General features: G+C 67.4%; 200 protein-coding genes and 5 tRNA genes (1 of these 205 running past the window's edge). 60 read left to right on the forward strand and 145 right to left on the reverse strand.

All coding sequences use genetic code 11. From position 1 onward, the window contains the following. The 3 genes from H4O13_07990 to H4O13_08000 all read right to left on the reverse strand — a co-directional run. Positions 1-1271: the 5' portion of a hypothetical protein gene (locus H4O13_07990; protein ID MBE5315327.1), read on the reverse strand. Its footprint begins 166 nt before the window's first position; 1271 of the gene's 1437 nt are visible here — the first part of the coding sequence; its start codon is at positions 1269-1271; the stop codon falls past the left edge of the window. A gap of 18 nt (positions 1272-1289) precedes the next feature. Next, positions 1290-2417 (reverse strand): glutamine-hydrolyzing carbamoyl-phosphate synthase small subunit, encoded by a 1128-nt coding sequence (gene carA, locus H4O13_07995; GenBank protein ID MBE5315328.1) that lies wholly within the window; start codon positions 2415-2417, stop codon positions 1290-1292. Positions 2418-2673: 256 nt separating this feature from the next. Further along, positions 2674-3456, reverse strand: coding sequence for a 4-hydroxy-tetrahydrodipicolinate reductase (locus tag H4O13_08000; protein MBE5315329.1), 783 nt, complete (start codon positions 3454-3456; stop codon positions 2674-2676). Positions 3457-3808: 352 nt separating this feature from the next. Here H4O13_08000 and H4O13_08005 point away from each other — a divergent pair, with 352 nt between their 5' ends. Further along, on the forward strand, positions 3809-4327 hold the full coding sequence (locus tag H4O13_08005; protein ID MBE5315330.1) for an acyloxyacyl hydrolase: 519 nt from the start codon (positions 3809-3811) through the stop codon (positions 4325-4327). 499 nt (positions 4328-4826) lie between these two features. On the opposite strand, the gene H4O13_08010 is transcribed toward H4O13_08005, so the two are convergent. The 5 genes from H4O13_08010 to H4O13_08030 all read right to left on the reverse strand — a co-directional run bounded on the left by H4O13_08010 (position 4827) and on the right by H4O13_08030 (position 7675). Then, a complete protein-coding gene (locus H4O13_08010; GenBank protein MBE5315331.1) occupies positions 4827-5267 on the reverse strand; it encodes a hypothetical protein in 441 nt (146 codons plus the stop codon). Positions 5268-5497: 230 nt separating this feature from the next. Further along, on the reverse strand, positions 5498-6202 hold the full coding sequence (locus H4O13_08015) for an RNA-binding protein (protein ID MBE5315332.1): 705 nt from the start codon (positions 6200-6202) through the stop codon (positions 5498-5500). Between the two features lie 232 nt (positions 6203-6434). Next, positions 6435-6884: a hypothetical protein gene (locus tag H4O13_08020; GenBank protein ID MBE5315333.1), complete on the reverse strand. Its 450-nt coding sequence runs from the start codon at positions 6882-6884 to the stop codon at positions 6435-6437. Then, complete coding sequence (locus H4O13_08025; GenBank protein MBE5315334.1) at positions 6881-7255, reverse strand: hypothetical protein; 375 nt, start codon at positions 7253-7255, stop codon at positions 6881-6883. The genes H4O13_08020 and H4O13_08025 overlap by 4 nt, the downstream gene beginning before the upstream one ends. A gap of 45 nt (positions 7256-7300) precedes the next feature. After that, on the reverse strand, positions 7301-7675 hold the full coding sequence (locus H4O13_08030; GenBank protein ID MBE5315335.1) for a hypothetical protein: 375 nt from the start codon (positions 7673-7675) through the stop codon (positions 7301-7303). A gap of 323 nt (positions 7676-7998) precedes the next feature. On the opposite strand from H4O13_08030, the gene H4O13_08035 reads away from it, so the two are divergent. Beyond that, the gene (locus tag H4O13_08035) at positions 7999-8442 is read left to right on the forward strand and encodes a PRC-barrel domain-containing protein (protein ID MBE5315336.1); all 444 of its coding nucleotides are present in this window, start codon (positions 7999-8001) and stop codon (positions 8440-8442) included. Positions 8443-8587: 145 nt separating this feature from the next. Here the strand turns inward: H4O13_08035 and H4O13_08040 are convergent, their stop codons facing one another. The 6 genes from H4O13_08040 to hrcA all read right to left on the reverse strand — a co-directional run bounded on the left by H4O13_08040 (position 8588) and on the right by hrcA (position 17625). Then, a complete protein-coding gene (locus tag H4O13_08040) occupies positions 8588-9211 on the reverse strand; it encodes an HAD family hydrolase (GenBank protein ID MBE5315337.1) in 624 nt (207 codons plus the stop codon). Positions 9212-10117: 906 nt separating this feature from the next. Next, positions 10118-11875, reverse strand: a complete 1758-nt coding sequence (locus H4O13_08045) for an exo-alpha-sialidase (GenBank protein MBE5315338.1) — start codon at positions 11873-11875, stop codon at positions 10118-10120. 752 nt (positions 11876-12627) lie between these two features. Next, positions 12628-13752 (reverse strand): molecular chaperone DnaJ, encoded by a 1125-nt coding sequence (dnaJ, locus tag H4O13_08050; protein ID MBE5315339.1) that lies wholly within the window; start codon positions 13750-13752, stop codon positions 12628-12630. A gap of 140 nt (positions 13753-13892) precedes the next feature. Then, positions 13893-15806: a molecular chaperone DnaK gene (gene dnaK / locus H4O13_08055; GenBank protein MBE5315340.1), complete on the reverse strand. Its 1914-nt coding sequence runs from the start codon at positions 15804-15806 to the stop codon at positions 13893-13895. A 136-nt stretch (positions 15807-15942) separates the two neighbouring features. Beyond that, positions 15943-16452 carry a nucleotide exchange factor GrpE gene (gene grpE, locus H4O13_08060; GenBank protein MBE5315341.1) on the reverse strand — a complete coding sequence of 170 codons (510 nt, stop codon included), beginning with the start codon at positions 16450-16452 and terminating at the stop codon, positions 15943-15945. Between the two features lie 102 nt (positions 16453-16554). Then, positions 16555-17625 carry a heat-inducible transcriptional repressor HrcA gene (gene hrcA / locus H4O13_08065; GenBank protein MBE5315342.1) on the reverse strand — a complete coding sequence of 357 codons (1071 nt, stop codon included), beginning with the start codon at positions 17623-17625 and terminating at the stop codon, positions 16555-16557. 182 nt (positions 17626-17807) lie between these two features. Here hrcA and recN point away from each other — a divergent pair, with 182 nt between their 5' ends. Continuing rightward, a complete protein-coding gene (recN, locus tag H4O13_08070; protein ID MBE5315343.1) occupies positions 17808-19511 on the forward strand; it encodes a DNA repair protein RecN in 1704 nt (567 codons plus the stop codon). Positions 19512-19828: 317 nt separating this feature from the next. Here recN and fur read toward each other — a convergent pair whose 3' ends face one another. Next, on the reverse strand, positions 19829-20230 hold the full coding sequence (gene fur / locus H4O13_08075) for a ferric iron uptake transcriptional regulator (GenBank protein MBE5315344.1): 402 nt from the start codon (positions 20228-20230) through the stop codon (positions 19829-19831). A 144-nt stretch (positions 20231-20374) separates the two neighbouring features. On the opposite strand from fur, the gene H4O13_08080 reads away from it, so the two are divergent. Continuing rightward, a complete protein-coding gene (locus tag H4O13_08080; GenBank protein MBE5315345.1) occupies positions 20375-20782 on the forward strand; it encodes an outer membrane protein assembly factor BamE in 408 nt (135 codons plus the stop codon). A 345-nt stretch (positions 20783-21127) separates the two neighbouring features. Here H4O13_08080 and H4O13_08085 read toward each other — a convergent pair whose 3' ends face one another. The 4 genes from H4O13_08085 to rlmD all read right to left on the reverse strand — a co-directional run bounded on the left by H4O13_08085 (position 21128) and on the right by rlmD (position 25228). Continuing rightward, the gene (locus tag H4O13_08085) at positions 21128-21898 is read right to left on the reverse strand and encodes an S-methyl-5'-thioinosine phosphorylase (protein ID MBE5315346.1); all 771 of its coding nucleotides are present in this window, start codon (positions 21896-21898) and stop codon (positions 21128-21130) included. Between the two features lie 452 nt (positions 21899-22350). After that, positions 22351-22905, reverse strand: coding sequence for a hypoxanthine-guanine phosphoribosyltransferase (locus tag H4O13_08090; protein ID MBE5315347.1), 555 nt, complete (start codon positions 22903-22905; stop codon positions 22351-22353). Positions 22906-22918: 13 nt separating this feature from the next. Continuing rightward, a complete protein-coding gene (gene nagZ, locus H4O13_08095; GenBank protein ID MBE5315348.1) occupies positions 22919-23908 on the reverse strand; it encodes a beta-N-acetylhexosaminidase in 990 nt (329 codons plus the stop codon). Between the two features lie 3 nt (positions 23909-23911). Next, positions 23912-25228, reverse strand: coding sequence for a 23S rRNA (uracil(1939)-C(5))-methyltransferase RlmD (gene rlmD, locus H4O13_08100; GenBank protein ID MBE5315349.1), 1317 nt, complete (start codon positions 25226-25228; stop codon positions 23912-23914). A 220-nt stretch (positions 25229-25448) separates the two neighbouring features. Here rlmD and H4O13_08105 point away from each other — a divergent pair, with 220 nt between their 5' ends. Beyond that, complete coding sequence (locus H4O13_08105; protein ID MBE5315350.1) at positions 25449-27218, forward strand: ATP-binding cassette domain-containing protein; 1770 nt, start codon at positions 25449-25451, stop codon at positions 27216-27218. Between the two features lie 267 nt (positions 27219-27485). Then, a complete protein-coding gene (locus H4O13_08110) occupies positions 27486-28697 on the forward strand; it encodes a choice-of-anchor D domain-containing protein (protein ID MBE5315351.1) in 1212 nt (403 codons plus the stop codon). A gap of 231 nt (positions 28698-28928) precedes the next feature. Here H4O13_08110 and H4O13_08115 read toward each other — a convergent pair whose 3' ends face one another. The 4 genes from H4O13_08115 to clpB all read right to left on the reverse strand — a co-directional run bounded on the left by H4O13_08115 (position 28929) and on the right by clpB (position 37007). After that, positions 28929-29711, reverse strand: coding sequence for an alpha/beta hydrolase (locus H4O13_08115; GenBank protein ID MBE5315352.1), 783 nt, complete (start codon positions 29709-29711; stop codon positions 28929-28931). A gap of 188 nt (positions 29712-29899) precedes the next feature. Continuing rightward, the gene (locus tag H4O13_08120; protein ID MBE5315353.1) at positions 29900-33283 is read right to left on the reverse strand and encodes a hypothetical protein; all 3384 of its coding nucleotides are present in this window, start codon (positions 33281-33283) and stop codon (positions 29900-29902) included. A 288-nt stretch (positions 33284-33571) separates the two neighbouring features. Next, entirely contained in the window at positions 33572-34411 is an 840-nt protein-coding gene (locus tag H4O13_08125) for a hypothetical protein (GenBank protein ID MBE5315354.1), read from the reverse strand. Positions 34412-34424: 13 nt separating this feature from the next. Continuing rightward, the gene (gene clpB / locus H4O13_08130) at positions 34425-37007 is read right to left on the reverse strand and encodes an ATP-dependent chaperone ClpB (GenBank protein MBE5315355.1); all 2583 of its coding nucleotides are present in this window, start codon (positions 37005-37007) and stop codon (positions 34425-34427) included. Positions 37008-37497: 490 nt separating this feature from the next. On the opposite strand from clpB, the gene H4O13_08135 reads away from it, so the two are divergent. Both H4O13_08135 and H4O13_08140 read left to right on the forward strand, forming a co-directional pair. Further along, positions 37498-37932, forward strand: a complete 435-nt coding sequence (locus H4O13_08135) for a VOC family protein (GenBank protein ID MBE5315356.1) — start codon at positions 37498-37500, stop codon at positions 37930-37932. Then, on the forward strand, positions 37929-38615 hold the full coding sequence (locus H4O13_08140) for a YafY family transcriptional regulator (protein ID MBE5315357.1): 687 nt from the start codon (positions 37929-37931) through the stop codon (positions 38613-38615). The genes H4O13_08135 and H4O13_08140 overlap by 4 nt, the downstream gene beginning before the upstream one ends. 21 nt (positions 38616-38636) lie before the next feature. Here H4O13_08140 and tatC read toward each other — a convergent pair whose 3' ends face one another. The 5 genes from tatC to H4O13_08165 all read right to left on the reverse strand — a co-directional run bounded on the left by tatC (position 38637) and on the right by H4O13_08165 (position 42140). Further along, a complete protein-coding gene (gene tatC, locus H4O13_08145; protein MBE5315358.1) occupies positions 38637-39401 on the reverse strand; it encodes a twin-arginine translocase subunit TatC in 765 nt (254 codons plus the stop codon). After that, positions 39398-39970 carry a twin-arginine translocase subunit TatB gene (tatB, locus tag H4O13_08150; GenBank protein ID MBE5315359.1) on the reverse strand — a complete coding sequence of 191 codons (573 nt, stop codon included), beginning with the start codon at positions 39968-39970 and terminating at the stop codon, positions 39398-39400. Before tatB ends, tatC begins: the two co-directional genes overlap by 4 nt. 16 nt (positions 39971-39986) lie before the next feature. Further along, positions 39987-40217 (reverse strand): Sec-independent protein translocase subunit TatA, encoded by a 231-nt coding sequence (gene tatA / locus H4O13_08155; protein MBE5315360.1) that lies wholly within the window; start codon positions 40215-40217, stop codon positions 39987-39989. Between the two features lie 90 nt (positions 40218-40307). Further along, positions 40308-40997 (reverse strand): lipid-binding SYLF domain-containing protein, encoded by a 690-nt coding sequence (locus H4O13_08160; GenBank protein MBE5315361.1) that lies wholly within the window; start codon positions 40995-40997, stop codon positions 40308-40310. Between the two features lie 183 nt (positions 40998-41180). Then, positions 41181-42140 (reverse strand): hypothetical protein, encoded by a 960-nt coding sequence (locus tag H4O13_08165; protein ID MBE5315362.1) that lies wholly within the window; start codon positions 42138-42140, stop codon positions 41181-41183. Between the two features lie 184 nt (positions 42141-42324). On the opposite strand from H4O13_08165, the gene H4O13_08170 reads away from it, so the two are divergent. From H4O13_08170 to asnB, 4 genes are all read left to right on the forward strand, one after another. After that, positions 42325-43431, forward strand: coding sequence for a ferrochelatase (locus H4O13_08170; GenBank protein MBE5315363.1), 1107 nt, complete (start codon positions 42325-42327; stop codon positions 43429-43431). Further along, positions 43424-44347 (forward strand): alpha/beta hydrolase, encoded by a 924-nt coding sequence (locus H4O13_08175; GenBank protein ID MBE5315364.1) that lies wholly within the window; start codon positions 43424-43426, stop codon positions 44345-44347. The genes H4O13_08170 and H4O13_08175 overlap by 8 nt, the downstream gene beginning before the upstream one ends. 258 nt (positions 44348-44605) lie before the next feature. Further along, complete coding sequence (locus H4O13_08180) at positions 44606-46177, forward strand: HDOD domain-containing protein (protein ID MBE5315365.1); 1572 nt, start codon at positions 44606-44608, stop codon at positions 46175-46177. 141 nt (positions 46178-46318) lie between these two features. Further along, positions 46319-47989 carry an asparagine synthase B gene (asnB, locus tag H4O13_08185; protein ID MBE5315366.1) on the forward strand — a complete coding sequence of 557 codons (1671 nt, stop codon included), beginning with the start codon at positions 46319-46321 and terminating at the stop codon, positions 47987-47989. 137 nt (positions 47990-48126) lie between these two features. Here asnB and nuoN read toward each other — a convergent pair whose 3' ends face one another. The 17 genes from nuoN to H4O13_08270 all read right to left on the reverse strand — a co-directional run bounded on the left by nuoN (position 48127) and on the right by H4O13_08270 (position 64788). Then, positions 48127-49569: an NADH-quinone oxidoreductase subunit NuoN gene (nuoN, locus tag H4O13_08190; GenBank protein MBE5315367.1), complete on the reverse strand. Its 1443-nt coding sequence runs from the start codon at positions 49567-49569 to the stop codon at positions 48127-48129. 15 nt (positions 49570-49584) lie between these two features. Further along, positions 49585-51096 (reverse strand): NADH-quinone oxidoreductase subunit M, encoded by a 1512-nt coding sequence (locus H4O13_08195; GenBank protein MBE5315368.1) that lies wholly within the window; start codon positions 51094-51096, stop codon positions 49585-49587. Positions 51097-51130: 34 nt separating this feature from the next. After that, positions 51131-53188 (reverse strand): NADH-quinone oxidoreductase subunit L, encoded by a 2058-nt coding sequence (nuoL, locus tag H4O13_08200; GenBank protein ID MBE5315369.1) that lies wholly within the window; start codon positions 53186-53188, stop codon positions 51131-51133. A gap of 286 nt (positions 53189-53474) precedes the next feature. Next, positions 53475-53780: an NADH-quinone oxidoreductase subunit NuoK gene (gene nuoK / locus H4O13_08205; protein ID MBE5315370.1), complete on the reverse strand. Its 306-nt coding sequence runs from the start codon at positions 53778-53780 to the stop codon at positions 53475-53477. Beyond that, the gene (locus H4O13_08210; protein ID MBE5315371.1) at positions 53777-54391 is read right to left on the reverse strand and encodes an NADH-quinone oxidoreductase subunit J; all 615 of its coding nucleotides are present in this window, start codon (positions 54389-54391) and stop codon (positions 53777-53779) included. Before H4O13_08210 ends, nuoK begins: the two co-directional genes overlap by 4 nt. A gap of 36 nt (positions 54392-54427) precedes the next feature. Next, on the reverse strand, positions 54428-54916 hold the full coding sequence (gene nuoI / locus H4O13_08215; GenBank protein ID MBE5315372.1) for an NADH-quinone oxidoreductase subunit NuoI: 489 nt from the start codon (positions 54914-54916) through the stop codon (positions 54428-54430). 10 nt (positions 54917-54926) lie between these two features. Further along, positions 54927-55997, reverse strand: coding sequence for an NADH-quinone oxidoreductase subunit NuoH (nuoH, locus tag H4O13_08220; protein ID MBE5315373.1), 1071 nt, complete (start codon positions 55995-55997; stop codon positions 54927-54929). Positions 55998-56003: 6 nt separating this feature from the next. After that, positions 56004-58328, reverse strand: coding sequence for an NADH-quinone oxidoreductase subunit G (locus H4O13_08225; GenBank protein ID MBE5315374.1), 2325 nt, complete (start codon positions 58326-58328; stop codon positions 56004-56006). Then, positions 58325-59638, reverse strand: a complete 1314-nt coding sequence (gene nuoF / locus H4O13_08230) for an NADH-quinone oxidoreductase subunit NuoF (protein ID MBE5315375.1) — start codon at positions 59636-59638, stop codon at positions 58325-58327. The genes H4O13_08225 and nuoF overlap by 4 nt, the downstream gene beginning before the upstream one ends. A 104-nt stretch (positions 59639-59742) precedes the next feature. Then, a complete protein-coding gene (nuoE, locus tag H4O13_08235) occupies positions 59743-60270 on the reverse strand; it encodes an NADH-quinone oxidoreductase subunit NuoE (protein ID MBE5315376.1) in 528 nt (175 codons plus the stop codon). Between the two features lie 160 nt (positions 60271-60430). Then, a complete protein-coding gene (locus H4O13_08240; GenBank protein MBE5315377.1) occupies positions 60431-61684 on the reverse strand; it encodes an NADH-quinone oxidoreductase subunit D in 1254 nt (417 codons plus the stop codon). 3 nt (positions 61685-61687) lie between these two features. Then, on the reverse strand, positions 61688-62413 hold the full coding sequence (locus H4O13_08245; GenBank protein MBE5315378.1) for an NADH-quinone oxidoreductase subunit C: 726 nt from the start codon (positions 62411-62413) through the stop codon (positions 61688-61690). A 7-nt stretch (positions 62414-62420) separates the two neighbouring features. Then, positions 62421-62963 (reverse strand): NADH-quinone oxidoreductase subunit B, encoded by a 543-nt coding sequence (locus H4O13_08250; GenBank protein MBE5315379.1) that lies wholly within the window; start codon positions 62961-62963, stop codon positions 62421-62423. Further along, positions 62954-63310 (reverse strand): NADH-quinone oxidoreductase subunit A, encoded by a 357-nt coding sequence (locus tag H4O13_08255; GenBank protein ID MBE5315380.1) that lies wholly within the window; start codon positions 63308-63310, stop codon positions 62954-62956. The genes H4O13_08250 and H4O13_08255 overlap by 10 nt, the downstream gene beginning before the upstream one ends. Positions 63311-63391: 81 nt before the next feature. Beyond that, positions 63392-63476, reverse strand: a tRNA-Leu gene (locus tag H4O13_08260). A 61-nt stretch (positions 63477-63537) separates the two neighbouring features. Continuing rightward, complete coding sequence (gene secG, locus H4O13_08265) at positions 63538-64011, reverse strand: preprotein translocase subunit SecG (GenBank protein ID MBE5315381.1); 474 nt, start codon at positions 64009-64011, stop codon at positions 63538-63540. Positions 64012-64023: 12 nt separating this feature from the next. Further along, positions 64024-64788, reverse strand: coding sequence for a triose-phosphate isomerase (locus H4O13_08270; GenBank protein MBE5315382.1), 765 nt, complete (start codon positions 64786-64788; stop codon positions 64024-64026). A 539-nt stretch (positions 64789-65327) separates the two neighbouring features. Between H4O13_08270 and H4O13_08275 the strand changes: the two genes are divergently transcribed. After that, positions 65328-66104: an SDR family oxidoreductase gene (locus tag H4O13_08275; protein ID MBE5315383.1), complete on the forward strand. Its 777-nt coding sequence runs from the start codon at positions 65328-65330 to the stop codon at positions 66102-66104. 190 nt (positions 66105-66294) lie between these two features. Here H4O13_08275 and H4O13_08280 read toward each other — a convergent pair. The 18 genes from H4O13_08280 to H4O13_08365 all read right to left on the reverse strand — a co-directional run bounded on the left by H4O13_08280 (position 66295) and on the right by H4O13_08365 (position 81020). Further along, a tRNA-Gly gene (locus H4O13_08280) sits at positions 66295-66370 on the reverse strand. Between the two features lie 31 nt (positions 66371-66401). Beyond that, positions 66402-66475, reverse strand: a tRNA-Cys gene (locus tag H4O13_08285). Between the two features lie 110 nt (positions 66476-66585). Next, positions 66586-66661 (reverse strand) — tRNA-Gly (locus H4O13_08290). 37 nt (positions 66662-66698) lie between these two features. After that, complete coding sequence (pgsA, locus tag H4O13_08295; GenBank protein ID MBE5315384.1) at positions 66699-67289, reverse strand: CDP-diacylglycerol--glycerol-3-phosphate 3-phosphatidyltransferase; 591 nt, start codon at positions 67287-67289, stop codon at positions 66699-66701. Between the two features lie 120 nt (positions 67290-67409). After that, positions 67410-69242 carry an excinuclease ABC subunit UvrC gene (gene uvrC, locus H4O13_08300; GenBank protein MBE5315385.1) on the reverse strand — a complete coding sequence of 611 codons (1833 nt, stop codon included), beginning with the start codon at positions 69240-69242 and terminating at the stop codon, positions 67410-67412. A gap of 23 nt (positions 69243-69265) precedes the next feature. Beyond that, a complete protein-coding gene (locus tag H4O13_08305; GenBank protein MBE5315386.1) occupies positions 69266-70693 on the reverse strand; it encodes a redoxin domain-containing protein in 1428 nt (475 codons plus the stop codon). A gap of 63 nt (positions 70694-70756) precedes the next feature. Further along, positions 70757-71287 carry a low molecular weight phosphotyrosine protein phosphatase gene (locus H4O13_08310; GenBank protein MBE5315387.1) on the reverse strand — a complete coding sequence of 177 codons (531 nt, stop codon included), beginning with the start codon at positions 71285-71287 and terminating at the stop codon, positions 70757-70759. Continuing rightward, on the reverse strand, positions 71284-72057 hold the full coding sequence (gene kdsB / locus H4O13_08315) for a 3-deoxy-manno-octulosonate cytidylyltransferase (GenBank protein ID MBE5315388.1): 774 nt from the start codon (positions 72055-72057) through the stop codon (positions 71284-71286). Before kdsB ends, H4O13_08310 begins: the two co-directional genes overlap by 4 nt. Continuing rightward, positions 72054-73055 carry a tetraacyldisaccharide 4'-kinase gene (locus H4O13_08320; GenBank protein ID MBE5315389.1) on the reverse strand — a complete coding sequence of 334 codons (1002 nt, stop codon included), beginning with the start codon at positions 73053-73055 and terminating at the stop codon, positions 72054-72056. Before H4O13_08320 ends, kdsB begins: the two co-directional genes overlap by 4 nt. After that, the gene (msbA, locus tag H4O13_08325; protein ID MBE5315390.1) at positions 73052-74851 is read right to left on the reverse strand and encodes a lipid A export permease/ATP-binding protein MsbA; all 1800 of its coding nucleotides are present in this window, start codon (positions 74849-74851) and stop codon (positions 73052-73054) included. The genes H4O13_08320 and msbA overlap by 4 nt, the downstream gene beginning before the upstream one ends. Further along, positions 74848-75291, reverse strand: coding sequence for a biopolymer transporter ExbD (locus H4O13_08330; protein ID MBE5315391.1), 444 nt, complete (start codon positions 75289-75291; stop codon positions 74848-74850). The genes msbA and H4O13_08330 overlap by 4 nt, the downstream gene beginning before the upstream one ends. Beyond that, positions 75291-75959 carry a MotA/TolQ/ExbB proton channel family protein gene (locus tag H4O13_08335; protein ID MBE5315392.1) on the reverse strand — a complete coding sequence of 223 codons (669 nt, stop codon included), beginning with the start codon at positions 75957-75959 and terminating at the stop codon, positions 75291-75293. The genes H4O13_08330 and H4O13_08335 overlap by 1 nt, the downstream gene beginning before the upstream one ends. Before the next feature lie 291 nt (positions 75960-76250). Beyond that, a complete protein-coding gene (locus tag H4O13_08340) occupies positions 76251-76922 on the reverse strand; it encodes an NAD(P)H-binding protein (protein ID MBE5315393.1) in 672 nt (223 codons plus the stop codon). 17 nt (positions 76923-76939) lie between these two features. After that, the gene (locus tag H4O13_08345) at positions 76940-78463 is read right to left on the reverse strand and encodes a fumarate hydratase (protein MBE5315394.1); all 1524 of its coding nucleotides are present in this window, start codon (positions 78461-78463) and stop codon (positions 76940-76942) included. 347 nt (positions 78464-78810) lie between these two features. Beyond that, positions 78811-79497 (reverse strand): YceH family protein, encoded by a 687-nt coding sequence (locus H4O13_08350; GenBank protein ID MBE5315395.1) that lies wholly within the window; start codon positions 79495-79497, stop codon positions 78811-78813. 24 nt (positions 79498-79521) lie between these two features. After that, a complete protein-coding gene (locus tag H4O13_08355) occupies positions 79522-79983 on the reverse strand; it encodes an NAD(P)H-dependent oxidoreductase (protein ID MBE5315396.1) in 462 nt (153 codons plus the stop codon). Positions 79984-80064: 81 nt separating this feature from the next. Further along, entirely contained in the window at positions 80065-80274 is a 210-nt protein-coding gene (locus H4O13_08360; protein ID MBE5315397.1) for a cold-shock protein, read from the reverse strand. 263 nt (positions 80275-80537) lie between these two features. Continuing rightward, positions 80538-81020, reverse strand: a complete 483-nt coding sequence (locus H4O13_08365; GenBank protein ID MBE5315398.1) for a peptidylprolyl isomerase — start codon at positions 81018-81020, stop codon at positions 80538-80540. Positions 81021-81246: 226 nt separating this feature from the next. On the opposite strand from H4O13_08365, the gene H4O13_08370 reads away from it, so the two are divergent. From H4O13_08370 to H4O13_08390, 5 genes are all read left to right on the forward strand, one after another. Continuing rightward, the gene (locus H4O13_08370; protein ID MBE5315399.1) at positions 81247-81513 is read left to right on the forward strand and encodes a hypothetical protein; all 267 of its coding nucleotides are present in this window, start codon (positions 81247-81249) and stop codon (positions 81511-81513) included. A gap of 2 nt (positions 81514-81515) precedes the next feature. Further along, entirely contained in the window at positions 81516-81887 is a 372-nt protein-coding gene (locus H4O13_08375; GenBank protein ID MBE5315400.1) for a GntR family transcriptional regulator, read from the forward strand. Then, on the forward strand, positions 81884-82741 hold the full coding sequence (locus tag H4O13_08380) for an ABC transporter ATP-binding protein (protein MBE5315401.1): 858 nt from the start codon (positions 81884-81886) through the stop codon (positions 82739-82741). Before H4O13_08375 ends, H4O13_08380 begins: the two co-directional genes overlap by 4 nt. Continuing rightward, complete coding sequence (locus tag H4O13_08385; GenBank protein MBE5315402.1) at positions 82738-83718, forward strand: hypothetical protein; 981 nt, start codon at positions 82738-82740, stop codon at positions 83716-83718. Before H4O13_08380 ends, H4O13_08385 begins: the two co-directional genes overlap by 4 nt. Before the next feature lie 709 nt (positions 83719-84427). Then, positions 84428-86215: an acyl-CoA dehydrogenase C-terminal domain-containing protein gene (locus H4O13_08390; protein ID MBE5315403.1), complete on the forward strand. Its 1788-nt coding sequence runs from the start codon at positions 84428-84430 to the stop codon at positions 86213-86215. Between the two features lie 91 nt (positions 86216-86306). Here the strand turns inward: H4O13_08390 and H4O13_08395 are convergent, their stop codons facing one another. From H4O13_08395 to H4O13_08405, 3 genes are all read right to left on the reverse strand, one after another. Then, on the reverse strand, positions 86307-87185 hold the full coding sequence (locus H4O13_08395; GenBank protein MBE5315404.1) for a LysR family transcriptional regulator: 879 nt from the start codon (positions 87183-87185) through the stop codon (positions 86307-86309). A 44-nt stretch (positions 87186-87229) separates the two neighbouring features. Beyond that, positions 87230-88630 (reverse strand): hypothetical protein, encoded by a 1401-nt coding sequence (locus H4O13_08400; GenBank protein ID MBE5315405.1) that lies wholly within the window; start codon positions 88628-88630, stop codon positions 87230-87232. Positions 88631-88750: 120 nt separating this feature from the next. Then, entirely contained in the window at positions 88751-90985 is a 2235-nt protein-coding gene (locus H4O13_08405) for a GTP-binding protein TypA (GenBank protein MBE5315406.1), read from the reverse strand. A gap of 710 nt (positions 90986-91695) precedes the next feature. Here H4O13_08405 and H4O13_08410 point away from each other — a divergent pair. Both H4O13_08410 and hemN read left to right on the forward strand, forming a co-directional pair. Next, positions 91696-92598, forward strand: coding sequence for an acyltransferase (locus H4O13_08410; protein MBE5315407.1), 903 nt, complete (start codon positions 91696-91698; stop codon positions 92596-92598). 67 nt (positions 92599-92665) lie between these two features. After that, positions 92666-94057: an oxygen-independent coproporphyrinogen III oxidase gene (gene hemN / locus H4O13_08415; protein MBE5315408.1), complete on the forward strand. Its 1392-nt coding sequence runs from the start codon at positions 92666-92668 to the stop codon at positions 94055-94057. Here hemN and H4O13_08420 read toward each other — a convergent pair. Beyond that, positions 94009-94908, reverse strand: coding sequence for a ribonuclease H-like domain-containing protein (locus H4O13_08420; GenBank protein MBE5315409.1), 900 nt, complete (start codon positions 94906-94908; stop codon positions 94009-94011). The two genes, hemN and H4O13_08420, sit on opposite strands and share 49 nt — an antisense overlap. Before the next feature lie 301 nt (positions 94909-95209). Then, positions 95210-97648, reverse strand: coding sequence for a DEAD/DEAH box helicase (locus H4O13_08425; protein MBE5315410.1), 2439 nt, complete (start codon positions 97646-97648; stop codon positions 95210-95212). 191 nt (positions 97649-97839) lie between these two features. On the opposite strand from H4O13_08425, the gene H4O13_08430 reads away from it, so the two are divergent. Continuing rightward, entirely contained in the window at positions 97840-98574 is a 735-nt protein-coding gene (locus tag H4O13_08430) for a 16S rRNA (uracil(1498)-N(3))-methyltransferase (GenBank protein MBE5315411.1), read from the forward strand. Between the two features lie 43 nt (positions 98575-98617). Here the strand turns inward: H4O13_08430 and H4O13_08435 are convergent, their stop codons facing one another. The 4 genes from H4O13_08435 to H4O13_08450 all read right to left on the reverse strand — a co-directional run bounded on the left by H4O13_08435 (position 98618) and on the right by H4O13_08450 (position 102552). Beyond that, the gene (locus H4O13_08435; protein ID MBE5315412.1) at positions 98618-99355 is read right to left on the reverse strand and encodes a proteasome-type protease; all 738 of its coding nucleotides are present in this window, start codon (positions 99353-99355) and stop codon (positions 98618-98620) included. A 52-nt stretch (positions 99356-99407) separates the two neighbouring features. Next, positions 99408-100376, reverse strand: a complete 969-nt coding sequence (locus H4O13_08440; protein ID MBE5315413.1) for an alpha-E domain-containing protein — start codon at positions 100374-100376, stop codon at positions 99408-99410. Continuing rightward, on the reverse strand, positions 100376-101782 hold the full coding sequence (locus H4O13_08445) for a circularly permuted type 2 ATP-grasp protein (GenBank protein MBE5315414.1): 1407 nt from the start codon (positions 101780-101782) through the stop codon (positions 100376-100378). The genes H4O13_08440 and H4O13_08445 overlap by 1 nt, the downstream gene beginning before the upstream one ends. A 254-nt stretch (positions 101783-102036) precedes the next feature. After that, entirely contained in the window at positions 102037-102552 is a 516-nt protein-coding gene (locus H4O13_08450; GenBank protein ID MBE5315415.1) for an RDD family protein, read from the reverse strand. 144 nt (positions 102553-102696) lie between these two features. Here H4O13_08450 and H4O13_08455 point away from each other — a divergent pair, with 144 nt between their 5' ends. Beyond that, a complete protein-coding gene (locus tag H4O13_08455) occupies positions 102697-103194 on the forward strand; it encodes a DUF456 domain-containing protein (GenBank protein MBE5315416.1) in 498 nt (165 codons plus the stop codon). 221 nt (positions 103195-103415) lie between these two features. Beyond that, on the forward strand, positions 103416-104852 hold the full coding sequence (gene sbcB / locus H4O13_08460; GenBank protein ID MBE5315417.1) for an exodeoxyribonuclease I: 1437 nt from the start codon (positions 103416-103418) through the stop codon (positions 104850-104852). An 880-nt stretch (positions 104853-105732) separates the two neighbouring features. Here the strand turns inward: sbcB and H4O13_08465 are convergent. After that, complete coding sequence (locus H4O13_08465; protein MBE5315418.1) at positions 105733-106584, reverse strand: alpha/beta hydrolase; 852 nt, start codon at positions 106582-106584, stop codon at positions 105733-105735. Positions 106585-106717: 133 nt separating this feature from the next. Here H4O13_08465 and H4O13_08470 point away from each other — a divergent pair, with 133 nt between their 5' ends. From H4O13_08470 to H4O13_08505, 8 genes are all read left to right on the forward strand, one after another. Next, positions 106718-107365 carry a hemolysin III family protein gene (locus H4O13_08470; protein MBE5315419.1) on the forward strand — a complete coding sequence of 216 codons (648 nt, stop codon included), beginning with the start codon at positions 106718-106720 and terminating at the stop codon, positions 107363-107365. 8 nt (positions 107366-107373) lie between these two features. Next, on the forward strand, positions 107374-108021 hold the full coding sequence (pcp, locus tag H4O13_08475; protein MBE5315420.1) for a pyroglutamyl-peptidase I: 648 nt from the start codon (positions 107374-107376) through the stop codon (positions 108019-108021). After that, the gene (locus H4O13_08480) at positions 108015-108464 is read left to right on the forward strand and encodes a hypothetical protein (GenBank protein ID MBE5315421.1); all 450 of its coding nucleotides are present in this window, start codon (positions 108015-108017) and stop codon (positions 108462-108464) included. The genes pcp and H4O13_08480 overlap by 7 nt, the downstream gene beginning before the upstream one ends. Positions 108465-108834: 370 nt before the next feature. Beyond that, on the forward strand, positions 108835-109962 hold the full coding sequence (locus H4O13_08485; GenBank protein ID MBE5315422.1) for an ABC transporter permease: 1128 nt from the start codon (positions 108835-108837) through the stop codon (positions 109960-109962). After that, positions 109959-110744, forward strand: a complete 786-nt coding sequence (locus H4O13_08490; protein MBE5315423.1) for an ABC transporter ATP-binding protein — start codon at positions 109959-109961, stop codon at positions 110742-110744. The genes H4O13_08485 and H4O13_08490 overlap by 4 nt, the downstream gene beginning before the upstream one ends. A gap of 4 nt (positions 110745-110748) precedes the next feature. After that, complete coding sequence (locus tag H4O13_08495) at positions 110749-111714, forward strand: MCE family protein (protein ID MBE5315424.1); 966 nt, start codon at positions 110749-110751, stop codon at positions 111712-111714. Beyond that, positions 111711-112328 (forward strand): membrane integrity-associated transporter subunit PqiC, encoded by a 618-nt coding sequence (locus H4O13_08500; GenBank protein MBE5315425.1) that lies wholly within the window; start codon positions 111711-111713, stop codon positions 112326-112328. The genes H4O13_08495 and H4O13_08500 overlap by 4 nt, the downstream gene beginning before the upstream one ends. A 472-nt stretch (positions 112329-112800) precedes the next feature. After that, positions 112801-113889, forward strand: a complete 1089-nt coding sequence (locus tag H4O13_08505; protein MBE5315426.1) for a hypothetical protein — start codon at positions 112801-112803, stop codon at positions 113887-113889. A 127-nt stretch (positions 113890-114016) separates the two neighbouring features. On the opposite strand, the gene H4O13_08510 is transcribed toward H4O13_08505, so the two are convergent. The 7 genes from H4O13_08510 to H4O13_08540 form a co-directional block, all read right to left on the reverse strand. Then, positions 114017-114727 carry a 2-C-methyl-D-erythritol 4-phosphate cytidylyltransferase gene (locus H4O13_08510; protein MBE5315427.1) on the reverse strand — a complete coding sequence of 237 codons (711 nt, stop codon included), beginning with the start codon at positions 114725-114727 and terminating at the stop codon, positions 114017-114019. After that, a complete protein-coding gene (gene ftsB, locus H4O13_08515; protein ID MBE5315428.1) occupies positions 114724-115080 on the reverse strand; it encodes a cell division protein FtsB in 357 nt (118 codons plus the stop codon). Before ftsB ends, H4O13_08510 begins: the two co-directional genes overlap by 4 nt. 25 nt (positions 115081-115105) lie before the next feature. Further along, on the reverse strand, positions 115106-116398 hold the full coding sequence (eno, locus tag H4O13_08520) for a phosphopyruvate hydratase (GenBank protein MBE5315429.1): 1293 nt from the start codon (positions 116396-116398) through the stop codon (positions 115106-115108). Continuing rightward, positions 116395-116889: a hypothetical protein gene (locus H4O13_08525; GenBank protein MBE5315430.1), complete on the reverse strand. Its 495-nt coding sequence runs from the start codon at positions 116887-116889 to the stop codon at positions 116395-116397. Before H4O13_08525 ends, eno begins: the two co-directional genes overlap by 4 nt. 116 nt (positions 116890-117005) lie before the next feature. Further along, positions 117006-117836 (reverse strand): 3-deoxy-8-phosphooctulonate synthase, encoded by an 831-nt coding sequence (gene kdsA, locus H4O13_08530; GenBank protein ID MBE5315431.1) that lies wholly within the window; start codon positions 117834-117836, stop codon positions 117006-117008. Continuing rightward, the gene (locus H4O13_08535; GenBank protein MBE5315432.1) at positions 117833-119488 is read right to left on the reverse strand and encodes a CTP synthase; all 1656 of its coding nucleotides are present in this window, start codon (positions 119486-119488) and stop codon (positions 117833-117835) included. Before H4O13_08535 ends, kdsA begins: the two co-directional genes overlap by 4 nt. A 780-nt stretch (positions 119489-120268) precedes the next feature. Then, entirely contained in the window at positions 120269-121930 is a 1662-nt protein-coding gene (locus H4O13_08540) for a diguanylate cyclase (protein ID MBE5315433.1), read from the reverse strand. A 504-nt stretch (positions 121931-122434) separates the two neighbouring features. Between H4O13_08540 and H4O13_08545 the strand changes: the two genes are divergently transcribed. Continuing rightward, positions 122435-123520 (forward strand): hypothetical protein, encoded by a 1086-nt coding sequence (locus H4O13_08545; protein MBE5315434.1) that lies wholly within the window; start codon positions 122435-122437, stop codon positions 123518-123520. A gap of 63 nt (positions 123521-123583) precedes the next feature. On the opposite strand, the gene H4O13_08550 is transcribed toward H4O13_08545, so the two are convergent. From H4O13_08550 to H4O13_08585, 8 genes are all read right to left on the reverse strand, one after another. Continuing rightward, the gene (locus tag H4O13_08550) at positions 123584-125086 is read right to left on the reverse strand and encodes a phospholipase (GenBank protein MBE5315435.1); all 1503 of its coding nucleotides are present in this window, start codon (positions 125084-125086) and stop codon (positions 123584-123586) included. 252 nt (positions 125087-125338) lie between these two features. Continuing rightward, positions 125339-125644, reverse strand: coding sequence for a hypothetical protein (locus H4O13_08555; GenBank protein ID MBE5315436.1), 306 nt, complete (start codon positions 125642-125644; stop codon positions 125339-125341). Positions 125645-125751: 107 nt separating this feature from the next. Continuing rightward, positions 125752-127329 carry a threonine ammonia-lyase, biosynthetic gene (gene ilvA / locus H4O13_08560; GenBank protein MBE5315437.1) on the reverse strand — a complete coding sequence of 526 codons (1578 nt, stop codon included), beginning with the start codon at positions 127327-127329 and terminating at the stop codon, positions 125752-125754. A 524-nt stretch (positions 127330-127853) separates the two neighbouring features. Beyond that, positions 127854-128936, reverse strand: a complete 1083-nt coding sequence (gene apbC, locus H4O13_08565; protein ID MBE5315438.1) for an iron-sulfur cluster carrier protein ApbC — start codon at positions 128934-128936, stop codon at positions 127854-127856. Between the two features lie 105 nt (positions 128937-129041). Next, the gene (locus H4O13_08570; GenBank protein ID MBE5315439.1) at positions 129042-131924 is read right to left on the reverse strand and encodes a GGDEF domain-containing protein; all 2883 of its coding nucleotides are present in this window, start codon (positions 131922-131924) and stop codon (positions 129042-129044) included. A 160-nt stretch (positions 131925-132084) separates the two neighbouring features. Then, the gene (locus tag H4O13_08575) at positions 132085-135153 is read right to left on the reverse strand and encodes an efflux RND transporter permease subunit (protein MBE5315440.1); all 3069 of its coding nucleotides are present in this window, start codon (positions 135151-135153) and stop codon (positions 132085-132087) included. Then, on the reverse strand, positions 135150-138413 hold the full coding sequence (locus tag H4O13_08580) for an efflux RND transporter permease subunit (protein ID MBE5315441.1): 3264 nt from the start codon (positions 138411-138413) through the stop codon (positions 135150-135152). The genes H4O13_08575 and H4O13_08580 overlap by 4 nt, the downstream gene beginning before the upstream one ends. 22 nt (positions 138414-138435) lie before the next feature. Then, positions 138436-139617 (reverse strand): efflux RND transporter periplasmic adaptor subunit, encoded by a 1182-nt coding sequence (locus H4O13_08585; protein MBE5315442.1) that lies wholly within the window; start codon positions 139615-139617, stop codon positions 138436-138438. Between the two features lie 329 nt (positions 139618-139946). Here H4O13_08585 and H4O13_08590 point away from each other — a divergent pair, with 329 nt between their 5' ends. Beyond that, positions 139947-140279, forward strand: a complete 333-nt coding sequence (locus H4O13_08590) for a c-type cytochrome (protein ID MBE5315443.1) — start codon at positions 139947-139949, stop codon at positions 140277-140279. Between the two features lie 8 nt (positions 140280-140287). Next, positions 140288-140626 carry a cytochrome c gene (locus tag H4O13_08595; GenBank protein MBE5315444.1) on the forward strand — a complete coding sequence of 113 codons (339 nt, stop codon included), beginning with the start codon at positions 140288-140290 and terminating at the stop codon, positions 140624-140626. A gap of 118 nt (positions 140627-140744) precedes the next feature. Here H4O13_08595 and H4O13_08600 read toward each other — a convergent pair whose 3' ends face one another. Then, positions 140745-142727, reverse strand: a complete 1983-nt coding sequence (locus H4O13_08600) for an SDR family oxidoreductase (GenBank protein ID MBE5315445.1) — start codon at positions 142725-142727, stop codon at positions 140745-140747. Positions 142728-142935: 208 nt separating this feature from the next. Here H4O13_08600 and H4O13_08605 point away from each other — a divergent pair, with 208 nt between their 5' ends. From H4O13_08605 to H4O13_08615, 3 genes are all read left to right on the forward strand, one after another. Next, positions 142936-144933, forward strand: coding sequence for a PhoX family phosphatase (locus H4O13_08605; protein ID MBE5315446.1), 1998 nt, complete (start codon positions 142936-142938; stop codon positions 144931-144933). A gap of 140 nt (positions 144934-145073) precedes the next feature. Continuing rightward, positions 145074-145331, forward strand: coding sequence for an acyl-CoA-binding protein (locus H4O13_08610; GenBank protein MBE5315447.1), 258 nt, complete (start codon positions 145074-145076; stop codon positions 145329-145331). A gap of 46 nt (positions 145332-145377) precedes the next feature. After that, positions 145378-146001 (forward strand): TetR/AcrR family transcriptional regulator, encoded by a 624-nt coding sequence (locus tag H4O13_08615; protein MBE5315448.1) that lies wholly within the window; start codon positions 145378-145380, stop codon positions 145999-146001. A 289-nt stretch (positions 146002-146290) separates the two neighbouring features. On the opposite strand, the gene H4O13_08620 is transcribed toward H4O13_08615, so the two are convergent. After that, positions 146291-146671, reverse strand: coding sequence for a hypothetical protein (locus H4O13_08620; protein MBE5315449.1), 381 nt, complete (start codon positions 146669-146671; stop codon positions 146291-146293). A gap of 129 nt (positions 146672-146800) precedes the next feature. Between H4O13_08620 and H4O13_08625 the strand changes: the two genes are divergently transcribed. After that, positions 146801-147649 (forward strand): hypothetical protein, encoded by an 849-nt coding sequence (locus H4O13_08625; protein ID MBE5315450.1) that lies wholly within the window; start codon positions 146801-146803, stop codon positions 147647-147649. 44 nt (positions 147650-147693) lie between these two features. On the opposite strand, the gene H4O13_08630 is transcribed toward H4O13_08625, so the two are convergent. Then, complete coding sequence (locus H4O13_08630) at positions 147694-148095, reverse strand: cytochrome c (protein ID MBE5315451.1); 402 nt, start codon at positions 148093-148095, stop codon at positions 147694-147696. A 36-nt stretch (positions 148096-148131) separates the two neighbouring features. Next, on the reverse strand, positions 148132-149472 hold the full coding sequence (locus H4O13_08635) for a ferric reductase-like transmembrane domain-containing protein (protein MBE5315452.1): 1341 nt from the start codon (positions 149470-149472) through the stop codon (positions 148132-148134). 144 nt (positions 149473-149616) lie between these two features. On the opposite strand from H4O13_08635, the gene H4O13_08640 reads away from it, so the two are divergent. The 3 genes from H4O13_08640 (at position 149617) to H4O13_08650 (ending at position 154048) form a co-directional block, all read left to right on the forward strand. Next, a complete protein-coding gene (locus H4O13_08640; GenBank protein MBE5315453.1) occupies positions 149617-150534 on the forward strand; it encodes a DmsE family decaheme c-type cytochrome in 918 nt (305 codons plus the stop codon). Positions 150535-150855: 321 nt separating this feature from the next. Continuing rightward, positions 150856-153075, forward strand: coding sequence for an MtrB/PioB family decaheme-associated outer membrane protein (locus tag H4O13_08645; protein ID MBE5315454.1), 2220 nt, complete (start codon positions 150856-150858; stop codon positions 153073-153075). 490 nt (positions 153076-153565) lie between these two features. Further along, the gene (locus H4O13_08650) at positions 153566-154048 is read left to right on the forward strand and encodes a DUF2721 domain-containing protein (GenBank protein MBE5315455.1); all 483 of its coding nucleotides are present in this window, start codon (positions 153566-153568) and stop codon (positions 154046-154048) included. 205 nt (positions 154049-154253) lie between these two features. On the opposite strand, the gene H4O13_08655 is transcribed toward H4O13_08650, so the two are convergent. The 9 genes from H4O13_08655 to H4O13_08695 all read right to left on the reverse strand — a co-directional run bounded on the left by H4O13_08655 (position 154254) and on the right by H4O13_08695 (position 163051). Next, on the reverse strand, positions 154254-154826 hold the full coding sequence (locus H4O13_08655; GenBank protein ID MBE5315456.1) for an NUDIX hydrolase: 573 nt from the start codon (positions 154824-154826) through the stop codon (positions 154254-154256). Between the two features lie 7 nt (positions 154827-154833). Then, on the reverse strand, positions 154834-156126 hold the full coding sequence (locus H4O13_08660; protein MBE5315457.1) for an adenylosuccinate synthase: 1293 nt from the start codon (positions 156124-156126) through the stop codon (positions 154834-154836). Positions 156127-156438: 312 nt separating this feature from the next. Continuing rightward, a complete protein-coding gene (locus H4O13_08665) occupies positions 156439-156621 on the reverse strand; it encodes a DUF2065 domain-containing protein (GenBank protein ID MBE5315458.1) in 183 nt (60 codons plus the stop codon). Positions 156622-156670: 49 nt separating this feature from the next. Then, a complete protein-coding gene (gene hflC, locus H4O13_08670) occupies positions 156671-157537 on the reverse strand; it encodes a protease modulator HflC (protein ID MBE5315459.1) in 867 nt (288 codons plus the stop codon). Next, the gene (gene hflK, locus H4O13_08675) at positions 157534-158739 is read right to left on the reverse strand and encodes an FtsH protease activity modulator HflK (protein ID MBE5315460.1); all 1206 of its coding nucleotides are present in this window, start codon (positions 158737-158739) and stop codon (positions 157534-157536) included. The genes hflC and hflK overlap by 4 nt, the downstream gene beginning before the upstream one ends. A gap of 134 nt (positions 158740-158873) precedes the next feature. Then, positions 158874-160202: a GTPase HflX gene (gene hflX / locus H4O13_08680; protein MBE5315461.1), complete on the reverse strand. Its 1329-nt coding sequence runs from the start codon at positions 160200-160202 to the stop codon at positions 158874-158876. Between the two features lie 33 nt (positions 160203-160235). Further along, on the reverse strand, positions 160236-160496 hold the full coding sequence (gene hfq, locus H4O13_08685; GenBank protein ID MBE5315462.1) for an RNA chaperone Hfq: 261 nt from the start codon (positions 160494-160496) through the stop codon (positions 160236-160238). 150 nt (positions 160497-160646) lie between these two features. After that, complete coding sequence (miaA, locus tag H4O13_08690; protein ID MBE5315463.1) at positions 160647-161615, reverse strand: tRNA (adenosine(37)-N6)-dimethylallyltransferase MiaA; 969 nt, start codon at positions 161613-161615, stop codon at positions 160647-160649. Beyond that, positions 161600-163051 carry a transglycosylase SLT domain-containing protein gene (locus tag H4O13_08695; protein MBE5315464.1) on the reverse strand — a complete coding sequence of 484 codons (1452 nt, stop codon included), beginning with the start codon at positions 163049-163051 and terminating at the stop codon, positions 161600-161602. The genes miaA and H4O13_08695 overlap by 16 nt, the downstream gene beginning before the upstream one ends. Positions 163052-163171: 120 nt before the next feature. Here H4O13_08695 and H4O13_08700 point away from each other — a divergent pair, with 120 nt between their 5' ends. The 8 genes from H4O13_08700 to H4O13_08735 all read left to right on the forward strand — a co-directional run bounded on the left by H4O13_08700 (position 163172) and on the right by H4O13_08735 (position 169709). Continuing rightward, positions 163172-164701, forward strand: a complete 1530-nt coding sequence (locus H4O13_08700; protein ID MBE5315465.1) for a DUF853 family protein — start codon at positions 163172-163174, stop codon at positions 164699-164701. 78 nt (positions 164702-164779) lie between these two features. After that, the gene (gene rpmJ / locus H4O13_08705; protein ID MBE5315466.1) at positions 164780-164905 is read left to right on the forward strand and encodes a 50S ribosomal protein L36; all 126 of its coding nucleotides are present in this window, start codon (positions 164780-164782) and stop codon (positions 164903-164905) included. Between the two features lie 279 nt (positions 164906-165184). Then, positions 165185-165514 (forward strand): hypothetical protein, encoded by a 330-nt coding sequence (locus H4O13_08710; GenBank protein MBE5315467.1) that lies wholly within the window; start codon positions 165185-165187, stop codon positions 165512-165514. Further along, positions 165511-166557, forward strand: coding sequence for an agmatine deiminase family protein (locus H4O13_08715; GenBank protein MBE5315468.1), 1047 nt, complete (start codon positions 165511-165513; stop codon positions 166555-166557). The genes H4O13_08710 and H4O13_08715 overlap by 4 nt, the downstream gene beginning before the upstream one ends. Beyond that, positions 166544-167443, forward strand: coding sequence for a carbon-nitrogen hydrolase (locus H4O13_08720; GenBank protein MBE5315469.1), 900 nt, complete (start codon positions 166544-166546; stop codon positions 167441-167443). Before H4O13_08715 ends, H4O13_08720 begins: the two co-directional genes overlap by 14 nt. Then, a complete protein-coding gene (locus H4O13_08725) occupies positions 167436-168677 on the forward strand; it encodes a TraB/GumN family protein (GenBank protein MBE5315470.1) in 1242 nt (413 codons plus the stop codon). The genes H4O13_08720 and H4O13_08725 overlap by 8 nt, the downstream gene beginning before the upstream one ends. After that, positions 168670-169293: a DUF938 domain-containing protein gene (locus H4O13_08730; GenBank protein ID MBE5315471.1), complete on the forward strand. Its 624-nt coding sequence runs from the start codon at positions 168670-168672 to the stop codon at positions 169291-169293. The genes H4O13_08725 and H4O13_08730 overlap by 8 nt, the downstream gene beginning before the upstream one ends. 53 nt (positions 169294-169346) lie before the next feature. Then, a complete protein-coding gene (locus H4O13_08735; GenBank protein ID MBE5315472.1) occupies positions 169347-169709 on the forward strand; it encodes a hypothetical protein in 363 nt (120 codons plus the stop codon). Between the two features lie 202 nt (positions 169710-169911). Here the strand turns inward: H4O13_08735 and H4O13_08740 are convergent, their stop codons facing one another. Together H4O13_08740 and H4O13_08745 are read right to left on the reverse strand one after the other, a co-directional pair. After that, a complete protein-coding gene (locus H4O13_08740) occupies positions 169912-170139 on the reverse strand; it encodes a hypothetical protein (GenBank protein MBE5315473.1) in 228 nt (75 codons plus the stop codon). A gap of 1 nt (position 170140) precedes the next feature. Further along, positions 170141-170593 carry an NUDIX domain-containing protein gene (locus H4O13_08745; protein ID MBE5315474.1) on the reverse strand — a complete coding sequence of 151 codons (453 nt, stop codon included), beginning with the start codon at positions 170591-170593 and terminating at the stop codon, positions 170141-170143. A gap of 123 nt (positions 170594-170716) precedes the next feature. Between H4O13_08745 and H4O13_08750 the strand changes: the two genes are divergently transcribed. Continuing rightward, positions 170717-171217 (forward strand): DUF2384 domain-containing protein, encoded by a 501-nt coding sequence (locus H4O13_08750; GenBank protein ID MBE5315475.1) that lies wholly within the window; start codon positions 170717-170719, stop codon positions 171215-171217. Then, positions 171214-171693, forward strand: a complete 480-nt coding sequence (locus H4O13_08755) for an RES family NAD+ phosphorylase (protein MBE5315476.1) — start codon at positions 171214-171216, stop codon at positions 171691-171693. The genes H4O13_08750 and H4O13_08755 overlap by 4 nt, the downstream gene beginning before the upstream one ends. Before the next feature lie 109 nt (positions 171694-171802). Here H4O13_08755 and rlmH read toward each other — a convergent pair whose 3' ends face one another. The 7 genes from rlmH to H4O13_08790 all read right to left on the reverse strand — a co-directional run bounded on the left by rlmH (position 171803) and on the right by H4O13_08790 (position 177950). Next, a complete protein-coding gene (gene rlmH / locus H4O13_08760; protein ID MBE5315477.1) occupies positions 171803-172276 on the reverse strand; it encodes a 23S rRNA (pseudouridine(1915)-N(3))-methyltransferase RlmH in 474 nt (157 codons plus the stop codon). Positions 172277-172305: 29 nt separating this feature from the next. After that, positions 172306-172656 (reverse strand): ribosome silencing factor, encoded by a 351-nt coding sequence (gene rsfS, locus H4O13_08765; GenBank protein MBE5315478.1) that lies wholly within the window; start codon positions 172654-172656, stop codon positions 172306-172308. Between the two features lie 167 nt (positions 172657-172823). Continuing rightward, positions 172824-173513 carry a nicotinate-nucleotide adenylyltransferase gene (nadD, locus tag H4O13_08770; GenBank protein MBE5315479.1) on the reverse strand — a complete coding sequence of 230 codons (690 nt, stop codon included), beginning with the start codon at positions 173511-173513 and terminating at the stop codon, positions 172824-172826. 7 nt (positions 173514-173520) lie between these two features. After that, positions 173521-174543 (reverse strand): DNA polymerase III subunit delta, encoded by a 1023-nt coding sequence (locus H4O13_08775; GenBank protein ID MBE5315480.1) that lies wholly within the window; start codon positions 174541-174543, stop codon positions 173521-173523. Beyond that, the gene (locus H4O13_08780) at positions 174543-175079 is read right to left on the reverse strand and encodes a hypothetical protein (GenBank protein ID MBE5315481.1); all 537 of its coding nucleotides are present in this window, start codon (positions 175077-175079) and stop codon (positions 174543-174545) included. Before H4O13_08780 ends, H4O13_08775 begins: the two co-directional genes overlap by 1 nt. 21 nt (positions 175080-175100) lie before the next feature. Next, a tRNA-Pro gene (locus H4O13_08785) sits at positions 175101-175177 on the reverse strand. A gap of 55 nt (positions 175178-175232) precedes the next feature. Beyond that, entirely contained in the window at positions 175233-177950 is a 2718-nt protein-coding gene (locus H4O13_08790) for a leucine--tRNA ligase (GenBank protein MBE5315482.1), read from the reverse strand. Positions 177951-178383: 433 nt separating this feature from the next. Between H4O13_08790 and H4O13_08795 the strand changes: the two genes are divergently transcribed. Beyond that, positions 178384-180231 carry a cyclic nucleotide-binding/CBS domain-containing protein gene (locus tag H4O13_08795; GenBank protein MBE5315483.1) on the forward strand — a complete coding sequence of 616 codons (1848 nt, stop codon included), beginning with the start codon at positions 178384-178386 and terminating at the stop codon, positions 180229-180231. A 47-nt stretch (positions 180232-180278) separates the two neighbouring features. Further along, complete coding sequence (locus H4O13_08800) at positions 180279-180887, forward strand: 3'-5' exonuclease (protein ID MBE5315484.1); 609 nt, start codon at positions 180279-180281, stop codon at positions 180885-180887. A 61-nt stretch (positions 180888-180948) separates the two neighbouring features. Here H4O13_08800 and zipA read toward each other — a convergent pair whose 3' ends face one another. The 12 genes from zipA to H4O13_08860 all read right to left on the reverse strand — a co-directional run bounded on the left by zipA (position 180949) and on the right by H4O13_08860 (position 191675). Then, a complete protein-coding gene (gene zipA / locus H4O13_08805; protein MBE5315485.1) occupies positions 180949-181770 on the reverse strand; it encodes a cell division protein ZipA in 822 nt (273 codons plus the stop codon). 223 nt (positions 181771-181993) lie between these two features. Further along, positions 181994-184381, reverse strand: coding sequence for a DNA internalization-related competence protein ComEC/Rec2 (locus H4O13_08810; GenBank protein ID MBE5315486.1), 2388 nt, complete (start codon positions 184379-184381; stop codon positions 181994-181996). An 11-nt stretch (positions 184382-184392) separates the two neighbouring features. Next, positions 184393-185088 carry a lipoprotein-releasing ABC transporter ATP-binding protein LolD gene (gene lolD, locus H4O13_08815; GenBank protein ID MBE5315487.1) on the reverse strand — a complete coding sequence of 232 codons (696 nt, stop codon included), beginning with the start codon at positions 185086-185088 and terminating at the stop codon, positions 184393-184395. A gap of 6 nt (positions 185089-185094) precedes the next feature. Then, complete coding sequence (locus H4O13_08820) at positions 185095-186339, reverse strand: lipoprotein-releasing ABC transporter permease subunit (GenBank protein MBE5315488.1); 1245 nt, start codon at positions 186337-186339, stop codon at positions 185095-185097. A 15-nt stretch (positions 186340-186354) separates the two neighbouring features. Further along, positions 186355-186798, reverse strand: coding sequence for a hypothetical protein (locus tag H4O13_08825; GenBank protein MBE5315489.1), 444 nt, complete (start codon positions 186796-186798; stop codon positions 186355-186357). Continuing rightward, complete coding sequence (locus H4O13_08830) at positions 186779-187039, reverse strand: succinate dehydrogenase assembly factor 2 (protein ID MBE5315490.1); 261 nt, start codon at positions 187037-187039, stop codon at positions 186779-186781. Before H4O13_08830 ends, H4O13_08825 begins: the two co-directional genes overlap by 20 nt. A gap of 70 nt (positions 187040-187109) precedes the next feature. Next, positions 187110-187727 carry an MAPEG family protein gene (locus tag H4O13_08835; protein MBE5315491.1) on the reverse strand — a complete coding sequence of 206 codons (618 nt, stop codon included), beginning with the start codon at positions 187725-187727 and terminating at the stop codon, positions 187110-187112. 115 nt (positions 187728-187842) lie between these two features. Beyond that, complete coding sequence (locus H4O13_08840; GenBank protein MBE5315492.1) at positions 187843-188631, reverse strand: succinate dehydrogenase iron-sulfur subunit; 789 nt, start codon at positions 188629-188631, stop codon at positions 187843-187845. 115 nt (positions 188632-188746) lie between these two features. Then, positions 188747-190534, reverse strand: a complete 1788-nt coding sequence (locus tag H4O13_08845) for a succinate dehydrogenase flavoprotein subunit (protein ID MBE5315493.1) — start codon at positions 190532-190534, stop codon at positions 188747-188749. Positions 190535-190554: 20 nt separating this feature from the next. Continuing rightward, entirely contained in the window at positions 190555-190935 is a 381-nt protein-coding gene (gene sdhD, locus H4O13_08850; protein ID MBE5315494.1) for a succinate dehydrogenase, hydrophobic membrane anchor protein, read from the reverse strand. Beyond that, a complete protein-coding gene (gene sdhC / locus H4O13_08855; GenBank protein ID MBE5315495.1) occupies positions 190932-191321 on the reverse strand; it encodes a succinate dehydrogenase, cytochrome b556 subunit in 390 nt (129 codons plus the stop codon). The genes sdhD and sdhC overlap by 4 nt, the downstream gene beginning before the upstream one ends. 171 nt (positions 191322-191492) lie before the next feature. Next, positions 191493-191675 carry a DUF1674 domain-containing protein gene (locus tag H4O13_08860; protein MBE5315496.1) on the reverse strand — a complete coding sequence of 61 codons (183 nt, stop codon included), beginning with the start codon at positions 191673-191675 and terminating at the stop codon, positions 191493-191495. A gap of 83 nt (positions 191676-191758) precedes the next feature. Here H4O13_08860 and H4O13_08865 point away from each other — a divergent pair, with 83 nt between their 5' ends. Together H4O13_08865 and H4O13_08870 are read left to right on the forward strand one after the other, a co-directional pair. Then, the gene (locus tag H4O13_08865) at positions 191759-192598 is read left to right on the forward strand and encodes a folate-binding protein YgfZ (GenBank protein ID MBE5315497.1); all 840 of its coding nucleotides are present in this window, start codon (positions 191759-191761) and stop codon (positions 192596-192598) included. 143 nt (positions 192599-192741) lie between these two features. After that, a complete protein-coding gene (locus H4O13_08870; GenBank protein ID MBE5315498.1) occupies positions 192742-193584 on the forward strand; it encodes a PhnD/SsuA/transferrin family substrate-binding protein in 843 nt (280 codons plus the stop codon). Positions 193585-193708: 124 nt separating this feature from the next. Here the strand turns inward: H4O13_08870 and H4O13_08875 are convergent, their stop codons facing one another. The 7 genes from H4O13_08875 to H4O13_08905 form a co-directional block, all read right to left on the reverse strand. Next, complete coding sequence (locus tag H4O13_08875) at positions 193709-194575, reverse strand: DnaJ domain-containing protein (GenBank protein ID MBE5315499.1); 867 nt, start codon at positions 194573-194575, stop codon at positions 193709-193711. A gap of 135 nt (positions 194576-194710) precedes the next feature. Continuing rightward, positions 194711-195175 (reverse strand): Hsp20/alpha crystallin family protein, encoded by a 465-nt coding sequence (locus tag H4O13_08880; protein MBE5315500.1) that lies wholly within the window; start codon positions 195173-195175, stop codon positions 194711-194713. Between the two features lie 114 nt (positions 195176-195289). Beyond that, on the reverse strand, positions 195290-195781 hold the full coding sequence (locus H4O13_08885) for a dihydrofolate reductase (protein ID MBE5315501.1): 492 nt from the start codon (positions 195779-195781) through the stop codon (positions 195290-195292). Between the two features lie 8 nt (positions 195782-195789). Further along, complete coding sequence (locus H4O13_08890; GenBank protein MBE5315502.1) at positions 195790-196584, reverse strand: thymidylate synthase; 795 nt, start codon at positions 196582-196584, stop codon at positions 195790-195792. A 20-nt stretch (positions 196585-196604) separates the two neighbouring features. Then, positions 196605-197477, reverse strand: coding sequence for a prolipoprotein diacylglyceryl transferase (locus H4O13_08895; GenBank protein MBE5315503.1), 873 nt, complete (start codon positions 197475-197477; stop codon positions 196605-196607). Between the two features lie 4 nt (positions 197478-197481). Next, complete coding sequence (locus H4O13_08900) at positions 197482-198681, reverse strand: class I SAM-dependent rRNA methyltransferase (GenBank protein ID MBE5315504.1); 1200 nt, start codon at positions 198679-198681, stop codon at positions 197482-197484. 39 nt (positions 198682-198720) lie between these two features. Next, on the reverse strand, positions 198721-199107 hold the full coding sequence (locus tag H4O13_08905; GenBank protein MBE5315505.1) for a diacylglycerol kinase: 387 nt from the start codon (positions 199105-199107) through the stop codon (positions 198721-198723). 180 nt (positions 199108-199287) lie between these two features. Here H4O13_08905 and H4O13_08910 point away from each other — a divergent pair, with 180 nt between their 5' ends. Both H4O13_08910 and H4O13_08915 read left to right on the forward strand, forming a co-directional pair. After that, a complete protein-coding gene (locus tag H4O13_08910) occupies positions 199288-199977 on the forward strand; it encodes a DUF533 domain-containing protein (GenBank protein MBE5315506.1) in 690 nt (229 codons plus the stop codon). Between the two features lie 11 nt (positions 199978-199988). Further along, positions 199989-200996, forward strand: a complete 1008-nt coding sequence (locus tag H4O13_08915; GenBank protein MBE5315507.1) for a TIGR00266 family protein — start codon at positions 199989-199991, stop codon at positions 200994-200996. Positions 200997-201087: 91 nt separating this feature from the next. Here H4O13_08915 and H4O13_08920 read toward each other — a convergent pair whose 3' ends face one another. Together H4O13_08920 and H4O13_08925 are read right to left on the reverse strand one after the other, a co-directional pair. Further along, positions 201088-202122, reverse strand: coding sequence for an isoaspartyl peptidase/L-asparaginase (locus tag H4O13_08920; protein ID MBE5315508.1), 1035 nt, complete (start codon positions 202120-202122; stop codon positions 201088-201090). A gap of 166 nt (positions 202123-202288) precedes the next feature. Next, positions 202289-203374: an OmpA family protein gene (locus H4O13_08925; GenBank protein ID MBE5315509.1), complete on the reverse strand. Its 1086-nt coding sequence runs from the start codon at positions 203372-203374 to the stop codon at positions 202289-202291. A gap of 354 nt (positions 203375-203728) precedes the next feature. On the opposite strand from H4O13_08925, the gene H4O13_08930 reads away from it, so the two are divergent. Then, the gene (locus tag H4O13_08930; protein MBE5315510.1) at positions 203729-205753 is read left to right on the forward strand and encodes an NADPH-dependent 2,4-dienoyl-CoA reductase; all 2025 of its coding nucleotides are present in this window, start codon (positions 203729-203731) and stop codon (positions 205751-205753) included. Positions 205754-206110: 357 nt separating this feature from the next. After that, positions 206111-206557: a cell wall hydrolase gene (locus tag H4O13_08935; GenBank protein ID MBE5315511.1), complete on the forward strand. Its 447-nt coding sequence runs from the start codon at positions 206111-206113 to the stop codon at positions 206555-206557. A 75-nt stretch (positions 206558-206632) separates the two neighbouring features. On the opposite strand, the gene prpE is transcribed toward H4O13_08935, so the two are convergent. From prpE to H4O13_08960, 5 genes are all read right to left on the reverse strand, one after another. Beyond that, positions 206633-208525, reverse strand: a complete 1893-nt coding sequence (gene prpE / locus H4O13_08940; protein ID MBE5315512.1) for a propionate--CoA ligase — start codon at positions 208523-208525, stop codon at positions 206633-206635. Between the two features lie 210 nt (positions 208526-208735). Continuing rightward, positions 208736-209722 carry a malate dehydrogenase gene (locus tag H4O13_08945; protein MBE5315513.1) on the reverse strand — a complete coding sequence of 329 codons (987 nt, stop codon included), beginning with the start codon at positions 209720-209722 and terminating at the stop codon, positions 208736-208738. A 69-nt stretch (positions 209723-209791) separates the two neighbouring features. Continuing rightward, positions 209792-210148: a glutaredoxin family protein gene (locus tag H4O13_08950; GenBank protein ID MBE5315514.1), complete on the reverse strand. Its 357-nt coding sequence runs from the start codon at positions 210146-210148 to the stop codon at positions 209792-209794. Continuing rightward, positions 210145-211344, reverse strand: coding sequence for an aminotransferase class I/II-fold pyridoxal phosphate-dependent enzyme (locus H4O13_08955; protein MBE5315515.1), 1200 nt, complete (start codon positions 211342-211344; stop codon positions 210145-210147). The genes H4O13_08950 and H4O13_08955 overlap by 4 nt, the downstream gene beginning before the upstream one ends. Positions 211345-211511: 167 nt before the next feature. After that, positions 211512-212087, reverse strand: coding sequence for a hypothetical protein (locus tag H4O13_08960; GenBank protein MBE5315516.1), 576 nt, complete (start codon positions 212085-212087; stop codon positions 211512-211514). A gap of 301 nt (positions 212088-212388) precedes the next feature. Here H4O13_08960 and H4O13_08965 point away from each other — a divergent pair, with 301 nt between their 5' ends. Then, positions 212389-212820, forward strand: coding sequence for a YkgJ family cysteine cluster protein (locus tag H4O13_08965; protein ID MBE5315517.1), 432 nt, complete (start codon positions 212389-212391; stop codon positions 212818-212820). Between the two features lie 199 nt (positions 212821-213019). Here H4O13_08965 and H4O13_08970 read toward each other — a convergent pair whose 3' ends face one another. The 9 genes from H4O13_08970 to H4O13_09010 form a co-directional block, all read right to left on the reverse strand. Beyond that, positions 213020-215050 carry a hypothetical protein gene (locus H4O13_08970; GenBank protein ID MBE5315518.1) on the reverse strand — a complete coding sequence of 677 codons (2031 nt, stop codon included), beginning with the start codon at positions 215048-215050 and terminating at the stop codon, positions 213020-213022. A 622-nt stretch (positions 215051-215672) separates the two neighbouring features. Beyond that, positions 215673-217817 (reverse strand): hypothetical protein, encoded by a 2145-nt coding sequence (locus H4O13_08975; GenBank protein MBE5315519.1) that lies wholly within the window; start codon positions 217815-217817, stop codon positions 215673-215675. Between the two features lie 321 nt (positions 217818-218138). After that, positions 218139-219269 carry a hypothetical protein gene (locus tag H4O13_08980; GenBank protein MBE5315520.1) on the reverse strand — a complete coding sequence of 377 codons (1131 nt, stop codon included), beginning with the start codon at positions 219267-219269 and terminating at the stop codon, positions 218139-218141. A 1372-nt stretch (positions 219270-220641) separates the two neighbouring features. After that, on the reverse strand, positions 220642-221529 hold the full coding sequence (locus H4O13_08985; protein ID MBE5315521.1) for a carbon-nitrogen hydrolase family protein: 888 nt from the start codon (positions 221527-221529) through the stop codon (positions 220642-220644). Next, positions 221529-222128 carry a GNAT family N-acetyltransferase gene (locus H4O13_08990; GenBank protein ID MBE5315522.1) on the reverse strand — a complete coding sequence of 200 codons (600 nt, stop codon included), beginning with the start codon at positions 222126-222128 and terminating at the stop codon, positions 221529-221531. Before H4O13_08990 ends, H4O13_08985 begins: the two co-directional genes overlap by 1 nt. Next, complete coding sequence (locus H4O13_08995) at positions 222128-222538, reverse strand: nuclear transport factor 2 family protein (protein MBE5315523.1); 411 nt, start codon at positions 222536-222538, stop codon at positions 222128-222130. Before H4O13_08995 ends, H4O13_08990 begins: the two co-directional genes overlap by 1 nt. 300 nt (positions 222539-222838) lie before the next feature. After that, positions 222839-223999 (reverse strand): beta-aspartyl-peptidase, encoded by a 1161-nt coding sequence (locus tag H4O13_09000; GenBank protein MBE5315524.1) that lies wholly within the window; start codon positions 223997-223999, stop codon positions 222839-222841. Beyond that, complete coding sequence (yfcC, locus tag H4O13_09005) at positions 223999-225411, reverse strand: putative basic amino acid antiporter YfcC (protein MBE5315525.1); 1413 nt, start codon at positions 225409-225411, stop codon at positions 223999-224001. Before yfcC ends, H4O13_09000 begins: the two co-directional genes overlap by 1 nt. Positions 225412-226191: 780 nt before the next feature. Next, positions 226192-228972, reverse strand: a complete 2781-nt coding sequence (locus H4O13_09010) for a TonB-dependent receptor (protein MBE5315526.1) — start codon at positions 228970-228972, stop codon at positions 226192-226194. Positions 228973-229400: the final 428 nt, after the last annotated feature.

Below are 229400 nucleotides of genomic sequence, written 5' to 3' on the forward strand. Positions count from 1 at the left end.
TCGCCGCGGCGACGGCTGCCGTAGATCGAAAGCACCTCGATCTCGCGGCCCACGTAGGGCGCCAGATCGGCGTACTCAATGCGGCCGTCGCTCGCCGGCAGGGGAATCTCGGGTTTGGGGACGGGCGGCTCGGGAATACGCGGCGGCTCTGACACCACCTCTTCAATCTCCGGGTCCAGCGGAACGCCATCTTCAAGCCGCGTGCGCGCCACTTCGGCGGCCACCTGCTGCGCTCGCAGGGTCATCGGACGCACCTGGGCGAAGGCGAAGCGCACCGGATCCGTGCCTGTCACCCGCACATAGGGCGCGAGCGCCTGCCGCAGCGCGTCGCCCTGCATAGACGCGAGCTGCATGAGTCCCAGCGCCGAAGTCGGACGGGTCTCGATGCGGAACTCGCCGCCGTCAGCCGCGAACTTGCCGAAGGCTTTCAGCAGATCGGCATCGGGCTGCAGGCCGACGGTGCGCAGCAGACCGCGCACCGCCTCGATATGAAGGGCATTGAAATCGGCCAGGCTGGTGGTGACACGATCGGTACACCAGCCGTTGCGGGCCTGGATAAAGCCTTCGTCGATGAAGGCAAGGCTGAGATTGGCGAGGCGGCCCAGCGCCAACTGCTCGGTCGAAGCGCCCGCCGCCGGCGGCAGGGCGATGCCCATTCGCCACTCCATGCGTCCCGCACCGGCCGTGCCCAGGTCGAGGCCGAAATCGACCATGCCCGCGTCCGCGTGTTCGAAACGCAGGCTCATCACGGTATCGCTCGCGGGCAGACCCATCTCGACGAGGTCGCTGCGGGTGAAGGCATCGACCCCGCAGCCGGCGGCCTCGAACGGCAGAGCGCTGAAGGCGCCGATGAAGCCGGCCTCGGGGCCTGAGGGCATGCCTTCGACTTCGAGGTTGGCGATATCGATGCCCAAGCGCCGCGGCAGCTGCTCCGGCGGCCCAAACGCGGCGGCTTTCAGCAGCCAATCGAGCCCGGGCGTCTCCAGCGCGATGCGGCCCGTCCGCAAACGCAGGCCCTCGGCGCCAGGGACACGCGGCGATATCTCGATGCGCTCCACGCCAACCTGGCCGTCAAAGGTGAAGAAGCTGCGTCCGCGCTGCACGTCAGCAAAGGCCTGCAGCGCCTTGACCTGTTCACTGATCAGCGAATCCACGCGCCACCACACCAGCCCGTACAGAAGGGCGATCGGCAGCCCGATTCGGGTCACAGCGAGAAAGACCCAGCGGCCGACGCTGCGGCGGCTCGATCGACTGGAGGCTTTGCGTGCCATGGCGGTCTCCTTGCGGGATCAGCGCGAGGGTGACATCAGCTCGATGAAGCGATCGAAGAGGCCGGCGACGTCGTGCGGGCCGGGCGCGGCTTCGGGGTGACCCTGGAAGCTGAACGCCGGCGCATCGGTCAGGGCGATGCCCTGCAGGCTGCCATCGAACAGCGAGCGATGGGTGGCGCGCACGTTGGCGGGCAGGCTGGCCTCGTCCACTGCGAACCCGTGGTTCTGGCTGGAGATCATCACTCGCCCGCTGTCGATGTCCTGCACCGGGTGATTGGCACCGTGGTGGCCGAACTTCATCTTCAACGTGCGCGCGCCAGAGGCGAGGCCGAGCAGCTGATGTCCGAGGCAGATGCCGAAGGTCGGCAGCCTGGCGGCGATGAAGCGGCGGATGGCAGCAATCGCGTAATCGCAGGGCTCCGGATCGCCGGGCCCGTTGGACAGGAACACGCCATCGGGCTTGAGCGCCAGCACCTCGTCGGCGCTGGTCTGCGCAGGAACCACGGTCAGACGACATCCGCGCTCGGCCAGCATGCGCAGGATGTTGCGCTTGACGCCGAAGTCGTAGGCGACGACATGGAAGCGCGAGGCCGGCGCTTCGAAAGCCTGGCGATCCAGCACGTAGCGACCTTCAGTCCAAGCGTAGGGCGCGGTGACGCTGACCACCTTGGCAAGGTCCATGCCCTTCAGCCCCGGGAACTCGCGCGCGCGGCGCAGGGCGTCCTCGGCGGTAGCACCCTCGCCGGCCAGAATGCAGCCGTTCTGGGCGCCAGAGTCGCGCAGTCGACGGGTGAGCGCGCGCGTGTCGATCTCGGCAATCGCGACCACGCCGCGCGCCTTGAGCCACGCCGGCAGATCGGCCTGGCTGCGCCAGCTGCTCGCTGGCGTCGGCTGCTCGCGAATGATCAGGCCAGAGGCGAACACCTGGGCCGCTTCGTCATCGACGTCGGTGCAGCCGGTGTTGCCGATGTGCGGATAGGTCAGGGTGACGATCTGCTGCGCGTAGGAAGGATCGGTGAGGATCTCCTGATAGCCGGTCATGGCGGTGTTGAACACCACCTCGCCGATCGTGCAGCCGGAAACGCCCACCGACACACCGCGATACACGGTGCCGTCGGCAAGGGCCAGAAGAGCAGGTTGGGTCACGAGCGATTCGCCTTGTGAGGATCGGGGAGGCACCCCCGCGAGCGGCGCTGGACGCAGCTTGCGCGAAACCGCCGGGCTTGCGTCTAGCAGGTCCGGAGGTCGTCGAGGGAGGGGGCGAAAGGTGAAGCAGGCGAGGCGGAAGTTTACGTTTCCAGCTCACACTCTGTCCACCTGTGCGAACGCAGCAAACGCGTGCGGCGATCACGGTTCACAGTGTGCACGCCCGCGAGCCGCACGCCGCTCGGCGCATTGCGGGTCAGTCGACGAGGCCCAACACGTCTTCGATGCGATAGCGGCCGGCCGTACGGCCCGCGAGCCACGCAGCGGACTTAAGGGCACCGCGCGCAAACACTTCGCGACTGCCGGCGCGATGCGTGAGTTCGATGACTTCGGCTTCGCCTGCCAGAAGAATCTGGTGATCGCCGACCACGTCACCACCGCGCACGGCGTGGAATCCGATCTCGCCAGCGACGCGCGGCGCATGCGCGCCCTCGCGCCCATGTCGCGCCAGTGCAGCCAGCGGCTGACCACGGCCTGCGGCGATCGCTTCGCCGAGCCGCAGAGCGGTGCCCGATGGCGCGTCCTGCTTGCGGCGATGATGGGTCTCGATGATCTCGCAGTCCCAGTCAGCAACGGCCGCGGCCGCACGCCGCGCCAGGGCCGCCAGCAGCGCGACGCCCAGCGAGAAGTTGGCCGCCCACAGCACGGGCACCTGCCGGGAGGCCGCATCGAGCGCCGCCTGCGCATCCGCATCAAGACCCGTCGTACCGGAGACCAGGGCGGCACCGCGTTCGACACAGGCCGCCGCAAGCGCCGGCAAGGCCGAGGGCGCACTGAAATCGATCACGACATCAAACGCCGGGGCCTGCGCGATCTGCGCGGGGCGAAGCACGGCCAGCGCGCCGAGATCGGCGCGCGGCGCATTGGCAACAGCGGCCACGAGGTGCAGGCCCGAATGCTCGGCCACCAGCGACAGCAGGCTGCGGCCCATGCGGCCCGAGGCTCCGTGAATCAGCAGCCGGGCACGGCGGTTGTTCATGATCATTCACCGGTGAAAGGCGGGGCTCGCGAGTTTAGGGCAACGCTGAAGAATTCAGCGTTGCCGCTCGCCCTGCAGGGCGAGCTCGCGGATCGAGCACGCGATGCTCGGTCCGACGTGACCGAGCACAGCGAAGACATCGCCGCGCGGCGGCCGAACGGGCCCGTGCGATTGTCGAGTCCCGCGCAACGCTGCGATGCGCCCACGGGACTGGAAGGCCCACCCCACCCTGCCTATGCTGCGCAGCCTCATTGAGTCGGCGCGGTTCGCGCGGTAGCCAAGCCTGCCGCCGCCGCATCTCCCCCGTTCGCTGTCGGCATCGGACGCCGGCCCGCTTGCAGCAAGGATGTCCATGCAAACCACGCCCTCCACACAGGTTCGACGAGCGCTTGCCACCGTCGGGCTGGTCTTGGCGCTGAGCCTCAAGCCCGCTTCAGCCGCGGCGGCACAGCCCGAAAACGCTCCCTGGACGAGCCTGCAGGCCGGCATCAGCGACGCTCCCGACACGCCGAACACCGACTTCATCCTGCTGACGCACGCCCGGCCGCATGACCGGCTGCCGCTGGGTCTCGACTTCTACGCCCTGAACGCCGGAAGCATCGGGCGACACGACAGCGCCCCCAGCGGCAGCGACCAGCGCGTGCACTTCGCATCGCTGCAGCTCGGCTATCGCTTCGGACGCTTCACCCTGTCCTCCGGCCTGGCCGCAGTCAGCCACGTCACCGACTATCTGAGCAGCGGCTACCAGTTCCACAGTCATCTGGGCATCCGCTTCGGCACTCTGATCGTTGGGCTGGGCCATCTTTCGAACGCCCGCACCCGACAGCCCAACAAAGGCGAGAGCTACCTGTCGATGGGCTTCCGCTTCTAACAGGGGCTGTTGAACAACCGCCTGCCGGGGAAGCTCCGATTCATCGGAGCTTCCGGCGCGCCAGGGATGGCGCGCACGCGGAACGAGCACGTCAGTGCTTGATCCGGGGTCAGCGAGTCCGGACCCGCGCCGGACTCGCGACGTCGAGTTGTTCAGACCTACCCTAGCTCGACCCAGAAGGGCCGAGTCGACAAGGCAAGCGCCTGAGTGATCGATGCGCTGGAAGGCGATACAGAGCCGTACGGGATCGCTGAACCGAAGAACTCCCAGGAAGGGAGTCTTTCAACACGCGGCTACGGCAGCACGGAGCAAACACTGACGCGCTCGATCAGCGGAGTGCGGCCTTCATGGGGGGCGGCAACGCCGAAAGCTCCAGACTTGCCTTGCCTTGCCTTGCCTTGCCTTGCCTTGCCTTGCCTTGCCTTGCCTTGCCTTGCCTTGCCTTGCCTTGCCTTGCCATGGCGTGGCATCGGCACTGCTGGCCTGTCTCTGCCCGCGCTCATTGCTCGCTGATGACGAAGCTACCGAAGGCCACACCGACGTCCCAGCCCGTGCCGGTGCCAGAAAGCGCGAGCGAGATCTCGCCCTTGGTGACGACTTGGCCCTTCGCCGAGCGCCCTGCCCCGGCATGGGCTTCGGCGCTGGCGTAGCCACCGATCAGATCGCGGATGTCGTCCACGCCCGAAAATTCGCCGACGCCGTTCTCGATCCGCGACTTGCCGAAGGAGATGCCGCCACCGCGCGCCTCCAGCCGCACGCGCATGGACTGGCCGTTGTTGCAGGTGATGCTGCCTTCGCCGCTGGAGCGCTTGTAGAAGGCAGACCAACCCGAAAGATTGAAGCGCATCTCGCAGTCGACGCTGCCGGCGCGAGCCTGCACGGGCAGCGCAAGCGCCGCAGCGACTGCAATTGCGAGCAAGCGATGGAAAGTGAGTTGCATGGCGGGCACCCCGAGTGCGGAAGACGTGCGCAAGGCTAACCCAGGCGGCTCGAAGTGGGGATCGACCGGGCTCCGCGTGAGTGCAGGATGCTCAGCGTCGACACGCTTCGGGGCAGAAATCCCCGGCGGAATCCCGACTTTGCCGCGACCCGAAGCGGCAGCGCCGCGCGTTCGGGCATGACCAGCGCTGCATGCCGCGTTCTCAAGCCGGCACGCGGCGAGCGACGCGCTCAGAAGCGCTCACCGGAAGGCAGGTAACGCCAGCAGGCGTCAGGCAGTTTGGCCAAGGGCACGCGCCCCAAACGAATGCGCTTGGTCGAAAGCACGCGCAAGCCCACCTGCGCACACATCCAGCTCAGCTGGCCCGGGCGCACATCCTTGATCGCAAAGCGCAGCCGCGTTTCGTTCTGCCAGCTGACCTTGCAGGGTGCCAGCGCGCGGCCTTCGAAGCTCAATCCGTGACTCAGACGATGGAGACCGTAGGCAGCGACGCTGCCCTCCACCTCGACGATGAATTCCTGCTCGATGCGCGCCCCCTCCTCGCGCACGCGATGCAACAGGCGGCCATCCTGGGTGAAGGGCTGCAGGCCGCTGGCCCCACGCTCAAGCGGCAACAGCGGCGACAGCCTGCGCAGATGGCGACGCAGCAAACGGATGCCGCTGGAATCCTCGGCCCAGTGACGCTCCGCCGCGACCAGCGCCGGCACCACCTCGACGTCCGCGGGCTTGTGCAGCAGCAGGGTCATGGGCTCCGACGGCGCAGCCGCGGCGTCCAGGTCCACCTGCACACGCTCGCTGCTCACCGGGTGCTCGGGACGATCAATCACTTCGCCGTCAACGCTGACGCAGCCACTTTCGACATAGCGCTCGGCCTGGGCACGCGAGCAGCCGGTCAGCTCGATGACGCGTTTGGACAGGCGAATCGGCTCGGACATGGAGGGAGACCAGAAGAAACGGCCGGCAGTGTAGGACAAGGCAGAACCCGCCAGTGCGGCCCCGCGACATGAAGGGTGAGGACTGCAGAAACTTGCCGAGCCCCGCCCGTCAAGCCAACGCGGATCGAGTCGGGCACAGGAGCTATTCGTCCTGCCCGCTGAATCTGCGCGCCCGAGGCCCAGCCTTTTCCCGTACCAAACAGCGGCCTGGACGCTTGCCCCTCGCCCAGGCTCAAGGGCCCCGGCCTCGCGAATCCTTCTGCTCGAGAGCCAGCGGACGCAGCAAACCGATCACCAGCGGCAGCAGACGGATCAGACCGGAGGTGGCGGCCCGCGAGCGCGCTGACAGGCAAACGCCCGCCGTCGCAGCGCCCAGCGTGGCAGCCGCGCCACACCACAGCAGTGGATGCTCGCGCACCGAAGGCCGCAGCCGCGCCGAAAGCTCGATCGCAGCGACCTGCAGCAGAGCGCGAGCCGGGTGGCGCAGAACATCCGCATCCAAGGCTTCGACCACGATGGATGTCAGCGCAGCCGGCACCGCTCGATCAGACGAGCTGAACGTGCCGGCAGCCGCCGTCGCATCGGCGGATCGAAGTGCAAGGAAGAGTGTGTGGCGCGCGACTGCGAGACGCTGCACGGCGGCGTCGATCGCGACGCGGGGCTCTTCGCGGAGGTCGCTCATTGTTCGCGCTCGTGTTTCGCAGGTGCGAGGAGTGCGCGATCCAACGCCGCCTGCGCTCGCAGCGCCGCAAACATGGGCGGGCGCTGTCGGCGGCGTTCAATCAGCCAGACAGCCAGAGAAAGCAGCAGCGGCAGCGCTGCAACCGCTGCCATCTGCGCGTGGGGCACGGGCTCGGGCAAGGCCAGCGCCAGCAGCACACTGACGCCCGACAGAATCGATCCGACGGCAAGCCCCAAGCACACCAGAAACTGTCGGAGAAGGCGCTCGCGCAGGGATTGCGCCTCCGTCTCAAGCTCCGCCCTGATCAGATCGCCGTAAGCCGCCAGATGCTCGGCAAGAAGCTGCGGCTGCTCGATCGTCAGCCGCAGCAAGGGAGGCAGTCGAGTCATGATCCAGCACTGCCCGGCAGCATGCGATCAGCGTTCGCTGGCACTGGCACGCGCAAGCAGTCGTAGCAGCAGCATGAGGCTCGCGCCAAGGCCAGCCGCCAGCATCAAGGACTGCAGCGGACGCGTGCGCACAAAGGCAGCGCTCGCCTCCTGAAGGCCGATGGCCTGCTCACCCACGCGGCGCGCCGAATCGCGGGCCATCGCTTCCACGGAGCCGGTGAACTCGTTGAACGCCGGTCGCACATCGGCTCGCACCTGGCCGACATCTTCAATCAGCGCGTCGAGCGCTGGACGGGCGGGAGAATTCGGTGACTCATGGACGCGCTCACTGGCGCGGGCAAAAGTGTCACCGCGAGCATCAGGCTTTGCGGTGACGGTGGCGGTGACGGGTGCGGGAGTCATGGGCGGGTTCCTCACGTTGGGACCATTGGCGATCGGGAAGAAAGGGGAGTGGCGAGCACAGCTGCGCGGGGTCGCTGACGGTGAGCCCGGAAGAGCACCGAGCAGAGAGAGCGCAGAAGCAGGTTGCGCGCCTCCCCGGAGGCGCGTCGGTTCGTCACCGCACAGTTCAATCAAAGAATCTTCAACGTTACCGGCGCACCGCCTTGAACCTGCGTGGGCTGCCGAACAGACGCGGCCGGCCCTGCTCGATCAGGCTGCCCATCGGTGGCCACTGCAGCACAGAGCAGGCCCATCGATCCCAGCCAGCGCAGAAGGAGCCCGCCATGAACTACGAACAACGCGACCCGTACGGCATCTACCGCACCTCCACCACGAACATCGGCGGCCCCGCCCAAGCGCATGGGCCGGGTCCACACCTGATGGGCGCGGAGACCCTGATCGGCAACGACGTCTACAACGCCGCGGGCGAGCACCTCGGCGATGTCAAGGAAATCATGCTGGACATGCGCAGTGGCCACGTCAGCTACGCCGTGCTGTCCTTCGGCGGATTCCTGGGCGTGGGCGAGAAACTGTTCGCTGTGCCCTGGGAGGCGCTCAGACTGGACACGCAGGAGAAGCGCTTCGTTCTCGACGTGAGCAAGTCGAAACTCGAAAGCGCGCCCGGGTTCGATCGCAACCACTGGCCAGACATGGCCGATACGACCTGGCAGAGCCGTATCCACAGCTACTACGTGAAGCCGGCAGGTGGATCCAAGCCGGTCAACTAGGTCAACACGAATCAAGCACAGACGCGCTCGATCGGCGAGCGCGTCGTCCCTGGCGCGCGGCAGCGCTGAACGCCCCCTCCCCCGGGGCGCCAGCCGCACGGACATCCGCAAGGAAGCGGCATTCGAGCGGCTGGCGTTCGCGCGCTCAGCGCGCGCTCGCTGAGCGAGCGACCGGCCGACCTCGATACACGGGCTGGTCGGCCAAGGCCAGAAGCTGAGCATCCTCCTGCGTATCGCCGTAGGCATGCACTTCGCCATACCTCGCGATGTCGATGCGCTCGCGCACGCGACGCGCCTTCTCCGGGCCCACGCACTGCGCGCCCGCGAACGCGCCGGTGCAGCGGCCGTCCAGCGCTTCGAGCTCGGAGCACAGCACCTCAAGCCCCTGCCCCGCCGCCCACGGCCGCAGGTAGACGCCGAGCCCGCCAGACACGATCACCACGCGATCGCCGCGCTCGCGATGCCAGGCCAAGCGCGTCATCGCCTCGCGCCGCATCAGGCCGGGCAAGACCGTCTCGGCGAAGTGCGCACCGGCCTGCTCCAGAGCATCAACGGCTGCGCCCTCGAACCCCAGCCGCACGATCGCCGCGCGCAGATGCGTGCCCGACACCCAGCGCAGCCGATAGCCCAGGACCAGCGGCCAGAGCCGCAGCCAGCCGGCGAGAAGCCGAGACTTCGGCAGCACGCGCTTGACGAACAGCGGAAAGGTTTCGCAGGTGGTCAGGGTGCCGTCGAAATCGAAGAGGGCGAGGTCGGGGCGGGTGGGCATGATGCGAAACAGTCTATCGGCGAACGAAGGCCAAACGAGCCGCTTCCTGCCCAAGGGCCAAGCAGCCGCCACTGGCCTACACTGCCTCGCGGCATGAAGACATTTGGGCATCGCTGATGGCTGATCAGAATCCTCCCGACGCGACTGAGCTTGGTTGCCGGGTGAGCCCTCGGTTGGCCCCTGGTCCTTCGCGACCTGCACCCCGCCCCGGTCCGGGTGCGCTCCGAAAATGCGCCGCAAGCGCGATGCTGCCTGCCATGCGACAATCCGCGGCTCTTTCCACCCCAACCAAGGACCCCGCAATGAAGCTGGCCCGTCTGCGTCGCCGTCGCAATCGCCTCCGCCGCGATCTGCGTTCCCGCGGCAAGCTCTGATTTCTGATGCACCACCCGCCGGCGCTGTGCGTCGGCGGGCTGCAGCCCGCGAGCCGGGCGCAGCCCCACGATGGCGCGTGTTCGCTTTCGCTGTCGTCGAGCGCACCTCGATCCTGGCCAGAACGGCAGCGGATCCCGCTCCAGCACCTCTCTCACGCGCTCCTGCAGCGTTGCGCAAGCCCGATCGACCGTCTCGGTTGAGAACCCGACCCCAGCTCCCCAAACGTGCGCCTGTGCAATCGGGTGTGCTTTCCGAATGCTCGGGCTGCCGAGAGATGCAGGCTCCCATGCCGGCCTTGGAGGGTTTCCAGCGCTGACCTCTTTTCCAGCGCTGACCTCTGCGGCGACGACAGTTCGCCCTCAAGGAGCGTCAGCACTCGGCCGCAAGCGCCCGAGGCCAGACCCCGAATCCTCGGGCCGAGCGTGCCCAGCGCGAACGCATCCACGCCGAAGCAAGCCTCCCGGCCAAGACTCACGCGGAACGCGAACCCGGGCAACGGGAGACATTGGCTGTGCCGAAGGCATGACAGCCTCAAGGACAGGCGATGCCGGGAGGACGACCGAGCCGCTGCAGCTGAAGCCGGGTCTCGCCATCCACGCCGGACAAGGTTGCAGTCGCCGAATCGCAGCCATTGAAGCGAAGCTGCAGCACGCCCCAATCGCTGCGCTGGATAGCCGCGGGATCGAGCGCGTTGAAGCGCCCGCCGGTGACCCTTTGCAGCGGAATGTTCAAGGTCTGTCCGAAGCTGGGATGACCGCTATGGGCGCCAGTGAGGAACAGGTTCTCTCCTGAGTCGCGGTGACCGAAGAACATGACGGTGAACACTCCACCCTCGATCCAGCCGAACTGGAAGCCCTGACCGCTGGTGGCCGGCTCGTACCAGAGCCCTCCCAGCGCCACGGGATTACTGGGCTGTACGGACGATGCTCCAGCGAGTTCGACCCGGCTGACCGTCATGCCGATTGTTCCGCCTTCGTAGACGGGATGCGCTGCAAACACGGCATCACGGCCCACTTCAAGGCTGTTGTAATCGCCCAGGAACTGCAGCGGCTGCCCATAGGGCGCCCAGCGGGTGACTGCGGAAGGAATCGGATTCGCACTCAGGCGGGTGCGCTTCCAGGTAACGCCGCCATCTTCGCTGCGCGCATACCACACATGCACATCGGCAGACGGCCGCTGATCGGCCTGCGGCCCGGTGCCGGATTCGTAGTACATCAGATGCAGGTGCCCGAAGGCATCGACATCGATCCAGGGCATGAACTGATCGGAGAACGCCTCCATACCGACCGTCAGGTTGCGAGCCGGCCCCCAGGTGCGGCCACCGTCTTCGGACACCCGCATCAGGACATCGAGATCCTGATCGCGCGGATCGCCCGGCCGACGGGCCGTCACGTCATGCAGCACTGCAAACAAGCGACCGTCGACGGGCGACTGCGCAACAACGATGGCAGGCGCGGTGCGGAAGTTGCCCGGCGTAGCATCGCCCGTGATGTCGTCGAGACTTCCAAAGAAATCGTGGAGGCTGGCCGGACGCGACAGGAAATTCTCGGAGTCTCCGAAGACGAACAGGGCCTGCGCGGAGCGCGCGGGCTGACCGCTGGCCAGACCGAGATAGCTCACGAAAAGTCGACCGTCGTCCAGCACCGTCGGCTGCAGAAGATTCAGCACATGCTGGATCCGCGTCGGCGCGGACCAGGTCTCGCCGCCATCCCGGCTGGCGCGGACGCCTCGGACGTCAGTGAGGTAGATCACCGACCGACCTTGAGTATCCCAACCCGCGGCCAGCCAACCCTTGTCCAAGCTGCGGTTACCGGTATCGGGCTGCTCGAGCAAGCGACCGGGCCCCATCCGATCGCGCACGCCCGCATCGGTCCTCGATGCCCACAGGGTGTGCCTGATGTTCCCCCCCGAAACAAGCGGATCCGCAATCAGCTTGACCAGCACCAGGCGGTCGCTGGCGGGGTCGCACTCCAGTGTCGGATCAAAATGAATCGCCCTGGGCACATCGCTGAAGCTCGTGGGTACCCGTTCGAACACCCGACCGCCATCGGAGCTGTAGGCCAGGGCCAGCCGGGTCTCGGTGAACCCATCCTCCAGCTGTCGGCCGGTCATCCAGGTCGCATAGAGGCCTTCCGGGCGCCCGTCGCGCGCTGGAACGTACTTGAGCTGGACCTCGTAGTTCTGAACCCGCGGGTCAGGCACGTCAAGACGCGTCTGGCTCACCCGCAGCTCGCTTTCCGCGAGCGCACTGGTGCTGGACAGATGCGCCTGGGGCACACGCTCGGGCACGCCCTGATAGGTCTTTCCGTAGGGAATTGGACTGGCGACGGGGCCGAACTGAGGGCGCAATGAGCCCGGTGCGGAGCAGGCGGAAAGCGAGAGTGCGAATACGATCGCACAGCACAATGGACGCATTGCTGCGACATCCTTGTCGCTGGGAGCGCTAACAATAGCAGGAGCGCTTCGGTCGCACGCAGGATCAACTGTGCGCTCGGCGGCGCTTTCGTCACTGCACGTTCGCGAACCGAAGTTGGCCCGCTGCAGCCGCTGAGTTTCTCGCGTGTGCACTGGTCGCACTTCGGCGGCGGCGAAGCCGTTCGGCCGTCGCGGGTCAAGGCCTTGAACAGCCTCCTCAAGCGAGCAGACACGCCGACGGCGTGGCGCGGAAAGCCCGCATCCAGGCCATTGGAATCGGCACGCAGCCTGAAGAACGCCGCGCGCGAGCGCACTCACCGATTGGGCTGTATCCATGGCAGCACGCGGCGGAGGCTCAACTCCACACATTCGCTGATCGCGGCCCGCAGGCCGCAGACGCAGCCGAAGCGGTGCCGCCACGGCAAGCCCGAGCGGAACTTTGCGGTAGCTGGGTGCCTTCGAGTGCGCACAGGCCCTTGGCAGACACGCCCCGGTTGAACGCTCAGGCGGTACTGCCGTCCTTTCGGAAACGCGAGCGCAGCGAAGAACGACCGAGCTGACGTGGCCTCACACGTCGACGCGCTCGCCAGCACAGAGGCCGCTGGCGAGGGAAACGGGTAGCGGCCTCAACCCGTCATCCGTTCAAAGAAGCTCTTGACTCCATCCAGCCAGGAGCTGGCGCGCGGAGAGTGAGCGTGGGCATCGGCACCTTCGAAAGTGCTCTCGAACTCTTCCAGCAGCTCTTTCTGGCGCTTGGTCAGCTTGACCGGAGTCTCGACCACGACCTTGCAGAGCAGGTCGCCTTTGCTATGGCTGCGAACAGACTTGACGCCCTTGCCGCGCAGTCGGAACACCTTGCCGGTCTGGGTTTCCGCGGGGATCTTGACCACCGCCTCACCGTCCAGCGTCGGCACGGCGAGATCGGCGCCCAGCGCGGCCTGGCTGAAGCGGATGGGCACCTCGCAATAGAGGTCGTCGCCATCGCGCTGGAAGATCTCGTGTTCGCGCACGCGCACTTCGACATACAGATCCCCCGCAGCTGCGCCGGCGGGCCCAGCCTCGCCCTCACCGGCGAGGCGGATGCGATCACCCGTGTCGACGCCGGCGGGGATCTTCACCGCCAGGGTCTTCTCGGACTCGATGCGCCCTGCGCCGTGGCAGGTCTTGCAGGGGTTCTTGATGGTTTTCCCGCTGCCCGCGCAGTGCGGACAGGTCTGCTGGATGCTGAAGATGCCCTGCTGCATGCGCACCCGGCCGTGGCCGCCGCAGGTGCGGCAGGTTTCGACCACGCCGTCGGCCGAACCACTGCCGTCGCAGACGCGGCAGGCGACCACGGTGGGGATCTCGATTTCCTTTTCGACGCCGCCTACGGCCTCTTCGAGATCGAGATCGATCACGTAGCGCAGATCAGCGCCGCGGCGCGGCCCGCGCGAGCGGCCACCGCCGAAGATGTCGCCAAAGATGTCGCCGAAGATGTCCCCCATGTCGACACCGCCCGGACCGCCGCGGCCACCGCCCACGCCGCCTTCGAAGGCGGCGTGGCCATGCTGGTCGTACAGCCTGCGCTTCTGCGCATCGGCCAGCACCTCGTAGGCCTCCTTGGCCTCCTTGAACTTGGCCTCGGCTTCGGCGTCGTCCGGATTACGGTCCGGATGGAACTTCATCGCCAGCCGGCGATAGGCCTTCTTCAGGTCTTCGTCGGAGGCACTACGTTCAACGCCGAGGACTTGGTAGTAGTCGCGTTTTGACATGGGATTCGTGATTCGGGATTCGGGATTCGTGCTGCGTTGAACGGCGAGGCCGCAGCAAACGCCGCGGCCTCGATCCAGCCTCTAGGGTTGGGAGTGACGGGCTCTAGCGAATCCCGAATCCCCGATCCCCAATCCCGGACTCACTTCTTGTCGTCCTTGACCTCGGTGAACTCGGCATCGACCACATCGTCGTTGCGTGCCGATCCTCCGGTCTGCGCCTGCGGACCCGGGCCGGCCTGGCCGGCCGCGGCGGCCGCCAGCGGCTGCGCGGCTTCTTCCAGCGCCTTGGTCTTGGCTTCGATCTGGCCCTTGTCGTCGCCCTTCATGGCTTTCTCAAGATCGGACAGCGCGGCTTCGATGCGGCCGATGGCTTCACCGCCAACCTTGTCGCCGTGGTCCTTGATGGCGGCGCGAGTCGTGTGGATCAATGCGTCGGCCTGGTTGCGGGCGCCGACCAGCTCGTGGAACTTCTTGTCTTCCTCGCGGTTGGCCTCGGCGTCGGCAACCATGCGCGCGATCTCGTCCTCGGACAGGCCCGAGCCCGCCTTGATCTCGACGCGCTGCTCCTTGCCGGTTTTCTTGTCCTTGGCGCTGACGTGCAGGATGCCGTTGGCGTCGATATCGAAGCTCACTTCCACCTGCGGCATACCGCGCGGCGCGGACTCGATGCCGGTGAGGTCGAACTTGGCTAGCGACTTGTTGTAGCGGGCCTGCTCGCGCTCGCCCTGCAGCACGTGCACGGTGACGGCCGTCTGATTGTCCTCGGCGGTGCTGAACACCTGCGAGGCCTTGGTCGGCACCGTGGTGTTCTTCTCGATCAGCTTGGTGAACACGCCGCCCAGGGTCTCGATGCCCAGGGAGAGCGGGGTGACGTCGAGCAGCAGCACGTCCTTGACCGCACCGGACAGCACGCCGCCCTGCACCGCCGCGCCGATCGCCACCGCTTCGTCGGGGTTGACGTCCTTGCGCGGCTCCTTGCCGAAGAACTCGGTGACCGCCGCCTGCACCTTGGGCATGCGGGTCTGGCCGCCGACCAGGATGACCTCGCTGATGTCGCTCATGCGCAGGCCGGCGTCCTTCATCGCGATCTTGCAGGGCTCGATGGTGCGCTTGACCAGGTCGTCGACCAGGGCTTCCAGCTTGGCGCGCGTGAGCTTGATGCTCAGATGCTTCGGGCCCGACGCATCCGCCGTGATGTAGGGCAGGTTGACTTCGGTCTGCTGGCTGGACGACAGCTCGATCTTGGCGCGCTCGGCGGCATCCTTCAGGCGCTGCAGGGCCAGCGGGTCCTTGCGCAGGTCGATGCCCTGGTCCTTCTGGAATTCCTCGACCAGATAGTCGATGACGCGCATGTCGAAGTCTTCGCCGCCCAGGAAGGTGTCGCCATTGGTGGCCAGCACCTCGAACTGCTTCTCGCCGTCGACTTCGGCGATCTCGATCACCGAGACGTCGAAGGTGCCACCGCCGAGGTCATAGACCACGATCTTGCGGTCGCCGCCCTTCTTGTCCAGACCATAGGCCAGCGCGGCTGCGGTCGGCTCGTTGATGATGCGCTTGACGTCGAGGCCGGCGATCTTGCCGGCGTCCTTGGTGGCCTGGCGCTGGCTGTCGTTGAAGTAGGCCGGCACCGTGATCACCGCTTCGGTGACCTTCTCGCCCAGGTAGTCCTCGGCGGTCTTCTTCATCTTGGCCAGCACTTCCGCGCTGATCTGCGGCGGCGCCATCTTGCGACCGTCGGCGGTGGCCACCCAGGCGTCACCGTTCTCGTGGCCGACGATGCCGTAGGGCACGAGGTCGATGTCTTTCTTCACTTCGGCATCGGTGAACTTGCGGCCGATCAGGCGCTTCACCGCGTAGAAGGTGTTCTTGGGATTGGTCACACCCTGGCGCTTGGCCGAGGCGCCGACCAGGGTTTCGCCGTCCTTGGTGAAGGCGACGATGGAGGGCGTGGTGCGATCGCCCTCCGAGTTTTCGATGACCTTCGCCTGGCCGCCTTCCATGACCGCCACGCAGGAGTTGGTGGTGCCGAGGTCGATGCCGATGATCTTGCCCATGGTGTGTGCTCCTTGAGGTTGCTTGCGTGGCCTGGGCGCCAGGCCTTCACTGGCTCGCTACATGGGGCGATGCGCTGGAAGATTCAAGCGGTAGGTTTCGCTTCGATGCAGGCGCCGCCTTCGATTGCGCTGCGGACTACTGCGAGACCACGACCATGGCCGGTCGCAGCAGGCGCTCATTCAGCAGGTAGCCCTTCTGGAAGACCTGCAGCACGGTGCCGGATGCATGTTCAGCGCTGGGCTGGGCGCTCACCGCCTGGTGGTGTTCGGGGTTGAAGGCTTCGCCGGCCGGGTTCAGCTGCTTGAGGCCGTTGTTCTCCACCACCTTGAACAGCTCGCGCTGGGTGAGCTTCAGGCCCTCGGCCACCGCTGAGTTGACGCCTGCGGTCTCGATGCCGCGCTCCAGCGCGTCCAGCACCGGCAGCAGGTCGCCCAGCAGGCGCTCGTTGGCGAACTTCCGCGCGTGCTCGACGTCGCGCAGCATGCGCTTGCGCTGGTTCTCCAAGTCGGCGCGCTCGCGCAGCTGCTCCTCGCGCACCATCATCAGGGCCATCTGCAGCTCATCGATGCGGGCCGACAGCAGCTCGACTTCGTTCTGCGGTTCGGCGTGCTCCTGACCCGCGACGGGCTGGGGTTCCTGACTCATGGCGACTCCTTGCGAATAGAGATGAACGGAGGAGGCGAAGCAGGCCGCGTCGCGCCAGAGGCGACGTGAAGAGCGTGCATGCTTTACCCCGAGGCGGAGCGTTTATTGGGCCTGCTGGGCCCGATTCAAGGCCGCGCCCAGCACTTCAGCGGTGGCCTGCACCATCGGAATCACCCGCTCGTAGGCCATGCGGGTGGGGCCGATCACGCCCAGCACGCCCAGCACCTTGCCGTCCGCGCCGTAGGGGGCGGTCACCAGGCTGCAGCCGCCGAATGGGGCCACGCCGGATTCCTCACCGATGAACAGGCGCACGCCCTGGGCGGTGGCGCACCCCTCCAGCAGCTGCAGCAGCTCGCGCTTGCGCGAGAAGGCTTCGAACAGATCGCGCAGGCGGTCCAGATCGGACAGATCCTGCACGCCCATCAACCGGGTCTGGCCGGTAACCAGCACGTCTTCGACGGCGCCGGATCCACCGAACGCGCCCTCGGCGACTTCCACGGCCGCCGACAGAATGCTGTCCATCGCGCTGCGGGTGTCTTTCAGCTCACGCAGCAGCTGGGCGCGCACCTCGGCCAGCGCACGGCCGGCGAAGTGCGCGTTGAGGTAGTTCGCGGTCTGCTCCAGCTCCGACGCGCTGTAGGGCCGGCGCGTGTGCAGGATGCGGTTCTGCACCTCGTTGTCGGTGAAGACGAGGATCACCAGCACGCGCTGGCCGTCCAGCGGCACGAAATCGATGTGGCGGAAGGCGAACTGCTCGCGCTTGGGTACTGTGACCATGCCAACGAAGTGGGTGGCCGCCGACAGCAGCTCGGAGACGTTGGTGAGCAGGCCCTGGGTCCCCAGCTGCGGCTGCAGGCCGCGACGCAGACGATCCATCTCGGTCGGATCCAGCGGCTTGACCTGCAGCAGGCTGTCGACGAACAGCCGATAGCCTTGGGCGGTGGGCACCCGACCCGCGGAGGTGTGCGGCGTCGCCACGAGACCGATGTCTTCGAGGTCCGCCATCACGTTGCGGATCGTGGCCGGGCTGATGTCGAGGCCGGCGTGCTTGGCCAGGGTGCGCGACCCCACCGGCTCGCCTTCGCGGATGTACTGGGCGATCAGGGCGCGCAGCAGGCCGCGGGCGCGAGCGTCCAGATGGCGGGGGTCAAGCGGGTGGGCGGGTCGGTTCATCGCTGAGATAGATAAGGCCTCAGACCGGCGCAGGCAAGCCCCGCGCCGTCGCCGCACCCGCCGTGAGCAAGTTGGCGGTCCGCAGAGCGCATGCTAGCGTTCGCGCCCTCGCGCAGCCGCGTCCACTCGAGCCGCAGGCGACGCCCGCGAGTCAGGCCCGCGAACCAGAATCGGATGCCCGCATGCTGAGCACGCTGTTCGTCAAGGATTTCGCCATCGTCAGCGCGGTCGAGCTGCAGCTCGAAGCCGGGCTGACCGTGATCTCGGGCGAGACCGGCGCCGGCAAGTCCCTGCTGGTGGACGCCCTGCTGCTGCTGACCGGCGCGCGCGCTGACGCTGGCATGGTGCGCCACGGCGCGGAACGCGCCGAGCTTTCCGCCACCTTTCGTCTGCCGGCCGACAGCCCTGCGCTGGCTTGGCTGCGCGAGCATGAGCTCGACGAGGACGAGGCCTGCGAAGTGCGCCGCATCGTCCGCGCGGACGGCGGCTCCAAGGCCTGGATCAACGGCCGGCCGGCCACCGTCGGACAGATCAGCGAGCTGACCGCGCATCTCGTTGAGATCCACGGCCAGCACGAGCACCAGGCCCTGCTCGATCGCACCCAGCAGCTGGGCCTGCTCGACGGTTTCGCCCGCGCCCACGAGGCGCTGCAGCCGGTCCGCGCGCTGGCTCATGAGTACGCACAGCTCAAGCGCCGCCGCGAGCAGATCGCTGGCGCCGCTACCGACCCCGGTCCGCGTCTGGAGCTGCTGCGCCATCAGCTCGGCGAGCTGGAAGCCGAAGCGCTGAGCCCGCAGGCCTTTGCCGAACTGATCCAGAGCCATCGCCGGCTGTCGAACGCCAGCAGCCTGATCGAGGCCTGCGCGCGCGCGGTGGCCCGGATCGAGGGCGAGGAAGGCTTCGACCTGACCCGCAGCCTGCGCCAGACCGGCGCTGACCTCGCCCGCTTCGGCGAGGACGAGCCGCGCCTGCGCGAAGCCGCCGAGCTTCTCGAATCCGCCGCCATCCAGGCCAGCGAAGCGGCGGCGCTGGTCGTGCAGGTGCAGGACAGCCTGGAGCTGGATCCCGCGCGCCTGCAGGACATCGAAAGCAAGCTCACCCGCCTGCACGAGCTGGGCCGGCGTCATCGCGTCGACCCGGCCGAGCTGAAAGCCTGTGCGGAAGGCATCGCCCGCGAAATCGAGGAGCTGGAGGAAGCCGGCGGCGCCCTCGCAAAGATCGAGGCGAAGATGCAGGCATTGGCCGCCGACTGGTCCAAGGCCGCGGCCACGCTCAGCGCGCTGCGCGTCAAGGCGGCGCAGACGCTGTCCAAGGACGTGTCGGCGCTGATGGCCGAACTCGGCATGGCCGGGGGGCGGCTGGAAGTCCAGATCGAAGCGCAGCCGGAGGCCGAGCCCTCGCCGCTCGGCGCCGAGCGCGTTGAATTCCTGGTGGCCGCCAACGCCGGCCAGCCGGCCAAACCGCTGCGGCGCACGGCCTCGGGCGGCGAGCTTTCGCGCATCAGCCTCGCCATCGAGGTCGCCACGCTGGGCTTCGACCCCACGCCGACGATGGTCTTCGACGAGGTCGACACCGGCATCGGCGGCGCGGTCGCCGAAATCGTCGGCCAGAAGCTGCGCGCGCTGGGCGCCGAGCGCCAGGTGCTGTGCGTGACCCACCTGCCCCAGGTCGCCGCACAGGGTCATCACCACTACTCGGTGCGCAAGGGCGAACGTGACGGCGTCACCGTCAGCGCGCCAACCCGCCTGTCACGCGAGCAGCGCGTGGAAGAAATCGCCCGAATGCTCGGCGGCGTCGAGATCACCGAAACCACGCTGGCGCATGCGCGGCAGATGGTTGAGAAGCCGGGATTGGGGATTCGGGATTCGGGATTGGACCGCCGGTAGGACTGGCGCCGAGTTGTCGAGGCTCGGCTTCGTCGGGCCTTCGAGCGCGAAGAGTGCCGGAAGCGAGGCACTGCCCCCGTAGTAACGCGGCCGAGGGCGGCTCAGACGACGGGCGCCAGGGAGCCTGAATCGCCCAATTGGTGGGACGATCGACGCGCGAACGGGCGGCCGGTACCTGCGCGGCACCCGCGAACACAGACGCGATCGAGTCCTCCGAAGACAGGAAAAGGGCGGCCCGACAGCGCGGGAGCACGCCCCCGCCAAATCAGCTCAACCCTCGGCCTAATCCCGAATCCCGAATCCCCAATCCCAGCTCTTCACCGCTTCTTCCGCACATACAGCACCAGGCTGTGATCCTCGATCTCGTAGCCGTGCTTGGCCGCGATCTCGTGCTGCAGGCGCTCGATCTCTTCGCTGACAAACTCGATGACCTTGCCGGTATCGACATCCACCATGTGGTCGTGGTGGTGGCCGCGGTCCAGCTCGAACACCGACTGCCCGCCCTCGAAGTTGTGCTTCATCACGAGGCCCGCGGCCTCGAACTGGGTCAGCACGCGGTAGACCGTGGCGAGGCCGATGTCTTCCTCGCGATCGAGCAGCTTTTTGTAGATGTCCTCGGCCGTCATGTGCCGCGGGCTCGCGCTTTCGAGCACCTCAAGAATGCACATGCGAGGGTGGGTGACCTTGAGGCCGGCGCGGCGCAGATCCTGCGATTCCATCGGGGTCTCCTGAAGCGGGCGAGGACCCCGCGCGGGTCGCGAACGGGGCCTGAATACGGCAGCGCGCCGCGTTGGCAGCGGGCGACCTGAAGGGCGTCGAAGTGTATCATCGGGCCTCCGTTTGCCCCCTGGATTGCCTGTCCGATGCGCTCGATCGCCCTGTCCCTCCTGATTGCCCTCGGTGCCAGCGGCTGCGGCGTGCTTTACAAGGTCGACGTCTATCAGGGCAATCTGCTGGACGAGCGCAACGTGACGCAGCTGCGCGAGGGCATGAGCAAGCGCCAGGTGCTGTCTCTTCTCGGTAGCCCTGCGGTGCGTGATCCCTTCCACGCGAACCGCTGGGACTACATCGGCACGCAGTCGCAGCGTGGCTCCGAACCCGAAGTGAAGAATCTCGTGCTGACCTTCAACGGCGACAGCCTCGTCAGCATTGAAGGCGACTACTTCCCGAAGCAGGATCTCGAACTGCGTGACCGCTTGAGCCGCTATGGCAACCTGCCGCGCGAGGAGCGCGAGAAGGACAAGGAACGCCAGCAGCGTCGCGGCGGCTGAGCATTTGGGGTGGGGCGGCTCGCTGGCGCGGCACTGCCGCGCGAGGCGACGAACGCTCGGGCGCTGCGCGCGAAAGCCGGGCAAGGATTCGGAATTCGGGGCTAGCCTCTCGGCGGCCACTGGCCTTCAAGAGCCCCGCATCCCAAGAGACCGAAGAGGATCGCGGACGGCTCCGCAGCGGCGACGTCTCGGCACCGTCTGAGGGCTGATCAGCTTTCAGCCCTGCGTGGAACGACAGCCCGGCGCGTGCAAGCCAAGAGAGCCCAGGTCTTGCGCCGATCCTCGCCCTGCGCTCCCGGCCACTGTGCTCGGTCAGCCGCGGTGGCGGCTGAGCCGCTCCACCACTCAGGCCTTGGCCAGCTCAGCCAGCAGAGCCTTGAGCAAACCCGGCACGGCTTCGGTGGCCGCCGCCATGTTGGCCATCACTTCGTCCATGGTGATTTCGGCCTCATCGCCGCAGCCGGCCGCCCAGTTGGCGACGAGACACAGGCTGGCGTAGTCGATGCCGAGCTCGCGGGCCAACACGGCTTCCGGCATGCCGGTCATGCCGACTAGATCACAGCCGTCGCGACGCATCCGCGCAATTTCAGCGATGGTCTCCAGACGCGGGCCCTGGGTACAACCATAGGTGCCGCCATCGACAAGTCGAGTGCCCATCGCCGCGCCCGCACGCAGCAGCGCCGTGCGCAGCGCTGGCGTGTAGGGATGGGTGAAGTCGACATGCTCGACCTTGGCGCCGTCCACATCGCAGAAGCTCGACAGGCGGCCGTGGGTGTAATCGATGATCTGATCCGGCACCGCCAGCACGCGCGGGCCCATGCGCTCGCCGATACCGCCGACGGCATTGATGCCGAGCAGTCGGCGCACGCCGAGCTGATGCAGGGCATGCACGTTCGCGCGGTAGTTGATGCGGTGCGGGGCGACGCTGTGGGCCTCGCCGTGGCGGGCCAGAAAAGCCACGCGGAAGCCGGCCAGCCGACCGACGCGCACCGGACCCGAAGGCTTGCCATAGGGCGTGTCGAGATCGATACCTTCAGCACCTTTCAGACTGGCCAGGCGATACACGCCGGTGCCGCCGATCACGCCCAATACGATGTCGGAGTTGTCCACTGTCATCACCTGTTCCCAAGAAGCCTGCCCTAGCCAAGCGTTGCACTGTCTTGCGCGGGCCACCAAGCGCTGGTCGACCGAGGCGGACGCGACGGCGAGCACGCGCCGGGGCCCGATCCCACCGCGCGACCACTGGCATGCCCTGACCCGCGGTGGCCTTGGCCTTTCCCGGTCCACGCGCCGCTTCGTCGCCCGCGCGCTTCTGGATGACCCATAGGGTGGGTCTGGACCCACCGACATCGCGCGCTCGGACCGGCCACCATGCGCATCAGCAACACTCAGAGCGTGTGAAAAAACCCAGACGCCGTAGCGAGGGCGTCTCTGGGCGTTCGTGGCAAAGCGCGCGACGTGAATTCAAGGGAGTTTGGCGAGCTAGTGACCGCAGAATTCGCGGAGCGCGCTGCCGCCACGGACGTCCAGAGGCGGCCGCAGTAGGCGGATGGTTTTTTCACATGCTCTCAGCCACGCAGCGCGTAAATCCCCGGCAGGTTGCGGCCCTGCTCGTAGTAGTCCATGCCGAAGCCGAAGACGTAGCGGTCCGGCACTTCGACGCCAACGTAGTCGCCAGTGAGGCCGGGCACACAGCGGTCATGCACCTTGCGCGCCAGCACCGCCACGCGCACATCCGCCGCACCTTCGGCCTCGCAGGCGTGGATGACCGCATTGAGCGTGTGGCCTTCATCGAGGATGTCGTCGATCAAGAGCACGCGGCGCTTCAGCAGCGGCACCGCCGGCTTGCGCAGCCACTCCACGCCGCGACCCGTGGTATCGCCGCGATAGCGCGTCGCGTGCAGGTAGTCGAACTCGACGTCGAAACCCAGCTCCAGCGCCAACAGAGCGCCAAACAGCATGCCGCCGTTCATGACGGTGAGAAACAGCGGCGGCCGCGCGTCCTGCGCGTAGTCGCGGCGAATCTCTTCGGCCATGCGGCGGATCGCCGCTTCCAACGCGATGCGATCGAACAGCCGATCGGACTGCGGCAGCGCATCGGCCAAGGCTGGCGGGGTCTTCATGCCCGGCTCCGGTTCAAACGAGGGCGGCGAGGTTAGCACGCGCCTGCGCCAGGGCTTCCGGCGAGGGGCCTTGCGCCGCACGCGGCGAAAGCAGGGCGAGGCGAGGATTGGGCACTGGCGCAACCCGCGCTTCGAGCGCGACGACTGCGTCTTCGACCAGCTCGGGATGACAGGCCAGCACCGCGTCGCAGCCGGCATCGAGATGCGCATGCACGCGCGCCGCCACGCCGCCTGCCGCTTGCGCTGCGGCCATGCCGATGTCATCACTCAAGACCACGCCGTTGAAGCCCAGTGCGCCGCGGAGGATCTCGCCGAGCCAGCGCCGCGAATAGCCGGCTGGCTGCTCGCACACCGCGGGGTAACGCACATGCGCCGCCATCACCGCGGCAGCGCCGGCTTCGATACCGGCGGCGAAGGGCCGCAGGTCCTCGGCCTTCAGCTGCTCCAGCGAGCGCGGATCAAGGGCCACATCGACATGCGTGTCTTCCAGCACCGAGCCATGACCCGGAAAGTGCTTGAGCGTGGCCGGCATGCCGGCGGCCTGCATGGCCCGCACATAGACGCGGGTCAAGGCGCAAACCGCATCGACGTCGGCCGCGAAGGCGCGATCGCCGATGGCGCGGTTGCCGCGGCCCAAGTCCACCACCGGCGCGAAGCTGAGATCGATGCCTTGGGCCTGCAGCTCGGTCGCCATCAGCCAGGCGTGCTGTTCGGCGAGATCCAGGCAGCGCGCAGGCGCATCCGTATAGCGCTCGCCAATGCGCGCCAGCGCAGGCAGCCGCGAGAAGCCCTCGATGAAGCGCTGCACGCGGCCGCCTTCCTGATCCACCGCGATGAGTCGCGGCGCCACGCTCGCTGCGCGGATCTGCGCGTTCAGCGCGCGCAGCTGGGCGGGCTCGACGTAGTTGCGGCGGAACAGCACCACGCCGGCCACCCCCGGGTGCGCAATCCAGCGCGCCTCGGTCTCGCGCAGGGTGCTGCCCTCGATGCCGATAAACAGCACGGCTCAGCGCTCGAACAGGGCGATCGATTCGACATGCGCCGTATGCGGAAACATGTCCATCGCGCCGGCCGAGACGAGCGTGTAGCCGTGCTCGCGCACCAGGATGCCGGCATCGCGCGCCAGCGAGCCAGGATGGCAGGAGACGTAGACGATGCGCCGCACGCCGTCGAGCGGCAGCTGCGGAATGCAGGCATCGGCGCCGGTGCGCGGCGGATCGAGCAGCAGCTTGTCGAAGCCCCGCTTGACCCAGGCCTCGCCGCGCAGATCCTGGCTGAGATCAGCGGCGAAAAACTCGGCATTGGCGATGCCGTTGGCGCGGGCGTTGTCACGGGCTCGCGCCACCAGACCGGCCTCGCCCTCCACGCCGACGACCTGCGCGGCACGCCGCGCGATCGGCAGGGTGAAATTGCCCAAGCCGCAGAACAGATCAAGCACGCGCTCGCCCGGCTGCGGGTCGAGCATCTCCAGGGTGCGCGCGATCATCCGCTGGTTCATGCCGGCATTGACCTGCACGAAATCCAAGGGCCGGAAGGCCAGCTCGACCTCGGCCGCGGGGATGCGGAAGCTGAGCGCGGCATCGGCCGGCCACAGCGCGTGCACGCTGTCGTTGCCGCCGGGCTGCAGGTAGATCATCAGGCGGGTGCGCTGGCCGAACTCGACCAGGCGCTGCGTATCGGCGGCGGACAGCGGATCGAGGTGGCGGAACACCAGCGCCGTCGCATCGTCACCGGCCGCGACCTCGATCTGGGGGATGCGCTCGCGCGCGTCCATCGATGACACCAGCGCCGACAGCTCGTGGATGCGCTCGCCCACCTGCGGCACCAGCACGCGACAGCTGTGGATGTCGGCGACGTACATGGGCTTCAGCGCTTCGCGGAAGCCGACGATGGCGCGCTCCTTGGCAGCCACCCACTTGACCCCCAGCCGGGCCTTGCGGCGGTAGGCCCAGGGCTGGTCGGTCAGCGGCGCCAGCACCGTCTGCGGACGGACGTGGCCGATGCGCTCGAAGTTCTCCAGCAGGATGTGCTGCTTGGCCTCGATCTGCGCCTCGGCCTTCAGATGCTGCAGCGTGCAGCCACCGCAGATCTCGAAGTGCGGGCATGGCGGCTCGACGCGCAGCGGCGAGGCATCGAGCACCTCCAGCACGTGGCCTTCATCGAAATGCTTCTTGCTGGTGTGGATGCGCGCGCGCACGCGCTCCCCGGTGAGTGCGCCGCTGATGAAGGCGGTTTTGCCGTCCAGCTTGGCGACACCGCGGCCGTCGTGGCTCAGGTCGATGATCTCGGCTTCGATTTCGCGGTTGCGCTGGCGTCGGGTCATGGGGCTCGCTGATTTGGCCGCGAAGGCTCGCGCTCGCGGCGGGTGGTGAAAGGCCGCGGATTATCGCAGGCTCGGCCGCGCCCTGCCCTGCGGCGGCCACGCGGTCAGGTGATTTCGACCCGGCTGCCGGCCTCGGAGGACGCGCGCAGCGGTGCCGCGCGGAACGCGCAGGCTCGGTGTTGGCCTACACTCCGCGCTTTCGTCTGCAGCCCGGTCACGGATGAGCACCGACACCCCCAAGCGCGCCGGCTTCGGCGCTGCCGCACCGCTGCGCCAGCTCTGGCCCTATGTGCGCCCCTATCGCGGCCTGGTCGCGCTGTGGCTGGGCGCGCTGGCCCTGTCCAGTCTGGCCACGCTGAGCCTGCCGGTCGCGGTGCGCTTCATGATCGACCGCGGCTTCGCAGGCGAGGATCCGGCCGCCGTCGATCGCTGGTTCCTGGGGCTGCTGGCGGTCGCGGTGCTGCTGGCGGTGGCCACGGCGCTGCGCTTCTTCTTCGTCAGCCTGCTCGGCGAGAAGGTCATCGCCGATCTTCGGCGCAGCCTGTACGCGCGACTGCTGCGACTCGACATCGAGTTCTTCGAGCGCACGCGCTCGGGCGAGCTGGTGTCGCGTCTTTCCGCTGACACCGAGCTGCTGCGCACCGTGGTGGGCTCCAGCGCTTCAGTGGCGCTGCGCAGCTTCGTCACCTTCATCGGCAGCAGCGTGGCGCTGGCCCTGACCAGCCCGCGTCTGGCCGGCTTCGCGGCGATCGGCATTCCGCTGATCATCCTGCCGATCGTGTTCTTCGGTCGCCGCGTCTCCAGGCTGTCGCGCGAGGCGCAGGACCGGGTGGCCGACGCCAATGCCCGCGCCAGCGAAACCCTGAACGCGATCCACACCGTACAGAGCCACGCCCGCGAGGCGCATGAATCCGAGCGTTTTGCGGGCGCCGTCAGCACTGCACTCACGGCAGCACGTCGTCGCATCGGCACCCAGGCGGGGCTGACCGCGGCCGTGATCGTGCTGATCTTCGGCGCGATCACTGCGGTGCTGTGGGTCGGCGCCAAGGACGTGATTGCCGGCACCATGAGCGCGGGCCTACTCAGCCAGTTCGTGCTCTATGCAGTGATCGGCGCGGGTTCGGTCGGCGCGCTGACCGAAGTCTGGGCAGAAGTGCAGCGCGCTGCCGGTGGCATGGCGCGGATCAACGAGCTGCTGGCCGAGCAGGCCAGGATCACCGCGCCCGCCATGCCGCGCGCCCTGCCCTCGCCGCTGCGCGGGCACATCGCCTTCAAGGGCGTAGGCTTCCATTACCCCAGCCGCCCGGACGCAGCGGCGCTCAGCGATTTCTCGCTGGAAATCCAACCGGGCGAAACGGTGGCCCTGGTCGGCCCTTCGGGCGCCGGCAAGAGCACCGTGCTGCAGCTGCTGCTGCGCTTCCACGACCCCGAGAGCGGCGGCATCGAGGTCGATGGCATCGACCTGCGCCATCTCGATCCGCAGCAGCTGCGCGAACACATCGCTCTCGTCCCGCAGGACCCGCTGCTGTTCGGCGCCGATGCGCTCGACAACCTGCGCTACGGACGACTGGACGCCACGGAAGCCGAGGTCATCGAAGCCGCACGCAGCGCCGAGGCGCACGAGTTCCTCAGCGCGCTGCCGCAGGGCTATCGCACCTTCCTGGGCGAGCGCGGGGTGCGCCTGTCCGGCGGCCAGCAGCAGCGACTGGTGATCGCCCGGGCCCTGCTGAAGGACGCACCGATCCTGCTGCTGGACGAGGCCACCAGCGCGCTCGACGCGCAAAGCGAGCGCGCGATCCAGCAGGCGCTGGAGCGCCTCATGCACGGCCGCACCACGCTGGTGATCGCCCATCGCCTCGCCACCGTCCGCCGCGCCGACCGCATCGTTGTGCTCGAGGCCGGCCGCATCGTTGCCACCGGCACGCACGAGGAGCTGATGGCGCAGGGCGGCCTCTACGCGGAGCTGGCGCGGCTGCAGTTCGCGGCTTGAGTCAACGCGGAGGCGCAGGTCCGGATTCCCGCAACACAAGCCAGGGACTCAACGGGTGAGATCGACTTCACAATTTACTACCGATCGATGCGCCCCACCCGGCAACGAATTTGACATGATCCGAGCGCGCGGGCTCGTACTCCTGGCCCGCCGATCAGTCTCGGGGAACGCACAGCATGAGCTTTGGGGCGAAGTCCGCGAGGACTGCGTTCTCTGCTGCTGTGCGGTCGTCCGATGTCCAGCGCAGCAGAAGCCGACGGATCCTCCATGAATCGAATCGCCTTGAGTTCCATTGCCCTGCTACTTGCGAACGTCGCAAGTGCTCAGGTTGCCGAAGTGTTCAATCCTTCCGAGCCCGTCGTCAGCGTGGTTGCGCCGCTGAATCCCAGCTCAGGGGTCAGCCCTGCAGGCGCACCGGCCTGCGGAGGCCAGCTCTTCAACAACGGCGCGTTCGTCACCAGCACCGGCAACGGCGCCGGCGGGGCCAACCTGAGCACGCTGCAAACCACCTCACTTGGGATGGGCACGCTCGGTTTCGGCCACCAGGCCGGCACTGCCAACAATCGCGTGACCGACGACTTTGTTGTCCCCGCCGGCGGCTGGACGCTGAACTGTGCCGTGTTCTACGCCTACCAGACCGGCTCGACCACGACCTCCACGATCACCGCAGTCAACGTGCGCATCTGGAACGGCCCGCCCGGCGCCATGGGCAGCAGCATCGTGTTCGGCGACACGACCACCAATCGGATGTCGACGACGGCCTGGACCAATGTCTATCGAGTGACGGAAGAAACTGCCACCGACACGACCCGGCCGATCATGGCGCAGACCATCAACCTGGGTGGTCTCAATCTTGCGGCCGGCACGTACTGGATCGACTGGCAAACCACGGGCAGCCTCGCTTCCGGCCCGTGGGCTCCACCGATCTCGATCATTGGCCAAGCGGTGACGGGCAACGGGCAGCAGTTCACGGGCAACACCTCCGCGTGGGCACCCGCTGTGGACGGCGGCACTGGCACCCCAGCGCAAGGCCTTCCGTTCCTCCTGCTCGGCCCGGTCGGCACGCCGACACTCAGCCTGAGCGGCACATCGGTCAACTTTGGCAATGTCGTGTCGGGCCAGACCGGCACGAGCACCGTCACGCTGAGCAACACTGGCACGGCGAGCCTGAGCATCACGGCGCTCACCGCGCCCACGGCGCCTTTTGCGCTGACCGGCGGAACCTGCGGGGCGACGCCGATCACCTTGGCCCCCGCCGCAAGTTGCACCTTGATCTACCGCTTTGCTCCCAGCAGCGCGGGCAACTTCTCGCAGACCTTTGCGCTCACCAGCAACGGTGGAAACGCCAGCTTCACCCTGCAGGGCAGCGGCGCCGTTCCGCAACCCGCCGTGGTCCCGGCAAGCGGCGCAATCAGCCAGTTCCTGCTCGCGCTGCTGACGCTTGGCATCGCGGGTTGGGCGTTCAGCCGTCGCCGCTGAGTCCCGCCTCAATCCGTGCTTGAACAGGCCGGCGAACGCACTGCGTTCGCCGGCCTTTTTTGTTGCTCGCCGTTTCCTGGCAAGTTCGCGACCCGCCGCCTGCGACGCAGCTGTCGCCGAAGTCGCGCGGCTCATCGTCTACCGAGAAGCTCGCAGCCCGCCGCGGGTGCGCTGGCTGCAGGCGGATGCTGAGCGCAACGCGAGCTCGCTCGCCCGCACTCGAACTCGAACTCAGGGTGCGGACGGCGCCGCTTCGCGACGCAGGCGAGCGAAGATCTCGGTCGCCGCCGCGTTCCACACCACCCACTTGTGCCCACCGGGGCGCGGCAGAATCTGTGTGGAATCAAGCGCCGGCGCGATCACCGGCACGGTGGCCGCAAGACGATCCTCTTCGCCATAGGCCAGCCAGACGCGCTCGCGCAGCGCCGGAGTGCGAGCGTAGCTGGCGATCTGCCGCCACAGCAGCTCGCGGTCGAAGTTGCGGCGGTCAACGACCTCGGGCTTGGGGCCGGGCTGCCACTCAGCGATACCGCCCGCGGCTTCCACCTCACGCATCACCCGCTTGCGGCCGAGATAAGGCGCCATCAGCACGACATGCTCGAACACGCCCGGATGCGCTTCGTCGAGCACCAGGCTGCCCATGCCGCCCATTGAAGCGCCCATCAGAATCAAGCGCTCGTAGCCTTGGGCACGCGCAGGCTCAATGAACTGTGCCCGGACCCGCTCGGGCAGGCCGCCGTCGGTGTAGTAGGCAAGCGTGGCCGAGGTCAGCTGCACGTCGACCTCGGGCCAGCCGGCCTGGATGGCCTCGGCCACGCCAAACTCGCGCATGACTTCGACATTGTCGGCGCGGCCGGGCAGCACGATCACCAGAGTCTTGCGGTCCGCGGTTCCACTGCCGCTGATGCGCTCGAAGGGGATGGGCGCACGTCGATCGCCCATGTTGAGGCAGCCTGCCAGCAGCAGCGGCAGCCAAAGCGCGCCGAGGACGCGGGACAGGTTCGAGGCAGGCATCAGAGGTTCTCGCAGTTCGTGGCTTTCACGAACATGAAAGCCGCAGGCCCGTGAAGGCCGCGGCTTTGCGATGCATGGGGCGGAGCCTGATCGACTGACCGCCCCCTGGCAGATGACCTGGCCGTCGCGAGGACCGGGCCCGACGTGGGGATGTCGAAGCCCGGTCACCCGCCGCCACGTCGGTGGCCTCACTCGAAGCCGTTGTCGAAAATCTCCGGCGGCAGCTGCACGTTCCTGCACGCCTGCGGCACGTTGTCGCGCTGCCACTGGCTGGCGCCCTGGCGCACCACGTAGTCGACCACGAACATGGTGTGTTCGTAGCCGGTGTTCGAGTAGTCCATCAGACGGTAAGCGTAGGGCCGCGGCGTGTAGCGACAGGTCTGCACGAGGCCCGAGAACTCCGGCGCGAAACCACCAATGCTGCCGCCCATGTCCAGGCCGCTGCCCCAGTACTGCGTGGTCTGCACCTCCTCCGTCACTCCGAAGCTGTACTCGTACGCTGCACCGGCCTGGACATTGACGATGAACCCGGCCTCGATGTCGAACTCGGCGCCGACTCGATTGGAGCTTTCGAAGCCCTTGAAGTCGCCGCTGAAGACGCCGCCTTCCTGACTCAGATTCCAGGTCACACTGCCCGGGCTGCCGACGAACACGCTGTCCCAGATGCTGAAGCGCTGCATGTCGGAATAGTTGGTGCAGTCCTGCATGTCACCGCTTCCGTTCCACAGGATTTCACCGCGCGACTCGATGTTGGCCCAGCCGGAGGTGCGTGGGTTCCACATCCGCACCAGGAACGTGTTGTCGCTGCGATCGGGATCGCAGACATCCTGCGGGTAGCGATAGGGCTCGACATGCACGTCGCCGAAGACCTGGATCTGCGCGACGTTGAGGGTCGCCGTGCCCGGGTGCTGCAGCCGGACATAGCGGGCGCGCAGCATCTGGGAAGGTGATGCCGGATCGCGCGTCCAGACACTCCAGCGGTCGAAGGCCATGTCATCGTCCGTTTCCGGGGCAAAGCTGCGGACTCCACTGCCAGTCGGAACGCCATCACCGGTCATCGGGCTTTCAGAGACATAGAGCCGGAAACCCTTCAGATCGATCGCGCGCCCCGCCCGCGGAAACACCCGGATGTTCGAGATGTCGCGAATCTCTCCGAGATCGATCTGCACATAGGGCCGCGTCACGTTGCCGTTGCTGGCCAGCCATGTGCTGAAGCGGCCATCGGTCACGTTGCTCGCCGAGGTGCCACTCGCGGCCACCACGTTGGTCGTCGCGGTCTGGAAGAGGCTGAGGCTGGCCCAGTCACGGTGCAGCGGGGCCCATTGCGCGGGAGGCAGTCCACCGCCCGACGCCGCGACCGTGGTATCCCAGAACTCGGCGGTAGTCGCGGAAACGCCACGGGTGTCTTCCACCACTTCGCACATCCGCAGACCGCTGTTCGGCACGACGCCGCCCGCTTCACTGCGCACGTTATAGCTGTAGCAGCGGAAACTGTTCTCTTCGACCACCATCAGCGCTTCGCCCAGCGAAGAAGAGAACCCCTGATTGAGAGCGAAGCCGTTCTCGCTGCCGTGGATCGCGCCCGTATTGGCCTGGTAGTTGTAGCCGGCTGTGACCTTGACGGAGGTCTCCACGCCGACACCGGCGATGTCGAAGCCCGCCGACGCACCCACATACGCCGAGACGTCGTGCGAGGTAAAGCTGCCTGCTCGCTTTTCGACACTGGTCTGGCCGGAAGTGGTCTGTCCGAAGGCCGCTGACTTCTCCGCATTCAGCTGCAGGCGCTCGAAGTACGGGGGATGCCAGACCACCTGCCGCACCTGCGGCTCTTCGACCTGCCGGCAGTCGGCGCCGAGGCTGGCGCGCACCGAATCGCCATCGGTGTCGGCCGCCAGCAGGGCAAGCCGCGTCGTGCTGTCGAGGCCCGCCGTCGGGGTCATCAGATGGCGGCCGCTGAAGCTCGCCGGGTTGGCGGTGTCCTGCAGACGCCAGATCGAGCGGATCAGCTGCTGGCTGCGATCGTTCACAATCGTCATGACCTCGGCGATGCCCAGCTTGTCCATATCGCCCACCGCGAGGCGAAGCTCGTCCAGCGACTGTGCCGAATCAACAACCAGCGAAGCCGAATAGGCCGGGGTGGTGTTCATGGCATAGCGGGTCTCCGGACCGGCGCCACCGGCGGCCGTTCCCGAGTTGGTGATCGTAACCGGATAGGTGCGCATCGCGGTCTGTCCGTTGAAGCCGGTGACGGTCAGACGCACGTTGTAGGTCGCGGACGCGCCGGACGGGGCGGGAAAGGTGTACGTGGGGTTGAGATCTGTCAGCGGCCCGCTGCCGTCGCCGAGATCCCAGCGCCGCGAGGAGACCCGCCCGGTCGAGCGATCGGTGAAGCTGACCGTGCGGCCATTGCGCTGCCACTGGAAGCCGGCAGTGAGCTCGACGTTGGCCTTGTGCGCCTGCACGCGCAGGCGGTCGTCCTGACCCTCGGCATACGCCATTACGAATTCGTTGGGCGAGATCAGATCCACGTTGGCGAACGCAGCATCGAACTTGATCAAGGCGCCCTGGTTCTGGCCTGACACCGCGAAGCTGGAATCCCATGGGCGCTGCGCGTCGCGGCGGAAAAAGTCGATGGCGGTGATGTTGTTCTCGAGGTCCCGCACCGTGGTGAAGTGGTGCATTCGCGCGAACAGCTGATTGAAATTGCTGGACCCCTCCACCAGCACAAGCACCATCAACTCGGCGGCCGCGCTGTCGGTGATATCGCCGGCCAGCGCCTTGACGCTGCGCAGCTGGTTGATGGAAACGCCAGAGACACCGCTGCCATCGTCAACGTCGAAACTGGTGCCCATCGAAGTGACGAAACTGCGGCTGCCGATTGCCGTATTGCCCGAGCCCACAGGCAGAGCGGTGGTGGTCGGCTGGTACTCCAACAGGTGGTAGTTCAGTGCGCGCGTACCGCCGCCGCCGGACTCGTTGACCACGACCATCTGCTCGCGACCCGACAGGATCAGGTCACCCACCGCCAGCGAGCTCAAACCGAACGATCCCGAGAGCACCCAACGTCCCGCCGAGGCACCGTTGCTCTGAGCGATCAGGCCCTGCTCGTTGCCTGTCAGCACGTAGGTTTCGAGCGCGGCCGGGCTGGTGCCCTGAATCAGGATCGCCAGCTCCTGCTTGCCCTCCGTAGAGCCGTCGAGATCGCCCGCCTTCAGCTCCACATGGCTGAAGGTGCGCGCGAGATTCCAGGTCTGCAGCAAGGTCACGCTGCCGTTGCTGCCCCGCCGGAAGACGCCCAGCCGCAGTCCGCCGCCAGTAGTAACCCGATGCGCGGTGATCAGTTCATCGCGACCGTCGCCGTTGAGATCGATGTCCACGGCACCAAGAAAACTCGAACCCGCGAGACCGCCGCTCCGAAGCAGGTCGGCGCCAAACTGGTTCACCAGCACCGCACCATTTTCCGGCCCGGGTTCGTAGACGTCGATTCTGCCGAGCGTACTGGCGTTGGCTACGAAGCTGACGTATTCGGCATCCTCGCCCATCGTCGCGTAGCGCCCGAACGGCGACGTCATGCAGGCGATCGGTTCGCTGCCTTGGGTCACGAAACGCGGCAGCCCCTCGGGCTGTAGCGGTGGGCGCCACGGGGTTCCGGCAGCGGTCGCGGACGGGGCCGCGACAGTGCCGGCGATTGAGGTAAGCAGCAGGGTCAACAGGAACGTTTTCATGGCGCGCCCCGTCCTTCGAGGCTGGTCTCACCCGGGACATCCGGGTCTCCAGCCCCTAAAGCGGCAAAAACGCGCACCGATCATCATCGGCTCCGCGGTACCGGCCCAAAGCTCCGCGCGTATCGCGCGACCCGGCTACCCCGCTCGCGGCGGAAGGCTCAGTCCGGCGGCGCGCATGCGTTGGGCGAAGTCCTCGCCGCTCAGGCTTCGCTGCAGCCAAGGCGCGTGAATCTCCTGCGCGGAGGCCAGCCGATCCAGACGCGGCACGTGCGGGCCACGAAGATCGCGGTAGCGCAGTTCGACAGCGCTAGCCGGCGGCAGCCGCCGGTACAGGGTCTTGAGCGTGCGCAGGGCCATCAGCAGGGACAGGTCGAGGCCGGGGTGCTGTCCATCCTCCGGATCCAGCCACGGCCAGTCCGGATGGGCCTCGATGAGCTGAGGAAAGTCCCCGAGGGCCGCATGCAGGGCGCCGATGCGAGCGGCCAGCTCGGCCTCCTTCAGACTGAGATTCACAGCACTGCCGCGCTGCATGCGATGGGCACCCAGCAGCACCGGCACAGCGCCCTGCTGCTGCGCCGACGACGCAAGATCGGCATGCGCGGCGTGAGACGCCTCGCAGCTGAACCCGAATTCTTCGAGTCCGGCATGACAGCTCAAGCCGCCACCGAATTCCTGTAGAACCAGAGCCGTGTAGCGGCCCGTCGCAAGCTCGCGCTGCACCACGCCAGCCGCCGCGTGCTGGCTGATGTGAGCGCCGCCGCGCGCGAGCATCTCGGCCTCAACCGGGCGCCCGAGTGCGGCACTCGCCAGCTGCGCGAACTGGCTCGGCATATCGTTGAAGTAGATCAGGCTGTTGCCCACGAACAGCACGCGCTCAGGCCGCTCGCGCGTTGGCAGACCACAGGCGGAAAGCGTCATGGCGGAGACCGCCGCGCCCAGAAAGCTGCGCCGGGTCAGGCCCGGCGCAGTCGGCATCCCAGCGCTCGTGTCAGACACGCTCGAACACCAGCTCGCTGCCCTTGGCCTCGACCCGAATCTGCTCGCCCGGCGCGAATTCGCCGCGCAGGATGCGTGTGGCCAGCGGATTCTCCAGCTGCTGTTGGATCGCGCGCTTCAGCGGCCGCGCGCCGTAGACCGGGTCGAAGCCCACGCTGCCCAGCAGGTCCAGAGCGGCGTCGCTGATCTCGATCTTGAGCTGGCGATCGGCCAGGCGCTTGGCGAGATACGAGGTCTGGATGCGGGCGATCTCGCGGATCTGCGCGCGGCCCAGCGGATGGAACACCACCAGCTCGTCGAGCCGGTTGATGAACTCCGGGCGGAAGTGCGCCTGCACCACGCCCATCACCGCCGCCTTCATCTTCATGTAGTCTTCTTCCGTGTCGCCTGCCAGCTCCTGGATCATTTGCGAGCCGAGGTTCGAGGTCATCACGATGACCGTGTTGCGGAAGTCGACCGTGCGGCCCTGGCCATCGGTCAGGCGGCCGTCGTCCAGCACCTGCAGCAGCACGTTGAACACGTCCGGGTGGGCCTTCTCGACCTCGTCCAGCAGGATCACGCTGTAGGGACGCCGGCGCACGGCCTCGGTGAGGTAGCCGCCCTCTTCGTAGCCGACATAGCCCGGAGGCGCACCGATCAGGCGCGCGACCGAATGCTTCTCCATGAACTCGCTCATGTCGATGCGCACCATGGCGTCGGTGGAGTCGAACAGGAACTCGGCCAGCGCCTTGCACAGCTCGGTCTTGCCCACGCCGGTGGGGCCGAGGAAAAGGAAGCTGCCGTTCGGGCGGTTCGGGTCGGACAGGCCCGCGCGCGAGCGGCGGATGGCGTCCGACACCGCGCGCACGGCCTCGCCCTGCCCCACCACTTTCTGCTGCAGCACGTCCTCCATGCGCAGCAGCTTCTCGCGCTCGCCTTCGAGCATCTTGGACACGGGAATGCCGGTCCAGCGGCTGACGACCTGGGCGATTTCTTCCGCGGTCACCTTCTGCTGCAGCAGCTGGAAGCCTTTTTGCTCGGTTTCGGCCGCCGCCTGCAGCTGGCGCTCCAGCTCGGGGATGCGGCCATACTGGATTTCGGAGGCACGCGCCAGGTCCTGGCGACGATGCGCCGTTTCGAGCTCGGATTTCGCCTGTTCGATCTGCTCCATGATCTTGGCGGTGCCGGCGACTGCGGCCTTCTCGGCGCGCCAGATTTCCTCGAGATCGGAGAACTCGCGCTCGAGCTTGGCGATCTCGGTTTCGAGATCGGCCAGGCGCTGCTTGGACTCGTCATCCTTCTCCTTCTTCAGCGCCTCGCGCTGGATCTTGAGCTGGATCAGGCGGCGCTCCTTGCGGTCCATCTCTTCAGGTTTCGAGTCAATCTCCATGCGGATGCGCGAGGCGGCCTCGTCCATCAGGTCGATGGCCTTGTCGGGCAGCTGGCGGTCGGCGATGTAGCGGTTCGACAGCGTGGCCGCGGCGACGATGGCGGGGTCGGTGATCTCAACGCCGTGGTGCACGGCGTAGCGCTCCTTCAGGCCGCGCAGGATGGCGATCGTGTCCTCGACGCTAGGCTCGCCGACGAAGACTTTCTGGAAGCGGCGCTCAAGCGCGGCATCCTTCTCGACGTACTTGCGGTACTCATCCAGCGTGGTCGCGCCGATGCAGTGCAGCTCGCCTCTCGCCAGCGCGGGCTTCAGCATGTTGCCGGCGTCCATGGAACCTTCGGCCTTGCCTGCGCCGACCATGGTGTGCAGCTCGTCGATGAACAGGATGACCTGGCCTTCGTTCTTCGACAGGTCGTTCAACACGGCCTTCAGTCGCTCCTCGAACTCGCCGCGGAACTTCGCGCCTGCAATCAAGGCGCCCATATCCAGCGACAGCACACGCTTGCCGCGCAGGCCCTCGGGCACTTCGCCGTTGATGATGCGCTGGGCCAGACCTTCAACGATAGCGGTCTTGCCGACGCCGGGCTCGCCGATCAGCACGGGGTTGTTCTTGGTGCGCCGCTGCAGCACCTGGATGGTGCGGCGGATCTCCTCATCGCGGCCGATCACGGGGTCAAGCTTGGAATTCTCCGCGCGCGCGGTGAGGTCGATGCAGTATTTCTCCAGCGCCTGGCGCTGCTCTTCCGCGTTCTCGCTCTGCACCTTCTCGCCTCCGCGTAGCTTGTCGATGGCCGACTCGATACGGGCGCGATCGGCGCCCACGGACTTCAGGATCTGCCCGATGTCGCCACGGTCCTCGACGCAGGCGAGCACGAACAGCTCACTGGCGATGAAAGCATCGCCGCGCTGCTGGGCCAGCTTGTCGGTAAGGTTCAACAGCCTCGAGAGGTCGTTGCCGATGGCGAGGTTGCCCTCCTGGCCCTTGACCTTGGGCAGGCGGTCGAGCACCTCGCCGAGACGCGTGCGAAGCGCCGCAGCGTTCACGCCGGCCTGCTGCAGCAGCGGTCGCGTGCTGCCGCCCTGCTGGTCGATCAGGGCCGCCAGCACGTGGGCCGGCTCCATCATGTTGTGGTCGCGCCCCACCGCCAGCGACTGGGCGTCGGCCAGGGCCTGCTGGAAGCGCGAGGTCAGTTTGTCCATGCGCATGGAGAATCTCCGGAGGAAGCGGAGCCGGCGAGCGGCGATGTGCCCTTAATGAGGCTGTGAAGCGGATGTTCAAGAGCACGTGCCCTCCTGACATTCCGCTGTCAGCAGGCAGACTGCAGTCTGACCTCTCCACCACGGCCGGAGAGACCGCATGCAAAGCGATGTGATTGAACAGGTGAGTTTCCGCGCTCGCAGCCCCGAGGCCGATCGGCGCATGGCCGAGGCCGCGTGGGCGGCGCACGCGGCGATCGAACGTCTGCCGGGATTCCTCAGCCGGCAGTTCGGTCGCGGCGAGGACGGCGAATGGCTCGACATCATCCGCTGGCGTTCGATGGAGGATGCCCTGCACGCCGCCCAGCACGCAGGCCAGCAGCCCGCGATCGCCGCCTTCTTCGGAATGATCGACATGCAGTCGACGCAGCTCCGCCGCTACCGGGCTCCGGCGCCGGCCGCGCTGTGGACCCGGCTGCCGCCGCCGCGGCATGCCTTGATGACTGTGGTGCTGGAAGACTTCGCGCCGACGCGATTGTTCTACGAGCAGCACTTCAACGCGCGCGCGCTGTTCGATGCACCCGACTACTTGCTGCTGCAGCTGGGCGGCCCCTACGCTCCGCAACTTGCCCTGATGCATCCGACGCCTGAGGACACGATGCCCTGCTTCGCGGGTGGCGCCGTGCTCAACTTGCAGGTCGATGATGTCGAGGCCCTGCACGCGCGCCTGATGGTCGCCGGCGTGCCGAGCTGGATGCCGCTGGAGGACCACGCGTGGGGGGATCGCGGCTTCGCGGTGCGCGATCCCGCTGGCCTCAAGCTCTACTGCTACCGTCCGCAGGCCCCCTTCGGCGAGTATGCGCGCAGCTTCCGCGAGCCCTGGCGACTTGAAGCGCCTACGGACTGCCCAGTAGAGGAACTGCAACCCGCATGAGCCGCCGCGCCGACCGCCTGTTCCGACTGGTTCGTCAGCTGCAGATCCACGGCCGCCGCACCGCCGCCGAACTGGCGGTGACGGAGGAGGTTTCGGTGCGTACGGTCTATCGCGACCTTGATGACCTCTCAGCCTCGGGCGTGCCCATCGTCGGCACGCCCGGCGAAGGCTATCGACTGAGTCCGGGGTGGAAGATGCCAGCCCTACGTTTCGATATCGAGGAGATCGAAGCCCTGATGCTGGGGCTCTCGATCTCCGCTGCCTGGGGCGACAGCGATCTGGCGCGCGCAGCCCGCTCGGCACGGGATCGCATCCTTGATGCATTGCCTCCACCGCTCGCCGCGGGAGCGCAAGCCTTGGCGCTGCATGTGCCGGACTTCCACATCGAGCCAGCGACGCGACGCTGGCTTGGGCCGCTCCGGCAAGCGCTGCGCGAGCGTCGCGGTCTGGCCTTCGACTACTGTGATGCGGAAGCCAGGCCGAGCTCCAGACGGGTGGACCCGCTGGGCCTGTTCTTCTGGGGTGATCGCTGGACCCTGGTCGGCTGGTGCCATCTGCGCGGCAACTTCAGACACTTCCGCGTCGATCGAATCCAGCGTCTGGACACAGGCGAAGCGCAGCCCGCGTGGCCGGTGGGCCGTCGCCTGGAGGACTATCTGGAGCGCGTGCGAAGCTGCGAATGAACGCAGACTCGCAGCAGACGCTCAGGACTCGGTGGGTTGCGCCGGTTGACGCGCCAGCAGCATCCGCGTCGCGATGATGCCGATCTCGTACAGCAGCGCCATCGGGATCGCCAGCATCAGCTGCGAGATCACATCCGGTGGCGTGATGATCGCGGCCACGACGAAGGCGCCGACAATGACGTAGGGCCGCGCTTCGCGAAGCTGTTCCACCGTAACCCAGCGCAGCAGCCCGAGGATGACCACGGCCACCGGCACTTCGAAACTGAAGCCGAAAGCCAGGAACACCACCAGCACGAAATCGAGGTAGGCGCTTATGTCCGGCGCGACTTGCACCCCCTCCGGCGATACCGCGGTCAAAAAGGTGAACACCGCCGGCAGCACGAGGAAATAGGCGAAGGCCGCGCCGATGTAGAACAGCGAGGTGGCCGCCACCAGGATCGGCAGCGCAAGTCGACGCTCGTGCTGATACAGACCGGGAGCGACGAAGGCCCATGCCTGGTAGAGAATCGCCGGCATGGCGATGGTCACAGCCGCAACGAAGGCCAGCTTGATCGGCGCAAAGAACGGACTGGCGACATCGACCGCGATCATGCTGGCGCCGGCAGGCAACTTGGCGATCATCGGCTCGGCGATCGCGGCATACAGGCGATTCGCAAACGGCATCATCGCGAGGAAGACCGCGAGCACCGCCAGCACCGCGCGCAGAAGACGCGAGCGCAGCTCGATGAGATGCGAGAGCAGGGTCTGTTCGCCTTCGCCCTCGGAAGGCCCAGGGAGCTGCTTCATTCGCGAGAGACACTCTGGTGCGTTGCGTCCGGGTGCTCGGAGCGGATGGGCGGCACAGCTGCCGCGCATGCGGGTGAATCGCTCAGCACAGCGGGCTGCGGCCCGTCATCCTGCCGGATCAGCGGCTGAGCGGGCTCGGGCGCTTGCCGCTCCCCTTGCCGCGCAATCTCTTCCGCCGACAGTCCCTCGGGCTCGAACATTGCCGAGGCCGGTTGGGAATCCGCCATCAGCGGGGCTGGCAAGGGATCCGGGCCGGTGCCGGCCTGCACGGACGCCCGCGCCTCTGCAGCAGCCGCGCCAAGCGCCAGCCCCGTTGCAGCGACGTCGGCGCGCAGCTCATGCGCGGTGTCCTGAAGCGTGGCGTGAACCTCATCCAGCTTGAGGCTGCGCTTCAGCTCCTCAGTGGCGAGCTCGCGCTCGAATTCGGAGCGCACCGCGAACCAGCTCTGGCGGGCCTTCTTGACGTAGAACCCCAAGGTGCGGGCCGCCTTGGGCAGGCGCTCCGGCCCCAGCACCAACAGCGCAACCACGCCGATGACGCCGATCTCGGCGATGCTGAGGTCGAACATGCGCGCGATTCCGCCGTCAGTCGCGGCGATCGCCGGCCTTGTTGGCCGCATCGCTGCTGACGTTCTCGCCCTCGCGGGATTGGTCGGCCAGGCGTTGGTCGGGCGCCGCCTCGTCGTGCATGCCCTTGCGGAAGTTCTTGATTGCCGCGCCCAAGTCACCGCCGACGTTGCGGAGCTTCTTGGTGCCAAACACCAAGACCACCACGACCAGCACAACGACCCAGTGCCAGATGCTGAAACCACCCATGGACCTTCTCCATCAGACAGACCGCGGAGGATAGCGCAGCGCAAGCGTCAACAGGATGACGCAGGCCACCAAGCCCACATCCAAGTGGAGTCAACGGTTGGTGTACTCCTCCAGACGGTCACGGAAGTCGACCGCCTGATCCGGGCTCACGTTCACGCGCCCTTCGAAAATCGCGCGCGGAGTCACGTTACGACCGTAGCTGCTCTGGTTTGCGCGGTGATCGATGGACAGCACCGCACCGTCGAGCGCTACGCCGGCAAACAGGCCGCGCGAGCGCGAGTAGGAATAGATCTCGGCGCGCAGATCGGCGTCAGTGGAGGCTTGGGCATTGCGACCGACCGGACCGGCCGCCACTGCGGCGTCCGCGCCCAGCGTGAACTTGCCATTGACGATCGAGTCCACGCCACGCGAGGTGCGGAACACGAGGATCACGTCGGTGGACTGCACGCCGGCCTGAAAGCCGATGCTGCCCCCCGTCAAGGTGAGAAAGGACGGATGGCTCCAGGTGCCATCGGGGGTGCGAACGCTGACGACACCGCGCCCGCGGCGACCGCCGATCAACAGCCCTGCCTTGACCACATCGGGAATCACCGCGATCGCGTAGGCGTCCTCCAGCAGGCGACTCGGCACCGCGCGGTCAGGGCTCCGCATGGTCTCGTCGAGTACGCGCGCCGCGTTCTCGAGGCGTTCCTCCGGCGGAGGGGCCGCCTGTGCCGCCGAGACAGCCAGGAAAGCCACGCCCAAAACGCTGGCGAGAAGGATGCGAGCGAACGTACGCATGAAAGCTCCGATCGAATGGGGAAGTTCGCGGGAAATCCGAACGCCGGTCCGGACGCGCGAGGTCAGCGACTATAGGCCGGCAGCGGATGAATCTGGGCTTATCGACCGTGGCAGCCGGGACGGTTCAGCCACGCCGAGCACCGGGAATCACCCGTCAACTTGCCTCGCCCATGGGCGAGGCGTCTAAACGCGCCGACGCAGGATCAGCATGGCGCCAAGCGCGAGCGAGAGAATCAGCAGTGATTTGCCGCTATCGCTCAAGGTGGACACGGCAACCGGAGGCAGCGCGGGCGGCACACCGCCAGAAGCGCAAGCGGGCGCAACCACCGCAAGACCTTCGAGCTGCACGCGGTTGAGGCCACTGCCAGCACCGGTGATGGGCTTGGTGCTGAGCAACGCTCCGGTGTCGGGATGAATCTCGACGAGATCGTTCTGCGCCAATCTCGGCAGACCGTCGGGAGGAACCAGATAGTCGAGCAAGGCCCAAAGACGCCCATCGGCATCGAAGTCGAGCCCAACATCAAACACGCGATCGATGACCGAGATCGAGCCGACTCGCACCAGCTGCTTGGTCCCCGTGTCATAGCGGTAGAGGGCAGGATCGGGATCCACCGACACCCCGAACACCTGCGTGCCGCGCGCCGCCAGCCCTGAGAGCGACGGGCCGCCCGAAACGACTCGTTCGACCGTGCCGTTGGCGGGATCCACTCGCCACAAGTGCCCGAGCGTGTCAGAGGAGAGCCACACCGTTCCATCGCAGGAAACGGCGAGGCCGTAATCCAGCTGCCCGCCCTGACCCGGCCCTTGGCCAGCCAGACCCGCCAAGTGCGTGACTAGGCTGCCCGCACCGGTTCCAGTATTGATGCGCAACAGAAGGTCGCTGGTGCCGCCGCTCTCGGCGGTGCCATCGGCGGCGCCGTAAAAGGTACCGTCAGGATGCAGGGCCAGACCATCGACATCCCGAAAGCCGACGTACCCGACGCGAACGGTGGCGCCGGTCGCAAGATCGACGCGATACAGCGCATCACGCAGCCCGGGGGTGTCCGGGTCCGTGCCCGTGGCGTAGCCATACGGCTGCGCGCTTGCCGCTGCACTGAGCAGCAGTCCGAAGGCGAGGGTCAGCCTGCGGGCGATCGGGCGCATAAGGCCACGTCCTTTGCGGTCGTCATGTAATCGTCACGGCACTCTGGCGGCGCCTCGGGCGAGAATAGCAGGGCCCTGCGCGCCTGAACAGCTGGCATGACGCCGCATAAGCGATTGATTTCGAGCGCCATATCGGCCGGCGAAACCTCCGGCTGCCTTTCGACCTTCCTGCCGTGGAGCATGCATGACCTACCTTGGCCAACCCGACTACCGCCATGGCAGCCGGGAAACCACCGCCGTCCTCTTGGTCAATCTGGGTACGCCCGACGCCCCGACCCCCGCGGCGGTACGTCGTTATCTTGCAGAGTTCCTCGCCGATCCGAGAGTGATCGAGCTGCCAAGACTGCTTTGGATGCCTCTGCTGTACGGCGTGATTCTGCCCTTTCGCTCGCGGCGTTCGGCCAAAGCCTATCAGCAGGTGTGGACCGAGCAGGGCTCACCGCTGTTGACCTACACGCGGGGCCTCGCCGCGGGTTTGCACACGGCGCTTGCCGAAGACGGGCGACCGCTCGGCGTACATGCCGCAATGCGCTATGGCAACCCGTCGATTCGCTGCGTGCTGCGCGAACTGAAGGATCGCGGCCTGCGCCGTCTGCTCGTGTTGCCTTTGTACCCGCAGTTCTCTGCCACTACCACCGCCTCGGTGTTCGATGCCGTGGTGGATGAACTCAAGACCTGGCGCCTTCAGCCTGAACTGCGTTTCGTCACCGACTATCATCGCGAGCCGGCTTGGCTCGACGCGGTCGCCGAAAGCGTCCGCCAGCATTGGCAGGCTCACGGCCGCGGCGATCGCCTGTTGTTCTCTTTCCACGGCATTCCCAAGCGCTACTTCACGGCGGGCGATCCCTACCACTGCCTTTGCCAGTTCACGGCTCGCGAAGTCGCTGAGCGCCTGCAGATCCCGCGTGACGCCTGGCAGCTCAGCTTCCAGTCGAGGGTGGGCAAGGAAGAATGGCTGCGTCCGTATACCGATGAGACTGTCGCCGGCTTGCCCAGCCAAGGCGTTCGGACTTTGGACGTGGTCTGCCCGGGCTTCGCCGTGGACTGCCTCGAAACCATCGAGGAAATCGCCGGCGAAAACGCCGAAATCTTCCAGCACGCGGGCGGAGAAGCGCTGCGCTACGTTCCCGCGCTGAACGACAGCGCCGCACACGTCAATGCCCTGCTGCCCTTGCTGCGCCGCCAGGGCGCAGGCTGGCCGGAGTTCGAGGCCGGCGCCTGGAATACCGAGACCGAAAGCGGCGCGGCCGCGCTTCGGGCCCAGCGTTTCGAGCAGTTCCAGCGTGGCTGAGGGCGAACACCGGTACGCGCATGCAGCAGCGATGGCGGCGCCCTTGCGCCGGTGCGAGGAGCGCACGTTCCTGCTGGATACCGGCACGCTGGCGGCTCTCCACTTCCCAACCTCGGTCGAGGGGGCGCCGCGCGTTCTGGCCCTGCACGGATGGCTGGACAACGCCGCCAGCTTTGCCGCGCTGGCCACGGCCCTGCCCGAGCTTGAATTGCTGGCGCTCGATTTCGCCGGACACGGCCGCTCCGAGTGGCGACCGGCGTCGGGCAGCTATGCCTTGGTCGACCATCTGCCTGAGCTGCAGGAGGTCCTGAACCAGCTGGGCTGGTCACACTGCATTCTGCTCGGCCATTCCATGGGCGCCGCCATCGCTTGCCTGTTCGCGGTCGCCGCCCCCACTCGGGTTGAGCGCCTCATCTGTGTCGATGCGTTGGGCCCGCTCAGCCTGACCGAGGCCGAAGTCGCAAGCCGGCTGCGTCGTGCGCTGGCCGCACGCGGCGAACCGCGTCCGCGACGGCGTCTGTTTGTCAGTATCGAGGACGCGTGCCGGCAGCGCGCCGAGCTCAATGGCCTCAGCGCCGCGGCGATCGCGCCGCTGGTTGAACGCGGGCTCAAGGCGGTCGAGGATGGCTGGATGTGGTCCGCCGATCCGCGCCTGCAGCTGCCCTCGGCCATGCCCATGAGCGAAACGCAAGTGCAGCATCTTCTGCGAGCTCTTTCGATGCCGGTGCTGGTGCTTGCGGCGGAACAGCCCGACCCGCGTCTACCCAAACTGCATGTGCAGGCCAGACTCGATTGCGTGCCGCAGGCGCGGGTTGAGCGTTTGCCCGGCGGCCATCACCTGCACATCGCTCAGCCCGCGCGGGCGGCCGACGAGATCAGACGCTTTCTTGCACCGGACGGCTCCGCCGACGGATAGTCCCACAGCCAGAAGGCAAGCCTGAACCCAATGTTTCCGCGCAGCAGGGAGGGAGCGCTTGCGAATCGGGCACGCGATGCTTGCTCCCACGCAAGCGACTCTGGACATGCGCCCGACTCGCGACGACGGATGACGTTCTGGATGGGCATGATCCGTGTCGCCAGAAGCCCCAAGGCATGGAAACTGCACGGCGACAGCGCGCGCCATCGCACGCTCCCGCATGCGCCACGTCCTGACGCCTCTCCGCCGAGATCCCAGTTGAACGCACCGCCCCGCCCCCCCCACCTCGCGCCGCTGCTGCAGCAACTTAAGCAGACCGCCCTGCCGCGGGTTGCCGCGGACGCGGATCACCGGCTTGCTCTGGGCGACGCCATAGACCTGAAGCAACTGCACTCGCTGGCGGAGCGCGAACCCGCTCTTGCGCTCGCGATCCTGCAGTCCGTCAACAGCAAGAACTCCGCTGACGATGAGCTGCGCGGACTGCAGCAAGGCATTCACCGGCTCGGCAGCGGCGGCGTTCAACGCCTGCTGCGCGGCCTGCCCGTGCTGCGCTACCAACGCGATCAGCCTGGCCATCTGCTCAGCCTGCAGGCCATGGCGACCAGTCGGCTGGCTTGGCTGTTTCTTGCTCAGTGGCTGCGCAGCGCGCTGGCCTCCGACGAAGACGCGCGCCTGTCGACGCTCACTCTTCTCGGCGTGGCCCGATGGAAGCTTCCGCTGGCGGCGCCCGCGCTGGCGGCCCAGATCGAAAGCCGCGTGCAGGCAGGCGAACGCCGCGCCCGCGTCGAGCGCGAACTGCTTGGCGCGGACCTGGACACACTCAATGCCTGGCATCTGCAGGATCTCGGATTGCGTCAGGCCGATGTTCTGCTGAACGCATGCCGCTGGCCACCCAAGCTGCTCGCGAACGCGGCCCATCAAGTTCGTAGCGAAGCGCAAGCACCCGACCTATCAACCGCGCTGAAGGCTGCGCTACGCGAACGCGGGCTGCTGTGCGGCCTCGCACAGACACTGGCTCTCGAAACACAGGTCGACTGGCACAGCCTTCGAACGCGCCGTCTGCTGCAGACGCTTGCGGCGGTGTCTGCGCGACCGGTGGAGGACGTTCAGCGCGGCGTGCATCGACAGGCTCTGTTCGCCAGCCACGAAGCGATGTTCGGCAGTGATGTGGCTGCACCGGCGGCTGGGCTGCTGCGGCCGCCGCGCTCGCCCCGCGCGCTGCGACGCCAGGCTGGGGTGCGCCTCGCAGGCGCGCCTGCGACGGCTGTGAGTGCAGCGACATCCCAAGCCGCCCATCCGCCAACCACGGAGGACCCAGCCCAGGGCTTCGCCGAGCGTTGCCACGCCGGGCATCCGGATCTGCGCAGTCTTCTGGGCGACAGCGTGCGGCTGTTCGCGGCGCTCGGCCTCAAGCGCTGCGCGCTGTTCCTGCGCGACACTGACCCGGCAATGCTCGGTTGCCACTTCAGCGTCGGTTTCGCGCCGGGCGAAGCGGACCGCGGCTTGCGCCTTCCCTCCCAGTCGCCCGGTCTGGTCAAGCTGCTGCTGGCACAGCCCGGCGTGGCCTTTCGCGTCTCGCAATCGCAGCGCCCGAGTATCGGCAGCAAGCTCCCCGCCGCCCTGGCCGAGTGGCCGCCAGAAAGCGGCATGCTGCTGGCCACGGTGGCGGTGCAAGGTCGCGCGGTCGGCTTCTGGTGGGCGGACGCCGGCCAGGGAGGCGCCGAGGCCAGCCTGGAGACGTTTGCGCGTTTCCGACGCTCGGTGGAGAGCTTCGGGCCCGCCTTCACACGTCAGCTGGCGAGGCGTAACGAAGGCGCATCGCGCCAATAGTCCGGATCACTGTGCCGCTCCTCGCAGGTAAGTTCGACGGGTGAAGTCCGAAGCGTCGTGAGGCCTGCGGTGCGGCGACCCCCCCGTGAGTCGCTGGCATAGAATCGGCCTTCACTCCTCGCTGACGGCGGCCTGCAGTCCATGTGTTCGATTCTCGGCATCCTTGATCTCCGCTCCGATCCGGCCGCGCTGCGCACGCAGGCGCTGGACCTGTCGCGCCGCATGCGCCATCGCGGCCCGGACTGGTCGGGCGTGTATGCCAATGAGAGGGCGATCCTGGTGCACGAGCGTCTCGCCATCGTCGGCGTCGACTCCGGCGCGCAGCCGCTGCTGTCGCCCGAGGGCACGCAGGCGCTGGCCGTCAACGGCGAGATCTACAACCACCGCCAGCTGCGCTCGGCACTGGAGTCGGACTACGCCTTCCAGACCCACTCCGACTGCGAGGTGATCCTGCCCCTGTATCGCAAGTTCGGCCACGACTTCCTGAATCAGCTGGAGGGCATGTTCGCCTTCGTGCTGTGGGACGACGCGAAGAACCACTGGCTGGTGGCGCGCGATCCGATCGGCATCATTCCGCTGTACTACGGCCACGACGCTCACGGCAATCTGTACTTCGCCTCCGAGCTCAAGGCACTCGCTCCGGTCTGCAAGGACGCCCGCGAGTTCCCGCCCGGCCACTACTGGGCGAAGGGTGATGCCGAGCCGACCCGGTACTACCACCCGGGCTGGCGCGAGTACGACGCGGTGAAGGACGGCCCCACCGATCGCGCCGCCCTGCGCGCGTCGTTTGAGGCCGCGGTGAAGTCACACATGATGAGCGATGTGCCCTATGGCGTGCTGCTCTCGGGTGGGCTGGATTCCTCGCTGGTCGCGGCAATCGCCAAGAAGTACGCCGCCCGCCGCGTCGAAGAGGACGAGAAGACCGAGGCCTGGTGGCCGCAGCTGCACAGCTTCGCCGTGGGTCTCAAGGAATCGCCCGACCTCAAGGCGGCACGCGAAGTGGCGGCGCACATCGGCACGGTGCACCACGAGTTCCACTTCACCGTGCAGGAGGGCATCGACGCGCTGTCAGATGTCATCTACCACCTCGAAACCTACGACGTGACGACCATCCGCGCCTCGACGCCCATGTACTTGATGGCGCGACGCATCCGCGCGATGGGCATCAAGATGGTGCTTTCCGGTGAGGGTTCGGACGAGCTGTTCGGCGGCTACCTGTACTTCCACAAGGCCCCGGATGCGAAGTCCCTGCACGAGGAAACCGTGCGCAAGCTCGATGCCCTGCATCTGTTCGACTGCCTGCGCGCCAACAAGTCGATGTCGGCCTGGGGCGTGGAGGCACGCGTGCCGTTCCTCGATCGCGGCTTCATTGATGTGGCGATGTCGCTCAACCCGGAGGTCAAGCTCTCAGGCAAGCAGCGCGGCCGCATCGAGAAGCAGTTCTTGCGCGAAGCCTTCGCCGGCTATCTGCCCGACAAGATCCTGTGGCGGCAGAAGGAGCAGTTCTCCGACGGTGTGGGTTACAGCTGGATCGACTCGCTTAAGGCGCATGCCGCGGCCCTGATCAGCGACGCGCAGATGGAGAGCGCCAAGTTCCGCTTCCCTTACAACACGCCGGTCAGCAAGGAAGCCTACTTCTACCGCGAGATCTTCGAGCGCCACTACCCGCAGGCCTGGGCGGCAGAGTGCGTGCCCGGGGGGCCGTCGGTGGCCTGCTCCACGGCAGCGGCACTGGAGTGGGACGCCAGCCTGAAGAACATCGTCGACCCTTCGGGCCGCGCGGTGCAGGCCGTGCACGAAAGCGCCTACTGATCGCGGCGGGCCGGTTGCCCGAGCCCCCCGAAAACTAAGAAGGGCGCTCCTCGGAGCGCCCTTCTTAGTTTGTAGCGTTCCTCCGCGAATGCGCAGCGTCGACGCCCCTGAGGCTGCGCCGGCTGGCTACGCGGCCATCACGCGCCGGTGGCGCGCAGGCACCACTGCATGATGGGGCTCCAGAAGATCCCCAACACCAGCATCGCCAGGCCGTTCACTGCCAACAGCCAACGCAGCTGCGGGTCCGGGCTCAGCGCATGGTTGTTGCCGTCTTCCGGCGCGTCGAAGTACATGGTGCGGATGACGCGCAGGTAGTAGAAGGCGCCGATCACTGCGAACACCACCGCAACCAGGGCCAACCACAGCATGTCGGCGCCCACCGCCGCTTCAAGCACCGTCAACTTGGCCCAGAAACCGAACAGCGGCGGGAAGCCGGCCAGCGAGCCCATCAGCAGAAGGATCAGAAAGGCAAACCAAGGGTGGCGCTGGTTCAAGCCGCGGAAGTCGCTGATCTCTTCAGCCTCGAAGCCCTTGCGCGCCAGCAGCATGATCGCGGCGAAGGCGCCGACCGACATGATCGCGTAGCTGATGGCGTAGAACATCGCGGCTGCGTAGCCGTGGGCGGTGCCCGCCGCAAGGCCGAGGAACAGGAATCCGACGTGCGAGATGGTCGAGTAGGCCAGCATGCGCTTCAGGTTGGTTTGCGCGATCGCCACCACGTTGCCCACCGCAAGCGACAGCACCGCCAGCCAAGCCAGCATGTGGCGCCACTCGTTGACATCGCCCAAAGCACCTTCGAGCAGCCGGTAAGCCATGCCGAAGGCGGCAAGCTTGGGCGCCGAACCGATGAAAGCAGTGACCGCCGTCGGCGCGCCCTGGTACACATCGGGCAGCCACATGTGGAAGGGCGCTGCGCCGAACTTGAATGCGATGCCCACCACCAGGAAAACCACGCCCAGCAGCAGGATGCCGCGGTTGTCGCCAACGCCGCCCAGAGCCGCGTGGATCGTCGCGATGTCCAGGCTGCCGGTGGCGCCGTAGACCATCGACATGCCGTACAGCAGCATGCCGGAGGCCAGCGAGCCCAGCACGAAGTACTTCATCGCCGCTTCGGTCGCCAGCTTGTTGTCGCGATCGATGGCGACCAGCGCATAGGAAGACAGCGCCAGCAGTTCGAGCCCCATGTACAGGCTGAGCAAGTTGCCCGCCGAGACCAGCACCATCATGCCGAGCACGGCGAACAGGCAGAGCACGTAGAACTCGCCCTTGAACAAGCCGCGGTCCTGCAGATAGGGCTTGGCGTACACGAAGGCCGCGCCAGTAACGATCAGCACGAACACCTTCAGGACGTCGGCCACGCCGTCGCGGATGAACATGCCGCCGAACGCGGTAACCGCCTCGCCGGCGATGCCGTCGCGCAGCACCAGGGCGGCGGTGGCGAGCAGGGTCAGCAGACCCAGAAAGTGCGTCAGGCCGCGGCGCGCATCGCTGATGAACAAGTCGACCAGCAGCAGCACACAGGCAGCGCCGAGCAGGAACAGCTCGGGAGTGAGCGGGATGAAATCGGAGACAGTGATCATGGTCGTCGTCCTCGCTTACAGCTTGCTGGCGGCAAGCTGGGCCGCGAGTTGGGCGATGGAGGCGTCCATCAGGTCGGTCAGCGGCTTGGGATGGATACCGAAATAGAGAACCGCCGCGGCGAACAGGGCCAACACCAGGAATTCGTGGCCACGCAGGTCCTTGAGCGCGGCGACGTTGGCGTTCGCCACTTCGCCGTACAGCACGCGTTTGACCATCCACAGGGTGTAGGCGGCGCCGATGATCAGCGTGAGCGCGGCGATCGCGCCGATCCAGGGGCTCTGCTGGAAAGCCGCCAGGATCACCATGAACTCGCCGACGAAGCCGGAGGTGCCCGGCAGACCACTGTTGGCCATGGCGAACAACACAAAAAACGCAGCGAACATCGGCATGACGTTGGCGACACCGCCGTAGTCCTTGATCATGCGGGTGTGCATGCGGTCGTACACCACACCCACGCAGCTGAACATGGCGCCCGAGATGAAGCCATGGCTGATCATCTGCACCATCGCACCCTGCAGACCGAGCTCGGCGCCGTCAGTCCGCCCACCACGCACCAAGGCGAAGGCGATGAAGATGCCCAAAGTGACGAAGCCCATGTGGCTGATCGAGGAGTAGGCGATCAGCTTCTTCATGTCTTCCTGTACCAGGGCCACGAGGCCCACGTAGACCACCGCGATCAGGCTCAGGGTGATCATCAACCACGCGTACTCGTGGCCGGCATCCGGCACGATCGGCAGGGTGAAGCGCAGGAAGCCGTAGCCACCGATTTTCAGCATGATCGCAGCCAGCACCACCGAGCCCGCGGTCGGCGCCTCGACGTGGGCATCGGGCAACCAGGTGTGCACCGGGAACATCGGGATCTTCACCGCAAAGGCCGCGAAGAACGCGAAGAAGAGCCACATCTGCTCGGTGGCGGTCAGCGGCAGCGCGTACAGGTCGGCCAGCGCGAAGCTGCCGCCCTTCAGATACAGGTAGACCAGGCCGACCAGCATGAAGATCGAGCCCAGGAACGTGTAGAGGAAGAACTTCATCGAGGCGTAGATGCGGCGGTAGCCGCCCCAGACGCCAATGATGATGAACATCGGGATCAGCATGCCTTCGAAGAAGACGTAGAACAGCACAGCGTCCAGCGCGCAGAACACGCCGATCATCAGGCCTTCGAGGATCATGAAGGCGGCCATGTACTGGTGCACGCGCTCGTCCACCGAGCTCCAGGCGCCGATCAGCACCAGTACGCTCGTGAAGGTGGTGAGCAGAACCAGGGCCAGGGCGATGCCATCGACGCCCAGGTGATAGTGGATCTTGAAGGCCTCGATCCAGACGTGCTTCTCGACGAACTGCATGGCCGCCGAGCTGGCGTCAAAGCCGGTGTACAGCGGGATGCTGAGCACGAAGGTGGCGAGCGTCACCAGCAGGGCGAACCAGCGCACCTGGTTCGCGCGTTCAGAGCCAAAGGCAAGCGCTGCGAAGCCGCCCAGGATGGGCAACCAGATCAGCAGGCTGAGCAGGGGAAGGGTCGAGGGCATCGGCGTTTTTTCCTTGTAGTCCGTATGCCGCGCGTTACACGCGCAGTGACCAGATCAGCGCGCCGAGCAGCGCGATCAGGCCCAGAATCATGGCGAAGGCGTAGTGGTACATCAGGCCGGACTGGACGTTGCGCACCACCGCGGCAATGCGATCCACCAGCGCGGCCGAGCCATTGACCGCAATGCCGTCGATGACCGCGGTGTCGCCGGCTTTCCAGAACAGGCGACCGAGCTTCAGGCTGCCGCGCGCGAACACGGCCTGGTTGAAGTCGTCGAAGCCGTACTTGTTCTCCAGCACCCGCACCGGCAGAGCGAAGCTCTGACGCATGCGCGCGGCCAGATCCGGATTGAACAAGTAGAGGTAGGTCGCAGCGGCGAAGCCCGCGAACGCCAGCCAGAAGGCCGGAGAGGCATAGAAATGCAGGCCAAAACCGACAGCCGCCGAAACCCAGCCGTGCGCGTCATGCCACAGCTTGGCGGCGACGCCGGCGAGGCTGTCGTGCTCGGGCAGCACGGTGATTGCCCCTGCGAAGTAGTCGCCGAACACCATCGGGCCGACCGTAAGGAAGCCGATCGCGATCGAGGGAATTGCCAGAAGGATGAGCGGCAGGGTCACCACCCAAGGCGACTCGTGCGGTTCGTGCGCCCCGTGGCCATGACCGTGGTCGTCGTGGTGCGCATCGTGGTGATGATCGTCGTGCGCATGCGCGTCGCGGAAGCGCTCGGGGCCGTGGAAGGTGAGATACAGCAGTCGGAAGCTGTAGAAGCTGGTGATGAACACACCCAGCATCACCGCCCAGTAGGCGTAGTGCTGCACCCAGCCCCCCTGCCCCGCGGCGACGCCGGCGGCTTCGATGATGGTGTCCTTCGAGTAGTAGCCCGACAGGAAGGGCGTGCCCACCAGGGCCAAGGTACCGATCAGGCTGGTGATCCAGGTGATGGGCATGTACTTGCGCAGGCCGCCCATGCGGCGCATGTCCTGCTCATGGTGCATGCCGATGATCACCGAGCCCGCGGCCAGGAATAGCAGGGCCTTGAAGAACGCGTGGGTCATCAGGTGGAACACCGCGCCGGCATAGGCGGACACACCCAGCGCCACGGTCATGTAGCCCAGCTGCGACAGGGTCGAGTAGGCCACCACGCGCTTGATGTCGTTCTGCACCACGCCAATGAGACCGGTGAAGAGCGCCGTGGTGGCGCCGATGAACAGCACGAAGGCGAGTGCGGTCTCGCTCATCTCGAACAGCGGCGACATGCGCGCCACCATGAAGATGCCAGCGGTGACCATGGTCGCGGCATGGATCAGGGCCGAGATCGGCGTCGGGCCTTCCATCGAATCCGGCAGCCAGACGTGCAGCGGCACCTGCGCCGACTTGCCCATGGCGCCGATGAACAGACAGATGCAGATGAAGGTCGGCACCGCCCACTGCGCACCCGGCCAGATCTCGACAGTCAAACCAGCCAGCTGTGGGGCGTTGTCGAAGGCGGTCTGGTAATCCAGCGTACCCAGCCAGTACAGCACGCCGGCGATGCCCAGCAGGAAGCCGAAGTCACCGACGCGGTTGACCAGGAACGCCTTCATGTTGGCGAACACCGCCGAAGGTTTCTTGTACCAGAAGCCGATCAGCAGGTAAGACACCAGACCCACCGCTTCCCAGCCGAAGAACAGCTGCAGGAAGTTGTTGCTCATGACCAGCATGAGCATCGAGAAGGTGAACAGGCTGATGTAGGCGAAGAAGCGCTGGTAGCCCGGGTCTTCTTCCATGTAGCCGATGGTGTAGATGTGCACCAGCAAGGACACGAAGGTGACCACCACCATCATCATCGCGGTGAGGCGGTCCACGAGAAAGCCGACATGCGCCGAATACTCGCCGATCTCGAACCAGGTGTAGATGTTCTCGTTGAAGACTGGCGCCCCGCCCCAGACCAGCTGGTAGAGCACCTGCACCGAAAGCGCGCAGGACACAGCGACGCCGAGGATGGTCACCCAGTGCGCGCCGGCGCGACCGATCTGCTTGCCGAGCAGGCCAGCGACGATGGCGCCGAAGAGGGGCGCGAGCGCGATCAACAGGAGTACGTTTTCAGATATCACGGCTCGTTTCCATTGCTATGCGTGCGGCACTGCGGGTTGCCCTGCGGCCTTGGGCTGCGGCCTGCGCGGTGGAACGGGTGCGCGGCGCGGCTTGTTTGCTACCGAAACCATCGCAAGGTAAGGCCCGGGAGCGCCCCCCTCTTGCTTCGCGCACGGCCGAGCCGAGCGCGCCTTGAATCCTGCGTGTCGCTGCCATCTATGGCGCTCACCCGAGGCCTTCCGACCGCCGGCCCGCGCATCCTTGCGCGGACGTTCGGCCGGCGCGAGCCAGTGGCTCGCGCGGACCTCACCCTTTCATCGAATCGAGCTCACCGACATTGATCGTCGAACGCGCACGGAACAGGGCAACCAGAATCGCGAGGCCGATGGCCGCTTCCGCCGCGGCTACCGTCAGGATGAAAAACACGAACAGCTGGCCGTCGACGCTGCCGAGATGGCGCGAGAAGCCGATGAAGTTCATGTTCACCGCCAACAGGATGAGTTCGATGCTCATCAGCAGCACGATCATGTTCTTGCGGTTGATGAAGATGCCTCCGACGCCGATGCAGAACAGCAGTGCGCCAACAGCGAGATAGTGGCCGAGCGTGATCACTGGCGGGTCTCCGGGGTTTCGGCCTTCATCTTGACGAGGCGGATGCGGTCCTCGCGGCGCACCAGCACCTGGCGAGCCGGATCCTGGGCCTTGACGTTGATCCGGCGGCGCAAGGTGATGGCGATCGCGGCGACGATGGCCACCGTCAGGATTACCGCCGCCAGCTCGAACGGATACAGATACTGAGTGAACAGAGCGCGGCCCAGCCACTCGGTATTCGACATGCCGGCGGCGGCGGCCGGATCGGTGGCCGGCAGGGCCTCACCGAAACGGGCCAGGCCGATCAGGGCAATCATCTCCAGTGCCATCACGATGCCGACCACGATGCCGACCGGCAGGTAACGCGCGAAGCCCTCGCGCAGCGGCGCGAACTTGATGTCGAGCATCATCACTACAAACAGGAACAGCACCATCACCGCGCCGACGTAGACCAGCACCAGCGCGATACCGAGAAACTCGGCGTCGGCCAGAATCCACAGGCAGGCGCTGGAGAAAAAGGTGAGGATCAGGAACAGCACCGCGTGCACGGGGTTGCGCACGGACACCACGGCCAGCGCCGAGAGGACGGCGACCGAGGCAAACAGGTAGAACGCGATCAGGGGGTAGCTCATGCCGAGGGCTCCAGGTCGTTCAGGCGCAGGCCTGGATCAGCGGTAGGCGGAGTCGAGGCTGCGGCGTTCGGCGATTTCCGCCTCGAGGCGGTCGCCAATGGCCAGCAGCTGCGACTTGGTGACGACGTTCTCGCCGCGCTTCTCGAAGTGGTACTCGTGGATGTGGGTTTCCACGATCGAGTCGACGGGGCAGCTTTCTTCGCAGAAGCCGCAGAAGATGCACTTGAACAGGTCAATGTCATAGCGCGTGGTGCGGCGGCTGCCATCCTCGCGCGGCTCGGAGTCGATGGTGATCGCCAGCGCCGGGCACACCGCCTCGCACAGCTTGCAGGCGATGCAGCGCTCTTCGCCGTTGGGATAGCGGCGCAGCGCGTGGAGGCCGCGGAAGCGCGGCGACTGCGGGATCTTCTCGAAGGGATAGGCCAGCGTGTACTTCGGCTTGAAGAAGTACTTCAGCGTCAGCCACATGCCCTGCAGCAGTTCGATCAGCAGCAGGCTCTTGAAGTAGGAGATAACGCGGTTCATTCGGTCATCCTCAGGCGTTGGCCGTGAACCAGCCCGCGTGCACCGCCCAGGCGGCGACGAGGATCCAGACGATGGTGATGGGGATGAACACCTTCCAGCCCAGGCGCATGATCTGGTCGTAGCGGTAGCGCGGGAAGCTGGCGCGGAACCACACATAGAAGAAGGCGAACAGCACGGCCTTGGCGAGCAGCCAGATCACGCTCGGCTGGCCCAACCAGGAATCCGTCCAGCCCTGGAAGGGCGACAGCCAGCCGCCCAGGAACAGCAGAGCCGAGAGGAAGCTGATCAGGATCATGTTGGCGTACTCGGCGAGAAAGAACACCGAGAAAGCCGAGCCCGCATACTCGACGTGGAAGCCGGCAACGATCTCCGACTCGCCTTCGGCGACGTCGAAGGGCGCGCGGTTGGTTTCGGCCACGCCAGAGATGAAGTAGATGACGAACAGCGGCAGCAGCGGCAGCCAGAACCATTCGAAGAAGCCGGCGTCACCGCCCTGCGCATTGACGATCGCGCTCAGGTTGAGGCTGCCCGAGGCCACCAGCACGCCGACGAGCGCAAAGCCCATGGCGATTTCATAGCTGACCACCTGCGCCGCCGAACGCATCGCGCCAAGGAAGGCGTACTTCGAATTCGAGGCCCAGCCGGCAATGATCACCCCGTACACGCCCATCGAAGTCATCGCTAGCAGCATCAGCAGGCCGGCGTTGATGTCGGCGAGCACCATGCCGTCCTCAAAAGGCACCACTGCCCAGGCCGCGAAGGCCGGAGCCAGCGCCAGCACCGGTGCAAGGCGGAACAGGAAGAGATTAGCGTTGCTCGGCAGCACCACTTCCTTGAACAGCAGCTTGAACACGTCAGCAAAGGGCTGGATGAAGCCGATGCCGAACACGCGGCCCACATAGACAGGCCCCTGGCGCACATGCATCCAGCCGATCACCTTGCGCTCGAACAGGGTGAAGTAGGCGACGCCGAGGATCAGCGGAACCGTGATGCAGAGGATCTTGATCAGGGTCCAGACCAGCAGCCCGATGTCGCCGAAGCTGAGGAAGAACTCGCGGATGGGTTCGATGAGCGACAGCATGGGGCCTTACACCTTCGCCACGGTGAGCGCGCCCGCAGGCGCCAGCGGCGCGGTCGCGCCGTAGCCGGTTTCGATCCAGACCGCGCCGCGCGGCACGCGGCCGCTGACTTCGACCTGCAGGGTGGCCTGACCGCGGCCGTCGCCGACCTTCGCCATCGCGCCGTTTGACAGACCCGCCGCCAACGCATCCGCCGCATTCAGCAACACGCGCGGACCGCGGGTCAGGCTGTGGGCGTTCAGCGGCTCGGCGCGACGCAGCACGGCATCTGCTCGGTAGATCGGCGTGGTCGCAACGCGCTGCAGGCCTTCCGACGGCTCACGCTTGGACAGCCCCGCCCCGCTCTTCGGTTCAGACAGAGTGATCTCGGCACGCAGGCCATGAACATCGATGAAGTCAAAGCCCTTGATCCGCAGGACCTCACCCAGCGCGCGCAGCAGACGCCAGCCCGCGCGGGCTTCGCCGGGGGCTTTGGCGCCGGCATTGACGAGCTGGGTTTGCCCCTGCGCGTTGTGCAGGCTCGCCTCGATTTCAGGCAACAGCGCAATCGGCAGAATCACATTGGCGCATCGCTTCAGCGTTTCGGTCACGAAAGCGCTGAAGGCCACGACCTGTTTGGCCTGCGAAAGCGCCTGCAGGGCCAGGGTGTTGTCGGCGAAGTCGAACTCCGGCTCGATGCCATACAGCACGTAGGTGCTGCGCGGCTGAGCCAGCATGGCGTGGGCGTCGAGGCCTGTGGGCAACACGCCAGCGCGGGCAAGGCCCAAGGCGTTGGCGCCACGCTCCAGCAGGTTCAAGCGCGCGCCGGTGGCGCGCGACAGCGCGGCCGCCAACGCACGCAGCCACGAGGCATTACCGTGGCCGAGCGCGCCTTCCCCCAGCTGGATGAGGGCGACGCTCGCCGACTTCAGCTGTTCGGCGACCGCACGATGACCGTCCTCGATCTGCGCACTTGCGACCAGCGCCGCCAGTTCGGCAGGCAAGCTGTCGGTCGCGGCTCCCGCTGCGGCCAGCACGGCCGCCAGCGATTCGACCATCGCCTGCGGGGCGACGATTGCCTTGTGGCTCAGATCGAAGTTGAAATCGAAGTCGACCGCGTTGATGGCGCTGATCTTCGCGCCCGTCTTCCAGGCCTTGCGGATGCGATGCCCAAGGATCGGCGCCTCAAGGCGCGGGTTGCAGCCAACCAGCAGGACGGCGCGAGCCTGTTCTATCTCCGCAAGGGGCAGTTCGAACGGGGTGGCGACCGGTGCATCCGCGAAATCGAGCGTGCCGAGGCGATGATCGATGTTGGCGCAGCCAAGTCCCGCAGCGAGCCGCGCCAGCAGAGCGCCCTCTTCCAGCGATGTCGACGGATGCACCAGCAGACCGGTCTGCTCTCCACTGGCTGCGCGCAACAGCTCGGCGGCGCGGGCGATGCCCTGCTCCAGGCTGACTGCCTTCCAGTTCGCGCCCTCGCGCACCAGCGCGGTGGTGGCGCGATCGGCAGCAGTCAGGCCGGTGTGGCTGTAGCGGTCGCGATCCGACAGCCAGCTCTCGTTGACCGCCTCGTTGTCGCGCGGCACCACGCGCATCACCTCGCCGCGGCGCACATGCAGATACAGGTTCGAACCCAGCGCGTCGTGGTAGCCGATCGACTCACGCGCCGCCAGCTCCCAGGCGCGGGCACGATAGCGGAAGGGCTTGTTGGTCAGCGCGCCGACCGGACAGACATCAATGATGTTGCCCGACAGCTCGCTGTCGATGTTCTTGCCGATGTAGGTGCCGATCTCCAAACGATCGCCGCGACCCATGCCGCCCAGCTCGTAGGTGCCGGCGATCTCGCCGACGAAGCGCACGCAGCGGGTGCAGTGGATGCAGCGCGTCATGTCGGTGGCAACCAGCGGCCCAACGTTCTCGTCCGGCACCACGCGCTTGCGCTCGACAAAGCGACTGACAGAGCGGCCGTAGCCCATGGCCACGTCCTGCAGCTCGCACTCGCCGCCCTGGTCGCAGATCGGGCAGTCCAGCGGGTGGTTGATCAGCAGGAACTCCATGACGTTGCGCTGCGAGTCGAGCGCACGCTTGGACTGCGTGTAGATCTTCATGCCCTCCATCACCGGCGTGGCGCAGGCCGGCGCGGGCTTGGGCATCTTCTCAACGTCGACCAGGCACATGCGGCAGTTGGCCGCGATCGGCAGCTTCTTGTGGTAGCAGAAGCGCGGGATCGGGATGCCGGCCTTGTCGGCGGCCTCGATGATCATCGAGCCCTTCGGTACCGCCATGGCGGTGCCGTCGATTTCGACGTTGACCTGGTCGGGTGCCGCGTTGGGCGCGGACGGCGCGGCGCTCATGCGGCGGCTCCAAGCTGGGACTCGACCATCGAACGGCCGTGGGTCACGTAGTACTCGAATTCATGCCAGTAGTGGCGCAGGAAGCCCTGCACCGGCCAGGCGGCCGCTTCGCCGAAGGCGCAGATGGTGTGGCCTTCGATCTGGCCGGCGGCGGCCTTCAGCATGTGGACGTCCTCGACTGTGCCCTTGCCATCGACGATGCGCGAGAGCACACGGTACATCCAGCCCGTGCCTTCACGGCAGGGTGTGCACTGGCCGCAGCTTTCCTTGTAGTAGAACTGCGAGATGCGGCGGCAGGCCTTGACCATGCAGGTGGTTTCGTCCATCACGATCACCGCCCCCGAACCCAGGCCTGAGCCGGCCTTCTGCAGGGCGTCGTAGTCCATGGTCAGGTCCATGATCACGTCGGCCGTAAGCACAGGCATCGAGGAGCCCCCCGGGATCACCGCCTTCAGCTTGCGACCGCCGCGTACGCCGCCGGCCATGGCCAGCAGATCCTTGAACGGCGTGCCCAGACGGATCTCGAAGTTGCCCGGGGTGTTGACGTGGCCCGACACCGAGAACACCTTCGGCCCGCCGTTGTTGGGCTTGCCGAGGTTTAGGAACCACTCGGAGCCGTTGCGGATGATGGCCGGGACCGAGGCGTAGGTCTCTGTGTTGTTGATGGTGGTCGGCCGGCCGAACAGACCGAAGTTGGCCGGGAACGGCGGCTTGAAGCGCGGCTGGCCTTTCTTGCCCTCCAGCGACTCCATCAGCGCAGTTTCTTCGCCGCAGATGTAGGCGCCAGCGCCCAGGGCTGCATACATATCGATATCAACGCCCGAGCCCAGCACATTCTTGCCCAGCCAGCCGTTGGCGTAGGCGTCCTTCAGTGCTTCCTCGAAGTGCTCGAAGGGCTCATGGTGGAACTCGCCGCGCAGGTAGTTGTAGGCCACCGTGCTGCCCGTGGCGTAGCAGGCGATCGCCATGCCCTCGATCACCGCGTGCGGGTTGTAGCGCAGAATGTCGCGGTCCTTGCAGGTGCCTGGCTCGGACTCGTCGGAGTTGCAGAGGATGTACTTCTGGCCCGGCGCGTTGCGCGGCATGAAGCTCCACTTCAAGCCAGCCGGAAAGCCCGCGCCGCCGCGACCACGCAAACCGCTCTGCTTGACCATATCGATCACCTGCTCTTGCGGGATCTTCTCAGTCAGCACTCGGCGCAGCGCCTGATAACCACCAACTTTCAGGTAGTTCTCGTAGCTCCACGGCTTATCGAAATGAAGCGTGGTGTAGACAACGCTGTGCTCTTGCGGTTCCGGTCCGTACGCCATTGACTTCTCGCCTCTTACTCATCTGCCCGCCGCAGGATGGCGACAGGCCTGCCAAAGCAGGTGTGGCGCGGCGTTCGGTGTCCAAACGTCGCGGCCGGCGGCCCCTACTTCAGCGAATCCAGGATCTGGTCCATCGATGCCGGGGTGAGCTTCTCGTGGTAGTGGCCGTTGACCACCATCATCGGCGCCCCGCAGCAGGCGGCCAGGCATTCTTCCTCGCGCTTCAGGTAGATGCGGCCGTCCGCAGTGCTCTCGCCCAGCTTGATTCCCAGACGCTTCTCGACATGGGCGACCAGATCCTCGGCGCCGTTCAACCAGCAGCTGATGTTGGTGCAGATCGCCACATTGTTGCGACCCACCGGCTTCAGCTCGAACATCGAGTAGAAGCTGGCGACCTCGTAGGCCCAGACCGAGGGCAGGTCGAGGTAGCGTGCCACCGCGGTGACGAGTTCATCGGTGAGATAACCACCGTTCTGCTCCTGCGCCGCCATCAGGCCCTGGATCAGCGCCGAGCGCTTGCGATCCGGCGGGAACTTGGTGACCCAGTGGTCGATGTGATGGCGGGTGTGCTCGCTGAGCACGGCGAGCGGATCGACCTCGCGTACCGTCTCGAAATTGCCGGTGGCTTTCATGGATGGAGAGCTGGGATTGGGGATTGGGAATTGGGGATTGCAGCAGCAGCTTCAGCCGCAAGCGAGATGGGCTTCAAGGTGGGCGTGGGCACGCATGTCGCAGAAGCGCCCATTAGCCTCGGGCTGCCCAATCCCCAATCCCCAATCCCCGATCCCCGCTTCATCGATCAATCTCTCCAAACACGACGTCGTAGGTGCCAATCATCGCCACCACGTCCGGCAGCATGTGCCCACGCACGATCGAGTCCATCGAGGACAGATGCGCGAATCCGGGGGCACGAAGCTTGACGCGGAACGGCTTGTTCGCGCCGTCGGAAATCAGGTAGCACGCAAACTCGCCCTTGGGCGCCTCGACCGCGGCATAGGTCTCACCGGCCGGCACGCAGTAGCCCTCGGTGAACAGCTTGAAGTGATGGATCAAGGCTTCCATGTCGTCCTTCATCTCCTCGCGGGAGGGCGGCGACACCTTGAAGTTCTTGAGCATTACCGGGCCGGGATTGGCGCGGAGCCACTGGATGCACTGCTTGATGATGCGATTGCTCTGGCGCATCTCCTCGACACGCACGAGGTAGCGGTCGTAGCAGTCGCCGTTGACACCCACCGGGATGTCGAAGTCGACCTCGGCGTACTTGGCGTAGGGCTGCTTCTTGCGCAGATCCCAAGCGATGCCAGAGCCACGCAGCATCGGGCCGCTCATGCCCCAGGCCAGAGCATGATCGGGTGTGACCACGCCGATGCCGACAGTCCGCTGCTTCCAGATGCGATTGTCGGTCAGCAGGGTTTCGTATTCATCGATCTTCGAGGGGAAGTCGTCGGTGAACGCCTCAAGGAAGTCCAGCATCGAACCTTCGCGCCAAGCATTGCGGCGCTTGAGCTCCTTGCCCTTGGCCCAGGGCGATTCCTTGTACTGCGGCATGCGGTCTGGCAGGTCGCGGTAGACGCCGCCCGGACGGTAATAGGCCGCATGCATGCGCGCACCAGAGACCGCCTCGTAGCAGTCCATCAACTCCTCGCGCTCGCGGAAGGCGTACAGAATCACCGCCATCGCGCCGAGATCGAGCCCGTTGGAACCCACCCACATCAGGTGGTTCAGGATACGCGTGATCTCGTCGAACATCGTCCGAATCCACTGCGCACGTTCCGGCGCCTGGATCCCCAGCAGGTTCTCGATGGCACGCACGTATGCGTGCTCGTTGCACATCATCGAGACATAGTCCAAGCGATCCATGTAGCCGATCGACTGGTTGAAGGGCTTGGACTCAGCCAGCTTCTCGGTGCCCCGATGCAGCAGCCCCACGTGAGGGTCGGCACGCACCACGGTCTCGCCGTCAAGCTCCAGCACCAGACGCAGCACGCCGTGCGCAGCTGGATGCTGCGGGCCGAAGTTCATCGTGTAGTTGCGGATTTCCTGCATGGCTTACTTGCCCTGCCCTGCGCTGCGCTCGGCCTGGGCCTGCTCGTAGCGTGAATCGTGGCGGACCACGCGCGGCACGCCGACACGCGGATCGATGCTGACCGGCTCGTACACCACGCGCCCCTTCTCCGGGTCGTAGCGCACTTCAACGTTGCCGATCAGCGGGAAGTCCTTGCGGAACGGATGACCGACGAAACCGTAGTCGGTGAGGATGCGGCGCAGGTCAGGATGACCTTCGAAGACTATGCCATAGAGGTCGAACGCCTCGCGCTCGAACCAGTTGGCACCGGGCCACAGCTCGGTGACGCTGGGCACCACCGGCAGCGCGTCATCAGCGCCGAAGCAGCGCACGCGCAGACGGCGGTTGTGAACGATCGAGAGCAGATGGATGACCGCAGCGAAGCGGCCCGCGCCTGACGACACCGCCGGGCGTTGCTCCCAGTTGAAGCGGCCCGGACCGTACCCTTCCACCCCGCGCGAGAAGCCCTCGGCAGAGACGTCCGCGGTGTCCCACTCGACGTCACCGAAGCCCAGGTAGTCGACGCCACTGACGTCAACCAAAAGCTCGAAGCGAAATTCAGCCTCGTCTCGCAGCGTGCGGCAGATCTCGATCAGGCTGTCGGGCGCGACCTCGATGGTGGTTTCGTCGCGCTCGACGTGCAGCTTCTGCAGCTTGCCGTCGAAGCGGGCGCGCAGGCGATCCGCCAGGGTGGAGTTTTCGTCTGCCATGGCCTGCTCAGCGCGCGATCGTATTGGTGCGGCGGATCTTCTTCTGCAGCTGCAAGATGCCGTAGATCAAGGCCTCAGCCGTGGGCGGGCAGCCCGGCACGTAGACATCGACCGGCACCACGCGATCGCAGCCGCGGACCACCGAGTAGGAGTAGTGGTAGTACCCACCGCCGTTGGCGCAGCTGCCCATGGAAATCACCCACTTGGGGTTGGGCATCTGGTCATAGACCTTGCGCAAGGCCGGGGCCATTTTGTTGACCAGAGTGCCGGCCACGATCATCACGTCCGACTGTCGCGGGGACGGGCGAAAGATCACACCGTAGCGGTCCAGATCAAGCCTCGACATGCCGGCGTGCATCATTTCCACGGCGCAGCAGGCCAAACCGAACGTCATTGGCCACATAGAGCCGGTGCGCGCCCAGTTCAGCAGCGCGTCGACCGAAGTGGTCACGAAGCCGCGCTCCAGCAGAGGGTTCTCGCCCTCGGGCCGGAGGATGTCGTCGAGACGACCGATCGGCTCGGGATTGTGCAGCAGCTGGCTCACTCCCATTCCAGCGCTCCCTTCTTCCATTCGTAGATAAAGCCGATCACGAGGATGCCCAGGAACACCGCCATGGCGGCGATCGCGCTCACACCGATGTCCTTGAACACCAGCGCCCACGGAAACAGGAAGGCGATTTCGAGATCGAAGATGATGAAGAGGATGGCGACGAGGTAGAAGCGCACGTCAAACTTCATGCGCGCGTCTTCGAAGGCCTCGAAGCCGCACTCGTAGGGTGAGCCCTTCTCGCCGTCCGGCGACTTCGGGCCCAGCAGCCAGCCCAAGAAGAGCAGGACCACGCCAATGCCGGCAGCTACGCCGAGAAACATCAGGATCGGCAGGTAATCAGCCAACACGCGTCGCCACCTCCGCGCCGCGCTCGGGCGCATCAGCGCAGCGGAGAGCGCGAGTGCAGCTCCGCTGCCGTTTCAGGATGTTGGTGCCCAGGGCGGGACTCGAACCCGCACAGCTTGCGCCGCTACCCCCTCAAGATAGTGTGTCTACCAATTCCACCACCTGGGCAAGGGATGCCGGGAAACGCTTTTCGCGTAGCACCCGGCAGATGTCGGATTGTATCAGGCGATCATTCGCCAGACCCACCCTCCGACGGGGGATTTTTCTCAACTTCCGCCTTCTCGACCGGAACTGCGTCGGTCTCCGCGGCCGGCACGGCTTCCACGGCGGACGGCGCCGCGGCAGGCTCAGCCGCAGGAATCGCCGTCGGCTGCTCTCCAGCCGCATCCGGGATCTGTGCAGCAGGGGCGGCGATGTCGCCCATCACACCGAGGTCGTCGCCGGGAGCGCCCTTCAGACCGCCCCGAGCGACGTACATCGCCATGCCAAGGCTGATCACAAAGAACAGCGTGGCGAGAATGGCGGTGGATTTCGAGAGGAAGTTCGCGGAACCGCGCGCACCGAAGACCGTTGCCGAGGCCCCGGCACCAAAGCCGGATCCCGCGGCCGCACCCGCACCGCGCTGCAAAAGAATCATCACGATCATGGCCACGGAGACCAGGACGTAGAGGATATTGGCGAGTGTCAGGACGGTCGAGGACATTGAGTTCGATAGTTACCGGGTTTGGCCACGGGGCCTGGCTGCCGCCACGATCCCGAGAAAATCAGCAGCGACCAGAGCCGCGCCGCCAATCAATCCGCCATCGACATCCGGCTGCGCGAACAGCGCTGCCGCATTGTCCGGCTTGACGCTGCCGCCGTACAGGATGACCAGCGAGTTCGCCATATTAGCATCGACTGCGGCGACTTCGCTACGGAGGAATGCATGGGCCTGCTGCGCCTGCTGCGGACTTGCGGTGAGCCCGGTGCCTATGGCCCACACGGGCTCGTAGGCGAACACGCAGCGACCGAGGACGGCGCCATCAAGAGCCAGCACCGGCGTAAGCTGCGAGCGGAGCACCCCTTCGGTCGCCCCCGACTGGCGTTCTGCAAGCGTCTCACCGAAGCAAACGACAGGGGTAAGGCCCGCGTCCGCGGCTGCACGCGCCTTGCGGGCAACCAAGTCAGAGCTTTCCGCGTGGTAGGCGCGACGTTCACTGTGTCCGACCAGGGTCCAACGCGCACCGATATCCGCCAGCATCTCGGCGGCCACTTCGCCGGTGTATGCGCCTTTGGTGTGTTCAGACACATCTTGCGCCCCGAACTCGAGAGCGCTCCCCGCGTACGCGTCTACCAGTTCGGCGAGGTAGGCAAGCGGCGGAAACACGAGGACTCGCGTGTTGCCGGGCAGGCCGGCGTCGAGAACAGCATCGAGCAGCGCGCGCGCACTGCGGCGACTGCCGTTGAGCTTCCAGTTGCCGGCGACGATCGGACTGCGCATGCGATCTCCGAGACCAGTGTGGAACGAGCGGGCGGCGGAGGATACGCGTTGCCGAGTCGCATCGCATCTGGCTCGCGTGGCATGCAGCACTCAGCGCTCGACGACATCCCGCTGCATTGGCGCCCCCCCCGGGCCAGCAGTCGGTTTCGGGCGGCGAACGGAACGCCCTGTCCGCGCTTCGCGCCCTGAAGGAACTCCGACAGGGCGCTGAGCCCCACGCGAGTCCAGCCGCGCCCTGTCGGACGGATGCGCACCGGCAAGCGAGCTTCGAGGGCCGCCAAGCAGCCGCCGAACTCACAACGCCACTCGGCGAAGTCGCCCGAAGAAACAGTACGAGAGACAGCTGGAGGATGCCGGCCCGGAGCTCACGCAGCGCCGCTGCGAAGCGCTCACGCTCGACCTACGCCGCCCGGACTGATCGCGCCCCAAGACTCGCAGCGCTTGGCTTGCAAGCGCGCCCGTCGCGCGGCTAGCGCAGGCAACCGCTACGCTCTACACCCCACAGCGATGAGTCGGAATCCGTGAGCGTTCACTACACCCTGATTACTGGCGCCTCTGCAGGCATTGGCGAGGCTTTGGCGCGCGAGTACGCCCGTCGAGGGCGAGCACTCGTTCTTCTGGCTCGTCGCGAAGACCGCCTGCTTCAGCTCGCGGAGAGCCTGCGTGCACAGGTGCCGGTGGAGGTGCTCACCGCCGATCTCGCCGACCCCGCCGCACCCGAGCGAATCGCGCACGCCCTGAAGGAACGCGGACTCGAGGTGGAGGGCTTGGTCAACAACGCCGGCTACGGGCTGCCGGGCGCGTACCACATACCCAGCTGGGATCAGCACGCGCGCTTTCTGCAGGTGATGGTCACGTCCGTATGCGAGTTGAGTTGGCGCCTGCTGCCTGCGATGCAGCGTCGCGGTCGCGGCGAGATCCTGAACGTGGCCTCGCTCGCCGGCCACGTGCCCGGCTCCGCGGGCCACACCCTGTATGCGGCCTCGAAGGCCTTCATGATCAAGTTCTCCGAGTCTCTCGCGCTGGAGAACGCCGAACGCGGAGTTCGAGTCTGTGCGCTCTGCCCTGGCTTCACTTACTCAGAGTTCCACGACATCACCGGCACGCGTCCGCAGGTGTCGAAGATGCCGAAGTGGATGTGGATGAGCGCCGAGGAGGTGGCGCGCGAAGGGCTTGATGCGCTCGCGGCCGGCAGGATCGTCCACGTGACAGGCCGCGCCAACCGGCTGATCAAGGCCTTCAGCCAACTGCTGCCCGATCGCTGGGCGCTGAAGCTGGTGCAGAAGCGCTCGCGGGACTTTCGCTCACTCGAATGAAGCCCCGGGCTGATGGCTCGCCAGAGAGAGGTCGAGAGGCCGGCGCCCGCCGGGCCGAGCCGCCGATCGACCCGACCGGCGAGGAGGCTTGCCTGATCGCACGTCGGGTCGACCGATGCCGCAGCAGAAAAGCCCGCTGGACCGACAGTGGACAAAGAAAAAGCCCCGGGCTCGCGCCCGGGGCTTTCAATGGAGCGGGAAACGAGACTCGAACTCGCGACCCCGACCTTGGCAAGGTCGTGCTCTACCAACTGAGCTATTCCCGCAGAACTCTTGTTTTCTGTCCATTCCGAAGAATGGAGGCCTGGGTCGGAATCGAACCGGCGTACACGGCTTTGCAGGCCGCTGCATGACCACTCTGCCACCAGGCCGTGGCGGTGCTTCTAACACCGGCGCGACATCGGGACTGCGTATGCAGCCCGGCGTTACGCCTAAAAACAAAACCCCGAAGGACCGAAGTCACCACGGGGTTTCGTGGATCTGGAGCGGGAAACGAGACTCGAACTCGCGACCCCGACCTTGGCAAGGTCGTGCTCTACCAACTGAGCTATTCCCGCACTGGAGCCCGCCATTGTAGGGATCGAAGATGACGTGTCAAGCCTCGTCGGTGGACTTTTTCTCGGCCGCGGTGTCACCTCGCATCGCCGGCCAGGCCGCCAGCAGGTACTGCATGCCAGACCACAACGTCAGCACAGCCGCCGCCGCCAGCAGCACCTCACCGATCAGGAACACCGGCAACCCCAGGAGATCCTCCCGGTAGAGCAGCATCACCAGGGCCACCATCTGCACGATGGTCTTGATCTTGCCGATTGCAGCGACGCGCACGGTCGCACGCTGGCCGATCTCAGCCATCCACTCGCGCAGCGCGGAGATGGTGATCTCGCGCCCGATGATCACCGCGGCGACCAGCGCCATGAAGACGGTCGGGTGCGCCTGCACGATGATGACCAGGGCCACCGCCACCGCCAGCTTGTCAGCAACCGGGTCAAGAAAGGCGCCGAAGGCGGAGAACATGCCGTAGCGGCGCGCGATGTAGCCATCCGCCCAGTCGGTGATCGCACCCACCGCAAAGACGAGCGCGGCAGCGAGGTTGGTCCACTCATAGGGCAGGTAGAACACCAGCACCAGCACCGGAATCAGAGCGATACGGAACAGGGTCAGCAGGTTGGGCAGATTCAGGGGCACGCATGCTTCCGTCGGCGCGGCGCTCCGCGCAAAGCGCGGTTGGGCTCGGAGCCTCAATTCTGCCCGCTCGGGAAGCGCTTGTGGTGCGTGTCGTCCGGGGCGGTGGCTTTTGCCTCAGTTTTAGCTGGGCTCCAGGCCATGGAGCGCTGCGTAGATCCGCTGCGCCAATGCCTCGTTGATGCCTTCGACGCGGGCGATGTCCTCGGCGCCTGCGCGCTTCAGCCCTGCCAGCCCACCGAAGTGTCTCAGCAGGGCCGCGCGGCGCTTGGCGCCGATGCCTTCAATGTCTTCTAGACTGCTGCGCTCGCGCGCCTTTGCGCGACGTCCGCGGTGGCCCGTGATGGCGAAACGGTGGGCTTCATCGCGCACCTGCTGGATCAGATGGAGGCCGGGCGAGTCCGGGCCGGGCCGCAGCAGACGGCCGTCAGGGAAAACCAGAGTTTCGTGCCCTGCCCTGCGCTCTTCGCCCTTGGCAACGCCGATGACTGCGACGCCTTGGACGTCGAGTTCGGACAGCACGCCAAGCGCCTGCTCCAGCTGCCCCTTGCCACCGTCGATCAGCAGCAGGTCGGGCAGCACGCCGTCCTCGACGGCGCGCCGGAAGCGTCGCGTCAAGGCCTGCTGCATGGCGGCGTAGTCGTCGCCAGGCGTGATATCGCTGATGTTGTAGCGCCGATAGTGGGCGCGCACGGGCCCCTCGGGATCGAACACGACGCAGCTGGCGACAGTGGCTTCGCCCTGTGTGTGGCTGATGTCGAAACACTCGATCCGCTGCGGCGGCTCAGGAAGATCGAGCAGGGCCTGCAGTGCGTCGAGGCGGGCCCGCTGACTGGCCGCGCTAGCCAACTCGCTGCGCAGCGCAAGCTCGGCGTTCTGCCTGGCCAGCTGCAGCAGACGTGCGCGATCTGTGCGCACCTGCAGTTTTAGCTCGATGCGGCGGCCGGCGATCTCACCCAACACGCGCTCAATCAGATCCTGGTCGGGCACCTCATGACTGAGCACGATCTCTCTTGGCGGACTTTGCTCCAGGTAGTGCTGGGTGAGGAATGCGCCAAGCACCTCTGCGGCGTCTTCGGCACCGTTGAGTTTCGGGAAGAAGCTTCGGCTGCCCAGGTTGCGGCCATCGCGGAAGCTCAACAAGAGTACGCAGGCCCGGCTGCCTTCGAGTGCGCAGGCCAAGACGTCAAGCTCTGCGTGTTCGCCATCCACCACCTGCCTCGCCTGCACCTTGCGAACCGCTGCGACGGTGTCGCGCAGCTTGGCCGCGCGCTCGAACTCCAGGGCTTCGGCAGCGCGATCCATCGATGTCGCCAACTCGCCCAGGAGATCCTCGCTGCGCCCATCCAGAAGAAGCGCAGCGCGCCGCACCGATTCAGCGTACTCGTCGGCCTCGACCAAACCCACGCACGGGCCGCTGCAGCGCTGGATCTGATACTGCAGGCACGGCCGGGTTCGGTTGCGGAACACGCTGTCTTCGCAGCTGCGCAGACCGAACAGACGATGGATCAGCGCCAGCGTCTCACGTACCGCGGTGACGCCTGGATAAGGCCCGAAGTAGCGTCCCGGCTGGCTGCGCGGGCCGCGGTGAAAGCGGATACGAGGGGTCTCATCCGCCAGGGTGAGATGGATATAGGGGTAGCTCTTGTCGTCGCGAAGCAGGATGTTGTAGCGCGGCTTGAGCGACTTGATCAGCTGATTCTCCAGCAGCAGGGCCTCGCCCTCGCTGCGGGTTACGGTGATCTCGATGTTGGCGATCTGGCTGATCATGACCCGCAGGCGCGGCTCGCGCGGGCTGCGCGTGAAGTAGCTGGCGACGCGCTTGCGCAGGCTCGCGGCCTTGCCGACGTACAGGACGCTCCCGTCCTCGGCGACCATTCGATAGACGCCAGGTGCAAGCGTCAGGCGGCCTGCGAACTCCTTGCCGTCAAAGCCAGGCTCCGCTTCGCTGTTCATGCGTTTCGCCTACTGCCCGCGACTCACTCGCCGATCGACAAGCGGCGCGGCAGCTGACTGTCGAAGTCGATGCGCAGGATCTCGTGCGCATCGGTATTGGCCAGGAAGAGGCTGCTGCGATTCACCGCCAGCGCCGCCGGCTGATGCAGACGGTAGCCGAGGTTCTGGGTGGTCACCTGTCGGGTCGCAGGCGCCAGCAGCCTGAGCGCGCTGTTGTAGGTATCGGCGATCCACAGCTGCGGCGCGCGCGGGTCGAGCACGATGGCCAGCGGATACTGCAGCCGCGCCTGACCCAGCGGGCCGTCGACATCGCCGAACTCGTACAGGCCAGAACCCATGAGAGTCTGGACCTTGCCAGTGGCGAGCTGGATGCCGCGGATCGAGGACGATGCGGCGTCGGCAACGAAGAGGGTGTTCTGCGCCAGCGCCAAGCCGGCCGGATGCGCGAAATGCGCGGCCTGGTGTTCGCCATCGCCCAACGCAAGCGCGCCGGAACCGGCAAGCGGCCCGAGGCTGCGGCGGCCCAGATCGTATTCCCAGATCTGGTTCCAACCCGCCATCGACAGGTAGAGCTTGTCGAACGCCGTCGCCAGCGACCACGGCGCGTTCAGCGCGCAGCTCAACGGGTCGGCAGGCGCCAGCTCGGGCCGCGCGCCCGCTCGGCCCGTGCCGGCAAGCGTGTCGACATCACCATCGAGCAGGCTGATGCGACGCAGCGCGTGGTTGCCCGTATCCGCCACATAGAGGGCGTCCTTCCACAGGGCGAGGCCACGCGGAGCCAGGAAGCTCGCCTCGGCGCTGCCTCCGTCGATGAATCCGGCGCTGCCAGAGCCGAACTGCCGCAGGATGCGGCCGTCCAGCGTGCACTCCAGCACTCTGTTGTGGCCGGTGTCCGCGACATAAAGATGCCGCTCGCTGGCCGCCAGACCGCTGGGAAAGGCCAGGGGTAGACGGGGCTCGGGGCGCGACACTGAACTCGCGGCCTCGTAGACACGCGTGTCGCTCTCGCCCGCTTGCTGCAAAACACGATCGATGGCTGGCTGCAAGCGTTCGCGCAAAGGCTCACCCGCCACACGCTCAATCACACGGCCCTCGGTATCGATCAGGACAGCGGTCGGCCAAGCCTCAACGCCATAGTGCTGCCAGCTGATGAAGTCAGCGTCCTGCGCCACCGGAAAGCGCACGAACAAGCGGTTCAAGGCTTTCAGCAGGGTCTTCGGATCACGCTCGGCTGCGAACTTCGGGCAGTGCACGCCGAGCACGGTGAGGCCGTCGGAGAACTGATTCTGCAGCAGCCGCATGTCCTCCAGGGCGTTCTGGCACCAAGCCGAGCCGACGTGGAAGAAGTACAGCAGCACGGCACGGCCCTTCAGCTCGGCCAAGCGCTGCGGCGGTGCATTGACCCACTCCAGTGCGATGTGGAACTCAGGGGCGCGCGCGCCAGGCAGCATGGATGCGTCCTCAATCTGGGCGCCCCGGGGGCGCTGTCCGCCTGAGCCGGCGGCAGTGAACTCTCACCAAGGACTCGTCCAGCCCTCGGTGTCGTGGCTTGGTTCACATTCTGCCACGCCCAGCAGGCGCGCCGTGATGCGACGGCAGGCACTGTCGAGCAGTGCGTGCACCTGCTCGAACGCTTCGATGTCGCCGTAGTAGGGGTCAGGCACCTCGCGCCCTTCGCCCAAACCCGCCCATTCCAGAAGCAGGGCGAGGCGCGCGCGGTCTGCGGTCGGTTGCAGCGCGCGAAGGTCGCGCAGGTTGCTGGCGTCAGCCGCCAGGATCAGATCGAAGCGTTCGAAGTCGCGGCGATCGAACTGGCGGGCCCGCTGCGCATCGATGGGCGTGCCCCGCGCACGCGAGACGCGGACCGCGCGCGGATCCGGCGGTTCACCCGCGTGGTAGCCGGCGGTGCCCGCAGAATCGATATGCAGGGCGAGCCCCGCCTCGGCGGCGCGGGCGCGCAGAATGCCCTCGGCCATGGGCGAGCGGCAGATGTTGCCGAGACAAACCAACAGGACGCTGCGGGTGCCATCGCGGGCCGGCCTCATGCGCGCCGGCCTTGCAGCGCGGCATCGACTCGCGCGAGATCCTCAGGTGTATCGACGCCTGCGGGAAACGGCTGCGGCGACAGGCCGACAGCGATCCGCCAGCCGGCTTCAAGCGCACGCAGCTGTTCCAGGCATTCGAGTTGCTCAAGCCGCCCCGGCGGCATCGCCGCGAAGCGCTGCAGATCGCGAGCGCGGTAAGCGTACAGGCCGATATGGCGCAGCCAGTGGTCGCCCGACAGCTGGAGCCGATCGCGGGCGAATCCATCGCGATCCCAGGGCATCGGTGCACGGCTGAAATAGAGCGCGTCGCCGTTCGCGGCCCGCACCAGCTTCACGCAGTTCGGATTGAACAGCTCTTCGCTGTCCGCGATGGGCTGCGCCAAGGTAGCGATCAGGGCGTCACTTTCAACCAGCAAGCGCGCTGCAGCCGCGATTGCGCTCGGCGGTGCCAGAGGCTCGTCGCCCTGCAGGTTCACCACGATACGTTCATCCGGCCACCCCAGGTCGCGCGCGGCCGATGCGAGGCGATCGGTGCCCGAGGCCAGCTCAGGCGCCGTCATGCACACCGTGGCGCCGTGGCCGGCCACCACCTCGGCGATGCGCGCGTCGTCTGTTGCCACAACGACCTCGGTCGCACCGGCTTCCAGCGCACGCCGCAGCACGTGAACAATCATGGGCTCGCCCGCGATCCGCTGCAGGGGCTTGCCGGGCAGCCGGGTCGAGGCATGACGGGCGGGAATGGCAACCACGAATTCGGGGCTTGCTCTCATCGGTGTCCTCGCGAGTCCAACGCAGCCGTGAGTCGCGCGTGGAGAAGATCCAACAGGGCTTCGGGCAGCCTGGCGCTGACCGGCAAGTAGAAGCAGCGCGCGGTCGCGAAGCGGGCGCACTTGATCGCGTCCTTCTCAGTCATCAGCACCGGCAGATCGTCGCTGAACTGCAGATCGGCCGGACCAAAAGCATGGTGGTCCGGAAACGGGTGCTCAATCGGGTTGAAGCCCAAGTCGCGAAGACTGTCAAAGAAGCGGGCGGGGTGCGCAATGCCGGCGACCGCGTGCACGCGCGCACCGGGCGTGGGCGCGGCGCTGCCATCGACCAAGCCGAGTAGCGGTTGCGCCTCCAGCTGCATCGCCCACTCTCCCGGCTGCGGTGAGCCGCCGTTGCAGATGCGCGCAGCGCACGCCTCGGCGCGCGCCAGCGGCTCGCGCAAGGGGCCTGCGGGCAACAGCGCACCGTTGCCATAGCGACGCTGGCCGTCGACCACCAGCACTTCGACATCCCGCGCCAACGCGTAGTGCTGCAGGCCGTCGTCCGCGATCAGCAGATCGACATCGCCCGAGCGCTCCAGCAGCGCCGCCGCCTCGCAGCGCCGCCGCGCCACTGCAACCGGCACCCGGCTGCGTCGACGGATCAAGCTCGGCTCGTCGCCAAACAGGCTCGGATCGGGCCGTTCGGGCAGCAAGCTGGCGCTGCGCACCACCCCGCCGTGGCCACGTGAAATCACGCCCGGGCGCCAGCCGCGCGCACGCAGCCCTTCGATCAGAGCCAGCACGGTCGGAGTCTTGCCGGCTCCGCCCACGGTGAGGTTGCCCACCACCAGCACCGGCAGCACCCGCGCCTCCGCTTTCAGCAGGCTGCGCCGGTAGAGCCAGCGCCGAAGTCCACTCAGGGCACCGAACAGCCAGGCCAAAGGCAGCAGCGCAAGGATAGGACGCGGTCCGTACCAGCGCGCCACCAGCCAGCTCTCTAGGCTGGCACGGAGCCTCATGGCCCCGGCTCGACCGCAGCTGGCGTTGACTCGTTGAACTGCAGTCGGTGCAAGGACGCGTACAGGCCATCACGGGCCAACAGTTCAGAGTGTCGCCCCACTTCCTGCAGCCGCCCCCCCTCGAGCACGGCGATCTGGTCAGCGTGCTCGATGGTGGCAAGACGATGCGCGATCACCAGCGTCGTGCGATCCCGCATCAATCGCGCGAGCGCCTCCTGGATCAGCCGCTCACTTTCGCTGTCGAGCGCGCTGGTGGCTTCGTCGAGAATCAGGATCGGCGCGTTCTTGAGCAAGGCTCGGGCGATGGCGATCCGCTGCCGCTGGCCACCCGAAAGCAGTGCCCCGCCCTCGCCCACCGGACTGTCCAGGCCCTGCGGCAGCGGTCGGATGAACTCCATGGCATTGGCGGCCTCAGCCGCGGCCTCGATCTCGGCGCGATCCACCCTCCGCATCGCGCCAAACGCGATGTTGTCGGCGATGCTGCCAGTGAACAGCACCACGCGCTGGCTGACCAGGGCGATTTGTGCGCGGAGATCCTCGAGCCGGTAATCCTGCAGCAGCTGGCCATCCAGTCGCACCGCGCCGGCGCTCGACTCATAGAAGCGCGGCAGCAGGCTGACCAGGCTGGACTTCCCGCTGCCCGAGCGCCCCACAAGCGCGGTCACGGTCCCGGGCGCACAGCGCAGAGTAACGCCATCGAGTGCCGGCGCCGGTGCACCGGGATACGCGAGGCGCACTGCGTCGAACTCGATGTCGCCGCGCGCACGCTCGATGCGCACAGCGCCGCGATCCTGCTCGGGCAGGGTGTCGAGTACGGCGAAAAGGTCGTCCGCGGCGGCTATGCCCCGCTGCAGCATCGACTGCACCGAAGTCAGCCGCTTGAGCGAGGGCAGCATGACCATCATGGCGCCGATGAGCGCCATGAAGCTGCCTGGATTCATCGTGTCGAGCAAATCCGGCCGAGTTGCGCGCCAGACGATGGCGGCCAGCACACTGGCGGCGATCAGTTGCACCGTCGAAGTGCTGAGCGCATTGGTGGCCGCAACTTTCAGGTTGAGGCGGAAGTTGCGCTGCACGGCCTCACCGAAGCGTTCCGCTTCATGCGCTTGACCGCCATAGATGCGCACTTCGCGATGGCCGTCGACGGCCTCCTCAACCATGCCGGTCACCTCTCCCACAGCGCCCTGGATCTGCCGGTTGATACGGCGAAAGCGCTTGCCGACGAACTGCCAGACGAGGCCCGCGAGCGGCACCATCACGAACAGATACAGAGTGAGGCTGGCGCTCTTCGAAAGCATGACGCCCACCATCGCGATCACCATCAGCGCATCGAGCAGCAGCACTTTCAGCGCCTCGGCCACGGCATGTGCCATTTGCTCGGCGCTGTAGATCACCCGCGCGATGATCTGCCCGGAGGGTTCACGATCGAACCAGCTGGCCGGCAGCTTCTGGTAGTGAGTGAAAATCGCCATACGCAGATCGCGCACGACCCCCCGCCCCACCCGTGCCATGCCGTAGTCAGTGGCGTAGGTGCCAATGCCCCGCACCACGAACACGCCGATCAGCATCACCGGTAGCCACTGAATCGCCCACGGATCGCGTGCAACGAACAGGTCGTTGAGCATGGGCTCGATCAGCTGCACGAAGGCCGCCGAGGAGGCGGCGTCGAGACCGATGCCGATCAGTGCGATCAGGCCAAAGCCCCAGTACACGCGCGCATAGCCAAGCAGACGCCGATACGATCGCGCCGCCGACAGCTCGGGCGGAGCGTCGGCGCTGCCGGAGCCGTCGCTCATTGGCCGTCCGCGTCGCTCGCGGCCTCAGGCTCGGGCACTGTGGCGATCGAAAGCTTGGTAAAGCCCACCGCGCCCAGCGCATCCATGGCGGTAACCACGGACTGGTGCGGCGTGCGCGCGTCTGCGCGCAAGATCACACTGCGCTCACGATCATCGCCAGCGATCTGCTCCAGCGCTTCGCGCAGCGCGGCGCCATCGCGCCTCAGCACTTCGTTGCCCGCGACGAAATAACGCCCCTCGGCATCGATCTGGATCTGCAGCGGTTCGCCCACCGGAAGCGCCTTGGAGGGGCTGGCGGTGGGGAGCTCGATGTTCAGCGCGGATCGATCGTCGAACGTGGTGGTCACCACAAAAAAGATGATCAGGCAGAACACCACATCGATCAGCGGCGTGAGATTCAGTTCGGGATCTTCCAGCGAGCGCCGGCTGCCAAAGTTCATCAGGCGGCTCCGGCGCCCGGCGCAGGCCGACGAGGGCGCGGAGCCGGCTGCGCGGCCCCCACCTGCGGCGCGGTTTCCAGCGTATCGATCAGGGCGATGACCTGCTGCTCCATCTCGATCACGTACTCGGCAACCCGCCCGCGGAAGTAGCGATAGAACATCAGGGCGGGAATCGCAACGCAAAGGCCTGCAGCGGTGGTGATGAGGGCTTCACCGATTCCTCCGGCCAACTGGTTGGCATCCCCCGCGCCGTGGGTCAGCAAGCCCAGAAACATCTCGATCATGCCGAACACTGTGCCCAAGAGACCCAGCAGCGGGCTGATCGTGGAGATCGTGCCCAAGGTGTTCAAGAAACGCTCCATGCGGTGCATCTGGTGGCGACCGACATCCTCGACGCGCTCCTTGATCTGCTCGCGCGGGCGCTGCCGCACTTCAAGGGCGGCCGAGAGGATCGCTCCCAGCGGCGAGTTCACGCGCAGCGTCTCAATGTGCTTCGGGTCAAGCCGACCGCTCGCCGCCCACTGGCGCACTTCGTCGCCAAGATCCAGCGGGAGCACCTTGGAGCGCCGCAGGCTCCAGAAGCGTTCGATGATGATGGCCAGGGCCAAGGCCGAGCACAGCAGGATCGGCCACATCACCCAGCCGCCAGCAATCAGCAGTTCCAGCACGCGAGTTCTCCGGGAAATCTTGAGACCAGACAGGTCGCCAAGTGTACGTGAGGCGCTCCTTCACGACAGCGACGCTCAGCGGCTGAGCCACGGCCTCCGGCCTCTGCCTTGCCTCGGGCCAGGCAGGGCGCGCTCGCGGATCGAGCACGCGATGCTTGATCCAGCGGAGGGAGTCCGGTGACGCCGGACTCCCGACCACGGATCAAGCCCAGGGTGAAGTTGATCCGAGTTGCCCCAAGCATCAGTGCTGCATGAGGCACGGGCACGGCGAAGACGGCAGGTCTGCAGCGATCAAGCCGCGCCCGCCAGGGCCTTGAGCGCAGGCCCCGCATGGCGCAGAACCCCCGCCACGGGGCGACCGATCAACGCTGCCGCAGCGGCGGCCACGACCTCCGCCTCGACCGCGCGATAGCGCGCGAGCGGTCCGATCAGCAACGGGTTCAACAGCGGCGCCACGCGCTGCCCGAAACGCTCGGCTGGACGGGCGGGCTGGCCCTCGCGGGCGCCCAGCAGAAGCCCGGGCTGCAGGAAATCGCAGCGATTGAAGCCCAGGGCCGCAACACGCTCTTCCAGTTCTCCCTTGACCCGCAGGTAGTCGTTGCGCGACCGGGCCGCGGCATCGACCGAGGACACCAGGACGGCCTGGCGCGCCCCGGCCTTGCGCGCCTCCTGAGCCACGCGCAGCACAAGATCGCGGTCGATCCGCGCGAACGCCTCGATGGACCCGGCCAGGCTGCGGGTGGTGCCAAGCGCGCTGACAAAGACATCGCAGCCCTGCGCACTGGCCTGCCACTGTTCAAGCGCGACCGGGAGCGGATCGCCCACGAAGGCGCGGGCGTTGGCAGGCAGCGGCAAGGCTGCTCGCCGCAGAAGCAAGTCCAAACGCAGCGCATCGCGCTTTGCCAGGCGCGCAACCAGTGCGCGCCCCACCAAGCCAGACCCGCCCAGCATCAGGACGCGCACGTCGGACGCCTCGCACCTCAGGCCAGCACCACCGGGATCTTGCCGATCCGCGCCTGCCACTGCTTCGGGCCGGTGTTGTGCACCGACTCGCCCGCGGAATCGACGGCCACCGTCACGGGCATGTCGCGCACTTCGAACTCGTAGATGGCCTCCATGCCGAGATCCTCGAAGCCCACGACTTTCGCGGACTTGATCGCCTTCGACACCAGGTAGGCGGCTCCGCCGACGGCCATCAGATAGACCGAGCGATGCTTCTTGATCGCCTCGATCGCCGCCGGGCCGCGCTCGGCCTTGCCAATCATGCCCAGAAGGCCGGTCGCCCCCAGCACCTGGTCGGTGAACTTGTCCATGCGCGTTGCCGTGGTCGGGCCCGCCGGGCCCACCGCCTCGTCGCGCACCGGATCGACCGGACCGACGTAGTAGATGAATCGGCCGGTGAAATCGACCGGCAACTTCTCGCCCCGATTGAGCATGTCGACCATGCGCTTGTGTGCGGCGTCGCGCCCGGTGAGGATCTTGCCGTTGAGCAGCAGCACCTCGCCGGGCTTCCAACTCGCCACCTCGTCGCGAGTCACGGCCGCAAGGTCCACGCGACGGCCCTTGCTGGCGTCGTAGGTGAGCTTCGGCCAATCCTCCAGCGATGGTGGATCGAGGCTGACCGGACCGGAGCCGTCGAGCACGAAATGCGCATGGCGGGTAGCGGCACAGTTGGGAATCAAGGCCACCGGCAGGTTGGCCGCGTGGGTCGGGTAGTCCTTGATCTTGACGTCCAATACCGTGGTCAGGCCGCCCAGGCCCTGTGCACCGATGCCCAGCGCATTGACCTTCTCGTACAGCTCCAGCCGCAGCTCTTCGATGCGATTGCTGGGCCCGCGAGCGATCAGCTCCTGGATGTCGATGTGCTCCATCAGGGCTTCCTTTGCCAGCAGCATGGCCTTCTCGGCGGTGCCGCCGATGCCAATGCCCAGCATGCCCGGCGGGCACCAGCCGGCGCCCATGGTGGGCACGGTCTTCATCACCCAGTCGACGATGGAATCGGACGGGTTGAGCATCGCGAACTTGGACTTCGCTTCCGAGCCACCGCCCTTGGCGGCCACGATCACATCGACCGTGTTGCCGGGGACCACGGTCATGTTGACCACCGCAGGCGTGTTGTCTTTGGTGTTCAGCCGCTTGCCAGCGGGATCGGCCAGCACCGAGGCGCGCAGCTTGTTGTCGGGATGGTTGTAGGCGCGGCGCACGCCCTCGTTGACCATGTCCTCGACGCTCATCGTCGCGTCCCAGCGAACGTCCATGCCGATCTGCAGGAACACGGTCACGATGCCAGTGTCCTGGCAGATCGGTCGATGTCCCTCGGCACACATGCGCGAGTTGATCAGGATCTGCGCCATCGCATCCTTGGCCGCCGGGCTTTCTTCGCGCTCGTAGGCAGCGGCGAGGGCCTGGATGTAGTCGACCGGATGGTAGTAGCTGATGTACTGCAGGGCGTCGGCGACGCTCTGGATGAAATCGTCCTGGCGGATGGTGGCAGGCGTGCCCATGGCGCGTCGGTTCCGGCTGGGGAAAGCCGACATTTTAGGGCAACACCGAGAAATCCAGCGCTGCCGCGCGCCGTCCAAGGCGCGCTCGCGGATCGAGCACGCAAGGGCCTTACGCAGCGCAAGGGTGCTCGGATCGGCGCCGAACTCGCGCGACGTCTGAACAACTCCCGGACCGCGTGTTCCGAGCTTCCCTAGCAGGCTGTCGGAGAACAGCCTGCAAGTCCGGCCGAGAATGGCCGGGACGACAAAGCAAGCGCGTAAGCGATTCATGTGTCGTGAGGCGGTGCGGACCTGCGCCGGACCGCCGACTTGAAGAGCTCCCTTCCAGGGAGCTCTTCAACAAGCTGCTAGAGCGCCCCCAGCGCCTGCAGGGCAGCGCGAAGCTCAGCCACTTCGGCCTCCAGAGCTTCAACGCGGGACTCCAGCGCCGAACCGCCGCGCGGAGCGCGCTCGACGCCCACACGCTCCAACAGAAGCGCCGGATCGACCGCCCCGAACAGCAGGTGCATGTAGCGTTCCTCGCGCTGCCCGGGCTGGCGCGGCAGCTTGACCACCAGCGGCGGATCGCGCTCAGCCAGGCGTTCCAGAGTGTCTTGGACATCATCAACGCTTGGGAACGAGGTCAGTCGCTCGCTTCGGGTGTGAATCTCGTTGAGCGTCTGCGGGCCTCGAAGCAGCAGCGTGCAAAGCACGGCCGCCTTGCGCGGTGTCAGGCTGAGACGCTGATCGAAGCGGTGCTCCCAGCGCTGTGCCCGAACACCTTCGGAGGACTGTCGCGTCCAGCCGCGGTTCTCCAGATCACGTAGCGCATGGACGATGGCACCTTGCTCGTATTGGCTGAGCGGGTCGCGGTTGTTCTTCTGGTTGCAGGCCAGCTGTAGCGCGTTGACCGTCAGCGGGTACTGGTCTGGAGTGGTTTGCGCCTTCTCGAAGAGGGCGGCGAGGATGCGACCCTCGATCTCGCTGAGCACGCGCTGCGGCGCAGTGTTTTCGGCAGCCGCGTCGGAAGTCTGGGGTTCGGTGGAGTCATGCATGCAAGCGTCCTCGTGGATAGCGGATCAGAAGATACCCAAGACCAGCCCCGACGCGAGCGCTGCACCAAGCTCGCGGGCGCAAGCGAGGTCAGCGGGCGTGGGCCGACCGACGATACGGAGGGGCTCAGCGAGGGGCTTGAGACCCAGACCGCGGACGATCCGCTGCACGGACTCGACAGCACCGCGACCGTCATTGCCCGCACTGACCAGCAGCGCGTAGCCGTGGCCCGAGACCCTGCCTTCCAAGGGATAGAAGCAGCGATCGAAGTAATCCTTGAGTGCTCCGGCCATATAGCCGAACTTCTCCGGCGTGGCGAACAACACGGCGCTCGAGTCGAGCAAGGCTTCCGGTCCGGCTTGCAGCGCAGGCAGCACCTGAAGCGGAAGGGCTGGCTCCGTCTCCACGACACCCGCGCAGACGGCCCCGATCAACTGTCGGGTCGTCCCGGCCTCATCACCGCAGTAAAGGATCAGCAGTGGCTTCATTCGCGCATGAAGACATGCCGTCCGGAAAAAACAAAGCCCCGGTTTCCCGGGGCTTTGTTGAATCGGCAGTCGGACTGCAGATTACAGCGGCTGGACTTGGTCGGCCTGCAGGCCCTTCGGGCCCTTGGTCACGACGAAGCTCACGCTCTGGCCTTCCTGCAGCGACTTGAAGCCGGTACCGAGAATGGCGCGGAAGTGAACGAAGAGATCCTCACCATCGGGGCGGCTGATGAAGCCGAAACCCTTGGCATCGTTGAACCACTTCACGGTGCCGGTCTGACGCTCAGACATGTCTTGCTCCTTGCAACTTGATTGAAATGAACGCGACGACTTTTTTTGGAGTAGTCGCCTACTGGGTCTGCTCGGAGAAAGACACGAGGTGAAGCGATGAACGTTGTGATACCAACACCATCGGGTCACGAGTCACGGTGACCCCAGCAAACACAGCGACGCCACTATACGCCAACACTCACGTCAAAGCGACTGCGTAGATCTTACAGGTATACCCTGAAGGCCCAGCCTTTTGAATCAGGGCCTTAGGCGATTCCGAGGTTTCAGTGCTCGACGCCACCCGGTCCATGGACATGGCCGTGCGAGGTCTCTTCCAGAGTCGCCTGACGCACTGCGGTCACTTCCACGGCGAAATGCAAGGTCTGCCCCGCCAGCGGGTGGTTGCCGTCGATGGTCACGCTGTCTCCGTCCACCGCCGTGACCGTCACGGCCAAGGGCCCTTGCGGCCCCTGTGCGTGGAACTCCATACCGACCTGGACCTCGTCCACGCCGGCAAAAGCCGCACGCGGCACCTGCTGGACCAGCCCCTCGTGATGCACGCCGTAGCCCTCCTCCGGCGCGATGGAGACCTTGAAACTGTCGCCCGCTTGGCGACCGTCCAGAGCCGATTCCAGCCCCGGCACGATGTTGCCAGCGCCGTGCAGATAGGACAGGGGTTCGCGCCCTGACGAGCTGTCGAGTACGTCGCCGGCGTCGTTGGTCAGGATGTAGTGGAAGGAAACGACGCAGCGATCTGCGATCTGCATGGGGTGTTGATCCTGGTCCGAGCTGGCCGAAACCAGCAAAAAAGCCAATTGAATCTGCAGCTTGCGTGCAGACATCGGGATGGACGCACGCGCCTGTCGGCACTGCGGCGCGACACAGGCTAGGGCAGTCCCGCGTGACCGGCAAACGGGCATCTGCTTGACACAGCGAAATCTAGTGTTATAGTCAACTACAACACCAACCACCCATCTGCCGTCAGGAGCGTCCATGAGAAGCCAACACCCGGCCCGCGGCACCCGTCTGGCATCCAGCCTGCTCATGGCCCTCATCTTCAGCGGCGCGATCTCGGCGCTGTTCCTTGTTCATGCGGGCGGGTCAGACGAGGTCGAGCCCGCTGCAGCTGGCCTGGATGGCTCCACCGAGCAGTCGGCGGCACAACTGACGAAGGCTGGAGCTCCCGGCAGCCTGAGGCTACGCATGACCTTGCCTTACGTGCCGAGCGGCGGAGCCCGCGCGACAGAACAGGAGATCTGAGCATGAGCGTGATCTGGAACGAAAACACGCCGATCTATCTGCAGCTCAAGGAAAAGGTGATCGGCATGCTGCTAGACGGCGTGCTCAAGCCCGGCGACGCCCTGCCCTCGGTGCGGCAGGTGGCGGCCGATTTCCAGCTGAATCCCATCACCGTCTCCCGCGCCTATCAGGAGCTGGTGGACGAATCCCTGGTCGAGAAACGTCGAGGTTTAGGCATGTACGTCACGGAAGGCGCTCCCGAGAAACTTCTAGCCAGCGAGCGCCAGCGGTTTCTCAAGGAAGAGTGGCCAGCGGTACTGGCCCGGATCGAGCGACTCGGACTGCAGCTCGACCAACTCATGAATCGCGACGAGGACAGGGGGACACAGGCATGAGCACAGTGATCAGCGCACGGGGTCTGAGCAAGAGCTATGGCAAGACGACAGCGCTCAAGGGCCTGGATTTCGAGATCCACGCCGGCCGCATCGTCGGCCTGATCGGACCGAACGGCGCCGGCAAAACCACGGCACTCAAGGCGATCCTGGGGCTCGCGCCCTATGAGGGCGAACTGAAGGTGCTGGGCCTCGACCCGAGCACACAACGCAATCAGCTGATGCAGGACGTCTGCTTCATCGCCGACGTCGCCGTACTGCCGCGCTGGATCCGCGTGCGCGAGGCCATCGACTTCGTCGAAGGCGTGCACCCGCGATTCTCCCGCGAAAAGTGCGAGGCCTTTCTGAAAGCGACCAAGCTGACCCCAAGCATGAAGGTCAAGACCATGTCCAAGGGCATGATCGTGCAGCTGCATCTGGCCCTGGTCATGGCCATCGATGCCCGCCTGCTGGTGCTCGATGAACCGACGCTTGGCCTCGACATTCTGTATCGCAAGGCCTTCTACCAGCACCTGCTGAACGACTACTTCGACCACGACAAGACGATCATCGTCACCACCCACCAGGTCGAGGAGATCGAACACATCCTCACCGACCTGATCTTCATCCGCGACGGCGAAGTCAGCCTGTCGTCGAGCATGGAGGACGTGGGCGAACGCTTCACCGAAGTCATGGTCGGCCCCGAGCACGTTGAAACCTGCCGCGCGATGAAGCCGCTGGATGAGCGCCAGGTGTTCGGCAAGAGCATCTTCCTCTTCGACGGCGCCAACCGCGCTGAGCTGAGCCGCATGGGCGAGATCCGCACGCCCGGCGTCGCCGACATCTTCGTGGCCACCATGAAAGGAACCTACGCATGAAGACCACCCTGCCCTGGCTGCTCAAGCGCGAATACTGGGAGAACCGCGGTGGTTTCTTCTGGGCGCCGGCCGTTGGTGCCGGCATCACCCTGCTGCTGACCGTGATGGGGCTGATCACCGCCGAGGTCTTCCGCTCCCGGTTCACCGGCGACATGCAGATCGGAGTTCCGCTGCGACGACTCACCGAGAAGCTGTCCGAAGAGGATCTCTCCACGCTGGGCGGCGTGCTCGACATGGCCCTGCTGTCGATGTCGGGCCTGCTGCAGTTCATCCTGTTCTTCGTGGTCTTCTTCTACTTGCTCGGCGCCCTGTACGACGATCGCCGCGACCGCAGCGTGCTGTTCTGGAAGTCCCTGCCCTTGTCGGACAGTTCGATGGTGGTGTCCAAGGTGCTGGCGGCCGCCGTCGTCGCGCCGGTGCTGTCGACCCTGATCGCCATGGCCCTGCAGTTCGCTCTGTTGATCCTGCTGAGCATCTACGTGCTGTTCCACGGCATCAATCCGCTCACCGTCCTGTGGGGACCTGCTTCGCTTCTGAACGTGTGGGCGCAGATGCTGGCCAACGTGCCGATCAACGCACTGTGGGCCCTGCCGACCATTGGCTGGCTGCTGCTGGTCTCCGCCTTCGCGCGCAGCAAGCCCTTCCTGTGGGCGCTGCTGGTGCCGATCTCGGTTGGCCTGCTGCTGAACTGGTTCGACCTGCTGAGCCTGATCAACCTCGAGTACACGGCGTACTGGAAGCACGTGGTGATGCGGATTCTGCTGGGTGTGATGCCGAACAGCTTCATGCTGCATTTGGCGGTCACCGATCCAGCCGTGCTCGTCGATGGAGGCAATCTGCAGAACGTCACCAGCACCTTCGGCTGGAACCTGATGGGCGAGGCGATGGCATCACTCAATCTATGGATCGGCGCCGCGGCCGGCGTGGCCATGATCGCCCTCGCCACCCGCCTCCGCCGCTGGCGGGATGAGGGCTGATTCGATGTGCTTGCGGACTGCGTTGAAGCGCAGTCCGCACATCGAATCAGGCCCGCGCATGGATGCGCGGGCGGGCGCACCCCGCCATGGATGGCTCAGCCCCTCACCAGCCGGATGTGCTTGCGGACTGCGTTGAAGCGCAGTCCGCACATCGAATCAGGCCCGCGCATGGATGCGCGGGCGGGAGTGAGCCGCCATGGATGGCTCAGCCTCAGCTGCACCCAACGCGCTTTGGGTCCGCCTTGAATGGCGGACCCAGCGGCTGGCTAGGCCCGCGCATGGATGCGCGGGCGGGCGCACCCCGCCATGGATGGCTCAGCCCCAGAAGCACCGAAGCGAAGCCCCGTAGGGAGCGCGTGTCGCGCACCACACCCACACAAGTGGGGCAAGGCATCGCTTGAGATCGTAGGCGCACTCTATGCGCGCATCGGCTCGGGCTTCGGTCGAAGCCAACGCGTCCCTCGATATCGTCGGTGCACCCCAAGCACACATCCGCTTCGGCTTCAATTCGGGCATGGCCTCAGTCCAAACCGCCAAGGCACGCTTTCAAACGCTTGTTTCACTGATCGAAACACCTGATTCCCAAAGGGTTTCACGTTTTTCGCGCTGACAGCGGCGTCTCCCTGCGGCATACTGCGCGTCGCCAACATACGGCCGCGTATGGCTCTCGCCTGCGGCTGCATTCTTCACGCCCGCCGGAGCCCAGCTCATGCCCAGCTACACCGCCCCCCTGCGCGACATGCGCTTCGTGCTGTTCGAACTGCTGAACGCGGAGGGCGAGCTGAAGGCCATGCCGGCCCACGACTCGGTCGACGCCGAGATGCTCAATGCGGTACTGGAAGAGGCCGGCAAGTTCGCGGCACAGGTGATCCATCCGCTCAACGCGAGCGGCGATCGCGAGGGCTGCACCTTCCACGGCGACGGCGTGGTCACCGCGCCGACGGGCTTCAAGGCCGCCTACCAGCAGTACGTCGAGGCCGGCTGGCCGTCCTTGGCCTGCGATCCGGCCTACGGCGGCCAGGGCCTGCCGATCGTGCTCAACAACGCGATCTACGAGATGTTCAACTCAGCCAACCAGGCCTGGCTGATGTACGCGGGCCTCTCGCACTCGGCCTACGAGTGCATCAAGGCGCACGGCAGCCAGGAGCAGAAGAACCTCTACCTGCCGAAGGTCGTCTCCGGCGAGTGGACCGGCACCATGTGCCTGACCGAGCCGCACTGCGGCACCGACCTCGGCATCCTGCGCACCCGCGCCGAGCCGAATGGCGACGGCAGCTATCGCCTGTCGGGCACCAAGATCTTCATCTCCGCCGGCGAGCACGACCTCGCCGAGAACATCCTGCACCTGGTGCTGGCGCGCCTGCCGGATGCGCCGGCCGGCACCAAGGGCATCTCGCTGTTCCTGGTGCCGAAGTTCGTGCCCAACGCCGACGGCAGCCTCGGCGCGCGCAACGGCATCAAGGCCGGCTCAATCGAACACAAGATGGGCATCCACGGCAATGCCACCTGCGTGATGAACCTCGACGACGCCACCGGCTGGATGATCGGTGAGCCGAACCGCGGTCTGAACGCGATGTTCGTGATGATGAACTCGGCGCGTCTGGGCGTGGGCATGCAGTCCCTGGGTCTGGCGGAAGCCGCGTATCAGAACGCCGTCGCCTACGCCCGCGACCGCCTGCAGAGCCGCTCGGCGACGGGCCCGAAGCGTCCGGACAAGGCCGCGGATCCGATCATCGTGCACCCCGACGTGCGCCGCATGCTGCTGACCGCGAAGGCCTACACCGAAGGTGGCCGCGCGTTCACGACCTGGATCGCGCAGATGATCGACCGCGAGCTGTCGCATCCGGAAGCCGCGGTGCGCGAAGAGGCCGCCGATCTGGTGGCCCTGCTCACGCCGGTGGTCAAAGCCTTCATCACCGACAACACCTGGGAGACCAACACGCTGGCCCAGCAGGTGTTCGGTGGTCATGGCTACATCGAGGAATGGGGCATGAGCCAGTACTTGCGCGATGCCCGCATCAACATGATTTACGAAGGCACCAACGGCATCCAGTCGCTCGACCTGCTGGCCCGCAAGGTGCTGGGCGACGGTGGCAAGCGCCTGCAGAAGTTTGGCGCGCTGATTGCGAAGTTCGCCGAGGCCGAACAGGCCTATCCCGGCATGGCGGAGTTCATCGCGCCGCTGGCCGAGCTTGGGCAGAAGCTCACCCAGCTCACGATGGAGTTGGGCGGCAAAGCCGCAAGTAATCCCGATGAAGTCGGCGCCGCCGCGACCCACTACCTTCGCATCGTCGGACATCTGGTCTACGGCTACTTCTGGGCCCGCATGGCGCGTATCGCGCTGGAGAAGAAGGACAGCGGCGACGCCTTCTACGCGGGCAAGCTGCACACCGCCCGCTTCTATTTCAGCCGCCTGCTGCCGGAGACGGCCTACCACTTCCGCGCTGCACGCGCCGGCGCTGACAGCCTGATGGCGATTGAGGAAGCCATGTTCTGACCGCGCTTGGCGCCTTGACGGGCACGCCTTCCATTGAGGTGCATGCCCGCCCAAGCGCCACGCTGGGATCGACTGGCTCTGGCGCTTGAACTCAGCCTTTCCCGGACGCTGGTGCCAATCGCTCACGGAACAGCTCGCGCACCCAATCGATGAAAACTCTCACCCGCTGCGGCAGGTGGCGATTGGCGGGATACACGATGTGCATCGGATAGGCGGCGCCCTCGTGCTGCGGCAGAACCCTCACGAGTGAGCCCGAGGCCAGCTCATCGCGCACGAGATCCTCGACGACGTAGGTGATGCCCATATGCAGCTTGGCCGCTGCGATTTGGACCCCGACGTCGTCCACGAAATGGGGGCGTCGAAAGTTGCCGGCGAAGGCTTCGCCGCACAGAAAGTCCTCGATGGATTTCGATTTGCTGTCCGTGGTCTCGCGGTATAGAACCACCGCGTGCCGACCCAGATCGTTGATGCTGCGGGGCGGCGGGTGTTTGTCGAGATAGACCGGCGAAGCGCAGTAGATCGCCTTGGTTTCGCCGATACGAACGGCCACCATGGAGTCGTCGCGGAGTGGCCCGCCGCGGAGAGCGCAGTCGATTCCGTTGGCAACCAGGTCGAGCTGCCGATCACTGCAGCACAGCTCGAACTGGATGCCGGGATTCTGGTCGAGAAACTCCGCAAGGCGCGGCAGGATGATCAGCTTCGCCGTGTTGGCTCGCAGGTGCACTCGCAGCAGGCCGCGCGGTCCGCTTCTGCTGGCCACCAGCACGTCCTCGATTGCTTGCGTTGCCGCAAGAATCGGCAGCACATGCTTGTAGAGCTCCTCTCCTTCCGGCGTCAGCCCAATCTGCCGAGTGTTGCGGTGCAGAAGCTTCACGTTCAGCGCCTTCTCCAAGCGCTGGATCTTCTGGGTCAGGGCCGACTTGCAGAGGTTGCTTCTCTGGGCACCCTTGGTGAAGCTGCCCGCATCCACCACCTGCACGAACAGGCGGAAGGCTTCAAGTTTGTCCATGTGCGTCAGGGTTCGAAGCCATTGGCGAACAGGTGCGTGGTCGGGGCCTCGAGGCGCAGCCAGGTCAGGCTGGTGTCGAGCGTGCCCGGCTCCCCGCGCAGGCGCAGCACCTGGCGGCCTGCGACCAGCGGCAGGTTGATCACCGCCGTGGTTGCGTACTGGCCGGCTGCGGTGGTGAGCGGCAGTGTCGCGAGCTGCTGTGTTCCGCTGAGCACCACGACTGTGCTAGTCCCCGCACTGGCACGGCGGCCACGCAGCGAAGCGCGCCACTGACCACTGACGGGTACGTCGATGTTCAGATCGATCCACTCGCCGGCGTCGAGGTCATCCATGTCGAAGGTGTTGCCCGAATCCTCGCTTCGGCCGATTGCGACGTTTCCAGCGAGCTCCGAAGGCGGGTTGAAGCCGCTGATGTTCCGGTAGCGGGCGACGCTGAGTCGGCCGGGAAAGCGGTAGTACAGGTCGGGATCGTGCACCGGCATTTCGACGTAGTGCCGGCCGAGCGCCGTCAGGGCGCCGTTGGTCTGCACATCCAGGATGTTGTGGCTGGGCGGGCGGGTGAAGTCACCGCTGCCGGTGAAGCGTCGGCGATCCTTCCACCACGCGTAGCGCTCCACCCGCGGATCGCGCTCCAGCAGGTCGATGGCATACAGCATGTAGTCGATGACCTGGGCCTCGGACTGCGGCGGCGAGGTCATGCCGATGTTGATTTCCTTCACCCAGACCTGCGAGGGCGGCGGCGGGCCGCTCAGCGGCCAGCCCTCGACGCCCGCGGTTGCGGGGTTGTCCATCAGGTGCGGCCACAGTGAGGCCCAGTAAAGGAACCCACCCGTGCTCTCTTCATAGGTGTGGATACCCGTGACGGGCAGCCCGCCGATATCGTTCAAGGCGAGATGCATCGTGTTGCGAAACTCGGTGACGGTGGGCCCCGCCGCGAAATGCGCGCCAACTACGCGCCGCTGTGGCCCCGCGACCGTGCGCGTCCGCCGGATGTATTCGGCCGCCTCCAGCGGGGGCACGTCCATCTGGCCCGGCAGATTGGGTTCGTTGGCCACCAGCACCGTCGATGTCTGCGGGTATTGGGTCAGGTACTGGCCCAGATCGACCAGATGGTCGTCGCGTCCCCAGGCCATCGGCAGGAACTCCATGTCGGGGTGGAACACGGTCTGGCGAGCGCCCCAGTTGTAGTACCAGGAGACGCCCGGCGCCAGCACGTTGAGGTCGCTGACGGTGAGGCTCATCGGCAGGTTGGTGCCGGGCAGGAAGGGATAGTCGTTGCCCTGCACGGACAGCCCACGCTTGGCGCTCTGGACGGGGGCTTCCGCGGGCACGCTGCGCTCGGCTGCCTCACCCGCCAGGGGCGCGGAGCCGAGCAGGAGGATCCAGGCACTGAGTGATTTCTGCATGGGTGTCAGCGGCGGCAGTCGAAGACTCCGCGGTCGCTCTCCGCAAGGTTGAAGGGGCTTGGATGGCAGCAGAACATCACCGCGCGCTGCCACGAGCGCGCGCGGTGACGCGAAGCTCGATCACAGCGATTCGAGGAAGGCGATCAGATCCTGTCGCACCGATGCCGCCGCTGTACGGAAGCGATTCCGGCTGGACTGCGCCTCACCACCGTGCCACAGGATCGCCTCTTCCAGACTGCGCGCACGGCCGTCATGGAGGAGGCGACTGTGACCATTGACGGCCTGTCGCATTCCCAGACCCCAGAGCGCCGGCGTGCGCCACTCGCGATTCTGCTCGCCGTTCGAGCTGAGCTGGTCCGCCAGCTCGGGGCCCATGTCGTGCAGCAGCAGATCGGTGTAGGGGCGAATGGTCTGCCCGCGCAGCTCCGCCAGCGGGTGCTTCATGCCGGTGCGCAGCGTGGGCGTATGGCAGTCGGCGCAGCCCAGGGTCGCGAAGGCGGCCTCTCCACGCGCAACGGCGGGCAGATCGACCGTGTGGGGGCGCCGCCCCGGCGCGCCCAAGGCCTGGATGTAGACCGTCAGCAGGTCGAGCGCGCGATCCGACAGGCTGGCGCCGGACTGCGCCTGCTGCGCGCAGGCACTCTGGCTTGCCGTGCAGTCTAGCTGCGGAAACACGCTGGTTTTGACGCCGATGTCATTGCGCAGGGCGTGGGCGATGAAACGTCGCAGGCTGTACTGGTCAGCTTTCCAACCGAAGCGGCCGACATAGGGGTTGGGCGCGCCGCTCTGAGTGACGAGGCTGGCTCGACCCGAGATGCCATCGCCATTGCTGTCGTTGGGGTCATGCCGCTCCAGCAGGGTGGCCTCGTCGATCGCCTCCAGCAAGCCCAGACCGGCCAGGCTCTGCGGCATCCGCGGCGAGAAGAACTGGATGCCCGAAGACGCCCCGTCGTTCGGTTCGAACGAGGACGCGAAAATCCGGTTGCCACCACCGCCGCTGCTGGGCCCACCGACGAAGCTGTAGACGGGTGCCTGCAGCTGATACGTGCTGCCGTCCGCATAGGTGCCATTGACGGTGGTGTAAGCGAGCTGGGCCTGCGGTTCAGCCGGGACCGCTGAGTTGAGCGAGCGCCACTGCAGCATCGAACCGAACAGCGGATGTGGCTGCGGGCGTCCGCTGGCATCGAGCTCACCGGAGCTGAGCTTGAACGCCATCGTCGACAGGGGAGCTCCGCCGGTCGGCGCGGGCCCGCGCCCATTGTTGACGTGACAGGCCACGCAGGAGTTCTGCACGTTCAGCCCGCGTGCGAGGTTCACCAGTTCAGGCAGGACTCCGTTACCTGCCTCGCTGTGCTGGCCGTCGACCATCGAGCTGTGGAGCAAACGCCGGCCGTTCAAGAAATCGCGCAGCGTCTGCCAGCGCAGGTTGTGGGCCTCGCGGCGGAACGCGGTGAAGTCGCGGATACCGCTCTGCACAACGTGGCTGCGGAAGCCACCGGCGGTGGAACTGGGCCGATCGAGAATGCGGTGGGTCGCCTGCGGACTGCTGCCGACCGCGCCTGTCCAGTAGGTCAGCATGTCGCCGCTGGTGCTGATGACCTGATTCGGTTCGACCGTGCTGGTGGCGCGCACCCACGGCGCCGTGGCCGCACCGCCGGAGCTGATCCGCGCATGCGTGGCCGGGTCGTCCGCGATCATCAGACCGGGCTGACCCAGGCGGAAACGGAAGGTCTCCGTGTAATACACGCGGCGACCGACGAACTTGGGGTCGGTTTCGGTCAGGCCAATGAAGGTCTGGAACTCGACCTCCATCTGATCGCCGACCCGCAGCCGCCCGTCGCTGCCGGAATGGGCATTGCGGCGAATGAAACAGGCCCAGCGCTGGCCCGTGCCGTCCGGACGCGCCGGGCTGATCGGCTGCGGGTCGAAGGTCATGTTGTTGTTGAAGTTCGAGCGCCACTGACCGGCGCCGCTGCCGTCGGGGCGCTGGGTTGCATAGGCGTTCCGGCACTGCGGGGGGTTGTAGTAGGCGTACTCGGGTTCGTAGATGATCTCGATGTAGTCGCGACCGGCGGCGACGTGATCGCGTATCTCGAACTGGAAGGTGCGCTGCTGGAAGTACAGCGGTCCGAACTCGTAGAACTCGCCCTCCATCTCGTGCCGACCCCGGCCACGACCGCTGCCGAAGGTGATGATGGTGCCGTCCGCCAGAACGCGGTGGTTCTGCGATTCGGCCTGGGTGAACGTCTGCGTGAACAGCGGCGTGAAGGCTGGCCCGCCCTTGGCGGCGCCGTGTGCGTGTGCGGAAGCGGCCCAGGCGAGCACACCCAGGCTCAAGGAGAGCGCAGTCTGCATTCGGAGTGACGGCAGATACCTGCGGACACAGTGGGAGGCGCGAACCCCGTCTGAGCGACGGGCGGATAGGCGGTGGGGCATGGTTGAACACCTTGGTGTTGGCGCGATAGGCCGACCCGAGCCACTCACGGCGCGGACGGCACCCACGCGCGAGCGAGGACATCGAGGGCGCCGCCACATTAGTTTTCAATGTCTCTCGAAATTGCGATGGGGTCCACATATGCGGCGTGCGCGCTTCCTGGGATTTGAACGTACTGTTCACCGCTCAGGCCTTCGGCCGTCGAGAGTCGCGGGCCTTCGAATCTCGCGCTTCCGCACACTTCTGGGCGAGTCGCAAGGCTCGCGTCGAAAACCGAGAACGTGGACCTCCAACTCTCTGCCGATCAGGACTCCTCCTCGCTTCCACCAAGGCCAAGGCTTTCAGAGCCGGGCGCAGCGGCCGCGCGCGACGCGTGCGGGCGTGGAAGGCCTCAGACCGATCAAGGCAAGCCGCTCCATTCGAGCCTGACTCGGGCGACGGCATGTTCGCAGTCGCCGCTGTCCTCAGGCTTCAGGGCGGCGGCTGTGATCGTGCGCAGCGGAAGCTCGCACAGGACCCGCGAGCGGTCCGCCCCACCCGCGCTGACCCTTCGAGTCGAATCCCGAATCCGCAATCGCGGATCGCGGCTGCAGGGCATACTCCGCGCTCCCGCACACTCTCGATTCCGCTGATGAAGCTGCTCTTCGCACCGCTGCGCGCCGCCCTCACCTTCGGACTGGTGGCGCTGAACACCGCCATCCACGTGCCGGTGCTGCTGCTGTTCGCGCTGTTCAAGCTGGTGCTGCGGTTCCGCGCGGCGCAGGTCGGTCTGACCCGCCTGTTGATCGCCATCGCCAGCAGCTGGGTGGCGGTCAACAGCGGACTGATGCGGGGGCTTACGCCCACACGTTTCGTGTTCGAGGGCCTGGACAGCCTGAGGCCCGAGGGCTGGTACCTGGTGATTGCAAACCACCAGAGCTGGGTGGACATCCCGGTGCTGCAGATGGCCTTGAACCGCCGCATCCCGATGCTGAAGTTCTTCCTGAAGCAGCAGCTCATGTGGGTACCGGTGATGGGCCTGGCCTGGTGGGCGCTGGACTTTCCCTTCATGCGTCGACACACCCGCGAGCAGATCGCCCGCGACCCCAGTTTGCGCGGCAAAGACATCGAGTCCACCCGCCGGGCCTGCGCCAAGTTCCGCTACACCCCGGTGTCGGTGATGAACTTCGTGGAAGGCTCGCGCTTCACCCCCGGCAAGCACGCCCGCCAGAACTCGCCCTACGCCCACCTGCTCGCGCCCAAAGCCGGCGGCGTCGCCTTTGTGCTGCAGGCCATGGGCGACAGCCTGCAGGCCCTGGTGGACGTGAGCATCGCCTACCCGGCCGGTCGCCCCAGCCTGTACGACCTGTTAGCTGGCCGGATTCCCGAGATCCGCCTGCGGGTCAGCCAGCGGCCGCTGCCGCCAGAACTGCTGGGCCGCGATTACCAGGAAGACGCCGACTTCCGAGAGCGCTTCCAGACCTGGCTCAATGGACTGTGGGCAGAGAAGGACGCCGAGCTGGCCGAAATGCTGGCCGAAGCGCTCCCGCGCTGAGCGCGGCGCTGGCTTGGCTTGATCGCGATCAACAAGGCCGCGGGGCGTCGGCGCAAGACTGCACGCCATGCCGACCCTCCCGCCCTTCGATGCCGAGCTGTTGCGCCGCTACGACCGCCCCGGTCCGCGCTACACCTCCTACCCGACCGCACCGCACTTCAGCGAGAAGTTCGATGCCCGCGCCTATCGATTGGCGGCTCGCGAGAGCAATGCCGACCCGATCCCGCGATCGCTCTCGCTGTATGTGCACGTGCCTTTCTGCCTGTCGCCCTGCTTCTACTGCGGCTGCAATCGCATCATCACGCGCGATCTCGGCCGCGCCGAGAAGTACCTGGGCCATGTGCAGCGCGAGATCGGCCTGGTCGCGCCCCTGTTCGACCGCGACCGCGACGTGGTGCAGCTGCATCTGGGCGGTGGCACCCCGAACTTCCTCAAGCCCGAGCTGATGGAGCAGCTGGTCCTGAGCCTCGGCCGCGAGTTCAAGTTCAGCACGCGCGCCGACCGCGACTTCTCGATCGAACTGGACCCGCGCAGCGTCGATCCCGCCGGCATCGCCCACTTGGCCGAGATCGGCTTCAATCGCGCCAGTCTGGGCGTACAGGACTTCGACCCCGACGTGCAGGAAGCGGTCAATCGGATCCAGAGCGTCGAGGAGACGCTGGCGGTCATCGAGGCCTGTCGCGCCCACGGTTTCCGCTCGATCAACATCGATCTCATCTACGGCCTGCCGCGACAGAGCCTGGAAGGCTTCGCGCGCACGCTCGACACCGTGATCGCGGTACGCCCCGATCGTCTCGCGGTCTACAGCTATGCCCATCTGCCTGACCTGTTCAAGGCGCAGAAGCAGATCAAGATCGAAGACCTGCTGCCGCCCGAGATGAAGCTGCGCCTGCTGCAGCTCGCCATCGAGAAGCTGTCGGCCGCGGGCTACCACTACATCGGCATGGACCACTTCGCCCTGCCCGAGGACGAACTGGCCCGCGCTCAGCGCGTCGGCAGCCTGCAGCGCAACTTCATGGGCTACACCACACACGCCGAGACCGACCTGATCGGACTGGGCATGAGTGCGATCAGCCGCATCGGCGATCACTTCAGCCAGAACGCGCGCGAGCTGGGCGCCTACGTCGCCGCAGTCGAAGCCGACCGCCAACCGGTGATCCGCGGTCTGGATCTGGACGGCGACGATGTCCTGCGCGCCGACCTGATCCAGCACCTCATGTGCCAAGGCGAGATCGACAAGCGCGACCTGGAGAACCGCTACGGCATCCACTTCGACCGCTACTTCGAGGACGCCCTGCTGCAGCTGCCGCCTCTGGTCGAGGATGGGCTGGTCAGCGTGGAAGACGATTTCATCCGCATCACCCCGCGCGGACGCCTGTTGATGCGGGTCGTGGCGATGTGCTTTGACCGCTACCTCTGCAGCCCCGCGCAGGCCGTGCGGTTCTCCAAGGCGATCTGAACCGGTCCCGTCGTCGCGCCCGTTGTCTCAATGCGCTTTGACGTGTCTACCGCCGAAGGCTGCGCGCGCTCGCATGCCTGCAAAGCCCAACGCTCCGGCGCGCAGGCACTCAGCTCGCACAGTCGGGGCAGCAGGCCGGCAAGGCTGAGCAGATCCTGGAAGTGATGCAGGCGCACGCGTTGCAGCGGCGCCGCGCTGCGGTGGCGCAAGCTGGCGAGGAACGCGGCCGGCACCTCCGCCCCGGGCAGGTCATCCACTCTGCGCACCCCCAACAGACGCGCCTCGGCCTCGCCCAGGCGGCAGCTCGGCCATGCGCTGCGAAACCGGCGTCGCACCGCATGCAGCAGGTCGTGGTGCGGCAGGCCGTGCAGCGGGTCGCGCTGGCGACACAGCCGATAGCGCGCGCGCAGCAGGGGCGCATCGAAGCTGCGGCCGTTGTAGCTGACCAGCTGGAACGCGCCCTCGGCCAGCCACTGCGCGAATCGCTCCAGCATCAGCGGTTCGGCGGCGAGGCGGCTGATCCACAGCTGGCGGACTTCCAAGCCCTCGGGCCGCCAGCGCGCGAACCCCAGCATGAAGGCACGGGTGCCGGTGCCACCCGCCAGGCCGGTGGTTTCGCTGTCGAAGTGCAGCAGCGCGTCGGTAGGCAAGAGCCGCGGATGCAGATCGGGCAGCCACAGCCACGGAACCGGCGGCGCGATCGGTAGACACTCGCGGTGTTCGAACAGGCCTGGACTGATCTCGGCGCCCGCCACGGGCGATGCGGGGGGCGCGGTGCGGGAGGCCGTCGAGAGGCCTTCAGTGCCGCTCGTCGCGCCTGCGCTCGCAGACCGAGACGATGCAGGGGCCATAGGGTCGGCGGCGTCGGTGCTCACGCCGCTATCGGCCGCACTCCCGGATGCAGCGCTGGCTGCATCCGGTGCGCAGGACTCCGCCGAGGACGCGCGCCCGGCACTGCGGCTCGCTCCGATAGCATGCCGCCGCAGCAGGGCCTTCAGTCCGTCGGCGCGAGCCGCCGCGCTGGCGCCGTCCGCCACGGGCTCCGCCGGCAGCGGCGGCGGAGCTCCGACCACGCGTGGCGCGCACCGGGCCGGCCCCGGCGCAGAAACGCCCCCCGCCTCTACGCGCAGCCGGCGCAGACGCTCAGCGAGCTCAGCCATGCGCGCCCTGCCCGGCCCACAGCCACAGCACGCGCTGGGCGAGCAGCTTGGGGCCGGGCCTGCTTCCGCTGCGCTCTTCCTCCGCTTGCAGGGCCGGACCGACGCAGGCCGGGCAGCCCGCCGCGCAGTCGCAGGCCTCGACCAGGTCCAGCGCCCCTTGCACCAGTTCCGTTCGACGCTTGAACAGCGGCTCGGAGAGACCGATACCGCCGGGGAAGTTGTCGTACAGGAACACCGCCGGCGCGAAGCGCGTATCGGATTCGGCGGCCTCGGGCAGCGCGCGACCGAAGCCCTCCACCCGGCTCCAGCTGCCGTCGCCGCTGCCCACCGACTGCTGCAGGTCGCGGGCCTCGGCCATGGCCGACAGCCCGGCCACCAGATGCAGGGCATGGGCAGCCGCGAGAAACGCATCCAGCGCGTCCTGCCGGCTCTCGAAGCTCGCCTCCAGCACGTCCGCCGGCAGCGACCACCACAGCGCGGTGGTGTGCAGCTCCTGGTCCGGCAGGTTGACCGGGCCGTAGCCGATGTTCTCGTGGGTGTAGTAGCGGATCTTCTTGTAGCCCGACACGCGGCGCACCACGTGCACCTCGCCGTGATGGCAGGTGCCGTGGCCCGCGTTGCTGCCGTCGAAGCGCTCCAGCACGCGCAGCCGCGTGTAGTCGATGGCGTCGGTGTAGTAGTCGACGCTGACCCGGCTGACGTAGGCCTTGCGGCCGATCCAGTCGAGCTTCTCGACCTGGAAGGGCTGCGACTGCAGCAGGTAGATCGCGCCCTCGTACAGGGTCAGCGCGGCGGCCGAGTAGTCGACCTCGGCGATGATCTGCTGGCGACCGTCACTGCGGTCGACCACGACGAAGTTGCCGTCGGCCACCGAGCGCAGCGACACCGCATTGGCCGGATAGCTGTCGGCGATCCACTCCCAGCGGCCGGACTCCTGATGCAGCACCTCGGCCTCGGCCAGCACCTCCAGCCAGGGCGCCGGCTCGACGCTGCCGAAACGCTCGCCATCGACGAAGGGCAGCTCGAAGGCCGCGCAGCGGATGTGGTCGAGCAGGATCAGCGGATGATCAGCGTGGATGCGCGCCATCTCCGGCGAGGCCGATTCGAAGAACTCCGGATGCCGCACGATGTACTGGTCCAGCGCGGTGCTGCCGGCGACCAGCACGCCCAAGCTGGGCTGGCCGCGACGGCCAGCGCGGCCGAGCCGCTGGCGGGTCGCGGCGATGCTGCCCGGATAGCCGTTCAGCACGACCACATCCAGCGCGCCGATATCGACGCCCAGCTCCAGCGCCGAGGTGCCAACCAGGCCATCGATGCGGCCCTCGCGCATGGCCCGCTCGACCTCGCGACGCTCGGTGGGCAGGTAGCCGCCGCGATAGCCGCGGATGCGCGGCGGGTGCCGCGGGTCGTGGTCGAAGACGTCCTTCAGGTACTTGGTGATGACCTCGACCAGAAGCCGCGTCTGCGCGAACACCAGCGCCTTCAGACCGGCCTTGATCGCGACCCGCGCGATGCGCGTGCTCTGCGAGCGCGCAGACGCGCGGATGCCGAGTTCGCGATTGACCATCGGCGGGTTCCACAGCAGCAGATGTTTCTCGCCGCTGGGTGCCCCGCTGTCGGTGATGGCTTGCACCGGGGCACCGATCAGCGCTGACGCGTGCTCGGCCGGATTGCCGATCGTCGCCGAGGCGAGGATGAACTGCGGCTTCGCACCGTAGAACCCGCAGATGCGCTGCAGCCGGCGCAGCACGTTGGCCAGATGCGCGCCGAACACGCCGCGATAGCTGTGGATCTCGTCGATCACCACATACCGCAGGTTCTCGAAGAACTGCGCCCACTTGGTGTGGTGCGGCAGGATCGCCTGGTGCAGCATGTCCGGATTGCTGATCACCAAATCGCCGTGCAGGCGGATCGCCTGGCGCGCATCGCCGGGGGTGTCGCCGTCGAAGGTGTGGGCCTTGATGCCGAGCCCGCCGGCGCGGTTCAACTCCAGCAGCTCGGCCAGCTGGTCCTGCGCCAGGGCCTTGGTCGGGAACAGATACAGCGCCTTGCTGCGATTCTCGATGGCGCCGGCCAGCACCGGCAGGGTGTAGCAGAGCGTCTTCCCCGAAGCGGTCGGAGTCACCACCACGAAATGCTCGCCGGCCTGCGCGCGCTGCCAGGCCTCGGCCTGATGGCTGTAGAGGCGCTCGATGCCGCGCGCACGCAGCGCATTCGCGATCGGTGCGGGCACGTCGGCAGGCAGCTCGGCGTAGCGGCCCTCGCGCGCCGGCTGCACCGAATGCCCGGTGATGCGGCTGCCGTACTTGCGTTTCAGCCTTCCGGTGAGACGGTCGGCGCCGACCAGCTCCTTGCGCGGCGCCTCGGCAATCGCGCGGCTGTGGGAGTCGATCAGCTGCGGGGCATAGGGCAAGGGCGCAGGCAGGGACATGGCGGCAGGCTCGAAGCGCGGGGGGGCAAGCGAAGCGCAGCGCTGTCTCAGGGCCTGAGATTGGCACGCACCGGCGCGCGCCGGGCACGTCAGATCCACCCCTCGGACGCCTGCGCGTGTGCCGGATCGACGCAAGCCCGAAGCGAGCACGCTGGTACATTCACGCCTGTCTTCCGCTTCCCGACACCGCCATGCGCAGCATCCGCAGCCATATCGACGCCGAGTTGATCGAGGGCCAGTCGCTCGCCCTGCCCGAGTCCACCGCCACCCGTCTGCTGCGCGTGCTGCGCCTCGGTCTCGGCGACGAGGTGCTGCTGTTCAACGGCGACGGCTACGACTACCGCGCTCGGATCAGCGGGCTGGCCAAGCGCAGCGCCGAGGTGCAGATCGAAGCGCGCATCGAGGTGCAGCGCGAATCGCCGCTGCAGGTGACCCTGGCCCAGGCTCTGGCGCGCGGCGAGAAGATGGACTGGGTGCTGCAGAAGGCGACCGAACTGGGCGTCAGCCGCATCGCGCCGGTGGTCACCGAGCGCACCGAGGTCAAGCTGGACGCCGAACGCGCCGACCGCCGCCTGCAGCACTGGCGCGGTGTGGTCGCCAGCGCCTGCGAGCAGTGCGGACGCGCGCGCCTGCCGCAGATCGAGGAGCCGCGGGCGCTGGGCGACTTCCTCGTCGCCTCGAAAGAGACCGGCCATCTGATCCTCGCGCTCGACCCGGAAGGCGAACACAGCCTGTCCGCCCTGCCCGCCTTCGAGCGCCTGACGCTGGTGATCGGCCCTGAGGGCGGCCTGAGCCCGCGCGATCTCGGTCAGCTGCGCGCGGCCGGCGCGCAGGGCCTGCGTTTGGGGCCACGCATCCTGCGCACCGAGACGGCCGGCATCGCTGCCTTGGCCGCGCTGCAGGCGCTGCGTGGGGACTGGGCCTGATCTCCGCCTTGCGCGCCTGCGCGCGACCCGCCGCGCAGCCCGCTCAGCCGGGCTTGCCCCACTCGGGGCCTTCCAGCTCGACGAAGACGCGACGCAGGCCCTCGCCCCACTGGCGGCGGATGCGCTGCAGGTAGGGGTCACCTTCCTCCAGCCGCTTCTGCAGACCGACCTTGAGGCTGTCGCGCTGGTACACCAGCACATCCAGCGGCGGGCCCACCGAGATGTTGCTGCGCATGGTGCTGTCGAAGGAGATCAGCGCGCACTTCACGGCGTCTTCGAGCGCCGTGGAAGGTTGGATCACGCGGTCCAGGATCGGCTTGCCGTACTTGATCTCGCCGATCTGGAAGAACGCCGTGTCGTGCGAGGTCTCGATGAAGTTGCCTTCGGTGTAGATCAGGAACATGCGCGGCGGCTCGCCGCGGATCTGGCCGGCCAAGATGAAGCTGGCCGCGGCCTCGATGTTGTGCTTGCGCAGGTAGTCGCCATCGCGGCGCTGCACTTCGCGCATCGCATCGCCCAGCAGGCAGGCCACGTCGTACATCGAATCCGCCGCCCACAGGCTGTGCTCGCCGCCGCTGCGGGCGCGCTGCTCCATGAGGCTCAGCACGTTCTGGGTGACTGACAGATTGCCGGCGGAGAGGGTCACCACGACGCGATCACCCTCGCGAGCGAACACGCGCATCTTCTCGAAGCGCCCGACGTTGTCGACGCCGGCGTTGGTGCGCGAGTCGGACACCAGCACGAGGCCAGCGTCGAGGTTCATGCCGAGGCAGTAGGTCATGTCAGGAGGCGCGCAACCGGGCGCACGAGGATAGCCGCAGAGGCCGCGAGGGTCATGCCGAAACGACGTCGGTGGACAGCATGAACTCACGGAACACCCCGTCGGAGATCGCATACAGCCGCGCCATCACCGACTTCAGAAACACGCTGGTGCCCGGAGCGAGCAGGGCATCCATGCGCGCGTAGCGCAGCTCCGAGGCCAGCGCCCCGCACTGGCGCAGCACTTCCAGGCGACGCCCGGCCGCAAGGCTTTCGATGTTGCGATGGATCGCCGCCGTGCACGCCGCCAGCGAGCGCGGCATGTCGGCGCGCAGCACCAGCAGCTCGGCGACGCGCGCCGGGGTGACCGTGTCTCGATAGATCTTGCGGTAGGTCTCGAAGGCCGAGATCGCCTGCAGCAGGGCTGAGAGCCGGTAGTACTCGACTGCGCTGCGGGCCTCCTGCTCGGGGCGCTGGCGGGTTTCGCCGAAGTACATGTCGAGCAGGCGCAGGCTGTTGTCCGCGCGCTCCAGGAACGTGCCCAGCTGCAGAAACGTGTAGGCCTCGTCGCGCACCAGGGTGCCCAGGGTGATGCCGCGAAAGGCCGCTGATCGCCGCTTCACCCAGTCGAGAAACTGCGGCAGACCTTCGCTGTTGAGCTGATCCCAGTCGAAGTCGCGCACGCGCATCCAGCTGGAGTTCAAGTCCTCGTACATCTCGGCGCTGATCGCGCCGCGCTGGGCGCGGCCGGATTCGCGCGCGGCGTGCAGGCAGGCGTAGATCGACGAGGGATTCTCGGCGTCGAAGATCAGGAACTGCAGCACCGCGTGCTCGTCCAGGCGTCCGTGCCGTCGCGCGTACGCTTCCTCAAGCCCGAGCGCGCTCAGCGCCGAGCCCCAGGACTCGGTCAGCGCCCGGCCTTTCTCCAGACGATCGGGCAGCAGGGCCACGCGGTGCGCGTAGTCGATCAGGCGCGCACAGTTGTCGACGCGCTCGATGTGGCGCGCCATCCACAGCAGGTCACTGGCAGTCCGGCACAGCATCAGGCGTCCTCCTCCAGCACCCAGGTGTCCTTGGTTCCGCCGCCCTGCGAGCTGTTGACCACCAGCGAGCCCTCGCGCAGGGCCACGCGGGTCAGGCCGCCCGGCACGATGCGCACCTCCTCACCGGACAGCACATAGGGCCGCAGATCGACGTGGCGCGGCGCGATACCGGCGGCAACAAAGGTCGGACAGGTCGACAGCGCAAGCGTCGGCTGGGCGATGTAGCCCGCCGGATTGGCGAGAATGCGCTGGCGGAAGTCCTCGATCTCGGCGCGCGTCGAAGCCGGGCCGATCAGCATGCCGTAGCCGCCCGCGCCCTGGGTCTCCTTGACCACCAGCTGGTCGAGATGATCGAGCGCGTACTTCAGCGCTTCCGGCTCGCGCAGCTTCCACGTCGGCACGTTGTTGAGGATGGGCGCTTCGTCCAGGTAGAAGCGGATCATGTCCGGCACATAGGGGTAGATCGACTTGTCGTCGGCCACGCCGGTGCCGATCGCGTTCGCCAGGTTCACCCGGCCGGCGCGGTAGGCGCGCATCAGGCCGGGCACGCCGAGCATCGAATCCGAGCGGAACACTTCGGGGTCGAGAAAGTCGTCGTCGATGCGCCGATAGAGCACGTGCACGCGCTGCGGCCCGCGGGTGGTGCGCATGTAGAGCGTGTCGTCGCGGACAATCAGGTCCTGGCCTTCAACCAGCTCCACGCCCATCTGCTGGGCCAGGAAGGCGTGTTCGTAGTAGGCCGAGTTGTAGGCGCCCGGCGTCAGCAGGGCCACGGTGGGCTCCTCGGCGCCGGCCGGCGCCACGCTGCGCAGGATGTCGATCAGCGCGTCGGGGTAGTCTTCGACCGGCGCGATGCTCTGCCGGCCGAACAGCTCCGGGAACAGGCGCATCATCATCTTGCGGTTCTCAAGCATGTAGGACACGCCCGAGGGCACGCGCAGGTTGTCCTCCAGCACGTAGTACTCGCCGTCGCCCGCACGCACCACGTCGATGCCAGCGATGTGGGCATAGACGCCGCCCGGCAGGGCCAGCCCGCGCATCTCCGGCCGGTACTGACTGTTGAACAGCACCAGCTCGCGCGGGATCACGCCGGTCTCGACGATGCGCTGTGCGCCGTAGATGTCGGCCAGAAAGGCGTTCAGCGCGCGCACGCGCTGGCGCAGGCCGGCATCGAGCGTGGCCCACTCATGCGCCGGGATGATGCGCGGGATGATGTCGAAAGGAATCAGCCGCTCGGTGCCGGACTTCTCGCCGTAGACGGTGAAGGTGATGCCGACCCGGTGGAAGGCCAACTCAGCCTCGCGGCGCTTCTGCGCGATGCGCGGCTCGGGTGTGCCCTGCAGCCACTCGTGGAACGGTCGGTAGTGCGGCCGGACGGCCTCGTCCTGCCCTGCGGGCAGATGCATCTCGTCATAGAACCTGGCTGTCACGCGAAGCGGCCCCCCAAAGGCTCGACAGGCAGCGAGCCCAAGGCGCTGCCCGGCACGCGCCGCGACTCCCCCGAGCCGAACCGCGCGTGCTGCAGCGCAATAACGCACAGCGCGCGCGGAAGATCAAGAGCGGCCGGGGCAGGCCGACGAATCGCGATGCGCTGGCCGCAGAAACAGCGAAGGCGGCGCTGCAGGCGCCGCCTTCGCGAGTGAGGCGATTGCGGGTCGGCTTACTCGGCCATCACCACGCGGGTGCCGGCCAAGAGATCGGAGATGCGGCGGCGGTCGTCGCGGAAGATGAAAAGCGCGTCGATCAGGCCATAGAGCGCCCCAAGAAATGGCACCAGCTGGGCGAGCTGCACCACGCCGTAGCGCAGGCCGATCAGCTTGACGAACTCCGGCTTGTTGCCGCTCTCGTCGACGATCTTCATTTTCAGCAGCTTCTTGGCGATGGTCTGGCCCGACTGGTTCAGGAAGTAGCCCTGGATAGCCACGAAGACGATGAAGCCGAAAATCGTGAACCCCGCGCTGGCAAGAAAGCCGGGCTGCTGACCAGTCGAGACCAGACCCCAGAACAGCATGAAATAGATGGGTAGGATCACCACCAACTGGATGATGAGGTCGATGATGGCGCCCCCGAGCCGCAGCCAGGGCGAGGCCAGCTCACCCACGGTGTGCGCCACGTCGGTGACTTGGGCCTGCGGCGCGGCGTAAGGGTTCTGGGGCGGCGTCTGGTTCGGGTCCATGCAGCAACTCCTCTGGAAAGCCGGCGGGCCCGGCCGGCGGCGAGTGTAGCAGCGAGGTGAAGACCGCTGATCGGCGACAGGCGTTGTCACCTGCCGCGCGCGCACCCATCCTTGCCGCCCGTCACTTCCACAGGAATGCGCTGCATGGACGTCTCGAACTGGCTGCCGATCGCCCTGCACGCCCTGGCCGTGCTGCTGATTCTGATCGGGCTCGCCGGCACGATCCTGCCGGCGCTGCCGGGGATTCCGCTGATGCTGGGCGGCATGATCCTGTCCGCCTGGGTCGGCGACTTCGAGCAGGTCGGCTGGGGTTGGATCGCAGCGCTCGCGGTGCTGACGGGTCTGGCTCTGCTGGCGGATTTCGTCGCCGGCTTGCTGGGTGCGAAGCGCGTCGGCGCCAGCGTCTGGGCGCTGGTCGGCGCGGCCGTGGGCACGGTGGCTGGACTGTTCTTCGGCATCTTCGGCCTGCTGCTTGGCCCGTTTCTCGGCGCCCTGCTCGGCGAGCTGATCGCCGGCAGCAGCCTGCAGCGCGCCACCCATGTCGGCGTCGGCGCATGGATCGGCTTCGTGGTCGGCGCCGTACTCAAGGTCGCGATCGCCTTCATGATGATCGGGCTGTTCGCGTTTGCGTGGATCTTCTGAGCTGCGGCTCAGGCTGCGTGGTGACGGCACCTTCAGGGCTTGGCCCCAGGCTTCCATAGCCGACCGAATTGCCGGCATGCTCGCGAGGGTCGAGCACCTCACCCGCGATGCGACTCGAGTCCTCTCCCGGTCCTCGTGCTCTGCGCTCGGGCGTTCGTCGGCGCGCGCGGCCTGCCGCGCGAGCGCGCCGCCTCACCCCCAATCCCCAATCCCATCGATCAATGACCGACACCTTCCTCTGGTTCGACCTCGAAACCTTCGGCCGCAGCCCGAGGACCAGCCGCATCGCCCAGTTCGCCGGCGTTCGCACGAACGCCGAGCTGGAGGTCGTCGATGCCCCGCTGATGCTGTACTGCCAGCCGGCGCTGGATCTGCTGCCCTCGCCCGAGGCCACGCTGATCACCGGCATCAGCCCGCAGCGTGCGCGCCGCGAAGGCTTGATCGAGCCCGAGTTCCTTGCCCGCGTGCACGAGGCCCTGGCCCAGCCGGGCACCTGCGCGGTCGGCTACAACAGCCTGCGCTTCGACGACGAGCACCTGCGCCACGCGCTGTACCGCAATTTCTTCGACCCCTACCCGCGCGAGTACGCGCGCGGCAACTCGCGCTGGGATCTGCTCGACCTCGCCCGCCTGCTCTACGCGCTGCGCCCTGCGGGCATCGAGTGGCCGACGCGCGAGGATGGTCTGCCCAGCTTCAAGCTGGAGCATCTCGCCCGCGCCAACGGCTGCGGCCACAGCCGTGCGCACGACGCGCTGTCCGACGTCGAAGCCCTGATCGACCTGGCCCGCGTGTTCCGCCGCGCCCAGCCGCGGATGTGGGAGTACTACTACAGCTTCCGCAAGAAGCCGCGCGCGCTCGGCCTGCTCGACGTCGCGAACATGACGCCGGTGCTGCATGTGTCGGGCATGTTCAGCGCCGAACACGGCTGTGCGGCGATCGTGGCGCCCATCGCCGAGCATCCGGTCGTGCCGGGGCGGATCATCGCCTTCGATCTGGGCACGGATCCGCAGTCGCTGCTCGACCTTGAACCCGATGAGATCGCTGATCGCCTCTACATCGCTCAAGCCGACCTGCCTGAAGGCGAGCAGCGTGTGGCGCTGAAGGAGATCCACCCCAACCGCTGCCCGGCTCTGATCGAACTGCGCCATGTCAGCGAGGCCGAGCTCGCGCGGCTGAAGCTCGACCGCGAACGCGCGCTGCACACGCAGGCCTTGCTGCGGCGGACCCCGGGCCTCGCCGAGAAGGTGCGCGCGGTGTTCGCACGCGGCCGCAGCTTCGAAAGCGAAGACGCCGACGGTGCGCTGTATGCGGGCTTTCTGCCTGACGCCGACCGCGCCCAATTCGAGACCCTGCGCCGCAGCCGCCCGGAACAGCTGGCCAGCTTCGAACCGCGTCTGAGCGATCCGCGCCTCAAGCAACTGCTGTTCCGCTATCGCGCGCGCAACTGGCCGCAAACGCTGTCTTTGGATGAGCAGGCGCGCTGGCGTGAGTATCTGCGGCAGCGGCTGGCGCCGGAGTCCGGGCTGTCGGAGTACGACCTTGAGAGCTACCCGGCACTGCTCGCGCAACTGCGGACCCAGCACGCCGCCGATCCGCAAGCTCTCGCCCTGTTCGACGCGCTGGCCGACTGGCATCGCGAGGTCCAGCGCGAGACCTAGGGTGGGTCTTGACCTACCAAAGCCCCATGGCTCCATAGGGTGGGTCTTGACCCACCAAAGCGGCCAGCACGACGAACGAAGCACGCAAGCGTGGGGCCGCGGTGCATGACCAACGCGGCGAAAGGTGTAGGCCGCGTTCCGGTGGGTCAAGACCCACCCTATGCGGTGCTCGCGCGGTCGCGCGGCCGCTGAACTGCGGGATCACCCAACCCCGGCCGCGCTCCCTGCCTCGGCTGACGCGCGCCGCGAGATCCAGCGCAGCCCATAGGGTGGGTCTTGACCTACCAAAGCCTCACGGCTCCATAGGGTGGGTCTTGACCCACCGAAGCTGCCAGCACGACGAACGAAGCACGCAAGCGCGGGGCCGCGCTGCATGACCGAAGCGGCGGCAGGTGTAGGCCGCGTTCCGGTGGGTCAAGACCCACCCTATGCGGTGCTCGCGCGGTCGCGCGGCCGCTGAACTGCGGGATCACCCAACCCCGGCCGCGCTCCCTGCCTCGGCTGACGCGCGCCGCGAGATCCAGCGCAGCCCATAGGGTGGGTCTTGACCCACCAAAGCCTCACGGCTCCATAGGGTGGGTCTTGACTCACCAAAGCGGCCAGCACGACGAACGAAGCACGCCAGCGTGGGGCCGCGGTGCAAGACCAACGCGGCGACAGGTGTGGGCCGCGTTTCGGTGGGTCAAGACCCACCCTGTGCGGTGCTCGCGCGGTCGCGCGGCCGCTGCACTGCGGGATCACCCAACCCCGGCCACGCTCGATGCCTTGGCTGACGCGCGCCGCGAGATCCAGCGCAGCCCATCGGGTGGGTCTTGACCCACCGAAGCCACACGGCTGCCGAGACGCCAGGTGCCCAGGCTGGAGCGCAGATGCGCAAGACTCACTCCACCAGCAGCCGCCGCACCACCGGCCCCGGCTGCTTGAGCCAGCCGAAGTGATCGGCGCGTCGCGGGGCGAATTCGGGGTCGTGCAGGGTTTCGATCTGCCAGCGCGCCTGCGGCGTCTTGGCGGCCAAGGCCTCCAGCGAGGCGCGCGGGCACAGCCAGTCGGAAGCCAGATGCAGGGCCCGCACTTCACCACGGAAATCGCGCAGCGCCTGCTCGGGATCGACCCTTCCGCCGCGGATGCGATAGCGCGCGCTGCGGCCGCTGTAGGACCAGTCGCGGATCAAGCCCCGCGCCTCGCGGCCGGCAAAGCCCAGACGTTCACCCGGGTAATGGCCGAGCAGGATCGCCGACAGCGGCATGAAGTGCAGGGCCGCGAAGATGCCCAGCCCGCGCAGGCGCGGATACGCGCGCCAGTCCGGCAGGCCGCTGGCCAGCACATGCACGCGCCGGAAGCGACCCGGCTGCAGCGCCGCCGAGATCAACGCCAGCTGGCCGCCAAGGCTGTGGCCGGCAATCGACCAGTCGAGCCCAGGAACGGCGGACTGCGCGGCCGCGAGCCCGGCGGGGATGTCCTGCTCCAACAGCTCGCGATAGCCCCAGTCGCAGCCTCGCGAGGCGCGTGCGCTGCTGCCGCCGAGACCGCGCCATTCATGGATGGCCACCGCGACACCGCATTCGGCCAGCGCGGAGGCAAAGGCCTCGTTGGGTCGAATGCCGACGCCCAGCGCCGGCAGCAGGTAGACGCCAGCAACCGGATCAGGCGGCATCACCAGACGAAGATCCGCCTCGGCGCCATCGGGGCTGCGCACGCGCAGGGTGGTGAACGCCGGCTGCATCGGAATCATGGGCGGAAACGGGATTATTGAACCGGCGGGTATGCTAACCCGCCGCAGCGGCATGCCACACTGCGCGCGTCGCGTTGCTCGCGACGCGCCGCTGTCATCCAAAGCCGCAGGGCCGACCATGCACAGGACCGACATGTCTCTCGCTCATCCGCTGCACCGCGAAGAGCTCATCAATGCGCTGACCCATGGCGTCGGCGCGTTCGCCAGCGCCGCCGCTGGCGCCGTGCTGATCACCCTGGCGGCCCTGTGGGGCGATGCCTGGCAGCTCGGCACCGCGATTGTTTTCGTGATAACCCTGCTGCTGCTCTACATCGCCTCGACTCTGTACCACGCGGCGCGGCACGGGCAGCTCAAACAGCGGCTCAAGGTGCTCGACCACTGCGCGATTTTTCTCCTTATCGCCGGCACCTATACGCCCTTCACCCTGCTCGGCCTGCGCGACAGCTGGGGCTGGACCCTGTTCGGCATCATCTGGGCCCTGGCCGTGCTGGGCGTGGTCTTCAAGCTGTTCTTCACCGGCCGCTTCCCGCGCCTGTCGACGATGATGTACGTGGCCATGGGCTGGCTGATCGTGATCGCGTTCGGCCCGATGGTGCAGGAGCTGTCGACCGCCACCATCGCCTGGCTTTTGGCCGGCGGCGTGGCCTACACCCTCGGCACGCTGTTCTATCACCGCGAGTCGCTGCCTTACGCACATGCCATCTGGCACCTGTTCGTGCTGGCCGGCAGCAGCTTCCATTTTGTCGCCGTCAGCACCCAGGTGCTGGCCTCGAACTACTGATGGCGGGTTTGCCGCGGGTGCTGCTGACGGGCTTCGAGCCCTTCGGCGGCGAGCCCATCAACCCCGCACTCGAAGTGCTGCACGAACTCTCGGGCGAGCGCATCGCCGGGCATCGCGTCGAGCCCGCGGCCCTGCCGGTCTGCTTCTCGGATGGCCCGCGCGCGCTGATCGACGCCATCGAACGCGTGAATCCGACCCTGGTGCTCTGCGTCGGTCAGGCAGGCGGCCGTGCGCGGATCTCGATTGAACGCGTGGCCATCAACCTCGCCGATGCGCGCATCGCCGACAACGCCGGCGCCCAGCCGATCGACCGCGCGCTGATCGAGGCTGCGCCCAGCGCCTACTTCTCGACCCTGCCGGTGAAGTCGCTGCACGCCAGCCTGAACCAGCACGGTGTGCCGGCCGAGCTGTCGCTCTCGGCCGGCACCTTCGTCTGCAATGCGGTGTTCTTCGCGCTGATGCATCACCTCGCCACGCAGCGCCCGGGCGTGCGCGGCGGTTTCCTCCACATTCCGTATCTGCCGGAGCAAGCCTGCAGGCATCCGGGCGCGCCGAGCATGTCGCTGGCGACGCTGGCCAAGGGCTTGGGCATCGCGATTGGCACGGCGCTGGAGACGGCGAGCGATCTGGTGGTGGCGGGGGGTGTGGAGTGTTGAACACCTCGCCCGGCTGGAAACAGCGAGGCAAGATCTCGCTGTGGCGATACACCGAGAATCAGAGGAACTTCCCGGGCTGGCACCTCAACGCGGATGGCGAGGGTTGCGCCTCACTCCTCGACATGATCGATGCCCTGCGCGGGCACCTTGGCAGCGAGCGCAACCTGCGTGTGTCCACGCCGACGCCTCGGCAACTCGCGGTTCCCAACAACCGGGCAGCCGCCTGGATCGCGCCGCAGCTCTGGATGATCCAGCATCACCCAGAACCGGAGCACTGGCACTTCGCCGGCGATTTGGAGCCAGCTACGCTTGTTGTGGGCGCGCACGGGCTGGATCGTCTGCGTGAGGGCGTGGCGGGAATTCCAGCCAAACAGGGCGATTACTCGATCGGCGCTGGCCGGCACCGCGAGTCCAGGCTTTGGTTCTGGTGGGGACCGGGCTGATCGCCAGCCGAGGGACTGGAGTCTCGCGCAAGGCCTTCCCCCTCTCCCCCGGCCCCTCTCCCACCAGGGGAGAGGGGTGCAAGAAGCGGCGTGGGCTCGCGCATGGGTCTTCGACACCTGCTGCCCGGACTTGAGCGAAGCCAAATCCTGAGCACGCGGAGCTTCAAGCCCCTCTCCCCTGGTGGGAGAGGGGTTGGGGAGCGGGGGATGAAGTCTCGCGCAGGTCTTCCCCCTCTCCCCCGGCCCCTCTCCCACCAGGGGAGAGGGGAGCAAGCAGCAGCCTCGCTCTGCACACGGGTCTTCAACGCGCGCTGCCCGACTTGAGCGAAGCCAAGTCCTGCTCCTCCACGGCGGTGCTATGGTCCGCCGCATGTCCGATACCCCCACTCCGCCCGCCCGCATCGAGCGCACGCCGCACGGCCTCGCGCTCAGCGGCGACTGGACGCTGGCGAATGCACGACCTTTGTCCGAGTCGGCGACTGCACTCGCAGGCATCGAGGCGGATGCGGCCTTCGACTGCGCAAGCCTGCGCCGCCTCGACACCTGCGGCGCTCTGATCCTGCTGCGTCTGCTGGCGCGCGCTGGGCACGCCGATGCCGTTGATCGCCTGCAGGGCCTGCGCCCGGCCGACGCCGATCTGCTGCGCCTGTTGATCGAACGCCGCAGTGCTCCTGCGCTGCCCAAGGAGCGCGCGCACGGTTTCATCGCCCTGCTGGCGCGCATGGGCGCGGCGCTGGAGAGCTTCTGGTTCGACACCCGCCAGCTGCTGGGCTTCATTGGTCTGACCCTGGTGACCTTGGCCAAGGTGCTGAGCGGGCGTCGCCGACTGCGCCTGACCTCGACGGTCTTCCACATGGAGCAGACCGGGCTCGATGCGGTGCCGATCGTGGCGCTGCTGACCTTTCTGGTCGGTGCGGTGGTGGCCTTTCTGGGCGCGACGGTGCTGCGCGATTTCGGCGCGTCCATCTTCACCGTCGAGCTGGTCGCCTATTCTTTTTTGCGCGAGTTCGGCGTGCTGCTCACTGCCATTCTGCTGGCCGGCCGCTCGGGCAGCGCCTTCACCGCGCAAATCGGATCCATGAAGAGCCGCGAGGAACTCGACGCCATCCGCGCGCTCGGTCTCGATGCGATCGAACTGCTAGTGCTGCCGCGCCTTCTGGCCCTGCTGGTCATGCTGCCTCTGCTGACCTTCATCGGCATGATCAGCGGCCTGCTCGGCGGTGCGCTGGTGGGCTCGGCCGCGCTCGACATCAGCCCCGGCATGTTCATCAGCCGGCTCTACGAGATGACCGAGATCCGGCACTTCTGGGTGGGCATGATCAAGGCGCCGATCTTCGCCTTCCTGATCGCCGTGGTCGGCTGCCTTGAGGGCATGAAGGTCGCCGGCAGCGCCGAGTCCGTCGGCCGCCACACCACCTCGGCGGTGGTGCAGTCGATCTTCCTGGTGATCCTGTTCGACGCCCTGTTCGCGATGTTCTTCATGGAGCTGGGCGTATGAGCGCGATCACGCGCGAGGCGGTGATCGAAGTGCGCGGGCTGATCTCGCAGTTCGGCGCGCAGCGCGTGCACGACGGTGTCGATCTCGATCTCTACCGCGGCGAGGTGCTGGGCGTGATCGGCGGCTCGGGAGCGGGCAAGTCGGTGCTGCTGCGCTCGATCGTGGGTCTGAAGCATCCCGACGGCGGCACGGTGCGCCTGTTTGGCGACGACACCACCCATCTCGACGAGGAAGCCCGCCGGCCGTATGAGCGGCGCTTCGGCCTGCTGTTCCAGGACGGCGCCCTGTTCTCCTCGCTGAGCGTGATCGAGAACGTCAAGGTGCCGCTGCTGGAGTACTACGACCTGCCCGAGGATCTGCTCGACGAGCTTGCGCTGCTGAAGATCCGCCTCACCGGCCTGCCGGCCGAGGCCGCGCACAAGTACCCGAGCCAGCTCTCGGGCGGCATGCGCAAACGCGCAGGCCTGGCGCGCGCGCTGGCGCTGGACCCTGAGATCCTGTTCCTCGATGAGCCCACCTCCGGCCTCGACCCGATTGGCGCAGCCGACTTCGATGCGCTGATCCGCACGCTCAGCGCGGCGCTCGGCCTCAGCGTGTTCCTGGTCACCCACGACATGGACAGCCTGTACGCGATCTGCGATCGCGTGGCTGTGCTGGCCGACGGCCGCGTGCAGGTGGCGGACACGGTCGACGTGGTCGAAGCGCATCCGCACCCGTGGATCCGCGAATGCTTCACCGGCCCGCGCGGCCGCAGCGCGCATGCGCAGACGATGAGGACCTGAGGCCATGGAAACCCGCGCCAACCACGTGCTGATCGGCAGCTTCGCGCTCGGCGTGCTCGTGCTCGCCTTCCTGTTCGTGCTGTGGCTGGGCAAACTCTCGCTCGACCGCGAATGGGCCTACTACGACGTGCTGTTCGCCGAGGCCGTCACCGGGCTCACCGTGGGCTCGGCGGTGCAGTACAACGGCATCCAGGTCGGCGAAGTGCGGCGCCTGCAGCTGGCGCCCGAAGACCCCAGCCAGGTGATCGCGCGCATCCGCGTCGGCAGCGATACGCCAATCAAGACCGACACCACGGCCAAGCTGACCTTCACCGGCCTGACCGGTGTCGCGATCATCCAGCTCGGCGGCGGCAGCGCCCAGGCCTCGCGACTGGAATCCACGGGCGATGAGGTGCCGCGCATCGTCGCCGAGGAATCGGCCCTGGCCAAGCTGTTCGCCTCCGGCGAAGACGTGGTGCTCAACGTCAACCAGCTGATGGCGCGGGCCTCGAACCTGCTCAGCCAGGACAACGTCGAGAAGGTCAGCGCCACGCTGGCACATATCGAATCGCTCAGCGCCACGCTGGCCGAACACGGCGACGCGGTCGGCAAGGCGCTGGAGGATCTTTCCGCCGCGGGCACCTCATTGCGGACCTCGCTGGCGCAGGCCGAGCAACTGCTGCAGCGGCTGGATTCCATCGCCACCCGCGCCGACGGCCTCTTGGCCAGCGATGCCCAGCCGATCCTGCGCAGCCTGCACGAGACGCTCGAAGCGACGCGACAGCTGGCCGACAGCACCCAGCAGCTGGTCGAGCACAACCGCGAAGCGATCGACCGTTTCGGCGAACAGGGCCTGCCGCAGCTGGCGCCCACCCTGGCCGAGCTGCGCGAGACGCTGGCGCGTCTGTCCACCCTCAGCCAGCGCATTGAGCGCGACGCCTCCGGCCTGCTGCTGGGCCGCGACCAGCCCAAGGAGTACGACCCGCAATGAGCGCTTTCCCGTGTATGCATGTGCCGCGGCGGGTTCTCGCGCGATGGGGCGCGGTGCTGGTGATCAGCGCACTCGGCGCCTGCGCCCTGCCGCAGGCGCGCGAGGGCGAGGCGCGGGTGTTCGCCTTGAGCGTCGACATGGAGTCGAACGTCGGCGCCAGCGCGAATCGCCAGCTGCTGATCGATGCGCCCGCGGCGGCGGGCCTGCTCGATTCGGAGCGCATCGTGGTGCGGGCCGCGGCGGATGAACTTGGACTGCTGCGCGGCGCGCGCTGGAGCGCGCCCCTGCCGCAGCTGTGGCAGGGGCTCATGATCCGCGCGATCGAGGACGATGGGCGTCTGCGCGCGGGGCGGGAGCGCGATGTTCTGGCCGGCGACGAGCGTGTCATCGGCGAGCTCCGCGCGTTCGAGTACGCCCGTGATGCGCAGCAGGTGCGCATTCACTTCCACGCCAAACGCGTGGATCGGCAGCAGCGCATCGTCGCGGAGCGCAGCTTCGAGGCGTCGGCCAACACGCGCGGCGGTGACGCCGCGGACGTCGTGGCAGCCTTCAATGCGGCAAGCGCGGCGGTCGTGTCCGAGATGATCGAATGGCTGGTGACGGAACAACCTTGAGGCGCCAGCGCGCGGCCCTTCGCGCAGGAGCCTTGCGCGGCAGCACTCGAATCGAGCCAGGCTTCGGACGTCGGCGGAACAAGCATCCCTTCCATCAGACCGAGGCGAGCGTGGACCTCATGGTGGGACAGGGCCCACCCTATCGAGTTTCATGCACAGGGTGGGCCAGTGCCCACCCTACCGACCCTTATGCATTGGGTGGGTCGGGGCCCACGCTCTCGCCCCTCACGCATAGGCTGGGCCCTCGCCCACCGCGAGCCGGACACTCTGGTGGGTCGCATCACTCGCATCGCCTGCCTCGCGGCTGGCGCCTCAAACACGCGTTGCGCATCGGTCGCATAGCTTAGCCCCTGCCTCACCTTCGACCCGCCTACGCGACACCGCACGGACCTGCACGCGACAAAACATATCTTTTCATCGCGATGGATGTATGGTTTCATCTGCCACCTGCCCAAGCCCCCGTCCAGCCGCCATGCCTGCCTTGCCGAACACCGCTCCCAGCGACCCCGCCAAACGCATCGACATCGTCCTGATCGGCGCCCGCGGCCGGGTCGGCAGCGCCTTTCGCCAGCGTCTGGCCGAGCGCCGCGAAGCCCTTCGCGCCAGCCTCGGGCTGGATCTGCGCCTGCGCGCAGCGTTTGATCGGCGCGGCCTGGCCGAACAGGAATCCGGTCTCGATCCGGTCGGCCTGGAGCCCGCGCTGCAGCCGCGCAGCGCCGGCGATCTCGAGCGCCTGTGGGCGCGCATCGGCAGCGCCGCCCACACGGTCGCCGTGGACTGCACGGCCAGCGATGACGTCGCGGCCGACTACCCCGCCCTGCTGGGCCGCGGCATCGCCATCGCCGCCGCCAACAAGCACGCCGGCGCGCGGCCCTGGGCCTTCTACAGCGCGCTGCAGGACCGTGCGCGCCGCACGCCCTGGCACTACGAAACCACCGTCGGCGCCGCGATCCCCGTGCTCGGCCCGCTGCGCGACCTGCGCCTGCGCGGCGAGCGCGTGCTCGGCATTCGTGGGCTGCTGTCGGGCTCGCTGTCCTACCTGCTCTCGCGACTGCACGAGGGCGTGGCGTTTTCCGACGCCGTCATCGAAGCCCGCGAGCTTGGCTACACCGAGCCCGATCCGCTGGAAGACCTCGGTGGCCAGGACGTGGCGCGCAAGCTGCTGATCCTCGGGCGCGAGGCTGGCTTCACGCTCGATGCCCAGCACATCGCCGTCGAGCCGCTGACCCGCGCGCGCGCCGTGCACGGCGAAGCCCTGCTGCAGGCGCTGAGGGCCGAAGACGCGGGCTGGCGCGAGCGCATCGCCGCGGCGCAGGCGCGGGGCGAGCGTCTGGTCGTGGTCGGTGAAGTCAGCCCTGCAGGCGGTCGCGTCGGCGTCGCCTCGCTGCCGCTGGAGGATGTGCTCGCCAGCGCGCGGCCGCGCGAGAACGTGCTGGAAATCCGCACCGACTTGCAGCAGCAGCCGCCGCTGACCCTGCGCGGGCCCGGTGCCGGCGCCGAAGTCACCGCGGCCGGCGTGTTCAGCGACGTGCTGGCGGCCGCACAGCGTTTGGGCCGCTGAGAGCCAGCGCGCCCGCCGACTGCAGGCGATCGGAGGGTTTCCCGCACGCCCACGCACCGGCACCACGCAGCTCGCACGCATCCGTCAACGCAGGACTCCAATCGAGCCGAATCGAAGCGTGGGTCACTCAGCCACGGCTGAGCAGGAACTCCGCCAGCGCCAGATCGGCCGGCGTGGTGATCTTGAGATTGTCGTCCGCGCCTTCGACCAGCAGAGGCTGCGCGCCTGCGCGCTCCATGGCCATGGCCTCGTCGGTGACCGCGAGCGACTGCGCCTCGGCCGCTTGCAGTGCCGCGAGCAAGGCCTGCAGGGGAAACAGCTGCGGCGTCAGCGCGCGCCACAGGCCTGCGCGCGGCTCGGTGCCGAGCGAGCGCTGAGCGGAAGCGGATCGCGACGGATCGACGCGCTTCAGCGTGTCGCGCACCGGCGCCGCCAGCAGACCGCCCTCGCCAGCCGCGAGGCAACGCGCGACCAGCCGATCGAGATCTTGCGCACGCAGACACGGCCGCGCCGCGTCGTGCACCAGCGCCCACAGCGCCGCGGCATCCTCGCGCGCGGCCAGCAAGCTGAGCGCTGCGCGCACGCTGTCGGCACGCTCGGCGCCGCCGTCCACGCGCAGCACGGGCTTGCCCGCAAGCGCGCTCCAGCCCGGCCAGCGCGCGTCGCCCGCGCTCAGCGCCACCACTGCACCCGCCACTTCGGGATGGGCCAGCACCGCGCGCAGGCTGTGTTCGAGCACGCTGCGGCCGGCCAGCTTCAGGTACTGCTTTGGCACGGCGGAGCCCATGCGCTGGCCGCTGCCGGCGGCGGGCAGCACGGCCCAGATGCGCGGGTTCATTGCTGCGGGCGCACTGCAGGCGCCGCCGCGTCCTCGGCCTCGACGGGCTCCGCAGGCGGCGGCGGTTCAGGCACCTTGTCGCCGTCGACCACGCGGTAGAACACCTCACCGGGCTGGATCATGCCCAGCTCGGCGCGCGCGCGCTCCTCAACGGCCGAGGCGCCTTCCTTCAGGTCGACCACTTCGGCTTCGAGCGCGGCGTTGCGCTGCTCCAGCTGGCCGTTCTCCACGCGCTGCCGCTCCACCGATTTCGCCAGGTCCTCGACCTGGGCCCGCCCTCCCGCACCCGTCCACAGCTGCACCTGCAGGTAGACCAGCAGGGCAAGCAACACAAGGATGGCGAGTCGGAACATGCGGGCCCAGGCGGGGCGCAGCGGCTCAGCGGAAGTGTTTCAGCTGCGGAAACGCGGCCCGACCGGCGTAGCGCGCACCCGCGCCCAGCGCTTCCTCGATACGCAGCAGCTGGTTGTACTTGGCCACGCGATCCGAGCGGCACAGCGAGCCGGTCTTGATCTGGGTCGCCGTGGTCGCCACCGCGATATCGGCAATCGTCGTGTCCTCGGTCTCGCCCGAGCGGTGCGAGATCACCTGCGCGTAGTTGGCGGCCTCGGCCATGGCGATGGCCTCCAGGGTCTCGGTCAGGGTGCCGATCTGGTTGACCTTGATCAGGATGGCGTTGCCGATGCCCTTGGCGATGCCCTCGCGGAAGATCTTGGGGTTGGTCACAAACAGGTCGTCACCGACCAGCTGGACGTTCTCGCGCAGGCGCGCGGTCAGGCCGGCCCAGCCGTCCCAGTCGTCCTCGGCCATGCCGTCTTCGATGGTGATGATCGGGTACTGGCGTGACCAGCCGGCAAGGAAGTCGGCGAACTGCTCCGACGACAGGCGCTGGCCTTCGCCGACCAGCTGGTACTTGCCGTTCTCGTAGAACTCGGAGGCCGCGCAGTCGAGGCCGAGGTAGATGTCTTCGCCGGCGCGGTAGCCGGACTTGCCGATCGCCTCCAGGATGACTTCGACGGCTTCCTCGTTCGAGCGCAGGTCCGGCGCGAAGCCGCCCTCGTCGCCCACGGCCGTCGACAGGCCGCGGCCCTTCAGCACCGACTTCAGCGCGTGGAAAATCTCGGTGCCAGCGCGCAGGGCCTCGGCGAAGTTCGGCAGGCCGACCGGCAGCACCATGAACTCCTGCATGTCGACGTTGTTATCCGCGTGTGCGCCGCCGTTGATGATGTTCATCATCGGCACCGGCAGCACCGCCTGGCGATCGCCCAGCAGATGTCTCCACAGCGGCAGCCCGCGCGCCGCGGCCTGCGCATGCGCATTGGCCAGCGACACGCCGAGCAGCGCATTGGCGCCGAGGTGGCTCTTGGTCTCGGTGCCGTCGAGTTCGATCATGCGCTGGTCCAGACCCGCCTGATCGGCGCCGTCAAAGCCGCGCAGGGCGTCGTTGATCGCGCCGCGCACATTGCCGACCGCGCGGGTCACGCCCTTGCCGAGGTAGCGCGTGCGGTCACCGTCGCGCAGCTCGACGGCCTCGCGGGTGCCCGTCGACGCGCCCGAGGGCACGGCGGCGCGGCCGACCTGGCCGGACTCCAGCGTGACTTCGGCTTCGAGCGTGGGATTGCCGCGGGAGTCGAGGATTTCGCGGGCGTGGATGCTGCGGATCGTGCTCATGGCGTCTCGGGTTCCGTGGAAAGGGATCGAAGGGTGGCGCGGACTTCTGAAAGCTCGGTTGTGTCGGGGTCGCCAGCGCTACGGTAGGCGCCCAGGCCAAACGATCCGGAGAAGTGGCCTACAAAGTGTCTGCCGAAATCCGGTTCGGGAGGCTGCAACACGAATACATAATCCCAACCGGGCAATAGCCCCAGGCTGCAGTTCCCGGCAGCTAGCGGAAGATCGTACACACGGCCTTCAGCGGGAGGCTTGCCCTTCAGGGTCTCGATCAACCGGTAGGACGCCTCGATCAGAGGCTCACCAAGATCATCAGGGTCGACATCAGCCAAAGCCTCAGGCGGCAGCAGTTCCTCAGGTAGCACCTCGCGAGCAACAGTCACGCGAGCAATGAACACCGCTTCAGCCGACTCAAGCTGCTGCCTAAGCGAAGGCGCGCCACCCTTCATGCTGCAGGCACCCGCCTGCCCGAAGGGCAGCATCAGGCCCAGCACAGCCGCGAAGCCGCCAGCGGCACGGCCGCCCGCCGTGGACAGCGGCGCTGGCGGCCGCACTCGGCCTTGGACGCTTTCGGCTGAACCACTGCGTATTGGCATCGGCACGCGCCCGCTCAGCCCATCTCGATAAACGGCCGCTTCTTCACAACCCGGTCGAGCTCGACCAGGCTTTCGAGCAGCTCGGCCATGCGGCCCAGCGGCCAGGCGTTGGGGCCGTCGGACAGCGCCTTCTCAGGATCGGGATGCGTCTCGGCGAACAGGCCGGCGATGCCCACGGCGACCGCGGCGCGCGACAGCACCGGCACGAACTCGCGCTGGCCGCCGCTCTTGCCGCCGGCGCCGCCGGGCAGCTGCACCGAATGGGTGGCGTCGAACACCACCGGGCAACCGGTGTCGCGCATCACGCTCAGACTGCGCATGTCGCTGACGAGATTGTTGTAGCCGAAGCTCACCCCGCGCTCGCAGGCCATGATCTGGGTGTTGCCGGTGGCCAGCGCCTTGTCGGTGACGTGCTTCATCTCCCAGGGCGAGAGGAACTGGCCCTTCTTGATGTTCACCGGCTTGCCGGCGCGCGCGACCTTCTGGATGAAGTCGGTCTGCCGGCACAGGAAGGCCGGCGTCTGCAGCACGTCGACCACGCTGGCGACCTCGTCCATCGGCGTGTACTCGTGCACGTCGGTCAGCACCGGCACGCCGAGCTGGCGTTTCACTTCCGCCAGCACCTTCAGACCTTCTTCCATGCCCGGGCCGCGGAAGCTGGTGGCCGAGGTGCGGTTGGCCTTGTCGAAGCTCGACTTGAAGATGAAGGGCACTCCGAGCTTGTAGGTGATTTCCTTGAGCGTGCCGGCGGTGTCGATTTGCAGCTGCAGGGACTCGATCACGCAGGGCCCGGCGATCAGGAACAGCGGCTTGTCGAGGCCGACTTCAAACCCGCAGAGATTCATGCGCTGGCCTCCTTCGCGGCAGCGGCCTTGTAGTCGCGCGCGGCGCGGATGAAGCCGATGAACAGCGGATGGCCGTCGCGCGGGGTCGAAGTGAACTCGGGATGGAACTGGCAGGCCACGAACCACGGATGCGTGTCGCGCGGCAGCTCGACGATCTCGACCAGCAGGTCGTCCATCGATTTGCCGGCGACCACCAGGCCCGCGTCCTCCAGCTGGGTGCGGTAGTAGTTGTTGAACTCGTAGCGGTGACGGTGGCGCTCGGCGATGACGTCTTTGCCATAGAGCTCGCGCGCACGGGTATTCGGCTTGAGCCGGCAGTCCTGCAGGCCGAGGCGCATGGTGCCGCCGAGGTCGGAGGCTTCGGTGCGACGCTCGACTTCGCCGGTCGAGGTGCGCCACTCGGTGATCAGGCCGATCACCGGATGCGCGACGCTGCGATCGTTCTCGGTGGTGTTGGCCCCGCTCAGGCCCGCCACGTTGCGGGCGAAATCCACCACCGCCGCCTGCATGCCGTAGCAGATGCCGAAATACGGGATGCCCCGCTCGCGCGCATGCTGCACGGTGCGCACCTTGCCCTCGAAGCCGCGATCGCCGAAGCCGCCGGGCACCAGGATGGCGTCGACGCCGTCGAGCACCGACGGACCTTCGCGCTCGACCTCCTCCGACTCGATCCACTTCAGCCGCACGCGCGTGCGCTGGCGCAGACCACCGTGCTTCAGCGCCTCGCCCACCGACTTGTAGGCGTCCTGATGATCGACGTACTTGCCGACCACGGCGACGGTGACTTCATCCACGGGATGGTCGACCGCATCGATCACTTCCATCCAGTCGCCCAGCTCGGCCGCGCGCTTGGCCGGCAGGTGCAGCTGGCGCACCACCAGCTCGTCGAGCTGCTGCTCGTGCAGCCAGGGCACGATGCTGAAGATGTTGGCGACGTCGATCGCCGAGATCACCGCCTTCTCGGGCACGTTGGTGAACAGGGCGATCTTGCGACGCTCGCCCTCGGGCAGCGGCTGCTCGCAGCGGCACAACAGCACATCGGGCTGGATGCCAATGCTGCGCAGCTCCTTCACCGAATGCTGGGTCGGCTTGGTCTTCAGCTCGCCGGCGGCGGCGATGTAGGGCACCAGCGTGAGGTGCATGAACAGGGCCTTGTCCGGCCCGCGCTCGCTGCGGATCTGGCGGATGGCCTCAAGAAACGGCAGTGACTCGATGTCGCCGACCGTGCCGCCGATCTCGACCAGGCCGACATCGAAGCCCGCGGTCGCGGCGTCGATGCAACGCTTGATCTCATCGGTGATGTGCGGGATCACCTGCACCGTCGCGCCGAGATAGTCGCCGCGGCGCTCTTTGCGGATGACGTTCTCGTAGATGCGACCGGTGGTGATGCTGTTCATGCGGCCGAGCCGCGTGCGCACGAAGCGCTCGTAGTGGCCGAGGTCGAGGTCGGTTTCGGCGCCGTCGTCGGTGACGTAGACCTCGCCGTGCTGGAAGGGGCTCATCGTGCCGGGATCGACGTTGATGTACGGATCCAGCTTCATGAGCGTCACGCGCAGACCGCGCGATTCGAGAATGGCCGCGAGTGCGGCCGATGCGATGCCCTTGCCAAGCGAGGACACCACGCCACCGGTGACGAAGATCAGGGGAGTCATGTGTAGACACGCAGCGGGAAAACGCGATTCTACAGGCGGAAGGCGCGGGCCGCCTCAGCGGGCAAGCCCGACGCTGCCGAAGAGCGTGCTAATCCGTCACGCGCGGCATGCGCAACCCCTGGATGAACCGAAGAGACTGCCAGGGCCACTCGGATCCAGTCCGCCTTGGGCTTGATCCGTGGTACCGAGTCTCGCGCGAGCCGGGGCTTGCTTCTTCTGGATCAAGCACTTGCGAGCTCGATCCGCGAGCCCGCCCGCCGGCTGCGAGCCCCTCGCGGACGACATCCGGGGCCATCCGCGCCCGACGCGCCGGCCAGCTGCACAGCCGCATCGGCCAAGGTCATGGGCCGGGGAGACCGCAGCCAGAGCGCCGGACGAACCGATGCGCCTCGCATCCGCGGCCGGTGCCGGCGGCGCTTGCGACCCGTCCAGACACCCGCTCGAACGCATGGCAGTCGAAGCCCAGCACGCGCCCCACCCGATCCAGCACGGCCAGCAAGTCTCCACGCCCGCAGGAGCGAGCTTGCTCGCGACCGCGGCCTTTGAGGCAGGGCGAAGGCGGAGGTCGCCTGCAAGCAGGCTCCTACGCACAGCCGCGGGCGCGACACCGGGACGCGGCCTGCATGCGCGACGGCTCGCATCGAATCCAGAACCCCCAATCCCCAATCCCTAATCCCTAATCCCAAATCCCAAATCCCAAATCCCAAATCCCTAATCCCTAATCCCTAATCCCCAATCCCCGCGGTTCCGCCCCAGCCCCCGCCGTCTGGCTGCGGCAACTCAGACACTTTCGTCGCGATCGACTTCGACCCGGTCGCGGCCGCCGCGCTTCGCGCTGTACATCGCGGCATCGGCGCGGCGGATCAGTGATTCCAGCGATTCGCCGGGGCGCTGGCGAGCCACGCCGATGCTCAAGGTGAGACTGAGCGGCTCAGTCTGCCCGGCGTTGTCGCTGGCGATGCGTAGATTGGAGGCGGCGCGGCGCAGCTGTTCGGCGATGCGCGCAGCGACATCGAGCCCGCAGCGCGGCAGCGCGGCCACCAGTTCCTCGCCGCCGTGGCGGGCCAGCAGATCGTGAGCGCGCAAACTGCGCTTGAGGCAGGCAGCGACCTCCGCCAGGGCGCGGTCGCCCCGGTCATGCCCGTAGCGATCGTTCAGAGCCTTGAAATGGTCGAGGTCGACGAACAGCACGCTCAGGCCATCGGTTTCGCTCGCCATGAGGCGGCGCACGCGCTCGCTCCAGGCGCGACGATTCAGCAAGCCCGTGAGCGGATCGACGTCAGCCAGGTGACGCGCAGAGTCACGGTCGCGACGCAGCTCCATGCTGCGGTAGGCAAGGCCCGCCGAAAGCACGAGGGCCTCGAACGCGCCCGCGGCCATGCCGGCGTTGTCGAGCCACAGCCACGCGCTGAACTGGCCGAACAACTGCAGGCTGCTCATCACCGTCACTGCCAGCAGGGGCGCCCAGCCGATCGCAAAGATCAGCGCATAGCGCGAGCCCTGCACAGCCGCCCATAGCGCTGCAATCAGCAGGAGCGGCCCGCCGACAATGATCATGGGGTTGGTGACTGCGCGCGCGGCCTGCACGGCGCGCTCGAAGGGCAGCAGTGAGGCCAGGCTGGTGAGAACGATGGCACCGGCCAGCAGATGCAGGCTTCGGCGCAGACGCGGGGCGTAAATGTCGAGGTGCGCGAAGCGATCGAGGAACATCGCAGCGCAGGCGATGGCTGCGGCGGTGGCAAGGCGCCCCGACATCGGCCCGCCCTCTGGGGGAAAAACCAAGCCCATCGGCGATGCAAGAAAGCCGCTCTGCAGGCCCAGGATCCACACATAGGCCAGCAGGTAACCGGAGTACCAGAGAAAGCTGGAATCGCGCAGGTAGGCAGCAAACAGCAGAGCCATCAGCGCCATGGCCGCCATCACTGCCAGGCTGGCGCCGGCGTAGGCCAGCCAGGCGGCGTCCTGCGCGCGGTACTCGTCGGCGGGCACCATGTTCAACGCAAGGGTCGAGGCCAGCACGCCGCGCGCATCCAGATGCACCCGCAGCGGCACATCCGGCTGCGGCAGGGCCGGCAGCGAGAATGCGACGTCCCCATGGCCGGCATGAAGGCCGGGCGCGGGATTGAGCGCGCGCGTCCACGCGCTGCGCTGCTCGCCGACCTGCAGCTGCACCCGATGCAGGGGCGAGGTTCGCAGCTGCAGCACCCATTCACCGCTGGGCCAAGCGCCGCTCTGCGGGCGGATCAGCAAGGTCGCACGCGGCGCCTTGCTCGACAGCACGCGGTTGCGCCAAGCGGGATTCGGCAAGGGGCGCGCGTTGGCCTCATTCGTTTCGCCATAGGCCAGAACCCGAACGTCGAGCGCAAGCTCGCTGGCCGCGACCGGCATCGCCATGCCGATCAGCAGCGAACACAGCAGGAGGGCGATCAGCAGGCGCGACATGAGCGCAGCGAAACAGCAAACAGGGCGAGGCGGCAAGTGCTGTCTCCTGCGATGGCGGGGCTGCGAGCAGCTTGAGAAAACATCTGACGCCTGCGGCCGTCCCGACGCGTGCTGCGTGGCCGGGCACGCGGTGTCGTGTGCACTCGTTCGAGCAACGCGGAACCCGGGCTGAGCGCGATCCGCGAGCGCGCCCTCCATGGCGCTCGGCAGCCCTGACGTCTTGAGTATTGCCTCAGGCTCGCCGAACCCGCGAGGATTCTCGCACTGCATTGCGCCACGCACCCCAGCGCCACCCGCGTGACAGCATCGAGGTGACTTCGCCCACAGGGGCCTTCAGCGCGCGGGGCGGGCGGGACTGTCCACAGGCCGGCGCGGCCTGCGGCGTTCGGCCTGCACAATCGATGCCGATGCGGCTGCAGCCTGGCGACGACAGGACATCCAGTCACAAATTCGCCATTCCGATGCAATAATTGTGAAGACCTTCCCCCGCCCAGGCCTTTCTCCATGCGCCCCGTCACCTTCGCCCTTTCGCTGGGCCTTGCATCGCTGCCTGCGTCCAGCCTGTGCAAGGCCTCCGACTGGAGTGTCTCGTATGGCGGAAACTTCCAGCACGACTACAGCCGCTACAGCCTGAGCGGGGATATCGATGGTGAAGCTGACGCCGCGCGGCGCAGCCGCGTCAGCCTGAAAGCCAGCCACGCATCGGGCCTGGAGCTGAAGGGCGAGTGGGATTTCGCCAGCGGCACGGTCACCGATCTGTACGTCGACCTGCCCGCGGCCGGCGGCAAGCTGCGCTTCGGCCAGTACAAGCAGCCATTCACCCTGGACGAGCAGGGTTCGTCGCGCGATCTCGCGCTGATGGAGCGCTCGATCGCCCACGATGCGTCCACCATCGGCCGCCGCGTTGGCCTGATGTGGATGCAGCCGCTGGGCTCATTGCAACTGCAGGCCAGCGGCTATGCGGGCCTGACCGAGCAGATCTCCGGCAGTGCAGGCATTGCCCTGCGCGGTTTCAGCGTGGCGCGGCCGGATCTGCAACTGGGCGTGGCGGCGGCCTACGAACAGCGCGACGACGAGCGCCTTCGCCTGCGCGCGCGCGCCGAGTCGCGACTGCTGCCGCTGTCTCCGCTGGATCTGGGCAGCTTTGCAGCGGTTGGCAGCAATGCTCGCCTCGGACTTGAAGCCGCTTGGCTGCGCGACAGCTGGACCGTCCAGAGCGAGGCCTTCACTCTGCGCGGGCAGCGTCCCGGCTCGGACCCCTCGGGCCAGGGCGCCTACCTGCAGGCCAGCTGGCTCAGCGGCGGCCATGCGCGCAGCCTGCGCGACGGTGCCGTACGCAAGCCCAAGTTCGAGGCCGAGTCCCTCGCCTTCGAGCTTGCCGCACGCATCAGCCGCGTCGATTTCGATCTGGGCAGCGCGGCACTCGGCGCGCAAACCCAGATCGGCTTCGCCGCCACGGTCTACGTGGGCGCGAACTGGCAGTTCAGCGCCCACTACGGAAATTTCGAGGCCGATCGCAGCCTGCGCGTGAGCCGGCCCGGCGAGTACAGCGGGCACTTCACCGCGGTGCGGGCGCAGTACGGGTTCTGACGATTGCGGTGTGGGGCGCGAACGCGCCCTTTCCGCCCACGTCGGGCGTGGCGACTGCGGGGCTCAGGGCACGACCTCTCCGGCCGGCTTCACGCCCTTGAAGGACTGCGCGCCGCCGGCCGGACCGAACTCGAGGTTGGCGCGATCCACGAGGCGCTGCAGCCGCAGATCGATGAGCGTTGCCTGGTTCGGCCGCAGCACCTGCCGCAGCAGGGTCGGCTCGGCATGGATCACCGCCTGCGCATAGCGGACGAAGCCCTGCTCGGGGCGCGGCCGGAGCTTCAGCCCCAGTCGATCCACGCCGGGCAGGGCCGCACGCAGCTCGGCGCCTGCGCGACGGGGATCGGGGACGGCTGAGCAGCCGGTCATCAGATCGTGGTCGAACAGGAAGCTCAGCGTGCCCGGATGGCGGCTGTTGCGCTGGCGGTCGCGCAGGAAGCCCGCGGGCAGCAGATTGGGGCTGTCCTGCGCGCCGGTGAGGACGAGGTCGTAGTCCTTGAGGGCGTAGCCCTCGCTGTCCTGCAGGCGAAAGATCACCAGGCTGCTGCGATCGTGCAGATGCACGCGATCGGGCAGCACCGGCACCGCTTCGATCTCGACCCGCTCGGCCGCTTCGACGCGCTCGGATTCCTGCTCGAAGGCATCGCACAGCGTGGCGTAAGCGGCACCGGAGTCGACCTCAAGACAGCGCAGCACGGCCTGCACGGTCTCGGTGCCCTGCCCGCCGGCTGTCGCCGACACGCTTCGCAGGATGCCGTGCGCCTTGCCGGAGTGCGCCGCGCCAGCCATCAGTCGAAACGCCGTTCGCGGCGCGCGCTTCAAGCCACCGACCGCCTCCAGACGCTGCAGATCGCCGCTGCGCCCCTGCTCCAGCACCAGCAAGGCGGCATTGAGATTGGCCGAGGACACGCGCACGACGCCATCGCTGCCGCTCTCGCCGGTGTAGGGGTTCAGATGGTCGTAGAGCTTGCGGTCGATGCTCTGGCCGGTGAGCACGAAGGGATACACGCCGCGGCCGTCCTCAGCGCCCGGCAACCCGAAGCGGCCTCGGCACCAGGCTTCGTTCAAGGCCCAGGCTTCGGGGCTGCCTTGCTCCAGCCAGTCGAGCACGCCAGCACCGGGCTCCACGCCTTGCGCAAAGGTCTTGATGCGGCTGAGTCGCCCCTTGCCAAGTTGAGCCAGTGCGCTGCCAAAGTTGGCCGGCGCCAGCATCACCAGATGGCTCATGGGGCACGGCAAGGCGCCGCGCGGCTGGGCGTAGTAGCGCCACCACCACTCGCGGGCCAGCGGGCCGCCGGTGCTGTGGGTGATCACCGCGAAGCGCCGGCCGGCCTGGATCAACGCGCCGAGTTCGCGCTCCACGGCGGCCTGCAGGGCGCGCGCCAGGTCCTCCATGCGCACTTCGTCCTGGAAGGACACGTAGCGTCCCAGGTGGATGTCGCGCAGCTGCAGGGCTTGACCGCGCGCGGCGTACTCGGCGGCGAGCCGCTCGGGCAGGCCGCCGTAGGTGTCCGTACTGGTGACCGACCAGCCGTGCAGGAAGACCAGGGTGTCAGGCAAAGGCATCGGCGAATCCTCGCGTCCGGCGTTCGGCAGCACACGGCTGGCAGTGGGGGAGCGCCGCGGGGGCAAACTGACTCAGCGGCAGGGCCGCAGCTTTCCACCGCGGCTCGCTGATGAGCGGCCTACGTACACGAGCGCCCGACTCCGTTGCGACCGGAGGACAACGCCCTCAAGCCGCTCCCGGAGCGCGACCCTGGCGGTGGCGGTCGGAACCGACCCGCTGTTCCCGAATCCCAAATCCCAAATCCCGGCCCCTCACGCCGTCCCCGAGCCCTCCGCGCAGCCGCGGGCGACGTCGGTCTCGACCTCGTCCTCGTGCAGCAGCGCGCGGGCGACATCGAGTGCGGCGTCGATCACTTCGACGCGCACGGTCACTTCGCTGGACTCGCGCGAGGTGTTGATCAGGATGGCCCGACCCGGGCCCGTGATGCGCCCGGCCAGGACATCGCGCGGGCCGACGACGCCGCGTTCGATGTCCATCACGGTGTAGCCGCCTTCAGTGCGCACCACTACGCGGCCGGTATTCGGGTTCATGCCACACACGCTGCCCTGACTGCTCATGGCACTCTCCTTCTCGACTGGCTGGACCCGAGGTGGGCGCCAGCCTAGCCGAAACAAGACGTGCTGCAAGTGCACACGGGCGGCCGTTCACTCCATCGCCGCCGGTCTTAGCCGAGCAGCAGCCGATACGCCGGATTCTCGGTCTCGTTGCTGTGCGGATAGCCCAGCCCGGCGAGAAAGCGGTCGAACGCCGGACGATCCGCCTCGGGCACCTGCAGGCCGACCAGGATGCGTCCGTTGTCGGCGCCCTGGTTGCGGTAGTGGAACAGGCTGATGTTCCAGTCCGGGTTCATCGCCGAGAGAAAGCGAATGAGCGCGCCGGGTCGCTCGGGGAAATCGAAGCGGTAGACGCGCTCGTCGCGGGCCAGCGGCGAGCGTCCGCCGATCATGTGCCGCAGATGCAGCTTGGCGAGCTCGTCGTGGGTGAGGTCGAGCGCGGGGAAGCCCTCGTCGGCGAAGGCGCGCGCCAGCGCCTCGGCTTCGCCCGGCCCGCGCGTGCTGATGCCGACGAAGATATGCGCGGCCGAGGCATCGCCGATGCGGTAGTTGAACTCGGTGATGCCACGCCCGCCCAGCAGATTCACAAAGCGGCGGAAGCTGCCGCGCTCTTCCGGAATGGTCACCGCGAACAGCGCCTCGCGCTGCTCGCCGACGTCGGCGCGCTCGGCGACGAAGCGCATGCGGTCGAAGTTGAGGTTCGCGCCCGAAGCCACCGCCACCAGCGCCTCGCCGCGGATGCCCTCACGCGCGACGTACTGCTTAAGGCCAGCGATCGCCAACGCACCGGCGGGCTCAAGCAGGCTGCGGGTGTCCTCGAACACATCCTTGATCGCGGCACAGAGCGCGTCGGTGTCGACCCGCAGCACCTCATCGAGATGCAGGCGGCACAGGCGGAAGGTCTCATCGCCGGCCCGCTTCACCGCGGTGCCATCGGAGAACAGGCCGACGTCATCGAGCGTGAGCAGCTGTCCCGCTTCGAGCGAACGCGCCATGGCGTCTGAGTCTTCGGTCTGCACGCCGATCACCCGCACCTCGGGCCGCAGCGCCTTGACGTAGGCCGCCACGCCGGCGGCCATGCCGCCGCCGCCGATCGGCACGAAGATGGCATGCAGCGGGCCGGTGTGCTGACGCAGGATCTCCATCGCCACCGTGCCCTGCCCGGCAATCACATCCGGATCATCGAAGGGATGCACGAAGGTGTAGCCGTGCGTGCGCTCAAGCTCACGGGCATGGGCGGCGGCATCGCTGTAGGAGTCGCCGATCAGCACCACCTCGACGTTCTCGCCGCCGTGGCGACGCACCGATTCGATCTTCACTGCCGGCGTGGTCACTGGCATCACGATCACCGCCTTGCAGCCCAGCCGGCGTGCGGCCAGCGCCAGGCCCTGCGCATGGTTGCCGGCGGACGCCGTGAGCACGCCGCGCGCGCGCGCCTCGGGGGCGAGATGCATCATCTTGTTGTAGGCCCCGCGCAGCTTGAACGAGAACACCGCCTGGTTGTCCTCGCGCTTCAGCCAGACCGTATTGCCCATCCGCGCCGACAGTCGCGGGGCATGGTCCAGCTCGGATTCGCGCGCGACCTCATAGACGCGCGCGGTGAGAATTCGCCGCAGGTAATCCAGCGCCGGCGCGGGCGCGATCTGCGCCTCGGGTCTGGGCGTGGACGACAGCGGCTGCGCGGGCATGGCGGAATCCTCAAGGTCTCGTGAAGGAAGCTCCGAGACTACGCCGGCAGCAGCCGTCCGCCCTTACGACTTCGGTGGAGGGCGACGAATTGGCATAGAGCTCGAGAGCCGGGATTTGGGATTCGGGATTGGAAAAAGCCAACCGCGAGCTGCGCACGCGTAGGGGACTGAGGCACTCCGATGCGAGATCAGGCGACATCGCGATCGAGGCCCTCTCCCCACAAGAGGGGGTGGGGGTGGGGTGGGGGTGGGGGTGGGGTGGGGGGCGCGACGGGGTGGCAGTGTGTCCAGGCCGGTATCTGTTCTGCACCGTCTCCCCGACACATCTCGCATGGGGTGAGGGGCTAAAGCTGGCGAGCTTCCGCGCGGGCTGAATCGAGGTCGTGTCGGCGAATCCCGACTCAAGGCAACAGGTCTGCCCTTGCGAATCCCGCGCCCGGCCCTCGCGCACAGCGCGCGGGCGTTCGGAGACTCGCGCGGCGGTGCCGCGCAAGCAAGCCGCCTCACCCCCAATCCCGGCTCCGTCAGTCGCTCTTGATGACGATGTTCGGAAACCCGAAAGCCTTGTTCTTCGCGCGCAGGGACAGCCGTCCCGCGGCGTGTCGGGCGATCTCGCGGTAGCGCTTGGAGAGATCGGACTCCGCATCGATCGCCACGGTCGGCACCCCGCCGTCCGCCTGCTCGCGGATACGGATGTCCAGCGGCAGAGCGCCCAGCAGCGGGACTTCGTATTGCGCGGCCATGCGCGCGCCGCCGCCCTCGCCGAAGATGTGTTCGGCGTGGCCGCACTTCGAGCAGATGTGGATGGCCATGTTCTCGACGATGCCCAGCACCGGCACCTCGACCTTGCGGAACATCTGCAGGGCCTTCTTCGCGTCCAGCAGGGCGATGTCCTGCGGGGTGGTGACGATGATCGCCGCCGACACCGGCACCTTCTGGCACAGGGTGAGCTGGATGTCGCCCGTGCCCGGCGGCAGGTCGATGATCAGGTAGTCGAGGTTGTCCCAGGCGGTTTCGTTCAGCAGCTGCTGCAGGGCCTGGGTGACCATCGGGCCGCGCCAGATCATCGGCGTGTCCTCTTCGATCAGAAAGCCGATCGACATCGCCTGCAGGCCATGGCCGCGCTTCGGCGTGATGGTCTTGCCGTCGGGGCTGTCGGGCTTGCCGGACAGCCCGAGCATGCGCGGGATACTCGGCCCGTAGATGTCGGCATCGAGCACGCCGACACGCGCGCCTTCGGCCGCCAGCGCCAGTGCGAGATTGACCGAGGTGGTCGATTTGCCCACGCCGCCCTTGCCGGACGCGACGGCGATGATGTTCTTGACGCCCGGCAGCGGGCTCAGGCCCTCGCGCACCTTGTGCGCCAGCACCCGCGAGCTGACGTCGACCGTGGCGCGCTCGATGCGCGGATCGGCTTCCAGTGCGGCGCGCACCCGCTCGCCCAGTGCGGCATGGAAGCCGGCAGCGGGATAGCTCAGCTGCAGCTCGACCAGCACGCGAGCACCGTCCACGCCGATGGCGCGCACCCCCTCAATGAAGCTTTGGCCGGTGTTTTCGTCGATGAGTGGGGCGAGCAGCGCGCGCACGGCATCCTGGTCGAGCGACATGGGAGTTCCTTTGCAGCCTGAAGATGTGAGAGGCGGACGGGCCACCCGAGAGCTGCACATTCTAAGTGGCTGCGGCGCGGCTACAGACCTCCGAGGCGCGGCGGACTAGGTCGCGGGTGCGTGCTCAAGATCGGCGGCACGCTCCGCGCGATCGCGACCCGACGACTTCGCCCGATACAGGGCTTGATCGGCGCGTTCGATGAGTTCGGACAAACGGGCGTGCTCGGTCGGAACGATGGTCGCGCTGCCGATCGAAACGGTGACACCCAGCGGCGAAGCGCGCACGGTCTGGCACAGCGACTCGGCGAACTCGAAGGCGAGCTCGACCGGCGCGCCCGGCAAGACCAGCAGGAACTCCTCGCCGCCATAGCGGGCGACCAGATCCTCGCTGCGCCTCAGGCTGGCCGCGAGCACCTCGGCCAAGCCCTGCAGCAGAGCGTCGCCTGCGGGGTGGCCGTGCTGATCGTTGTAGCGCTTGAAGTGGTCGACATCGACGAGCAGCACGCTCAAGGGCCGCTGACGCTCCTGGCACTGGAACCAGACCGCGCGGAGGTAGGCGTCCTGCCTTCGGCGGTTGGCCAGGCCGGTCAGGCCGTCGCGGTTGGCGATGTCTTCCAGCCGCCGATTGGCCTCGGCCAGCTCCGCCGTACGCGCCTCGACAAGATCCGACAGTCGTCTGCGTTCGGCCTCGATACGGGCGGTTCGACGACGGATGTAGGCGCGCGTCGAGAGCGCCGCCGCCGAGACCAGCAGCAGGGCAAAGACCGCACGCGCCCAAGCGGTTTCGTGCCACGGCGGCAGCAGGGTGAAGGACCACGGCGCCGCGCGGCTGATATGCCCGTGAGCGTCGCGCGCCTCCAGCTCGAAGCGGTAGGCGCCGGGGTCAAGCTGGGTGTAGTTGACGCGCATCGAGCGCACCCAAGGGCTCCACGCCTGGCGTAAACCGTACAGCCGCCATCGGTACTGCGGGCTGATCGATTGATCCAGCTCGGCCATCGCGAACTCGAAGGCGATGTTGAAGCCCTGCGCGGGCGCTTCGAGCGGCGCCTCCGGCGCCAGCGCGAGCGACGCCGGCGCAGCGGCGCCGCGGCTCCGCAGCACGCGGGTCAGGCGCACCTGCGGCTTGTGCGTTGCGGCTTCCGTATGTGCCCCCGACTTCAGAAGCAGGGCGCCGTGGCACACAACGAAGGGTCGACCGTCAGTCAGGGCATCGACCTGTTCGATAGCGCCCCGGCAAAGCCCGCCGAGATCGACCTCACGCCAGCCCTCCTCGTGCCGCTGCAGCACCCGGGTCGGGCTGAAGGCCCAATCCTTGCCGTGGCGATCCGGCACGAGTCGCAGTCGCTCCTCGGGCCGGCGCTGGGCATCCAGCCCGAACACATCATCGCGAACGAACCCGCGCGCTCCGTCCCAGCGCCAGAGGCCTTCCGCAGTGCTGGCGCGAAGGCTGCCGTCGGGCCAGCGGCTGACGTGGGCGAAAGCGATCGGGCCATACTCGATGCCCTGCTCCGCTCCCATGCGCTCGGCCGAGCGCAGGCTGCGATCCGCAGCCAGGCGATAGCGCCACAGGCCGCTGCGCTCCGTGCCGAGCCACAGCTCGTCGGCCGCCACCTCGGCGATCGACTTCACCCGCATGTCGTCCGCGCGCTGCAGGGGGGCGCTCAAGGACAGTTCGGGCTGCAGGTCGAGGCGACGCAGGCCGTGCTCGGTGAACACCCAGAGCACGTCCTTGTGCCATCCGCTCGGCTGCAGCTCGCGGGGATAGACCAGCTCGTCGGTGAGCATGCGCACGCCGCCTGCGTCGCGCAGCAGCAGGTGATGCCCGCTCGACAGAACCTCGCGCCCGTCAGCGAGCGGATAGCGATCAAACAGGCTCTGCGTCAGTTCCGGCATGGTCTGCAGTCGGCTGGGTGCATTCGGCAGCGCCTGCGCGCGCAGCGCGCCCCCACTGCCAAACGCGAGCAGCTCGCCGCCCTGTTCCCGCGCGAGTTGCAGGTTGCCGCGCAGGCCCAGGGTTTCGTCGAGCGCGGTCCAGCGCGGCGGCCACACCACGCGATGGATCCGCGTATCGCCCGACACCAGCAGGCTGCCGTCTCGGGCCTGCCAAAGGCCGCTCAGGAAGCCCTGCTCCAGACGCAGACTGACGTAACTCTCGCGTCCGGGCGCCAGCAGCCAGAGCTGGCCATCGCCGGAGGCGAACACCAGATGTCCGTCGCGAAGCCGCGTGGCCTTCTGGAACTCGGACGAGGGCGGCAGCCGCTCCGGCATCGGCACCTCGCGAACCTGATCGAGGCCAATCCCCCACCATCGACCGTCCGAACCCAAGCCCAGCAGGCTGCGCTCATCCAGCGGCACCAGCGTGTGCACGAGCTGCGTGAGCGCGGCGGTATGCGGCAGTGGCTGCCAGACCTCGCCCCGGCGCACGCGAAACCCCTCGCCGCGGAACTGCAGGATCACTTCGCCCTGCAGGCGGGCGATACCGCCGAAGCGCCCTTCATGGCGCCAGCGCTGGCGCTTCTCGCCGTCGGCCGAAACGAAGAACACATCGCGCAGGGCGCGAAAGTAGGTGCCCTCCGGCGTGACCACAATGCTCCAGATATCGGCGAAGCGCGCGGCTTCCCCGGGCTCCAGGGACGCGGCCGTGAGATCGCGAAACGCCCACTTGCCGTTGGGGGCGCGCGAAAGGCTGCCGAAGCTGTTGTAGCCGCCTACCCAAACCGTGCCTCCGGCTCCGGGCGCGAGCGAACGGACCATCTCGCGGTTCGGCAGCCGCAGCAGGCTCCAGCGTTCGCCATCGAAGAGCAGCACGCCGTCGCGGCTGGCCACCGCAAGGCCGCCGTCATCCAGCTCCAGTACACCGAAGTTCTGCGGAAACACCGGAACGGATGGCACCAGCTGCTGTACGGGCGGGCGTCCGCGCAGTTCGATGTCCGCCCTTGCAGTCCCGGCGGCCAGGCAGCACAGCAGAACCCACGGCAGCCAACGCATCGGAACCCCAGACCGGCAGATTGACCGGCGACGGGCGTGCAGCTTCTGTGCCGCGGACGCGCGGTCGGGTGGCGACGCAGAAGCTGGGCCACACAGCGCAGTCTGACGTCGCCCACAGGGGCGCCGCAGTGCAGCGGGCGTCAGATGCCGACCCGGCGCGTCACCCGGCCGGGATCGGCCGGATCTGCGCCCAGGCGGTTTTCCAGCGCGCCCGCGAGCGCAAGCGCGATTCGTCGACGATCGCGTAGAAGGTCGGCAACGCGAACAGCGAGATCACCGTCGAGAACACCAGGCCACCCACGATCGCGCGCGCCATCGGGTAGTAGGGCGGGCCGTCGCCGCCCATCTGGGTGCCGGCGATGGTCAGGGGCAGCATGCCGAGGATGGTTGTACCCATCGTCATCAGAATGGGCCGCAGACGATCGCGACAGCCCGCGACCAGGGCCGCATGCCGATCCAGACCGCTGCGGCGCAGGGTGTTGATGTGCTCGACCATCACGATGCCGTTGTTCACCACCACACCCATCAGCACCAGAATGCCGATCGCCGCCATGATCGAGAACGTGGTGCCGGTCAGCCAGAACAGCCAGAACACGCCCAGCGCCGAGAAACCGATGGTGGTGACGATCACCGCCGGGAAGGTGATCGACTCGAACACCGCCGCCATCACGATGTAGACCATGATCAGCGCGATCAGGGTGTTGAATGCCATCTGCGCACCCGCCTCGTCGTTCTGCTCGAAGCTGGTGCCGAAACTCCAGCGGTAGCCGGAAGGCAGCTCGAACTGTTCCATCAGCGGCTCGATCTTCTCGCGCGCCTCGTCCATGGTGACGCCGTCGACCAGCGCGATGCGGATGGGCAGTGCGGTCTGCCGGCTCTGCCGGTTGATCGTGCTGGGGCTGGCGACCACTTGCACTTCGACCATCGCCAGCAGCGGCACCTGCCCGCCCAAGGGACTGGAAAGCTTGAAGTCGCGGAGGTCGTCGAGGCTCGCACCATCGGACTCCTGGAAGCGCAGCCAGACCGGCACTTCGGTCATGCCCGAACGGAACTCGCGCAGCGGCGTGCCGCGCAGGGCGATGCCGATGAACTGCGCCACCTGCTGCGCCGAGAAGCCATACTGCAGCGCGCGATCGCGATCCACCCGCACCTGGATCTCGCGCGACTTGGCACCGAGGTCAGCATAGGCGTCACGCACGAAGGGCTGGGCGCTCAGCACCGGCAGCACAGCGTTCGACAGTTCTTCGAGAAGCAGCGAGCTGTCGCCGATCAGCGCGACCTGCATCCCCTCGCCGCCGCCCGGCCCGCCGCCCTGGTTCTGCTGGAACGCCACCTCGCCCATGGCGAGCTTGGGCAGGCCCGCCGTGATCCGCTCCATCAGCTGTGCGGTCGGCGTAGGGCCTTCGGGCGCAAGATCGATGCGCGTGCCGGCCCAGCCGCGCTCGCTGTACCAGCTGTAGATCTGGGCGATCTCGAACTCCGCGCGGTTGGCTTCGAGGTAGTCCTCGACCTGCTTCACCGCCGCCGAGATGTCCTCCAGGCGGTAGCTGCCGTTCCAGCGGTAGCTGAGCTCCACCTCGCGGGTCTCGCCCTGCGGAAACATGTCGGTCTTCATGCCGAACATCGGCACCATGCTGACGGCCACCAGCGCCGCAATCGCCAGCAGGGTCTTCCAGCGATGCCGCAGGGAAACGTCGAGCCAGCGCGCATAGCGGTCCTGGAAGCGATTGGACTGCTGGGCCGCCTCGACCAGGTGCTTGGGCGCCCGCAGGCGTGCGCTGATCATCGGGATCAGGCTGATCGCCACCAGCCAGGAACACAGCAGCGAGATCGTGATCGTGTACGCCACCTGGCTGAGATAGATGGCGATGAAATTGCGCTCGCCGAAGATGTTCGGCAGAAACACGATGATGCTGGTCAGGGTGCCGGCCGAGATCGCGATCTGCACCTCGCGGGTGCCCTCGATGGCGCAGCGGAAGGGGTTGTCCGGGTACTTCTCGCGCTTCTGGTAGATGCTCTCGACCACCACCACCGCGTTGTCGACCAGCATGCCGATGCCGAGCAGCAGGCCCATCATCGAGAGGATGTTGAGCGACAGCCCGATGAAGTACATGAAGCCCAGCGTCATCACGATGCAGATCGGGATGGCCACTGACACCATCAGGGTCGAGGGCCAGTGGCGCAGAAAGCCGTACAGCACCAGCACCGACAGCAGAGTGCCGAGCACGCCCGCCTCCGCCAGCTCGGACAAGGAGCTGGTGACGCCCTCAGCCTGGTCCTGCATCACGAACAGCTGGATGTCGCGGAACTCGGCCTGCTGGCTGATCGCTTCGATCTCTGCGAGCACGCCGCGCGACACTTCCACGAGGTTGGCCGAGCGTTCCTTCATGATGTCGATGCCCACCGCCGGACGACCGTCGAGTCGACGCCCGTAGTCCAGGCGGCCCGGCTTCAAGCGCACCTCGGCGATGTCGGAGAGGCGCAGGCCGGAGGCATTGATCGGCAGCCGGCGCAGCTCGTCCAAGGAACGCAGCTCGCCCACGGGCTGCACCCGCAGACGGCGGTCGGCCTCGGTGATCTGGCCGGCCGAGACCGAGAAATTGGCCGCCGACAGCCGCTGAGCCAGCGCATTGAGATCAATCCCGTGCGCAGTCACTCGATCGTTGTTGAGCTCGATCTCGACCTCGGGCGGAGCGATGCCCGAGAGATCGACCCGCGCCACGCCGGCGACGCGTTCGATGCGGCGCTTGACCTCGCGATCCAGCAGATCGTACTGGGCCTGCAGATCCAGACTGCTGGACACGCGGATACGCAGCACCGGCTGATCGGCCGTACCGAATTTCATCACCAGGTAGCGCTGGAAATCGGAAGGCAGCTCGTCGCGGATCGCATCCAGCCGATCGCGCGCGTCGGCCGCGGCGATCTGGATGTCGCGATCCCACTGGAACTCCAGAAAGATGCCTGCGCCCTCGGAGCGCGACTGCGAAGACATCTGCCTGATGCCGGGCAGGGTCGCCAGCGCCTCCTCGGCCGGACGCGTGATCGTCTCCTCGATCTCGGCAGGACTGGAGCCCTGATAGGGCAGATCGACATACAGGAACGGCGCCTCGACCTCCGGCAGGAATTCCAGCGGCAGGCGGAAAGCGGCAATCAGGCCTACCAGCATCATCGAGATGAAGAACATGCTGGCCGTCACCGGCCGCTGCATGCTGAGCCGCGACAGGTTCATGCGCCCGCCTCCGCTGCGTGCATCCGCGCCTGGCGCTCGGCCTCGGCCGCCGCGCGGGCGCGCTCGCCGCGCTCGAAGTAGTAGCCGTCGGGCTTGCGGTCGAGCAGCGCGTACATCACCGGGATCACCAGCAGGGTCAACAGGGTCGACACCAGCAGGCCGCCAATCACGGTGATCGCCATCGGCGCGCGAACTTCGGCGCCTTCGCCACCGCCGATCGCCAGCGGAAGGAAGCCGAACAGGGTGGTCAGCGTGGTCATGACGATCGGACGCAGGCGCTCATGCGAGCCGTCGCAGATCGCCTGCAGCTTGGGCACGCCCTCTTCTCGAAGCTGGTTGACGCGGTCGATCAGCATGATCGCGTTCTTGACCACGATGCCTGCCAGCAGGATGAGGCCGATGAAGACCACCACCGACAGGCCATTACCCGAGAGCTTGAGGGCAAGAATGGCGCCCACCGCCGCCAGCGGGATGGTGAACATGATGACGAAGGGGTGCAGCAGCGACTCGAACTGCGAGGCCATCACGATGTAGACCATGATGATGGCCAGCACCAGCGCGAACACCAGCGAGCGCACGGAGTCCTGAAGCTCTTCATTCTGGCCGCCAATGTTGACGTCGAGTCCGGCGCCGAGTGGCTGTTCGGCCAGCATGCGCTCGATGTTCGCCACCGCCGTGCCGAGATCGCCGTAGCGCAGGTTGGCAGACACGATGGCGACACGTTCCTGGTCGACACGATGGATCTCGCTCGGACCTTCGGTGCTGATGATCTCGGCCACGGCAGAAAGCCGAACCGGGCGCTCGCTTTCGGGGTTGACGATCAGCTGTGAGATTTCGGCGGCCGAGGCACGGGCCGACTCCTCGGCGCGCACCAGCACATCGATCTTGCGGTTGCGGAAGCTGTAGCGCGTGGCCACTTCGCCGCGCACCTGGCGCACCACCTGGTCGGCGATCTGCCGGGTGGTCAGATTCAGCGCCGCCGCGCGCTCAGCGTCGAACAGCACCTGGATCTCGGGGAAGCCCTGTTCCACCGTCGATTTGACGTCGGCATAGCGATCGTCGGCCTGCAGCCGTCGCGCCAGCTCCTGGCCTGCCGTCTTCAGCTGACCCAGATCGTAGCCACGGATCTCGATCTCCAGCGGAGTGGCGAAGGAGAACAACTCCGGACGGGAGAACTTCACGTCGGCCCGGGGCCATGCCTCCATCGTGCGTCGAAGCTCTTCGGTCACCTCGGCTTCCGCCTGTTCGCCCTCCCCGTCCGCAAGAACGATGAGCAGCTTGCCGATGTTCTCACCCGACTCGGTGGGATTGGCATCGAGGCGGGTGCCGCTGCCGCTGACGCCGTGGATGGTGCGAATCCTCGGATCCTCGGTATGGCGCGTCTGAATCTCGCGGACCAGGGCGTCGCTGTCCGCCAGCGGCGTGCCCGGAGGCAGCTTCACGGTCATCTCGAAACGGCCCTGCGCAAGCTGAGGGATCAGATCGAGACCCAAGCCGGACACCAGGGACAGGCTCCCGGCGAATGCAAGCGCAGACAGCACCATGATCGGCGCGGGCCGCGCCAACGCCGCCGGCAACGCTCGCCGGTAGTACGCGGCAAGCCAGTCGTAGGGGCGCAGGAGGAGGCTTCCGACGCCGCCCAAGACGCGGCCAACCACGGTGCCAATGGCCAGGGCGACTCGCAGCACGGCATGAAGCACCGCCAGTCGCAGCCTCGCCCAACGGCCGCTTGGCGCCGGCAGCGGCCTGCCATCTTCGGGAAATCCGAGCGGCGCGGCCGACTTCAATGACGCCAGCATCGGAATCAGTGTCATCGACACAACCATGGAAACCAGGATCGCGATGGCGACGGTCAGCGCCTGCTCACCGAACAGCTGGCCGGCCACGCCTTCGACGAACACCATGGGCAGGAACACCGCGATATTGGTCAAGGTGGACGCCACGACCGCGAGGCGAACCTCTGAGGCACCCTCCACCGCAGCCTCCAGGACTCCGAGGCCTCGCTCGCGCGCTTTGGCGATGGACTCGAGGATCACGATCGAATCGTCGACCACCATGCCGGTGGCGAGTGCCAAGCCACCGAGGGTCATGATGTTCAGACTGAGACCGACCTGCTCCATCAGGAAGAAGGTGCTGATGACGGAGACCGGCAGCGTGAGGCCGATGACGAATGTGCTCCAGCCATCGCGGAGGAAGAAGAAGATGATCAGGATGGCCAGCAGGCCGCCCATCAGGGCTTCGTTGCGGACGTCATCCAGCGACCCGCGAATGAACACCGACTGGTCGTCCACAACGATCAGGTCGACGTCTGCCGGAAGGTTCTCGCGCAATCGCTCCAGCTGTTCGGCCAAGCCTTCAGCGACCGCGACCGTGTTGGCGTCACCTTCCTTGTAGATCGCAAGCTCGATGGCTTCGCGACCGTCCATGCGAATGATCGCCTCGCGCTCCTTGAAGCCTTGAGCGACCTGGGCGACGTCGCGCAGCCGAACCGGCACGCCCTGGTCGACCGCAACCAGCATTTCCTGCATCTGCTCAACGGTGGCGAACTGGTTAACCGTTCGCACGAGATAGCGCTGGTTGCCCTCGTCGATGGCGCCACCCGAGATGTTGACGTTCTCCTGACGCAGTCGATCAATCACTCGGGCAGGCGTCAGATTGAGCTGGGCCAGCCGCTGCGGATCCAACAGGACCTGCACTTCGTCCTCCAGACCACCGCTGACCTTGACCGCCGCAACGCCACCCACGGGTTCCAGCCGCTTCTTCAGCGTTTCATCCGCATAGCGACGAAGATCCTTCAGGGCAGCGACATCGGAGCTTGTCTGCGCGGTCTTCGCGACCAGACCCAAGCGCATGATCGGCTCGGTCGAGGGGTCGAAACGCAGCAGCACCGGCTTCTCGGCCTCCAGCGGCAGGCGCAGCAGCTCCAGCTTGTCGCGCACCTCGATGCCGGCGCGGTCCATGTCGGTGCCCCAGGCGAACTCCAGGACCACATCACTCTGCCCGGTGCGCGACACCGAGCGCAGGCGTCGAAGGTTCTTGACTACACCGACCGCTTCTTCGACCGGCTCTGTGACGAGGTTCTCGATTTCCGAGGGCGCCGCGCCGGTGTACTCGGTGCGCACGGTCAGGGTCGGGTAGCTCAGGTCAGGCAGCAGATTGACCTTGAGATCGCGCAAAGCGATCAGGCCGAAAAGCACGAAGGTGATCGTCACCATTCCCACCGTCACGCGACGGCGGGTGGCGATCTCGGCAATGTTCATGAGGCGTTCCTTGCGACCCGGATCAGCCGGCGGTGCCGGCGGCGGTCTTGCCTTGTGCGATGGCGGCGGCGTCGACGGGTTCGGCGGGCTCGCCGATCAGCTGCAGCAGCGCACCGTCACGCAGGGTGACCTTGCCGGTGGTGACCACCCGGTCGCCCTCGGCCAAGCCGCCGCGCACTTCCGCGACGCTGCCGCTGACGTGGCCGATTTCAATGGGCGTGCGCACTGCGCGCCCGTCGCGGACCACGAAGACCGCGGGCACGCCCTCGCCTTCGATCAGCGCCTCGCGCGGGACAGTCAATGCCTCCAGGCGCTCGTCATAGACGACCTCGATGCGCCCGAACATGCCGGGCTTCAACAGGCCGCTGGGTTCGCTGAAGGCAGTGACCACACGGAAGGTGCCGCTGGCGGCGTCCACCACCGGGCTGACCCGATCAATGGACCCGTCGAACACGACACCAGGCGCAGCGTCCACGCGCAGCGCGACCGGCTGCCCCGCCTTGAGGGTGGCCAGCTCGCGCTCTGGCACGTTCAGAACGGCCTCCAGGCGCGAGGTGTCGACCACCCGGAACATCGCCTGATTGACCTGGATCAGGTTGCCCTCTTTCGCCATGCGCTGTGCGACGACGCCATCGAAGGGCGCAACAATCTCGGTGTAGGACAGCTCAAGCTTGGCCATCTCGTAAGCCGCGCGCTGGGTGTCGAGATCGAAGCGCAGACGCTCGTGCGCTTCGGCGGCCAGCAGCTTGCGCTCGAACAGCTCCTGGGCACGGCGATACTCGGCTTCGAGCTTGCGCAGCATGGCCTCATTGCGCTGCAGCTCAAGACGCGGACGCTCCGGATCGATACGCGCCAGCACCTGCCCGGCCACGACCCGATCGCCCTCTTCGGCAAGCAGACGGAGCAGCACACCCGAAGTCTTGGCCACCACCTGGGCTTCGCCCGGCGCCTCGAGTGGCGCCGTGCCGCTGTAGCTGGCGGTCACGCCCTGGCGCACGGCCAAGGCAGTCTCCACCGGCACCGGCTGCTCTTCGCGCTCCTTGCCCTTCTTGTCGTCGTCGACCTCGGCGGAGGCTTCGCCCGTATCGGCGGGCGCATCGCTGCGGCCGCAGCCCACGGACAGCAGCAGAGCTGCGCATAGCACGCCCACTCCAAGCAGACGCAGGGGAGTCTTCGACACTTCAGGCAAGGGGAGCGCGCGCATGGCGTGTACCGGGCAGGGGCTGGGGAGGAGTGGTGTTATAGTTTCCTACAACACCACCCTTGTCAAGCACCAATCCGCCCGCTGAATGCGGTTGGCGTGGCGGTCTTGAGCGAGGACGCAAGGGTGAACGAGGGGTGGCACTGACGCGCGTGAAGAAGGGCATGCCAGCGCGGGGCGCCCACTGCCGTCGCGACGCTGGCGCGACGGGCTGAGGCTGGCCCCCTGCGGGCGGCTGCGGCTATACTCCGCCGCTTTCCAACGTGCCGTGAACCTGCCGAAAGACAGGTCAGCGCGCTCAGAACGCCACATCCCGACGCTGGAACCCATCGATGAAGCCGATCCTGCGAATCGTCGCAAGCCTCGCCCTGGCGACCGCTGCGCTGCCCGCCCTGGCCGAAGGCAATGCCGAGAATGGCAAGCTGCTGGCCTACACCTGCACCGGTTGCCACGGAATCGCGGGATACAAAAACGTCTACCCGCACTATCACGTGCCGAAGATCGCGGGCCAGAACTACGAGTATCTGGTGGCCGCATTGACCGCCTATCAGAACGGCGAGCGTCCACACCCGACCATGCGCGCACAGGCCGAGGGCTACAGCCAGCAGGAGCTGCGCGACATCGCGGCCTTCCTCTCCAGCTACAAGAACGGTGACGCCCAGTGAGCGCGAAGATCCTGACCTCTGCGGCGCTGGCCGCCCTGCTGACTGTATTCGCGACTCCCGCCGACGCGGGCCGCGGCAATGTCGAAGCCGGCCGCGAACTGGCCAAGACCTGCCAGGCCTGCCACGGTGCCGACGGCAACGGCATCGGTGACGGCCAGTACCCCAATCTGGCCGGCCAGTACGAGGACTACCTTCTCCACTCGCTGAAAGCCTACAAGTCCGGCGAGCGCAACAACGCGATCATGGCCGGCTTCGTCGCCGGCCTGGACGAACAGCAGATGGCGGATCTCGCCGCCTTCTTTGCCGCACAGAAGGGACCGCTGAGCGATCTGCGCGGCATGAAGTAAGCCGGCGCCGCTTCTCTGCCAACGAAAAACCCCGCGCCGAATGCGCGGGGTTTTTCGTTGGCGGGCCAGCTCTCCCCTTGGGAGAAGGAAACCTCCTCCCAAGGATCACCCTTAGAACCTACCAATGCACGCCGCGCATCAGCGCCGCGAAGGCGATCTGCTCCGACGAAGGCTGCACTTCCGCGCCCTTCTGACCCTGCGCCGCGGCCGAGTCGGGGAACAGCTGGAAGGCGGTGTTCATGACCACTTCGTAGGCCTTGGGGGCGATCGCATTCAGCACTGCGGCGAAGATGCCAAGGCGCGTCGCGATGCGGCTGGGCCGTTCGATGATCGCCTGCACGATCAGATCCGCCGCTTCGTCGGGCGAGATGGTCGGCACCGAGTCGTACATCTTGGTCGGCGCGATCATCGGCGTTCGCACCAGCGGCATGTTGATCGTGGTGAACGCGATGTTGTGGCCAGAGAACTCGCCCTGCGCGCAGCGGCTGAAGGCATCCAGCGCGGCCTTGGAGGCGACGTAGGCCGAGAAGCGCGGCGAATTGGCCAGCACGCCGATCGAGCTGATGTTGATGATCTGGCCGCGTCTGCGCTCGGTCATGCCCGGCAGCACGCCCATGATCAGACGCAGCGATCCGAAGTAGTTGAGCTGCATCGTGCGCTCGAAATCATGGAAGCGATCGTAGGAGAGCGCGATCGAGCGGCGGATCGAGCGGCCGGCGTTGTTGACGAGGATGTCGACCCGGCCGTGCTCGGCGATCACCTGTCGCAGCAGCTCATCGCAGGAATTCAGATCGGCGAGGTCAGCCGTGTAGGCATGACAGTTGCCGCCCGCGGCGATGATCTCGTCGCGCGTCTTGAAGAGTTCCTCCTGGCCGCGGGCGACGATGATCGTCACCGCGCCGGCCGCAGCCACCTTGAGCGCCGCTGAGCGGCCGATGCCGGATGAGGCGCCGGTGATCAGCACCACCTTGCCTTCGACGCGCCCGCGCAGCGAGCGATCAACGAACAGCTCCGGATCAAGGTGGCGCTCCCAGTAGTCCCACAGACGCCACGCGTAGTTCTCAAGATCGGGCACGCGGATACCCGAGCCCTTGAGAGCGCGCTCGGTCTCGCGGCAATCGAAACGCGTCGGATAGTTGATCAGCCCCAACACCGAAGAGGGGATGCCGAGATCCTTCAGCACCATGCCGGTGAAGCGCTTGACCGGCGCCAGGTTGCTGAGCGCCATTCGCACCGGTGCTGGAATGAAGCTGAACATGCGAGCATCGAGACGCATGGTCATCTGCGGCGCGTGGCCCGCGCGCGCGAACAGGTTCAACACCTCGCCGATCCGCCGCGGCGCGGGGTCGGTCAGATGGAAGCAGCCCCCATCCAGTCCAGGCTTGTGGGCGATGTGGTCCATGGCATCGGCGACGTAGTCGACCGGCACCATGTTCATGCGTCCGCCCTCGATGCCCATGGTCGGCATCCAGGGCGGCAACAGGCTGCGCAGCTTCTTGATCAGGGTGAAGAAGTAGTAGGGCCCGTCGATCTTGTCGATCTCGCCGGTTTTCGAATGGCCGATCACCATCGAGGGACGATAGATGCGGTAAGCGATCCGGCAGTGCTCCCGCACCACCTTCTCGGCTTCGTGCTTGGTGCGGAAATAGGGGTGATCGAGCTTCTCGGCTTCGGCGAACATGTCCTCGCGGAACACGCCGGTGTAGAGACCCGCCACGGCAATCGAGCTCGTATGGTGAAAGGTCTTGGCGCCGATCGCCTCGGCGCATTCGATGGCGTGGCGCGTGCCGTCGACGTTCGGGCCGATCTGCGCCTCCGCGCTGGCGGCGAGGTCGTAGATCGCTGCAAGGTGGAAGAAATGCTTGACCTGGCCGGACAGCGCCTTCAGCTGTGCGGCCGAGACACCGAGCTTGGACTTCGACAGATCCCCGATCACCAGCTGGACTCGCGTCATGTCCCAGCCCATGCGCTCGCCAATGTCCTTCAGCTTGGCCTGCGAACTCTTGCGCACCAGCACATGGATCGTGCCCTTGCGCTTCAGCAGGTTGCTGATCAGATGCCGGCCGATGAAGCCGGTGGCGCCGGTGACGAAATAGCTCATTGCGGTCCCTCCCTCGTGGTCGTCTGCGGCGTCCGAACGCCCCCGTCCGGCGCCCCATGGTATGGGCGCCACGATAGCGCCAGTTCCGCGCTGCGCCTACCCGTCATCTGCAGGTCACTTCAATGCAATCCGACTGACCCCGTTCCGTCATGCCAGGCTTCGATGCTTGCGGGCTTCGGGAAATCTCTCCCGGCACCTGGAGCCCGCCATGCAGAAAGACGCCAGCCCCCTTCCCTACGGTCCGGAAGACTTCGACTTCGAGGACAGCAACCGCTCCGGCAACGCCCACTTCGCCGACGTGCTGGCCAGCCGCAGCCGCCGCCAGCTGCTGAAGGGCGGCCTGGCCGCTGCGGTCGGCGCGATGTTCGTCAGCCAAGAGGTGTTCGCCAAAGGCGGCGAAGCCTTGCCGGCCTTCTTGAACGGCGAGAAGTCGCTGCCGCTGCCGCTGCCGCGGCGTCCAGCCTTTCAGCCCATCGCGGCCAATCGCCTCGATGCGGTCACCGTACCGCCGGGCTACACGGCGCGCGTCGCCTTCCGCTGGGGCGATGCCCTGTTCACCGACTCGCCGGCCTACAAGACGGACGGCACCAACACCGGCGCGGATCAGGAGCGTCTGATCGGCCAGAACCACGATGGCATGCACTACTTCCCGCTCGGCGGCCGCCAGGAAGAGCGCAACCGCAACGGCCTGCTGGTGATGAACCACGAGTACATCGAGCAGACCGAGCTGCACCCCAACGGACAGGTGCTGGTGGAGGGCAAGCGCCTGCCCGATGACGTCCGCAAGGAAATCGCGGCCCACGGCGTCAGCGTCATGGAGGTCGCGCGCCAGGACAACGGCAACTGGAGCGTGGTGCGCGATTCGCGCTTTAACCGCCGCATCACCGCCAACACGCCCTGTGAGATCGGCGGACCGGTGCGCGGCTCGAGCTTCGTCGTGACCAAGTACAGCCCCGACGGCACCCGCACCCGCGGCACCATCAACAATTGTGCGCATGGCTTTACGCCCTGGGGCACCTATCTGACCTGCGAGGAGAACTGGGCCGGCTACTTCGTCAACACCGGCACCCGGCCGCGCGAGCAGAGCCGCTATGGCGTTGCGACCAGCACCAGCCGCTACCGCTGGGAAACGACGGAAGAGCGCTTCAACACCACGCCCACCGCCAACAGCGCCGCCGGCGATTTCCGCAACGAGACCAACGGACAGGGCTGGATCCTCGAGATCGATCCGTCCAACCCGGACGCCATGCCGGTCAAGCGCACCGCGATGGGCCGCTTCGCGCACGAGGGCTGCGTGTTCGCGCCGGTCGTGGTCGGACGTCCCATGGTGTTCTACTCGGGCGACGACTCGCAGAACGAGTACATCTACAAGTTCGTGACCCGCGACGTGTACTTGCCCGCCCCGCTGACCGTAGCCCAGAACGCGCTGGATCGCGGCACGCTCTACGTGGCGAAGTTCAACGCGGACGGCAGCGGTGAGTGGCTGCCGCTGGATTTCGACGATGCGGGCTTCAAGGCCAAGGCAGCCGCCGCTGGCGTCAATTTCAGCAGCCAGGCGGATGTGCTGGTCAACACGCGTCTCGCCGCCGACGTGATGGGCGCGACCAAGATGGATCGCCCCGAGTGGGGCGCGGTCGATCCGCGCACGGGACAGGTCTATTTCACGCTGACCAACAACAGCGCCCGGACCGCCGCGCAGCGCGACGCCTCGAACCCCCGCGGGCCCAACCCGTTCGGCCACATCGTGCGCTGGCGCGAAGCCGGCAACGACCACGCCGCCACGCGCTTCGCTTGGGACATCTTCATGCTCGCCGGCACCGAGGCCGACAGCGCGAATCCCGCGGCCGGCGGCACGGCCAAGCTTGACGCCAACTCCATCCACGCGAGCCCTGATGGCTTGTGGTTCGACGACGGCGGCCTGCTGTGGATCCAGACCGACATGAGCGGCAGCCAGCTCAACTCCGGGCCCTTCGGCAACAACGCCATGCTGGCGGTGGATCCTGCCACCGGCGACATCCGCCGCTTCCTGGTCGGCCCGGTCGGCTGCGAGGTCACCGGCGTGGTCTGCACGCCCGACCTGCGGACCATGTTCGTCAATATCCAGCACCCCGCCGACGGCAGCAGCTGGCCCGACGGCAACGGCGCGCGCCCGCGCTCGGCCACCGTGATCGTCACCAAGAACGACGGCGGCATCATCGGCACCTGAGCCCAGTCCGGTCCACTGAGCGGCGGCGAGTGCGGTTTCCGCGCTCGCCGCCGTTTTGCGTTTGACCCTCGTTTCCGCAGCGTGCTATCAACGCGCTCCCGGCGCCAGGGGCGCCGCATGACTCCCGGGGGAACCGTTCCATGAGCGATCTGAAGAGCCAGTTCGAAGCCGCCGCCGTCGCAGTGAAATCCCTGTCTGACCGCCCCGATAACGACACCCTTCTGCAGCTGTATGCGCTGTACAAGCAGGGCGCCGAAGGCGACGTCAATGGCCCCAAGCCCGGCTTCTTCGACTTCGTCGGCACGGCCAAGTACGAGGCCTGGACCAAGCTCGCCGGCACGTCCAAGGACGATGCGATGAAGAAGTACATCGCGCTGGTGAAAAAGCTGACCGGCTGAGCCGCCCGCCACGCGCCGAAAGGCGCCCTCCTTGGACACCCCACCAATGGCGCGCGACACCCGCGAGCGCATCCTCGAAGCGAGCCTTGCGCTGTTCAACGCGCGCGGCGAGCCCAACGTCAGCACCAACCACATCGCCGACGAGCTGGAGATCAGCCCCGGCAATCTCTACTACCACTTCCGCAATAAGGACGACATCATCGAGCAGCTGTTCGCGCGCTTCGAGGCGCGCATGGACAGCGCGCTCGCAGCCCCTGACGACCGCCTGCCGACGCTGGAGGACATCTGGCTGCAGCTGCACGCGGTGTTCGAGTGCATCTGGGATTTCCGCTTCGTCTACCGCGATCTGGTCGACATCACCAGCCGCAACCGCAAGCTGCGCATGCACTTCGCGCGCATCTTCAAGCGCGCTGGCGAGAATGCCATCCGGATCATGCAGGGTCTGGTGCGCGCGGAGGTCATGCGTGCCAGCGCCGATGAGATCCAGGCCACGTCGACCAACATCCTGCTGATCTCGACCTTCTGGCTGAACTTCAGCGCGGTGCGCGGCGAGCAGGACGAGCGCGAGAGCGTCAACCGCGGCATCCACCAGGTGCTGATGCTGATCGCCCCTTTCCTGCGCGATGCCGAGCGCGTGCACCTGCATCATCTGCTGGCGGCGTACAGGTGAAGAGCCGGGATTCGGGATTGGGAATTGGGGATTCGACGCCTGAGTCGATCGAGCGCGAGGGCCTTCAGGCGACGTGTTCTGCGCAGTGTGGACGGCCGACCGCGTCAAACCTGCTTCACTGAGCCCCTCTCCCCTCGTGGGAGAGGGGTTGGGGAGAGGGGGCTCGGGCAGCATCCTGCCCTCTCCTGGATCAGCACTGCGTCGCGCAGCGGATCGCCACAGATGGGAACCCGCAAGCAACAAGGCCCGCATCAGCGGGCCTTGTTGCTTGCGGCGCGGCGAGTTCGCCTCAGGCGCGACGCGTGCTCTTGCGGGCGGCGGGCTTGACTGCGCGACGCGCGGGAGCTCGCTTCGCCGCGGGCTTGCGCTTGGTCGTGCCTTTCAACGTACGGCCCAGCAGCTTCTCCACGCGGGCGATGAGCGGCTTGCTGGCCTGCTCGACGCGGCTGCGGACCTGCTCGGCCAACTCCACCACACGGCCACTGGCAGCGCCGGCCTCCAGCTGCACGCGCTCGGCGAGGCGGCGGCTGCGGTTCTCGATACGCCCCAGCAAGCCGCGGCCTTCGCGACGAGCAATGGCGGCCACGCCAAGCGCGGCGAGGGTGAGGTTGCGAGGCGTCAGCTCAGCCTTGGCGGGTTTGGCGACACGACGGGCTTTGATCTGCTTCATGGGAGGGTTCCTGCTCGCGGAGCGAAGCGCCGGATGGCGCACGCGGCACCGCAACGGCGCCGCATCGCATGCTAGGTTTGCGCGATAGAACAAACACACTACGCGCACCGCGCGTGTCGGGAGGATGGAATGGCCAAGAGCAAAGCCTGGGCGGCGTTTCCCCATGACAGCAAGGGCTTCGACTTCGCTGGCGCCAAGCTGGAGAAAGCATGGGCGAAACTGCACGCGGGCGACAGCGAGCCCTACCCTGACGAAGCCGATGTCGCCGCCAGCCTGAAGGCTGCGAAGCTGAAGCTCGACCCCGCTGAATCCGCCACGATGCTGCAGCAGGCGTGGCGCGCCTTCCACGCCGGCGATTTCCAGCAGGCCTTTGAACTGGGCGAATCGCTGGGCGTGCTCGGCGCATCGGTGGCGGTGAAGGCCGGCGGCATCCACGGCAGTCATCTGCTCGACAGCGATGCCGCCAAGCTCAAGCGCTACGAACAGCTGGTGACGCTGGCCGAAGCCGCAGCCGAAGCCCTGCCCAAGCGGGCCAACAGCCACTTCCGCCGGGCGTTCGCGATCGGCCGCTACAGCCAGAGCATCTCCATTGCCAAGGCGCTGACGCAGGGCCTGGCCGGCAAGGTCAAAGAAAGCCTAGACGCCACGCTGAAACTCGCGCCGAAGCACGCCGAGGCACATACCGCGCTGGGGCTGTACCACGCCGAGATCATCAACAAGGTCGGCAGCATGCTCGGAGGGCTGACCTATGGCGCCAAAGCCGCGGTCGGCGAGAAACACCTCGCCACCGCCGTCGAGCTGACCCCCGACTCGCCGATCGCCCACATCGAGTACGGCAACGGCCTGATGCTGCTCTACGGCGACAAGCGCGAGGACGACGCGGCCGCGGCCTATGAGCGCGCCGCCAAACTGAAGCCCAAGGACGCCATGGAGAAGCTCGACGCCGAGTACGCGCGCAGCCAGCTCGAGGACGAGTGAGGCGCTGGCGGGCAGTGCGCGCTTTGCCCCACGGTCGCCCTCTGCTACTTGAGTGAAGCGAGATACGCCGTCATCGCCTGCAGGTCTTCCTGCGGCAGTTCGGCATAGTCACGCTTGGCCTTGATCGCGCGCGGCGACAGATCGTCCTGCACCGATTCGTCGGCGATCGCGAAATGCAGGATCTCGGTCTCGGACAGACGCGAACCGACGCCGTCGAGCGGACTGCGCGGGCTGCCCTCGCCGGCGATCGAGTGACACATCAGGCAGTCGTTCGCCTCCAGCACGGCGCGGCCGCGCGCCAGCCGCGCGGCGTCGACGCCGTCCGCGGCCACCGCAACGTGCGCGGGGTCCGCAGGCGGGTTCTGCACCGCCGCGAAGGCCGCGGACAGCAGTACGACCATTAGACCGGTGATAGCGGCAAGGCGGCGGGCCCAGAGTTCTCGCATGGTGTGTCTCCTGTCGGTGGAATGCAGTGATCGGCTTCAGGCGAGATCGAAGATCTCGGAATGCAGTCGGGCGAGCGGCACGCCGAGGGCGTCGAGACTGCGCTCGGACAGACGGATCATCGGTTCGGGGCCGCACACGAAGTAGTGCAAACGATCGCGCTGCCCAGGCAAATGGCGATTCAATACCTCGGCAGTGATGAAGCCGCGCTCGCCCTGCCAATCGTCCGGCGGATCACCGAGCACGTGCACCAGCTTGAGCGAGAGCCGCTGCTGCAGGGCTTCAAGCTCCTCACGGAAGACGATGCGCTCGATGTCGCGGTTGCCATAGAACAGCCACAGCGGTCGGGTGTCTTTCTGGTCAGCCAGCCAGCGCAGCAGGCTCATCACCGGCGCGATGCCGACGCCGCCGGCGATGAACACGAGACCCGGCGCGTCCTCGTGCCCGCGAACGCCGAAGCTGCCGTAGGGGCCATCCACCCAGGCGCGCTCGCCGGGCTGAAGGCTGCCGATGGTGCGAGTGAAATCGCCCAGCTCCTTGATGGTGAACTCCAGTCTGCCCGGCCGACTGGGGCTGGAAGCGATCGAGAACGGATGCTCGCGCATGGCGAAAGGCGAGGCCCGCAGGCTCAACCAAGCGAACTGGCCGGCGCGATAGTCGAAGCCCTGCCCGTCCTCGGGCTCGATGGCCACGGTCCAGCTTCGCCCACGCTCGCGCCGCACCTCGACCACTTTCCAGGGCCGACGCATCAAGGCCAGCGGACGCAGTCCCCGCACCCACAGCACCAGGCCCAGCCAGAACGCGCCGAGCCCGGCCCACAGCGCGTACTTCCACGGCGCTTCCAGATAGCTGGCCGAGCCCAATACGTGGACGAAGGCGGCGGCCAGGCCGATCACTGCCAGCACCACATGCACGCGGCGCCAGCGGTCGTACTCCAGACGAAGCTGCTTGCGCCACAGCGAGCTGGCGACCAGCGCGAGAAAGGCGAACAGCCCGACCCAACCGGCGCTCATGTGGATGGGTAGGTTGACGAATTCGAAACGTCCCACCGCCGCCGGAAAGCGCAGCAGCAGGATCAGGGCGTGCGCCACCAGCAGTGCCGTCGCGATCGAGGCGAGGTAGCGGTGGAAGTAGTAGATGAGGTCGATGCCAAAGGGCGCAGTCGCCCGCTTGAAGCGCGCGGTCAGCGCGAACTGCAGGCCCATCATCGCCAGCGAGGCATAGCCCAGCGCCAGCGCGAAATCCCACCAGAACCCACCGGGTCGCGGGCGCTCGCCGAGCAGCAGCAGGCCGAGCGGAGCGATCACCAGCAGCACGTAGATTCCGAGCCAGAAGGCGGCACGCTGTGCCAAGGGCTTGGAAGGGCTGGGCGGGGACATGCAGCGCTCCGGGCGATCACGAAAGGTGAGCATGCCTGCAGCTCAAGGCCCGCACCCGATCCTGATCAAATCCGTGTCCGCAGTCGGTGTCTAGACTGCAAGGCACCGGGCTGCGCGGGGGCAACTTGCATGGATCTGACTCGGATGCGCTTGCATCGGCTGCTTCTCAGCGCCTGTGCGCCCCTGCTCTGGGCCGGGCTGGCCACGCTGCAGCCGGCGCAAGCCCAGCTGCTAGAGGCGGCCGACACCTGTCTCGCTTGTCACGACGACCCGCAGCTCAATGCGGTGCTGCATGGGCCGCACGCGGTGCTGTCAGACCCGCGCAACCGCTTCGCCGAAGCAGGCTGCGCCAGCTGCCACGGCGCCAGCGAGGCCCATTTGCGAAGGCCGCCGCACGGCGAACCACGCGCTGCCACCGACGTGCGCTTCGCCAAGGGCGAGGGCGGCGGCACCGGCGATGCGGTCTGCATCGACTGCCACCGCGGCAGCACGATGCACTGGAGCGCCAGCGCGCACGCTGATGCCGGGCTGGCCTGCGTCGACTGCCATCAGCTGCACACCCTCGACGATCCCATGCTGAGCGCCAACACCGAGGTCGAGCGCTGCGCCAGCTGCCACCGCAAGGAGCATGCGGAGTTCCTTAAGGTTTCCGCGCACCCGCTGGACCTCGGCCGCATGCAGTGCAGCGACTGCCACGCCGCGCACGGCAGCGCCACGCCAGCCGCATTGACCCGCAGCACGCTCAACGAGACCTGCCACGAATGCCACGCCGAGATGCGCGGCCCCTTCCTGTGGGAGCACCCGCCGGCCGCCGAGGACTGCATGAGCTGCCACAGCCCGCACGGCAGCTCGCATGCGGCACTGCTGAAGCAGCGCACGCCCTTCCTCTGCCAGCAGTGCCATCTGGCGCAGTTCCATCCGAGCACTGCGCTGTCGGGCACTGGGCTGTCGGGCAGCAGCCTGCCGTCGGGCTCGACCTCGCTGATGGGCCAGGACTGCCTCAACTGCCATCAGCAGGTGCACGGCAGCAACCATCCTTCCGGCGTCAGCGCTACGCGTTAGCAGGCTGTTGAAAAGCAGCCTGCTAGCCCGGCCAGGGATGGCCGGGACGACGAAGCAAGCGCGCAAGCGATGGATGTGTGGTGAGGCGGTACGGACCTGCGCCGGACCGCCGACTTGAAGAACTCCCCGGAAGGGGGTCTTTCAACAAGCCGTTAGGGAAGCCCTGATGTATCAGAGCTTCCCGTGCGCCAGGGATGGCGCGCCCGCGAATCAAGCACGCAAGTGCCTGATTCAGCGTGAACGAGTACGGACAGGCGCCGGACTCATGACGTCTGAACGACTCCCGGACGGAGCTGCTCAGACCTTGCTTTGGAGACCGCCATGCACTGCAGGATCGCACCGCTTGCCACGGCACTCGCCCTCGCGCTGGCCTGCAGCCGAACCGTCGTCGCCGCCGACGGGCAGGCCCCAGAGTGGCTGCCCGTCAACGACGACTGCCAAAGCCTGGTGATACGCGCAGCCTTGCCCAGCACCGATCCCTTCCGCCGCGGCGACCTCGCCGGACGAAGGCAGGACGAAGGTGCGCTTGGCCTGCTGGATCTGCTGCTGTGCACACCGCTGGCGCCAGAGTCATCGCGCTACTGGCGCGCGGAAGTGCGCGATGCAGGCGGTCCGCAGCCGAGGGTCGCGCTCGGCCTCGGCGAAGCCGGGCGCTGGCGCATCGAGGCCGAGGGCGAGCGTCTGTCCAGCGGCGTGACCCGCGTGCTGACGCCGATGCGCGGCAACGGCCGCGGCGGCTTCAGCCTGCCCGCGAGCTGGGTGCCCGGTGCGACCACCGCCGCGATGCGCGCACTGCTGCCCTCGCTGCTGCCCGTCGAACTGGAGCGTCGTCGCGGCCAAGCCGAGCTGCGCGGCCGCGCCCTGCTGGGCCCGCACCTGCAGCTGGACGCGCGCTATCGCGAGAGCCAGCAGTCCGGCCTGCGCCGCTTCGCCGCGGTAACCGGCAATACCGGCGGCAATGCGCGCGCGATCCTGCTCGCCGCCCCGCTCGACCAGCGCACGCGCACGGCCGATCTCGGCCTGCTGCATGTCGGACCACGCCTGCAGCTGCGGAGCGGTTTCTATCTCTCGCACTTCGACAATGCGATCGATGCATTGAGCTGGCAGACGCCCTTCGCCCAGGTGGCCGGCTGGGCGTCGGGGACAGGCGCGCCTGCGCTGAATCGCGCCCAGCCGGCGCCCGACAACCGCTTCCATCAGCTGAGCCTGGCCATCGGCTATGCGCTCTCGCCGAGCCTGCGCCTCAACGTCGATCTCGCCGCAGGGCAGATGCGTCAGAACCAGGCCTATCTCGACTACAGCGCGGTGCCGGCCCTGCTGGCGCTATCGGTGCCGCTGCCGCGGCCGGACCTCGACGGCCGCGTCGATACGCGCTTGCTCAGTCTGCGCCTGGCCAAGCGTTCGGACAGCGCCTTGCGATGGGATGCTCGCCTGCGTATCGATGACCGCGACAACCGCACGCCGGTCGACGAGTTCGTCTACCTCAGCGGCGACAGCGAGGCGCAGAACACGGCCACCAGCAGCGCGCGCCGACGCTTCAACGTCGCCCCCAGCTATCGCGACAGCCTGTACGCGCTCGGCGCAGGCTGGCACCCGGACCGCCGCTTCGGCATCGACGCCGAACTCGCCCACCAGGCCATCGCGCGCACGGCCTCGGCGCGCAGCGACAGCCGCGAGCAGCGACTGCTGCTCAAGCTGCGGCACCGCGTGGGCGAGCGCTTCGACTACGGTTTCAGGATGGGCGGCGCGGACCGCGAAGGCTCGACCTACCTTGGCAGCCGCGACTTTATTGAAGGCCACAGCCCCGACTACATCGCCACCGTGCCCGGCGCCTTCGAGAACCTGCCGGGGCTGCGCCAATACCACCTCGCCGATCGCCGCCGCCACCAGATGAGCGGCTTCGCCAGCTTCGCGGCGAGCGAGCGCAGCCAGTGGAACTTCAACCTCGGCGAAGTGCGCGACGACTATCGGGCCTCGGAGTTCGGCCTGACCGACAGCCGCATCCGCCATCTGCAGCTGGATCTCTCGCAGGGGCTCACTCAGCACCTCTGGCTGAACGCGTTTGCCGGCCGCGAATGGCTGGATGCCGCGCAGCGCGGACGGGCCTTCCAGGGCGGCGCCAGCCGCCTGCCGCAGGCCAACGACCCCAGCCGCAACTGGGCGGTGGAGCATGCAGATACGGTCGACAGCCTCGGCCTCGGCCTCGCCCATCGCGCGCCGGGCTCGCGCCTGCGCCTGCGTGCTGATGCCGGCCTCAGCGATGCGCAGGGCGCGCTGCGCGTGAGCACAGGCAGCGCGCTCAGCAGCGCGCCCCTGCCCGATACCCGCGCCCGCCTGCTGCGCCTCGATGCCAGCCTCGACTACGCGCTGCGCGAAGGCCTCGAACTCGGCCTGCACTACCGCCTCGAACGCTTCGACGGCGCCGACTTCGCCGAGGACGGCAGCGCGCCGAACACGCTGGCCAACGTCATCCTGCTGGGTGACGAAAGCCCCGACTACCGTGCGCAGGCCTGGCTGTTGAGTCTGCGCTGGCGGTTCTGAGCGGCGTTCGGACGCTGCGTAGACACGCCGATGGCAGAACACCTGTCCACCCTGAGCAGAGGCGGAGAGCCGGTGGGTCAAGACCCACCCTATGGCTGCCGCAGGGTTCCTGACCGAGCCCGTAGCGGCCGCGTGGGCCGCGACTCGCCAGGTGTCCGCCGCACCGGATGTCTGCACCCCATAGGGTGGGTCTTGACCCACCGAAACACGCCCCTCGCCCCGGTTCATGCCGAGCCCGGATGTCTGCACCCCATAGGGTGGGTCTTGACCCACCGAAGCACGCCCCTCGCCCCGGTTCATGCCGAGCGAAGCACGACCCTGGCCCCGGTTCATGCCGATCAATGCACGACCCTCGCCCCGGTTCGTGCCGATCAGCCCCACGCGGCGGGGCCTGACGAGTCCGTAGGCCTGCCACATGCGGCACCCACGCATGAGCAGCATCGATTGCGGGCTAGCATGGGCACGTCCCTCACCCGCACGGCCCCACCCGATGATCCCCGATGCCGGCAGCCACTACCCCATCCTCACCGCCATGCTGGCCCCTGCCCTGCTGATGGCCGCGACCGGCTCGCTGCTGATCTCGGCCAACAACCGGCTGGCGCGCGTGGTCGATCGCCTGCGCGCACTCATCCAGACACGCGGCGAATGCGGCAGCGATGAGCTGCGCGCCGCGGTCGATCGACAGATCAAGCAGCATCGCCGCCGCAGCCACTACGTGCTGCGCGCCTGCGTGCTGCTGTACGTGGCGCTGGGCGCCTTCGTCGCCACCAGCCTCGCGCTTGCGATCGACGCCTACACCGGCTTCGCGCTGGGCGAAGTGCCCGCGGGCTTCGCCCTGTTCGGCGTCGCCTCGCTGCTGGTGGCCAGCCTGGCCATGGGGCTGGAAGTGCATCTGGCGGTGAACGGCCTGAATACCGAGCTGGAGCTCAGCCTGAAGCGGCAGGCGCCCGTCGCGGCAAAGGGAAAGGACTGAGAGCATGTGAAAAAACCATCCACCTACTGCGGCCGCCTCTGGACGTCCGTGGCGGCAGCGCGCTCCGCGAATTCCGCGGTCATTTGGCTCGCCAAACTCCCTTGAATTCACGTCGCGCGCTTTGCCACGAACGCCCAGAGACGCCCTCGCTACGGCGTCTGGGATTTTTCACACGCTCTGACTCGCGCGTCAGCGGCCTCACGGCCTAAGCGGCGGGCCGCAGGCCTCGCCAGAGCTGCGCCATCCGCCGCAGCGACGCGTCAGCCGACGCGTCGTCCAACAGCGAAGCGATTTCGACCCAAGCCAGCGCCAGCGACTCCTCGCTGACCGCGAAGGCCTCGTGGTCGCCAGCACGGACCACATAGCGCACGTCGTAATGCCAGTGCCCAGGCACATCGGCACGCTTGGGAATCCAATGGCGGTCGAGGTCGAACAGCTCGCCTTCGAGGAACAGCCCGCGCAGGCCAGACTCTTCCTCGGCCTCGCGCAGAGCAACGGCGGCGAGATCCGCGTCGCCATCGGCATGCCCACCCAGCTGCAGCCAGCGCTGCAGCTTGCGATGGTGGGTCAGCAGCACGCGCTGGCCATCCTGCGAGACCAGCCAAGCCGAGCCAGTGAAGTGGCCTTCGAGACGCTCGCGCGAAAAGGCCAGCGGGTCGGCCAGCAGGGCGATGTACTCGGCAGCGAGGTCTGCCTGCGGAGGGCAGCGCACGGCGTGTGCTTGAAACGCCGCGCGCAGATGCGCGCGGCGTTCGGGCGTGTCGATCAAGGGACCCATGGGCCGCTTACGCGAACGGATCCTTGAGCACGATGTTGGCGTTGCGGTCGGGGCCGGTCGACACCATCGCCAGCGGGCATCCGACCAGTTCCTCCAGCGAGCGCAGGTAGGCGCGCGCGGCAGGCGGCAGCTTGTCCCACTCGGTCACGTTGTGGGTGGATTCGCTCCAGCCCGGGAACTCCAGGTAGACGGGCTCGCACTCTTCCCAGCCGGCCGCGTCGAGCGGCGCGTACTCGGTTTCTTTGCCTCGGTAGCGGTAGCCGATGCACATCTTCAGGCTGGGCAGGCCGTCGAGCACGTCGAGCTTGGTCACGCAGAGCCCCGTGATGCCGTTGATCGCGACCGCACGCTTCAGCGCGACGATGTCGATCCAGCCGCAGCGACGCGGGCGGCCAGTGGTGGCGCCGAACTCCTGGCCGCGGCGACGAATCTCCTCGCCCAGTTCATTCTTCAGCTCGGTCGGGAACGGACCGCCGCCGACGCGGGTGGCGTAGGCCTTGGCAATACCCAGCACGTAGTCGATGGCGTCCGCACCCACGCCGGTCCCGGCGAGCGCGCCGCCGGTGGTGGTGTTGCTGGAGGTGACATACGGATAGGTGCCGTGATCGATGTCAAGCAGCGAGCCCTGGGCGCCCTCGAACAGCACCTGCCGGCCCTGCTTGCGCAGCTCGTGCAGGAGGCCGGCGACGTCGGCCTTCATCGGCTCGACGTACTCGCCGAACGCCAAGGCTTCGTCGAGCGTCTTCTGGTAGTCGACCGCTTCGACGCCCAGATACTGGGTCAGCACAAAGTTGTGATAGTCGAGCACGCTGCGCAGCTTCTCGGCCAGCTCACTCGGGTAGTGCAGATCGGAGACGCGCACACCGCGACGAGCGACCTTGTCCTCATACGCTGGGCCGATACCGCGACCCGTGGTGCCGATCGCCTTGCCGCCTGCCTTCTTCTCGCGCGCCTGATCCAGCGCGATGTGGTACGGCATGATCAGCGGCGTCGCCGGGCTGATCTTCAGCCGCGAGCGCACATCGATACCTTCGGCTTCGAGTTCGCCGATTTCCTTCTGCAGGGCCGCAGGCGATAGCACCACGCCGTTGCCGATCATGCACAGCACGCCGGGGTGCAGGATGCCCGACGGGATCAGGTGCAGCACCGTTTTCTTGCCGCCAATGACCAGCGTGTGGCCGGCGTTGTGGCCGCCCTGGAAGCGCACCACGCCACCGACGCGCTCGGTGAGAAGGTCGACGATCTTGCCTTTGCCTTCGTCGCCCCACTGCGCCCCAAGAACTACAACCGACTGACCCATTTCAAGCACTCCACATTGATGATCGTTTCGGCACCCCACCGTGGGGCGACGTCGCCTTCGGCTTCAGGCTCCTGCCTGAAGCTCGAAGGCCGGCGGCGGGCTCCTGCCTGCCGCGCTCAAGCCCGCGGGCAACCGGTGGTTGCGCGGCTCTATTGAATTCTTGTTGGGTGGGCCTTGGCTCACCGTTGGCGCGAATCGGCCGCCACCTGCACGTGCGCCAGAAACGCCAAAGCCGGGGTACTAGACCCCGGCTTTGCGAGATTATCCGCGAATCCTGCCGCCGCTGCACCCCCGGGTGAGGCCCGGGAAGCTTCAGCGCACGAACTGCAGGGCAATGAGGCCCACCATCACCAGCAGGGCACCGATCTGCCTCAGCGCCCTCACATCCAACTGCATCAGCCGCTCGGCCGCCTGCTTCCAGGCGCCAGGGGCAGCAAGCAGCAGCAGGCCTTCGATCACCAGTACCAGGCACAGGGCAGCGAGCAGGTCGGTCATCGCTCCGAACTCCAAGAGCGGCGCGCCTCAGGCGCGCCGCGCCCCAACATCAGCGCTGCGGCGCTTGCTCGAAGAAGCGCAGGAACTCGGCGTCACGATCGAGCACCAGCACGCTGTCTCCGCGCGCGAAGGCTTCGCGATAGGCCTGCAGGCTGCGGTGGAAAGCGTAGAACTCGGGGTCGACCCCGTAGGCCTCGGCGTAGATCTCGGCGGCACGCGCATCGCCTTCACCGCGGATGAGCTCGGCGTCGCGCTGCGCCTCTGCCACCAGCACCTGGCGCTGACGGTCGGCGTCGGAGCGGATCGTCTCCGAGATCTCCTGGCCTTCCGCGCGCAGCTCGTTCGCCACCCGCAGGCGTTCGGCGCGCATGCGCTGGAAGACCGAACCGATCACCTCGCTGTCTTCGGGCAGATCGATGCGCTTGATCCGCACGTCGACCACTTCGATACCCAGCTCACGCACGCGCTGGTTGCCCACGTCGACGAAGCGCTGCGCCAGATCGCGGCGCTCGCCGGCGACCACCGCCTGCAGGGTGCGCTGGGCGATCTCGTTGCGGATGACCTCGGTGATGATCGGCAGGAGACGCTGGCGGGCCTGCTCTTCGATGCCGCTGGTGGCGGTGTAGAAGCGCTGCACGTCAGCGATGCGCCACTTAACGAAGAAGTCGACATTGACGTCCTTCTTCTCGAAGGTGAGGTAACGCTCCGGCCGCGAGTCCAGCGACAGGATGCGGCGGTCGAAACTCATCACGTTCTGCACCAGCGGCAGCTTGAAGTGCAGGCCGGGCTGGATGTCGGTCTCGACCACGCGGCCCAGCTGGAAGCGGATGCCGACGTGGCTTTCCTCAATCTTGTACAGGCTGGACAGCAGCACCAGCAGCACGGCTGCGATGGCGATCAGCAGGGAGGGTCTCATTGGCGGGTCTCCTCACGGCTCGGACGTTCGGGGCGGCCACTGTTGCGGTTGCGCTCGCTGCCAGGCGGGGCGGCCGAGCTCGAAGCAGGCGAGCTGGGCTGCAGCTGCGGCAGAGCGGCTGCGGCGGCAGGCAGGCGCGACTGCGGGCCTTGGCCGCTGTCCTCGCCGACGGGCAGGTACAGCACGTTGTTGCCATCGCCCGAATAGATCGTGCGGTTGTTGGCCAGCACTTCCTGCATGGTTTCGAGATACAGACGACGACGGGTAACCTCGGGCGCTTTGCGGTACTCGTCGGCGAGCAAGCTGAAGCGCTGAGCTTCACCCGTCGCTCGCGCGATCACCGCATCGCGGTAACCCTCAGCCTGCGTGCGTACGCGCGCAGCCTCGCCTCGGGCTTCCGGCACCACCGTGCTGCGGTAGGCCTCGGCTTCGCTCTCGATGCGCTCCTTGTCTTCGCGCGCGCTGATGGCGTCGTCGAAGGCCTGCCTGACTTCCTGCGGCGGACGCGCGTTGGGGATATTCAGCACGGTCACCTGCAGCCCGGTGCTGTAGCTGTCAAGGGTCGCCTGGAGGCGCGTCTGGGCCTCTGCGGCAAGGGCCGCGCGCTCTCCGGTCAGGATGGTATCCATCTGGCTTCCGCCGATGACGTCGCGGATCGCGCTCTCGGCCGCCTGCTTCAGGGTTTCCTCGGCCTCGCGGGTGCCAAAGAAGAAATTCTTCGGGTCGCTGACCACAAACTGCACGCCGTAGTCGATCTGCACGATGTTCTCGTCTGCGGTCAGCAGGCGGACCTGGTCGGAGACGCTGCGCACGCGGGTGACGTCGAGCTTCAGCACCTGCTCGATCGGGTTCGGCCACTTCAGATTCGGCCCTGGCGGCATGATCCGGTCGAACTTGCCGAAACGCAGCACGACGCCACGCTCGCGCTCGTCTACGAGCACCACCGAATCAAACGCAGCCCAGGCCAGCACGGCCAAGAGCACGAGCAGCAGCAAGCCACGCCCGAACGGGTCCTGCCCCTCGCCACGACGCGATGCATCGCCGCCGCCTGAGCCGCCGAAGACGCGGTTGAGGCTGGCCTTCAGCTTGTTGAGGAAAGCCTCGACATCGGCGCCGGGATCGTTGTTGTTGTTGTTGCCGTTCCAGGGGTCGCGGTCCTTGCCGCCACCGCTGCCTCCGCCGCCAGGTTGATTCCAGGCCATCGAGTGCTCCAATACGTGATCGCTGCGCTGCCCGCTGTCGGCTCGCCGTGCAGCCGTCTTTACGGGCGTGAATCCAAGGCGCCGGAGTGTAGCAGCCGCCCGGCGAGGCATCGTGGAGGTGGCGTCGCGAGCCCTCAGAGACCCGGGCGCTCGACCTCCCACTCTTCCATGGGGGCGCTCAAGGACTCCCCCAAGCGGTCCCGGAACGCGGGAAACTCTGCCGCCAGCTTGGCCGCCTGCGCACGCGGCAGATCGATCGCGATTTGCCAGCCCTGCTCGTCGCTGAGCTCTTCGCGCACCGCTCCAAGTGCGAACAGGCGCGCCCGCAGGCGCCCCTCGGCGACCGGCAAGGCCACACTGGCGCTGATCCGCTCGGAGGCGAAGCGTTCGCTGATCGCACTGCGCAGCAGATCGAGGCCAAGGCCGTCGCGCGCCGACACGAACACGCGTTCGGCGCCGTCCTCGACTCGATCGCGGCGCGATGCCGCGCCCACCATGAGATCGATCTTGTTGAAAACCTGGATCTGCGGGATATCGCCCGCACCGATCTCGGCCAGCACGCTCTCGACGTCAGCCACGCGCTCGCGCAGCTGCGGATCCGCGGCATCGATCACGTGCAGCAAAAGATCCGCCTCGCGCGCCTCGGACAGCGTCGAGCGGAAGGCCGCAACCAGCTCGTGCGGAAGGTCGCGAACGAAGCCGACGGTATCCGCCAGCACGACCTCGCCGCAGTCCAGTCCCGAGAGTTTCCGAACGGTTGGATCGAGCGTGGCGAACAGTTGGTCGGCGGCATAGATGCCAGCGCCGGTCATGGCATTGAACAGAGTCGATTTGCCGGCGTTGGTGTAGCCGACCAGGGCGATTCGCGGGACTTCGTTGCGCAAGCGCGCACGGCGTGCCTGCGCCTGGCGGCGTTCGGCCTGTTCGAGGCGCTTGGACAGCACTTTGACCCGCTCGGCCAGCAGACGGCGATCGGTTTCGAGCTGGGTTTCGCCCGGGCCGCGCAGGCCGATCGAGCCGCCGCGCTGCCGCTCAAGGTGAGTCCAGCCGCGCACGAGGCGCGTGGACATGTGCTTCAGCTGCGCCAGCTCCACCTGCAGCTTGCCCTCGAAGCTGCGCGCACGCTGGCTGAAGATGTCGAGGATCAGTCCAGTGCGATCGACCACCCGGCACTGCAGATGCTTCTCCAGGTTGCGCTCCTGCACCGGCGACAGCGTGGTGTTGACCAGCACCAGATCGATGTCATGGATGCCGCACAGTTCTTTCGCTTCATCCGCCTTGCCGCTGCCGATGTACAGCGCCGGGTTCGGGCGGTCGACGCGTGCGTTGATGCTGGCGAGCACGCTGGCGCCCGCCGAGCGCGCCAGCTCGCCGAACTCTTCCAGCGCTTCGGACTCGTCTCGACCCGGAGCCTGCGGCTGGATCAGCAGCGCGCGCTCGCCGCGCTTCTCGCGCTCAAACATGGCGCGGGGCCAGGTTCGCCAAGAGCGAGCCGATCAATCCTGATCGCCCGAGCCATCGGAGACGTCGCTGCCGCCTCCAGGACCGATACGGACGTTGCGCGCCGGCACGACAGTGGAGATGGCGTGCTTGTAGACCATCTGGCTGACCGTATTGCGCAGCAGGACCACGAACTGGTCGAAAGACTCGATGGTGCCCTGCAGCTTGATGCCGTTGACCAGATAGATCGACACCGGTACGCGCTCGCGGCGCAGGGCGTTGAGGAAAGGATCCTGCAGGGACTGGCCCTTGGACATGGTCGCTCCTTGAATGGGATGTTCGATGTGCTTGTTGTTCTGTGCGCGCTGGCGCGCACGGTCTCCACCTGGGGGCACTCCCCAAGACAGGAAGGCTCGATGGCAACGGGCCGAGTGTACAGGCTGGACTGTGGATACAGCCCCTGCCGTTCAGCGGCCGTCCAGCCCGCCCGCCAGCCGGAACAGCGCCGCGGCGCGTGCAGGTTCCGTGAGCGAATCGACCCAGAACGCATCCAGCTCCGCGCGCAGCCAGGTGAGCTGACGCTTGGCCAGCTGGCGGGTGGCCGCGATCCCTTCGGCGAGGAACTCGGACATCGAGGTCTCACCCTTCAGGTGACGCCAGGCCTGCCGGTAGCCCACCGCCCGCATGGCCGGCAGGTCGGGATGCAGCTCAGGGCGCGCCATCAACCCACGCACCTCGTCCAGAAAACCCTGCCCGACCATGCGCTCGAAGCGCTGGGCGATTCGCTGGTGCAGCAGGCCGCGATCGGCCGGCGCCAGCACCAGCTTCAGCACACGCCAAAGTGGCCGCGGCGACAGCGGGGCCTCGCGCTGCCAGACGCTGATCGGCCGACCCGAGACCCGCCAGACCTCCAGCGCGCGGGTGATCCGCTGCGGATCGCTCGGGCGGATGCGCGCGGCGGCATCGGGATCGACTCGGGCCAGCTCCGCGTGCAGCGCGGACCAGCCCCGCTCGGCGGCTTCATGCTCGATCGCCGAACGCACTTCGGGCTCGGAGCTCGGCATGGCCGAGAGCCCGCCCAGCAGGGCGCGGAAGTACAGTCCGGTGCCACCCACCAGGATGGGCAGATGCCCCCGCGACAGCACCGCGTCGACCGCGGCACTCGCGTCCTGCGCGAACTCCCCCGCGGAATAGGGCTGGTCGGGCGCACGGATGTCGATCAGGTGATGCGGAAGGCCGGCGCGCTCCTGCGCATCCGGCTTGGCGCTACCGATGTCGAGGCCGCGATAGACCAGGGCCGAATCCACGCTGATGATTTCGCCGCCGTAGCGCTGCGCCAGCTCGATAGCGAGCGCGGTCTTGCCCGATGCCGTAGGCCCCATCAGGGCCAGCACCAGCGGCCGATCGGCAGCGGATGCAGTCACGGCCGGCGGCACCCGACCAGCTGCAGGCGCTGTCCCGGCTTGATCAGATAGCGCGGCCCGCGCACACCGTTGGCGCGCGCCAGCTGCTCAACCGCGCACTGGTGCCTGCGCGCGATGCTGTGCAGCGAGTCACCGCGGCGCACCGTATGGCTGCGCGGGCCCGCTGCACTGGCACCGCTCGGCTGGCTGGGCCGATTGGCGGCCGCGAGCGCCCGCGCCAGCTCCAGCCGCTCGCCGCTGACGCAGTACGCGGCGTAGGCATCGACCATGCTCTGCGGGCCGCGGATCACCGTGCCGGCGGGAATGACGCTATGCGGCTCGTAGCGCGGATTGAGGTTGCGCAATGTGCGGAACCAGCCGTCGCGAATGCCCTGCTGCCCCAGACACAGGGTCAGCTCGTTGAGCGTGCTGGGCTGTGCCAGGGTGAAGCCGCTGGGCCGCAGATCGACCGCCGGGAACTCCAGGCCCACCTCTTCTGGGTGCAGGAACAGCCAGGCCGCCGCGAGTACCATCGGCACATAGTCCTGGGTCTCGCGCGGCAGCTGCCCGAACACGCGCGGGTGCCAGAAGGACTTTCCGCCAGTCGCCTGATGAATCCGTCGCATCCGGCCCTCGCCGCCGTTGTAGGCGGCCAGCGCCAGCTCAAGGTTTCCATTCAACTCGCCGAAACGGTCGTTGAGGTAGCGCACGCTGGCGCGCGAAGCCAGCTGGGCGTCGAAGCGCGTGTCAAAGCCATCCACGCGGCCAAGTCCGTAGCCCAGCCCGGTCTGATACATGAACTGGAGCGGCCCGGAGGCGCCGGCGTGCGATACCGCATGCACGCGTCCGCCGGATTCCTTGGCGAGAATGCCGAACAGCAAGGCCTCGGGCAGACCGGCCTGTTCGTACTCGGGCCACATCAGATGCCGCATGTACTGATAGTTTTCCCAGGCGGTGATCAGCTGGGGACGCATCCAGGTCAGCCACTCGACCATGGCGGACTTGACCGGCGTATTGAGCTCGATCAGATCACGCAGCTCACGGCCGTTGAGCAGGGTGATCGAGCGCTGGGCTTCGGGCAGATCGGAGAGCAGCGGAGACGCGCCGGCGGATTCGGATTCAGCGGCCCCACGACCGACCTCGAAGTCTTCTCCCACGGCCAGCCCCAGCGCGGCAAGACGCTCATAGCCGGCAAGCACGCGTTCGGCGCCGCAGGCGGGCGATTCAAGGCAGGCGCGCGCGGTTTCCCGCAGTCGGTCGCGCGCAGCGAGCAGCGCGGTTTGCTCAGCGGGCTCATCGGCGCGGATGCGCTCCGCATGCGCCAGCGCTTCGTCCAGCGCGGCGTCGAAAGCCTCCTTCGCCGCGCTGGCGTCGTCGTTGGCTTCTGTGGCGGGGCGAGTGGGCGCGGCGGAACACGCGGCGAGCAGCAGAGCCAGCGCGCAGCTGGCGAATCGGGAGAACCTTGGCATCGGACCGTCGGGACGTCATCACAGCGCCGCTGGTCGCGGCAAGCCGCGCAGTGTATCGCCCAGCCCGCAATCGACGAAGCCGCGGCTATCATGCCCGCGGCTCAACCCAGCGAGGCGCGGATGGACAGGATCTTGATCGGCAAGGGCACCCAGCAGGTCGATCTGCTGGCGCGCTACGGCAATCGCCACGGACTCGTGGCCGGCGCCACCGGCACCGGAAAGTCGGTCACCCTGATGGTCATGGCCGAAGGCTTCTCGCGGCTCGGCGTGCCGGTCTTCATCGCCGATGTGAAGGGCGATCTGGCGGGCCTGTGCCAAGCCGGCAGCCCAAGCGAGCGCATCAGCCAACGCGTCGAGCAGATCGGCGTCAGCGACTACCGGCAGGAAGCCAACCCCGTCGTCTTCTGGGACATCTACGGCGAACTCGGCCACCCGGTGCGCTGCTCGATCTCGGAGATGGGCCCCACCCTGTTGGGCCGCGTGCTGGAGTTGAACGACACCCAGTCCGGCGTGCTCGACATCGTCTTCAAGTTGGCCGACGAACAAGCCCTGCTGCTGATCGACATGGACGACCTGCGCGCCCTGCTCGGCTTCGTCGCCGACAACCGCAAGGAGATCAGCACCCAGTACGGCCTGGTCAGCGCGCAGAGCATCGCCGCCATCCAGCGCCAGCTGCTGCGCCTCGAAGCCGATGGCGGCAAGCAGTTCTTCGGCGAACCGGCGCTGGATCTCGGCGACTTCATGCGCCAGGACATGTCCGGCCGTGGCGTCGTCAACGTGATGGCGGCGGACAAGCTCATCCTGAAGCCGCGCCTGTACTCCAGCTTCCTGCTGTGGATGCTGTCCGAGCTGTTCGAGAACCTGCCCGAGGTCGGCGATCTCGACCGACCGAAGATGGTGTTCTTCTTCGACGAAGCCCATCTGCTGTTCGGCGACTGTCCGCCCGCCCTGCTGCAGCGGGTCGAGCAGGTCGTGCGCCTGATCCGCTCCAAGGGCGTGGGCGTGTACTTCTGCTCGCAGAACCCCGACGACATCCCCGGCGCGGTACTCGGCCAGCTCGGCAATCGCGTACAGCACGCGCTGCGCGCCTTCACTCCGCGTGACCAGAAAGCCGTGCGTACCGCGGCCGAGACCTTCGCCAGCAACCCGAACCTCGACGTCGCCAAGGTCATCGGGGAGCTGGGTGTGGGTGAAGCCCTGGTTTCGACCCTGCAGGACAAGGGCATCCCGCTGCCAGTCGAGCGCAGCCTGATCTGCCCCCCGCGCTGCCGCATCGGCGCCATCACGACCGAAGAACGCGCCACCCAGCGCAGCCGCAGCCCGGTCGGCGCGAAGTACGACACGGCGGTCAATCGCGAATCCGCCTTCGAGATCCTGTCGAAGCGCGCCGAAGCCGCCGCCAGCGCGGCGCCGCCCAGCCCGCCGCCGATCTCCCGCCCTGCGTCACCCTCGGGCGCGCCGTCGTCTTCCACGCGGGCGCCTGAAGCGAATGGCGGCATCGGCCAGAAGCTCAACGAATGGCTGTTCGGCACATCCCGACGGCAGGGCGCCGTCGAGGCGATGGCCAAGTCGACGATGCGCACCATGGGCAATCAACTCGGTCGGCAGCTGCTGCGAGGCGTGCTCGGCAGCTTGGGCGGACGGCGATGAAGCGCTCGCGCGCTTGTCAATGCCTTGACAGCTCACTACACTACGGCGTTTTACGCGCTCCTTTCCAAGGCTCAACCCATGAAAGTCCTGAACTCCCTCAAGTCGGCCAAGACCCGCCACCGCGACTGCAAAGTCGTGCGTCGCCGCGGCAAGGTCTTCGTGATCTGCAAGAGCAACCCGCGCTTCAAGGCCCGCCAGCGCTGAGCGCCGGCCGCTGTTGAGGCTGTGGCACGAGGCCGCCCCCGGGCGGCCTTCTGCTTTCTTGGGCCTCGATACCGAGCTTCGATCGAGAGATCGACCCCGCACTGGTGCACAGGCAGCCCGCTACGCGACCGCGCAGCGCGCGAAAGACGTGACGCAGGCCCGCTCCTGCGCATGGTCGGCGCCCAAGCAAGGGCCTACAATCCGCGCGGGGAGTCCGCCACCTTTGACGGAGAATCAACCATGTTGCGCAGTCTTGGCTGTCTGGCTGTCTGTTTCGCCCTGTCCCACGGAGTCGCCTCGGCGCAGGAAAGCACCCAGCGCGTGATCGAGGGCGATGTCCTGCTGATTGACCGGGTGGAGCGCACCCACAGCGGCGCCAAGCTGCCGCGTCGCGGCATGCTGATGAACCAGGTCGAAGCGCAGTTTGGCGCACCGTCCACCAAACATGCTCCGGTAGGCGGCGGCAGCGTGCAGCAGCCGCCCATCACCCGCTGGAGCTACCCGGACTTCACCGTGTACTTCGAAAACAGCCACGTCGTGAATGCCGTGGTCAACCGCGCCGGCCCCAACGAGAAGGGCCCGATTCGCAGGGAACAACCGAACGGATGAGCCAGGCTGCAGCGCGTTTCCCCGCGGAGTGGGAAGACCAGTCCGCGGTGTTGATCGCGTGGCCGAACGCCGACACCGACTGGGGCCCGCGCCTCTCCGAGGTCGAAGGCACCTACGTTGAGCTGGCCGCGGCCATCACCCGCTTCCAGGCGCTCCTGATCTGCGTGCGCGATGCCGCGCTCGAAACGCATCTTCGTGGCCTGCTGGAGGCGCGCGGCGTCGACCTCTCGCGCATTCACTGCGTTGCGGCCGAGTACGACGACACCTGGCTGCGCGACTCCGGCCCGATCAGCCTGCGCACGCCGCAAGGCTTCGAGCTGCTGGACTTCCGCTTCACCGGCTGGGGCGGCAAGTTCGAGGCCAGCGCGGATGATCGCCTCGTCGAGCAGCTGTTCGCCGCCGGCGTGTTCGCAGCCCACGCTCGCCGTCGGCGCATCGACTTCGCGCTGGAAGGCGGCGGCATCGAGACCGATGGCGCGGGCAGCCTGCTGTCGACCTGGCACTGCCTCAGTGAGCGCCATCCTGATCGTTCGCGCGCTGAAGTGACCGAGCTGCTGTGCCGCGAGCTGCGCCAGGAGCGCGTGCTTTGGCTGGACCACGGCTATCTCGAAGGCGACGACACCGATGCCCACATCGACACATTGGCGCGCTTCGCCAGCCCCTCGCGCATCGTTTACCAAGGCTGCAGCGATCCCAGCGACAGCCACTTCGACGAACTGGCGACGATGGGCCAGGAGATCGCCGCCCTGCGCCAGGCGAACGGCGAGCCTTACGAGGTGTTTGTGCTGCCGTGGGCGCAGCCGATTCTGGATGAAGGCCGTCGGCTGGCAGCGTCGTACGCGAACTTTCTGATCATCAACGGCGCGGTGCTGATGCCGGCCTATGGCGACCCGGCCGATGTAGAAGCCCAGGCCGTGCTGGCGCGCGCTTTCCCCGAGCGCGAGATCATCGCCCTGCCCTGCCGGCCGCTGATCTGGCAGAACGGCAGCCTGCACTGCATCACCATGCAGCTGCCGCGAGGAGTGCTGAATGAGCAGATCTGATGCGAAGGGCGCGCTGCGCGTCGCCCTGATCCAGGATCGCGACCGCGGCTCGGTCGAGGCCAATCTCGCGCGCATCGAGGCGCGCGTGGCCGAAGCCGCTGCTGCCGGTGCCCAACTTGTGCTGCTGCAGGAGCTGCACAACGGCGCCTACTTCTGCCAGCACGAGAGCGTGGACGAGTTCGACCGCGCCGAGCCCATCCCCGGCCCCAGCACGGAGCGTCTGGGCGCGCTCGCCAAACGGCATGGCCTGGTGATCGTGTCTTCGCTGTTCGAGCGCCGCGCCGCGGGCCTCTACCACAACACCGCGGTGGTGTTCGAAGCCGACGGCCGCATCGCCGGCAAGTACCGCAAGATGCACATCCCGGACGATCCCGGCTTTCTCGAGAAGTTCTACTTCACGCCGGGCGACCTCGGCTTCGAGCCGATCGACACTTCGGTCGGCCGCCTCGGCGTGCTGGTCTGCTGGGATCAGTGGTACCCGGAAGCCGCGCGCCTGATGGCCCTGGCCGGGGCCGACCTGCTGCTGTACCCGACCGCGATCGGCTGGGACCCGAACGATGCCCAAGACGAGCAGGACCGCCAGCGCATGGCCTGGATCCTCTCGCATCGCGGCCACGCGGTCGCCAACGGCCTGCCGGTGCTGAGCTGCAATCGCACGGGCTTCGAGCCCTCGCCCACCGGCGGCAGCGGCATCCGCTTCTGGGGCAGTTCGATCGTGCTCGGCCCGCAGGGTGAGATCCTCAATGAGGCCGATACCGACAGCGACACGGTGCTGCTGGCCGATGTCGATTTGAAGCGCTCGGAAGCCGTGCGCCGGATCTGGCCCTTCCTGCGCGATCGCCGCATCGACGCCTACGCCGACCTGCTGAAGCGCTACCGTGACTGAGGCACAGCAGGACGTCGCTGCCGACGCCACCCACGACCCGCTCGCCGGCCAGCCCATCGCCGAGGTCGAACGCGATGGCGTTCACTACACCCTGCTCGGTACGGCGCATGTCTCGCAGGCCAGCGTGGACGCCGTGCGCGCACTGGCCGCACAGCAGCGCTTCGACGCGATCGCGGTCGAGCTGTGCGAGCCGCGCTACCAGTCGATGCGCAATCCGGATGCGCTGGCCAAGCTCGATCTGTTTCGCGTCATCAAGGAAGGCAAGGTCAGCCTGGTGGCGGCCAACCTCGCCCTGTCCGCCTACCAGCGGCGTCTTGCCGAGCAGCTGGGTGTGGAGCCGGGTGCGGAGATGCTCGCAGCCATCGACGAGAGCCAGCGCCTCAACCTGCCAGTCTGGCGCGTCGATCGCGATGTGGCCATCACCTTGAAGCGCACCGCGGCCTCGGTCGGTTTCTGGCAACGCCTCAGCATGATGAGCGGGCTCGTCGCCAGCCTCCTCGTGAACGAGAAGATCGAGGAAAACGAGATCGAGAAGCTGAAGGAAGGGGACCTGCTGGAAGCCACCTTCGGCGAGTTCGCCAAGAGCCGCGAGCCTCTCTACCGCGCCCTGATCGCCGAGCGCGACCAGTACATGGCTGCGGCCCTGCGCCAGGAGGCTGCGCGCAATTCGGCAGTCAAGCGCGTGTTGGTCGTGATCGGCGCCGGCCATCTCGCCGGCTTGGCGAAGCGCTTGGCGGACGACTCCGAAGATCCGGCGACGGTCCGGGAAGATCTGCGGCAGTTGCCGCCACCGAAGAACTGGGGCACCTGGATCACCCTGGCGCTTGCCGCCCTGGTGATCGGCGGCTTCATCTACGGCTTCTCCCAGGGCAGCGATATCGGCACGGACATGGTGGTGCGCTGGGCGCTGATCACCGGCAGCTTTGGCGCAGTCGGCTGCCTGCTCGCGGGCGGGCATCCGCTTTCGATCCTCAGCGCATTCGCGGTCTCGCCCGTCACACCGCTGCATCCCGCGCTCTCGTCCGGCATGGTCAGCTCGCTGGTCGAAGCCTGGCTACGCAAGCCCACTGTCGCCGACTTCCATCGCCTGCGCGACGATGCCACCAGCATCCGCGGCTGGTGGCGCAACCGCGTCTCGCGCGTGTTCCTCAACTTCTTTCTGACCAACCTGGGCACAGCGATCGGCTTCTATGTCGCCGGCTGGGCGCTGTACAAGGCCGTGTCGAATGCGTGAGCCGGGCGCGGAGGCTCTGCCCTTCTCCCCCGCCTGCGAGCGCAACCGCGAACCGATTCTCGCGGTGCTGCGCGAACACTTCGCCGTCCCCGCGCGCGTGCTCGAAGTCGGCGGCGGCACCGGCCAGCACGCGGAGTTCTTCGCGGCACATCTGCCGCATCTGGCATGGCAGAGCAGCGACCGCGCCGACTACCTGCCCGGGCTGACCGCCCGCATCGCCCAAGCCGCCCTGCCCAACCTGCCCGCGCCCTTCGAGTTGGACGTGGCGCGCCATGAGCTCTGGCCCGTGCTGCGCTTCGACGCCGCCTACAGCGCCAACACCCTGCACATCATGGGCTGGAGCGAGGTCGAGCAGTTCTTCGCCATGCTCGGCCAGGTGCTCGAACTCACGTCGACGCTGATCGTGTACGGCCCCTTCAACTACGGCGGCCGCTACACCAGCGAGAGCAATGCCGCCTTCGACGCACAGCTGCGCGCGGACGATCCGAAGCGCGGCATCCGCGACTTCGAAGCGGTCGACGCGCTGGCCCGCGCGCAGGGCTTCACGCTGGTCGCGGATATCGCCATGCCGGCGAACAATCGCTGTCTGGTCTGGAGGCGCCCAGGCGCGGCTTGAAACGCCCAGCGGCCGTCGCCAATGAAGAGCCATCCCTGCGATTGGAGTCCACGATGGCCCAGGCCCTGAAGGGCATTGCTTTCACCCTTCTCTTCACCTTCCTGCTGACGCTGCTGGCCGCCGCCGCATTCCGTTTCCCCGTTCCCTTCGCCGGACTGATCGGCCCATTCGGCGAGCTCCAGAGCTTGAGCCTCCGCGATCGCCTCATCGCGAGCGCGCAGGCGTGGACGTTCTACAGCGCGCTCAGCCTGGGCTTGGTGCAGATTCTTGGCGGCGCCGCGCTCGGGCTGATTGCAGCGCGGCTCGCACGAACCCCCGCATCCCGCAACGCCAGCATCGCAGGGATGAGCCTTGCATTCTCGCTGCTGGTCGTACTGGGCTTGGCGACGCTGGACTGGTTCATCGGGCCGTGGTGATCCGCGCACCTTACCGGCACAGCGGAAGGTTCACGACACTGATTGGCGAGCGGCTTTCGCTTCTCAGCACTCGCCAGCAAGGCCTGGCTGGCTGCACAGGATTCGTGCGCAGCTTGCTTCATTTCGCCGGCAGGTCGTCGTGGGCGATGGTCATTTCGACGTGCTCACGCACCTGAGTTGCCAGGGACCAGGTGCGCTCGCGTTATGCCGGTGCTGCCAGAAACTGCGGCCGCACCTCGCAGCCGTGCAGCGCCAGCTCGGCTGACTCGCACAGCGTACGCGCCACCAGCGCATCGATCGGCAAGCCCAGCTCGCCCTCGCCCTTGGACTCAACGTGCAGGCCCTTGGCTGGCAGCGTGGAATGCATGGCAAAACGTCGCGGTGCGGCGATGCCTGAGAGCACAGCGGTCAACTCGCCGAGCGCCCCCATGTCATCGCCCTCCGTCGCGTGCGTGCGCAGCCCAGGCCGGCAGGATGTGGTCGCTGCTGAGCGGTGCCACGGTTACCGCGGGATTGACGGCTTCGACCCATGCAAGCTCGGCGATCTCCGCCTGTGCCTGAGCCCGGCCAGTGACCTGCACCGCATAGGCGAGTGCCCGCACGCGCCGCCCGCTTTCGTTGACCGCGGCGGCCTCGAACTCGCCGAGTGCGATCGCGCTGGACTCGATCAGCTCGACCCCCAGCTCCTCGTTCAGCTCACGCGCCAGCGTTGCCAGCGGAGCTTCGCCGGGCTCGCGCTTGCCGCCGGGCTGGATGAACACAGCGGTGTCGCGCTTGCGCACCAGCAACACGCGCCCTTGGGCGTCGGCGATCACGGCGGCCACGGTCAGGATGGGCGGCTCAGGAGTTTGCTGCTCAGGAACGGGCGTGTTGGATCGAGTCATCGCGAAACTCTACGGGACGGGAGCGAGGGCTGAACCTCGGCGAGGCGGCCGCCGCGGCATCATCTTGCATGCGCCTCGCAAAGGCGTATCTTTTGATCCTACGCATGGGATCAGGAGACTCCGATGGCTGTCCGCACCCGCGCACCTGCGGCCGTTGCCAAGCCGCCCGCCACTTCCACGCGCCGCCACGGAGTGCGCGAGTTCGTCGCGGCTGAGCCTGGCAGCAGCCCCTCACCCGCGCTGTCCCAGTCGCCACTGGCGCGGCACGCCCAGCTGGGTCATCGGGTGCCTCGGCAGGTCATGCTGCAGCTGATCGACACTCTGCCTGGTGACGTGCCTGCGCGCCTGCAGGCGGTCGGCTTGGGCGAAGCCAGCCTCAAGCGCTTTCGTGCCCAGCCGCGTCAGCCCCTGAGCGAAGAGCACGCCGAACGCACGCTGGAGATCAGTCGATTGGTGCAAATGGCGCGCGAAGTGCTGGGCAGTGTTGAGGCTGCCGACACGTGGCTTGCCACTTCGCAGCGCGCGCTCGATTTCCAGCTTCCACGCGCACTGCTGCGCACCGCGCCGGGCCGCATGGCTGTCGAGCAGCTGCTCGGCCGAATCGAGTACGGCATCTACTCGTGATTGTTTGGCGGGTCGAGGCGCTGAAGCACGCCGACACGGCGCTCCACGGCATCGGAGCGGCCCGCTTTGGCGGCCGCTGGAACCGCGTCGGCACGGCCCTCGTCTACACCAGCACCACGCTCGCCTTGGCCGCGTTCGAGAAGTTCGTGCATGCCGAGCGACAGGTCGCCGACATCGCACTGGTGGCGCTGGGCTTCGAGTTGCCCGCAGGCTGCGTGCTTGATCGCCCGGCGGCCCTGCCCGCCGACTGGCGCGCCGCCGCCGCACCGAGTTCAACCCAACAGTGGGGCAGCGACTGGGCGCGTGGCGGCAGCACGCTGGCCGCCGCGGTGCCCTCCGTCCTGCTGCCGACCGATCATTGGCTGAGCCACGGCGAGTACAACGTGCTGATCAACTGCGCCGCGTTACCACCGAATTCGCTGCGCGAGGTTGCGAGGCTGCCGTATGCCTACGATCCGCGGGCATGGAAGAACTGAGCACAACGGCTGCAGCTTGCCTGTGGCACACGCTCGCCTCGAGCCTTGCGGCGGCGCGATCGTGGTCTGGTTCCCGGGGTGGGGCTAGACCCACCGAGGCTCGACGCCGCTACCCACCCCGATGGTAAGGATGGTTCGCCAGCAGGCTGCAGGCCCGATAGAGCTGCTCGGCCACCACGACGCGCACCAGCGGGTGCGGCAGGGTCAGCGGGCCCAGCGACCAGCTTTCGCCGGCGGCGCGACGGACGGAATCGTGGAAGCCGTCAGGCCCGCCGATCAGGAACGCGAGGTCCTGGCCCTGCATGCGCCAGGCCTCCATCCGGCTCGCCAGCTGTTCACTGCTGTGCGCACGCCCGCGTCCATCGAGCAGGACGATGTGCGCGCTGCGCGGCACCGCCGTCAGCAGGCGCTTGGCCTCGTCCTCCATGGCGCGGGCGGTGTCACGACCTTTGCCGCGCTCGCCGGGCGGCAGCTCGACCAGCTGCAGCGGCAGCCAGTGCGAGAGGCGCTTGAAGTAGTCCGTACAGGCCTGCTGAACCCAGTCGGGCATGCCGGTGCCAACGGCGATCAGCTGCGCCTTCATCGTGAGATCCGGGCAAGGACCCGAGCGGATCAGCCTTCGTCAGTCTCGGAGTCAACCGCGCTCGGCGTGTCGCCGTCAACGCTCCACAGCCGCTCCAGCGCGTAGAACTCGCGTACGCGCGGCAGGAACACGTGGACCACGGCGTCGCCGAGATCCACCAGCACCCACTCGGCCTCGCGCTCGCCCTCCACGCCCAAGGGCATGGCGCCGATCTCCTTGACGCGCTTCTGCACCTCGTCGGCGATGGACTTGACGTGGCGCGTCGAGGTGCCCGAGGCGATGAACAGGGTGTCGGTGAAGCCGGCCTTGCCGCGCACGTCGATCTCACGCACATCGCGGGCCTTGAGTTCTTCGAGCGCGAAGCGGATGCGCTCGTTCAAGGCTTCGGCGTCGGGCCGCCCGGGGCGGTTTTCTTCGCAGTGCGAACGCGGGGGGCGGGCGGGGCGGGGGCTTTCGGATTCAAGACGCTGACCTGTTGCAGAAGGGACGCCGGACGGCGCGAGCACGAAGTATAGGTGAGGCCGCCAGCGGGCGCCGGTCGGGCTGTTCAGCTTGCTCCGGAGGCCGGCGCCCCGTACAGCCCATGGCGCGCGATGTAGGCGGCCACAGCCGGGTCGAGCTGCGTCGCGATGGCCGTGGCATCGGCTTTCGTCACGGCCGCACGCACCTCCGTGGCCGAGGCCGCCTCCGGTGGAAGGCTGAGCGTGCAAAAGCCACCGGCGGAAGATTCTGCCAGCTGCGACAGCGGCAGCGCATGCTCGCGCGCCAGCGCCGCAAGCGCGGGTGAGGGGTCAGCGAGCTCCGCATGCGGCCGGTTGACCACCAGCAGATGGGCGAGCCGCGGAATCGTCTGCCAGCGCTGCCAGCGGTCGAATCCGCGCCAGGCGTCCTCGCCCATCAGCAGCACCAGCGGCGCCTCGGGCCCAAGCTCACCGCGCAGCTCCTCCAGCGTATCGACCATGTAGGAGGCGCCAGCGCGGCGCAGCTCACGCAGATCGATGCCGAAGCCCCGCTCGCCGGCCAGGGCCAGCCACAGCATGGCCACGCGATGGCCCGCCGCAGCCCCCGGCGCGGCGCGATGCGGCGGGTCAGCATTCGGCAGGAAGTCGAACGTAGCGACTTCGAGGTCGGCCGCCAGCAGGGCATCGCGCGCAGCCCGTGCGATACCCGTGTGGCCGCGGTGCACCGGGTCGAAGGTGCCGCCATAGACGATGTGCAGCGGACGCGCAGCGCTCATTGCGCGCTCAGCCGGCCAGCAGAGCCGGCCGCACGCGCGGCTCGGCGAGGGCGACCAGCAGCCGCTCCAGCTCGCGCCAACCGTCGCCCTGCTCGCGGCCCTTGCCGATGCGCTCGATCTTCGCGCACTGCGCCAGCAGGGCCTCGAAGTGCGCAACGTCGCCGCGCGCCAGCGCCTTCTTGAACGGCCCCTGGCGCGAAGACCACACGCCGGCCGCCTGCAGAGCCGATTCGACATTGGCACCGCGCGACTTGGCCTCGGCCACCCGCAGCAGCTGCTGCACTTGGCCTGACAGCCAGCTGACAAGGGCGGGCACGGCTTCGCCTTCGGCACGCAGGCCGGCGAGCATTTGCAGCGCGCGCTGGGCATCGCCGCCGATCGCCGCGTCGCTCAGGCCGAACACGTCGTAGCGCGCGTTGTCGGCCACAGCGTTGGCCATGAAGTCGACGTCGATACGGCCTTCGGGTCTAAGCAGGGCCAGCTTGTCGACCTCCTGAGCCGCCGCCAGCAGGTTGCCTTCGACCCGATCAACCAGCAGCTCCAGCGCCTCGCGACTGGCTTCAAGCCCCTGCGCGCGCAGCCGCTGGCCGAGCCATCCGGACATCTCGTGCACCTTGATCGGCCACAGCACCTGGGCGCGGCCGGCCTTCTGCACGGCGGTGAACCAGGCGCCCTCATGCTTCTTGCTCCAGTCCTCGCAGAGGATCAGCAGCAGTACGTCCGGGGCGGGGTTGCGGCAGTAGTCCTGCAGCCACTCCACGCCGTCCTTGTTCGGCTTGCCCGAAGCGATGCGCAGCTCGACGATGCGGCGACTGGCGAACAGCGACATCGCCGCGCAGCTGGCCTGCACCTGCGACCAGTCGAAGCGTGCGTCGACCTCGAAGATCTCACGCTCGGTATAGCCCGCGGCACGCGCCTGCGCGCGCAGGCGGTCGGCGGCTTCCACGCGCAGCAGGGCCTCGCTGCTGGCAATCAGCACCACCGGTGGCAAATCGCCACCCGCGCCTGCTGAAGTCGCCGCGCCGAACATCAGCGCAGGGCCGAGTCGATCCGTCGCAGGATGGCCTGCACCAGCTCGCGCTGCAGCTCTTCGCGCATAAGCTCCTCCTCGTTCGAGGTGCCCTGCGCCTGTGCGGTATCGAACAGGTAGTCGCGGCGCAGCTCGATGGTCTGCGGCGACATCACGTAAGCGCCGGCCGCATCCGCCAGGGAGACCTCGGCGCTCAGCACCATCTCGAACTCCTGCGCGCGACCGGCGGCGTCGACGGTCAGCGGGCTGCGGCGCTCCTCCAGCCGATCGATGCGCAGCACCGACGCCGGCAGGGCGGGGTCTTCAACGACCTGCGCGCCGGCACGCTCCAGCGCCGCCTGCAGCTCACGGGCCAGCGCCGAGTAGGGATCGACCTGGGCGAGCCGAAGGGTCTTCAGGTGGTCCGGCAGGCGCACGTCCTCGCGCAGGCGGAAGCCGCAGGCGCCGAGCAGCAGGCAGGCCAGCAGCAGGCTGGCTTTCAGCAGGCCGGCTTTCGGCACGCGATAGCGCGAGGCTTGCGTCAACACGATCGGCATCAGGACACCCTGCGAGAAAGATGGTCGGGGAGACAGGATTCGAACCTGCGACCCTCTGGTCCCAAACCAGATGCGCTACCAGACTGCGCTACTCCCCGACGTTGTTCCGCGCCCACCGGTCTGGCCCGGCGCGCGTTCCACAGTATCGCCGCCTCAGGCGGCGACGATGTTGACAATTTTGCCCGGCACCACGATCACCTTGCGCACTGTGAGGCCCTCCAGCGCGCGCTGCACCGCAGGCTCCGCCAAGGCGACCTGCTCGACGGCCTCGCGCGCGGCATCCACCGCCACCTCGACCGTGCCGCGCAGCTTGCCATTGACCTGCACCGCGAGGGTGAGCGCGTCGCGCACCAGGGCGGCCGGATCGGCCTTCGGGAAGGACTGGTCCTCGATCAGGGTCTCGCCGTGGCCCAAGGCCTGCCACAGGGCGTGGCTGGTGTGCGGGGTGATCGGGTTCAGCATCAGCGCGATCGCCGTGTAGGCCTCCTGACGCACCGCCCTGCCCTGCGCGCTGTCGTCATCGGACTTGGTCAGCGCATTCAAAAGCTCCATCACGGCGGCAATCGCGGTGTTGAAGGCGTGGCGACGACCGATGTCATCGGCGACCTTCTCGATGGTCTCGTGCAGCTTGCGGCGCAGGGCCTTCTGCTCGGCGTTGAGTGCCGCTGCGTTCAGCGCCGGCGCGGCGCCCGCGCTGACGTGGCGATGCACGGCCGTCCACAGGCGACGCAGGAAGCGCGCCATGCCTTCGACGCCAGCCTCGTTCCACTCCAGGCTCTGGTCCGGCGGCGCGGCGAACATCGAGAACAGGCGCACGGTGTCGGCGCCGTACTTGTCGACCATCGACTGCGGGTCGACGCCGTTGTTCTTCGACTTCGACATCTTCTCGCTGCCGCCGATCTGCACGGGCTGGCCATCGGCGCGCAGGGTGGCGCCGGTGACGCGGCCACGCTCGTCCTTCTGCAAATCGACATCGGCCGGGTTGATCCAGGTCTTGCCGCCATCGGCCTCGGTACGGAAGAACGTATCGGCGATCACCATGCCCTGGCAGAGGAGGTTGGTCGCCGGCTCATCGCTGTCCACATAGCCGGCGTCGCGCAGCAGCTTGTGGAAGAAGCGGAAGTACATCAGGTGCATCACCGCATGCTCGATGCCGCCGATGTACTGGTCGACCGGCAGCCAGTACTTGGCGCGGCCATCCAGCATGTCGTTGGCACCCGGGCAGCAGTAGCGGGCGTAGTACCAGCTCGACTCCATGAAGGTGTCGAAGGTGTCGGTCTCGCGCTCGAAGGCCGCACTTGTCGCCGGGTCGCGGTACTTGCGCCATTCGGGGTCGGCCTTGATCGGCGAGGCCACGCCCGAAAAGCTCACGTCCTCGGGCAGCAGCACCGGCAGCTGGTTTTCGGGCACCGCGCGGGCATTGCCCTCGCCGTCGTACAGCATTGGAATCGGGCAGCCCCAGTAGCGCTGGCGGCTGACGCCCCAGTCGCGCAAACGGTAGTTGACGCGACGGGTGCCGCGGCCCATGGCTTCGAGTTTCGCCGCGATGGCCTCGAAGGCCTCCGCGAAGTCGAGGCCGTCGAACTCGCCGGAATTGACCAGCCAGCCGCGCTCGGTGAAGGCGGCCTGCTGCTGGATCGCCGCCTCGAACTGCTCGATCACCTGGACGGCCGCCGAGGGCTCGAAGACATCGCGCAGGGCGCCGCCGCCGAGCGCGGTGGTCAGCGCGTCGCCGCCTTTCTGAGCGTCCCGGCGCAGCTCCTCGATGGCGTCGCGCACGTCAGGATTGATGATGACCATGCGGATCGGCAGGCCGTACTTGCGCGCGAACTCGCCGTCGCGCTCGTCGTGGCCGGGCACGCCCATCACGGCGCCGGTGCCGTAGCCCATCAGCACGAAGTTGCCGATCCAGATCGGCACGCGCTCGCCGCTGATCGGATGCAGCGCGTAGCGGCCGGTGGGCGCACCCAGCTTCTCCTGGGTTTCCAGCTCGGCTTCGTTGACCGCGCCCTGCTTGCAGCGCTCGATGAAGGCGGCCAGGGCGGGGTCATCCTTCGCGGCGTCCAGCGCCAGCGGATGCTCGGCGGCGACGGTGACGAAGGTGACCCCCATCAGGGTGTCGGGGCGGGTGGTGAACACGGTCAGCGGCTCTGCGCTGCCCTCCACGCCGAAGTGGATCTCCAGCCCTTCCGAGCGGCCGATCCAATTGCGCTGCATGGTCTTGACCGCTTCCGGCCAGCCTTCGAGCGTGTCGAGGCCGTCCAGCAGCTCATCGGCATAGGCGGTGATCTTCAGGAACCACTGCGGGATCTCGCGCTTCTCGACCAGCGCGCCGGAGCGCCAGCCACGGCCATCGATCACCTGCTCATTGGCGAGCACGGTCTGGTCGATCGGGTCCCAGTTGACCACGCTGTTCTTGCGGTAGACCAGACCCTTCTCGAAGAGCCGGGTGAAGAACTGCTGCTCCCAGCGGTAGTACTCGGGCGTGCAGGTGGTGACTTCACGCGACCAGTCGTAGGCGAAACCCAGGCGTTTCAGCTGCCCGCGCATGTGATCGATGTTGGCGTAGGTCCACTTGGCCGGCGCGGTCTTGTTCTTGATCGCGGCGTTCTCGGCCGGCAGGCCGAAGGCGTCCCAGCCCATCGGCTGCAGCACGTTGAAGCCCTGCATGCGCTTGTAGCGGCTGATGACGTCGCCGATGGTGTAGTTGCGCACATGGCCCATGTGCAGCGCCCCGGAGGGATACGGCAGCATCGACAGGCAGTAGTACTTCGGACGCGAGCTGTCCTCGACGACCTCGAAGGCGCGGGTGCGGTCCCAGAAGTTCTGAGCGGCGGCCTCGATGGCTCTGGGGTCAAAAAACTCTTGCATGGCGGGCTTCGGGGAATCTGAAAGGCAGTCGGAGAGTTTAGCCGAAAGGGCGTGGGGCGCCCCGAGCACCCGCTAGGAAGCGCCGCGCCGAGCGGTATCCGCACAAACGGTGGGCGCTGGCCGGCCCATGGCTCGATGCTCGCAGCCGACACGGAACTCTCGGACCGCGTATGCGCCAGCTCCGCCGCGAAGGGGCAGGCACGCTTCCGGTGGGTCAAGACCCACCCTATGGGAGCGTGTGCATAGGGGAGTCTTGACCCACCGCATCGCCGCAGTGGGCATAGGGTGGGTCTTGACCCACCGCATCGCCGCTGTGGGCATTGCGTGGCCCTGCGGAAGAGTGATGCGTTACCGCTGCCTACACCCAAAGCCGCATCGCCGGCCCGCCGTCGCGGCGCTAAGGTGGAAGCTCCCGCCCTTGATCGCGACCGCCATGAGCACCAGCCCCGAGCTCGACGAGGTCATCGGCTTTCTGCGCGGCCACGCGCCCTTCGACCGACTCACACCCGAACAGCTGGACCGGGCGGCCCGCAGGATCGAAATCCTCTATCGCCGCAAAGGCGAGATCCTGCTGAGCATCGGCCAGGCCAACACCGCGCTGGCGGTGATCCGCCGCGGCGCAGTGGAGGTGCACGATGGCTCGGGGCGGCTGATCAACCGTCTCGCCGAGGGCGAGAGCTACGGCCTGCCTTCGCTGCTGACCGGCAAGCCGGTGCGCAACCGTGTGAGCCTGATCGAAGACGGGCTGATCTATCTGCTGCCGGTGGCCGAGTTCAATGCCCTGCGCGCAGCCAACCCGGCCTTCGAGCAGCACTTTGTCTCCACGCTGGAAGAACGCATGCGCGCCGCCGCAGAGGCGGGCGGCGGCAACGCGCTGATGGCGACACCGGTCAGCCGACTGGGCAGCCGCACGCCGGTCATGGTCGGGCCCGAGGCCAGCATTCGTGAGGCTGCGCAGCTCATGTCGCAGAAGGGCGTGTCATCCATCCTGATCGGCGACAGCGAGCACATGCTGGGCATCGTCACCGACCGCGATCTGCGCAACCGGGTGCTGGCGGCGGGCTTGGACCCGGCCGAGCCGGTGACGCGGATCATGAGCACGGACCCCACCCATCTGGACGCTGACCGCCCGGTCTTCGAGGCCTTCCTGGTGATGGCCAATCGCGGCATCCACCACCTGCCGCTGACCCGCGAAGGCAAACCCGTGGGCATGATCACCACCCGCGACCTGGTCAGCCTGCAGACCCAGCATCCGCTGTACCTGGTGCGCCAAGTCGCCAAGCAGGAGAGCGTCGAAGGCCTGCAGGAGGTCACCGGGCGCATGCCGCGCATGTTCGCGCTGATGCTTGCAAACGGCGCCCGCCCCGAGGACGTGATGCGCATGCTCACTGCGCTCACGGACGCTGTAACCCGCCAGCTGCTGCGGATCGCCGAGGACACGCTAGGCCCACCGCCCATGCCCTACGCCTGGCTGGCCTTTGGCTCGCAGGCGCGCAACGAACAGGGCCCGCACACCGACCAGGACAACGGTCTGCTGCTCGCGCACACGCCCGACGAAGCCGGCGCCGACTATTTCGAGAACCTCGCGAAGTTCGTCTGCGCGGGTCTCGATGCCTGCGGCTACGTGTTCTGCAATGGCGAGGTGATGGCGCAGAACCCGCGCTGGCGGCAGCCGCTCGACGTGTGGCAGGGCTACTTCCGCAGCTGGATGCACGAGCCCGACCCCAAGGCCCTGCTGCATGCCTCGATCTTCTTCGACCAGCGCTGTGTGCACGGCGACCGCCGCCTGTTCGATGCGCTGCAGGACACGCTGTTCGACGCCTCGCCGAGGCATGGGATCTTCCTCGCGGTGCTGGCCAGGCACGCGCTGACCCACGAAGTGCCACTGGGCCTGTTCCGACGCTTCGTGGTCGAGCACCGCGGCGAGCACCGCGACACCTTGGACATGAAGAAGGCCGGCAGCCTGCCGCTCAACGATCTGCTGCGCGTCCGTGCCTTGGCTGCAGGCCTGCGCGAGCCGGGCAGCCTCGCGCGCATCGAGGGGCTGCGCCGGCTCGGCAAGATGGTCGACTCGGATGCCGCCGAGCTGGCCGCGGCCTTCCGCCTGCTGTCACGGCTCAAGCTCGAACACCAGGCCGCTCAGCTTGCCGCCGGCGAGAAGACGGACAACCGCATCAACCCCAGCCAGCTGACCCGCACCGACCGCGACGCGCTGCGCGATGCATTCCTCGTCATCCGCCAGGCCCAGGCTGGACTGTCGAACGCGTTCGGGGTGCAGTGAGCCTGCTGCGCCAGCTGCTGTATGCAGGCCGCGCCGCCGGCACACCGATGGCGCGCCACTACGCCCTGCCCCTGCCATCGCTATCCACGCCCTGGCATGAGGCCGAGCTGCTGGCGGTCGACTTCGAAACCAGCGGACTGGACACGCGACGTGATCGGATTCTCAGCATGGGCTGGGTGCGCATCTGCGGCGCCCGCATCCACATGGACAGCGCGCAGCATCTGCTCGTGGCCAGTGCGGAAAGCGTGGGCCAAAGCGCCACCGTGCACGGGCTGACCGACACCGATATCGCGGACGGCCTTCCCCTGTCTGAGGCGGTGCAGCAGCTGCTCGGCGCGCTGGAGGGCCGGGTGTTGGTCGCCCACGGCGCGCCGATCGAACTGAACTTCCTGGCCTCGGCCTGCCGGCGCTGCTTCGGCGTGCCGCCCACCCTGCGCTACATCGACACGCTCGCCCTGGAGCGGCGAATCCGCCGCCATGAGGTCGACCCCAGCGGCTACCTGCGCCTGCATGCCTGTCGCGAGCGCTACGGGCTGCCAAGCTATCGCGCACACAACGCAGCGATCGATGCACAGGCCTGCGCTGAGCTGCTGCTGGCGCAGGCGGGACGCATTGGCGACGAGGCTCGCCTGCGCCTGCGCGACTTGATGCACTAGCTCACCGGGACGGAACCGACGGGCAGAGCCCGTGCGCCCGCCGCGACTCCATGCGCGAGCGCTACCAGGGGCGCTTGGCCTGACGTTCGCGCTCGCGGTCGTAGGCGCGCAGCTCATCGCGCAGGAACTGGATGCGCTGGCGACCGAGCGCATTGCGCTCGTCGTCCAGCACCACCGCATCAAGCAGCTCGGCGAAGCGCTGGGCGGCCGGCAGCATGGCTTCCCAGGCGTCCAGCGCAGGCAGCGGGCCCGGCAGGGTCATGAAGAAGGTGACGCCCGGCGTCTGCGTCTGGTCCGGCTGGCGCAGATCGAAATTGCCGGGCTTGACCACGTTGGCCACGCTGAAGATCGGCCCGGCCTCGGGACGATTGTCCGGCAGGCGATGAAAGATCTGCATGTCGCCAAAGACCAGCCCGGCCTTTTCGGCCGCGACCAGGATGTCGCCGCCGTGCAGCAGGGTGCCGGCGCGCGCCGCCACGATCAGGCTGACCACCTTGTCGAACTCGGGGTTGGGTCGCGCGCCCAAGGTCGACTGCGCGGGTGCAGCGTGGTTCGGCTGCGCGGGTGCGGCGGCCTCGATCGCGCGCGGGCGGGCGTCCAGGTCAGGCTCGAATTCGATACCCGGCAATCGCGATGCGCTGGCACTGCTTTCGGCTTCGCCGGCCAGGGTTTTCTCAAGCCGCGCCAGCTCGGCCTGGATGACTTTGTCCAGGCTGTCGTGCTCGTGATCGCTGAAGGCCGGTTCGGGCCGCTGCTCGGCAGCGCCGCGCTCGGCGACGCGCTTGCCCTGCCCCGGCTTCTGCGGACGTCCAAACCAGTACACGGCGCCGATGAACAGCAGGCCGAGGACGAGAAGGATGATGCGAAGCTGGGTCGGATCCATGGAGGGTCTTGGCGGTGAAGGGGAGGCCGGCACACGCTCGGCGCGCGTCTCTCGCAGGCAGCTGCGCGATCGGCGCAGGGGCGACCCGAAAGAACTGCGCAGCGCATCACGCGCGCTCGGGCCGGAACTCTAGCAGCTTGGCGCCGTGCGGCCCATGCGCAGAGCGGCTTGCGTTCATGCAGTGCCGTGCGCGGGCGCGATGACTGTGGCGGCGGGGGCTGGCTCAGGATTCGTCGGCCAGCGATACCGAAGGCTTCCAAAGTCGCGGCTGTTCGCGGCGGCGCGCCTGCACCGTAATCTCCGGATTCGCGCCGATGCGCAGAATCAGCGCGCCGGTCTCGGCCGTGTTCCAGACCTCAGCTCCCGCCTGCTGCCAGCGCGCCACCACATCGGGCCGCGGATGGCCGAAGCGGTTGGCATAACCGGCCGCGACCAACGCATGGCGGGCACCGGTGGCGCGCACGAAGGCTTCCTCACTGGAACTGGCGCTGCCGTGGTGCGGCACCACGACGACATCGGCCCGCAGGCGCTCGGGCTGCTCGCGCACCAGGCGCTGTTCGATCAGTCGACCGATATCGCCCGCGAACAGTGCGACCTGGTCACCCGCCTGCACCCGCAGCACGCAGCTGCTCTCGTTGCGCAGGTAGGGAAAGTGCTCGGGCGGATGCAGCAGCTCGAAGTCGACGCCATCCCAGCGCCAGCGCTCGCCGGCCACGCACGGCTGCGCCCGCGGGAAGCGCACCCGATCCGAACTCTGCAGCGGCGCGGGGAAGGCCCTCAGCACGCTCTCGGCACCACCGGCATGGTCAGCATCGCCGTGCGACACCAGCACGCGATCGAGCCGACGCAGACCCAGCGCGCGCAGCGCCGGCACCACCGCCGCCTCGCCCATGTCGAGGCCGCTGCCAAACGCAGGCCCCGTATCCAGCAGCAGGGCATGGTTCTGCGTGCGGATCAGCGCCGACAGGCCCTGACCGACATCGAGCAGATGCAGCTCGGCCACGCCGGGTGCGGGCGGGGCGAGGCGCGGCAGCAGCAGGGGCAGCATCAGCACCGCACCCAGCGCGCGCCCCGGCGTGCCGCGCGGCATCAGCAGCCAGATCACGCCGAGCGCTGCCAGCAGCAGACTCACACTCGAAGGCTCGGGCAGAAAGACCTGCGCGTGGGGCAGTTCGGCTGTCCACACCAGCAGCGACCACAGCAGATCCATCAGCCAGGCGGCAAACGCCAGCAGCGGTGCCGCCAGCGCCGGCAGGCCGATCAGCAGCAGACCAGCACCAAGCAAAGCGAGCGGCACCACGCCCAGGCTGACCCAGGGCACGGCCAACAGGTTGGCCGCCGCACCCGCCACCGAGGCCTGGCCGAAGAAGAACACCGTGAGCGGCAACAGGCCGAGGCTGGCCACCAGCTGTGCGCCGAGCAGGCGGCGCCAGCCCGGCAGCTGCTGCAGATCGCTCGGCATGCACCACAGCAGCCAGGCCACACCGAGAAACGACAGCCAGAAGCTCGCGCCCAGCACGGACAGTGGATCGCTCAGCACCAGCACGAACAGCGCCAGGGCGTAGGCCTGCCAGGTGCTGGAGCGCCGCCGCAACAGCACCGCGAGCAGCGCTGCGGCGACCATCAGCAGGCTGCGCAGCACCGGCACGCCGAAGCCGGCCAACGCCGCGTAGCCGGCCGCCCCCAGCAGCGCCGCGAAGGCGGCCCCCTGCGGCAGCGGCAGGCGCAGACCCAGCGCGGGCCACAGTCGATAGAAGCCACGCGCGAGCAGCGCGAACAGGCCTGCGACGAGGCCGATATGCAGGCCGGAGATCGACATCAGATGGCCCACGCCGGTCGCGCGCAGGACCTCCCAGTCCGCTTCGTCGAAGGCGCGCGTGTCGGCGACGGTGAGCGCGCGAACGAAGCGCGAGCCCGCATGCAGCGGACCTTCACCGCCCAGGGCTTCGACCATGCCCTGCGAGAGGTGCGCGCGCAGCGCGTCGAGACCGGCAGCGGGGGCCAGCAAGCGATTGTCGGGATGCTCGCGCACGTAGCCGGTGGCCGCGAGCCGACGCTGCAGCGCGTAGCGCTCGAAATCGAAGCCCCCCGGATTGTCGACCCCGCGTGGCGCCTTGAGCCGCAGCTGCAGCGACCAGCGGCTGCCCGCCTGGGGCGAGTGCTCGCTGCGATACCAGCCGATCCGCAGCAGCTGGCCGGCCAGCACGGCGGCCTCGCCCTCGCCGGCTTCGACGCGGAAGTCGAAGCGCACCGCATCGGGGCTGCGCTGCGGCAGGCCTTCAAGCCGCCCCTGCACGCGCACATCGCGGCCTTCCAGCTTGGCCGGCAATCGCTGCTGCACCACGGACTCCGCCACCAGCAGTGCTAGCGCCGCGCCGAACAGGGCGGTGCCGCTCCAGCGCAGCAGCGCCCAGCGCGGACGCGGCGACAGCCAGAGCAAGAGCCCCAGCACCAGCATCGGCCACTGCGCCCATTCGGGCGGAAAGCGCGACAGCGCTAGCGCTGCAGCCACGCCAGCGAGCAGGCCAAGCGCACTGCCGATGCCGAGCACCGGTGCTGCCGACGGCGTGCGCAGCCGCTGCGACCCTGCCTGCACCGGCACGGTCGCCATGCGCGCAGGCCTCAGGCCGACGCCAGCGGCCGCAGCTGACCGCCCGAGAGTTCAAGCGCGCGGTCCATCTTCCGCGCCAGCGCACGGTCGTGCGTCACCAGCACGAAGCTGGTGCCGACTTCGCGATTGAGCTCCAGCATCAGCCCGTAGACCGAGGCTGCGGTCCGCTCGTCGAGATTGCCGGTGGGCTCGTCGCCAAGCACGCAGGCCGGCCGTGTGACCAGCGCGCGCGCCACCGCGCAGCGCTGGCGTTCGCCGCCGGACAGCTCGCCCGGCTTGTGGCGCAGACGTGCGCCCAGGCCGACGCGATCGAGCAGGGCCGCGGCCTGGCGCTCGGCCTCGGCCACGCTGCGGCCGGCGATCAGCAGCGGCATGCAGACGTTTTCCAGCGCGGTGAACTCGGGCAGCAGGTGATGGAACTGGTAAACGAAGCCCAGGGCGCGATTGCGCAGGCGACCGCGCTCGGCGTCCGAAAGCCGGCTCATCGCCTCGCCGGCGACGAACACTTCGCCCGCGCTCGGCGTATCAAGCCCGCCGAGGATATGCAGCAAGGTGCTCTTGCCGGCCCCCGAGGCGCCGACGATGGCCACGGTTTCGCCGCGCGCGACCTCGAAGTCGATCGACTGGAAGACCGGCGTGCTCAGATCGCCCTCGGCATAGGTCTTGGCCAGCCCGCGGCAGGCGATGACGGCATTCGACTCAGTCATGGCGCATTACTCGTAGCGCAGGGCGGCAGCGGGCTCGGTGCGCGAGGCGCGCCAGGCCGGATACAGGGTCGCGATCATGCTCATCACCAGCGCGACCAGCACGATCAGGCCAACATCGTCGGTGCGCAGATCGGTGGGCAGGCCGGTGATGTAGTAAACGTCAGCCGGCATCACCTCGAAGCCGAAGGTCGTCTCGATCGCCTTCACCACATGGTCGAGGTTCAGCGTCAGGCTGACGCCGCCGATCAGGCCGAGCAGCACGCCGACCACGCCGATCAAACTACCCTGCACCACGAACACGCCCATGATCGAGCGCGGGCTCATGCCCAGGGTGCGCAGGATGGCGATGTCGGCCTGCTTGTCGGTGACCAGCATCACCAGCGAGCTGACCAGGTTGAAGGCGGCCACGCCGACGATCAGCGAGAGGATGATGAACATCACCGTCTTCTCCATCTGGATCGCGCGGAAGAAGTTGCTGTGGTCGGCGCTCCAGTCGCGGATGCGGTAGTAGTGGTCGAGCTGCTCGGTGAGATCGCGGGCCACCTGCCAGCCCTGCATCATGTCGGTGAGCTTCAGCCGCACCCCGGTCACGCCCTCGCCCATGCGCAGCAGGCGCTGGGCATCCTGCAGGTGGATGATGGCCAGCTGACGGTCGTACTCCTGCATGCCGGCGCTGAAGATGCCGGCGACGGTGAAGCGGCGCATCTGCGGCGCCACGCCGACCGGCGTGCTGCGGAACTCCGGCACCATCACGGTGATGCTGTCGCCCACGCCAACGCCGAGGTAGAGCGCGAGATCCGCGCCGACCAGCACGCGAAACGCGCCGGGTTCAAGGTCGGTGAGCGCGCCTTCTTTCATCAGATCGGCGATCTCGCTGACCTCGGGCTCGCGCGAGGGGTCCACGCCGCGCAGCAGGGCGCCCTGGCTGCGGCCGGCCTGCAGCAGGGATTCGCGCTCGACGTAGGGCGCCGCGCCCAGCACGCGGGCATCGGATTTCGCAAGCTCAACCGCGCGCGGCCAGTTCTGCAGGTCTTCGCCCGCACCACTGATGGTGGCGTGAGCCACCATGCCGAGGATGCGCGCGCGCAGCTCCTGCTCAAAGCCGTTCATCACCGAGATCACCGTGATCAGCGCGGTGACGCCGATGGCGATGCCCAGCATCGAGGCCAGCGAAATGAAGGAGATGAAATGGTTGCGCCGCTTGGCGCGCGTGTAGCGCAGGCCGATGGCGATTTCGATGGGACGGAACACGTGGCGGGCGGCCTGTCAGTGGGTCGGGGTCGAGCTCGGTGCCTGCGCGCGCTGGCCGTGGCGATCCAGCCAGAGCCGCAGCGCCCGCAGCTGCGGGCCCGGCAGGGTATCCGATGCCAGCGGCCAGCGGAGTAGCCGGCCCTGAATCCGCAGCGTGAGCACGGCGATCGGCCCACGCGATTCGAGGCCAAGCAGTTCGGCCGGCAAGGCCTCGGGGGCCGCCATGCCCGCTGCCGATGCAGGCCACCAGTCGGCCTGACCGCTGTCGTGCAGAAGCAGTCGTCCGCGCAGCAAGCGGCGCACGCGCCAGACGCTGATGGCCCCGAGCATCAGGGGCAGCGGCAAGGCCTCACGCGGAAGATCGGACAGCCAGAGTGCAAACGCCGCCAGCAGCGCCAGCGCCGTCAGCGCAGCCTGCAGGGCGATGGAAGGCTTGAGCTCAAGCGGGAGGGAGGGCACGGATGGTGGCGACCAGGCCGGAGATCACCGGGTCCTGCGGCTGCTCGTGGCCGATGAACCAGCGCCACAAGGCGTCGTCTTCGCAAACCAGCAGCGCCTCGAAGGCGTCGCGGTCGAACGCCTCGGGGCGACGCTCGGCCAGATCGAGATAGCGTTCGAACAGCTGATCCAGCTCGCGCATCCCGCGGCGCGAACGCCAGCGCCAACGGCGGAGGTCTTCAGGGGTGATGGAAGCGGACATGCCTTTGGATTCGGGATTTGGGATTTGGGATTTGGGATTTGGGATTTGGGATTTGGGATTTGGGAATACGCTAGCCCAACTGAAGCAGGCGCAAGGCGAGTACCGCGAGCAGCGCCCACAGGCACAGCGCACCCAGCACATAGACCGTGAAGCGGTGCATGACCTTGTTGTAGCTGCAGTGGATGGCGCTGTGGACAACCCGCAGGGCCACGAAAGCCCAGGCCAGCCCCAGCACAAGCGCCCCACCCTGCCCCGTCTGCGCCGCCACCACGATGGCGAAATAGAACAGCACCGGCAGCTCGAACAGGTTGCGGAAATTGTCGGCAGCGCGCGTGTCCTTCAACTTCGCCGCCATCTGCGCGGAAGTCGCGACCGCCTGAGGATGGACACGCTCGCGCTTCATCTGGCCGAGGCGTTCGACATAGAGCCGGCACCAGACCAGAAAGGTCAGTGCTGAGAGGGCGAAGCCGGGGAGCTGTCTCGACGCTTTGCATGGGAACGAAGTTTCGGGGTGCGGGTGCGGGGTGCGGGGTGCGGGGTGCGGGGTGCGGGCATAGGGTGGGCCCTGGCCCACCATGAGCGCCACCCTCGCCCCGGTCAATCCGACGGTCATCGCGAGCGCGCGGGCAAGTGGCGACGGCCAGCAACGCGCGAGGCGCGCACTCAGGCCACGGTGGGCCAGGGCCAACCTATGAAGACTCGTGGGCTCCAGCCTGCGCTGAATCTGCTGAAGCCGGGGTCTGCCGTGTGTCCGCCGACACCCCAACAAAAAAGGCGCCCGGGGGGCGCCTTCTCGCGGAGCTTCAAACCCCTCGCCGCTGGATCATCAGCTTCTTGATCTCGGCGATCGCCTTGGCCGGATTCAGGCCCTTCGGGCAGGTCCGGGCGCAGTTCATGATGGTGTGACAGCGGTACAGGCGGAACGGATCTTCCAGGTCATCCAGACGCGCCCCGGTGTCCTCGTCGCGCGAATCGATGATCCAGCGGTAGGCCTGCAGCAGAATGGCCGGGCCAAGGTAGCGGTCGCCATTCCACCAGTAGCTCGGGCAGCTGGTGCTGCAGCAGGCGCAGAGGATGCACTCGTACAGGCCGTCGAGCTTGGCGCGGTCTTCCTTCGACTGCAGGCGCTCACCGGAGGCCGGCGGCGCCGACTGCGTGCGCAGCCACGGGCGGATCGAGGCGTACTGCGCGTAGAAGTGGGTCAGGTCCGGCACCAGATCCTTGATCACCTCCATATGCGGCAGCGGATACACCGGCACCTGCTTGCCGCCGCAGTCGCTGATCGCCTTGGTGCAAGCCAGCGTATTGGTGCCGTCGATGTTCATCGCACAGGAACCGCAGATGCCTTCGCGGCAGGAGCGGCGGAAGGTCAGCGTAGGGTCGATCTCGTTCTTGATCTTGATCAGCGCATCCAGAACCATCGGGCCGCAGCTGTCGAGGTCAACGTCATAGGTGTCGACCCGCGGATTGGCATCGTCGTCTGGGTTCCAGCGGTACACCTTGAAGGTGCGCACCTTCTTGGCGCCCGCGGGCGCCGGGAAGTGCTTGCCCTGGGTGATCTTGGAGTTCTTCGGCAGGGTGAATTCGGCCATGGCTCTTTATCCGGGATTCGGGATTCGGGATTGGGGATTCGTGAGCGGTCTACGGTGCGCTTTGAGGCTGCTGCCTTTGCGAATCCCGAATCCCGAATCACCAATCCCGACCAGATCAATACGTCCGCGCCTTCGGCGGCACCGCTTCGACTTCGTTGGTGAGGGTGTACATGTGCACCGGGCGGTAGTCGATGCGGGTCTCACCCTTCTCGTCGACCCAGCACAGGGTGTGCTTGTGCCAGTTGTCGTCGTCGCGATCGGGGAAGTCCTCGTGTGCGTGCGCGCCTCGCGATTCCTTGCGGTTCTCGGCCGAGACCACCGTGGCCACCGCCTGGCCCAGCAGGTTCTGCAGCTCCAGGGTCTCGATCAGATCCGAGTTCCAGACCAGCGAGCGGTCGGTGACGCGCACGTCGGCGAAGCCGGCCTGGATCTCGCGCATCTTCTGCACGCCTTCCTGCAGGCTGCTGGAGGTGCGGAACACCGCGGCGTGGTTCTGCATCGTGCGCTGCATCTTCAGGCGCAGCTCGGCGGTGGGCGTGCCGCCCTTGGCATTGCGCAGTGCGTCGAGGTTGGCCAGCGACTTGTCGCAGGCGGAAGCCGGCAGGGCCTTGTGGTTCTGGCCGGGCTTGATCGTCTCGGCGCAGCGGTTGGCCACCGCGCGACCGAACACGACGAGATCCAGCAGCGAGTTCGAGCCCAGTCGATTGGCGCCGTGCACCGACACGCAGGCGGCTTCGCCGATCGAGTACAGACCTGGCACCACAGTGTCAGGGTTGCCGTTCTTCAACGTGACCACTTCGCCGTGGTAGTTGGTCTGCAGACCGCCCATGTTGTAGTGCACGGTCGGAAGCACCGGGATTGGCTGCTTGGTCACGTCGACGCCAGCGAAGATTCGCGCGGACTCGGCGATGCCCGGCAGCTTTTCGTGGATCACCTCGGGGCCGAGGTGCTGCAGATTCAGGAAGATGTGGTCGGAATGCTCGCCAACGCCGCGACCCTCGCGGATCTCGATGGTCATCGAGCGGCTGACCACGTCGCGCGAAGCCAAGTCCTTGGCGTTGGGCGCGTAGCGCTCCATGAAGCGCTCGCCCTTGGAGTTGGTGAGATAGCCACCCTCGCCGCGCACGCCTTCGGTGATCAGGCAGCCAGCGCCATAGATGCCGGTCGGATGGAACTGCACGAACTCCATGTCCTGCAGGGGCAGACCGGCACGCAGGGCCATGCCGCCGCCGTCGCCGGTGCAGGTGTGGGCCGAGGTCGCCGAGAAATACGCGCGGCCGTAGCCGCCGGTGGCCAGCACCACGCCTTGGGCGCGGAACAGATGCAGATCGCCGGTGGCCATCTCCAGCGCCAGCACGCCGCGACAGGCGCCCTCTTCATCCATGATCAGGTCGAGCGCGAAGAACTCGATGAAGAAGCGTGCGTCGTGCGCCAGCGATTGCTGGTAGAGCGTGTGCAGGATGGCGTGGCCGGTGCGGTCTGCGGCCGCGCAGGTGCGCTGAGCCGTGCCCTTGCCATAGTGCGTGGTCATGCCGCCGAACGGACGCTGGTAGATCTTGCCGTCCTCGGTGCGCGAGAAGGGCACGCCGTAGTGTTCCAGCTCGATGATGGCCGGGATGGCCTCGCGGCACATGTATTCGATGGCGTCCTGGTCACCGAGCCAGTCCGAGCCTTTGATGGTGTCGTAGAAGTGGAAGCGCCAGTCGTCCTCGCCCATGTTGGCGAGCGCGGCCGAAATGCCGCCCTGCGCCGCCACGGTGTGCGAGCGGGTCGGAAAAACCTTGGACAGGCAGGCGGTGTTCAAGCCCTTCTGGGCCAGGCCGAAGGTCGCGCGCAGGCCGGCGCCGCCAGCCCCCACGACGACCATGTCGTACTTGTGTTCGATGATCTTGTAAGCGCTCATGGGTACTCGCTCGGGCCGGCTCAGGCGCTGAAGGCGATGCGGCCGATCGCGATGATCGCGGCCAGGCCCAGCACGACGTAGACGAACTTGACTGCGATCATCAGGGTGATCTCCAGCCAGCCGACGTGGATGTAATCCTCGACCACCACCTGCAGGCCGAGGCGGGCATGCCAGAAGGCCGTGCCGATGAAGAGGATCAGCAGAACGGCATTGACCGGCTGGGCGATGGTCGCGCGCACGCTGGCGTAGTCGGCGCCGACAAAGGAGACCAGCAGGTAGAGCACGTACAGGACCAGTGGCACCAGCGCGATAGCAGACACCCGCTGTGCCCACCAGTGGGCGGTACCGTCCTTGGCCGAGCCCAAACCGCGGGCTTTGGCGAGAGGATTGCGCAGGCTCATGCCGCACCTCCCAGCACCACGGCCCAGATACCGAGCGCAGAAACAATCGCCAGAGCGATGACTGCATAGCCGGAGGCGTAGACCTTGGGGATCTCGAAGCCCTTGCCGGCGTCCCAGAACAGGTGGCGAATACCGTTGAAGAGGTGGTAGCAGATCGCCAGCGTGAACAGGAACAGCGCGATTTTGCCGGGCAAGGAACCCGCGACAGCGGCGAAGCTTGCGTAGCTGTCAGGACCGGCGGCCACGCTGATCAACAGACCCGCGATGCCAAGCGCGACCAAGGCGTTGACCACGCCCGAGATGCGGTGACTGATGGACAACACCGAAGTGATCTGCGGCCGGTAGACCTGCAGATGCGGCGAGAGGGGACGCTTGCGTGTGCTCATTCCTGGATCCCGATTCGTGACGCGCAATATTCCGCGAAAGCGCGCGAACGGCGCGTCGAATCGGTGCGTGATCCAACGCGTGAACGCGGCATGCATAGCACCGCGGGATGCAGAGGCGACGAAGGAATCCACGGGCGGCTCCGCACAACGCGGAGACCACCGCGCCGGAGCTCAGAAGTCGATGCAGCGGCCGTTCTTTTCCCAGTCGCCGTAGCGGGTGGGATCGGGACCTTCGCGACCGCCGATCTCGCGCGGGGCGTCGTCGACGCGTGCAGGGCCGGTGACAGGCACATCGGCGGCAGGCGTGGAAGGCGGCGTCGCGGGCTCGGGGGCTGGCTGCACTTGGCCTATCATCTCGGGGTAACAAAGCTGCGGAAGGGTACTCCGCAGGCCCGGATGCCGCAAGACAACAAAGGTCGCTGACTGCCGTGAATGCCGTGTATTCAAGCCTTTCCGAGCCCGCGACCGGTGCGCTGCGCGCGTGGTCCGTGCTGCGCTGCGAGGGCCCCGATGCGGAAGCCTTCCTGCAGTCACAGCTGAGCTCGGATGTCGCCAGCCTGAAGCCTGGCCAGGCGCACTGGAGCGCATGGCTCAACGCCAAAGGTCGGGTCATCGCGCTGCTGCTGCTGATGCGAAGAGATCCGCAGACCTTCGACATGCTGCTGCCCGACCATCCCGCTGACACGCTGGCCACGCAGCTTTCGCGCTTCATCCTGAGACGCAAGGCGCGACTCTCGCATCAGGCGCAAGCGCAGGTGATCGCCGGAATCGCGACTGCGGCGCCCACTGACGCCGTGAAGTTTGCCGGCTCGATTCCGCGCTGGCTGATGGCGATGGCCGAGCCCTGCGAGGCGGATGCCCCCGCCCTGGATCTTGCGTGGAAACGACTGGATTTTCTGACGGGTGTGCCTCGCCTGAGCGCGGAAGGAGGCAGCCACACCGCGCACATGCTCGGTCTGGATCGACTGCAGGCGATCAGTCTCAGCAAGGGCTGCTACCCGGGCCAGGAGATCGTTGCGCGCACGCACTACCTCGGCCAGAGCAAGCGCAGCCTTGCCTGCCTCCACGTCGATAGCGCGCAAGCGCCGAGCCTCGGTGCTGCCGTGCTGCTCGGAGAACAGGCCGTGGGCGAAGTGATCAGCGTCGCCTCACTGGATTCGCTCGGACATCTGATCCAGGCGGTGATCTCCGGCGCGCAAACGCATGAGCCCTACGCCTGCGGCTCGGCCTCGGCAAGCCTTGCAGCGGCCGAGCTTCCGCCCCTGCCCCTGCCCTGAACCTGCGACCAACGGCCAGCCGGGAGATATAGCCGGCCCGCACGCCGTCTGCTATACGGCAGCGTCCGGCTTTGGCCGGCCACGCACATCCAGACCAAGACCCGGACAACAGGGTCGGTTGCTGCACGCACAAGGAGACAGGAATGACACGCCATACAGGGGGGGAGGCGACCCGCAAGGGTGGCCGCGGAAGCATTTTGCGTTCTCTGGCGACGCTGCTGCTTGGCCTCGTCGCCTTGCCGGTCGCAGCGGCGGAGTACAAGGTTGCGCTCGAGCCTGCTTACCCGCCCGACAGCAATCAGCAGATCTACCAGCCCTTGCTTGAATACCTGGAGCGCGAAACAGGACATCGCTTCATTGCAATCACCGCGCGCAACTACAACTTCCACTGGCGCGACATGCGACAGTCGGCCAGCGTCGACTTCGCGTTTGAAGAAGCACACTTCACCGACTATCGCGCTCAGAGGCAGGGATTCCGCCCTCTCGCGCGACTGGCAGAGCGCACCGCATACGCCCTGGTCGCCTTGCCTGAGATTGCCGAAGGCGGCATGGACGCGCTGGTCGGCCGTCGTCTGGTCTCGATGACATCGCCGAGCCTCGGCTACGCCCTGCTGTTCGAGATGTTTACCAATCCGATGGCGCAGCCCGATATCCGCTCGGAGGCCTCCTCCTGGCGCGACGGGGTTGAGATGATCTTTGGCGGCGAGGCCGATGCGGCGATGGTGCCCCGGTTCATTGCCGAGCTGTATCCGAATTTGCAGGTGATGCGCACCTCGCGAGAGTTCCCCGGCATGGCGTTCGCGGCTGCGCCCGGCGTGCCCGAAGAGGTGGCGAGCGCGGTGCGAGAGGCGCTGCTCAAGCTGCACGAGAACCCCGAGGCGTATCAGGTCCTGGTGGAAATCGGTTCAACCCGGTTCGAGCCGGCGAGCGCGGCCGACTATCGCGGCAACTCGGAGATGCTGAAGGGCTTCTTCGGCTATCAGTGATCCGATCCGCCGGGCCCTGGCAGGCTGTCTTTCAACAGCCTGCTAGAACCTCAACTGCCAGCAAGCCCAAGCGCGACGATAAATCCGGGTGGCTCAGCCTCGATTCGAATCCCGAGCCCCCGCTTCACTTGCCCAGCGGCTCTGAGAACGCCGCCGCCATCTCGCGATACAGCTCGCGCTGGCGTTCGCCGCGAGGTGCTGGAGCGTGCACTTCCAGCAGCACGATCTGATCGCCCGGCGGCGTACCGGGCAGGCCGCGCCCGCGCAAGCGCAGCTTGCGCCCCGTGGTGCTTTCTGCGGGGATCTTGAGTTCGACCGATCCACCGAGAGTGGGCACGCTCAGAGTGGCGCCGAGCGCGGCCTGCCAGGGCATGACCGGCAGGCGATGGGTGATGGTTCGACCGTCCACCTCGAAACGCGGATGCGGGCGGTAGGCGATCTCCAGCAGCAGGTCGCGCCCCTGTCCGCCCTGCCCGGCCAGACGGATGCTCTGTCCCGGTTGAATGCCAGCCGGAACCTTGACCTCGAGCGTGCGCCCATCCACGTCCACGCGCTGGCGGCCACCCGCGAAAACAGTCTCCAGATCGAGGTCGAGACGCATTCGCCGCTCGAGGCGCGGCGCCGGGCCGGCGCCAGCACCCGTGCGTGCGCTGCGCCCACGCCCTCCGCCGAACAGCGAGTCGAAAAAGTCGCTGAAACCGCCGCCGCCGAAATCGCCTTGGCCGCCTTCGTAGTCCCAGCCCGGCGGCGGACGGAAGTCCTGGCCCGCACGAAATCCGCCGGCGCGCAGCTGCTCGTAGGCGTTGCGCTTGCCAGGGTCCTTGAGCACCTCATAGGCCTCGTTGATCGCCTTGAAGCGCTCCTCGGCCCCGGCTTCCTTGCTGACATCGGGGTGGTACTTGCGCGCAAGCCTGCGGTAGGCGGCCTTGATGTCCGCGTCGCTGGCGCCCGTCTCCACGCCCAGCGTCTTGTAGTAGTCCTTGAACTCCATGGGGCTTCCGAAAGCTGTGTGCTGCCGACTCGTGTGATGGATCGCGTCGGGGCCCTCGCTCAAAAGGTCCTCGCCCGCTTGTGCGAAGCCCGCGGACCGGCCGCGGGCTTGACAAGCTTAACCTCTGCGCCGGCCTCAGCCGGCGTTGACCGAAATGCGCCGCGGCGTGGTTTCGGGACGCTTCGGAATCACGATCTCCAGCACGCCGTGCAAGCCTTTGGCTTCGATGCCGTCAGGGTTGGCGGTATCGGGCAAGGCGAAGCGCCGATAGAAGCTGCCGTGCGATCGCTCGACACGCGTGTAGTTGGCGCCTTCAGAGGCGCTCTGGCTGCGGCGTTCGCCGCGGATCGAGAGGATGCCCTTGTCCATGTGGATCTCGATGTCCTTGGGGTCGACGCCCGGAATATCGGCTTCAATCACGAATCGGGCAGGCTCCTCGCGAATGTCGACGCGTGGTGCCCACTGGCTCGTAACGACATTGCTCTGATCGCTTTCGGTGGCCTCACCCAAGAAGCGATCGAGCACCTGCTTGAGTTCGCTCTGCAAGCCGCTCTGAATGACCCGGCTGTGCTCGATCCACGGATAGCGGGATGCGCTCATGTCTCAACTCCTGCGGTAAAGCGGCGGCGCCACGGCCGCCGACGCTGGGAAAAGTGCGAGCGCGCGGCAGGATTTCAAGTGCGGGGAAGGAGCGGCATTCAGGCGGATACCGCCTCAACGGCAGCGTTCGAGATCGACAAAGTCGAAGGCGAAGGCATGCCGCGCATCTGCCGGATGGCGAACCCGCGAGCGCTCTATCCAGCAGCTCGCATCGAAGGCAGGGAACCAGGTGTCCGCCCCCGCCACCGCGGTATCGACCTCGGTCAGGTGCAAGCGATCGGCGCGCGGCAGCAGCTGCGCGTAAAGCTCGCCGCCGCCAATCACCATCAGCGCTTCAGCGCCTGCCGCGTGGGCCAGCGTCTGCGCCGCCTCGACCGAGTCGACCGCTTGCATGCCCTCGAAAGGCACTTGACCGCTGCGCGTGAGCACGAGGTTCAAGCGCCCCGGCAGCGCGCGCCCCAGCGACTCTGCAGTCCTGCGCCCCATCAGCAGCGGCTTGCCGAGGGTCAGCGTCTTGAAGTGTTTGAGGTCATCCGGCAGCGACCAGGGCAGCGCATTGCCGCGACCGATCGCCCGCGCGCGGTCCATCGCCACCACCAGCTCGATGCGCGGGCTCACACCGCCACCGGCGCCTTGATCGCGGGGTGCGGGTCATAACCTTCGATGGCGATGTCCTCGTACCGGAAGGCGAACAGGTCGCGCACGTCGGGGTTCAGTCGGAGCTGCGGCAAGGGGCGCGGGCTGCGCGTGAGCTGCTCGCGCGCCTGCTCGAAGTGGTTCGAGTACAGGTGCGCGTCGCCCAGCGTGTGCACGAAGTCGCCGACTTCGAGGTCGCAGACCTGGGCCACCATGTGGGTCAGCAGGGCGTAGCTCGCGATGTTGAAGGGCACGCCGAGGAAGATATCGCCCGACCGCTGGTAGAGCTGGCAGGACAAGCGCCCCTGGGCCACGTAGAACTGGAACAGGCTGTGGCAGGGCATCAGCGCCATCTGCTCCAGCTCACCGACGTTCCAGGCCGAAATGATCAGCCGGCGCGAGTCCGGGTTGCGGCGGATCTCGTCCACCACCCAGCGCATCTGGTCGATCGTGCGGCCGTCGGCGGCCTGCCAGGCCCGCCACTGCTTGCCGTAGACCGGGCCCAGTTCGCCCTCGGCGTCGGCCCACTCGTCCCAGATGCCGACCTTGTGGGCCTTGAGATAGGCGATGTTGGTCTCGCCGCGCAGGAACCACAGCAGCTCGTGGACGATCGAGCGCAGGTGCAGCTTCTTGGTGGTGACCAGCGGAAAGCCGGCGCGCAGGTCGAAGCGCATCTGCCAGCCGAACACCGAGCGCGTGCCGGTGCCGGTGCGGTCCGATTTTTCGGCGCCCTGCTCAAGCACATGGCGCAACAGATCGAGATAGGCCTGCATCCGAGTCTCCGTGTTTCGCTTCAGACCGAACGGGGTGTGGCCGCGCGCAGCGACAGACCGATGAACAGGAGGCCGATCAGGACCAACGGCAGACTCAGCAGCATGCCCATGGTGAACCAGCCGAAGGCGAGGTAGCCAATGTGGGCATCGGGCTCGCGCACGAACTCGACGGCGAAGCGGAACAGCCCATAGCCCAGCGCGAAGACGCCGGATACCGCATAGCGCTTGCGCGGCTTGGCCGAGAACCACCACAGCAGACCGAACAGCACCACGCCTTCGAGGAAGGCCTCATAGAGCTGCGAGGGGTGACGGGCGAAGGCATCGAGCGCGCCCTGCGCATGCAGCTGCTGCAGCTCGGCGGCCGGCAGGTGCTGGTGCTCGCGCGGCAGGCCGCTCGGGAAGATCACCGCCCAGGCGACGTCGGTGGTGCGCCCCCAAAGCTCGCCGCCGATGTAATTGCCGATGCGCCCGAACAGCAGGCCCAGCGGCACCAGCGGGGCGACGAAGTCGAGCGTTTCCCAAATCGAACGGCCCTGCCCGCGTGACCACCACCCGACTGCGGTCATCACACCGAGCAGGCCGCCGTGGAAGCTCATACCGCCCTCCCACACGCGCAGGATCGACAGGGGATCGGCCAGCACCTGCTGCCAGCCGTAGAACACGATGTAGCCCAAACGTCCGCCCAGCACCACGCCGAGCATGCCGTAGAACATCAGATCGCCGAAGGCCTGCTCGCTGACGCCGAAGCGCCCCTGGCGCAGCCGCTGTCGACCCAGCCACCAGGCGCTACCGAAGGCCAGCAGGTACATGATCCCGTACCAGTGCACCGGCCAGCCGAACAGGTTGATCGCGATCGGGTCGATCTGATGCAGGTGGAAGCTCGATGCATTCATGCGATCAGGCCGGCAGCACGCGGCAGACGTAGCCTTTCAGATAGTCCGTCTCGACGATGGCGGCATGCACCGGGTGGTCGGCGGACTGCTGCAGCTGACAGAGCACCTGCACCTGCCGGTCGAGATGGCGCGCGCCGGCCTGGATGGCCTCCAGCAGGGCATCGCGGCCCATGTGATAGCTGCACGACGCGCTGACCAGCAGGCCGTCGCGCTCCAGTACCTGCATGGCCATCTCGTTGATGCGGCGATAGGCCAGTGCGCCTTCCTTGAAGTCCTTGCGGCGCTTGACGAAGGCCGGCGGGTCGAGGATGACCACGTCCCACCTGCGGCGCTCCGCCCTCGCCTGCTTCAGGTACTCGAAGGCATCGGCGCAAACCGCTTCGACGGTGTCGCCGAAGCCGTTGCGCCGGGCGTTGTCGCGGATCTGCTCGCAGGCCGGGCCCGAGGCATCGACGCAGGTCACCTCACTCGCACCGAAGCCGGCCGCGCGAATGCCCCAGGCGCCGACATAGCTGAAGACATCCAGCACGCGCAGGCCGGGCACCAGCTTGCGCAGACGATCGCGGTTGTCCTGCTGGTCGAAGAACCAGCCGGTCTTCTGGCCGTGCTGCACGTTGACCGCAAATTTGAGCCCCCCCTCGTCGACGATGACCCGCTCCGGCACCTCGCCGAAGGCCACTTCGACGTAAGACGGCAGGCCCTCGATGGCGCGCGCGCCGCCGTCGTTGCGGAACAGCAGGGCGACCGGATTGAGCACCTTGCGCACGGCATCGACGATGGCGTCCTTCATGCGCTCCATGCCGGCCGTGCCGAGCTGGGCCACCACGACATCGCCGAAGCGATCGATCACCAGGCCCGGCAGACCATCGGACTCGCCGTAGACCAGGCGGTAGTGCGGGGTGTCGAACAGGCGCTCGCGCAGGGCCAGAGCGACATTTAGGCGATGCACCAGCAGCGAGCGGTCCAGCGCATGGCCGCCGCGGTCGAGCAGCCGCGCACAGATCAGGGTCGAGGGGTTCACATAGCCAGTGCCGACCGGCTTGCCGCCGGCATCCAGCACATGCACCGGGCTGCCGGCCTCCATCGCCGTCAGAGGCGAGCGCACCACGTCGACCTCGTTGCTGAACACCCACAGGTGGCCAGCGCGCAGTCGGCGGTCTTCGCCGCGCTTCAGGATGAGGGCGGGGTAGTCGGCAGCAGTCATTTCGGAGATTTCCTTTGGCCGGCTTTCGGCGCGGCAGATTCAGGGCCAGACGCGGGGCAGAAGCAGCAGCGCCCAGCACAGCAGTACGTTCATCATCAGCACGAAGACCGCGGCCGAGCCCATGTCCTTGGCGCGGCCGGCGAACTCGTTGTGCTCGGGCCCCATGCGGTCTACCGCTGCTTCGACGGCCGAGTTCAGCAACTCAGCCGACAGCACCAGCAGCAGGCTGCCGACCAGAACCACGCGCTCCAGCGGCGTCTGTCCGAGCCACAGGGCCAGCGGACCGAGCACAAGGAACAGATAGACCTCAAGCCGGAACGAGGCTTCAAACCGGAAAGCCGCCACCAAGCCCTGCATCGACCATTTGAAGGCCTTCCACATACCGCCGGGGCCGCGTGGAATCAGCGAGTTGACGCGGTCAGGCATGTGTTGCGAGATCCAGGTCTGCGTCGACCGCGGGCGCGCGGCAGGCCGGATAGTGTAGTCGGCGCGCCCAACTTGGCGAAACGCCGGCAGGCGCTACCATCCGGCACGGGCCGTCACAGCAGCGGTGCGCCAGCGTCGCGCATCGCCGATCCGCATTCCACACCATGGAGAACCGCAACGATGTTCGACCCCGAGCGACTACTGAAGCAGATGCTGGGCGGTGCCTTGGGCGGCACCCTGGGCGGCGACCGCGGCCGCAAGAAGCATAAATCGCGCGGCGGCATGGGGGGCGGCATCAGCGGCGCGCTGGGCGGCCTCAGCACCGGCAACAAGGCTGCGCTCGGCCTTGGCGCCCTCGGCGTGGCAATGGCGGCCTGGGAGCACTACAAGGGCCAGTCCACATCCACGGCGCAGCCGACTCCCACTGCACAGCCGCTGCCGGCCATGAGCCCGCCGCCTCCGCCTCCACCACCCGGGCAAGTCGCCGTGACGCCGCCATCGGCCGCACCGGGAGCGCTGGTGCCCGAGGCCCTGCTGGTCATCCGCAGCATGATCGCGGCGGCCGCCGCCGACGGCCTGATCGACGGCAACGAGCGCGAGGCCATCCTCGGCCGCGCCCAGGACGCGGGCCTGGATGCCGATGACCTCGCCGCCCTGCGACAGGAGCTGGCCCAGCCGCTGTCGATGCCCGAACTGCTTGCGCAGACCCCCGCGCATCTCGCCGCGGAGGTCTACGCGGCCGCGCTGATCACGATCAGCGTCGACACCGAAGCCGAACGGCGCTGGATGCAGCGTCTGGCCGAAGGCCTGAAGCTTGATGAATCGAGGCGCGCCGAGCTCGACGCGCAGTTCGCCTCTCTCTCCCAGTAAAGGACGCCCCCATGCACGCTTGGTACCTCAGCTACGGCGGCCAGCAGTCCGGCCCGCTGGATCACGCCACCGCCGCCGCGCAGGCCCGGCAGAACCCCAACGGCCACTGCTGGCGCGCCGGCTTCGCCGAGTGGATGCCGATCAGCGCCTGCACTGAACTCACCGGCGGCGGTGGCGCCCTGGTCGCGCCGGCCGCACCGCCGCCGGTCGGCCAGCGCAGCGCCGACGAGATCGACTATCAGGTCTTCGGCCACGAGATGCAGTTCGTCGAGATCGAGCTCGATCCCGGCGAGAGCGCCATCGCCGAAGCCGGCGCGATGATGTTCAAGGACGCGCATATCCAGATGGAGACGGTGTTCGGCGATGGCAGCCACAGCGGCCAGGGCGGCAGCTTCATGGACAAGCTGCTCGGCGCCGGCAAGCGCGTGATCACCGGCGAAAGCCTGTTCACCACGATGTTCTCCAACGCCGGCAGCGGCAAGGCCAAGGTCGCCTTCGCCTCGCCCTACCCGGGCACGATCATTCCGCTGTCACTGAAGAACTACAGCGGCCGACTGATCTGCCAGAAGGACTCGTTCCTGTGCGCCGCGCGCGGCGTCAGCGTCGGCATCTTCTTCCAGAAGAAGATCATGACCGCACTGTTCGGCGGCGAGGGCTTCATCATGCAGAAGCTCGAAGGCGACGGGCAGGTGTTCGTGCACGCCGGCGGCACCGTGGTCGAGCGCGAGCTGAAGGCCGGCGAGCGCCTCGATGTCGACACCGGCTGCGTGGTTGCGCTCACCCAGACCGTGGGTTTCGACGTCAAGCCCGTGGGCGGCATCAAGTCGATGCTGTTCGGCGGCGAGGGCGTGTTTCTCGCGACGCTGACCGGCCCCGGCCACGTCTGGCTGCAGTCCCTGCCCTTCTCGCGCATGGCCGGCCGCATGTTCGCTGCGGCCTACCAGCGCGGCGGCGGCAAAGAAGAGGGCTCGGTGCTGGGGGGCTTGGGCGGCATCCTGTCGGGCGATCGCGGCTTCTGATCCTAGCCAACACGAAAAGCGCCGCGTTTGGCGCGGCGCTTTTCTGCGTTGGGGGGCTGCGACTTCGCGGACCCGCCTCAGCAGGACAGCTTCACTCGGACGGCTCGGCAGCCTTGCGCCCATCCGGGTCGGGCTCATCGGCAAAGATCGCCACGCCGCGCGCGCCGTCGACGGTGATCCAGCCGCGGTACATGCCGGCAGTATTGAAGGGCATGCGGATCGCGCCCTTGCCGTCGATGGCGATAACGCCGCCATCGCCGCCGAGCTTGGGCACCTCCTCCATCAGCACGGCGTCGGCGGCTACCGCCAGGGACTGCCCGGCATAGCGCATGCGCGCGCAGATATCGTGCGCCACCGAGAGGCGGATGAAGTACTCGCCCCAGCCGGTGGCCGACACCCCGCAGTTCGCGTCGGCATAGGTGCCGGCGCCAATGATCGGCGCATCGCCTACTCGCCCCCAGCGCTTGTTAACCATGCCGCCGGTCGAGGTGGCCGCGGCGATACGCCCGGCATGATCGAAGGCCACCGCCCCCACGGTGCCGAAGTAGGTCGAAGCCGGGATCGCCGCCCTCGCCTTCTCACGCTCCAGCACGGTCTGCAGCTGGTTCCAGCGCTGCTCGGTGCGGAAATAGGACGGATCCACCTGCTCGATGCCGCGCTCCTTGGCAAAGCGCTCCGCGCCCTCGCCGATGAGCATCACGTGTGGGGAGGAGTCCATCACCGCCCGCGCAAGGTCGATCGGATTGCGCACCGTGCGCAGGCCGGCGACGGCTCCCGCACGCCGCGTGCTGCCGTCCATGATCGAGGCATCGAGCTCGTTGTGGCCCTCGTGGGTGAACACCGCACCCTTGCCAGCGTTGAAGTGGGGTGAGTCCTCCAGCACCTTCACCGAGGCCACCACGGCATCAAGGCTGGCCCCGCCTTCCGACAGCACGGCCGCCCCCGCGTCGAGCGCGCGGCTGAGATCGGCGCGGATCGCGGCATCGATCTCGGGCGTGATCGCCTCACGGGTCAAGGTGCCCGCGCCGCCATGAATGACCAGGGCAAAGCGGGCGTCTTCGGCCTGCGCGATCAGCGGCAGGGCAAGACAGAGGGCAAGGGCGAGACGCGAACGTCGCGAGTTCATGACGGGTTCTCTGCGCAAGGAATGGCAGCAGCACCTTCGCGACTGCCTCGATTCTCGGTCAAGTGCCGATCGGATCAGCGGCGGCGAAGACGACTGTACGACGCCCCGAAAAGCGAAAACCCGGCGCGAGGCCGGGCTTTCGGGTGCTGCGTGCTGCGTGGCCAGATCAGTTCTGCACGTTCAGCTCGGTACGGCGGTTCGTCTCGTTCTTGCACTCCGGCAGGTTCTGGCCGGTCGGCTGCAGCGGACGGCTCTCGCCGTAACCGGTCGGGCCCACCAGGCGCGAGGCGCTGATGCCGTTGCTGGTCAGGAAGTCATAGACCGCCTGTGCGCGGCTCTGCGACAGGGTCTGGTTGTAGGCGTCCGAACCGCACAGATCGGTGTGGCCGGCAACTTCAACGCGGAGGTCGCTGTACTGGCGGAGGATGCTGACAACCTCGTTCAGGGTGGCCACGGCGTCCGGGCGCAGGGTCGACTTGTCGAAGTCGAAGTTGACGCCGCGCAGGTCGATGGTCACCGGGACCGGGCAGCCGTCCGGGCCAACGGTCTGGCCGGGGGTGCTGTTGGGGCACTTGTCTTCGCAGTTGTTGACGCCGTCACCGTCGTCATCCAGATCGGCGCAGCTCACCTGCGGCGCGGGGGCGGGCTCAGCCGGGGCCGGGGCATCCACCGGGGCGGAAGGCTTTGCGCCCAGCGGCAGGCTGACGCCCACCGACACGATGCGGTCGGCGAAGTAGTCTTCGTCGGCTGCGCTCTCGCTGTCAAAGTCGAAGCGCGCACCGTACTCGGCGCGCACGAAACCACGCCCGAAGTCACCCTGGACGCCGATACCAACGTTGGCCGCCAGGTTGTTGCCCTTGACCTCGCCAGGACGGCCCGCCGGGCTACGGAACTCGCGCTCGTGGCGCCACACGCCTGCGCCCAGCGCGACGTAGGGGCCCCAGGTGTCGCCGGCTTCGCGGAAGTGATAGCGGCCCGTCAGACCCAGGCCGTACTGGCTCCAGTTCAGCTTGTTGGGGCGCAGGGTCGGGTTGGTGTAGCCGATCTCGGCATCGAGCGACCAGTTCGGGGTGAAGAACTTGCCGAAGTTGAAGCCAAGATGCTCGTTGTCCTTGACACCACGGGCATTGTCGGACTCGACGTACCCGGCAGACGCACCGACATACCAGCGGTCATCGAAGTCCTGCGCGTTCGCGGCGCCAACAAAACCGACGCCGGCCAGCAGCGCGCAGCAAAGGAGGTTCTTCTGCATTTGGTGTTCTCCTGGAGATACGGGGGGACGCAACAGAGGACGAGCCTCGTCCACGAAAAGCGCCAGTCATGCACTGGCGCAACGGTCGTCACTGTAAGTCGGCGACATGACGCAGAAGTTAACGCATTTGTAACGGGCTTCGCAATTCCACGCCGATTGTCCGCCCCGAAAAGCAGTGTCCACGGCCCGCACTTCCGCCTCGCTCGATCGCTTTCGCTGCAGCGCACAGGCCCTCGCCGGAGTGGCCACGCCGCACTCCGTTTACCCGGTCAGCGCTATGGCTCCAAGCCAACGGCTTGCCGGGCCCCAAGCGCTTCGGCAAGGTGGCACCTAAAACGCCGGAGATTTCTGACCATGACGCAAGCGAGCTATCCGACCCTGTTGAGTCCACTCGATATCGGCCGCGTACGCCTGCGCAATCGGGTTCTGATGGGATCGATGCATACCGGCCTGGAGGACCGAGCGAGCGACTACCCCCGCCTTGCCGCCTACTTCGCGGCGCGCGCGCGCGGTGGTGTCGGCCTGATCGTCACCGGCGGCATCGCTCCGAACATCTCGGGCTGGGTCAAGCCGTTCGCCGGAAAGCTGTCCTGGCCCTGGGAAGTCCGCCGCCATCGACAGGTCACTTCAGCAGTGCACGCAGAGGGCGCACTGATCTGCATGCAGGTGCTGCACGCGGGTCGCTACGCATACCACCCGCTTGCAGTCGCCCCCACCGCGCTCAAGTCACCAATCACTCCCTTCAAGCCCCGAGCGCTTAGCCTGCGCGGGGTCGAAGCGCAGATCCGCGACTTCGTACGTTGCGCCCAGCTGGCGCGAGACGCCGGTTACGACGGCATCGAAGTCATGGGCTCGGAGGGCTACCTCATCAACGAGTTCCTCGCTCCACGTACCAATCGCCGCACCGACAGGTTCGGCGGCCCGCTGGAAAACCGCATGCGGTTCGCGGTCGAAATCGTGCGGCGCACCCGCGAGGCGCTCGGGCCCGATTTCATCATCATTTTCCGGCTTTCAATGCTCGACCTGGTCGAAGGCGGCAGCAGCTGGGAGGACGTCGTCGCCACCGCCAAAGCGATCGAGGCTGCGGGAGCCAGCATCATCAACACCGGAATCGGCTGGCATGAAGCACGCGTCCCAACCATCGTCACCTCAGTGCCGCGCGCGGCGTTCAGCGGGATCACGGCGCGTCTGCGCGGCGAGATCCAACTGCCGCTGGTGACCAGCAACCGAATCAATACGCCCGAGCTCGCGGAATCGCTGCTGGCCTCTGGCGTGGCGGATCTGGTCTCGATGGCGCGACCGCTGCTCGCCGATCCCGACTGGGTGAACAAAGCCCGCGCAGGCCGCGCGCGCGCCATCAACACCTGCATCGCCTGCAACCAAGCCTGCCTGGACCATGTCTTCGAGAACAAGCCTGCGAGCTGCCTGGTCAATCCGATGGCCTGTCGCGAGACAGAGATCGTGCTGACCCGCAGCGCGCGACCCAAGCGCGTCGCCGTCATCGGCGCCGGCCCGGCGGGGCTGGCCGCGGCTTGCGCCGCAGCCGAGCGCGGCCATGCCGTCGTGCTGTTCGAAGCGAGCGCAGAGATCGGGGGCCAGTTCAACCTGGCGCGACAAGTGCCGGGCAAAGAGGAGTTCAGCGAAACGCTCCGCTACTTCCGCACCCGCATCGAGGAACTGGATATCGATCTGCGCCTGCAGTCGCGAGTTGACGCCGCACAGCTGAAGGCCCACGCGTTTGACGCGCACATCGTGGCGACCGGCGTCAAACCGCGCGTGCCGGATATTGCTGGCATCGATCATCCCAAGGTACTGGGGTACGCGGACGTGCTGCAGGGCGCCGAGGTCGGACAGCGCGTTGCGGTCATCGGTGCAGGTGGCATCGGCTTCGATGTGTGCGAGTACCTGACCACGCCACATCCTTCACCGACGGTCGAGCCTCACCGATGGCTGGATGAGTGGGGCGTCGATCTCGGCTACACGCACGGCGGCGGGCTCAAGACTCCGCACGCTGAGGCCTCACCCCGCGAGGTGTGGATGCTCCAGCGCAGCGGCGGCAAGCCAGGGGCGCGTCTCAACAAGACGACCGGCTGGGTCCACCGTGCCGCGCTGAAGAGCAAGGGCGTCAAGGCGCTCTCCCAGGTCGAGTATGTGCGTATCGACGACAGTGGCCTGCACTGCAGGATCGAGGGCGAAGAACGACTCCTGGAAGTCGACAGCATCGTTCTCTGCGCCGGGCAGGTTTCGGTCAACGCGCTGCACGCCGAGCTGCGTGCGGCGGGCATGCACTCACAGCTCATCGGCGGCGCCCTGCTCGCTGGCGAAGTGGACGCGAAGCGGGCGATCGAGGAAGGCGTACGCGCAGCCGCTGCGATCTGACGCTTTCGACCAGGCCCCACTTGCTACCTAGAAGAACAGCCGCTTGAGGAAACGGCTGTTCAGTCTCGGCCAAAAGAGTTCAGGCTGCGTTTACTTTGCCGATGTACTCTCGCCCTCAGCCCGTCCCCCGGTACCCGGCCCGATCCGGGGGGCGCGAACGTTACCGCCGATCGTGCACGGCTAGCGTTCACATCCGTAAAGCGGCTGACGCATCAAGGCGCCCTTCCTGCCTGCGTCAGGCGTGACCTTAAACGCCATGTCGGCGTATCCCCCACAACCTGCAGGTCCTCGCGTCCGAGACGGAGCGCGGCCTTCGGTTGCGGGTTCGGATGTCGACGCAACGGAACAGGAGTCCGCATGAAACTGGCCTGGATCCTCTGGTTGGCCAACGCGCTGCCGCAGCCCGTCGCCGATCCTCTATGCCTGACCACCACGATCTACCTGGAAGCCCGCAACCAGTCCATCCTGGGGCAGCGAGCCGTCGCTGAAGTCGCTCTGCGGCGCGTTGAAGATGGGCGCTGGGGACGATCGGTCTGTGCCGTCGTCACGGCTCCGAGGCAGTTCGCGCCGACCCTGGTGTCGGCCGAGTTCGAGATCAAGAGCCACAAGGCCTGGGAGCGCGCCGCCGCGATCGCGTTTGACGCGCTGCGCGACTGGCGCAAGCCGAGCGACAGACGCAGACAGGTTGTGCCAGGGGCAAGCCACTTTCTGGTCAACGATCTGGTGAACCGCCCCAACTGGGCTCAGGGCACACCCGTCGCGCTGATCGGCGATCACGCCTTCTACAGCGTCACCGAGCTGTAGCTCCGAACTGTTCAATCCGATAACACAAACGGCGCCTTCTGGGCGCCGTTTGTGTTATCGCCGCAGAACGGCGGATCAGCCGACATCCGGTCCTCGCTGCAAGGCCAAGCGAACCGACTCCAATGCGGAGGGATCGTCGAGCGTCGACAGGTCGCCCGGATCGCGACTCTCGACCAAGGCCTGCAGCGAGCGCCTCAGCAGCTTGCCGGAGCGCGTCTTGGGCAGCGCATCGACGACATACACGCGCGCCGGCTTCGCGACCGCGCCCAACTGTTCCACCACCTGACGCATCATCGCTTCCGCCGCTGCGCGGCGATCGCTGCAGTCGCCGCCCTTGAGCGTGGCGAACACGACTGGCACCTGTCCCTTCAGCGCATCGGCGGCACCAATCACGGCAGCTTCTGCGACCACGCTGCAGCCAGACACGGATTCCTCGATCTCTCGAGTCCCCAGGCGATGGCCGGCGACGTTGATCACATCGTCCGTGCGGCCGAGGATGAAGTAGTAGCCATCCTCGTCGCGGATCGCCCAGTCCAGCGAGCTGTAGAGCAGCGCCTTGAAGTGGCTGAAGTAGCTCGACAGGAAGCGCGCATCGTCACCCCACACGGTGCTCAGGCAGCCCGGCGGCAGCGGCGGCACGATGGCCAGCACGCCTTTCTCGCCTGCACCGCAGGGCTCGCCGCTCACCTCATGGATAAGCCTGAGGTTGAAGCCAAGATTGGGCAGGCCGGGCGAGCCGAACTTGGTGGGCTTGAGTTCGAGGCCAGGCTGCAGGCACAGCACCGGCCAGCCGGTTTCGGTCTGCCAGTAGTTGTCGATCACCGGCACACCAAGCGCATCGTTGATCCAGCGCGCGGTGGGCTCATCGAGCGGCTCACCGGCGAGGAACAGCCACTTCAGCGCGGACAGGTCGTGCATTTTCAGCCACGACGGATCCTGCTTCTTCAGCACGCGCACCGCCGTGGGCGACGAGAACAGCGTACGCACGCCGTATTGCGCACACAGCTCCCACCAGATGCCCGGATCGGGAGAGGTCGGCAGGCCCTCGTAGACGATCGTGGTGGCGCCGACGATCAGCGGCCCGTAGACGATGTAGGAGTGGCCCACCACCCAGCCGACGTCCGAGGTCGAGAACATCACCTGCCCGGGTCCGACGTCGAAGACGGTGCGCATGGACAGCGCGAGCGCCACCGCATAGCCACCGGTATCGCGCTGCACGCCCTTGGGCTTGCCGGTGGTGCCCGAGGTGTAAAGCAAATAGCTGGGCGCGTTGCTTTCGCGCCAGACCACGGGAACCGTCGCATCGGCAAACGCCGCCGAGGCCTCCGCGTAATCGATGTCGCGGCCCGGCGTGCGCGGCGTCTCCGCATCAAGCCCGCGGTGCATGACGAGCACATGCGGCGGCGCATGCTTCGCCTCGGAGAGTGCTGCATCGACCAGCGGCTTGTAGCGGATCACCTTGCCCGAGCGCATGCCGGCATCGGCGCAGATCAGCAGCTTGGGCTGGGCGTCGTCGATACGCAGGGCGAGGTTGTGGGCGGCGAAGCCGCCGAACACCACCGAGTGGATCGCACCGATACGCGCACATGCCAGCATGGCAATCACCGCCTCGCCGGTGTTGGGCATGTAGATCACCACGCGGTCGCCCTCGCCCACGCCAAGCGAGCGGATCGTTGCCGCGCACTGGTTGACCGCGCGGTGCAGCTGCACATAGGTCCAGGTCTGACGCTGGCCGGTTTCGGTGGAGACCGCGATCAGTGCTGCTTGATCGGCGCGCGCCGCAAGATGGCGATCGATCGCGTTGTGGCAGAGGTTGGTGCGTCCACCGACGAACCAGCGACGGAAAGGCGGCTTCGAATCGTCGAGGATCTGCTGTGGCGGAGTCTCCCAGTCGATGGCTTGGGCGGCATCTGCCCAGAAGGCTTCGGGCTGTTCGATGGAATGAAGATAGAGCTCGTCGTAGCGCATGGCCGGTGCTCCGCGGGGGATTCACGAAGCCTAGACCGATGCGGACGCGGGCGCCTGTCGACGTTGGTCTGAAAGGCTGGGATTGGGGATTCGGGATTGGGGATTCGTCAGAGCAGGTCGCGGCAGGGCTGAGCCCGGGGCCTCACAGCGCTGGAAGCGAAAAGGGCGGCCCTTGGGCCGCCCTTTCCTGGGACAACTGCGGTGCAGGCTTCAGCCCAGCAGGTGGGCGACGCCGGCGCGCTCTTCTTCGAGTTCGTTGAGCGTGAAGTTGATGCGCTCCTGCGAGAACTCATCGATGGCCAGGCCCTGCACGATCTCGTACTTGCCGTTCGTGCACGTGACCGGGTAGCCGAACATCACGTCCTTGGGGATGCCGTAGCTGCCGTCGGACGGAATGCCCATGGTGACCCACTTGCCGTTCGTGCCCAGCACCCAGTCACGGACGTGGTCGATGGCCGCATTGGCGGCGGAGGCCGCCGACGACAGGCCACGGGCTTCGATGATCGCGGCGCCGCGCTTGGCCACCTTGGGGATGAAGGTTTCGCGGTTCCAGGCCTCGTCGGCGACCTTGTCCTTCAGCGAAGCGCCGCCGGCCGTGGCGAAGCGGTAGTCGGGATACATGGTCGGGCTGTGGTTGCCCCACACCACCAGCTTCTCGATGTCGGCCACGGCCACGCCGGCCTTGCCGGCCAGCTGCGACAGCGCACGGTTGTGGTCAAGGCGGAGCATCGCGGTGAAGTTGTTCGGGTCGAGATCCGGCGCCGACTTCATGGCGATGTAGGCATTGGTGTTGGCCGGGTTGCCGACCACCAGCACCTTGACCTGGCGCGAGGCGACCTTGTTCAAGGCGCGGCCCTGCACGGTGAAGATCTCGGCGTTCTTCAGCAGCAGGTCCTTGCGCTCCATGCCCGGGCCGCGCGGCATGGCGCCGACCAGCAAGGCCACGTCGGCATCCTTGAAGGCCACTTCCGGGTCATCGGTGCCGACCATGCCGGCGAGCAGCGGGAAAGCGCAGTCTTCGAGCTCCATCATCACACCGCGGAGCGCGGCCTGGGCCTTCTCCATCGGCAGCTCGAGCATCTGCAGGATCACGGGCTGGTCTTTGCCCAGCATCTCGCCGGAGGCGATGCGAAACAGCAGCGAGTAGCCGATCTGGCCGGCGGCGCCGGTGACTGCAACGCGGACGGGGGTCTTCATGGAGGAGTCCTGTGTCGTCTTCTGGGGTGGGTGGAAGCTCAGAACATGCAGCGCTTTCAGCCAGGGGCTTCAGCGCATCTCGTAGCCGATCGCCGCCAGATGCTGCTGCAGCGCCGGCCGGTTGTAGCCATGGATCACTTCATCGCCGATGACGGTGAGCGGCACGCCGCGGCCGCCCAGGGCGTCGACGGCATCGCGCCCTTCGGAGGTATCGAAGTCGAGCTCGGTAAAGCGCACGCCAGCGGCGCGGAAATCGGCCAGCTGCTGCTGGCAGTAGCCGCACCATTCCGCGCTGACCATCAGCACACGATTGGGGTCGCCTGCGCCTGGCAGCGCGCTGAGCGCGGCCTCGGCGGACCGCTCGGATCGCCAGAAGCCGATGGCCACCAGCAGTGCGAGCAGGACCAGCCAGACGCGCCCGCTCACGCAAGCTCCGCGAAGAACGCCTGGATGCGTAGCAGGCCCTCGGTGAGCTGGGCATCGGGGCAGGTGTAGGAAATCCGCAGCGCGCGCGGTTCGCCAAAAGCCGAGCCCGGCACGCAGGCCACACCCTTGGCTTCCAGCAGAGCCGCACAGAAGTCGACATCGTTGGCTATCACGCGCTCACCGTGCCGGCGGCCGAACGCGCAGGCGATGTCCGGGAAAACGTAGAAGGCGCCCTCGGGCTTGGGGCAGATCACGCCCGGGATTTGCGCCAGCGAGGCCAGCACCTGGTCGCGCTTGGCCTCGAACTCGCGCACCTTGATCGCCGGCACGTCCTGCGGGCCCGACAGCGCCGCGATGGCGGCAGCGATCACCACCTCGGGCACGTTGGTGATGTGGTTGGAGTTGAGCGTGGTCAGGGCCTGCGCCACCGACTCCGGCCCGGCCATGAAGCCCACGCGCCAGCCCGGCATGCCGTAGGTCTTGGACAGCGAGTCGACGAAGATCACGCGCTCCGCCAGCTCGGGCCGGAAGTGCAGCACGTTGTGGTAGCTCTGACCGCTGAACACCATGCGGTGGTAGATGTCGTCGCAGATCATCCAGACGTCCGGATGCCGCGCCACCACATCAGCAATGGCGGCGATCTCGTCGCCGCTGTAGACCATGCCGGTCGGGTTGGACGGGTTGTTGAACAGGAACACCTTGGGCCCGCGGGCGAGCGCAGCATCCAGCTGTTCCGGCATCAGCTTGTAGTTCTGGCTGGACGGACACGGCAGGGCCGTGGCGCGCGCACCGACGATCTCGGCGATGTCGGCGTAGGTGGTCCAGTAAGGCGAGGGAAACACGATCTCGTCGCCCGGATCGAGCAGAGCTTCGGCCAGGTTGTAGAGGATGTGCTTGGCGCCAATGCCGGTAGCGCAGTGCTTGCGCTGGTAGCCGCTCAGGCCGGCCGACTCGATGTGCTTCAGGAAGGCATCGAGCAGTGCATCGGGGCCGCGATTGCTGCCGTACTGGCCGCTGTCATGATCCAGCGCTTCGCGCGCAGCGGCGTACACATGCGGGCCAGGCAGGAAGTTGGGAACGCCAATCGAGAAGCTGATGACTTCGCGGCCGGCCGCCTTCATCTGCCGGGTCTTCTCGACAATCTGCATGATCGCGCTGGGCTTGGCGCGCCCCATGCGCTGGGCAAGCTTGGGCATGTGCAGCCTCGTGTGATGGGCCAACCCGGCGGTGCGCGGGGCTTCTCGCGAAGCGAGGCGGACGCGGGCAGAAAACCGCCGAAGTCTAGCACGCAGGTCGCCCGCGACCGTGGCCGCTGCCTGCGGCAAGCGTTGCACTCAGCCGACGCGTAGCGCGACAGGTTGACTCACGCGCGGACCGAAAGCGCGCCCTTCGCGGACCTGGCCGAGGCGACCTCGCCGTAGGCTTCGCGCGCCCGAGCCAGCGCGATGTCGACCCGGGCCTGCGAAGCCATCTGGTTGGCCTGGGCGGCGACGCGGTAGTCCTGGGGCGAGGGCTGCGCCGGCGCCAGCGCCGCGGCGACGATCCGCGCGGCCTTGGCCACCGTGGCTTCGGGATCACCGCGTACCGGCGAGGTGTCGATGCCGACCTCGCCGCCCACCGCATAGCGCCGTCGGTCCGGCCCGGTCTGATAGGTGTAGCTGGGGCCCGAGGTGATCAGCTCGCCCCCCGCGGCCACATGCGCCTGCTCATGCGCCCGCACTTCGCGGTCGCGCGCTGCCAGCTCGGCGATCACCCGCTGGATCGCGGGGTCCTGCAGCGGATCCTCGGCCTGCCGTCGAGCCAAGCGCGCACTGGTCGGAGCAGCCCCCTGCACTTCCTCGACCGGATCGCGCGAACGCGGAGCCATACCAGCACGCGCCGGAGCGGCACTGCTGGACGACGTCACGAATCGCGCTGGGCTGGTGGGCAACAGCTGCATCGGTGCTGCAGGTTCGACGGAGGGAAATCCAGAGGGTTGGCGCTGCCGGCCGCGGGCGTCGCAACAGCCGGGCATCTCCGCCAAGGATCGCGCCGGAACGGCAGTCGGGCAAGCGCGATGCGGAACGCCGGCCGTGGCCGGGTCTACCCTGCCGTGCGAGTACAGTCGGAGCCACGCCCCCATCGAATCGCGCCGGGACGGTCGGGCCCGAGGATGCGTCAGCAACACCGCACCCGCTTGAAACCCGGATGCGCGCCCACAGCTCCGCGCGACTGCCCTCACTTCATCGGACCGCACAACGATGGCCACTGCCCCCCGACCGCCTGGTGCGTCGGGCTCGCCCTCCCACCCGTGCCTGCGCTGCGGTGCCTGCTGCGCCAGCTTTCGGGTGGCCTTCTACTGGGCGGAGGCTGCACCGCACACTCCCGAGGGCATCCCGGAGTCGCTGACGCGGAAACTCGACCCGCTGCGCCTCAGCATGGCCGGCACCGACCAGCCCTCACCGCGCTGCATCGCGCTGCGCGGCACCGTCGGCGACGACGCCCACTGCAGCGAGTACGCGCGACGCCCCTCGCCCTGCCGCGACCTCAAGCCCGCCTGGGAGGACGGCAGCCCCAGCCTGCAGTGCGATCGGGCGCGACTGCGTCATGGCCTGACGCCGCTGACGCCCGCCGACTGGGCGCGGCTTGAGGCCACGCACCTGCGGGCGCCGGGCGAGCTCTCACGCACTTGAGGCGTCCAGCCGCAGGGCTCGAAGCGCCGCAGATTCACCTGCCTCTGCAGACTCGCAAACGCATCGCCCGCCAGCCCGGGCGCATCGAAGCGGCAACTCCACTGTGTACCGTCACAGAGCCCCACGCGCTCGCGGCCAGAACCGGCTCGGCTCGGCGGCGACTCGGCAGGCCAGTCGAATGGGTAGGCGGGCTGCAGCATCAGGGGCACGGATCGGAGCGCCGCAGGTTCACCTGCCCCTGCTGCCCCGCGATGCCATCCCTGGGCAGATCAAGCGTGTCGAAGCGGTACTCCAGCACCGCGCGATCGCAGCTCACAAAGCGCAGGCGGCCCGACCCCACGCGTCGGGTGTTCTGCGTTGGCACCGAATCGAAGTCGCCGCCGAGCGTGCGCCGCCATTCGAGATCCACCACGCCCGGCTGACCGGCCACGCTACGGCCAGACAGCGTCAACCAGTGTGGTCCGACGGCATCAAAACCGAACCACGCTCCCCAGACCGCTGCGGCCGCACCTGCGGCCCCCGGATCGACCTGCATCAACACGCCTTGGCTGGGTCGACCTTCCAGCACCCAGCTGCCGCTGGAGGCGCTGCGCAGACCGGACTGTTCGGAGAGCGACGTTCCGCCGCAGGCCGCGGGTGCAGGCCCCAGACGCTGCAGACGACGAGCGCCCACATAGGCAAAGTCAGCCTCTTGCGGCACCGACCCGATCGGCGCTTGCAAGCGATAGCTGAACTCAAGGGTATTGCAGTCGATGGCACGCAGCGCGATGTTTCCCAGGACTTGCGTGCGGGTGGGCGCCAGGCCCTCGAAATCGCGGCCGAGCGTTTCGAAGACGCGACCTTCGACGGGCAGCGCCGAGTCTGCCTCGATGGCCCGCCCCAGCGCGGTGTACCACGCCAGTCGATGTGCTCCCCGCTCCGAGTTGGGGATGCGTCGATGGGTGAACGCGAACCAGCCGGCGAACCACCGCCCAGCTTCGACTGAGACATCGAGCATCAGGCCCTGTCCGGACGTTTGCGGGTCAAACCAAAGCCCGGAATGGACGTTGCTGACAGGCTGGTCCGACGCGAAGTCAGGCGCTTGGGCGACGCGCAAGCGGCCGCCCGGGGTCAGCGGCGCAAGCACCAGCCGATCGCTGCCAAAGGCGAGACCGCTGCTCGATACATCCGAGTCCAAGACCCTGGGCACCTGCACTGGCGCGCTGATCCGACCCGACCCGGGCCGGAGACGCCGCAGCTCCAGTCCCTGCGGATCCATCCGCAGCAGCAACACTCCGTCGCCGCGAAACGCGGGCAGCATTGCCCAGCCCTCGATCGTTGGCGTCCTGAGTGCGCGGCGCGGGATTCGCAGCTCCCTGCCCGGAGGCTCTGACTCGCGATCGAGAACGATGAGTGAATCGGCATTGGCAACAAAGGCCCAAGGGCCGCCCTCCGAGCCGCCCGCCGCGGACACACTCGGGCGCAAGGGCAGATCAAGGACCTGAGTGCCGTTCACGCCACTCAGGGCGTTGTCGTAAAGGCGCGGGGCGAGCACCCACTGGCTCCAGCTGCCAAGACTGTCTGCAGCGGTCCAGGCCAGCAGCGCGCGTTGCGCGGGGGCCTCGCGTGGATCAAGCCTGACGAGCCCCAGCACGTCTCCCCGGGTGCCCATGGCGAGAGGGATGGTCACTTGCGCTGGCCCGCCATCCGACATCCAGCGTCCGCCCGCATCGAAACGGAATCTCGCCCCCGTGGAGTTCACCACGATGGCTTCACCCCTCTCGCTGATGATCGCCTTGCCACTGGCGAAGCTCCGTCTGAGCTCTCGTCCATCCCCGAGAACCCGGATCTGCTGCAAGTCAGGCACGGCGAAGGCGAAGGCTCGGGTCTCCGAATAGAGCGCCAGCGCGCCGTCGTCACCGACGCTTCCAAGCAGAGGATCCACCTCCGTACTGGACCCGGATTGGGTCACGTACACGGAGGGCAGCGACTCGCCATCCGCTCCGCGGAAGCACTGCACTTCGATGCGGGCGCGCGCTGGCAGGGTGCCGCCGGCCGTCTGCTCGGACCGTCGACTCGCTCGGCACACCCGGTCAGAGGAAGCGCCACGCAGCAGGCTCGTGCGAACTCGATCTGCCGGCAGTCGACGCTGCCAGCGCGCCTCGTTCTGCGGATCGAGGAAGACCAGCTGGCTCTCGTGCTCGTAGGTCAACAGAACTACGGTGCCCTGCTCATGCGCGATGGCCTCCATGCCAACCAGGCGATCAGCGGCGATCGCCGTGGAATGTCCGAGCAGCCGCTCTGCAAGATCCCGCTGAAGTAGCGAGCTGCCCCTGCAGTCCAGAGGCCGCCGCGAACAGTCGAGCGCGTCAATGGGCGCGGGCGCGCCCCCCACTGCGCTCGCCAGCCCCTCGCTTGCAGTCTGCGCCAAGGCCTCGTTCGGCCAGGAGCAAACCGCGCCACACAGCGCGCCTGCAAGCAGCAGGCGATCGAAACACGAAAAAGACGCGGAAGACATCAAAGGGTCCCTGAGTGAGGTGCAAATGCGCCACGTGCCAACGATGTCCCCCCCACCACTGGCGCTGCAAGGCAAAGCCGCCCGGGCGAAACCCGGGCCAGGCGAGCAACCACCGTCGGCGGATCCCCGGGCAACCGCCCACCCGCTCGAGGTGCTGGCATGCCGCTGAACATTAGCGAATTCTCCGGACGCCGCAGTCGCGTGTTTGTGGGCGCTTCGTACGCCTGCGCGGACCTGGATGCCTGCGCCATCGGCTGCACGGCAACGGCATTGCCGCAGGGATGCGCCGCGCGCTGCACGGACTGCGCCGAGCCTGTGCAGCACCCGACCGAGCGCTGACGTCTCGATCAGTGACTCAGCTGCAGGGCTCGAAGCGACGCAGATGCATTTGTCCCTGCAGACCCGCAAACCCGTCGCCCGGCAGCCCGGGCCCGTCGAAGCGATAGTCGAGCACCGCGCGGTCACAGCTCAGGAAGCGCAGGCGGCCCGAGCCCACTCGGCGCGTATCGCGCGTCGGCACTGCATCGAAAGCGCCGCCCAAGGTTCGCATCCATTCGATCTCGACCACGCCGGGCTGTCCGGCCACGCTGCGGCCGGACAGCGTCAGCCAGTGCTGGGCGAGGCTGTCGTCGGCCTGCCCGGCGTCGAAACCGAACCACGCGCCCCAGACTGCACCGGTCGCACCGGCCACACCGGGATCGACCTGCATCAGGACGCCTTGGCTCGGCCGTCCCTCCAGCACCCAACTGCCACTGGATGCGCTGTGCAAGCCGGACTGTTCTGGCAAGGATCTGCCGCCGCATTCGGCTGTCGCTGGCCCCAGGCGCTGCAGGCGACGCGCGCCCACGCGCTCCGTCGCGCTGCCCGGCACTCGCAGGCGATAGCTGAACTCAAGGACACTGCACTCGATGGCGCGCAGTGAGAACTGACCCACGACCTGGGTGCTGGGCTGCGCCTGCCCCAAGAAGTCACCGCCGCGACTCTCGAACAGTTGGCCGTTGACCGGCAGCTGAGTGCTCGCCCCCGTCGTGGTCGCGAGCGCGGTGTACCAAGCCAGTCGCCTGGCCTCGGCCGGCACTTCGCCGGTAAAGGGGAGATCGGCAAAGGTGAACCAGCCGGCGAACCAGCGCCCGCTCCGGGCCGACACGTCGAGGACAAGGCCCTGTCCGGTCGCCTCGGGGTCGAACCACAGCCCTGAATACTGCGCGGTGACCGGCAGCGCATAGGCAAACAGCGTCGGCGCCCGAACAACACGCAGCGGGCCGTCCACGCTCAGCGGAGCCAGCACCAGACGACTGCCTGCAAGCGCGATCCCGGCGCTGGACACATCCGCGGCGAGCACTTTGGGAACGCGTACAGGCGGTCCGATACGGCCCTCCGATGGGATGACATTCCGCAGCTCCAGCCCCTCCGCATCGGTTCTCAGCAGCGTCACACCTGAGAACCCGGGAACCACGGCCCAGCCCTGCGGGGCGGCCGACGATCCGCTGTAGGGAAGGCTCAGCTCGGGGCCGGGCTCGCCGGACAGCGGGTCGAGAAACCGGATCTGGCGCGCGGCAAGGGCCAGCATCCACGGGCCACCCTCCATCGAGCGCGCTGCCGGCAGGCTTGGATCCTGGGGCCCACCCAGAGCAGGCGCGCCCTGCAAGCCGCGGAGCGCGTTGCCAAACAGCGAACTCCGCGGCAGAACCATCGACCGCCCCCAGCGGAACTCAAGGTCTTCGGACAGACCGACCAGCCCGATCTCGACGCGCTCCTCAGACTGCGGCGCGAAGCGCGAAAGCCCCAGCGACTGGCCGCTTGACGCCAAGGCCAGGGGCGCCGAGAGGTCAATTGAAGGTGAACTCGCCAGCTCGCGCCCCGCCGCGTCGAAGCGGATCCGTCCTTGCGCGGCATCCACCACCAGCACCTCGCCCGTTTCGCTGACGAGTGCCCGCCCGGAACCGAGTCTCCGCCGAAGCTCGCGCCCATCCGCCAGCTGCTGGAGCTGCCGCAGCTCAGGCGCGGCGGACGAGGACTCGCGCGTCGTCGCATACAGGACCGGCGAGCCCTGCGTGCCCACCGTGCCAAGCAGTGGCCCGACGGGAGAACTCGACGAAGACTCGGCAAAGAAGAGGGGAGTCAGCGGCCGCCCGTCGGTTGAGCGGAAGCACTCCACCTCGATGTAGGGTCCAGCGGGGATACCGCCGAACGTCCCACCCACCGCCTCGCGGCGGGCTCGGCACACCCGGTCCGAGTCCCCGCCTCGCAGCAGCACGCTGGCGCCCTGATCCGCCGAGAGTCGCCGCTGCCAGAGCGGCTTGTCGCCAGGGTCGAGAAAGGTCAACAGGCTGTCCCGCGGCTGCCGCACCAGGACCACCGTGCCTCGCTGGTGGACGATCGCATCGACGCTGATCGCGCGCTGGGCGGCTTGCGCCGCAGCCGACGGCGCCCATGAAGTCATGACCCCGAAAACCACACCCGCGAACAGCAGGCGCGGGACGCGCACCGAAGCGGCCATAGAAAGCTCCAAAAAAAGTTCATGCGCCCGAACAACAGGCGCGGGACACGAAAGACGTGCATCCGCGGGGACGCAGCGGAGTGCCGATGGCCTCCGCCTACCGAACGAGCCGCCCGAGTCTTCACTCTTGCGCAAGCGCCCCCGCGGCAGCGCACGCGACACTCGCGCCGTGTCCGATGGGAAGCGGCGGAGCGCAGGCACCTGCGCAGCCGCTCGCCCGCCAAGCACGCCGAGCGACTCTATCCGGCATGCGCTGCGTTGTCCGTCGCTCCCGTGTCGTGGATCTGTATGCGAGCCAGGCCCAGCACTGGCCTCTGAGGCTCAGCCGCAGGGCTCGAAGCGCCGCAGATTCACCTGCCCCTGCAGCCCCGCGAACGCATCCCCCGCCAGCCCCGGCGCATCGAAGCTGTACTCCAGCACCGCGCGATCGCAGGCGGTGAAGCGCAGGCGGCCGCGGCCGATCACTTGCGTATTGCGCGTGGGCTGCGCGTCGAAGCTGCCGCCGAGGGTGCGCATCCACTCCAGCTCGACCACACCGGGCTGTCCGGCCACGCTGCGGCCGGACAGCGTGAGCCAGTGCTGGGCGAGGCTATCGTCGGCCTGCCCGGCATCGAAACCGAACCACGCGCCCCGGACCGAGCCCGTCGCACCGGCCGCACCCGGATCGACCTGCATCAGCACACCTTGGCTCGGTCGTCCCTCCAGCACCCAGCTGCCAGTGGACGCGCTTCGCAAGCCGGACTGCTGGGCAAGCGAGCTGCCGCCGCAGGCGAACGGAGCCGGCCCCAAGCGCTGCAGCCGACGGGCACCCACGCGCACGTCTTCGCTGCCCGGCACCTGAAGTCGATAGCTGAACTCGAGCGTGTTGCAGTCGATCGCGCGCAGCGCAAGCCCCCCTACTGCTTGAGTGGCGGGGACCGAACGCCCAGCAAAGTCGCCGCCACGACTCTCGAACAACGGACCCTCGACAGGCAGCGCTGGCGCTCCTGCAGTCGAGCGCCCGAGCGCGGTGTACCAGCTCAGTCGCCGCGCTTCGGCGGGCGCTTCGCTGCCCGCGAACGGAAGATCGGCAAAGGTGAACCAGCCAGCAAACCAGCGTCCCTGCTCAGCCGAAACGTCGAGCATCAGCCCCTGCCCGGTCGCCTGCGGGTCGAACCAGAGCCCCGAATGCACAGCGGTGACAGGCTGTTCTGCGGCGAGCTCAGGCGCCTTGGCGAGGCGGATGGGGCCGTCGGCCACCAGCGGCGCCAGCACCAGACGATCCCCAGCAAGCGCAAAACGCGTTGGGAACCCGTTGGCATCCGGAACTCTGGGCAGGACAAGAGGTGGACCCACACGCCCCGATGCCGGCCGGAAACGGCGCAGCTCCAGGCCCTGCAGGTCGCTGCGCAGCAGCAGCACGTCTTCGTCCCCGGGTGCGGGAACCAGTGCCCAGCCCTGTGAGGCAGGCAACGATCCGCTGGAGGGAAGGGTCAACACAGCACCGGGTTCGCCAGACAGCGGATCGAGAGACACCACCCGCCGTGCGCCCAAGGCAAGCAACCAAGGGCCGTCCTGCGATCCGCGTGCTGCCGGCAAGCTCCAATCGAGAGGACCTCCAAGCGCAGGGGCTCCTGGAGCACCGCCCAGCGCATTCCCGTACAGCTCAAAAAATGGCACATCGATAGGACGGCGCCAGAGCGACTCAAGGCCTGTAGACAAGCCTTCCAGAGCAAGCTGGACGCTACCGACCGACAGAGTCTGGGAATAGATGAGGCCCAGCGACGAGCCCGAGGGCGCAAGCGAGAGTGGCGCAAACCCTGTTGGGAAGGGCGACCGCGCTGCCTCGCGCCCCGCCGGGTCGAAACGAATAGCCGGTCGCGCACTGCCAACCACCAGGACCCCACCGCGCTCGTTGGCCCGCGCCCTTCCCCATAAAATGCGCTGTCGAAACTCGCGCCCATCTGCCAGCGTGCGGATCTGTTGCAGCTCCCTCGCTCCAGCGGAAGATGCATTGATCTCCGAGTAGAGCACCCTCGTGCCGTCGTTGCCGGCAGTGCCCATCAGCAGACCAGCATTAGAGCCTTCAAAGATCCTGTCCACCGACAGAGGCTCACCGTCCGCCAGCCGGAAGCACTCCACTTCGATGGAAGCTTGAGAGGGCATTCCGCCGAACATCATCCCCCCGCTCAACTGTCGCCGTGCGCGACAGACACGATCCGAGTCGGCGCCTCGCAACAACACACCGAGCTGCTCGTCCGGCAACAGACGACGCTGCCAGCGCAGCTGGTCCTGCGCGTCAAGGAAGATCAGCACGCTGTCCAGCGGCTGCCGGACCAACACCACCGTGCCCTGCTCATGCGCAATGGCGTCGAGGCTGATCGGACGAGGGCTGACCTGCGCAAACGCACTCTGCGCCCCAAAGGACACCGCGCTGCACGCGCCCATGAAGAACACACAACTGAAACGCGTAAGAGACAACCAAGACATAGAAGCCCCAACTAAGGACGAACGAATGGCCGAGGCACGCTTGAAGGCGACACTCGCACCGAGCGCGGCAAAGAAGCAGAGCCAGGGACACCCAGGACAAGAACTGCTACCCCCCCCCCCGGCGCAGCCGCCCGCCTGCCTGCCGACGACGGAGACAAGCCGCGGCCGACCACTGCAATCAAGCGTTGGCGAAAACTATCAGGCCAAGTCGCACGACTCAGCCCCCTCTTTGTGGGCGCTTTGTAGGCTGTCGTAGCCGAACGCGCCGCATGCCAGCCGGCGAGTGTCGCAGGCCAAATAGAGTCGAGGACCGCAGCCGCTCGGGATCCACCCAGGCGCGCCGAGACCTGCGAGCTCAGCGCTTGAGCCTGTGCAGCCCAGCCCGCAGCAGCCCCGGCCGCAGCTGCTGCGGCCAGTCGGCATCCACCGCCACCTGCGACTTCGCTGCAGCGCGCTCAAGCCGCGACAGCGGCAGCTCGGCCACGGCCCAGGTCTCGCCCGGCGCATTGACGGTGAGCACGCCGTCAGAAGGCAGGCCCACATCCATCGGTGCGTAGATCGCGGCCTCGCCGGTGTTGGTGTCGAGCGCGGGGCTCCAGGGCAGTTCGCCGGCGGTGACCGCGCGGGCGACGAACAGGCGGTTCTCCAGCGCGCGCGCCATGCAGCCGGTGCGCACGCGCGTCGCGCCGGCCGGCGTATCGGTGCAGCTCGGCACCAGCAGCAGACGCGCGCCGGCCTCGCGCTGGGCACGCACCGGCAGCGGGAACTCGCTGTCGTAGCAGACCGCGATGCCCACACGCAGGCCGTCGAGCTCGAACACCTTGAGCGCGTCGCCGGGCTCGATCAGGCCGCTGGCCTTCTCGAAGCCGGTGAGCTGCAGTTTGTCCTGCCAGTGAACCTCACCGGAGGGTGTGAACCAGAAGGCGCGGTTGCGGTAGCCGCCGCTGGGCTGACGCAGCAGAAAGGTGCCGGCCTGGATGTGCAGATCCAGCTCGCGGGCGAGCTCGAGGTGCAGCGCCTGCCAGGGCTCGAACAGCGCCTGCAGCGCGTCCAGCGAAGCGGCGAAATCCTCGCGCACGTCGGCAGGCTGTGCTCCGGCCAGTTCCAACGGCAGATACTCCGGCAGCACGGCGAGATCGGCGCCCAAGGCCTTGGCCTCGCCCAGCAGTCGGCGCTGCTTGTCGGCCCAGGCCTCGTAGCTCGTGATCGTTTCCAGCGGATAGGCGGCGACAGCGACGCGCATCAGCCGGCCTCCAGCGCGCGCAGCCAGTAGGTCAGCGGCTTCTCGCTTTCCGCGGGCTCTCCGATCTCCCTCCAGCTCAGGCGAAAGCCCATGCCGGGCTGACGCCCGTAGCCGCGCTTGGTCCAGAACGCGTCATTGTCGCGATGGCCCGCGGGGCGACGCGGATCGTCGGCCGCGCGGTCCACCGCCGCGAAGGCCGTCCACTCGAAGCGCCCCAGCGCGCGCGCATGCGCTTCGCGCGCATCGAAGAAGCGATGCCCAAGACCCAGCCCGCGATAGGCCGGCAGCAGCACCGACTCACCGAAGTAGAACACCCGCTGCGGGTCAATACCGCGCGCGATGAAGGGCTGCTTGAACGCAGCGTCCTCGTCGGCCAGGGGCAGGCCGGTGCTGGCGCCGACCACGCGCTCGCCGTCCAGCGCCAGCACCCACACACTGTCGGCCGACTGCGCATAGGTGGCGAGGTAGCGCTCCTCGTAGCCGACGTCGCCGTCGTAGAGGTAGGGAAACGCGCGGAACACTTCGATGCGCAGGCGCGCGACGTCGGCGATGTGGCGCGCGTACTCGACCGGCCGCAGGCAGCGCAGCTCGACGCCCATCAGGCCTGCACCTGCGCAATCCAGTCCTGCAGGTTGTAGTAGTTGGTGACGCGGGTGATGTAGCCGTTCTCGATCTCGAAGAAGGCGCCACCCGGCAGCACGTAGCGCTGGCCGCGGGCCGGCGGCAGGCCTTCATCGTCGGCTTTGTACTCGCCGTGCACGACGTACTCGGCGGCCGCGCGTCGGCCATCGGCGGAGGCCATCACCACGATGTCGGTGAGCTGCTCGGCGTAGCAGCGGTCCATGCGCCGCAGGAAGGCGCGGAAGGTCTCGCGGCCGGTTTCACGGGGGCCCTGGTTGAGGTCGTGAACCACGTTCTCGGCCAGCAGGGCGAGCAGGGTTTCGCGGTCGCCGCGGTTGAAGGCGGCGTAGTAGCGATCGATCAGGTCGAGGGTGTTGGTGGTGGGCATGGGCACGAGCCGAGTCGGAAATGGGGGCGGAAGCCTGACAGCGCGCCGAAGTCTAGGGCAAGGCTGAAGAAACCAGCGTGCTCGCGCGCCACGGATCGCGTACCCGAGGATCGAGCGCGAAAGTGCTTGATCCGGGATGGCCGGGCCCGGCCAAAGCGTCTCCGCGCAGCGGCCGAAGGAGTCCGCCCCCGCGCCGGACTCGCGATGTCTCAACCACTCCCGGACGGAGTTGCTCGGAGCTTCCCGAGGACAGCGGCCCGCCGGCCGCCGGCCGCCGACTGCCGGATCGGGCGAATCGGCTCAGCGCAGTGCGAACACGCGCCCTGCGGCGATCGTGGTCTCCAAGGCCAGCGAATCGGCATCGAGCATCAGCAGGTCAGCGTCGGCCCCAACTTCGATGCGGCCCTTGCGCGCAAGCCCCCAGACCGCCGCCGGACTTGAGGTGATCGGCTGCAGCGCGCGCTCAAGCGCTAGCCCATGCGACAGCACCGCCTCGCGCAGGCAGTCGAGCAGGCTGTGCATGGGCGCGAACTCGATCGACAGCAGTCGGCCCTGGGCATCGAAGCGCGGCAGGCTGGCCTGGCCGTCGGTGCTGAGCGTGATGCGCTCGATCGGCGCGCCGTCCTCCAGCAGGGCCAGCAGCGCACGCAGCGGCGGCACCTCGCCGGCTTCCAGCAGTGCGGCGCTGGTGCTGGCGGTGATGTCGATGCTGCCGCCGGCGTGCAGCCAGCGTCGCCCCTGGTCGAACAGGCGCGCGTTGCGGCTCATGTGGGTGGGATGCCACTGGCCGCGCGGCAGCGGCGTGCGCGCGCTGAGCTGCTCCAGCAGATCGATGCCGTCGGCGCCGTCGCCGACGTGGATCAGCACGGTGCCGCGCTTGCCGGCCAGCATGCCGCCGACGCGCGCGTCGGCGCCGATCCGCGCCAGCTCATCGAAGCTGGGCTGCGAGCCGCGGTGGTCGGCGATCGCGATCTCGCCCACGCCCAGCATCTCGGGAATCAGCACCAGATCCGTGCGCACGCTGCCAGTCAGCGTGGCCACCGGTACGCGATAGCTGCCGGACAGAACAAAGGCCGACAGGCCCTCCGCGTTGAGCGCCCGCGCGCAGGCCAGCAGGTCGGCGTGGCTGCGGGTGACTTCATCGGTGCCCAGCGCGCCGATGAGCGTAGTGACGCCCGCGCGCAGCGCATCCTCTGCGCGCAGCGGGTGCGCGCGGGTCGCGAAGCCGCCCTCGCCGCCACCGCCACCGATGTGCACCAGGCTGTCGACGAAGCCTGGCGCCAGCAGGCGCCCGCGCGCCTCGATGCGACGCAGCGGCAGCGCGCTGCCCGGCTGCAGATCGCGCCCGATGGCCAGCACCCGGCCGGCGGCAATCAGCACGTCCTGGCGGCCCAGCGGCGCAGGCGCGAAAACTTCGGCATCGGTGATCAGCAGCGCGGTGTCGCGATCTTCCAGCAGCATCAGTGGTATCCCGTCAGTACGCCAAGGGCGACAAATCCGGCCGCCATGGCCAGCAGAAGAAGTTCGAAGCGCCAGACGATGCGCAGCCACTCGGCCCAGCTGAGCCCGGCCACGCCGGTGGCGCCAATCAGCACGGCCGAGGTCGGCACGACCAGGTTGGTCAAGCCATCGCCGAGCTGGAAGGCCAACACCGACACCTGACGCGTGACCCCAACCAGATCACCCAGGCCGGCCATCAGCGGCATGGTAATGGCTGCCTGCGCGGAACCCGAGGTCACGAAAAAGTTGAAGCCCGACTGCAGGCCGAACATGCCGAGCGCCGCCAGCATCGGCGGTGCGCCGTCGAACACCCAGGCCATCGCATAGAGAAACGTGTTGAGCACCGAAGGCACATGCGGATCGGTGCCGCCCAGCAGCCACAGCAAGCCCTTCGCGGCGGCGATCACGAGCGCCACCGGCACCATCGAGCGCACGCCGTCGGTGAAGACCTCGGCGATGCGGTTCGCCCCCAGCCGCCGGTCGATGAAGCAGATCAGGCCGCTGACGAGACCCAAGGTGAAGAACTGCGCGGCGATCTCGGGCAGGTAGTACTGGCGCTGGCTCACGCCCCAGACGATCCACACCACTGTGGCCAGCACCGCGAGCAGGATGGCGCGGTCGGCCCAGCGCAGCGGCTCGGCGCGGATCAGCTCGGCGACATCGCTGGCATCCGCCCGCTGCGCACTGCGGTGGCGCAGCGCGTAGCGCAGGGTGAAGGCGATGCCCACCGCGGTGAAGCAGGCCCACATGGCCATGCGGAAGTCGGCGCCGGACAGGGGCTTGAGCCCGGCAATGCCCTGCGCCACCAGCACGCTGAAGGGGTTGGCCCACGAGGTCGCGAAGCCGATCTGGCTGGCCATGTAGGTGCACATCACCGCCGACGCCCGCGGCAGGCCGAGGCGGTCGGTCAGCGGCAGCAGCAGGGCGATGAAGGCGATGGTCTCCTCACCCATGCCGAAGATCGCGCCGCCCAGCGAAAAGGCGATGAACAGCACGCTGAGCAGCAGCCAGTCGCGGCTGCCGGTGAGCGCGATCAGACGCAGCAGGCCGCGATCGATCGCGCCTGAGGCCTGCACCACGGCGAAGCTGCCGCCGATGAGGAAGACCAGCGCGATGACGCCGATGGCCGCGCTTTCGCGACTCCCCGAGGTGAGGCCCTCGAACAGGAAGTTGAGAAAGCCGCGCCCCTCGCCGGCCGAAAACAGGCTGAGGCCATGCTCCGGCTCGACCAGGCTGAAACTGGCCAGCGACAACGGCTGGCCGGGCGCGAACTGGCCCGCCGGCACCAGCAGGGCCAGCAGGCTGAAGCCCGCGGCGACGAGGAACAGCAGCAGCAGGGTGTTGAGGCCCTTCGATTCAGGACTGGCTTTCAATCAACTCTCCGAAACAGAAATTCCAAGTCTTTGGAAACCCACACAGGCGATCGCTCGCGCGCAAGCCAAGCCCTCGCGAGGCGAGCCCACCCTGAGGCAACCCACCCGACGCGCGCGGGCGGATCTTTCCCCTACGCACCCCACGTAGAAGCCCAGCGTCAAGCCCGGCGAAGCGCAGGTGGGTCAAGACCCACCCTATGCAGATGAGGTCCATAGGGTGGGTCTTGACCCACCCTATGCAAGTGCGGCCCATAGGGTGGGTCTTGACCCACCGCAACCGCCACATCGCGTCAACCGCAGCTCGCCAATGATGAAGCCCGCAGAGCCAACGCCATGCGCTCCGCGTCGGGCCCGGCGGAGCGCAGGTGGGTCAAGACCCACCCTATGCGGGTGAGGTCCATAGGGTGGGTCTTGACCCACCGCAACCGCCACATCGCGTCAACCGCAGCTCGCCAATGATGAAGCCCGCAGAGCCAACGCCATGCGCCCCGCGTCAGGCCCGGCGAAGCTCAGGTGGGTCAAGACCCACCCTATGGGCCTGAGGGGACGCGTACAGCTCGGTGTTGGGCAAGCGCTGAACACTCCACCGCCATGCAAGACACCGACACCCGCCACCGACTCCGCACACGGGCGCTCTGCCGAACACCAGACGGCCAAGCAGTCGCGGGAGCCCGCGTGGGGGCACGGGCTCCCGACGAACGACGCCGACCGCATCCGATGCGATCCACGTCGGGCCGGCGGCGCGGGGAGTTCGCCGCCGGCACCTGCGCTTCGCCAGCCTCAAAGCCGGTAGACGTAGTTCAAGGTCCAGAACCGTCCGAGGGTGTCGTGGTTGTAGAGGTCGACGTTGGTGGCGGCGCCCAGCGCGATCGGCGGATCGCGATCGGCGAGGTTGCGCACCGTCAGGCTCAGCGAATGGTGCGCTCCGAAATCCTGACCCAGGGTCAGGTTCAGGGTGGTCCACGAGCCCACGCGACGCCCCGCGGCAACGCCATCGCGCTGGTCGTCATCGAAGTAACCGTCGACGTAGTTGGCGAAAAGCCGCGCGAAGCGGTCGCCCTGCGACCAGGCGAAGCCGGCGTTGACGGTCCACTCCGGATAGCGGAACTCGCCGACCCGCTCGACCAGGCGCTGGCCATCGCGGCAGGTGCCCGCGCCGCGGCGGCTGTCGCTGCCGCCGCAGGATTCGCTGCGCTCGAAGCTATTGAACCAGGTCGCATCGGCGATGAGGCGCAGACGTCCCCAGCCGCGCTCATCGAAGCGATGCTCGAATCCGATGTCGATGCCGTCAGTGCGCTGCCGGCCCACGTTGATCAGCTGCAGATTGACCTGCTCGACGTTGCCGCCGATGCGACCGTTACGGATGCCGATGCCCAGTCGACCGCTGGGCAGTTCGGCCGTGCGCGAGACCAGCGAGGGGTCGGTGAGCGCGCGGCGGAAGAGCTCGAGATCGTCGATGTCGACGAGGTTCTTCTGGTCGAAGTTCCAGTAGTCCAGGGTCAGCGTGGTGCGCTCGCCGAAGCTGAAGGCGCTGCCCAGATACCAAGCGCTGGAGGTCTCGGCTTCAAGATCGGGGTTGCCATAGATCTCCGACAGATAGCCGTCATCGCCGCTGAAGCCGCCGCAGAAGTTCTGGAAGAACTCGCTGCCCGGCGAACAGGGCAAAGCCCCCGAACCCAGCGTGGTGCCGGCGCCGACCTGGGCCAGCGAAGGGGCGCGGAAGGAGGTGTTCCAGCCGCTGCGCAGCACGACATTCTCATGCGGCTGCCAGCGCAGACTGAGCGCCGGGTTGAAGTCGCCGCCAAAGTCGCTGTAGTGGTCGTAGCGCGCGGCGACGCGCAGGTCCAGCGCTGACGTGAAGGGCAGGAAGACCTCGGCGTACAGCGCCTGCTGACTGCGATCGGCCTGCACCGCCGTCGAACCGAAGCCGTACACAGGCACCTCGCCGGTGTCGGGATCAAGCGTCGCCAAGGGCGAAGGACGATCCTCGATGTCCTCACGGCGACCTTCGATACCCAAGGCCCAGCCGATGCTGCCGCCGGCAAGCTCGCCCCACAGCCGCGAGAGCTTGGCGTCGAAGGCCAGCAGGTCGGACTGGCCGTCGCGCGGCACCTCCTCGCGCAGCAGATCGAGCACCTGCGCGCTGTTGCCGGTCTGCCCGCCGAAGGGGTTGTAGAACAGACCGCCGCTGCTCGCGCTGCAGGTGGTCGCCCCGCTCGCGCACAGGCGCCCCTGCAGAGCGGCACGGAAGCGCTCGACGCCGTAGATGCCAGCAATCGCATTCTGCGTCGAGCGACTGCGCGACACAGTCGCCGTGGTCTCCCAGTCCCAGGCGCCAGCGCTGCCGCGCAGGCCGTTCAGCCAGCGCCAGCTGCGCGTGGTGACCTCGATCTCGCGCGCATCCGGAAAGCGCCCCCAGCCGAAGATCGGAAAGCGCGGATCCGCGCCGGCGGCGACCAGCCGCGCACGCAGCTCGGCCGGCATGCCCGGGTGGTTGAAGGCGATCTCCTCCTCGCTCCAGGGCGCGGGCGCACTGGCCGCACGCGAACGGTTGCGCTGCAGGGCGAATTCGGTGAAGTACTCGGCGCCCTCGGCGATCTCGTACTGGTAGGTCGTGTAGAGGCCGTAGCGCTGGGTTTCTGGGTCGGTCGGGGTGAAGGCGTTGCGGTTGACCGCGCAGTAGGCGCCGAAGCGGCTGGCGGGAAAGCCGGGGCGACCGTCGAAGCGCTGGGCGTCCGGGCAGCCGGCTTCGACCAGGTCGAGCGGCATGTCAGCAAGATCGTTGAAGCTGGGAAAGACGCCCTGCTGCGAGGGCCTCGGCTCGACCGCGGTGATGGCGCGATCGCGGTCATACAGCGCATTGCGATTGAACGCGTCGAACACGAGCATGCCGCGCGAGCGCTCGCCCACAAAGCCCGCCACTAGGTTGGTGTTGGCGCGCAGCTCGTCGGTGGCGGCTTCGGAGTCGCCAACGCTCGCCGAAAGACGCAGCCCATCGAAGTCGTCGCGCAGGATGAAGTTCACCACGCCGGCCACCGCGTCGGCGCCGTAGATCGCTGAAGCGCCGGTGGTGAGCACCTCGATGCGGTCGATGGCCGCCAAAGGAATCGCGTTGACGTCGACGAAGTTCTCCGAGCCCGAGGCGAACGATGACACCGCGATACGGCGGCCGTTGACCAGGGTGAGCGTCGACGCCGTGCCCAGTCCGCGCAGCGAGACCGCCGCCGCGCCGGCAGGCGTGTCGGCCTGCAGCGCACCGGAATTCGCGGTGCTGAAGGTGCCGGTGCCGCCGCGGGTTTCGGCCAGCTGGGCGACCAGATCGCCCACGGTCACCGCGCCGAACTGGCGGATGTCCTCGGCGTCGATGACGGTGACCGGCTGAGCCTCCTGCAGGTCGATGCCGCGGATATGGGTGCCGGTGACGAGAATCTCGTCGAGCTTCTCGGCCGGCTCGGCCTGGGCGGTTTCGTCGGCGTCGCGCTGGGCGGCGGCCGGTGAAGCGAAGGACAGAGTGCACAGGGCCGCGATGACGGCGGCCGACAGGGCTTGCAGCTTGCGCATTGGTGATTCCCCCACGGATGCCCGCCGCCGCTTCGGGCGAAACGCGGGCAGGTCGAACGTTCGCAGCAGACACGCGGACACGCGCCCCTGCGGGCCGCGACGCGTCAGTGCCGGTGCTGGATGGAGGCCAGAATGGCCAGGCGCGGGGATACGCCTACTCGTCCCACCACTCGCTCAAGTAGTAGGTGCGCGCGATGTGCCGGATGTGGTTCCGCGGCTTGGACATGGGCGCAGGTCTGGGAGGCAACGCGGCGAAGGATTACGCCGGCCTTTGCGCGCCGTCAAGTCACTCCCGATCGCAGCATCGATCGGTTCGAACCGATGCACTTGCGTGAGTGCGCAGCGGCTGACTACCGTGACTCGCATGAACACACCTCTGCGACTCACTCTCGCAACACTGCTGCTCTGCACGCTGCCGACGCCCGCAG

It is taken from the genome of Lysobacterales bacterium (genome assembly GCA_014946745.1).
In the GTDB taxonomy this organism is placed as follows: Bacteria; Pseudomonadota; Gammaproteobacteria; order Xanthomonadales; family Xanthomonadaceae; genus Aquimonas.

Excerpts from the sequence above, each read along its gene's own strand:
- H4O13_08585 (MBE5315442.1), bottom strand. The coding sequence starts at position 139,617 with ATGCGCGCGCTCCCCTTGCCTGAAGTGTCGAAGACTCCCCTGCGTCTG.
- H4O13_08210 (MBE5315371.1), bottom strand. The coding sequence starts at position 54,391 with ATGAGCTACCCCCTGATCGCGTTCTACCTGTTTGCCTCGGTCGCCGTC.
- sdhD (MBE5315494.1), bottom strand. The coding sequence starts at position 190,935 with ATGAGCCTGCGCAATCCTCTCGCCAAAGCCCGCGGTTTGGGCTCGGCC.
- H4O13_08655 (MBE5315456.1), bottom strand. The coding sequence starts at position 154,826 with ATGGGTCCCTTGATCGACACGCCCGAACGCCGCGCGCATCTGCGCGCG.
- eno (MBE5315429.1), bottom strand. The coding sequence starts at position 116,398 with ATGAGCACGATCCGCAGCATCCACGCCCGCGAAATCCTCGACTCCCGC.
- H4O13_08660 (MBE5315457.1), bottom strand. The coding sequence starts at position 156,126 with ATGGGTCAGTCGGTTGTAGTTCTTGGGGCGCAGTGGGGCGACGAAGGC.
- rlmD (MBE5315349.1), bottom strand. The coding sequence starts at position 25,228 with ATGACCCGACGCCAGCGCAACCGCGAAATCGAAGCCGAGATCATCGAC.
- H4O13_08140 (MBE5315357.1), top strand. The coding sequence starts at position 37,929 with ATGAGCCGCCGCGCCGACCGCCTGTTCCGACTGGTTCGTCAGCTGCAG.
- H4O13_08910 (MBE5315506.1), top strand. The coding sequence starts at position 199,288 with ATGTTCGACCCCGAGCGACTACTGAAGCAGATGCTGGGCGGTGCCTTG.
- H4O13_08305 (MBE5315386.1), bottom strand. The coding sequence starts at position 70,693 with ATGCTGCCTGGCGCGCGCGCCCCTGAGTTCCACATCGCACTGGAGTGG.
- H4O13_08455 (MBE5315416.1), top strand. The coding sequence starts at position 102,697 with ATGGACGTCTCGAACTGGCTGCCGATCGCCCTGCACGCCCTGGCCGTG.
- H4O13_08625 (MBE5315450.1), top strand. The coding sequence starts at position 146,801 with ATGGCCAAGAGCAAAGCCTGGGCGGCGTTTCCCCATGACAGCAAGGGC.
- apbC (MBE5315438.1), bottom strand. The coding sequence starts at position 128,936 with ATGTCGCTCGACCAGGATGCCGTGCGCGCGCTGCTCGCCCCACTCATC.
- H4O13_08590 (MBE5315443.1), top strand. The coding sequence starts at position 139,947 with ATGAAGCCGATCCTGCGAATCGTCGCAAGCCTCGCCCTGGCGACCGCT.
- H4O13_08400 (MBE5315405.1), bottom strand. The coding sequence starts at position 88,630 with ATGCAGAAATCACTCAGTGCCTGGATCCTCCTGCTCGGCTCCGCGCCC.
- H4O13_08840 (MBE5315492.1), bottom strand. The coding sequence starts at position 188,631 with ATGGCCGAATTCACCCTGCCGAAGAACTCCAAGATCACCCAGGGCAAG.
- H4O13_08700 (MBE5315465.1), top strand. The coding sequence starts at position 163,172 with ATGGACAGGATCTTGATCGGCAAGGGCACCCAGCAGGTCGATCTGCTG.
- H4O13_08715 (MBE5315468.1), top strand. The coding sequence starts at position 165,511 with ATGAGCCAGGCTGCAGCGCGTTTCCCCGCGGAGTGGGAAGACCAGTCC.
- H4O13_08170 (MBE5315363.1), top strand. The coding sequence starts at position 42,325 with ATGACCTACCTTGGCCAACCCGACTACCGCCATGGCAGCCGGGAAACC.
- nuoH (MBE5315373.1), bottom strand. The coding sequence starts at position 55,997 with ATGCTGTCGCTCATCGAACCCATCCGCGAGTTCTTCCTCAGCTTCGGC.
- H4O13_08430 (MBE5315411.1), top strand. The coding sequence starts at position 97,840 with ATGCGCAGCATCCGCAGCCATATCGACGCCGAGTTGATCGAGGGCCAG.
- H4O13_08445 (MBE5315414.1), bottom strand. The coding sequence starts at position 101,782 with ATGCATCTGCCCGCAGGGCAGGACGAGGCCGTCCGGCCGCACTACCGA.
- H4O13_08930 (MBE5315510.1), top strand. The coding sequence starts at position 203,729 with ATGACGCAAGCGAGCTATCCGACCCTGTTGAGTCCACTCGATATCGGC.
- H4O13_08965 (MBE5315517.1), top strand. The coding sequence starts at position 212,389 with ATGGCCACTGCCCCCCGACCGCCTGGTGCGTCGGGCTCGCCCTCCCAC.
- H4O13_08870 (MBE5315498.1), top strand. The coding sequence starts at position 192,742 with ATGACACGCCATACAGGGGGGGAGGCGACCCGCAAGGGTGGCCGCGGA.
- H4O13_08580 (MBE5315441.1), bottom strand. The coding sequence starts at position 138,413 with ATGAACATTGCCGAGATCGCCACCCGCCGTCGCGTGACGGTGGGAATG.
- H4O13_08695 (MBE5315464.1), bottom strand. The coding sequence starts at position 163,051 with ATGCCAAGGTTCTCCCGATTCGCCAGCTGCGCGCTGGCTCTGCTGCTC.
- H4O13_08345 (MBE5315394.1), bottom strand. The coding sequence starts at position 78,463 with ATGGGCACGCCTGCCACCATCCGCCAGGACGATTTCATCCAGAGCGTC.
- H4O13_08575 (MBE5315440.1), bottom strand. The coding sequence starts at position 135,153 with ATGAACCTGTCGCGGCTCAGCATGCAGCGGCCGGTGACGGCCAGCATG.
- H4O13_08385 (MBE5315402.1), top strand. The coding sequence starts at position 82,738 with ATGAAGACCACCCTGCCCTGGCTGCTCAAGCGCGAATACTGGGAGAAC.
- H4O13_08845 (MBE5315493.1), bottom strand. The coding sequence starts at position 190,534 with ATGAGCGCTTACAAGATCATCGAACACAAGTACGACATGGTCGTCGTG.
- H4O13_08605 (MBE5315446.1), top strand. The coding sequence starts at position 142,936 with ATGCAGAAAGACGCCAGCCCCCTTCCCTACGGTCCGGAAGACTTCGAC.
- H4O13_08600 (MBE5315445.1), bottom strand. The coding sequence starts at position 142,727 with ATGAGCTATTTCGTCACCGGCGCCACCGGCTTCATCGGCCGGCATCTG.
- H4O13_08115 (MBE5315352.1), bottom strand. The coding sequence starts at position 29,711 with ATGCCTGCCTCGAACCTGTCCCGCGTCCTCGGCGCGCTTTGGCTGCCG.
- H4O13_08545 (MBE5315434.1), top strand. The coding sequence starts at position 122,435 with ATGCGCCCCGTCACCTTCGCCCTTTCGCTGGGCCTTGCATCGCTGCCT.
- H4O13_08125 (MBE5315354.1), bottom strand. The coding sequence starts at position 34,411 with ATGCCGACTGCGCCGGGCCTGACCCGGCGCAGCTTTCTGGGCGCGGCG.
- dnaJ (MBE5315339.1), bottom strand. The coding sequence starts at position 13,752 with ATGTCAAAACGCGACTACTACCAAGTCCTCGGCGTTGAACGTAGTGCC.
- H4O13_08790 (MBE5315482.1), bottom strand. The coding sequence starts at position 177,950 with ATGCAAGAGTTTTTTGACCCCAGAGCCATCGAGGCCGCCGCTCAGAAC.
- H4O13_08730 (MBE5315471.1), top strand. The coding sequence starts at position 168,670 with ATGCGTGAGCCGGGCGCGGAGGCTCTGCCCTTCTCCCCCGCCTGCGAG.
- H4O13_08450 (MBE5315415.1), bottom strand. The coding sequence starts at position 102,552 with ATGGACCCGAACCAGACGCCGCCCCAGAACCCTTACGCCGCGCCGCAG.
- zipA (MBE5315485.1), bottom strand. The coding sequence starts at position 181,770 with ATGGATCCGACCCAGCTTCGCATCATCCTTCTCGTCCTCGGCCTGCTG.
- H4O13_08945 (MBE5315513.1), bottom strand. The coding sequence starts at position 209,722 with ATGAAGACCCCCGTCCGCGTTGCAGTCACCGGCGCCGCCGGCCAGATC.
- H4O13_08535 (MBE5315432.1), bottom strand. The coding sequence starts at position 119,488 with ATGACTCCCCTGATCTTCGTCACCGGTGGCGTGGTGTCCTCGCTTGGC.
- asnB (MBE5315366.1), top strand. The coding sequence starts at position 46,319 with ATGTGTTCGATTCTCGGCATCCTTGATCTCCGCTCCGATCCGGCCGCG.
- H4O13_08795 (MBE5315483.1), top strand. The coding sequence starts at position 178,384 with ATGAGCACCAGCCCCGAGCTCGACGAGGTCATCGGCTTTCTGCGCGGC.
- H4O13_09010 (MBE5315526.1), bottom strand. The coding sequence starts at position 228,972 with ATGCGCAAGCTGCAAGCCCTGTCGGCCGCCGTCATCGCGGCCCTGTGC.
- H4O13_08420 (MBE5315409.1), bottom strand. The coding sequence starts at position 94,908 with ATGGCCCCTGCATCGTCTCGGTCTGCGAGCGCAGGCGCGACGAGCGGC.
- H4O13_08360 (MBE5315397.1), bottom strand. The coding sequence starts at position 80,274 with ATGTCTGAGCGTCAGACCGGCACCGTGAAGTGGTTCAACGATGCCAAG.
- grpE (MBE5315341.1), bottom strand. The coding sequence starts at position 16,452 with ATGAGTCAGGAACCCCAGCCCGTCGCGGGTCAGGAGCACGCCGAACCG.
- H4O13_08465 (MBE5315418.1), bottom strand. The coding sequence starts at position 106,584 with ATGATTCCGATGCAGCCGGCGTTCACCACCCTGCGCGTGCGCAGCCCC.
- tatA (MBE5315360.1), bottom strand. The coding sequence starts at position 40,217 with ATGGGTGGTTTCAGCATCTGGCACTGGGTCGTTGTGCTGGTCGTGGTG.
- H4O13_08505 (MBE5315426.1), top strand. The coding sequence starts at position 112,801 with ATGCCTGCCTTGCCGAACACCGCTCCCAGCGACCCCGCCAAACGCATC.
- H4O13_08435 (MBE5315412.1), bottom strand. The coding sequence starts at position 99,355 with ATGACCTACTGCCTCGGCATGAACCTCGACGCTGGCCTCGTGCTGGTG.
- H4O13_08970 (MBE5315518.1), bottom strand. The coding sequence starts at position 215,050 with ATGGAGGCCATCGCGCATGAGCAGGGCACCGTAGTTCTGTTGACCTAC.
- H4O13_08975 (MBE5315519.1), bottom strand. The coding sequence starts at position 217,817 with ATGGCCGCTTCGGTGCGCGTCCCGCGCCTGCTGTTCGCGGGTGTGGTT.
- tatB (MBE5315359.1), bottom strand. The coding sequence starts at position 39,970 with ATGTTCGACCTCAGCATCGCCGAGATCGGCGTCATCGGCGTGGTTGCG.
- H4O13_08005 (MBE5315330.1), top strand. The coding sequence starts at position 3,809 with ATGCAAACCACGCCCTCCACACAGGTTCGACGAGCGCTTGCCACCGTC.
- H4O13_08105 (MBE5315350.1), top strand. The coding sequence starts at position 25,449 with ATGAGCACCGACACCCCCAAGCGCGCCGGCTTCGGCGCTGCCGCACCG.
- H4O13_08165 (MBE5315362.1), bottom strand. The coding sequence starts at position 42,140 with ATGCGCCCGATCGCCCGCAGGCTGACCCTCGCCTTCGGACTGCTGCTC.
- H4O13_08955 (MBE5315515.1), bottom strand. The coding sequence starts at position 211,344 with ATGCCCAAGCTTGCCCAGCGCATGGGGCGCGCCAAGCCCAGCGCGATC.
- H4O13_08380 (MBE5315401.1), top strand. The coding sequence starts at position 81,884 with ATGAGCACAGTGATCAGCGCACGGGGTCTGAGCAAGAGCTATGGCAAG.
- H4O13_08410 (MBE5315407.1), top strand. The coding sequence starts at position 91,696 with ATGAAGCTGCTCTTCGCACCGCTGCGCGCCGCCCTCACCTTCGGACTG.
- H4O13_08925 (MBE5315509.1), bottom strand. The coding sequence starts at position 203,374 with ATGCAGAAGAACCTCCTTTGCTGCGCGCTGCTGGCCGGCGTCGGTTTT.
- rpmJ (MBE5315466.1), top strand. The coding sequence starts at position 164,780 with ATGAAAGTCCTGAACTCCCTCAAGTCGGCCAAGACCCGCCACCGCGAC.
- H4O13_08225 (MBE5315374.1), bottom strand. The coding sequence starts at position 58,328 with ATGAGCGCCGCGCCGTCCGCGCCCAACGCGGCACCCGACCAGGTCAAC.
- hrcA (MBE5315342.1), bottom strand. The coding sequence starts at position 17,625 with ATGAACCGACCCGCCCACCCGCTTGACCCCCGCCATCTGGACGCTCGC.
- H4O13_08780 (MBE5315481.1), bottom strand. The coding sequence starts at position 175,079 with ATGCCGATCGTGTTGACGCAAGCCTCGCGCTATCGCGTGCCGAAAGCC.
- H4O13_08985 (MBE5315521.1), bottom strand. The coding sequence starts at position 221,529 with ATGCGCGTCGCTGTCGCCGCCTATCCGCTGGAAACGATCACGAGCTAC.
- H4O13_08470 (MBE5315419.1), top strand. The coding sequence starts at position 106,718 with ATGTCTCTCGCTCATCCGCTGCACCGCGAAGAGCTCATCAATGCGCTG.
- H4O13_08405 (MBE5315406.1), bottom strand. The coding sequence starts at position 90,985 with ATGCAGACTGCGCTCTCCTTGAGCCTGGGTGTGCTCGCCTGGGCCGCT.
- H4O13_08915 (MBE5315507.1), top strand. The coding sequence starts at position 199,989 with ATGCACGCTTGGTACCTCAGCTACGGCGGCCAGCAGTCCGGCCCGCTG.
- H4O13_08485 (MBE5315422.1), top strand. The coding sequence starts at position 108,835 with ATGTCCGATACCCCCACTCCGCCCGCCCGCATCGAGCGCACGCCGCAC.
- H4O13_08090 (MBE5315347.1), bottom strand. The coding sequence starts at position 22,905 with ATGAAGACCCCGCCAGCCTTGGCCGATGCGCTGCCGCAGTCCGATCGG.
- sbcB (MBE5315417.1), top strand. The coding sequence starts at position 103,416 with ATGACCGACACCTTCCTCTGGTTCGACCTCGAAACCTTCGGCCGCAGC.
- H4O13_08085 (MBE5315346.1), bottom strand. The coding sequence starts at position 21,898 with ATGACAGTGGACAACTCCGACATCGTATTGGGCGTGATCGGCGGCACC.
- H4O13_08800 (MBE5315484.1), top strand. The coding sequence starts at position 180,279 with ATGGCGCGCCACTACGCCCTGCCCCTGCCATCGCTATCCACGCCCTGG.
- H4O13_08010 (MBE5315331.1), bottom strand. The coding sequence starts at position 5,267 with ATGCAACTCACTTTCCATCGCTTGCTCGCAATTGCAGTCGCTGCGGCG.
- msbA (MBE5315390.1), bottom strand. The coding sequence starts at position 74,851 with ATGAGCGACGGCTCCGGCAGCGCCGACGCTCCGCCCGAGCTGTCGGCG.
- H4O13_08620 (MBE5315449.1), bottom strand. The coding sequence starts at position 146,671 with ATGAAGCAGATCAAAGCCCGTCGTGTCGCCAAACCCGCCAAGGCTGAG.
- H4O13_08860 (MBE5315496.1), bottom strand. The coding sequence starts at position 191,675 with ATGATAGGCCAAGTGCAGCCAGCCCCCGAGCCCGCGACGCCGCCTTCC.
- H4O13_08540 (MBE5315433.1), bottom strand. The coding sequence starts at position 121,930 with ATGTCGCGCCTGCTGATCGCCCTCCTGCTGTGTTCGCTGCTGATCGGC.
- H4O13_08440 (MBE5315413.1), bottom strand. The coding sequence starts at position 100,376 with ATGCTGTGCCGGACTGCCAGTGACCTGCTGTGGATGGCGCGCCACATC.
- hfq (MBE5315462.1), bottom strand. The coding sequence starts at position 160,496 with ATGTCCAAGGGCCAGTCCCTGCAGGATCCTTTCCTCAACGCCCTGCGC.
- secG (MBE5315381.1), bottom strand. The coding sequence starts at position 64,011 with ATGTCCTCGACCGTCCTGACACTCGCCAATATCCTCTACGTCCTGGTC.
- H4O13_08830 (MBE5315490.1), bottom strand. The coding sequence starts at position 187,039 with ATGTCCGCTTCCATCACCCCTGAAGACCTCCGCCGTTGGCGCTGGCGT.
- H4O13_08365 (MBE5315398.1), bottom strand. The coding sequence starts at position 81,020 with ATGCAGATCGCAGATCGCTGCGTCGTTTCCTTCCACTACATCCTGACC.
- H4O13_08640 (MBE5315453.1), top strand. The coding sequence starts at position 149,617 with ATGCGCTTGCATCGGCTGCTTCTCAGCGCCTGTGCGCCCCTGCTCTGG.
- H4O13_08270 (MBE5315382.1), bottom strand. The coding sequence starts at position 64,788 with ATGCGCAGTCCGATCGTCGCCGGCAACTGGAAGCTCAACGGCAGTCGC.
- hflK (MBE5315460.1), bottom strand. The coding sequence starts at position 158,739 with ATGGCCTGGAATCAACCTGGCGGCGGAGGCAGCGGTGGCGGCAAGGAC.
- H4O13_08650 (MBE5315455.1), top strand. The coding sequence starts at position 153,566 with ATGATCCCCGATGCCGGCAGCCACTACCCCATCCTCACCGCCATGCTG.
- H4O13_08490 (MBE5315423.1), top strand. The coding sequence starts at position 109,959 with ATGAGCGCGATCACGCGCGAGGCGGTGATCGAAGTGCGCGGGCTGATC.
- H4O13_08375 (MBE5315400.1), top strand. The coding sequence starts at position 81,516 with ATGAGCGTGATCTGGAACGAAAACACGCCGATCTATCTGCAGCTCAAG.
- ilvA (MBE5315437.1), bottom strand. The coding sequence starts at position 127,329 with ATGCCCGCGCAGCCGCTGTCGTCCACGCCCAGACCCGAGGCGCAGATC.
- H4O13_08495 (MBE5315424.1), top strand. The coding sequence starts at position 110,749 with ATGGAAACCCGCGCCAACCACGTGCTGATCGGCAGCTTCGCGCTCGGC.
- H4O13_08900 (MBE5315504.1), bottom strand. The coding sequence starts at position 198,681 with ATGACTGCTGCCGACTACCCCGCCCTCATCCTGAAGCGCGGCGAAGAC.
- H4O13_08245 (MBE5315378.1), bottom strand. The coding sequence starts at position 62,413 with ATGGCAGACGAAAACTCCACCCTGGCGGATCGCCTGCGCGCCCGCTTC.
- H4O13_08250 (MBE5315379.1), bottom strand. The coding sequence starts at position 62,963 with ATGGGAGTGAGCCAGCTGCTGCACAATCCCGAGCCGATCGGTCGTCTC.
- H4O13_08750 (MBE5315475.1), top strand. The coding sequence starts at position 170,717 with ATGGCTGTCCGCACCCGCGCACCTGCGGCCGTTGCCAAGCCGCCCGCC.
- nadD (MBE5315479.1), bottom strand. The coding sequence starts at position 173,513 with ATGAGCGCTGCGCGTCCGCTGCACATCGTCTATGGCGGCACCTTCGAC.
- H4O13_08880 (MBE5315500.1), bottom strand. The coding sequence starts at position 195,175 with ATGAGCGCATCCCGCTATCCGTGGATCGAGCACAGCCGGGTCATTCAG.
- H4O13_08890 (MBE5315502.1), bottom strand. The coding sequence starts at position 196,584 with ATGCAGGCCTATCTCGATCTGTTGCGCCATGTGCTTGAGCAGGGCGCC.
- rlmH (MBE5315477.1), bottom strand. The coding sequence starts at position 172,276 with ATGAAGGCGCAGCTGATCGCCGTTGGCACCGGCATGCCCGACTGGGTT.
- nuoE (MBE5315376.1), bottom strand. The coding sequence starts at position 60,270 with ATGAAAGCCACCGGCAATTTCGAGACGGTACGCGAGGTCGATCCGCTC.
- H4O13_08645 (MBE5315454.1), top strand. The coding sequence starts at position 150,856 with ATGCACTGCAGGATCGCACCGCTTGCCACGGCACTCGCCCTCGCGCTG.
- H4O13_08720 (MBE5315469.1), top strand. The coding sequence starts at position 166,544 with ATGAGCAGATCTGATGCGAAGGGCGCGCTGCGCGTCGCCCTGATCCAG.
- H4O13_08425 (MBE5315410.1), bottom strand. The coding sequence starts at position 97,648 with ATGTCCCTGCCTGCGCCCTTGCCCTATGCCCCGCAGCTGATCGACTCC.
- H4O13_08135 (MBE5315356.1), top strand. The coding sequence starts at position 37,498 with ATGACTGTGGTGCTGGAAGACTTCGCGCCGACGCGATTGTTCTACGAG.
- H4O13_08160 (MBE5315361.1), bottom strand. The coding sequence starts at position 40,997 with ATGCGTACGTTCGCTCGCATCCTTCTCGCCAGCGTTTTGGGCGTGGCT.
- H4O13_08500 (MBE5315425.1), top strand. The coding sequence starts at position 111,711 with ATGAGCGCTTTCCCGTGTATGCATGTGCCGCGGCGGGTTCTCGCGCGA.
- H4O13_08665 (MBE5315458.1), bottom strand. The coding sequence starts at position 156,621 with ATGACCGACCTGCTCGCTGCCCTGTGCCTGGTACTGGTGATCGAAGGC.
- H4O13_08875 (MBE5315499.1), bottom strand. The coding sequence starts at position 194,575 with ATGGAGTTCAAGGACTACTACAAGACGCTGGGCGTGGAGACGGGCGCC.
- H4O13_08350 (MBE5315395.1), bottom strand. The coding sequence starts at position 79,497 with ATGCATGACTCCACCGAACCCCAGACTTCCGACGCGGCTGCCGAAAAC.
- H4O13_08370 (MBE5315399.1), top strand. The coding sequence starts at position 81,247 with ATGAGAAGCCAACACCCGGCCCGCGGCACCCGTCTGGCATCCAGCCTG.
- hflC (MBE5315459.1), bottom strand. The coding sequence starts at position 157,537 with ATGAGACCCTCCCTGCTGATCGCCATCGCAGCCGTGCTGCTGGTGCTG.
- H4O13_08035 (MBE5315336.1), top strand. The coding sequence starts at position 7,999 with ATGAACTACGAACAACGCGACCCGTACGGCATCTACCGCACCTCCACC.
- H4O13_08330 (MBE5315391.1), bottom strand. The coding sequence starts at position 75,291 with ATGAACTTTGGCAGCCGGCGCTCGCTGGAAGATCCCGAACTGAATCTC.
- H4O13_08995 (MBE5315523.1), bottom strand. The coding sequence starts at position 222,538 with ATGCCCACCACCAACACCCTCGACCTGATCGATCGCTACTACGCCGCC.
- H4O13_08355 (MBE5315396.1), bottom strand. The coding sequence starts at position 79,983 with ATGAAGCCACTGCTGATCCTTTACTGCGGTGATGAGGCCGGGACGACC.
- H4O13_08015 (MBE5315332.1), bottom strand. The coding sequence starts at position 6,202 with ATGTCCGAGCCGATTCGCCTGTCCAAACGCGTCATCGAGCTGACCGGC.
- H4O13_08000 (MBE5315329.1), bottom strand. The coding sequence starts at position 3,456 with ATGAACAACCGCCGTGCCCGGCTGCTGATTCACGGAGCCTCGGGCCGC.
- H4O13_08775 (MBE5315480.1), bottom strand. The coding sequence starts at position 174,543 with ATGTTCGGCGCGGCGACTTCAGCAGGCGCGGGTGGCGATTTGCCACCG.
- H4O13_08990 (MBE5315522.1), bottom strand. The coding sequence starts at position 222,128 with ATGGGCGTCGAGCTGCGCTGCCTGCGGCCGGTCGAGTACGCGCGCCAC.
- nuoI (MBE5315372.1), bottom strand. The coding sequence starts at position 54,916 with ATGAACCGCGTTATCTCCTACTTCAAGAGCCTGCTGCTGATCGAACTG.
- fur (MBE5315344.1), bottom strand. The coding sequence starts at position 20,230 with ATGGAATCGCAGGATCTGCGCCGCGCCGGCCTCAAGGTCACCCACCCT.
- H4O13_08555 (MBE5315436.1), bottom strand. The coding sequence starts at position 125,644 with ATGAGCAGTCAGGGCAGCGTGTGTGGCATGAACCCGAATACCGGCCGC.
- H4O13_08895 (MBE5315503.1), bottom strand. The coding sequence starts at position 197,477 with ATGAATGCATCGAGCTTCCACCTGCATCAGATCGACCCGATCGCGATC.
- H4O13_08635 (MBE5315452.1), bottom strand. The coding sequence starts at position 149,472 with ATGTCCCCGCCCAGCCCTTCCAAGCCCTTGGCACAGCGTGCCGCCTTC.
- dnaK (MBE5315340.1), bottom strand. The coding sequence starts at position 15,806 with ATGGGCAAGATCATCGGCATCGACCTCGGCACCACCAACTCCTGCGTG.
- kdsA (MBE5315431.1), bottom strand. The coding sequence starts at position 117,836 with ATGAATCTCTGCGGGTTTGAAGTCGGCCTCGACAAGCCGCTGTTCCTG.
- H4O13_08030 (MBE5315335.1), bottom strand. The coding sequence starts at position 7,675 with ATGACTCCCGCACCCGTCACCGCCACCGTCACCGCAAAGCCTGATGCT.
- hemN (MBE5315408.1), top strand. The coding sequence starts at position 92,666 with ATGCCGACCCTCCCGCCCTTCGATGCCGAGCTGTTGCGCCGCTACGAC.
- uvrC (MBE5315385.1), bottom strand. The coding sequence starts at position 69,242 with ATGAACAGCGAAGCGGAGCCTGGCTTTGACGGCAAGGAGTTCGCAGGC.
- H4O13_08905 (MBE5315505.1), bottom strand. The coding sequence starts at position 199,107 with ATGCCTGACCGCGTCAACTCGCTGATTCCACGCGGCCCCGGCGGTATG.
- recN (MBE5315343.1), top strand. The coding sequence starts at position 17,808 with ATGCTGAGCACGCTGTTCGTCAAGGATTTCGCCATCGTCAGCGCGGTC.
- H4O13_08960 (MBE5315516.1), bottom strand. The coding sequence starts at position 212,087 with ATGCAGCTGTTGCCCACCAGCCCAGCGCGATTCGTGACGTCGTCCAGC.
- H4O13_08615 (MBE5315448.1), top strand. The coding sequence starts at position 145,378 with ATGGCGCGCGACACCCGCGAGCGCATCCTCGAAGCGAGCCTTGCGCTG.
- H4O13_08740 (MBE5315473.1), bottom strand. The coding sequence starts at position 170,139 with ATGGGGGCGCTCGGCGAGTTGACCGCTGTGCTCTCAGGCATCGCCGCA.
- H4O13_08810 (MBE5315486.1), bottom strand. The coding sequence starts at position 184,381 with ATGGCGACCGTGCCGGTGCAGGCAGGGTCGCAGCGGCTGCGCACGCCG.
- H4O13_08310 (MBE5315387.1), bottom strand. The coding sequence starts at position 71,287 with ATGAGGCCGGCCCGCGATGGCACCCGCAGCGTCCTGTTGGTTTGTCTC.
- H4O13_08195 (MBE5315368.1), bottom strand. The coding sequence starts at position 51,096 with ATGCCCTCGACCCTTCCCCTGCTCAGCCTGCTGATCTGGTTGCCCATC.
- H4O13_08320 (MBE5315389.1), bottom strand. The coding sequence starts at position 73,055 with ATGAGGCTCCGTGCCAGCCTAGAGAGCTGGCTGGTGGCGCGCTGGTAC.
- lolD (MBE5315487.1), bottom strand. The coding sequence starts at position 185,088 with ATGACTGAGTCGAATGCCGTCATCGCCTGCCGCGGGCTGGCCAAGACC.
- H4O13_08745 (MBE5315474.1), bottom strand. The coding sequence starts at position 170,593 with ATGACTCGATCCAACACGCCCGTTCCTGAGCAGCAAACTCCTGAGCCG.
- H4O13_08610 (MBE5315447.1), top strand. The coding sequence starts at position 145,074 with ATGAGCGATCTGAAGAGCCAGTTCGAAGCCGCCGCCGTCGCAGTGAAA.
- nuoF (MBE5315375.1), bottom strand. The coding sequence starts at position 59,638 with ATGGCGTACGGACCGGAACCGCAAGAGCACAGCGTTGTCTACACCACG.
- sdhC (MBE5315495.1), bottom strand. The coding sequence starts at position 191,321 with ATGAGCACACGCAAGCGTCCCCTCTCGCCGCATCTGCAGGTCTACCGG.
- nuoN (MBE5315367.1), bottom strand. The coding sequence starts at position 49,569 with ATGATCACTGTCTCCGATTTCATCCCGCTCACTCCCGAGCTGTTCCTG.
- clpB (MBE5315355.1), bottom strand. The coding sequence starts at position 37,007 with ATGCGCATGGACAAACTGACCTCGCGCTTCCAGCAGGCCCTGGCCGAC.
- H4O13_08240 (MBE5315377.1), bottom strand. The coding sequence starts at position 61,684 with ATGCAGGAAATCCGCAACTACACGATGAACTTCGGCCCGCAGCATCCA.
- H4O13_08735 (MBE5315472.1), top strand. The coding sequence starts at position 169,347 with ATGGCCCAGGCCCTGAAGGGCATTGCTTTCACCCTTCTCTTCACCTTC.
- H4O13_08630 (MBE5315451.1), bottom strand. The coding sequence starts at position 148,095 with ATGCGAGAACTCTGGGCCCGCCGCCTTGCCGCTATCACCGGTCTAATG.
- tatC (MBE5315358.1), bottom strand. The coding sequence starts at position 39,401 with ATGAAGCAGCTCCCTGGGCCTTCCGAGGGCGAAGGCGAACAGACCCTG.
- H4O13_08390 (MBE5315403.1), top strand. The coding sequence starts at position 84,428 with ATGCCCAGCTACACCGCCCCCCTGCGCGACATGCGCTTCGTGCTGTTC.
- H4O13_08110 (MBE5315351.1), top strand. The coding sequence starts at position 27,486 with ATGAATCGAATCGCCTTGAGTTCCATTGCCCTGCTACTTGCGAACGTC.
- H4O13_08020 (MBE5315333.1), bottom strand. The coding sequence starts at position 6,884 with ATGAGCGACCTCCGCGAAGAGCCCCGCGTCGCGATCGACGCCGCCGTG.
- H4O13_09000 (MBE5315524.1), bottom strand. The coding sequence starts at position 223,999 with ATGCTGCTGGAAGATCGCGACACCGCGCTGCTGATCACCGATGCCGAA.
- H4O13_08080 (MBE5315345.1), top strand. The coding sequence starts at position 20,375 with ATGCGCTCGATCGCCCTGTCCCTCCTGATTGCCCTCGGTGCCAGCGGC.
- hflX (MBE5315461.1), bottom strand. The coding sequence starts at position 160,202 with ATGTTTGAGCGCGAGAAGCGCGGCGAGCGCGCGCTGCTGATCCAGCCG.
- kdsB (MBE5315388.1), bottom strand. The coding sequence starts at position 72,057 with ATGAGAGCAAGCCCCGAATTCGTGGTTGCCATTCCCGCCCGTCATGCC.
- H4O13_08550 (MBE5315435.1), bottom strand. The coding sequence starts at position 125,086 with ATGCCTTTGCCTGACACCCTGGTCTTCCTGCACGGCTGGTCGGTCACC.
- prpE (MBE5315512.1), bottom strand. The coding sequence starts at position 208,525 with ATGCGCTACGACGAGCTCTATCTTCATTCCATCGAACAGCCCGAAGCC.
- H4O13_08570 (MBE5315439.1), bottom strand. The coding sequence starts at position 131,924 with ATGCGTTGGCTGCCGTGGGTTCTGCTGTGCTGCCTGGCCGCCGGGACT.
- ftsB (MBE5315428.1), bottom strand. The coding sequence starts at position 115,080 with ATGTTCCGACTCGCCATCCTTGTGTTGCTTGCCCTGCTGGTCTACCTG.
- H4O13_08120 (MBE5315353.1), bottom strand. The coding sequence starts at position 33,283 with ATGACGTCGCCGTTCGGGCGCTACGCGACGATGGGCGAGGATGCCGAA.
- H4O13_08935 (MBE5315511.1), top strand. The coding sequence starts at position 206,111 with ATGAAACTGGCCTGGATCCTCTGGTTGGCCAACGCGCTGCCGCAGCCC.
- H4O13_08510 (MBE5315427.1), bottom strand. The coding sequence starts at position 114,727 with ATGAACCCGCGCATCTGGGCCGTGCTGCCCGCCGCCGGCAGCGGCCAG.
- H4O13_08920 (MBE5315508.1), bottom strand. The coding sequence starts at position 202,122 with ATGAACTCGCGACGTTCGCGTCTCGCCCTTGCCCTCTGTCTTGCCCTG.
- H4O13_08040 (MBE5315337.1), bottom strand. The coding sequence starts at position 9,211 with ATGCCCACCCGCCCCGACCTCGCCCTCTTCGATTTCGACGGCACCCTG.